Source organism: Paenibacillus sp. J22P51 (assembly GCF_059692215.1).
Genome location: NZ_JCAUAZ010000005.1, coordinates 115344 through 346029 on the forward strand (window position 1 = coordinate 115344; position 230686 = coordinate 346029).

The 230686-nt window shown below is 45.1% G+C and carries 243 protein-coding genes, 1 tRNA gene, 1 pseudogene, 1 riboswitch and 1 other annotated feature (2 of these 247 only partly in view); of the genes and pseudogenes, 38 read left to right on the forward strand and 207 right to left on the reverse strand.

Features of this window, described 5'->3' with window-relative positions; translation table 11 throughout:
* Positions 1 to 11, forward strand: the end of a protein-coding gene (locus AC58QC_RS13390; protein WP_497415645.1) for a YitT family protein. The gene continues 862 nt to the left of window position 1, outside the view; 11 of the gene's 873 nt are visible here — the last part of the coding sequence; the start codon falls outside the window, past its left edge; its stop codon occupies positions 9 to 11.
* 69 nt (positions 12 to 80) lie between these two features.
* Here the strand turns inward: AC58QC_RS13390 and AC58QC_RS13395 are convergent, their stop codons facing one another.
* The 59 genes from AC58QC_RS13395 to AC58QC_RS13685 form a co-directional block, all read right to left on the reverse strand.
* Entirely contained in the window at positions 81 to 959 is an 879-nt protein-coding gene (locus AC58QC_RS13395; RefSeq protein WP_497415646.1) for a sporulation protein YpjB, read from the reverse strand.
* A 54-nt stretch (positions 960 to 1013) separates the two neighbouring features.
* On the reverse strand, positions 1014 to 1673 hold the full coding sequence (locus AC58QC_RS13400) for a DUF1405 domain-containing protein (RefSeq protein ID WP_497415647.1): 660 nt from the start codon (positions 1671 to 1673) through the stop codon (positions 1014 to 1016).
* A gap of 90 nt (positions 1674 to 1763) precedes the next feature.
* Positions 1764 to 2654: a c-type cytochrome gene (locus AC58QC_RS13405; protein WP_497415648.1), complete on the reverse strand. Its 891-nt coding sequence runs from the start codon at positions 2652 to 2654 to the stop codon at positions 1764 to 1766.
* Positions 2655 to 2674: 20 nt separating this feature from the next.
* Positions 2675 to 3346 (reverse strand): menaquinol-cytochrome c reductase cytochrome b subunit, encoded by a 672-nt coding sequence (qcrB, locus tag AC58QC_RS13410; protein ID WP_029193037.1) that lies wholly within the window; start codon positions 3344 to 3346, stop codon positions 2675 to 2677.
* A 17-nt stretch (positions 3347 to 3363) separates the two neighbouring features.
* On the reverse strand, positions 3364 to 3909 hold the full coding sequence (locus AC58QC_RS13415; RefSeq protein WP_497265798.1) for a QcrA and Rieske domain-containing protein: 546 nt from the start codon (positions 3907 to 3909) through the stop codon (positions 3364 to 3366).
* A gap of 281 nt (positions 3910 to 4190) precedes the next feature.
* Positions 4191 to 4622, reverse strand: coding sequence for a DUF2487 family protein (locus AC58QC_RS13420; RefSeq protein ID WP_497415649.1), 432 nt, complete (start codon positions 4620 to 4622; stop codon positions 4191 to 4193).
* Positions 4623 to 4805: 183 nt separating this feature from the next.
* Positions 4806 to 4994, reverse strand: coding sequence for an IDEAL domain-containing protein (locus AC58QC_RS13425; protein WP_497415650.1), 189 nt, complete (start codon positions 4992 to 4994; stop codon positions 4806 to 4808).
* Between the two features lie 178 nt (positions 4995 to 5172).
* Positions 5173 to 6288 (reverse strand): hypothetical protein, encoded by a 1116-nt coding sequence (locus tag AC58QC_RS13430; RefSeq protein ID WP_497415863.1) that lies wholly within the window; start codon positions 6286 to 6288, stop codon positions 5173 to 5175.
* Between the two features lie 129 nt (positions 6289 to 6417).
* Positions 6418 to 7008 (reverse strand): histidine phosphatase family protein, encoded by a 591-nt coding sequence (locus tag AC58QC_RS13435; protein WP_497415651.1) that lies wholly within the window; start codon positions 7006 to 7008, stop codon positions 6418 to 6420.
* Positions 7009 to 7054: 46 nt separating this feature from the next.
* Positions 7055 to 7684, reverse strand: coding sequence for an anti-sigma factor family protein (locus AC58QC_RS13440; protein ID WP_497415652.1), 630 nt, complete (start codon positions 7682 to 7684; stop codon positions 7055 to 7057).
* 6 nt (positions 7685 to 7690) lie between these two features.
* Complete coding sequence (locus AC58QC_RS13445; protein ID WP_056614299.1) at positions 7691 to 8272, reverse strand: RNA polymerase sigma factor; 582 nt, start codon at positions 8270 to 8272, stop codon at positions 7691 to 7693.
* Between the two features lie 406 nt (positions 8273 to 8678).
* Positions 8679 to 9539: a polysaccharide deacetylase family protein gene (locus AC58QC_RS13450; RefSeq protein ID WP_497415653.1), complete on the reverse strand. Its 861-nt coding sequence runs from the start codon at positions 9537 to 9539 to the stop codon at positions 8679 to 8681.
* Positions 9540 to 9726: 187 nt separating this feature from the next.
* Positions 9727 to 10815 carry a prephenate dehydrogenase gene (locus AC58QC_RS13455; RefSeq protein WP_497415654.1) on the reverse strand — a complete coding sequence of 363 codons (1089 nt, stop codon included), beginning with the start codon at positions 10813 to 10815 and terminating at the stop codon, positions 9727 to 9729.
* 27 nt (positions 10816 to 10842) lie between these two features.
* The gene (gene hisC, locus AC58QC_RS13460; protein WP_497415655.1) at positions 10843 to 11943 is read right to left on the reverse strand and encodes a histidinol-phosphate transaminase; all 1101 of its coding nucleotides are present in this window, start codon (positions 11941 to 11943) and stop codon (positions 10843 to 10845) included.
* Positions 11944 to 11959: 16 nt separating this feature from the next.
* A complete protein-coding gene (trpA, locus tag AC58QC_RS13465) occupies positions 11960 to 12775 on the reverse strand; it encodes a tryptophan synthase subunit alpha (protein WP_497415656.1) in 816 nt (271 codons plus the stop codon).
* Positions 12776 to 12778: 3 nt separating this feature from the next.
* Complete coding sequence (gene trpB, locus AC58QC_RS13470) at positions 12779 to 13972, reverse strand: tryptophan synthase subunit beta (RefSeq protein WP_497415657.1); 1194 nt, start codon at positions 13970 to 13972, stop codon at positions 12779 to 12781.
* Positions 13969 to 14667 (reverse strand): phosphoribosylanthranilate isomerase, encoded by a 699-nt coding sequence (locus AC58QC_RS13475; RefSeq protein ID WP_497415658.1) that lies wholly within the window; start codon positions 14665 to 14667, stop codon positions 13969 to 13971. Before AC58QC_RS13475 ends, trpB begins: the two co-directional genes overlap by 4 nt.
* Positions 14668 to 14693: 26 nt before the next feature.
* Positions 14694 to 15488 carry an indole-3-glycerol phosphate synthase TrpC gene (gene trpC / locus AC58QC_RS13480; RefSeq protein ID WP_497415659.1) on the reverse strand — a complete coding sequence of 265 codons (795 nt, stop codon included), beginning with the start codon at positions 15486 to 15488 and terminating at the stop codon, positions 14694 to 14696.
* Positions 15478 to 16524, reverse strand: a complete 1047-nt coding sequence (gene trpD / locus AC58QC_RS13485; protein WP_497415660.1) for an anthranilate phosphoribosyltransferase — start codon at positions 16522 to 16524, stop codon at positions 15478 to 15480. Before trpD ends, trpC begins: the two co-directional genes overlap by 11 nt.
* A 15-nt stretch (positions 16525 to 16539) precedes the next feature.
* A complete protein-coding gene (gene trpE, locus AC58QC_RS13490) occupies positions 16540 to 18087 on the reverse strand; it encodes an anthranilate synthase component I (protein WP_497415661.1) in 1548 nt (515 codons plus the stop codon).
* A 291-nt stretch (positions 18088 to 18378) separates the two neighbouring features.
* Complete coding sequence (aroH, locus tag AC58QC_RS13495; RefSeq protein ID WP_497415662.1) at positions 18379 to 18765, reverse strand: chorismate mutase; 387 nt, start codon at positions 18763 to 18765, stop codon at positions 18379 to 18381.
* Between the two features lie 3 nt (positions 18766 to 18768).
* Positions 18769 to 19863, reverse strand: a complete 1095-nt coding sequence (aroB, locus tag AC58QC_RS13500; protein WP_497415663.1) for a 3-dehydroquinate synthase — start codon at positions 19861 to 19863, stop codon at positions 18769 to 18771.
* 1 nt (position 19864) lies between these two features.
* A complete protein-coding gene (gene aroC / locus AC58QC_RS13505) occupies positions 19865 to 21028 on the reverse strand; it encodes a chorismate synthase (protein ID WP_497415664.1) in 1164 nt (387 codons plus the stop codon).
* 268 nt (positions 21029 to 21296) lie between these two features.
* Complete coding sequence (locus tag AC58QC_RS13510) at positions 21297 to 21461, reverse strand: hypothetical protein (protein ID WP_497256844.1); 165 nt, start codon at positions 21459 to 21461, stop codon at positions 21297 to 21299.
* 92 nt (positions 21462 to 21553) lie between these two features.
* Complete coding sequence (locus tag AC58QC_RS13515) at positions 21554 to 22336, reverse strand: CheR family methyltransferase (RefSeq protein ID WP_497415665.1); 783 nt, start codon at positions 22334 to 22336, stop codon at positions 21554 to 21556.
* Positions 22337 to 22463: 127 nt separating this feature from the next.
* Positions 22464 to 22907 carry a nucleoside-diphosphate kinase gene (ndk, locus tag AC58QC_RS13520; RefSeq protein WP_497415666.1) on the reverse strand — a complete coding sequence of 148 codons (444 nt, stop codon included), beginning with the start codon at positions 22905 to 22907 and terminating at the stop codon, positions 22464 to 22466.
* 67 nt (positions 22908 to 22974) lie between these two features.
* A complete protein-coding gene (locus tag AC58QC_RS13525; protein ID WP_497415667.1) occupies positions 22975 to 23952 on the reverse strand; it encodes a polyprenyl synthetase family protein in 978 nt (325 codons plus the stop codon).
* A complete protein-coding gene (locus tag AC58QC_RS13530; protein WP_497415668.1) occupies positions 23949 to 24812 on the reverse strand; it encodes a menaquinone biosynthetic enzyme MqnA/MqnD family protein in 864 nt (287 codons plus the stop codon). The genes AC58QC_RS13525 and AC58QC_RS13530 overlap by 4 nt, the downstream gene beginning before the upstream one ends.
* Positions 24793 to 25407 carry a UbiX family flavin prenyltransferase gene (locus AC58QC_RS13535; RefSeq protein ID WP_497415669.1) on the reverse strand — a complete coding sequence of 205 codons (615 nt, stop codon included), beginning with the start codon at positions 25405 to 25407 and terminating at the stop codon, positions 24793 to 24795. The genes AC58QC_RS13530 and AC58QC_RS13535 overlap by 20 nt, the downstream gene beginning before the upstream one ends.
* A complete protein-coding gene (locus tag AC58QC_RS13540; RefSeq protein ID WP_497415670.1) occupies positions 25404 to 26279 on the reverse strand; it encodes a UbiA-like polyprenyltransferase in 876 nt (291 codons plus the stop codon). Before AC58QC_RS13540 ends, AC58QC_RS13535 begins: the two co-directional genes overlap by 4 nt.
* 7 nt (positions 26280 to 26286) lie before the next feature.
* A complete protein-coding gene (locus AC58QC_RS13545) occupies positions 26287 to 27042 on the reverse strand; it encodes a demethylmenaquinone methyltransferase (RefSeq protein ID WP_497415671.1) in 756 nt (251 codons plus the stop codon).
* A 13-nt stretch (positions 27043 to 27055) separates the two neighbouring features.
* Positions 27056 to 27925: a heptaprenyl diphosphate synthase component 1 gene (locus AC58QC_RS13550; RefSeq protein WP_497415672.1), complete on the reverse strand. Its 870-nt coding sequence runs from the start codon at positions 27923 to 27925 to the stop codon at positions 27056 to 27058.
* A 99-nt stretch (positions 27926 to 28024) separates the two neighbouring features.
* Positions 28025 to 28558, reverse strand: coding sequence for a hypothetical protein (locus tag AC58QC_RS13555; protein WP_497415673.1), 534 nt, complete (start codon positions 28556 to 28558; stop codon positions 28025 to 28027).
* A gap of 122 nt (positions 28559 to 28680) precedes the next feature.
* Positions 28681 to 28947, reverse strand: coding sequence for a trp RNA-binding attenuation protein MtrB (gene mtrB / locus AC58QC_RS13560; RefSeq protein ID WP_497415674.1), 267 nt, complete (start codon positions 28945 to 28947; stop codon positions 28681 to 28683).
* 76 nt (positions 28948 to 29023) lie between these two features.
* A complete protein-coding gene (locus AC58QC_RS13565) occupies positions 29024 to 29950 on the reverse strand; it encodes a phosphatase PAP2 family protein (protein ID WP_497415675.1) in 927 nt (308 codons plus the stop codon).
* Between the two features lie 98 nt (positions 29951 to 30048).
* Positions 30049 to 30122 (reverse strand) — tRNA-Pro (locus AC58QC_RS13570).
* A gap of 166 nt (positions 30123 to 30288) precedes the next feature.
* Positions 30289 to 30561 carry an HU family DNA-binding protein gene (locus AC58QC_RS13575; protein ID WP_056614405.1) on the reverse strand — a complete coding sequence of 91 codons (273 nt, stop codon included), beginning with the start codon at positions 30559 to 30561 and terminating at the stop codon, positions 30289 to 30291.
* Between the two features lie 247 nt (positions 30562 to 30808).
* Entirely contained in the window at positions 30809 to 32287 is a 1479-nt protein-coding gene (gene spoIVA, locus AC58QC_RS13580) for a stage IV sporulation protein A (protein ID WP_028554281.1), read from the reverse strand.
* Positions 32288 to 32531: 244 nt separating this feature from the next.
* Positions 32532 to 33275 carry a YphF family lipoprotein gene (locus AC58QC_RS13585; protein WP_497415864.1) on the reverse strand — a complete coding sequence of 248 codons (744 nt, stop codon included), beginning with the start codon at positions 33273 to 33275 and terminating at the stop codon, positions 32532 to 32534.
* Between the two features lie 27 nt (positions 33276 to 33302).
* Entirely contained in the window at positions 33303 to 33650 is a 348-nt protein-coding gene (locus AC58QC_RS13590; protein WP_497415676.1) for a 2Fe-2S iron-sulfur cluster-binding protein, read from the reverse strand.
* A gap of 32 nt (positions 33651 to 33682) precedes the next feature.
* On the reverse strand, positions 33683 to 34273 hold the full coding sequence (locus tag AC58QC_RS13595) for a nucleotidyltransferase domain-containing protein (RefSeq protein WP_497415677.1): 591 nt from the start codon (positions 34271 to 34273) through the stop codon (positions 33683 to 33685).
* A 25-nt stretch (positions 34274 to 34298) separates the two neighbouring features.
* Positions 34299 to 34592: a 2Fe-2S iron-sulfur cluster-binding protein gene (locus AC58QC_RS13600; protein WP_497415678.1), complete on the reverse strand. Its 294-nt coding sequence runs from the start codon at positions 34590 to 34592 to the stop codon at positions 34299 to 34301.
* A gap of 21 nt (positions 34593 to 34613) precedes the next feature.
* Entirely contained in the window at positions 34614 to 34793 is a 180-nt protein-coding gene (locus tag AC58QC_RS13605; RefSeq protein WP_497415679.1) for a DUF2768 family protein, read from the reverse strand.
* A 105-nt stretch (positions 34794 to 34898) separates the two neighbouring features.
* Positions 34899 to 35180 (reverse strand): stage VI sporulation protein F, encoded by a 282-nt coding sequence (locus AC58QC_RS13610; RefSeq protein WP_497415680.1) that lies wholly within the window; start codon positions 35178 to 35180, stop codon positions 34899 to 34901.
* 96 nt (positions 35181 to 35276) lie between these two features.
* Complete coding sequence (locus AC58QC_RS13615; RefSeq protein WP_497415681.1) at positions 35277 to 36302, reverse strand: NAD(P)H-dependent glycerol-3-phosphate dehydrogenase; 1026 nt, start codon at positions 36300 to 36302, stop codon at positions 35277 to 35279.
* Between the two features lie 41 nt (positions 36303 to 36343).
* Positions 36344 to 36946: a glycerol-3-phosphate 1-O-acyltransferase PlsY gene (gene plsY / locus AC58QC_RS13620; RefSeq protein WP_497415682.1), complete on the reverse strand. Its 603-nt coding sequence runs from the start codon at positions 36944 to 36946 to the stop codon at positions 36344 to 36346.
* A gap of 13 nt (positions 36947 to 36959) precedes the next feature.
* Positions 36960 to 38285: a ribosome biogenesis GTPase Der gene (der, locus tag AC58QC_RS13625; RefSeq protein ID WP_497415683.1), complete on the reverse strand. Its 1326-nt coding sequence runs from the start codon at positions 38283 to 38285 to the stop codon at positions 36960 to 36962.
* 133 nt (positions 38286 to 38418) lie between these two features.
* Positions 38419 to 39045, reverse strand: coding sequence for a YphA family membrane protein (locus AC58QC_RS13630; RefSeq protein ID WP_497415684.1), 627 nt, complete (start codon positions 39043 to 39045; stop codon positions 38419 to 38421).
* Positions 39046 to 39172: 127 nt separating this feature from the next.
* The gene (gene fni, locus AC58QC_RS13635) at positions 39173 to 40231 is read right to left on the reverse strand and encodes a type 2 isopentenyl-diphosphate Delta-isomerase (protein ID WP_497415685.1); all 1059 of its coding nucleotides are present in this window, start codon (positions 40229 to 40231) and stop codon (positions 39173 to 39175) included.
* Between the two features lie 29 nt (positions 40232 to 40260).
* Positions 40261 to 41574 (reverse strand): 30S ribosomal protein S1, encoded by a 1314-nt coding sequence (gene rpsA, locus AC58QC_RS13640; protein WP_497415686.1) that lies wholly within the window; start codon positions 41572 to 41574, stop codon positions 40261 to 40263.
* Positions 41575 to 41724: 150 nt separating this feature from the next.
* Positions 41725 to 42306 carry a lysophospholipid acyltransferase family protein gene (locus AC58QC_RS13645; RefSeq protein WP_497415687.1) on the reverse strand — a complete coding sequence of 194 codons (582 nt, stop codon included), beginning with the start codon at positions 42304 to 42306 and terminating at the stop codon, positions 41725 to 41727.
* Between the two features lie 2 nt (positions 42307 to 42308).
* A complete protein-coding gene (gene cmk / locus AC58QC_RS13650; protein ID WP_497415688.1) occupies positions 42309 to 42992 on the reverse strand; it encodes a (d)CMP kinase in 684 nt (227 codons plus the stop codon).
* A gap of 139 nt (positions 42993 to 43131) precedes the next feature.
* Positions 43132 to 43356 carry a hypothetical protein gene (locus AC58QC_RS13655; protein ID WP_497415689.1) on the reverse strand — a complete coding sequence of 75 codons (225 nt, stop codon included), beginning with the start codon at positions 43354 to 43356 and terminating at the stop codon, positions 43132 to 43134.
* Between the two features lie 66 nt (positions 43357 to 43422).
* Positions 43423 to 44085: a flagellar brake protein gene (locus AC58QC_RS13660; protein ID WP_497415690.1), complete on the reverse strand. Its 663-nt coding sequence runs from the start codon at positions 44083 to 44085 to the stop codon at positions 43423 to 43425.
* A gap of 94 nt (positions 44086 to 44179) precedes the next feature.
* Positions 44180 to 45550 carry a germination protein YpeB gene (ypeB, locus tag AC58QC_RS13665; protein ID WP_497415691.1) on the reverse strand — a complete coding sequence of 457 codons (1371 nt, stop codon included), beginning with the start codon at positions 45548 to 45550 and terminating at the stop codon, positions 44180 to 44182.
* A 165-nt stretch (positions 45551 to 45715) separates the two neighbouring features.
* On the reverse strand, positions 45716 to 45874 hold the full coding sequence (locus AC58QC_RS13670) for a hypothetical protein (RefSeq protein ID WP_164483569.1): 159 nt from the start codon (positions 45872 to 45874) through the stop codon (positions 45716 to 45718).
* Positions 45875 to 45943: 69 nt separating this feature from the next.
* Complete coding sequence (gene prsW, locus AC58QC_RS13675) at positions 45944 to 46714, reverse strand: glutamic-type intramembrane protease PrsW (protein WP_497415692.1); 771 nt, start codon at positions 46712 to 46714, stop codon at positions 45944 to 45946.
* Positions 46715 to 46821: 107 nt separating this feature from the next.
* Positions 46822 to 47427: a genetic competence negative regulator gene (locus AC58QC_RS13680; protein WP_057312084.1), complete on the reverse strand. Its 606-nt coding sequence runs from the start codon at positions 47425 to 47427 to the stop codon at positions 46822 to 46824.
* 249 nt (positions 47428 to 47676) lie between these two features.
* Positions 47677 to 47988, reverse strand: a complete 312-nt coding sequence (locus AC58QC_RS13685; RefSeq protein ID WP_497415693.1) for a hypothetical protein — start codon at positions 47986 to 47988, stop codon at positions 47677 to 47679.
* Positions 47989 to 48163: 175 nt separating this feature from the next.
* Between AC58QC_RS13685 and AC58QC_RS13690 the strand changes: the two genes are divergently transcribed.
* The gene (locus tag AC58QC_RS13690; protein ID WP_497415694.1) at positions 48164 to 49015 is read left to right on the forward strand and encodes a polysaccharide deacetylase family protein; all 852 of its coding nucleotides are present in this window, start codon (positions 48164 to 48166) and stop codon (positions 49013 to 49015) included.
* 62 nt (positions 49016 to 49077) lie between these two features.
* Here the strand turns inward: AC58QC_RS13690 and AC58QC_RS13695 are convergent, their stop codons facing one another.
* Together AC58QC_RS13695 and AC58QC_RS13700 are read right to left on the reverse strand one after the other, a co-directional pair.
* Complete coding sequence (locus tag AC58QC_RS13695) at positions 49078 to 49284, reverse strand: hypothetical protein (protein ID WP_497415695.1); 207 nt, start codon at positions 49282 to 49284, stop codon at positions 49078 to 49080.
* A complete protein-coding gene (locus tag AC58QC_RS13700; RefSeq protein ID WP_497415696.1) occupies positions 49281 to 49889 on the reverse strand; it encodes a CPBP family intramembrane glutamic endopeptidase in 609 nt (202 codons plus the stop codon). Before AC58QC_RS13700 ends, AC58QC_RS13695 begins: the two co-directional genes overlap by 4 nt.
* A gap of 92 nt (positions 49890 to 49981) precedes the next feature.
* Here AC58QC_RS13700 and AC58QC_RS13705 point away from each other — a divergent pair, with 92 nt between their 5' ends.
* A complete protein-coding gene (locus AC58QC_RS13705) occupies positions 49982 to 50905 on the forward strand; it encodes a hypothetical protein (RefSeq protein WP_497415697.1) in 924 nt (307 codons plus the stop codon).
* 54 nt (positions 50906 to 50959) lie between these two features.
* On the opposite strand, the gene AC58QC_RS13710 is transcribed toward AC58QC_RS13705, so the two are convergent.
* A complete protein-coding gene (locus tag AC58QC_RS13710) occupies positions 50960 to 51283 on the reverse strand; it encodes a rhodanese-like domain-containing protein (protein ID WP_497415698.1) in 324 nt (107 codons plus the stop codon).
* A gap of 240 nt (positions 51284 to 51523) precedes the next feature.
* Positions 51524 to 51756, forward strand: a binding site (T-box leader).
* A 71-nt stretch (positions 51757 to 51827) separates the two neighbouring features.
* Between AC58QC_RS13710 and serA the strand changes: the two genes are divergently transcribed.
* Positions 51828 to 53408, forward strand: a complete 1581-nt coding sequence (gene serA / locus AC58QC_RS13715; RefSeq protein ID WP_497415699.1) for a phosphoglycerate dehydrogenase — start codon at positions 51828 to 51830, stop codon at positions 53406 to 53408.
* 123 nt (positions 53409 to 53531) lie between these two features.
* Here the strand turns inward: serA and AC58QC_RS13720 are convergent, their stop codons facing one another.
* The 24 genes from AC58QC_RS13720 to AC58QC_RS13835 form a co-directional block, all read right to left on the reverse strand.
* Positions 53532 to 55421 carry an ATP-binding protein gene (locus tag AC58QC_RS13720; protein ID WP_497415700.1) on the reverse strand — a complete coding sequence of 630 codons (1890 nt, stop codon included), beginning with the start codon at positions 55419 to 55421 and terminating at the stop codon, positions 53532 to 53534.
* Positions 55422 to 56135 carry a response regulator transcription factor gene (locus AC58QC_RS13725; RefSeq protein WP_314795945.1) on the reverse strand — a complete coding sequence of 238 codons (714 nt, stop codon included), beginning with the start codon at positions 56133 to 56135 and terminating at the stop codon, positions 55422 to 55424.
* A 39-nt stretch (positions 56136 to 56174) separates the two neighbouring features.
* On the reverse strand, positions 56175 to 57431 hold the full coding sequence (gene ccsA, locus AC58QC_RS13730; RefSeq protein WP_497415701.1) for a cytochrome c biogenesis protein CcsA: 1257 nt from the start codon (positions 57429 to 57431) through the stop codon (positions 56175 to 56177).
* Positions 57428 to 59089 carry a cytochrome c biogenesis protein ResB gene (gene resB / locus AC58QC_RS13735; RefSeq protein ID WP_497415702.1) on the reverse strand — a complete coding sequence of 554 codons (1662 nt, stop codon included), beginning with the start codon at positions 59087 to 59089 and terminating at the stop codon, positions 57428 to 57430. Before resB ends, ccsA begins: the two co-directional genes overlap by 4 nt.
* 49 nt (positions 59090 to 59138) lie before the next feature.
* Positions 59139 to 59672, reverse strand: a complete 534-nt coding sequence (gene resA, locus AC58QC_RS13740; RefSeq protein WP_497415703.1) for a thiol-disulfide oxidoreductase ResA — start codon at positions 59670 to 59672, stop codon at positions 59139 to 59141.
* Positions 59673 to 59755: 83 nt separating this feature from the next.
* On the reverse strand, positions 59756 to 60502 hold the full coding sequence (locus AC58QC_RS13745; protein ID WP_477595123.1) for a pseudouridine synthase: 747 nt from the start codon (positions 60500 to 60502) through the stop codon (positions 59756 to 59758).
* A gap of 112 nt (positions 60503 to 60614) precedes the next feature.
* Positions 60615 to 61148, reverse strand: coding sequence for a spore maturation protein (locus AC58QC_RS13750; protein WP_310223392.1), 534 nt, complete (start codon positions 61146 to 61148; stop codon positions 60615 to 60617).
* A gap of 6 nt (positions 61149 to 61154) precedes the next feature.
* A complete protein-coding gene (locus tag AC58QC_RS13755) occupies positions 61155 to 61754 on the reverse strand; it encodes a nucleoside recognition domain-containing protein (protein ID WP_497256934.1) in 600 nt (199 codons plus the stop codon).
* 45 nt (positions 61755 to 61799) lie between these two features.
* Positions 61800 to 62993, reverse strand: a complete 1194-nt coding sequence (locus AC58QC_RS13760) for a D-alanyl-D-alanine carboxypeptidase family protein (protein ID WP_497415704.1) — start codon at positions 62991 to 62993, stop codon at positions 61800 to 61802.
* A gap of 382 nt (positions 62994 to 63375) precedes the next feature.
* Positions 63376 to 63861 (reverse strand): GerW family sporulation protein, encoded by a 486-nt coding sequence (ytfJ, locus tag AC58QC_RS13765; protein WP_497415705.1) that lies wholly within the window; start codon positions 63859 to 63861, stop codon positions 63376 to 63378.
* Between the two features lie 118 nt (positions 63862 to 63979).
* Positions 63980 to 64681: a DUF2953 domain-containing protein gene (locus tag AC58QC_RS13770; RefSeq protein ID WP_497415706.1), complete on the reverse strand. Its 702-nt coding sequence runs from the start codon at positions 64679 to 64681 to the stop codon at positions 63980 to 63982.
* A gap of 151 nt (positions 64682 to 64832) precedes the next feature.
* Positions 64833 to 65438 (reverse strand): SMC-Scp complex subunit ScpB, encoded by a 606-nt coding sequence (scpB, locus tag AC58QC_RS13775; RefSeq protein ID WP_497415865.1) that lies wholly within the window; start codon positions 65436 to 65438, stop codon positions 64833 to 64835.
* The gene (locus AC58QC_RS13780; RefSeq protein ID WP_497415707.1) at positions 65422 to 66213 is read right to left on the reverse strand and encodes a segregation and condensation protein A; all 792 of its coding nucleotides are present in this window, start codon (positions 66211 to 66213) and stop codon (positions 65422 to 65424) included. The genes scpB and AC58QC_RS13780 overlap by 17 nt, the downstream gene beginning before the upstream one ends.
* Positions 66214 to 66229: 16 nt before the next feature.
* Positions 66230 to 66871, reverse strand: coding sequence for a site-2 protease family protein (locus AC58QC_RS13785; RefSeq protein ID WP_497415708.1), 642 nt, complete (start codon positions 66869 to 66871; stop codon positions 66230 to 66232).
* On the reverse strand, positions 66871 to 67341 hold the full coding sequence (gene ribH / locus AC58QC_RS13790; protein WP_497256950.1) for a 6,7-dimethyl-8-ribityllumazine synthase: 471 nt from the start codon (positions 67339 to 67341) through the stop codon (positions 66871 to 66873). The genes AC58QC_RS13785 and ribH overlap by 1 nt, the downstream gene beginning before the upstream one ends.
* Positions 67342 to 67392: 51 nt before the next feature.
* On the reverse strand, positions 67393 to 68622 hold the full coding sequence (locus tag AC58QC_RS13795; RefSeq protein WP_497415709.1) for a bifunctional 3,4-dihydroxy-2-butanone-4-phosphate synthase/GTP cyclohydrolase II: 1230 nt from the start codon (positions 68620 to 68622) through the stop codon (positions 67393 to 67395).
* A 19-nt stretch (positions 68623 to 68641) separates the two neighbouring features.
* Positions 68642 to 69307 carry a riboflavin synthase gene (ribE, locus tag AC58QC_RS13800; RefSeq protein WP_497415710.1) on the reverse strand — a complete coding sequence of 222 codons (666 nt, stop codon included), beginning with the start codon at positions 69305 to 69307 and terminating at the stop codon, positions 68642 to 68644.
* A gap of 16 nt (positions 69308 to 69323) precedes the next feature.
* The gene (ribD, locus tag AC58QC_RS13805) at positions 69324 to 70433 is read right to left on the reverse strand and encodes a bifunctional diaminohydroxyphosphoribosylaminopyrimidine deaminase/5-amino-6-(5-phosphoribosylamino)uracil reductase RibD (RefSeq protein WP_497415711.1); all 1110 of its coding nucleotides are present in this window, start codon (positions 70431 to 70433) and stop codon (positions 69324 to 69326) included.
* A gap of 233 nt (positions 70434 to 70666) precedes the next feature.
* Positions 70667 to 70847, reverse strand: a riboswitch (FMN riboswitch).
* 257 nt (positions 70848 to 71104) lie between these two features.
* Positions 71105 to 72298 (reverse strand): hypothetical protein, encoded by a 1194-nt coding sequence (locus AC58QC_RS13810; RefSeq protein WP_497415712.1) that lies wholly within the window; start codon positions 72296 to 72298, stop codon positions 71105 to 71107.
* A gap of 597 nt (positions 72299 to 72895) precedes the next feature.
* Complete coding sequence (locus AC58QC_RS13815) at positions 72896 to 73327, reverse strand: peptidylprolyl isomerase (protein WP_310223365.1); 432 nt, start codon at positions 73325 to 73327, stop codon at positions 72896 to 72898.
* 116 nt (positions 73328 to 73443) lie between these two features.
* Positions 73444 to 74775: a diaminopimelate decarboxylase gene (lysA, locus tag AC58QC_RS13820; RefSeq protein WP_497415713.1), complete on the reverse strand. Its 1332-nt coding sequence runs from the start codon at positions 74773 to 74775 to the stop codon at positions 73444 to 73446.
* A gap of 159 nt (positions 74776 to 74934) precedes the next feature.
* Complete coding sequence (locus AC58QC_RS13825; RefSeq protein WP_497415714.1) at positions 74935 to 76566, reverse strand: spore germination protein; 1632 nt, start codon at positions 76564 to 76566, stop codon at positions 74935 to 74937.
* Between the two features lie 24 nt (positions 76567 to 76590).
* Positions 76591 to 77010: a stage V sporulation protein AB gene (locus AC58QC_RS13830; RefSeq protein ID WP_497415866.1), complete on the reverse strand. Its 420-nt coding sequence runs from the start codon at positions 77008 to 77010 to the stop codon at positions 76591 to 76593.
* Positions 77010 to 77642, reverse strand: coding sequence for a stage V sporulation protein AA (locus AC58QC_RS13835; RefSeq protein ID WP_497415715.1), 633 nt, complete (start codon positions 77640 to 77642; stop codon positions 77010 to 77012). Before AC58QC_RS13835 ends, AC58QC_RS13830 begins: the two co-directional genes overlap by 1 nt.
* A gap of 192 nt (positions 77643 to 77834) precedes the next feature.
* Here AC58QC_RS13835 and AC58QC_RS13840 point away from each other — a divergent pair, with 192 nt between their 5' ends.
* The gene (locus AC58QC_RS13840) at positions 77835 to 78044 is read left to right on the forward strand and encodes a DUF378 domain-containing protein (RefSeq protein ID WP_477594972.1); all 210 of its coding nucleotides are present in this window, start codon (positions 77835 to 77837) and stop codon (positions 78042 to 78044) included.
* A 126-nt stretch (positions 78045 to 78170) separates the two neighbouring features.
* Here AC58QC_RS13840 and sigF read toward each other — a convergent pair whose 3' ends face one another.
* From sigF to AC58QC_RS13925, 17 genes are all read right to left on the reverse strand, one after another.
* On the reverse strand, positions 78171 to 78926 hold the full coding sequence (gene sigF, locus AC58QC_RS13845) for an RNA polymerase sporulation sigma factor SigF (protein ID WP_028554229.1): 756 nt from the start codon (positions 78924 to 78926) through the stop codon (positions 78171 to 78173).
* A gap of 11 nt (positions 78927 to 78937) precedes the next feature.
* Entirely contained in the window at positions 78938 to 79384 is a 447-nt protein-coding gene (spoIIAB, locus tag AC58QC_RS13850; RefSeq protein ID WP_497415716.1) for an anti-sigma F factor, read from the reverse strand.
* On the reverse strand, positions 79381 to 79734 hold the full coding sequence (spoIIAA, locus tag AC58QC_RS13855) for an anti-sigma F factor antagonist (RefSeq protein WP_497415717.1): 354 nt from the start codon (positions 79732 to 79734) through the stop codon (positions 79381 to 79383). The genes spoIIAB and spoIIAA overlap by 4 nt, the downstream gene beginning before the upstream one ends.
* Before the next feature lie 141 nt (positions 79735 to 79875).
* Entirely contained in the window at positions 79876 to 81051 is a 1176-nt protein-coding gene (locus AC58QC_RS13860; RefSeq protein ID WP_497415718.1) for a D-alanyl-D-alanine carboxypeptidase family protein, read from the reverse strand.
* A gap of 164 nt (positions 81052 to 81215) precedes the next feature.
* Positions 81216 to 82517: a pyrimidine-nucleoside phosphorylase gene (locus AC58QC_RS13865; RefSeq protein WP_497415719.1), complete on the reverse strand. Its 1302-nt coding sequence runs from the start codon at positions 82515 to 82517 to the stop codon at positions 81216 to 81218.
* A gap of 96 nt (positions 82518 to 82613) precedes the next feature.
* Positions 82614 to 82997 (reverse strand): cupredoxin domain-containing protein, encoded by a 384-nt coding sequence (locus AC58QC_RS13870; RefSeq protein ID WP_497415720.1) that lies wholly within the window; start codon positions 82995 to 82997, stop codon positions 82614 to 82616.
* Between the two features lie 147 nt (positions 82998 to 83144).
* Complete coding sequence (locus tag AC58QC_RS13875; RefSeq protein WP_497415721.1) at positions 83145 to 83594, reverse strand: flagellar protein; 450 nt, start codon at positions 83592 to 83594, stop codon at positions 83145 to 83147.
* 155 nt (positions 83595 to 83749) lie between these two features.
* Positions 83750 to 84604, reverse strand: a complete 855-nt coding sequence (locus AC58QC_RS13880) for a purine-nucleoside phosphorylase (RefSeq protein WP_497415722.1) — start codon at positions 84602 to 84604, stop codon at positions 83750 to 83752.
* Positions 84605 to 84622: 18 nt separating this feature from the next.
* On the reverse strand, positions 84623 to 85450 hold the full coding sequence (locus AC58QC_RS13885; protein WP_497415723.1) for a purine-nucleoside phosphorylase: 828 nt from the start codon (positions 85448 to 85450) through the stop codon (positions 84623 to 84625).
* 32 nt (positions 85451 to 85482) lie between these two features.
* Positions 85483 to 86658 (reverse strand): phosphopentomutase, encoded by a 1176-nt coding sequence (gene deoB, locus AC58QC_RS13890; protein ID WP_497415724.1) that lies wholly within the window; start codon positions 86656 to 86658, stop codon positions 85483 to 85485.
* Positions 86659 to 86772: 114 nt separating this feature from the next.
* A complete protein-coding gene (xerD, locus tag AC58QC_RS13895) occupies positions 86773 to 87669 on the reverse strand; it encodes a site-specific tyrosine recombinase XerD (RefSeq protein ID WP_497415725.1) in 897 nt (298 codons plus the stop codon).
* A gap of 86 nt (positions 87670 to 87755) precedes the next feature.
* Entirely contained in the window at positions 87756 to 87992 is a 237-nt protein-coding gene (locus AC58QC_RS13900; protein WP_497415726.1) for a DUF4227 family protein, read from the reverse strand.
* A gap of 59 nt (positions 87993 to 88051) precedes the next feature.
* A complete protein-coding gene (ald, locus tag AC58QC_RS13905) occupies positions 88052 to 89182 on the reverse strand; it encodes an alanine dehydrogenase (protein WP_497415727.1) in 1131 nt (376 codons plus the stop codon).
* A 183-nt stretch (positions 89183 to 89365) separates the two neighbouring features.
* Positions 89366 to 89836: a ferric iron uptake transcriptional regulator gene (gene fur / locus AC58QC_RS13910; protein ID WP_497415728.1), complete on the reverse strand. Its 471-nt coding sequence runs from the start codon at positions 89834 to 89836 to the stop codon at positions 89366 to 89368.
* 105 nt (positions 89837 to 89941) lie between these two features.
* Positions 89942 to 90583: a stage II sporulation protein M gene (gene spoIIM / locus AC58QC_RS13915; RefSeq protein ID WP_497415729.1), complete on the reverse strand. Its 642-nt coding sequence runs from the start codon at positions 90581 to 90583 to the stop codon at positions 89942 to 89944.
* 62 nt (positions 90584 to 90645) lie between these two features.
* On the reverse strand, positions 90646 to 91827 hold the full coding sequence (locus tag AC58QC_RS13920) for an endonuclease Q family protein (protein ID WP_497415730.1): 1182 nt from the start codon (positions 91825 to 91827) through the stop codon (positions 90646 to 90648).
* On the reverse strand, positions 91828 to 92382 hold the full coding sequence (locus AC58QC_RS13925; RefSeq protein WP_497415731.1) for an NUDIX hydrolase: 555 nt from the start codon (positions 92380 to 92382) through the stop codon (positions 91828 to 91830).
* A 94-nt stretch (positions 92383 to 92476) separates the two neighbouring features.
* On the opposite strand from AC58QC_RS13925, the gene mciZ reads away from it, so the two are divergent.
* The gene (gene mciZ / locus AC58QC_RS13930; protein WP_497415732.1) at positions 92477 to 92668 is read left to right on the forward strand and encodes a Z-ring formation inhibitor MciZ; all 192 of its coding nucleotides are present in this window, start codon (positions 92477 to 92479) and stop codon (positions 92666 to 92668) included.
* A gap of 65 nt (positions 92669 to 92733) precedes the next feature.
* Here mciZ and AC58QC_RS13935 read toward each other — a convergent pair whose 3' ends face one another.
* Positions 92734 to 93864, reverse strand: a complete 1131-nt coding sequence (locus AC58QC_RS13935; RefSeq protein WP_497415733.1) for a M20/M25/M40 family metallo-hydrolase — start codon at positions 93862 to 93864, stop codon at positions 92734 to 92736.
* A 72-nt stretch (positions 93865 to 93936) separates the two neighbouring features.
* On the opposite strand from AC58QC_RS13935, the gene prli42 reads away from it, so the two are divergent.
* Positions 93937 to 94041, forward strand: coding sequence for a stressosome-associated protein Prli42 (gene prli42, locus AC58QC_RS13940; protein WP_157276701.1), 105 nt, complete (start codon positions 93937 to 93939; stop codon positions 94039 to 94041).
* 4 nt (positions 94042 to 94045) lie between these two features.
* On the opposite strand, the gene AC58QC_RS13945 is transcribed toward prli42, so the two are convergent.
* The 4 genes from AC58QC_RS13945 to lpdA form a co-directional block, all read right to left on the reverse strand.
* Positions 94046 to 95371, reverse strand: a complete 1326-nt coding sequence (locus tag AC58QC_RS13945) for a dihydrolipoamide acetyltransferase family protein (RefSeq protein WP_497415734.1) — start codon at positions 95369 to 95371, stop codon at positions 94046 to 94048.
* A 61-nt stretch (positions 95372 to 95432) separates the two neighbouring features.
* On the reverse strand, positions 95433 to 96413 hold the full coding sequence (locus AC58QC_RS13950) for an alpha-ketoacid dehydrogenase subunit beta (protein WP_497415735.1): 981 nt from the start codon (positions 96411 to 96413) through the stop codon (positions 95433 to 95435).
* A 2-nt stretch (positions 96414 to 96415) separates the two neighbouring features.
* Positions 96416 to 97426: a thiamine pyrophosphate-dependent dehydrogenase E1 component subunit alpha gene (locus AC58QC_RS13955; RefSeq protein WP_497415736.1), complete on the reverse strand. Its 1011-nt coding sequence runs from the start codon at positions 97424 to 97426 to the stop codon at positions 96416 to 96418.
* Positions 97427 to 97535: 109 nt separating this feature from the next.
* A complete protein-coding gene (gene lpdA / locus AC58QC_RS13960; RefSeq protein ID WP_497415737.1) occupies positions 97536 to 98960 on the reverse strand; it encodes a dihydrolipoyl dehydrogenase in 1425 nt (474 codons plus the stop codon).
* Positions 98961 to 99129: 169 nt separating this feature from the next.
* Between lpdA and AC58QC_RS13965 the strand changes: the two genes are divergently transcribed.
* On the forward strand, positions 99130 to 99393 hold the full coding sequence (locus tag AC58QC_RS13965) for a DUF2627 domain-containing protein (protein WP_497415738.1): 264 nt from the start codon (positions 99130 to 99132) through the stop codon (positions 99391 to 99393).
* A 39-nt stretch (positions 99394 to 99432) separates the two neighbouring features.
* On the opposite strand, the gene steA is transcribed toward AC58QC_RS13965, so the two are convergent.
* Positions 99433 to 100581 (reverse strand): putative cytokinetic ring protein SteA, encoded by a 1149-nt coding sequence (steA, locus tag AC58QC_RS13970; protein ID WP_497415739.1) that lies wholly within the window; start codon positions 100579 to 100581, stop codon positions 99433 to 99435.
* A gap of 135 nt (positions 100582 to 100716) precedes the next feature.
* On the opposite strand from steA, the gene AC58QC_RS13975 reads away from it, so the two are divergent.
* Positions 100717 to 100902: a hypothetical protein gene (locus AC58QC_RS13975; protein ID WP_497415740.1), complete on the forward strand. Its 186-nt coding sequence runs from the start codon at positions 100717 to 100719 to the stop codon at positions 100900 to 100902.
* A gap of 83 nt (positions 100903 to 100985) precedes the next feature.
* On the opposite strand, the gene AC58QC_RS13980 is transcribed toward AC58QC_RS13975, so the two are convergent.
* Positions 100986 to 101168 carry a hypothetical protein gene (locus AC58QC_RS13980; RefSeq protein ID WP_497415741.1) on the reverse strand — a complete coding sequence of 61 codons (183 nt, stop codon included), beginning with the start codon at positions 101166 to 101168 and terminating at the stop codon, positions 100986 to 100988.
* Between the two features lie 103 nt (positions 101169 to 101271).
* Between AC58QC_RS13980 and brfA the strand changes: the two genes are divergently transcribed.
* Entirely contained in the window at positions 101272 to 101499 is a 228-nt protein-coding gene (gene brfA / locus AC58QC_RS13985) for a ribosome rescue factor BrfA (RefSeq protein ID WP_497415742.1), read from the forward strand.
* Here the strand turns inward: brfA and AC58QC_RS13990 are convergent.
* Positions 101474 to 101725 carry a hypothetical protein gene (locus tag AC58QC_RS13990; RefSeq protein WP_497415743.1) on the reverse strand — a complete coding sequence of 84 codons (252 nt, stop codon included), beginning with the start codon at positions 101723 to 101725 and terminating at the stop codon, positions 101474 to 101476. The genes brfA and AC58QC_RS13990 overlap by 26 nt on opposite strands.
* 144 nt (positions 101726 to 101869) lie before the next feature.
* Here AC58QC_RS13990 and AC58QC_RS13995 point away from each other — a divergent pair, with 144 nt between their 5' ends.
* A complete protein-coding gene (locus AC58QC_RS13995; RefSeq protein WP_497257025.1) occupies positions 101870 to 102136 on the forward strand; it encodes a hypothetical protein in 267 nt (88 codons plus the stop codon).
* Between the two features lie 84 nt (positions 102137 to 102220).
* Here the strand turns inward: AC58QC_RS13995 and AC58QC_RS14000 are convergent, their stop codons facing one another.
* From AC58QC_RS14000 to AC58QC_RS14010, 3 genes are all read right to left on the reverse strand, one after another.
* Entirely contained in the window at positions 102221 to 102451 is a 231-nt protein-coding gene (locus AC58QC_RS14000; protein WP_497415744.1) for a hypothetical protein, read from the reverse strand.
* Between the two features lie 76 nt (positions 102452 to 102527).
* Entirely contained in the window at positions 102528 to 102953 is a 426-nt protein-coding gene (locus AC58QC_RS14005; RefSeq protein WP_497415745.1) for a hypothetical protein, read from the reverse strand.
* 86 nt (positions 102954 to 103039) lie between these two features.
* Positions 103040 to 104041: an MBL fold metallo-hydrolase gene (locus tag AC58QC_RS14010; RefSeq protein WP_497415867.1), complete on the reverse strand. Its 1002-nt coding sequence runs from the start codon at positions 104039 to 104041 to the stop codon at positions 103040 to 103042.
* Between the two features lie 347 nt (positions 104042 to 104388).
* On the opposite strand from AC58QC_RS14010, the gene AC58QC_RS14015 reads away from it, so the two are divergent.
* Positions 104389 to 104481, forward strand: coding sequence for a YjcZ family sporulation protein (locus tag AC58QC_RS14015; protein WP_082595420.1), 93 nt, complete (start codon positions 104389 to 104391; stop codon positions 104479 to 104481).
* Positions 104482 to 104626: 145 nt separating this feature from the next.
* On the opposite strand, the gene spo0A is transcribed toward AC58QC_RS14015, so the two are convergent.
* The 26 genes from spo0A to AC58QC_RS14145 all read right to left on the reverse strand — a co-directional run bounded on the left by spo0A (position 104627) and on the right by AC58QC_RS14145 (position 126237).
* On the reverse strand, positions 104627 to 105421 hold the full coding sequence (gene spo0A, locus AC58QC_RS14020) for a sporulation transcription factor Spo0A (protein ID WP_497415746.1): 795 nt from the start codon (positions 105419 to 105421) through the stop codon (positions 104627 to 104629).
* Between the two features lie 234 nt (positions 105422 to 105655).
* Positions 105656 to 106996, reverse strand: coding sequence for a SpoIVB peptidase (gene spoIVB / locus AC58QC_RS14025; RefSeq protein WP_497415747.1), 1341 nt, complete (start codon positions 106994 to 106996; stop codon positions 105656 to 105658).
* Positions 106997 to 107113: 117 nt separating this feature from the next.
* Positions 107114 to 108841 carry a DNA repair protein RecN gene (recN, locus tag AC58QC_RS14030; protein ID WP_497415748.1) on the reverse strand — a complete coding sequence of 576 codons (1728 nt, stop codon included), beginning with the start codon at positions 108839 to 108841 and terminating at the stop codon, positions 107114 to 107116.
* A gap of 15 nt (positions 108842 to 108856) precedes the next feature.
* Positions 108857 to 109306 carry a transcriptional regulator AhrC/ArgR gene (ahrC, locus tag AC58QC_RS14035; protein WP_497415749.1) on the reverse strand — a complete coding sequence of 150 codons (450 nt, stop codon included), beginning with the start codon at positions 109304 to 109306 and terminating at the stop codon, positions 108857 to 108859.
* Positions 109307 to 109308: 2 nt separating this feature from the next.
* On the reverse strand, positions 109309 to 109761 hold the full coding sequence (locus AC58QC_RS14040) for a hypothetical protein (protein WP_497415750.1): 453 nt from the start codon (positions 109759 to 109761) through the stop codon (positions 109309 to 109311).
* A 103-nt stretch (positions 109762 to 109864) separates the two neighbouring features.
* A complete protein-coding gene (locus tag AC58QC_RS14045; RefSeq protein WP_497415751.1) occupies positions 109865 to 110695 on the reverse strand; it encodes a TlyA family RNA methyltransferase in 831 nt (276 codons plus the stop codon).
* 32 nt (positions 110696 to 110727) lie between these two features.
* Positions 110728 to 112620, reverse strand: coding sequence for a 1-deoxy-D-xylulose-5-phosphate synthase (dxs, locus tag AC58QC_RS14050; protein WP_497415752.1), 1893 nt, complete (start codon positions 112618 to 112620; stop codon positions 110728 to 110730).
* 174 nt (positions 112621 to 112794) lie between these two features.
* Positions 112795 to 113703 carry a polyprenyl synthetase family protein gene (locus AC58QC_RS14055; RefSeq protein WP_497415753.1) on the reverse strand — a complete coding sequence of 303 codons (909 nt, stop codon included), beginning with the start codon at positions 113701 to 113703 and terminating at the stop codon, positions 112795 to 112797.
* A 1-nt stretch (position 113704) separates the two neighbouring features.
* Entirely contained in the window at positions 113705 to 113956 is a 252-nt protein-coding gene (gene xseB / locus AC58QC_RS14060) for an exodeoxyribonuclease VII small subunit (RefSeq protein WP_497265577.1), read from the reverse strand.
* Positions 113943 to 115313, reverse strand: a complete 1371-nt coding sequence (xseA, locus tag AC58QC_RS14065; RefSeq protein ID WP_497415754.1) for an exodeoxyribonuclease VII large subunit — start codon at positions 115311 to 115313, stop codon at positions 113943 to 113945. The genes xseB and xseA overlap by 14 nt, the downstream gene beginning before the upstream one ends.
* A gap of 8 nt (positions 115314 to 115321) precedes the next feature.
* Positions 115322 to 116188 (reverse strand): bifunctional methylenetetrahydrofolate dehydrogenase/methenyltetrahydrofolate cyclohydrolase FolD, encoded by an 867-nt coding sequence (folD, locus tag AC58QC_RS14070; RefSeq protein ID WP_497415755.1) that lies wholly within the window; start codon positions 116186 to 116188, stop codon positions 115322 to 115324.
* 61 nt (positions 116189 to 116249) lie between these two features.
* The gene (nusB, locus tag AC58QC_RS14075) at positions 116250 to 116711 is read right to left on the reverse strand and encodes a transcription antitermination factor NusB (protein ID WP_497415756.1); all 462 of its coding nucleotides are present in this window, start codon (positions 116709 to 116711) and stop codon (positions 116250 to 116252) included.
* A 119-nt stretch (positions 116712 to 116830) separates the two neighbouring features.
* On the reverse strand, positions 116831 to 117058 hold the full coding sequence (locus tag AC58QC_RS14080) for a DUF2273 domain-containing protein (RefSeq protein ID WP_068661991.1): 228 nt from the start codon (positions 117056 to 117058) through the stop codon (positions 116831 to 116833).
* A 14-nt stretch (positions 117059 to 117072) separates the two neighbouring features.
* Entirely contained in the window at positions 117073 to 117633 is a 561-nt protein-coding gene (gene amaP, locus AC58QC_RS14085) for an alkaline shock response membrane anchor protein AmaP (RefSeq protein WP_497415757.1), read from the reverse strand.
* Positions 117634 to 117718: 85 nt separating this feature from the next.
* Positions 117719 to 118132, reverse strand: a complete 414-nt coding sequence (locus tag AC58QC_RS14090; RefSeq protein WP_497415758.1) for an Asp23/Gls24 family envelope stress response protein — start codon at positions 118130 to 118132, stop codon at positions 117719 to 117721.
* Between the two features lie 114 nt (positions 118133 to 118246).
* A complete protein-coding gene (accC, locus tag AC58QC_RS14095) occupies positions 118247 to 119605 on the reverse strand; it encodes an acetyl-CoA carboxylase biotin carboxylase subunit (protein WP_497415759.1) in 1359 nt (452 codons plus the stop codon).
* Between the two features lie 66 nt (positions 119606 to 119671).
* Positions 119672 to 120169, reverse strand: a complete 498-nt coding sequence (accB, locus tag AC58QC_RS14100) for an acetyl-CoA carboxylase biotin carboxyl carrier protein (protein WP_497415760.1) — start codon at positions 120167 to 120169, stop codon at positions 119672 to 119674.
* A gap of 155 nt (positions 120170 to 120324) precedes the next feature.
* Positions 120325 to 121062, reverse strand: coding sequence for a SpoIIIAH-like family protein (locus tag AC58QC_RS14105; protein ID WP_497415761.1), 738 nt, complete (start codon positions 121060 to 121062; stop codon positions 120325 to 120327).
* A gap of 40 nt (positions 121063 to 121102) precedes the next feature.
* Complete coding sequence (gene spoIIIAG / locus AC58QC_RS14110; RefSeq protein WP_497415762.1) at positions 121103 to 121744, reverse strand: stage III sporulation protein AG; 642 nt, start codon at positions 121742 to 121744, stop codon at positions 121103 to 121105.
* Between the two features lie 4 nt (positions 121745 to 121748).
* The gene (gene spoIIIAF / locus AC58QC_RS14115) at positions 121749 to 122492 is read right to left on the reverse strand and encodes a stage III sporulation protein AF (protein WP_497415763.1); all 744 of its coding nucleotides are present in this window, start codon (positions 122490 to 122492) and stop codon (positions 121749 to 121751) included.
* Positions 122493 to 122505: 13 nt separating this feature from the next.
* Positions 122506 to 123705 carry a stage III sporulation protein AE gene (gene spoIIIAE / locus AC58QC_RS14120; RefSeq protein WP_497415764.1) on the reverse strand — a complete coding sequence of 400 codons (1200 nt, stop codon included), beginning with the start codon at positions 123703 to 123705 and terminating at the stop codon, positions 122506 to 122508.
* A 25-nt stretch (positions 123706 to 123730) separates the two neighbouring features.
* Entirely contained in the window at positions 123731 to 124120 is a 390-nt protein-coding gene (gene spoIIIAD, locus AC58QC_RS14125; protein WP_477590847.1) for a stage III sporulation protein AD, read from the reverse strand.
* A 9-nt stretch (positions 124121 to 124129) separates the two neighbouring features.
* On the reverse strand, positions 124130 to 124333 hold the full coding sequence (spoIIIAC, locus tag AC58QC_RS14130; RefSeq protein ID WP_056614718.1) for a stage III sporulation protein AC: 204 nt from the start codon (positions 124331 to 124333) through the stop codon (positions 124130 to 124132).
* Between the two features lie 57 nt (positions 124334 to 124390).
* Complete coding sequence (spoIIIAB, locus tag AC58QC_RS14135) at positions 124391 to 124909, reverse strand: stage III sporulation protein SpoIIIAB (RefSeq protein ID WP_497415765.1); 519 nt, start codon at positions 124907 to 124909, stop codon at positions 124391 to 124393.
* Positions 124909 to 125898 (reverse strand): stage III sporulation protein AA, encoded by a 990-nt coding sequence (gene spoIIIAA / locus AC58QC_RS14140; protein ID WP_497415766.1) that lies wholly within the window; start codon positions 125896 to 125898, stop codon positions 124909 to 124911. The genes spoIIIAB and spoIIIAA overlap by 1 nt, the downstream gene beginning before the upstream one ends.
* Positions 125899 to 125973: 75 nt before the next feature.
* Positions 125974 to 126237: a YqhV family protein gene (locus AC58QC_RS14145; RefSeq protein ID WP_497282297.1), complete on the reverse strand. Its 264-nt coding sequence runs from the start codon at positions 126235 to 126237 to the stop codon at positions 125974 to 125976.
* A 207-nt stretch (positions 126238 to 126444) separates the two neighbouring features.
* Here AC58QC_RS14145 and comA point away from each other — a divergent pair, with 207 nt between their 5' ends.
* The 3 genes from comA (at position 126445) to AC58QC_RS14160 (ending at position 128507) form a co-directional block, all read left to right on the forward strand.
* Positions 126445 to 127248 carry a phosphosulfolactate synthase gene (gene comA, locus AC58QC_RS14150; RefSeq protein WP_497415767.1) on the forward strand — a complete coding sequence of 268 codons (804 nt, stop codon included), beginning with the start codon at positions 126445 to 126447 and terminating at the stop codon, positions 127246 to 127248.
* Between the two features lie 3 nt (positions 127249 to 127251).
* Positions 127252 to 127971: a 2-phosphosulfolactate phosphatase gene (locus AC58QC_RS14155; RefSeq protein ID WP_497415768.1), complete on the forward strand. Its 720-nt coding sequence runs from the start codon at positions 127252 to 127254 to the stop codon at positions 127969 to 127971.
* A 71-nt stretch (positions 127972 to 128042) separates the two neighbouring features.
* Positions 128043 to 128507, forward strand: coding sequence for a DUF441 domain-containing protein (locus AC58QC_RS14160; RefSeq protein WP_497415769.1), 465 nt, complete (start codon positions 128043 to 128045; stop codon positions 128505 to 128507).
* 10 nt (positions 128508 to 128517) lie between these two features.
* On the opposite strand, the gene AC58QC_RS14165 is transcribed toward AC58QC_RS14160, so the two are convergent.
* The 5 genes from AC58QC_RS14165 to AC58QC_RS14185 all read right to left on the reverse strand — a co-directional run bounded on the left by AC58QC_RS14165 (position 128518) and on the right by AC58QC_RS14185 (position 132623).
* A complete protein-coding gene (locus AC58QC_RS14165) occupies positions 128518 to 129774 on the reverse strand; it encodes an aspartate kinase (RefSeq protein ID WP_497415770.1) in 1257 nt (418 codons plus the stop codon).
* 133 nt (positions 129775 to 129907) lie between these two features.
* A complete protein-coding gene (gene efp, locus AC58QC_RS14170; protein ID WP_497415771.1) occupies positions 129908 to 130471 on the reverse strand; it encodes an elongation factor P in 564 nt (187 codons plus the stop codon).
* Between the two features lie 15 nt (positions 130472 to 130486).
* Positions 130487 to 131560: a M24 family metallopeptidase gene (locus AC58QC_RS14175; RefSeq protein ID WP_497415772.1), complete on the reverse strand. Its 1074-nt coding sequence runs from the start codon at positions 131558 to 131560 to the stop codon at positions 130487 to 130489.
* A 60-nt stretch (positions 131561 to 131620) separates the two neighbouring features.
* On the reverse strand, positions 131621 to 132052 hold the full coding sequence (gene aroQ, locus AC58QC_RS14180; RefSeq protein ID WP_497415773.1) for a type II 3-dehydroquinate dehydratase: 432 nt from the start codon (positions 132050 to 132052) through the stop codon (positions 131621 to 131623).
* Between the two features lie 79 nt (positions 132053 to 132131).
* Complete coding sequence (locus tag AC58QC_RS14185) at positions 132132 to 132623, reverse strand: YqhR family membrane protein (RefSeq protein WP_497415774.1); 492 nt, start codon at positions 132621 to 132623, stop codon at positions 132132 to 132134.
* A gap of 199 nt (positions 132624 to 132822) precedes the next feature.
* On the opposite strand from AC58QC_RS14185, the gene AC58QC_RS14190 reads away from it, so the two are divergent.
* The gene (locus AC58QC_RS14190) at positions 132823 to 133713 is read left to right on the forward strand and encodes a DUF1385 domain-containing protein (protein ID WP_497415868.1); all 891 of its coding nucleotides are present in this window, start codon (positions 132823 to 132825) and stop codon (positions 133711 to 133713) included.
* Entirely contained in the window at positions 133710 to 133967 is a 258-nt protein-coding gene (locus AC58QC_RS14195) for a hypothetical protein (RefSeq protein ID WP_497415775.1), read from the forward strand. The genes AC58QC_RS14190 and AC58QC_RS14195 overlap by 4 nt, the downstream gene beginning before the upstream one ends.
* On the opposite strand, the gene AC58QC_RS14200 is transcribed toward AC58QC_RS14195, so the two are convergent.
* Both AC58QC_RS14200 and mntR read right to left on the reverse strand, forming a co-directional pair.
* Positions 133964 to 134941: a patatin-like phospholipase family protein gene (locus AC58QC_RS14200; protein ID WP_497415776.1), complete on the reverse strand. Its 978-nt coding sequence runs from the start codon at positions 134939 to 134941 to the stop codon at positions 133964 to 133966. The genes AC58QC_RS14195 and AC58QC_RS14200 overlap by 4 nt on opposite strands.
* Positions 134942 to 135053: 112 nt before the next feature.
* Positions 135054 to 135479, reverse strand: a complete 426-nt coding sequence (gene mntR / locus AC58QC_RS14205; RefSeq protein ID WP_056614749.1) for a transcriptional regulator MntR — start codon at positions 135477 to 135479, stop codon at positions 135054 to 135056.
* Between the two features lie 160 nt (positions 135480 to 135639).
* Here mntR and splB point away from each other — a divergent pair, with 160 nt between their 5' ends.
* Positions 135640 to 136701, forward strand: coding sequence for a spore photoproduct lyase (gene splB, locus AC58QC_RS14210; protein ID WP_497415777.1), 1062 nt, complete (start codon positions 135640 to 135642; stop codon positions 136699 to 136701).
* Between the two features lie 4 nt (positions 136702 to 136705).
* Here splB and AC58QC_RS14215 read toward each other — a convergent pair whose 3' ends face one another.
* The 8 genes from AC58QC_RS14215 to AC58QC_RS14250 form a co-directional block, all read right to left on the reverse strand.
* Positions 136706 to 137419, reverse strand: a complete 714-nt coding sequence (locus AC58QC_RS14215; protein WP_497415778.1) for a cytochrome c biogenesis CcdA family protein — start codon at positions 137417 to 137419, stop codon at positions 136706 to 136708.
* A 3-nt stretch (positions 137420 to 137422) separates the two neighbouring features.
* Positions 137423 to 138223 carry a metal ABC transporter permease gene (locus AC58QC_RS14220; RefSeq protein ID WP_056614758.1) on the reverse strand — a complete coding sequence of 267 codons (801 nt, stop codon included), beginning with the start codon at positions 138221 to 138223 and terminating at the stop codon, positions 137423 to 137425.
* A gap of 12 nt (positions 138224 to 138235) precedes the next feature.
* Positions 138236 to 139015, reverse strand: a complete 780-nt coding sequence (locus tag AC58QC_RS14225; protein WP_497415779.1) for a metal ABC transporter ATP-binding protein — start codon at positions 139013 to 139015, stop codon at positions 138236 to 138238.
* A gap of 39 nt (positions 139016 to 139054) precedes the next feature.
* Positions 139055 to 139969 (reverse strand): metal ABC transporter substrate-binding protein, encoded by a 915-nt coding sequence (locus AC58QC_RS14230; RefSeq protein ID WP_497415780.1) that lies wholly within the window; start codon positions 139967 to 139969, stop codon positions 139055 to 139057.
* Positions 139970 to 140119: 150 nt separating this feature from the next.
* The gene (locus AC58QC_RS14235; protein ID WP_497415781.1) at positions 140120 to 140584 is read right to left on the reverse strand and encodes a hypothetical protein; all 465 of its coding nucleotides are present in this window, start codon (positions 140582 to 140584) and stop codon (positions 140120 to 140122) included.
* A gap of 71 nt (positions 140585 to 140655) precedes the next feature.
* Complete coding sequence (metG, locus tag AC58QC_RS14240; RefSeq protein ID WP_497415782.1) at positions 140656 to 142659, reverse strand: methionine--tRNA ligase; 2004 nt, start codon at positions 142657 to 142659, stop codon at positions 140656 to 140658.
* A 406-nt stretch (positions 142660 to 143065) separates the two neighbouring features.
* Positions 143066 to 143290: a membrane protein insertion efficiency factor YidD gene (gene yidD / locus AC58QC_RS14245; RefSeq protein ID WP_497415783.1), complete on the reverse strand. Its 225-nt coding sequence runs from the start codon at positions 143288 to 143290 to the stop codon at positions 143066 to 143068.
* Positions 143291 to 143383: 93 nt separating this feature from the next.
* Positions 143384 to 143971, reverse strand: coding sequence for a transposase (locus AC58QC_RS14250; RefSeq protein ID WP_497415784.1), 588 nt, complete (start codon positions 143969 to 143971; stop codon positions 143384 to 143386).
* A gap of 559 nt (positions 143972 to 144530) precedes the next feature.
* Here AC58QC_RS14250 and AC58QC_RS14255 point away from each other — a divergent pair.
* The 4 genes from AC58QC_RS14255 to AC58QC_RS14270 all read left to right on the forward strand — a co-directional run bounded on the left by AC58QC_RS14255 (position 144531) and on the right by AC58QC_RS14270 (position 148105).
* On the forward strand, positions 144531 to 144737 hold the full coding sequence (locus AC58QC_RS14255; RefSeq protein ID WP_497415785.1) for a hypothetical protein: 207 nt from the start codon (positions 144531 to 144533) through the stop codon (positions 144735 to 144737).
* 118 nt (positions 144738 to 144855) lie between these two features.
* Positions 144856 to 145497, forward strand: coding sequence for a DsbA family oxidoreductase (locus AC58QC_RS14260; protein ID WP_497415786.1), 642 nt, complete (start codon positions 144856 to 144858; stop codon positions 145495 to 145497).
* Between the two features lie 75 nt (positions 145498 to 145572).
* Entirely contained in the window at positions 145573 to 147666 is a 2094-nt protein-coding gene (locus AC58QC_RS14265) for an LTA synthase family protein (RefSeq protein ID WP_497415787.1), read from the forward strand.
* Between the two features lie 61 nt (positions 147667 to 147727).
* Positions 147728 to 148105: a YmaF family protein gene (locus tag AC58QC_RS14270; protein ID WP_497415869.1), complete on the forward strand. Its 378-nt coding sequence runs from the start codon at positions 147728 to 147730 to the stop codon at positions 148103 to 148105.
* A 4-nt stretch (positions 148106 to 148109) separates the two neighbouring features.
* Here AC58QC_RS14270 and AC58QC_RS14275 read toward each other — a convergent pair whose 3' ends face one another.
* The gene (locus tag AC58QC_RS14275) at positions 148110 to 149009 is read right to left on the reverse strand and encodes an aldose 1-epimerase (RefSeq protein WP_497415870.1); all 900 of its coding nucleotides are present in this window, start codon (positions 149007 to 149009) and stop codon (positions 148110 to 148112) included.
* A 91-nt stretch (positions 149010 to 149100) separates the two neighbouring features.
* The gene (locus tag AC58QC_RS14280) at positions 149101 to 150024 is read right to left on the reverse strand and encodes a CPBP family intramembrane glutamic endopeptidase (RefSeq protein ID WP_497415788.1); all 924 of its coding nucleotides are present in this window, start codon (positions 150022 to 150024) and stop codon (positions 149101 to 149103) included.
* A 147-nt stretch (positions 150025 to 150171) separates the two neighbouring features.
* Here AC58QC_RS14280 and AC58QC_RS14285 point away from each other — a divergent pair, with 147 nt between their 5' ends.
* Together AC58QC_RS14285 and AC58QC_RS14290 are read left to right on the forward strand one after the other, a co-directional pair.
* Complete coding sequence (locus AC58QC_RS14285) at positions 150172 to 151521, forward strand: ATP-binding protein (protein WP_497415789.1); 1350 nt, start codon at positions 150172 to 150174, stop codon at positions 151519 to 151521.
* 26 nt (positions 151522 to 151547) lie between these two features.
* The gene (locus AC58QC_RS14290; RefSeq protein WP_497415790.1) at positions 151548 to 152258 is read left to right on the forward strand and encodes a LuxR C-terminal-related transcriptional regulator; all 711 of its coding nucleotides are present in this window, start codon (positions 151548 to 151550) and stop codon (positions 152256 to 152258) included.
* Here AC58QC_RS14290 and AC58QC_RS14295 read toward each other — a convergent pair.
* Positions 152255 to 153121, reverse strand: a complete 867-nt coding sequence (locus tag AC58QC_RS14295; RefSeq protein ID WP_497415871.1) for a YitT family protein — start codon at positions 153119 to 153121, stop codon at positions 152255 to 152257. The two genes, AC58QC_RS14290 and AC58QC_RS14295, sit on opposite strands and share 4 nt — an antisense overlap.
* Positions 153122 to 153330: 209 nt before the next feature.
* Here AC58QC_RS14295 and AC58QC_RS14300 point away from each other — a divergent pair, with 209 nt between their 5' ends.
* The gene (locus tag AC58QC_RS14300; protein WP_497415791.1) at positions 153331 to 155445 is read left to right on the forward strand and encodes an LTA synthase family protein; all 2115 of its coding nucleotides are present in this window, start codon (positions 153331 to 153333) and stop codon (positions 155443 to 155445) included.
* Between the two features lie 134 nt (positions 155446 to 155579).
* On the opposite strand, the gene AC58QC_RS14305 is transcribed toward AC58QC_RS14300, so the two are convergent.
* Together AC58QC_RS14305 and AC58QC_RS14310 are read right to left on the reverse strand one after the other, a co-directional pair.
* Positions 155580 to 156599, reverse strand: a complete 1020-nt coding sequence (locus tag AC58QC_RS14305) for a Gfo/Idh/MocA family protein (protein WP_497415792.1) — start codon at positions 156597 to 156599, stop codon at positions 155580 to 155582.
* A 40-nt stretch (positions 156600 to 156639) separates the two neighbouring features.
* Positions 156640 to 157410, reverse strand: coding sequence for a sugar phosphate isomerase/epimerase family protein (locus AC58QC_RS14310; RefSeq protein WP_497415793.1), 771 nt, complete (start codon positions 157408 to 157410; stop codon positions 156640 to 156642).
* 130 nt (positions 157411 to 157540) lie between these two features.
* Here AC58QC_RS14310 and AC58QC_RS14315 point away from each other — a divergent pair, with 130 nt between their 5' ends.
* Positions 157541 to 158341, forward strand: a complete 801-nt coding sequence (locus AC58QC_RS14315) for a helix-turn-helix domain-containing protein (RefSeq protein WP_497415794.1) — start codon at positions 157541 to 157543, stop codon at positions 158339 to 158341.
* Positions 158342 to 158541: 200 nt separating this feature from the next.
* Positions 158542 to 158769, forward strand: a complete 228-nt coding sequence (locus tag AC58QC_RS14320) for a hypothetical protein (RefSeq protein ID WP_028554145.1) — start codon at positions 158542 to 158544, stop codon at positions 158767 to 158769.
* 42 nt (positions 158770 to 158811) lie between these two features.
* Here the strand turns inward: AC58QC_RS14320 and AC58QC_RS14325 are convergent, their stop codons facing one another.
* The 10 genes and pseudogenes from AC58QC_RS14325 to AC58QC_RS14370 all read right to left on the reverse strand — a co-directional run bounded on the left by AC58QC_RS14325 (position 158812) and on the right by AC58QC_RS14370 (position 169446).
* On the reverse strand, positions 158812 to 159324 hold the full coding sequence (locus AC58QC_RS14325) for a DinB family protein (protein WP_497415795.1): 513 nt from the start codon (positions 159322 to 159324) through the stop codon (positions 158812 to 158814).
* A gap of 212 nt (positions 159325 to 159536) precedes the next feature.
* A complete protein-coding gene (locus tag AC58QC_RS14330) occupies positions 159537 to 159665 on the reverse strand; it encodes a hypothetical protein (protein ID WP_497415796.1) in 129 nt (42 codons plus the stop codon).
* 83 nt (positions 159666 to 159748) lie between these two features.
* Complete coding sequence (locus AC58QC_RS14335) at positions 159749 to 161944, reverse strand: alpha-galactosidase (protein WP_497415797.1); 2196 nt, start codon at positions 161942 to 161944, stop codon at positions 159749 to 159751.
* 152 nt (positions 161945 to 162096) lie between these two features.
* On the reverse strand, positions 162097 to 162384 hold the full coding sequence (locus AC58QC_RS14340; RefSeq protein ID WP_028554142.1) for a ferredoxin family protein: 288 nt from the start codon (positions 162382 to 162384) through the stop codon (positions 162097 to 162099).
* Positions 162381 to 163691, reverse strand: coding sequence for an FAD-dependent oxidoreductase (locus AC58QC_RS14345; protein WP_497415798.1), 1311 nt, complete (start codon positions 163689 to 163691; stop codon positions 162381 to 162383). The genes AC58QC_RS14340 and AC58QC_RS14345 overlap by 4 nt, the downstream gene beginning before the upstream one ends.
* Positions 163688 to 164827, reverse strand: coding sequence for an electron transfer flavoprotein subunit alpha/FixB family protein (locus tag AC58QC_RS14350; protein WP_497415799.1), 1140 nt, complete (start codon positions 164825 to 164827; stop codon positions 163688 to 163690). The genes AC58QC_RS14345 and AC58QC_RS14350 overlap by 4 nt, the downstream gene beginning before the upstream one ends.
* Before the next feature lie 24 nt (positions 164828 to 164851).
* Positions 164852 to 165685 carry an electron transfer flavoprotein subunit beta/FixA family protein gene (locus AC58QC_RS14355; protein WP_497415800.1) on the reverse strand — a complete coding sequence of 278 codons (834 nt, stop codon included), beginning with the start codon at positions 165683 to 165685 and terminating at the stop codon, positions 164852 to 164854.
* A 701-nt stretch (positions 165686 to 166386) separates the two neighbouring features.
* A pseudogene (locus tag AC58QC_RS14360) lies at positions 166387 to 166553 on the reverse strand (LLM class flavin-dependent oxidoreductase); the annotation flags it as partial.
* Positions 166554 to 166593: 40 nt separating this feature from the next.
* Complete coding sequence (locus AC58QC_RS14365) at positions 166594 to 168264, reverse strand: DUF4091 domain-containing protein (RefSeq protein WP_497415801.1); 1671 nt, start codon at positions 168262 to 168264, stop codon at positions 166594 to 166596.
* A gap of 48 nt (positions 168265 to 168312) precedes the next feature.
* Positions 168313 to 169446: a Gfo/Idh/MocA family protein gene (locus AC58QC_RS14370; RefSeq protein ID WP_497415802.1), complete on the reverse strand. Its 1134-nt coding sequence runs from the start codon at positions 169444 to 169446 to the stop codon at positions 168313 to 168315.
* Between the two features lie 146 nt (positions 169447 to 169592).
* On the opposite strand from AC58QC_RS14370, the gene AC58QC_RS14375 reads away from it, so the two are divergent.
* Positions 169593 to 170489, forward strand: a complete 897-nt coding sequence (locus tag AC58QC_RS14375) for a helix-turn-helix domain-containing protein (protein ID WP_497415803.1) — start codon at positions 169593 to 169595, stop codon at positions 170487 to 170489.
* A 66-nt stretch (positions 170490 to 170555) separates the two neighbouring features.
* Here AC58QC_RS14375 and AC58QC_RS14380 read toward each other — a convergent pair whose 3' ends face one another.
* Both AC58QC_RS14380 and AC58QC_RS14385 read right to left on the reverse strand, forming a co-directional pair.
* Positions 170556 to 170990 (reverse strand): GNAT family N-acetyltransferase, encoded by a 435-nt coding sequence (locus tag AC58QC_RS14380; protein WP_497415804.1) that lies wholly within the window; start codon positions 170988 to 170990, stop codon positions 170556 to 170558.
* A 61-nt stretch (positions 170991 to 171051) separates the two neighbouring features.
* On the reverse strand, positions 171052 to 172383 hold the full coding sequence (locus AC58QC_RS14385; RefSeq protein ID WP_497415805.1) for an MFS transporter: 1332 nt from the start codon (positions 172381 to 172383) through the stop codon (positions 171052 to 171054).
* Positions 172384 to 172570: 187 nt separating this feature from the next.
* On the opposite strand from AC58QC_RS14385, the gene AC58QC_RS14390 reads away from it, so the two are divergent.
* From AC58QC_RS14390 to AC58QC_RS14405, 4 genes are all read left to right on the forward strand, one after another.
* Positions 172571 to 173335, forward strand: a complete 765-nt coding sequence (locus tag AC58QC_RS14390; RefSeq protein WP_497415806.1) for a sulfite exporter TauE/SafE family protein — start codon at positions 172571 to 172573, stop codon at positions 173333 to 173335.
* Positions 173336 to 173541: 206 nt separating this feature from the next.
* Positions 173542 to 173943: an aspartate 1-decarboxylase gene (gene panD / locus AC58QC_RS14395; protein ID WP_497415807.1), complete on the forward strand. Its 402-nt coding sequence runs from the start codon at positions 173542 to 173544 to the stop codon at positions 173941 to 173943.
* Positions 173936 to 174682 carry a YheC/YheD family protein gene (locus AC58QC_RS14400; RefSeq protein WP_497415808.1) on the forward strand — a complete coding sequence of 249 codons (747 nt, stop codon included), beginning with the start codon at positions 173936 to 173938 and terminating at the stop codon, positions 174680 to 174682. The genes panD and AC58QC_RS14400 overlap by 8 nt, the downstream gene beginning before the upstream one ends.
* Positions 174683 to 174716: 34 nt before the next feature.
* Positions 174717 to 175949, forward strand: a complete 1233-nt coding sequence (locus AC58QC_RS14405; RefSeq protein WP_497415809.1) for a threonine synthase — start codon at positions 174717 to 174719, stop codon at positions 175947 to 175949.
* Between the two features lie 647 nt (positions 175950 to 176596).
* Here AC58QC_RS14405 and AC58QC_RS14410 read toward each other — a convergent pair.
* The 5 genes from AC58QC_RS14410 to AC58QC_RS14430 form a co-directional block, all read right to left on the reverse strand.
* Positions 176597 to 177226, reverse strand: coding sequence for a hypothetical protein (locus AC58QC_RS14410; protein ID WP_497415810.1), 630 nt, complete (start codon positions 177224 to 177226; stop codon positions 176597 to 176599).
* 109 nt (positions 177227 to 177335) lie between these two features.
* The gene (locus AC58QC_RS14415; RefSeq protein ID WP_497415811.1) at positions 177336 to 178208 is read right to left on the reverse strand and encodes an EamA family transporter; all 873 of its coding nucleotides are present in this window, start codon (positions 178206 to 178208) and stop codon (positions 177336 to 177338) included.
* A gap of 40 nt (positions 178209 to 178248) precedes the next feature.
* On the reverse strand, positions 178249 to 180465 hold the full coding sequence (locus AC58QC_RS14420; RefSeq protein WP_497415812.1) for a GDYXXLXY domain-containing protein: 2217 nt from the start codon (positions 180463 to 180465) through the stop codon (positions 178249 to 178251).
* 85 nt (positions 180466 to 180550) lie between these two features.
* Positions 180551 to 182371: an ABC transporter ATP-binding protein gene (locus AC58QC_RS14425; RefSeq protein WP_497415813.1), complete on the reverse strand. Its 1821-nt coding sequence runs from the start codon at positions 182369 to 182371 to the stop codon at positions 180551 to 180553.
* Positions 182355 to 184109, reverse strand: a complete 1755-nt coding sequence (locus tag AC58QC_RS14430; RefSeq protein ID WP_497415814.1) for an ABC transporter ATP-binding protein — start codon at positions 184107 to 184109, stop codon at positions 182355 to 182357. The genes AC58QC_RS14425 and AC58QC_RS14430 overlap by 17 nt, the downstream gene beginning before the upstream one ends.
* A 183-nt stretch (positions 184110 to 184292) precedes the next feature.
* Between AC58QC_RS14430 and AC58QC_RS14435 the strand changes: the two genes are divergently transcribed.
* Positions 184293 to 184499 carry a YrzA family protein gene (locus AC58QC_RS14435; protein ID WP_477590763.1) on the forward strand — a complete coding sequence of 69 codons (207 nt, stop codon included), beginning with the start codon at positions 184293 to 184295 and terminating at the stop codon, positions 184497 to 184499.
* 1 nt (position 184500) lies between these two features.
* Positions 184501 to 185418, forward strand: a complete 918-nt coding sequence (locus AC58QC_RS14440; protein WP_497415815.1) for a helix-turn-helix domain-containing protein — start codon at positions 184501 to 184503, stop codon at positions 185416 to 185418.
* A 17-nt stretch (positions 185419 to 185435) separates the two neighbouring features.
* Here the strand turns inward: AC58QC_RS14440 and AC58QC_RS14445 are convergent, their stop codons facing one another.
* From AC58QC_RS14445 to AC58QC_RS14545, 21 genes are all read right to left on the reverse strand, one after another.
* Positions 185436 to 186395, reverse strand: coding sequence for an acetylxylan esterase (locus tag AC58QC_RS14445; RefSeq protein ID WP_497415816.1), 960 nt, complete (start codon positions 186393 to 186395; stop codon positions 185436 to 185438).
* Positions 186396 to 186419: 24 nt separating this feature from the next.
* On the reverse strand, positions 186420 to 188066 hold the full coding sequence (locus AC58QC_RS14450; protein ID WP_497415817.1) for a hypothetical protein: 1647 nt from the start codon (positions 188064 to 188066) through the stop codon (positions 186420 to 186422).
* Between the two features lie 1159 nt (positions 188067 to 189225).
* Complete coding sequence (gene ald / locus AC58QC_RS14455; protein WP_497415818.1) at positions 189226 to 190341, reverse strand: alanine dehydrogenase; 1116 nt, start codon at positions 190339 to 190341, stop codon at positions 189226 to 189228.
* A gap of 123 nt (positions 190342 to 190464) precedes the next feature.
* Positions 190465 to 192120 (reverse strand): PucR family transcriptional regulator, encoded by a 1656-nt coding sequence (locus AC58QC_RS14460; RefSeq protein WP_497415819.1) that lies wholly within the window; start codon positions 192118 to 192120, stop codon positions 190465 to 190467.
* Between the two features lie 183 nt (positions 192121 to 192303).
* A complete protein-coding gene (locus tag AC58QC_RS14465) occupies positions 192304 to 193461 on the reverse strand; it encodes a DUF2264 domain-containing protein (protein ID WP_497415820.1) in 1158 nt (385 codons plus the stop codon).
* Positions 193454 to 194575: a glycoside hydrolase family 88 protein gene (locus AC58QC_RS14470; RefSeq protein ID WP_497415821.1), complete on the reverse strand. Its 1122-nt coding sequence runs from the start codon at positions 194573 to 194575 to the stop codon at positions 193454 to 193456. The genes AC58QC_RS14465 and AC58QC_RS14470 overlap by 8 nt, the downstream gene beginning before the upstream one ends.
* 489 nt (positions 194576 to 195064) lie before the next feature.
* Entirely contained in the window at positions 195065 to 195847 is a 783-nt protein-coding gene (locus tag AC58QC_RS14475; RefSeq protein ID WP_497415822.1) for an SDR family NAD(P)-dependent oxidoreductase, read from the reverse strand.
* 178 nt (positions 195848 to 196025) lie between these two features.
* Positions 196026 to 197111: a Gfo/Idh/MocA family protein gene (locus AC58QC_RS14480; protein ID WP_497415823.1), complete on the reverse strand. Its 1086-nt coding sequence runs from the start codon at positions 197109 to 197111 to the stop codon at positions 196026 to 196028.
* Between the two features lie 178 nt (positions 197112 to 197289).
* The gene (locus AC58QC_RS14485) at positions 197290 to 197955 is read right to left on the reverse strand and encodes a hypothetical protein (RefSeq protein ID WP_497415824.1); all 666 of its coding nucleotides are present in this window, start codon (positions 197953 to 197955) and stop codon (positions 197290 to 197292) included.
* A 97-nt stretch (positions 197956 to 198052) separates the two neighbouring features.
* Positions 198053 to 199018: a class II fructose-bisphosphatase gene (gene glpX, locus AC58QC_RS14490; protein WP_497415825.1), complete on the reverse strand. Its 966-nt coding sequence runs from the start codon at positions 199016 to 199018 to the stop codon at positions 198053 to 198055.
* Positions 199019 to 199064: 46 nt separating this feature from the next.
* Positions 199065 to 199868, reverse strand: coding sequence for a pyruvate, water dikinase regulatory protein (locus AC58QC_RS14495; RefSeq protein ID WP_497415826.1), 804 nt, complete (start codon positions 199866 to 199868; stop codon positions 199065 to 199067).
* A gap of 16 nt (positions 199869 to 199884) precedes the next feature.
* Positions 199885 to 200520, reverse strand: a complete 636-nt coding sequence (locus AC58QC_RS14500) for a helix-turn-helix transcriptional regulator (protein ID WP_497415872.1) — start codon at positions 200518 to 200520, stop codon at positions 199885 to 199887.
* A gap of 233 nt (positions 200521 to 200753) precedes the next feature.
* Positions 200754 to 201668: a DMT family transporter gene (locus tag AC58QC_RS14505; RefSeq protein WP_497415827.1), complete on the reverse strand. Its 915-nt coding sequence runs from the start codon at positions 201666 to 201668 to the stop codon at positions 200754 to 200756.
* A 265-nt stretch (positions 201669 to 201933) separates the two neighbouring features.
* Positions 201934 to 202437 (reverse strand): hypothetical protein, encoded by a 504-nt coding sequence (locus tag AC58QC_RS14510; RefSeq protein WP_497415828.1) that lies wholly within the window; start codon positions 202435 to 202437, stop codon positions 201934 to 201936.
* 227 nt (positions 202438 to 202664) lie between these two features.
* On the reverse strand, positions 202665 to 204215 hold the full coding sequence (locus tag AC58QC_RS14515; RefSeq protein ID WP_497415829.1) for an ABC transporter substrate-binding protein: 1551 nt from the start codon (positions 204213 to 204215) through the stop codon (positions 202665 to 202667).
* Positions 204216 to 204297: 82 nt separating this feature from the next.
* Positions 204298 to 205197, reverse strand: coding sequence for a carbohydrate ABC transporter permease (locus AC58QC_RS14520; protein WP_497415830.1), 900 nt, complete (start codon positions 205195 to 205197; stop codon positions 204298 to 204300).
* 23 nt (positions 205198 to 205220) lie between these two features.
* Positions 205221 to 206165 carry an ABC transporter permease gene (locus AC58QC_RS14525; protein WP_497415831.1) on the reverse strand — a complete coding sequence of 315 codons (945 nt, stop codon included), beginning with the start codon at positions 206163 to 206165 and terminating at the stop codon, positions 205221 to 205223.
* A gap of 191 nt (positions 206166 to 206356) precedes the next feature.
* Entirely contained in the window at positions 206357 to 208693 is a 2337-nt protein-coding gene (locus AC58QC_RS14530; RefSeq protein ID WP_497415832.1) for a helix-turn-helix transcriptional regulator, read from the reverse strand.
* A 31-nt stretch (positions 208694 to 208724) separates the two neighbouring features.
* Positions 208725 to 210806 (reverse strand): right-handed parallel beta-helix repeat-containing protein, encoded by a 2082-nt coding sequence (locus tag AC58QC_RS14535; RefSeq protein WP_497415833.1) that lies wholly within the window; start codon positions 210804 to 210806, stop codon positions 208725 to 208727.
* Between the two features lie 85 nt (positions 210807 to 210891).
* Positions 210892 to 212037, reverse strand: coding sequence for a glycerate kinase (locus AC58QC_RS14540; RefSeq protein WP_497415834.1), 1146 nt, complete (start codon positions 212035 to 212037; stop codon positions 210892 to 210894).
* Positions 212038 to 212077: 40 nt separating this feature from the next.
* On the reverse strand, positions 212078 to 212959 hold the full coding sequence (locus AC58QC_RS14545; RefSeq protein ID WP_497415835.1) for an NAD(P)-dependent oxidoreductase: 882 nt from the start codon (positions 212957 to 212959) through the stop codon (positions 212078 to 212080).
* Between the two features lie 279 nt (positions 212960 to 213238).
* Here AC58QC_RS14545 and AC58QC_RS14550 point away from each other — a divergent pair, with 279 nt between their 5' ends.
* On the forward strand, positions 213239 to 214768 hold the full coding sequence (locus tag AC58QC_RS14550; RefSeq protein ID WP_497415836.1) for an MDR family MFS transporter: 1530 nt from the start codon (positions 213239 to 213241) through the stop codon (positions 214766 to 214768).
* Positions 214769 to 215049: 281 nt separating this feature from the next.
* Here AC58QC_RS14550 and lacZ read toward each other — a convergent pair whose 3' ends face one another.
* Positions 215050 to 218199, reverse strand: coding sequence for a beta-galactosidase, LacZ type (lacZ, locus tag AC58QC_RS14555; protein ID WP_497415837.1), 3150 nt, complete (start codon positions 218197 to 218199; stop codon positions 215050 to 215052).
* Between the two features lie 131 nt (positions 218200 to 218330).
* Here lacZ and AC58QC_RS14560 point away from each other — a divergent pair, with 131 nt between their 5' ends.
* The gene (locus AC58QC_RS14560; RefSeq protein WP_497415838.1) at positions 218331 to 219167 is read left to right on the forward strand and encodes a helix-turn-helix domain-containing protein; all 837 of its coding nucleotides are present in this window, start codon (positions 218331 to 218333) and stop codon (positions 219165 to 219167) included.
* A 415-nt stretch (positions 219168 to 219582) separates the two neighbouring features.
* Here AC58QC_RS14560 and AC58QC_RS14565 read toward each other — a convergent pair whose 3' ends face one another.
* The 6 genes from AC58QC_RS14565 to AC58QC_RS14590 form a co-directional block, all read right to left on the reverse strand.
* The gene (locus tag AC58QC_RS14565; protein ID WP_497415839.1) at positions 219583 to 219885 is read right to left on the reverse strand and encodes a hypothetical protein; all 303 of its coding nucleotides are present in this window, start codon (positions 219883 to 219885) and stop codon (positions 219583 to 219585) included.
* Between the two features lie 188 nt (positions 219886 to 220073).
* On the reverse strand, positions 220074 to 220943 hold the full coding sequence (locus AC58QC_RS14570; protein WP_497415873.1) for a sugar phosphate isomerase/epimerase family protein: 870 nt from the start codon (positions 220941 to 220943) through the stop codon (positions 220074 to 220076).
* A gap of 35 nt (positions 220944 to 220978) precedes the next feature.
* Positions 220979 to 221839, reverse strand: coding sequence for a sugar phosphate isomerase/epimerase family protein (locus tag AC58QC_RS14575; protein ID WP_497415840.1), 861 nt, complete (start codon positions 221837 to 221839; stop codon positions 220979 to 220981).
* A 32-nt stretch (positions 221840 to 221871) separates the two neighbouring features.
* On the reverse strand, positions 221872 to 222936 hold the full coding sequence (locus AC58QC_RS14580) for a Gfo/Idh/MocA family protein (RefSeq protein WP_497415841.1): 1065 nt from the start codon (positions 222934 to 222936) through the stop codon (positions 221872 to 221874).
* 160 nt (positions 222937 to 223096) lie between these two features.
* Positions 223097 to 224065: a quinone oxidoreductase family protein gene (locus AC58QC_RS14585; RefSeq protein WP_497415842.1), complete on the reverse strand. Its 969-nt coding sequence runs from the start codon at positions 224063 to 224065 to the stop codon at positions 223097 to 223099.
* A gap of 125 nt (positions 224066 to 224190) precedes the next feature.
* Positions 224191 to 225837: a sensor domain-containing protein gene (locus AC58QC_RS14590; protein ID WP_497415843.1), complete on the reverse strand. Its 1647-nt coding sequence runs from the start codon at positions 225835 to 225837 to the stop codon at positions 224191 to 224193.
* A gap of 312 nt (positions 225838 to 226149) precedes the next feature.
* Here AC58QC_RS14590 and AC58QC_RS14595 point away from each other — a divergent pair, with 312 nt between their 5' ends.
* Together AC58QC_RS14595 and AC58QC_RS14600 are read left to right on the forward strand one after the other, a co-directional pair.
* The gene (locus AC58QC_RS14595; protein ID WP_497415844.1) at positions 226150 to 226914 is read left to right on the forward strand and encodes a phytanoyl-CoA dioxygenase family protein; all 765 of its coding nucleotides are present in this window, start codon (positions 226150 to 226152) and stop codon (positions 226912 to 226914) included.
* 116 nt (positions 226915 to 227030) lie between these two features.
* The gene (locus tag AC58QC_RS14600) at positions 227031 to 227861 is read left to right on the forward strand and encodes a helix-turn-helix domain-containing protein (RefSeq protein ID WP_497415845.1); all 831 of its coding nucleotides are present in this window, start codon (positions 227031 to 227033) and stop codon (positions 227859 to 227861) included.
* Between the two features lie 242 nt (positions 227862 to 228103).
* Here the strand turns inward: AC58QC_RS14600 and AC58QC_RS14605 are convergent, their stop codons facing one another.
* Positions 228104 to 229954 (reverse strand): heparinase II/III domain-containing protein, encoded by a 1851-nt coding sequence (locus tag AC58QC_RS14605; RefSeq protein WP_497415846.1) that lies wholly within the window; start codon positions 229952 to 229954, stop codon positions 228104 to 228106.
* A gap of 165 nt (positions 229955 to 230119) precedes the next feature.
* Positions 230120 to 230686 carry the 3' portion of an SGNH/GDSL hydrolase family protein gene (locus tag AC58QC_RS14610; protein WP_497415847.1) on the reverse strand. The gene runs 66 nt beyond the window's last position, so only the last 567 of its 633 coding nucleotides appear in the window; the start codon falls outside the window, past its right edge; it ends in the stop codon at positions 230120 to 230122.

Sequence of the window (230686 nt, forward strand, 5' to 3'; positions counted from 1 at the left end):
AAACACATTAAGAACCTTATGCCTGATTATGCAAAAAGTGGGTTAAGCAGCTCTATCAGAGCTTACTTAACCCACTTTTTTTATCTATTTTCACTTTCCTTTGCTTGCTTGACAGGAACGATATGTCGTCCCGATTGGTACATTCGCCAACCAACATAGGATAAAACACCTACAATAATGACTCCCATGCTGAGCGACCAGATGATCGGTTGATTCGGATCTGTGAAGGGCACGTAGGCCAGTGCATCTTTGTGTTTCATAAAGAGCTCATCCAGCACCAGATTCAAATTAACGATGCCAGCTTCTAGCTGTCTAATCGGCATTGGCTTTGTATTCACATTTGTTCTTAAGAAGACGACTAATGAATCTAACTTCTCAACTGAAGAAGCATCGCGGCTTATGATGAGTGAAGGATGAATAATGGCGATATGCTGTGATAGCTTACCGAATTCCTCGATCGCTTCCTGCTGCTTATTTGCCTTTATGTGTTGGCTTAGCATTTGACTATCATTTTGCAGCACTTTATAGTACTGCAGCCACATCGGCTGGTTCTTATGCGAAAGTGCATCGGTTGCCAGCCGTATTTTGGCGACTGCTATTTGCCCTTCAGCAGGAGAATAATTGGCTGCATTATAAACCCGTTTTGCCCCAGTGACGGTTTCTGTCAACGCATTCAAGCCTTCAACGGACGTAATTCCTTCAAATGAAATTTTCGGAATTTGATCAGATAGTTGAATCAGCTTATTTCTTGCTTCGGCAATTTGTCCAGACATCGTCATTGTGTACATTTCTTCCGCAATTTGATTCAAAAATGAGATCCGCTCAATTTGAGCAGGGTCTATTGGTTTACTAGCTTGTCCTACTGTATGTTGGTTTGCTCCGCAAGCCGCAAGTATACAAAGAACAACGCCGAGTACAAACGTTCCGGCTATCACTCTTATTGTTCTACCGAAAAACATGGGACATCCCCTCCTTCACCATCATCATATGGAGGTTTGTCCCTGTTTAGACCATCAAGAGTTAGCTTTCATCATTCTTTTCTCTCTTACCATTAGACTTGTAATCGCAATCCAGATTCCAATGATACTCAAGCATATTGTGAAAAATTGAATCGTACTCAAGTAAGGATGAAGCTCTCGCTGTAACCTTGGAAAGACTCCTTTTTCATAGTCCATGAAATCGTTCCAGAACGTCCATATCGCCACCAGTACAATGGCAGGCAGTCGGAAAGAAAACCAGCGAACATATAACAGCGCTTCCACGGCCATCGCCAAATGAGACGCTGTTAACATCCATCCATCCCAACCAACGGTCGCTCCCTGCGAAGCACCTGCCCAAATCATTGTAACTGCCCAAATGCCATACTTAAATGAAGTGATGAGTCCGAATGCTTCAATGAAGCCGCGTATCGCTTTAGAAAGCTTACTGGATGGTCTATTTGAGGATTGATCCAATAACAAATAACCAACTGAAAGTGTGAAAAACAAGCTTGCTGTCGGACTATCAGGCACAAAAAACACATACCACACTGGACTTTCAGCAATGGTGTCTACCATTTGTATCCAGTACCATTCATAGCCATAAACAGTCCCTAGCAAATTGCTAATGAAAAGCAACCATAGCATTTTTTTACTAAGTAAGAAGTCTCTGCTCCACAAATAGGAAACGGACATGTAGGCTCCTCCTCAAGAATCAAGTTTGAAACGTAGACAGTCTCAAATTTTCAAAAAAAACCTGATCACTTTCGCGACCAGGTTCCGTTGTTATTGAGTTTTTTGTTTGGATAACCAATCAGCCAATTTATCAATATCGGCGTCTGTTAATCCTTTATCAATATTAGGCTTATACATGGCAGGCATGTTACCTTTACCATTTTTGATGATACCCATAATGTCTTCCTTCGTATGTGCATCGCCTACACCTAACAAAGCAGGTACGCCAGAAGCTGGCATTCCTTTTAATTGCGCACCATGACAAGCTAAGCAAGTTGCTTTCGCATAAATCGCAGCACCTGGATCATCAGCAGCAACGATTGCAGCAGCTTTTTTCGTTTCTTTCTTAGCGCCTGCACCACCAGCAGCACCTTTGTTCGCGTGCATTTCTTCTTCACGCTTAATGTGCTCTGGAATAATATTTTTCTCTTTAAGCTCGACTTGGTAATGTCCCCAAGACGTGTACGTTAAGTATGTACAAGCGATCAAAGATAAAATCATAAGGCTAGAAGCAATTGGTCTTCTATAGAAGCGACGCTCTTTACCTGTATCCAAGAATGGAGCCAGCAATAAACCGCCAAATAGTAAACCTGGTACTACAACCGCTCCAAGAACAACGTAATCACCCGATGTGTATGGATACTTCAGCAATTGATACATGAACAAGAAGTACCAGTCTGGCATCGGAATAAATGCCGTGTTCTTCGGATCCGCAGGATAACCTAACGGAGCTGGGTCGGACATGACTAGTACTAGCATACCGACCAAGACAACGACACCAACCATCCATTCTTTCAACAAGAAGTTGGGAATGAAGGCTTCTGATTTACCTGGGTAAGCAGAGTAATCTTTAGGAATGAGTCGTTGTTCTTGCGTTTTCTTAATTACGCGGGAATCCCCTACGTAAACGATTTTTTCATCAGACTTATGACCATGCGCCACGCTATTCGCCCCTCCCTAAATTATAGCGGTCCGGAAATACCTTGTTTGCGAATCATGAAGAAGTGTCCGGCAAGCAAAGCGAGCAGAACGCCAGGCAGGAAGAACACATGAATAGCAAAGAATCGTGTTAGTGTTTGTGCACCAACAATGCTTCCGCCTTGCAGCAATGTTTCGATGTACGGACCAGCAAATGGTACCGCTGCTGCAATTTTCATACCTACTTGTGTTGCAAAGTAAGCTTTGTTATCCCATGGAAGCAGGTATCCCGTAAAACCAAGACCTAACATAACGAAGAAAATGAGCATGCCTACTACCCAGTTCATTTCACGTGGAGCTTTGTAAGATCCTGTGAAGAACACGCGCAGGGTATGTAAGAACATCATTACGATAACTAAACTAGCTCCCCAGTGGTGCATACCTCTGACGATAACACCGAAAGCTACTTTATGTTGTAAGTAATCAACACTTGCATACGCATTGATAATATCAGGTGTGTAGTACATTGTTAGGAACATACCTGACAAAATTTGAATTACTGTGATGAAAAACGTCAATCCGCCAAAACAGTAGACGAATGCGGAAAAATGATGAGCAGGGTTAACGTGTTCTGGTACCTCGTGATCCGCTACATCCCTCCACATAGGCGTAATATCAAGACGTTCGTCAATCCAGTTGTATACGTTTTTAAACATCTGATCGTGACGCCCCCTTATACTCTAGTGTTAGCATGCAGTTGTCCAACATACACGAAACCATTCTCTACTTTTGTTGTGTATTCGTCTAGCGGTTTAGGTGCTACAGCAAGGTTCTTGCCGTCTTGCGTATAGTGCGCACCATGACATGGACAGAAATACTGATCTTTGTAAGCAGGGTTATCGTTCCAGTTAACCGTACAACCAAGATGCTTACAAGTTGGATTTAACGCAAAGAGAGCACCTTTGCTGTCTTTGGAAATCCATGCTACCAACTCAGCATCACTTTCGTACCAGCCATCTACTTGATGGACTTGGAACGTAAACGCTTGTGGAACATTCGTAATTTTACTTTCTTCGACAACTTTAACCCAGTCCGATGCTGCTTTAGACTGAAGGACTGGATCAACGGCAAAACGAATCATCGGAATGATAATTCCTGCTGCCATGAATCCACCAGCGCCACCAAGGGTATAAGAAAGAAATTGTCGACGAGACATTTCGCGTTTGGTCCCGGGTTTCTTCCCATGCTGTTTTTCATTGTGATTGTTATGATCACTCATTCTCAGGTCTACCCTCCTACATTGGCCAAAGTCCGAACCCTCTCGAACATCAGCTACCTCTATCACGTGTCGTTCGACATTACACTACATAACTAGGACATTTCTAATAATAGCCTACGTCTACTAGGTCGTCAAGAATTCATAACTCCTTTTATTGGATTGAAATCTTCGCTTTCGGACAAATTTTAACGAAATTGTCACAACTTTTTGGAAGCCACATTCATCCATTACTAACCTTATCTTGCACATTTTTTTTCCATTAATACGCGACATCACCAAAGTTAATCTGCAGGGTACCAGAGTTGCTGTACTTGTTTGGAAATACCAGATTTAATTGCATCGGATTGGTGCGCCCATTGCTCATTATCGACAACAATCAACAAATCTGTTTCTGCTGATTTCCAAGTGACAGCTTCCCCATGTAAGGTAAGCACGATTATGTAACGAAACCCTGATTTTTTCAAGCTGTGAGCGATTCCCGCCAATTGCTCACTTGTATCTGCACCTGCTATGTAATGAAGTGCTGGATAGGTCACGACTCTGCCTTTGTATGGAATCTCAATAACTTCCATAACATCCCGGAGCAGCTCCAATGCTGTGGTCACCTGCATCGGATCTTCATCCCCTGTCAATCCCGTAACCGGCAGAAGACACGTATCCAAGTAGGGTTTTAATTCTGTCCATTCATGCGAAGCAATCTCATTAAACTTCAAGGTTTAACGCCTCCCTATCATTTACCAAAACACAAACGGCTATGTAGCATTAGCTCAACTTGTACTTTAATCCGTCCTCACAAGGCTGTCAATCAAGTTTCAGTTTCAAATGAAGACAAACAAAAAGACATGGGATTGGAATCCTCATGTCTTCGTCTTTACTTGCTCATGCGCAGCTAATGATTACCCTAGTGATTGTAAAATCCTTAGTTCAGATGTTAGCGCCAAGAAGGATATCTGATCTCCCTTAGCCAAAGCGCTATCAATTTCTTTATAAAGATTTTCTTCTCTATATTTGCGTAAGGCATTATCCCAAATCATTTCCGCGAAAAGTGCCAGCAGCGCATCGTTAGATACATTCATTTTTCCCATGAGACCTACCTCCAAATGTTGTCCGCGGTTTGTCAGGAGCTTCTTTTTCGCAAAAATATGTGTCTGCATTTTGGTGTACGCCAACCCGGTGTTTTGCTCCTATTACATCATATTCACTCGCTATTTCAACGCTTCCTTCAAAAGCCCGTATGAACGGGAATGTGTTAATACCTAGTTTTCAGAAGAGCACAACTTTATCTTCCTCTGCAATACTGATACCTCGAATAACTTTGGAACCTAGCTTCGTAACCTGAATGACAGCACCATAGGTGTGATCTTCACCAATTCGGATCAAGCCCATGTGCATCATCATTTGTACAATACGCTGCTCTACAATGGATTCTGAGCTGTCATAGTAAAAAGGTTTAACTAATTTACTAAACAGATCTACGAGAGAAGCCATCGTCACCCATTGATCGCAGAGTCGATCCATCCAGACGGATAAACTTTGGATATTCGGTATCGGATTTTTGTATAGCCTTAGCCAGAATGTATACACATCCGTAAGTGACTCCTTCTTCCCTTCCAGCAATCGTGCTTTACCTGCATCCGTTAAGCGTAGTACTAGGTCATGTTCACTAATAAATTGGTGGTAATAGCAGTAGTCATAAATAAAGGAGAATCGATTCGGATATTCCTTAAACATACGTCCGTAGCCGAATCGCCATGTCCCTTTAGGCACCATAACCTCTTGCACGGATAAAATACTAAGGAGCTGTTGCAGCTGTCTTTTGTACATAAATCCTTCCGCAGTTAATGGCACTTCCTGCTGGGCAACTGAAGTTAAGAAATGATATATGTCGTCAACTAGAAGTAATTGTTCATCACGATAGACCGTTGGTTCCTCTGTTTTCACCAAAGCTTGTTTGAATTGATTCGCCAGCACATCACCAAATCTACGTTTTAAATCCGATGGTACATGAAACAGGTACTTCGTTTGCTGCGAATAACCGTTGAAGAGCCAGCCTAATTTCTTGAATTTTAGGATCATATCCCGAGGGTTCCAACCTTCTGACGACTCTTCCTTCTGAAAACGCGACTGTTGAACTCTAGCGATGAGCTCCTCCATACTAAACGCATTACGAGGATCGGAGAGTAAAGAATTGAGGAATCGAATGTTTTCCAAACTAAGACTTTGAATGTGCTTTTCGAATATGTCTTTGCGCATGGCCGTGCTCAGGATCGATTGAATCAATTCATTCTTAGAATGACCATTGCACTCACACTCGTAGGTATGTGCAATTCGGCCTAATTCATGGATATCGGCATAGCTGAGCATATCCGCTAGGTTCATTTCCATCCTACATCTCCCATCTGGCGGAGCTTTCTACTCCGATGTTTCTAGTAACCATTATGGGATTTTTTCCCGAAAATATTCCGTTACAAACAAAAAAACATGACTCTTTTGGAGTCATGCTTTCATTTAAACCATCGTTTCCGATGTTGTTTGCAAATGCGTTAAACAATTATAGAGTTGGAGATCCCATTGATCTCCCTGACGTAACAAAAGGGTCAATGATGTATTTTGCAGGAATTCCTCTTGATTTAGTTTCAAGACACGGAGCACTTGAACAATAAAACCGCCATGTGAGATAAGTAACACTTTCTTGCTCGGGTATTCGTTCAAAATCTCCGTCTCTATGGCTACCCATCTTGCCCACAGCTCGTTATCCGACTCCTGTCCCAGATCCTGAAGCCTCCAATCGGCTCCCCAGCGCTCTTCACGTTCTGCGACCGTAGTCCCTTCAACTAACCCATATTTGCGCTCTCTCAGGCGCTTGTCTGTGCGCAGAAGCGGAATGCCAGACAAGTCAGAGATAATCTGTGCGGTTTCGTTTGCTCGTTTAAGATCACTACTGATGATCCCATCCCAGCTTTCCTGCGCTAATCGCAGCCCAAGCAACCGAGCTTGCTCTCTGCCTTCGTCTGTTAGATCCGTATCCAATTGCCCTTGAAGCTTGCCAAGTTGATTCCATTCCGTACTTCCGTGACGTATGAACCCAATAGTTGTCATTCCCTTACCTCCAGCGCTAGAAATGCAAAATGCTCCAAAAGGAGCATTAGGTTTTCGTTCGTGATAACCAATTCATAATAATAATGGTTGAAACTAAGCCAAGTAGTGATACGACTAATAAGTAATGTGGATACGAGTGAATGGGTCCAACATGAAAGCGTAAAGGTTCCATGAAGCTTGGGTTCAAACTAGCCACTGCATCACCCAACTTATGACCATTCAATGATTCTGAACCGCTAGATTTAAGTGCTTGAGGCGCTTCTAGGTCGTAGAGCGAATTGTCCGCGGAAGCCAAGGTTGACTGTGGCGAACCATCATAGACGATGGCAAATAAGAAGCTAAACACAAAAAGAGCAAGACAGAAAGCTATTACTGCAGTTAAGTTACGTCTTAGTTTATACGAAATCGAATACATCCGTTCCGATACTGGAATCCGCCATGATTCATCCTCGTAAATTCGGCTCATTACTTTCGTTGAAACTACAGGCTCAAAGTCCGTAAGCTCCTCGTCGGTTGCAGCAGTCCTTATAAGAACCATGCTTTCTTCCCATATTTGAAATTCCTCCCCACAGGAGTCGCACGTTTCTATATGCTTATCCACTGCGGCACGACGCAGGTCATCATTCGGCAAATCCCAATAGACTCCAAATAATTCCTGGATCTCACTACACTTCATCGGTTGTCATCCCTTCGATTCTTCGAATATCGGTTCACTGAAATAAGGATCCAAGTGCAATTTAACAGATGCTCTCGCTCTAAATAAGAGTGATTTCACTGAGCTGACGGTTTGACCCAATATGTTGGCAATTTCCTGGTAATCCATCTGATCATATTCACGTAAAATCAAGGCAGACCTCTGCTTCTCAGGAAGGCTATTGATCGCTTCGCGAACCATGGATACCTTTTCGTTCCTCAACATGGCCTGCTCAGGCATTGCATCAAATGAGGCATGCGGGGTAAGTCCGCTTTGCTCCAATGACACCTGGACACTTTTATTTTTGCGCAGCTCACTCAATACGGTATTACGGGCAATCGTATACAACCACGTTGAAAAAGATGCCTCGATCTCTCGGAAAGAATGCAAACTGCGATACGCTTTATAAAAAGTTTCGTTACACAAATCTTCGGCGATTGCTTCCATTTGTGTGCTCTTCAGCATGTGATAAATAAATGCAAGGATTTTGCGCTCGTAACGACGCATTAGCTCGTTATACAGCTGAACATTTCCATCCTTGATTTCTCTGATCAATTGGGAATCGGTCATTACGTGGCGACCCTCCTCGCGGTTCCGGGTACCACTCCAACTGTTCATACATGTTTTACTTAAGTTGGAGTGAAAAGTTGCGGTTATTTGTAAAAAAAATGTGAATGTCAAAATAAGCAAAAAATTAGCCTATTACATATTCTTGATTGAACACGAGATTCCTGCTAGATTCGACAAATTGTTGGATAAAGTTCATATTTCTAGTGCTACTCTACTATCGACATTCTATCGCTTTGGTTTTATATGTATTTTTAAAACGAAATGAAGACAAAAAAAAACCGCCGAATCGGCGGTTGCACTTATGGTGCGATTATCGGATAGGAGTGGAGAGAAACCATACTGTACTTTTATTATATGTATACGGTTTCATTCTGTCAACACTTTTATTGAAAACGTTTACCATAGCTTATTTCGAGCTTGCGATTAGCGTTTGTTCTCTCTTCGCTTGCATGATCAAATTGCTAATCGAATGCGGCCGAACAAAAGGACTTCCACCGTTAATACGCGGTATTTGCATCGGATCCGTCCATTCAGAAGCAATGCCTGATTTCGTCGTAAAAGCGAATTGAATGCCTGCTTCCTGCAAATAGGAAATAGTCGTATCATCGTAGCTTCCGAATGGATAAGCGTAAGCATCTACATCCTTTGAGGCATTTAACTCCTTAAGCTTTGAAATACAAATACGGGTGTCTTGAACGACCCTCATCTTAAACTCATCTTCGCTTTCTAACACGCCATTTAAATTTAGTTTGTTGGATAGCATAGGCTTTCCATCTTTCATTGCATGGAGCTCATCTGAGTGCCCTTGAAATTCAATATCGGGATCTTCAATACGCATCAGTCTGATCTCATCTTTGGAGAGAGAGGCCAGCTTAGGCCTTTTGGGGTCTTCCAGATCTTTCGTGATGACGAAGTTCACAGCAGGTATACGTAATTTTTGTAAAATGGGAAATGCGTACGTATAGAAGCTTTCATAGCCATCATCAAACGTGACAAGCAGCGCATTATCAGGAATTGCTTTTCCTTTGCTTTTGAAGTCCTTAAATTGATCTAGGGTAATGAATTGAAAGCCTCTCCGTTGCAAAGAAACTAACTGCCGCTCAAACAGCCTCGGCGTGATTGTGACCGAGCTTTCCTGATTTTCGTCGATGTGATGATAGACAAGAACGGCAACCTCATTGGAATAATACACGTCTTTCGCACTTGCTAAAATAGGTGAAAAATTAAGAATGACAATCATGACTGTTAACAAACTTACTATCAGCATTCGGTACCTCAGTTCAACCGCCCCATAACAATCAAAATGATCTATATAAACAATAAGACCCATTATAGCATGAGCCTTTAGACCTGTGAATTCGTTTACAAAAAAAAAAAAAAAAAAAAGACTCCCTTATCATTGGCAGATACCAATGGCCTGGAAGCCCACGGATTATTAGGAATAAATATCGAAATTATACATGCACCGCATAATTTTTACCAAGCAGCTCTGAAGCCCGATCCGCTTCCTCTTGGTTACGGAATGACAATCTGAGTATACCAGGAACATCTTCACGACTTTCGATGATTTGAATGTTGCTCAGATTGATGCGAGCATTCCCAAGCAGCGACGTGATGGAGCCTATGATACCTGGGTGATCGGGAACATCTACATAAATATCAAATAAGGATGTAAGGACACCTTTGCGACGCTCCGGTAATTTGCTGCGGAATTCACCTGCGATTCGGAACTGCTCCGCAATACCTTCTCCATCGCTTTGCTCAATCAGCTGAATGAATCGGGAAATCTCATCATTCCAATCCTTTAGCAGCTTAAGTAGAACATTACGATTATTGACTAGGATATCACGCCAAATCGTCGGCTCGCTTGAGGCAATCCGTGTGATATCTCGGAAGCCTCCAGCGGCCAAATTTTGATACAACGGATTACTCTCGTTATACCCTCTTACTTGATTAACAAGTGCAACTGCGATGATATGCGGTAAATGACTGATGGCTCCCACTATATCATCATGTTCACGAGCGTCGACTTGAACGATTTGAGCCTTGGTTTGACTAAGCAGACTTGAAAGTCGATCCACTTCAGCCTGTGGCGTGCCTTCAGCCGGTGTCAACACATAGAAAGCATTCTCATACAAGTGCGAGGAAGCTGCTTCTACCCCATGCCGCTCAGAGCCCGCCATTGGATGGCCACCGATAAAAAAGTAACCTTCTTTTAGATGTGCTGCTGCGCTTTCTGTGATCGAAGCCTTCGTACTACCCACATCTGTAATGATGCAGCCTTTCTTCAAGGGAAGTTGCATCAACTTCTGAACATATTCTTCCAGGTTACCCACGGGTACACATAGGAAAATATAGTCTGCCCCATCCACAGCTTCAGCCATATCCGTTGTTGCATGATCAACGACATTCCGTTTCAACAGCTTCTGAACGGAATTCGGATTGGGCGAATGACCAACTACCGTATAGTCTGGTTTTCCTTTGAAACATAAGGCAAGTGATCCACCGATCAGCCCTACGCCGAATATTGCTATTTTCGTCATAACAGGTATCAACCTTTATCTTCTGAATTAGGCTTGAACAGGAACCTCTGCAAGAACTTCCTTAAGAGCCGTAATGAATTTTGCATTTTGCTCGCTTGAACCAATTGTTACACGTAACGATGTTGGGAAGCCCAGCATGTGTCCACCACGAACGATTAACCCTCGGCGCAATAAGCCGTTGAATACATCTGCTGCTGGACGAGCTACGTCCACCATTATAAAGTTCCCATGTGCAGGAAACGATTGCAGCCCAAGTTGTTTGAACTGTTCTTCTAAGTAGTTTAAACCAGCTGAATTCGCTTCACGGCAGCTCGCAATGAAATCTTGATCTTGGATCGCAGCAAGCGCAGCGGCTTGTGCGAAACGTGTCGTGTTAAATGGCTCACGCACTTGATTAATCGAGCGAATAACATCTGGATGCCCAATGCCATAACCAATTCGAAGTGAAGCCAGCCCATAGATTTTGGAGAAGGTACGCAGGGAGATCACATTCTTGTATTGGCCAATAAGCTCAATGCTATCTGGGAACTCACCAGTTGTGTTGTACTCACAATAAGCTTCATCAAGAACAACAATGGTGTGCGCTGGAACTTTAGCTAAGAAAGCTTTAATTTCCACATCCGTATTCATCGTCCCCGTCGGGTTGTTCGGATTACAAATCCAAACAATTTTCGTACGATCTGTAATGGCAGCAGCCATTGCATCCAAATCATGCGTGCCATCCTTTAATGGAACCTCTATGGAGATCGCACCTTCAATTTCACAATTGTGTTTGTATTGAGGGAATGTGTGTGAAGCCATGACGGACTCATCACCAGGCACTAGGAAAGCACGCGCCAACATAAGGATGACTTCATCCGAACCTGCGCCAAAAATAAGTTGATTCGTCTCAACGCCCAATGATGCCGCTACAGCTTCAGTAAGCTGTACAGCGCCTCCATCCGGATATAGACTAATATTCGCTATCTCCGCTTCAATGGCTGCTTTCACGTGAGGAGAAGACCCGAATGGGTTCTCATTGGAAGCAAGCTTGATGACTTCAGTTAGTCCAAGCTCACGCTTCACTTCCTCGATAGGCTTACCTGGTTGGTAAACCGGTAAATGTATAATGGTTTGTTTCGGTTTCATGTAGTCACCTCATCAATTAGTGGTTCGAACGTTTTAACTGACCTACAAAGTTGCCGATTTGCTTAAGACCTTCCGGATGTGCGGCGTCAGCTTCAAAATGCGGCAATGCACTTTCAATCGTGCGAACAATTGCACTTCCCACAACAACGCCATCACACAACTTCTCAAAGCGTTCAACTTGCTCCCGCGACGAAATCCCGAAGCCTACAACAATTGGAACACTCGCTGCTTCACGAACGGTTGCAAGGAAATCCTCAATACCGCCGAAAAATTCAGCACGCTCACCTGTTACACCAAGGGAAGAAACACAATAAACGAAGCCGCGGGCACCCGCAGCGATCCGTTTCACACGTTCATTCGATGTTGGCGCAACTAGCGGAATCAAATGCACGCCATAGGTCTCAGCAATTGCTCTAGTCTCACTATCTTCTTCTAACGGAAGATCTGGAATAATAATGCCACTGATTTCATTCTCCTGCATGACCTTGAAAATACGCTCAAGTCCAATCTGCAGTACCGGATTATAATAGGTAAAAAGGATGAATGGCAGTTGTGATCCACGATTTCTTGCCTGTTTAGCCACATCAATAACATCAAAGATGGAGATCTTACGTTTTAAAGCGCGTTCCGAAGAGCGCTGAATAACGGGACCGTCGGCGAGCGGATCGGAGTAAGGCACACCAAGCTCGATTAAATCAGCGCCTGCGCGTTCCATTTCCAAAATAAGCTCTAAAGAAGCCTCAATCGATGGGTCACCGATCGTTAGAAAGGGAATCATGGCGGTTTCACCGCGCGCTTTGAGTTCTGCAAAACGACTGTCAATACGGTTCATCACCTATACCCCCTCGCCAAGATAACTAATAATGGATTCCACATCTTTATCTCCGCGCCCAGACAAGTTTACGATAATAATTTGATCTTTCGACATCGTAGGCGCTAACTTCATTGTGTGAGCAATCGCATGAGCGCTCTCAAGGGCAGGAATAATCCCTTCCGTGCGGCTTAGCAATTGTAGAGCATCCAGCGCTTCTTGATCGGTGATTGGGTAATACGCAGCACGCTCTGCGTCTTTGAGATACGCATGCTCCGGACCAATTCCCGGGTAGTCAAGACCAGCTGAAATGGAGTGTGCTGGCAACACTTGACCATACTCATCCTGAAGCAAATAGCTGAGAGAACCTTGGAATACACCAGGCGTTCCCTTGGTCATAGTAGCTGCGTGTTCCTCCGTGTTAACGCCACGTCCTGCTGCTTCCACACCAATCAATTTCACGGATTCATCTTGAACAAATGGATAGAAAATCCCCATCGCATTACTGCCTCCGCCAACACAAGCAACAACCGCATCCGGCAATCTGCCTTCTGTTTCCAAGATTTGTTCACGGGACTCATCCCCGATCACACGTTGGAAATCACGAACCATCATCGGATAAGGATGTGGACCCGTTACAGAGCCAAGAATATAGTACGTATCTTGCACATTACTCACCCAGTAACGCAATGTTTCGTTACAGGCATCTTTCAACGTACGCGTTCCCGAAGTGACTGGAATAACTTCCGAGCCCAACAATTTCATGCGAAATACATTCAATTGCTGACGCTTCGTGTCTTCTTCACCCATGAACACCTTACATTCAAATCCCATAAGAGCAGCCACTGTGGCAGAAGCAACACCATGCTGACCTGCCCCAGTTTCCGCAATTATTTTCTTTTTCCCCATACGTTTAGCGAGAACGGCTTGTCCGATGGTGTTATTAATTTTGTGTGCGCCTGTATGGTTTAAATCTTCACGTTTCAAGTAAATTTTAGCTCCGCCGAGAAGCTCAGTTAAGCGCTCTGCATAATATAGCGGAGTAGGTCTACCGGAATACTGCTTTTGCAAATAACGGACCTCTGCAATAAACTCAGGATCATCTTTATATCGCGCATAAGCTTCTTCGAGCTCATGTAGCGCATTCATTAATGTCTCGGGCACATAACGGCCTCCGAACTTGCCAAATCTACCATGCTGATCAGGTACTTGTGTCACTTCCGGGTCACCCTTTCCACAAACGCGGTTATTTTCGCAATATCTTTCACGCCATCTGTCTCCACGCCGCTTGATACATCAACGCCATCTGGAGCATAAGCATTCACTAATTGATCTACATTATCATGTCGAAGTCCGCCAGCAACTAACAGTTGAATACCTGCTGTACGAGCCCACTCTTGATAAATAGGAATACAATCCCAAGCAAAGGTCGTTCCCGAGCCTCCACCATAAATGGGGTCGAACGTATCGAGCAATATCGCATCAACTGTTCCGCAATACGGATCGAGTTGAGCAGCAACCTCTTCCAAAGAGGGAATTCGATCTTCTGCTTTAGAAATGGATACAGATTTAAACACCTGCACCCCAAAATGTTCACGGACCCAGGCGCAAAACGCCGGCGTTTCCTGGCTATGAAGTTGTACGATGTCCAAAGGAGCTACAGCTAAGATATTGATCAATTGTTCCTTCGATGGATTGACAAAAACACCGACTGTACGTGGTATTGTTTGCCCATTCGCTTCTTCAGATTTCAAGTACGCAATCAGCTCCGCGGCCTTCTCCGGCGTGACCTGGCGCTTGCTTGATGCAAAAACAAAGCCGATATGAGCTATCGGCAAATGTACGATTGATTTTAACACTTCAACGCTTTGAAGTCCACAAATTTTTACCGTTGGAATCGTTCCCACAGCCATCAAATTCGCCTCTTTCTTCCCTGTTACTACGACTTTTTGACCAACTCACCCATCAACTGATGAACAGCTTGCTCAACGACTGGTTGACGCATGAAATGCTCCCCAATCAACACTGCTTGTGCACCTACCTGCTCGACATACGCCATATCTTCAACGGTAGAAATACCACTTTCACTGACGACAGTTTTTCCTTTTGGCATGAAGCTTATTAATTCTTCCGTTGTTCCTAGATCGGTTACGAAGGTTTTCAAATTGCGGTTATTTACACCAATCATTTGAGTATCCAGTTCAAGTGCACGTTCCAACTCTTCACGATCGTGCACCTCGACGAGTGCGTCCAAGCCAAGATCCTTCGCTAAGGTCAAATATTGCTTCATTTGATCTGTTGTCAAAATCGCTGCAATAAGCAGAATAGCGTCTGCTCCTAATAATCTTGCCTCATAGATTTGCTTCGGATCAATCGTGAAATCTTTGCGCAGCAGCGGTACATTCACTGCTCTACGCACAGCTTTCAGGTAGTCATTGCTCCCTTGGAAATACGAAACATCAGTCAACACCGAAATGCAATCCGCGCCTGCTCGTTCATAAGCCTGAGCCAAACCGACAGGTTCAAAATCCTCGCGGATTAAGCCTTTGGATGGCGATGCCTTCTTCACTTCAGCAATTAGTCCCATAACGCGGTTCTTCCGAGTTGTCAACGCCTGCTCGAAGCCTAGGCAAGGCGGAAGCTGAGAAATCAACTTCTCAGCCTCCGCGATCGAAAAGCTGCTCATAGCTTCTACTTCTACACGCTTTGTAGCAACAATTTTATCAAGAAACATGGCATAATTCTCCTGTATATTGGATTAAATCAGTCAATTTCTGTTCCGCTCGCCCTGAATCAATGACTTCCGCTGCCAATTTCACACCTTGTTGCAGCGTGCCTACATGACCAGTTACATAGAAACAAGCAGCGGCATTCGCAAGTACGATGTCCCGATATGGCCCTTTTTCTCCTGCAAAAATATGACGAATAATTTCAGCGTTTAGCGAAGCATCTCCACCAGCTACATCTTTGATACTATGTGCACGAAGACCTAAGTCGTCCGGCGTAATGGTATAGGTCGTGATAACATCTGACTTCAGCTCAGTGACCTTCGTAGGCGCTGAGATACTGAATTCGTCCAAACCATCCTCACTGGCGATCACTAGTGCACGCTTCAAGCCAAGTGCTTGCAGCGATTGGGCTAGCATCTCCGTCTTGGTACGGTCAAAGACGCCAAGGACTTGTCGATCAGCACCTGCAGGATTGGTTAACGGTCCAAGCAGATTGAATACCGTTCTAAAACCAAGCTCTTTGCGAGGCGCTGCAACATGCTTCATCGATTGGTGATACGCTTGCGCAAACATGAAGCAAATGCCCGTCTTTTCCAAACACTTCGCTGCTTGCTCACCGTTCAATGTTATTTTCACGCCAAGAGCTTCTAAGACATCAGCACTCCCGCTTTTACTCGACATCGCCCTGTTCCCGTGTTTAGCAACTCGGATACCGCCTGCCGATGCAACAATTGCAGCTGTGGTTGAGATATTAAATGTATCTGCACCATCTCCACCCGTTCCGCACGTATCGAGGAGATCACTTTGTTGGACCTTCACCTGCATAGCTTTACTGCGCATCGTCTCAGCAAATCCAGTAATTTCTTCAAACGTTTCCCCTTTGATGCGAAGAGCCGTCAATAAACTGCCAATTTGCGCCGGCGAAGCTGCTCCGTCCATAATCTCAGACATCACACTGCGCGCTTCTTCCCGGGATAAATGATTGCCACTTATGACTTTACCTAGTGCTTGCTGTATTGAAATTGTTCCATTCATGTTCATCCATGCCCCTTCCTTCTATGAGTTAACAAAATAATCTTTGTTAATATCGCTAACAGGTCTAGGCTCAGGACTGAACATGGCTTCAGCCATACGAATTGATTTCAGCAAAGCCGTCGCTTTATTCACGGTTTCTTGATATTCACTCTCAGGCACAGAATCCCAAACGATTCCTGCTCCCGCTTGCACATAGGCCTTACCTCTTTTGAAAACAATCGTGCGGATTGTAATACAAGTGTCCAAATTCCCGGAAAATCCAAGATAACCGATAGCTCCCGCATAAGAACCGCGTGACTCTGGTTCCAGTTCAGCAATAATCTCCATCGCTCTCAGCTTCGGTGCTCCAGACACCGTGCCTGCAGGCATACAGGAAAGAAAAGCATCAAAGAAATCTTTATCCTTGGCAATTTTACCTGACACGTTTGAAACAATGTGCATGACGTGCGAATAGCGTTCAATATCCATAAAGGTATCACATTTGACTGTACCGAATTCTGAAACTCGCCCGATATCATTGCGTCCAAGATCAACTAGCATCAGATGCTCTGCACGCTCTTTCTCATCGGCAAGCAACTCGAGCTCAAGTGCATGGTCTTCCTCAGGCGTTTTCCCTCTAGGTCTTGTGCCAGCAATCGGCCGCGTTTCTACTTTTTCTTCCTCAACACGTACTAGCAGCTCAGGAGACGTGCCCACGATAACCTCATCATCCATTTTCAGCACATACATATAAGGAGAAGGATTCATCGTACGCAGTACGCGATAGACCTGTAACGGAGAAACCGTTGTTTCCATTTCAAAACGCTGAGAAAGCACGACTTGGAAAATATCGCCGGCGCGAATGTATTCCTTCGCTTTGTTGACATTGGCGATGTACTTCTCTTTTGTAATATTTGAGCGGATTTCACCCAAATCTGGTTCTGACACGATCGGATTATGCGTCATCGTATCGGATCCAAGCGGTCGCTTGATTTTCTCAATCGTAGCATCGATCTTCTCACAGGTTGCTTGGTAAGCTTTCGCAATGTCCGCATCCGTTGCAAATTGGGGAACATGTATGTTCGCGATCACTTTAATTTGCTGTTTGAAATGATCAAACACGATAACCTGATCACAGAACATGAATTGAATATCGTTCATTTGTAAATCATCAATCTGATGAGCCGGCAGCTTCTCATAGTATTGCAATAAATCATATCCGAAAAATCCAACAGCACCGCCAGTAAAGCGCGGGAGATCCGCAAGCTGAGGGCTGGAGTAGGAACGCAGGTAGTCTTTCAACACTTCGATCGGCTTCTCATCCGTGATTTTATTCTCGGACCCAGTTTCAACCACTGTTTTTCCATGTTTCGCCTTGATCATCAAGAAAGGATCGCTGCCGATGAAGGAATAACGGGCCCATTTCACTCCTCCCTCTACGCTTTCTAATAGAAATGCACGGGGCTCTTGATATAAATGTTGGAATACACGGATTGGCGTCTCGGTATCAGCTAGTAAATGACGCACCACTGGGATTAGATTATAATCTTTGGACAAACGAATGACTTCTTGCAATTCAGGTGTATACATGGAAACATCCCCTCTCAGCTTGTGAGCTGCTCGCAGCGGCGGCGCTCAAAACTCTATTCGAATACAAAAAAACCTCTACCTAGGGTAGAGGTTGACTTTAGTTTCAGTAGACGATCAGGATGAATGTGAAAAAAAGAAAATGATAGCTAGGTATGAGTAAATAGACGATCCCCTATGGGAACGATCTCATCCTCACACGACAGCTCTTCAACTTTTTCTCATCTCAACTGGGCTCTGCTCTACTCGACTAAACTCTGCTCTACTAACCTAAACTCATCTAATTTCACTATACTACCGGGTAGCTTCATTTGTCAATTTAACAATATCAGGACGAAGTGCTTTGGCTTCTTTCAAATACACATGGTTAATCTCTGCTTGGGTTTTGGTCGTGTTGACCTGTACCATCAAACGAATACACTTCGGCAATGCATTCTCAACCGGTACTTCCAAAGAACACATCAATGGAACAAGCTCCCAGCCAACCAGTGTACGAATCGCTCTTGCCGGAAACGTTGCCGTAATATCTTCGGTTACCGTAATGAAAACCGATCCAATATCTTCTGGACGGAAATCATTCGCATCTACAATTGCTTGCAGGAGCTCGCAAGTAGCCGCTAAAATTTCTTCTGCATTGTTCTGTTCAACCGTTGTTGCTCCTCGAATTCCCCTTAAGTACATCGGTTATTTCTCCCCTTTTAGAAGGTCAACAATTTGTCTGACTTGCTGTGCCGTTACATCCTTACGGATCTCGACTTTGCCAATTTCGGTCGGGATGATATACACCATCGTGCCTTCTTTGAACTTCTTATCATGCATCATGGCACTCATAATGCGATCCGTATCCAAATGTGTCGGGATGCTCACTGGCAAGCCATATTTCACGAACAAGCCTTTGGTAACGGTATGAATGTCTTCACTATACCCAAACTGCTGAGCAAGCTTCGCGGCCCCGACCATACCAATGGCAATAGCCTCACCGTGCAGCAGTTCGCCGTAGCCAGCTACGGCTTCTAGCGCATGACCAATCGTGTGACCCAGATTTAATATCGCACGGAGATCATTCTCGCGCTCATCCTGCGATACTACAATCGCTTTCACTTGACAACCTATGTATAGCGCATAACTTAACGCTTCTGGATCTAAAGCTAACAACTTGGCTGCGTTCTCCTCGCACCACTGTGTAAAAGCCTTATCCCAAATCAAGCCATGCTTGATGACCTCGGAAAGGCCCGCCTTCACTTCGCGCTCCGGCAATGTCAAGAGCAAGTCGATGTCGAAGAGGACTAGCTCCGGCTGGTGAAACGCCCCGATGATGTTCTTCGCCATCGGGTGATTAACCGCTACCTTGCCGCCGACAGAGCTGTCGTGGGCAAGGATCGTTGTCGGGATCTGCACGAAGCGGATCCCGCGCATGAAGCTCGCCGCCGCGAAGCCGGCGAGATCGCCGACCACGCCTCCTCCGAGGGCAACGATCGCAGAATTGCGATCAAGGCCCGCCTGGAGGGCGGCGGTTACGATTCCCTCGAGCTGCGCGAGGGATTTGGAGGTTTCGCCTGCGGGCACGACGCAGGCCGTCGCGGCGAAGCCGCCATCACGGAGCAGCGTCAGGACGCGCTCCAAGTGCAGCGCCGCCACCGATTCGTCGGTGACGATAAGCAGTGGCGACTTGCGGCTGAGCTTCGCGCGATCGAACAGTGCCGAGATATTGGTAAGAATGCCTTGGCCAATATAAATGGGATAAGACCGTTCTCCAAGCTCTACGGTAAGTTCTCTCATCTTAGTAGTTCTCCACTTGCTTGAGGAAATTCGCTAGGTTCGCACGAATTTCTTCAATGGAGTCTCCACCGAATTTATCTAAGAAAGCATTCGCCACTTCCCAAGCAATCACGTTCTCCATGATCACGCCTGCTGCTGGCACCGCACAAGTGTCGGAACGCTCAACCTGCGCTGTAAATACTTCCTTCGTATCAATGTCCACGCTTTGCAGCGGTTTGTACAAAGTTGAGATTGGCTTCATGACACCACGAACAATGATTTGCTCGCCAGTTGTCATTCCGCCCTCAAATCCACCTGCACGATTCGTTCTGCGTCTAAAGCCAGCTTCCTCAGTGTAGAGGATTTCATCATGAACATTAGAGCCTCTGCGCTCTGCCGCTTCAAAACCGATCCCGAATTCAACGCCTTTGAACGCTTGAATGGAAAGCACGGCTTGTGCAATTTTACCATCCAATTTACGGTCCCATTGAACGTGACTACCAAGACCAACTGGTACACCCTCGATAATAACCTCAACGATACCACCCAAGGTATCGCCATCTTCTTTGGCAGCGTCGATTGCAGCGATCATTTTCGCTTCTGCTTCTTTATCAACAACACGAACTGGTGATTCTTCCGTAATACGAATAAGTTCATCAATAGGAAGCTCTTGACGCTCTACTTCGACATCTCCAATTCGGATAACTTGTCCAGCTACTTTGATACCGAACTCCGCTAGCAATTGACGTGCGACAGCTCCAGTAGCTACACGCATCGTTGTTTCACGAGCACTTGATCTCTCCAAAATGTTACGCAGATCTTTTTGATTATATTTAAGTCCGCCATTTAAATCCGCATGTCCAGGACGAGGACGGTTCACACGGCGCTTGCCTTCATTATCTTCTTCTACAGGCTCAATGCCCATTACCGAGGTCCAGTGCTTCCAGTCATTGTTCACGACGACTAAGGCAATTGGAGCACCCGTTGTTTTACCATGGCGCACACCGCCTGCGATGGTCGCTGTATCTTTCTCAATTTGCATCCGACGACCCCGACCGTAGCCTTTTTGACGTCTATGTAATTGATGGTTTAAGTCTTCAAAGTTAAGATTTACATTACTCGGGAACCCTTCAATAATCGCAGTGAGCTGCGGGCCATGCGTTTCACCTGCTGTTAAATATCTCACAATCCTTTACCCCCTAAGAATTTTACGAAGAAAATCGAACTCCGTATATAAACATAATATAGTATGGAAAAACCGAGCATTCTTGCTTAGCGCCCTTTCGATTGCATTCGACAGCACCAAGCACTTTAGCGCTTTGACGCGCGATTATCTGTTGTCATTATAGTATAGCTACTCTGGTTTGGCAACAACACAAATGCAAAAACACGCTTAACAGGTCAGGGACAAACCCTGCTGCGTAAGCGTGTCATCATCAAGATAGGAGCTAGAATTACCCGTGCATAGGCTGCTTCTGGACGACCCTCAGAGGCTCACAAAGCTGAGGATCATTCATTAGACCCGTAATTTGTGAGGAATCGACTCCTAAAATTTGAGCACATTCTTGAATGGAAATCATTCCCCTGCGATAAGCGGTAATCACCTTGCGTTTGTCCATGATAGCCCCCTAAGCGTGTATGCATTGTTCAAAGCGTGGCGTTTACCTCACTTTGCATTGCTACATCTTAGTATTGGAAGATATGGAAGTTCTTATACACCCTTTTTCCGATAAAAGAACGTTTCAGCCGCCTCTAGATCATATTGACCAGGGGAGAAAATTTGCTCTGTCGAGCCAACGAAAAGCAGCCCGCCTGGCTTCAGGGCTTTGGCGAATTTCTGATACAGCAGATGCTTCGCTTCCTCAGTGAAATAGATGATTACATTGCGGCAAACTATAAGATCGTAACCGCTGTCAAATGTATCTACAAGCAAATTTTGCTTTTGAAATTTAATCGATTTTTTGAGTTCATCCGAAATATGATACATAACGCCGTCTTGTTTAAAATATTTCTTCACATAATTAGCCGGCACATCACGCACTGAACGATCAAGATACATGCCTTTACGAGCTTTCTCTATCGCACCATCATCAATATCTGTCGCGTGTAAATTAGTCTCATTAAGTGCCCCTTGCTCAGCTAAAATCATCGCTAGCGTATACGGCTCTTCACCTGTGGAGCAAGCTGCACTCCAAATTTTCAGCCTGGAATTGCGCTTTAACATCTCAGGAATAAATTTCTGTTCCACGAGCTCCCAGCGGTTCGGATTTCGCCAGAACTCGGAAACATTAATTGTCATCCGATCTAAGAATTCATAAAATAGTGCTTTATCCTTCATCATCGCATCGAAATAAGCAATAAACGTATTGTAACCCCGCTTCATTCGCAAGGTAGTTAATCGTCTCTTCATTTGCGCTTCTTTGTATAGTGCAAGATCAATGGACGTATGTTCCTTTATTTTTTTGATAAATAACAAAAAATCTTGATCCTCCATGCTGTCCACCCCACCTTGATCATTTTCTACCCTGATACATTCTGTGTGGAATTACCAAATTCCTTCAAAAAAACAACAAAAAAAGAACCTGTATCCCTTCAGATACCAGATTCTTTGCTTTAACAGATTAAATCCATTCTTGAATGTTTTTCGAATACTCAAAAATTTCGTTAGGCTGAAAGAAATTACTAATTTCACGTTCAGCACTTTCCGGTGAATCGGACCCATGAATGAGATTGAGATGCGTATGTACGGCGTAATCACCGCGAATGGTTCCTGGCGCGGCTTCAAGTGTATTCGTTTTGCCAATCATGGTTCGGGATAAAGCTATGACTTGATCGCCATGCCATACCATCGCAAAGACGGGGCCCGATGTAATGAAATTCACGAGTCTATCGTAAAAATCTTTTCCTTTATGCTCTGCATAGTGATTTTCGGCTTGCTCTCGAGAAATGACCGTCAGCTTGCTACCAATCAATTGGAAACCCTTCTGTTCAAACCGTTTTACAATCTCGCCGACAAGTCCCCGTTGTACGCCATCTGGTTTAACCATGAGAAATGTTTTTTCCATTGAAAGACTACCTCCTTAAAGTTTTCGTCAGAAAACTGACTTCGTAAGCGTCCACTTAACGATTTCGTTAATAAGATCGATTCCCGATAAAATGAGCGATTTCAATGAGATCCTTCTTCGCTTGGATATCTGGCAGTAAGTCCAATGATGAAATCGCTTTATCAATATAAACTTGAGAAAGGCGATCGGCTTCCTTGATGCCAGCGCTGCCTCGTATCATTTCTAGGAATCGACTAACATCCGTTTGTCCATCCAGTTTATGTATTCGATCAAGTTCTGTCAATATCATAGGCTTTAAAACAGGGTCCTGCATGGAAAGCAACACTGGCAAGGTAATATTCCCTTGCTTCACATCACTCCCAGGTGGTTTCCCGATTTGCTTTTCAGTCCCTATTAAATCCAGAATGTCGTCTCTAATTTGGAAGGCCATACCTACATTATAGCCAAAATTATACAATTTAGTGCTCACCCAATCAGGAGCACCCGATGCCATCGCTCCCAATTGACATGAGATCGCAATAAGAAGAGCGGTTTTGCGCCGAATTCGCAATAAATAATCCCTGATCGTTTGTTCGGAGTGAAAAAAGAAACGAATTTGTTCCATTTCGCCAATGGACATTTCAACAATTGCTTTTGACATAATCTGATGAACTCTCGGATTTGGAATCTTTGTAATGACACCTAATGCTCTCGCAAAAATATAATCGCCTGTAAACATAGCAATGCGATTATCCCATTTCGATCGAACCGTCAGTTGACCACGCCGCGTGTTGGCATCATCAATCACATCATCATGAACAAGAGAAGCCATGTGAATTAGCTCCAAGGGCACGGCTACGTTTTTCATCGTTTGAAGTTGATAGCTCCCAAATTCACCTGATAGGAGAACGAACACGGGTCTGATCCGCTTCCCTCCAGCTTTCAGTAGATGAATTGAGGTTTCTCTTAGTAAGGAATGGTCGTTATTTACACTTTCTTCAAGCTCTTTCTCAATCGCGGAAATATCTCTTCTTTTCCTCGAATAAATATCCATCAAGTTTTTCATTCGGTCACCCGTACCACTTTATTCTCTTTCCATATGCCTATTTGAACTGGTTTGGGCAAGAAACCTAGCTCGTAACAGTACTGATAATACGAATTAAGTCCTTCCCATTGTTCAGCTGCAAAATCATAACACAAAGTATGAAAATAATGATTCCAATAATCAGAGGTGCCACCAACGGTAGCTTGTGCCTCCTTAATCATGTCCTGAGGATCTCGATGAGCTTTCTCTTTACTCGCTTGAAATGCTTCAAAGATCGAAGCTACGAGTTCTGGATAGTTACGAATGGTCTCTTTACGGATAGCCCAAACAGCGAATGACATCCATTTCCCCGTCCATTTGGCCCACTCTTGACCAAGGTCTGTAATCATATATTTTTGATTCCGCCAGCTTTCCTTAATGGCATCATCCCCAATGAGAAGTGCAGCATCTGCTCCCTCCATCATTTGGTCTAAGCTTGGCTTCGCATATTCGTAGGTTGGCTTACCGTTATAAAATTTCTCTAGAATGATTTTAAGTAAATTAACGGAAGTTGCTGACGTTGTTGGAAGGATTATCTTCCCGTTAACGATTTCACGCAGTGGTTTGTCATGGAAAAGAAGGATTGAATTGACTTCACCATAGGAGCTTACAGAGAGATCCGGGAAAAGCATATAATCCTCAAAAAATTGACCATAAGAAAAAGAAGAAATGGGTCCCATGTCAATACGGCCGTCAGCCATTGCTTGATTTAATGATGTAGGTACTTGTTCAATAATATCAACGTCAGAGCTATTCATCAGCTCTGGGAAATAATAATAGATCGGCCACACATTTGTATAATTGATTCGACCTATTCGGATTTTAGGGTCTAGGTTGCTCATCAATATCTCCCCATCTGCGGTACAAGGAATGTTCAATCTCCATGCTGTCCATCACTTTACCTACCAAAAAATCAACCATCTCATCGATTGAGCGCGGACGATTATAGAAGGCTGGCATAGCCGGTATCATTCGCACACCCATTCTTGTTAGGGTTAGCATATTTTCTAAATGTATAGCATGTAAGGGTGTTTCCCTTGGTACCAGAATTAATTTTCTTCCTTCTTTCAGCATGACATCCGCGGTACGCTCAAGTAAATTATCGGATGAACCATGAGCGATGCCTGATAACGTGCCCATCGAGCATGGAATCACAACCATCCCCTTGGTTCGAAAAGAGCCGCTAGCAACAGTCGCTCCTATATTCGCAACAGGATGATATTCATAAGTACCTGCTCGTCCCCCGAACTGCTTTTCAAGAACGTCTTGACGTTTCGTAACGCTCCAGTCCAGCTCATCCTGCAGCACACGCCAGCCAGCATCCGTAATAATAAGATGTACATCTAAACCAAGATCCAACAGCACTTCACATAATCGCACACCATAAATCGCTCCACTTGCGCCAGTAATTCCAATGACCCAGTTCCCGATGCTCATGAATGCTTACTCACAATCACATCAAGTAAAGTGAAAGTAAACATGACCAAACTTAATACGCCATTCATCGTGAAGAAAGCAGTGTTTAATTTGGACAAATCCTGTGGCGTAACGAGCCTATGCTCTTTAAACAACAAAATATAAGCAATAACAAGCCCAACCAGATACAGCCAACTAAGATGCGTTATAAAGAATAGGGACACTAAACCGATGGCTGTTAAGACATGAAGCACCTTGGCTGTAAGCAAGGCTGCTCTGATGCCAAATCGACTTGGCAAGGAATGCAGCCCTTCTTTGCGGTCAAATTCTGCATCCTGACATGCATAGATGAGGTCGAAGCCAGCACTCCAACAAGCAACGGTTAGGAAAAAGATGATGGACGACCATGTGAATTGACCTGTTACGGCAATCCAACCGCCAAGCGGGGCAAGACCCAAAGTCAAGCCGAGCACGAAATGGCATGTCCATGTAAATCTTTTGGTATATGAGTAAATCACCAAAAAGAAGACAGCTACCGGCAGCAGCTTCATAGACAGCGTGCTTAGATGATAGGTTGCCCAAAAAAGAACAGCAAAAGAAATAACGATATAGATAATAACTTGTGGTATTGAAATCAGTCCTGCTGGAATAGCCCGATTCACTGTACGTGGATTTCGTTTGTCAATTGCCTGATCAATAACACGATTCAAAGCCATCGCGGCAGTTCTTGCCCCCACCATAGCTAAGGTGATCCACCCGATCTGTGCCCAGCTTGGTAAATGCCCTTGTAGTACAACGGAGCCAAGAATGGCCCCCATGAAAGCAAAAGGCAGTGCAAACACACTGTGTTCGAACTTAATCATTTCGAGAAAAATCTTTAGTTTAGTAAACATATGCTAGTTACACTCCTGAATTCGTTTTACCTTTAGTCCCTACATGCAACGCCGCCACCCCGCCAAAGAGTGGGTGGGCTTGTACGTGTTCTAAGCCATTTTTAGAGAATATAGCTGCAAGCTGCTTATGATCTGGAAACGTAATTAATGATTCCGGTAACCACTTGTATTGCTCATATTTCTTAACGATTAACTTCCCAAGGAACGGCATGATATGACGGAAATACACATAGTATATGGACTTAAACGGCTGCCATGTTGGTTTAGATAGCTCTAAAGACACAACTAGTCCTCCGGGCTTAACGACACGTTGCATTTCTCGGATGACCTGCTCGAGATCCGGAACATTACGCAGGGCAAAACCGATTGTGGCAAAGTCAAAAGAATTGTCGTCAAACGGAAGACTCATCGCATTTCCTTGTATAAGCTCGATCTGCTGATCTAAGCGCAATTGTTTTACTTTCTCCGCACCGAAGTCCAGCATATTCTGGCTGAAATCCAGTCCGACCATTTTACCAGTACCACTTGCTTGAGCGAGGCTAATCGTCCAATCACAAGTACCACAGCACAAGTCAATAGCCGTATCTCCTGGCTTCACATTCATCTTCTTCATAGCAAATTTGCGCCATGCTTTATGCCGATTAAAACTAATGATATTGTTCATCAAGTCATATTTTGGTGCGATACTTTCAAAAACACCATGTACAAACTCTTCTTTGCTCTTCATTTTTTTGCTTTCACCATCTGTTTTGCTTACACTCATTGCCCAGGTCCCCTTAAATTTCTTCTAACACTTTGGGCTGCACCCCAGTAAATCTTAAGAAGGGCTCTCCCATGTGAAAGAGTTCACTTTGTAGCTGATCCGACTCAAGCTCTTTAATGCGATCCTGCAATTGCTTCGTCTGATCGTTAAGCAACTGATACAGTTGCGAAGAGATGTTGTATTTATGTAAAAGCGTACGAAACTTCATTGTATCCGGCTCTTCGGCTTGTAACTGCTTCCGCTCGTCTCTCGTGCCATTCTGGTTAATATGCCAATATCCCCAGCTGCCTTTGAAATTTGCCATAGTTTCCATGCGGAAGATTTCATCGAATAGAAGTTCACATCTCACGTAGCCTCTCAAAATATCAGGCCATGCTTGTTTGTTGGCCTCCGACATGACCTCTGAAAAAGACAAAAACAGCTGAGATTTGATTTCCACCGTGTGGTGAATGTAATCTTCTGCCGTCAGTTTCAGCTGTTTCATTTTCATATAGCTGCTCATTTTTAATCGATTTACTTCACAGATCGCATTCGAGAGCTGCTTAATCATATCGATCTGTCCCATTTTAGCTAGGAGATGATAAAATCTAGCACTAAAATAGTCCCCTGCAAGCACTTTTAGCTGTCTTGACCTTGAAGCCTTTTTCTCCTTGACCTCATTGGACACTGTCACAAGATCATGGGTATCGAGCCCTAACTGCACAAGCGCTGTAGCTAAAGTAAATAATTCACTTAATGAACTCAGTTTGTTATTATCTCCATTCAAGAATGCAAACAACAGACGTGTGCGCAACTCTGGAAAATCGGGCAAGTCTGTGTGAATTTGGATCATATCATACTCCGTGTATTGCTTAGCGATCTCAGGGATCCGATAAGAATTCATGCAAAAGCCTCCGTAACCGTATGCCAAATCTCTATTTCTGAAGTTCAAAGTCTCAATCCAAATTATTATATCATAACCCGTTAATAGAAGCACAATTAATTATAGTGGATATTTTTGCTGCCATTTGGAGGTATAGGTAATTCGAAAGCGGTTCTGTAATTCCTGTTCCAATTGAATCAAACTAAGGTCCCCTGACTTCTTCTCCATATCCTTGCCAAATTCACGCTGAGCTACCATAGCGAGGACCATTTGGGTTGAAGTTGGTTCAACTCCACCTGAATAATCAATAATGCGTACCCAAACTTGTTCTACATTTTTTGTTTTAACGAGCATTGTCTGTGCAATGGTATACAGATCACGATATACAACAATGGAATCCGCATTTTTAGGCAAACTCAAATCGAGTGACAATCGAGAAGCACTTAGCTCCACTTTCCGAATACGCAGCTGAAGTGGAACTTGTACAAGGAGATCGGCCAAATTATTTTCCGTAAGCTGGCCGCCGCGATTATTGGACCACGTGTACGCGGAACCTAAGCCTGATGAAAGATCCATCTTCGGCAGCATGGATAGACTGATCGCAACAACCACGGAAATACCTAGCGTGATCACGATGCGCATTGACCATTTCATATTCAACACCTCCTAAGCATATGCAGGAGCCAAATAACCGACAGGTTATCCAATGTAACAAGTCCTATACACCATTGTACATAGAAAAAAAGCAGGCTATGCCTGCTTTTGTCAATTATCTATTATTCTTCTGTATCGATCGTGCCAAACTTGGTCATAATCAAAGCTTTGCCTCTAACCTTAACTGCGGAAGTATGCTCTGTAAACTGAGCAATCATGACTTCACCCTTGTCCAACTTCTCTGTATGATGAAAACGTGTATCTTGTCCACGTGTCAATCCAATCACATGAACGCCATTGTCTTTTGCTTTAATCACGAAATACTCGTTACCGTTCGAGTTCGATTGATTTGATTGATTTGACTGATTCGATTTATTCGATTGTTCCATATCCATCCTCCGCTCTTCCCTAACCTTCATTCCTACATCTAATGATGCCAAAAAAAGTAACCGGAAGTCAACTGTGCTAGATGGATAATTCAGCAGAAGCTGATTTAGAGCGTTTCCGGTAAAATTGTTTGAATTTCGCTGGCAAAGCATGTGTGGAGCCTAAGAGGATGAGCAGATCCGTCAATTTAACCGTTCCATAGGCAAATAGCATACCCGCGAAAACATCGATCACCCAATGAATTTGCAAATACATGGTTGAGAAAATAATCGCCGAGCAATACGTGACCATCATGTATTTGAATATGCGATCCTTTTCACGCAACGCAAGGAGAAGCATCGCAAACGAAATGGAAGTGTGCATACTAGGGAAACAATTCATTACTGCCACGAGTAAGGAATTCTCATCCGCAAAGGTACGATGTAATAAGTCGGGTTGCTGATTTACATACCAAACCTCATGAAGCAGGATGAGGTTATAAAAAGGCAAAATGAGCGGAAATTGCAACATATGCCCGGATAGCGCATATGATAACATTTTTTTGACGCTGCGTGTCCAGAAGCTTCTAACAATACAAATCCATAGCGATAGTACGAAACCATAGTTGTAGACCCACACCATGGCTCTATCCAGAAAAGGTGTTGCAATCCATCTAGCCCATCCTCCCGTGTTCAACGGGATGGCGTTCATATAGCTGTCCCAGCGCCATGGGTGGCGATTATTTTCAAACATCCAGTTTGCAATTTTCCACCAAAATCCGTTGCCTGTCCCATAAAAATAATAAAAAATACCCAAAAGTGGAATTCCAATTAAAAAAAAGCGTTTCCAATCTACGTCAATCTGATCCTTCCGAACACCTAATAAGCAGATAAGCAACAATATCCAACATTCTTTACTCCAGTTACCAACCGTACCAATCCGCCAGATCAAGTAAATCGAAGCAATGATACCAAACATCGTCCAATCTTGTGACTTCACTAGCTCGTTCAGCTTTAACTTCTTCAACCCTGTACCCCCTATGTTTTCCATGAACTACTATCACGTATTGAAAAGACTTTCTTTTCAAAAGAAAAAGACATCGAACGCCGATGTCTTCATCTTAATCGGAGTAACACGATTTGAACGTGCGACCTCACCCACCCCAAGGGTGCGCGCTACCGAGCTGCGCCATACCCCGCCATACTCCGTTTACAGCCAAGAAGAACGCTTTCACTTTTGTAATTATAGTAGGAGAATTTCAAATTGTAAAGCCATTTTAAGGCAAAACAAATAAAGCCGTTACCCGCAATTCGCGGCCACGGCTTTATAATTATGTAACGTTCAATCCTATGTATAAATACAAATTATTGAATGCCATCTTTAAGCGCTTTACCAGGTTTGAAAGCTGGAATTTTGCTTGCTGGGATATCAATTTCTCCACCAGTCTGTGGATTACGTCCTTTACGAGCAGAACGTTCACGAACTTCGAAGTTACCAAATCCAACCAATTGCACTTTGTCTCCACCTTGCAATGCTTCAGAAATTGCATCAAAAACAGCATCTACTGCTTTCGTTGCGTCTTTCTTGGAAAGCTCAGAGGTTTCCGCAACCTTGTTGATCAATTCAGATTTATTCATGCCATTCACCTCCCCCCAAGATTTCTCACTTCCGTTACTTCCTGTTTTCACCGTTTTCCCAGAAATTATACATAAACTACTGAAAAATCGTTGATTCTCTAAGCAAAATGAACTTTGAAAGCAGACGAATAAATTCATAGTAATACACTCGGTGAGCAATTTCAAGTATCTATTTCCATTTTATGTGGGACTTTCCGCTAGAAAACGACAAAAAACACTCTTTCGAGTGTTTTTTGTCCACATTTTCCTACAAAATAATGGCGATCAAGCCACCTGAACCTTCATTGATAATACGTCCAAGTGTTTCCTGGAGTTTATACCGCGCATTGTCTGGCATTTGGGCAAGTTTACCTTGAATGCCTTCACGGACAATGGAGTGTAAAGATCTTCCGAAAATATCGGACTCCCATATCTTCAACGGGTTATCTTCGAAATCCTGCATCAGATAGCGGACAAGCTCTTCACTTTGCTTCTCTGTGCCGATGATCGGTGAGAACTCGGATTCGACATCTACACGGATCATATGGATGGAAGGCGCTGTAGCTCTTAAACGAACACCGAATCTGGAGCCTTGACGGATTAACTCAGGCTCATCTAACGCCATCTCCGCTAACGTAGGAGGCGCTATCCCATAACCGGTTGTTTTGACCATTTCAAGCGCTTCAGCGAATTGATCATATTCCCGTTTCGCATGCGTGAAATCCTGCATGAGTTGGAGGAGATGATCTTTTCCTCGAATCTCTACGCCTACGACTTCAACTAGAATCCGGTCATAAAGCTCATCTGGAGCAAACAAGTCAATTTCTGCTACGCCTTGCCCCATACTCAGCCCTGCTAAGGCAGCCCTGTCAATAAACTCATATTCTGCAAATTGACTTACAACACGATCCACATCACGTAAGCGTCTGATATCCTGTACCGTATCGCGAACGGATGCTTCGAACTGTGTACGCAGCCAATGATTCTCATCCAGCACCATAACCCAGCTAGGCAAGTTCACATTTACTTCATGAACTGGGAACTCATACAGGACTTCACGAAGCACGGAGACCATTTCTTCTTCTCCTGCGCTAGCTACACTCATTGTGACGACTGGAACATCGTAGCGGCTTTGCAGCTCGCTTCGCAGCTCAAGTGCTGGCTCACTGTTAGGCTTCTGAGAGTTAATGATTACAATGAACGGTTTCCCGACCTCTTTGAGTTCATTAATTACTCTTTCCTCAGCTAACACATACGAAGACCTAGGGATATCCGAAATCGTGCCATCTGTTGTAACAACGACACCTAATGTGGAATGCTCCTGAATGACTTTCCGTGTTCCGATCTCAGCCGCTTCCTGGAAAGGAATTGGCTCATCGAACCATGGCGTATTGATCATCCGAGGTCCGTTCTCGTCTTCATAGCCTTTGGCGCCATCGACTGCATATCCAACACAATCAACAAGGCGAACGTTAACGTTCAGCCCCTCGGCCACAGAAATTTGAACCGCCGTATTCGGTACGAATTTCGGCTCCGTTGTCATAATCGTGCGGCCAGCAGCGCTCTGCGGGAGTTCATCGGTAGCCCGGATCCTATCCGCTTCGCTTTGAATGTTCGGAAGCACTACAGATTCCACAAAACGCTTAATAAAGGTTGATTTCCCTGTCCGGACTGCGCCGACAACCCCCAGGTAAATGTCCCCTCCCGTTCGTTCTGCAATGTCCTTAAAGATATCCACTTTCTCCAAGAGAATCCCTCCTACAGTTTGGTCGTCAACTGACGCTAGTGACGGTAACAATTGACTACTCGTACATTCATTTGGACTAGTAAAAATATATGTACTTTCGATAGAAATATGATAGATGCGTTCCAACTTTTTTTCGCTCATATTTTATGAAGCACATACGGCTTTCGAAAGAATATATGATGAGTCGGTTGCGCTTATTCTATAAAGATAAAAAAACCTCTTACAGGGATGTAAGAGGTTTGCTTTACGGCTGAATTTGAGGCAAAGGTTGATTATCTTTCCACGTATATGAAACGCTGCGAATCGGTACGAAATATGATTTATCTACGAGAATCTGACGTAAATCTTGATTTGGCTTTATCGAGCTTACTAACGCGTTGTTCTGAATAAACGTGTTAATATCCATCGCATAATCAATAGAGACTTCTCCCGTTTGCTTATTCAGGATATACGTAATGGCATTTTTACGATTATAGACAGATTTAATATCGGGTTCTTTCATCCCAAGTACCTTGAAGTCAACATAAGCAAATGCGTCATTCAGCGAAATCCCCTGAGGCATATTCCCTCCATGCTTCGCAATATAATCATTCACTTTCTTCTGTACATCTTCTACGCTTTGATGGGCGGATAGGTCCATCAGCTTAACCACTGGCTTCGTTTCTACGTCTACAAGTACGTAGATGAACACACCGCCGCTCTCGAAAGCATTTGCGGGCACAGTGCTCAGCAGGTTCGATTTTTTGAGTTTAGGAAAATCGATCACATACTTCTCATAGAGAGGCGTCGTCATATCACTATTTTTGATGGGAAGCACGCCTGTTTTATCATGGAAGGTATCTACAGCCTGTTGAACGACGGTAATAAATTCAGCAGGATTAATTTGATTTTCTTTTCTTAGTTCTTGCGGGTACGCACAGCCTGTAAGCAAAATAACCAAGATAAGCACCAGAAGCAAGCTTCTACCTTGGGATCCTCTTCGTTTCATTATCACAATTCAACCATCCTATCTCGTCTATATTGAACCATCGTCCTCAGCTTGTCTGGCAAGTTGAGCACGAATTGCTGCCTTTAACGGATCTTCGGGAATGTTTACCTGCACGGCACCGGTTACTCGCGCTTGACAAGCAAGACGAATCCCTTCGTCTACTAGAGAACCCAATTTCAAGCGTTCATTCGTATTCATTGGCGCAAGACCACTTTGATCATTAACCTTTACTTTACACATTAAACAGGCTGCCTTCGCACCACAACGTGTACGGATATGAACCTTGGCTTTATTCCCTGCATCCAATAAGGTTGTGCCCGCTCTTACTTTGATTCTTCTATCGTCTGGCCAAAAATGCACTTCAAAAACACTCATCATTGTCACCTTCTTATTGGACCTTTGTCTGTTTATCGGCGCCAATCTAGCAATTCCTTCATCTTCACTTGAAATTCATGACCCCAGTCATTCCGGTTCATCAAATCCGTTAAAGCGGGCATATGGCTGTCAGGCTTCTCTTCCATCGTTCTAAGAATTGGTTCATAACGATCAGGGCGGTTGCGAAGAACATTAAAGAGAAATTCATGGGCTAGCGGCATCAGCGGAACCTCATGCTCATCAACGGCAGCAGGACAATAATAGTTTTCTCTTAGGTACTCAACCTCGACCTGATACAAGGAACCCAATGCCTTTACTTTAAAATCGCCAACAACCTCAATGACGTGACCGTCTATTCGATAATGACTCAACATCGAAGCATATATAGGCGTTTCGCTAAATTCAGGCGTATCGATCGCGTAACGCTTTAGCAAGCTATGTACCGCATGAACATCCTTCAGATCTATATAAATATCCAAATCTCTTGGACTTCTTCCTATATCAACGTTGTGTAACAGTAGACCGCAGCTTCCGCCAATCAGCCATTGCACATTATGAGCTTGCTGTAATCGTGTATGAATAGTCGAAATCGACGGGAGTAGTGGCTCCAGCAGTTTCATCATGCCCACACCTTTCAGGCAGTAAATTTTAAAAATAAGGCTTATGCGTAACTGAGATCGTACCCGCTTGCTTCACTACGCACTGACAGGCGAGTCGATAGCCCTGTTCAAGCTCTTCAGGCTCCAAACGATCTTCTTCCGCTTCTGATGCGTCAGAAAGCAGCTCGCGGCCTTCAGCTACATAGCAGCGACACCTTGCGCAGGTCCCTCGCGTGCAAGAAAATCCCCAATCCACATCTGCTTTCAAAGCATGATCCAAAATAGTTAATCCCGTTTCCGGCGTAACTTGTAGCTGTGTCTTACGTGTTTTCAATTCTAACATAATGATTTCCCCTCCGATCGGTTAAAACAAAGAAGATAGCATGAAAAGTAAAATTGGGATAAACATTAAAAAAGCGATAATAGATAGCACACCTCGCCATAAACCGTTCGTTCTTGTTCGTGCATATGAGATTAAAAATGATGCAGCAACCATCAGTCCCATGGCTACAAATGAGGCCCACATTTTGTCTAAAGGTGACATTCGTATAAACTCCTTATGTAATAATCAGTGAAAATGAAACACATGTAAGTATAGCACAGAACAAGAAAAAAAGCATAAAGGGGAGGCGTCTCCCCTTCATGCCACTTATTTCTTACCCATCATCATGCTCATTAATTCTTGCATGTTATTGGTGTCAAGTTTACTGCTTTTAACGGCTTGAACGATATCATTAATGGTTTCTTCCGATACCTTAACGTTCACTAAACCTGAAACTTGCTTAATGAGAGCCCTTAATTGTGCTTCATTCTGCATCGTAGAAGGTTTCACACCGCTTGCAATTTTTTCGATATCTTTAGATGTAACGGATTTGCCCGTCTTCTTCTTGACCACACTCAATACGTCTTTCGAAATATCTTTATTCGCCAATTGTGACGCCTCCTATACCCTAAGCTGATAAGAACTGCTGATAGGATATAGTATGAATGCGGAGAAGATCTGGTGTAGGCTATCTCCAACCTTTTGTTATCGTGTCATCGGTAATTCTTCCATTTCGTGCGTGCGAACCCGTCCCATCAAGTCACGTACTGCAAGCTGAGGTGATTTACCTTCGAAAAGAACGTTATGTAACTCATTCGTTATCGGCATGGTGACATCGTATTGTCGCGAAAGGTCATAGGCTGCTTTCGTCGTTTTCACGCCTTCTACAACCATCCCCATCTCTTTTAGCACCTCATCCAAAGGAATACCTTTAGCTAATTGATAGCCTGCCCGAAAATTCCGGCTATGTTGACTCGTACAGGTTGCAATCAAATCACCGATTCCAGCTAGCCCAGCAAAGGTAAGTGGGTTGGCCCCCATTGCAGTACCTAGTCGTGTAATTTCTGCTAACCCTCTTGTCACAAGTGCCGCTTTCGCATTATCTCCAAAATTCAAGCCATCTGTGAGACCTGCACCTAGACCGATGATATTCTTCAGTGCACCACCCACCTCAACACCTATTACATCCGGATTCGTATAGACACGGAAATAGCTTGTGATGAGCAAATCCTGAGCTGCCTCAGCAGCTTTCAAGTCTTGAGCGGCAACGACGACCGTTGTCGGCATTTTGCAAATGACTTCTTCCGCGTGACTTGGTCCTGAAAGGACGACAAATCGCTTCGGATCCAGCTCCGGCAGTTCATCTGCCAGTACCTCTGTCATACGCTTCAGCGTTCCTGTCTCAAAGCCTTTGGTTGCATGTATGACAAGTGCATCCTTCTTCAAAAAGGGACGTATACGTGAAGCAACCTCACGCATGCCCGAAGATGGAACAACCATAATTATGGCATCCGCATCTTGCACAGCATCCTGCAAGGAATTCGTAGCTATGATCGAAGGAGAAAGCGAGATATCTTTGAGAAACCGACTATTCGTGTGCTTTTCATTGATTTCCACCACTTGTTCTTCGTTACGAGACCATAGAAGTACTTCTTTCCCATTATCCGCCAATACTGAGGCGAGTGCCGTCCCCCAACTTCCAGCTACAAGGACCGATACTTTTTGTGTCACGGTTTCCCCTCCTATGCGTAGATGTTCTTAGAACACGTTCGTTAGGCTCTTTTCTGGCCCAGCTTGTTTTCTTTCCCCTGAATAAGCTTCACAATGTTCGTCCGATGACGTAAAAAAGCAAAAGCACATAGTAAGATACTTATCCACAAAACTGGTAATGGCCGGTCCATCCCCCAAATAAGAAAAGGTAAGAGTGCTGTAAGAATAAGGGAGCCTAGCGATACAAATCGTGTGACAGCAATGATGACTATGGCTGTTAATCCAGCAATCAACGTAGGAAGAAAGCAAAGTGTAGCCATGACCCCAATGGTAGTCGCAATTCCTTTACCACCCCGAAAGCCAAAATAGACAGGCCAGTTATGCCCTACAATCGCAGCTAAACCACACAAAACGCGGATCCAGATGTCATCCGGTCCAGGGGCAGCCCAAACCCCTAGTAAGACCGCAGCGACACCTTTGAAGCCATCCAGCAGCAGGACGAGGATCGCAGGTCCCTTCCCCAGTACGCGGAGCGTATTCGTTGCCCCAGCGTTCCCACTGCCGTGCTTGCGGATATCAATTCCCTTAATCCATTTTCCGAATAAATAACTAAAGCTTATGGATCCTAGTAAATAGCCCAATACAATTGTTATTATCGAAAGCAATGTGCAACATCTCCTATTCTTTGTCCGAAGTTTTCCTACGGCTCAAGATGCGAATGGGCGTTCCCTCAAAGCCAAAGGCAGCACGGATTTTATTATCCAAATATCGTTCATATGAGAAATGCATGAGCTCAGGCTCATTCACGAAGAGAACGAAGACTGGCGGCTTAACTGCCACTTGTGTCACATAGTTAATCCGCAGACGCTTCCCTTTATCCGTTGGTGGCGGATTATAGGCAACAGCATCAGAAACAACGTCATTGAGAAGATGTGTTTGAACACGCAGAGCATGATTCTCCGCTACTTGAACGATGACAGGCAGCAATTTATGAAGACGCTGAGTCGTTTTAGCGGATACGAACACAATTGGTGCGTAACTCAAGAACAAGAAATGATCACGGATCGTGGTCGTGAAATGCTGCATCGTTTTATCATCTTTCTCAACGATGTCCCATTTATTTACGACAATCACAATCGCTTTTCCTGCTTCGTGCGCATAACCTGCAATGTGTTTGTCTTGATCTATAATGCCTTCTTGTCCATCAATAACGACCAATACTACATCTGCTCGCTCAATGGCTTTCATGGCACGCATCACACTATATTTCTCTGTATTCTCGTAAACTTTACCACGCTTACGCATACCTGCTGTGTCGATGATAACGAACTTCTGTCCATCACGTTCAAAAGGAGTATCGATCGCATCGCGCGTTGTTCCTGCAATGTCGCTCACGATAACCCGCTCTTCGCCAAGAATCGCGTTCGTCATCGACGATTTCCCTACGTTCGGGCGGCCAATCAATGCAAACTTCACAACTTCCTCGCCGTATTCATCATCTGATTTATCCGGGAATAAATTACACACAACCTCAAGTAGATCACCAATCCCAATCCCGTGCGAGCCGGAAATCCCAACTGGATCACCGAAACCAAGAGAATAGAACTCATAAATATCATCTTGACGCGCCAAATTGTCGACTTTGTTCACGGCAAGAACAACAGGCTTCTTGGAACGGAACAATAACTGTGCGACTTCTTCATCCGACGGAGTTACTCCCGCCTTCGCGTCGACCATGAACACGATGACATCCGCTTCTTCGATCGCTAGCTCAGCTTGTACACGAACTGATTTCAGGATCGCATCTTCGCCATCAATTTCAATACCACCAGTATCAATCACGCTGAATGAAGTATTCAGCCATTCACCTACACCATATAAACGATCCCGAGTGACTCCTGGTTTATCTTCTACAATCGCCATGCGATCGCCTACGATTCGATTAAAAATGGTGGACTTGCCGACATTCGGACGGCCTACAATTGCAAGTACGGGTCTAGCCAATTTACATCACTCCTTCGAATTCCATGATTAGACATGGAAAATTACGCAACTTACATCATAACAAAAAAGAGACGCCTTGGCTAATCTCTTTTGAGACTTCGCCAAAATAGCGCTTAGAATTATGAGGTTTTCGTTATTTCCATCTGCTCCCTCTACGGCCGATCCAATTTCTTATGACGTTTCGACAGCCGCTATAAGCAGCCTGGACCATGATCGTTATTGTTCTCGCAGTGAAGATAGAAAGCCACCATTGATCTTGAAAAGTCGCCATGCCAAGCTGATGAAAGCCATCCACTTCATGGATTCCAGCTTGGTACATATCTCCAATCAGATAGCCAATCGAAAGCGCGGCAATCTGCTCCCAAGCGTTGCGCTGCACAACAACGGCAACAATGGCAAGCAACAATGCGGTCTGCCATTCTGAGTTTCGAATGATTAATATGGGATCCATCTCGAGAAGTTGTTGAAATAGAAAATGGAGTGAACCGATCAGAAGACCAATAGATAGCAGATGAAGCTTATGTATGAAGCCTTGTGTGACATAAAGAATGCTGAAGGAAATCGTAAGTACAACGACATAAACAAGCTGAATATGTACATTTTGTATGGTTATGGTAATTCGCGTTCCTATAAGCCATGAGACAAAAAAAAGAAGCATGCCCTTATGCGATATACTTCTGATGTACAGCTCCTTCCAACCGCTGGCGAGCAAAATCAACGTGATGCAAAGGAGAATTAGCGAGAGATAACCGGCATTCATAATCAAACCACCTAGCCTGCGTAGCATTCAACGACAACCTACCGACATCGAAATGCTTACGGATCTTCAGATTCCCCCTCATGAAGTAAGGGAGAACTGCCTGATCCTTAGTATGGCAATATTTTGATTATTTACTCGGATTGCTTCGCCCTGCATATGAAGTTAAGTCAATGCCTCGTGTACGACACCATTCAGCGGTGTCCCCAACGATTACTACTGGGCATTGTGTCAAAGCTTGAATGGAATTGGCGCCAAGCGCCGTCATAATTAAGATAAGTCCTTGGTGAAGTTCATCGGCATAAGCATGAAGGGCTTCTACACCGTCTGTACGCAATACTTTAAGAAATGCACCCGCCATGCCAACTGCTGAGGCACCTAAGGTAAGAGCTTTAGCTGCTTCCAATGCATTCGTGATCCCGCCTGATGCAATGACAGTTCCCCAAGGATAGACGGAAAGCACCTCTAACAAAGTCATACTTGTCGGTGTTCCCCAATCATTTAGCCAAGCTAAAGCAGCCGGTCTTCTTGCATTCTCAATCGCCGCAAAATTCGTTCCGCCAGAGCCACCCACATCGAGAATTTGGACACCAATGTCCCGTAATTGCTTCGCGTTATCACGTGAAATGCCAAAACCTACCTCTTTCACGATAACCGGAACAGAAACGTTACGAACAATACTCTCTATTCGTCCGAGCATACCTACGAAGCTGCGATCACCTTCTGGCATGATCAACTCTTGCATGACATTCAAATGAATTTGAAGCGCATTCGCTTCAATCATATCTATGGCTCGCAGCGCTTGTTCTGTTGTGGCCTCACTGCCCAAATTAGCGAAGATCATTCCGTTTGGATTCTCGCGCCGCACTATTTGATAGCTGGCTGCCACTTCGCTATTCTTAATAGCTGACATTTGGGAGCCTACAGCCATAGGCATGCCTTTCTCCCTGGCGAGTATGGCCAACTCGCGATTAATGCTCTCTGTCTCCTGAGCGCCGCCGGTCATTGCATTAATTAAAATCGGCGAACTCATAATGAGATCGCCGATTGTTGTTGTTAAAGCAATATGATCCGTCGATGTCTCAGGAAGACAGTTATGCACAAGCTTGATATCCGACAGCCCTTGCTGACGGGTTTGACCAAGCTCCAGCGCGTAATGTACATGCTCCATTTTGCGTGAGATGCGCATTTCTGTACCCTCCTAGAAATTGGATCTATTTATTTTTTGAATTTCGCTAGTTTATCTCCAAAACGCTCACCAAGTGTCATGGACAAGCCTTGATTGCTTAGAGATACGTTTTCGTTACCAGCGATTTCTTTTTGGTGACTAGCACTGTTACCGCGGTCACGATCGCCGCGTGGTTGTCTTTCTCTATCTGGTTTACCAACTGATGACGGAGCCGCAGCACCAGCTGGCGCTTCAGGAGCATCTTCTGTGTCTTTAATGCTCAAGCTTACGCGTTTCTCAGCCAAGTTGATTTCCAAGATTTTCACTTGTACTTCTTGACCTTCTTTCAATACTTCATGTGGCGTACCGATATGACGGTGTGCAATTTGAGAAATATGCACTAGACCTTCTACACCTGGAGCCACTTCAACGAATGCACCAAAAGCTGCAAGACGTTTAACTGTACCCGTTACGATATCACCAGCTTTGAAATCACGCTCCACATTGGACCAAGGGCCGTCTTGTGTTGCTTTGATGCTCAAGCTGATTTTGTCATTGGACGGATCAAGTTTAAGAATTTGAACCTTAACTTTGTCGCCTTCTTTAACAACATCAGATGCTTGTTCAACATGCTGCCAAGCAAGCTCAGAAATATGAACAAGTCCATCAATACCACCGATATCAACAAATGCACCGAATTGTGTCAAGCGTTGAACAGTACCATCTAGTACTTGACCAACTTGAAGACCTTCGATGATTTTCTTTTTGTTAGTTTCGAACTCTTCATCCAAAATATCTTTTTGGGAAAGGATGACTTTGTTTTTCTCGCGATCGATTTCTTTCACACGTAGGCGCAATGTGCGGCCTTTGTATGCGGAGAAATCCTCAACGAATTGACGCTCAACCATGGATGCTGGAACGAAACCACGCACACCAATATCCACTACAAGTCCGCCTTTAACAACTTCTGCAACTGAAGCTTCGATAATTTCTTTGCTTTCCAGTTGTCCTTGCAGCGTTTCCCAAGCTTTCTCATTGTCAACGACACGTTTGGACAATACCAACGTTTCTTTCGCATCGTTAATGGAAACGATCTTCAATTCAACTTCTTGACCAAGCTCAACTGCTTGCGCAGCATCGTTCAAGCTTACGGATGATAGCTCACGAACAGGGATGACACCATCGTATTTGTAACCGATATCCACGAAAGCTTGATCAGCGTCTACTTTAACGATTTTGCCTTTAACTGTAGCGCCTTTCTTCAGCACAGCAACATTGTTAAGCGCATGCTCTGCTTCTGCTTGTGAAACGGCTGTTTCTTGAGCTTCCTGTGATTGATCTTCAACTTTTACTTCATCTGACATGAGATTAGCCTCCTCTATTTACAACCAACAAAAATAATTTATAAGTCACAAAGCAGCAGACTAGCTCCTACTCTGTTTCAAACACAACAATAAGGTCAAATCACTTTAAGGATAGTATAATTCCAAGCTTTCGATTCCATACATTTCTCATTAGCCTTTACTAGTAACTGTATGTAGTCTGCGAATTTCCTTCATGATTGCTTCTGTCGCCTGCTCCAGATCTTCCGAGCTAGCACCAGCATAAGCACTCATATCAAGTGGTGCCCCATATACGATCGTCATACGGCGGAAAAGTGAATAGGTACCCACGATGGCTACCGGAACAACTGCTGCACCCGATTTCAATGCAAGACTAGCTGCGCCCTTCTTACCCATCCCACCTGCATTACTTCTAGATCCTTCTGGAAAAACCCCAAGCATATTGCCATCACGAAGCAGTTGTACAGCAAGTCGGATCGACTCTCTGCTCACGCCTCCTCGTTTAACAGGAAATGCGCCTACTTTTGAAATGATAGACCCTAATACAGGTATATCAAACAGCTCAGCCTTGGCCATGAAATGAACCTTCCGCCGCAGAGGTGTTCCTAAGAATGGGGGGTCCAAAAAGCTAGTATGATTACCACACAGAACAACTGGGCCCTGTGTTGGAACATTCTCCATCCCTATAGCACGCATACGGAAAAATACAGTGAAAATAAATCGAAATAAGGCTCTTCCGATGCGATATAGCATCTTTATTTGCCACCTCCGACTTTGTCCTTGCAAAGTCCAAGGATTTCGTCCACAACTTCTTCAATCGTCATTGACGTACTGTCCATTAACACAGCATCGTGTGCCCGACGCAGCGGCGAAATTTCCCTCGCCTCATCGAATTGATCACGACGTGCAATATCCTGCTCCAGCTCAGCAAGAGTCAGTGTGTTCGTACCACTGTTTTGTAACTCCTTGAATCGGCGCTCAGCACGTTCCTTCACACTCGCAGTTAAGAAAACCTTAATTTCAGCATCTGGCATGACATGCGTTCCAATGTCACGGCCGTCCATGACTACGCCTTTGGAAACGGTCATTTGCTTCTGTAGTGCAACTAACAAATGACGCACAGCACCGTAACTGGCAATTTGCGAAACATGCGTCGTAACGTCCGTTGAACGAATCGCTTTCGTCACATCCACACCATCTACGATTACTTGTTGTCCTTCATCTCCAGGAATGAGCTCAATCTGCATGCGATTGGCTAACGCAGCCACTTCTGTTTCTTGCTCAGGTAGCAGCCCTTCTTGCTGTACTTTCCACGTTACTGCTCGATACATGGCTCCTGTATCCACATAAATAAAACCAAGAGCACCGGCAACAAGCCGTGCAATGGTGCTTTTACCGGCTCCAGCAGGACCATCTATGGCAATATTGAACTTATCCAAGCTGCTGTTCCTCCTAACAATACTTCACAATACCTTACGTAAAAAAAAGCAGGCACTTGCCTGCTAATTACTAGAAATTATAGCACACTACATGGCCATATGCAAAACTTGGGTTCCACCGCACATTGCTTTCATGCGCCTATGAGCGTTCTCTTGGGGCACGATCTGGCACGATATACGGCTGTCCTTCTAGGGGTTCTACACGGGTGAAATGCTTACGTATGTATGCATTTTGAAGCAGAGCTTGTACACAAACCAGCAGAATTACAACGACAAGCACAGCTCTAATTATGATCTTCTCTACTTTGGCAGAAAACCGTATAAATAACTGTTCATAGGGTTCACGCTCTTGCTCCTTCGACATGAGATCACGCTCCTGCTAGCATCCAATATGCATAGCAGTATTCCCGTTGCATCCCACTCTCAATCCTTAGCGTTTCCGAAAATCCATTTGTCTTTCAAAACAAAAACGAATCAGCTTTTGCCTCTCTCTGTCGGCAATCTCCGCGAATCTGATCATGACGAGTTGCTTGCCTGTCTCTGTAGCTTTCACGCGGACAACTTCCCCTGTAAATGGGATGTGTTCGATTGTTCCATTCTTGAAAGGTGCAAGCACCCAACACGAAATAATGGCATTTAAACCAATAGGGATATGACCATCGCAAACAAACGAAATGCCGCCACCGCCGACATCATCGGTTAACCCAATGAATTGGATCTGGTCGTTCAGTTTCACTGCAATTTCTAATTCGGCCAAAACCCGCAGGAAATTTCTTCGTTGAATTTGCGTAATCGCACTTAAATCAGGTATTCGCAACTCAATTAAACGAATTACATCCTCCGTGAAACCAACAACTTCCGTTGTGAAATAGTGCTTCACGCCGCCTTGACCTAAGAAATGAGCGCTAATTTCGTCTCCCTGGTACAACTTCTTCAGACGTCCCGACTTCTCATTAAGCGGGATTTCGATGATGATTGCGCTTTCTGTTACATCAGCAATTCTCGACTTATATTCGATTTTGGACTCTTCTTCGTCAATACTATTCATTTGCATATGTAAAATCTGGTTGACCTTAGGAAGCAATTCCCGCACCTCCGCGAAGTAATATATTACAATTATACCATGCCATCACCATTTAGATAGAAAAAAAAAAGAAGCAGGATCCTATCCCGCTTCTAACTTGACTCTATGATGCTCCTTTGGCAGCTTCCACTTGATCCTGCCGAATGGTCTCAATTTTCTCTTCCATACCCACATCCGCATTCACATAAATGCGATAAATGTTGTTATTCAGCGTGCCGACAAATTCATGGCAAAGCACTTCTTCATCCAGATCATTCTTGATAATCGCTAGCGATTCACCGGTTACCTTCATTTTAGAATTCAAATGCTTACGCGCTTCTTCTACAGTAATTTTCGGTTGTCCGATCTCACGCTTCTTTTGTGAATAAATATAATTAGTAGCCTGAAGCCCCGTCACTTCAAGGGTATCCAAGGCAACTTTAACTGTAACTTGTTCTGGGTAAATGGTGACATCCTTTTCTTTCTTAGCAAACTGAATGGTCGCCGTATTTTGATACTGATCATAACTAATCGCGCTTAATTCCTTATATTCGTGCTGATCCAAAAATTCATTCGCAATATCTCTTGCTTGACGAAGATTAAACTTAGCCGAAGGAACATCACGCGACTTCATGAAATAAATGAGATGGCCGCCCTTTTTGGTAAAATCCATTTGCGTATCCGTTTTCGATGCATCACCGCTCGGTATGATAACACTATAGCTTTGAAATTCAGGGGCACTTCCGCCGTTTTCGACGACTTTAATACCGTTAGAATCTTGAATTCCAAGGAATTCTACGGCTTTCTTTTTGATTTGATCAGCCGTCATATCATTGCCCGTTAGCATTTTGACATCATTCTTGGAGAACACATTTAAGCTGCCTGTCCCCCAATTCAACTCGTCATATCCACCTACTTGCTTATCCACAATCTTAAAGCCATCAATAATCGCATTGTCGTGCATTTCGTTCTCAGATGCTAGAGCAGTCTCCACATCCATCCATCTTAAATTATTTGCAATTACTTTATCTTGCACACCGCGAATCTCTTTCGTAATATCAGCAGAATGTGCGTAAAGTGTGTTCAATGTCTTCATTTCAGCTTCCGTTAAGGGCTGCTTCGTCATATCACGAACGGACATCCGGTAAGAGAAATTAGCCATATTTGCTAAGAAATCCTCTGTTTTGTTAAAAGGCAGCAGCATCAATGGCAATTGGGTGATGTCACTTTGCGCTTGACTCGTTAATCGCCAAACATTAACCAAGCCTTTCCGATAAGATGGCTCCGAAGATTCATTCACAGCCAGTGTATTTCCTAACTCTGTATGTAGCTTATCCATGTGAAAGGACAGATCATGAAACGCGCGTTGGTACTGATTCTCCGCTTTAATTAGAATCGTGTTCTTCTCTTGGTGCTCTAGATACCCCCACACAGAAGCCCCGATTAATGCCAGCAATAGAAAAGGAAACATGACAATACTTAATCTTTTATACACAGAACTGCTCCTTTCATACCCAATCTTGCGCTTAGTTTTTACGCGTAGAGGCAGGTTTATACAGGAGTGACATAAAATAAACGCCCACACCATCCTCATGGACGGGGGCGTTTATCTAGACTTTATATATACAAAAAGAAGCCTATTCGGAAGAAAGGCCTCTTGCTAGCTTTCAGTCTCTATTTCAAAATCATGCTCATTGCTGCATATGCATTGACGAAATCCTGTTTCAATTTTGTCTTTTTCCTTTTTGCCTCGCAATACGAACTTCTCACCACATAATCGACATCGGATCTTCACTTTCACGCGCGTCGTTAATGACATGTAAACCCTCCCGGTCGTTCCCCATCCATGCAATGGAGTTCACCATTTATACAGTCATTATGACCCAATTCAACCCATTTTAATCTTCTCATCCACGGTCACAACCCGTAATGGAGAGTGCGCATTCGCACGATCAACACGCCAAATTGAACGAAGCCAGAGAAAGGTCATAAGCGGGATCATGATCCAAATCCATCCTGTTTTGAAAATGAGCAAAATATAATCAAAGGCACCGTGCCATACTATCGGCAGCAGCAGCGATATCCATAGATATCTCTTTTGCTTATGTGGGACGAATTTGGCTTTACCCATATAATACCCCATCATGACACCAAATAAGGCGTGTCCCGATACGGGTAGAAGCGCTCGAAGCATCAAAGCATAGAATGAAGAAGCATGCAGGAAGGCATAAATGATATTCTCCAAGGTTGCGAAACCGAGACTTACTGCCACCGCATATACAATCCCGTCGTAAGGCTCATCAAAGGCTTCATGCCGGAATATCAGGTGATACAGAATCAGCCATTTCAGAAACTCCTCGACCCCTCCAGAGAGAAAGAAGGAAGTCATAATTGTACCGTTGCCGAACTCTTGGATGAGAGCATTCTGCAGAACCATCGTTGGATACACGAGTAATACACCGAATAGAAACATCCGTATCACTAAATGGATAGGTTCCGTTTCATACCGATCTTTTAGATAAAAGTAAGCGAGCAATGAGAGACCTGGGGCTATGGCTGCCAATAAAATAGGCACGATATGCATGTTCCAGCTCCCCTCTTTTTTTGAAATCATGCCTCTATTATAGTCGTTCTCTCCAGACATATCTACTTGTAACACTAGATACCCCTAAAGCGTATTATTGGAAAACAAAACAAGCATCCTCAAAAACGGTTGTTTTTGGAGATGCTTGTTTCATTCTACGGCAGAAGGACGTGAGTCCCTGTTTATTTGAAATGGCGGCAGAGCACCTTAACGGCGTCATCTGCAATAATCGTTTTCCCGTATTCCTCAAGAACGGCTAGCGTGACAGATGAGGCTTCACCGAATTCAGACAAGACAGCGATTAATGCTTGATACTTGGTTTCTTCAAGGTCAACAGGTTCTAGCTGTAAAATATATTTCCCTTTATACGAATAAAGGGTACCACCTTCCATAAGAAGGGGATTAATTACTTTGGATACACGCAGCAGATCTTCAAAATCACGGAAAGCATAGGAGATCAAATCGCTTTGTTCAAGCGTAACTTCCATTTCGTACACTTCTTCAGCTTCGTGATCGTCATATGCATCAGAACTTGCATACAAATCAAGCTTTCCTCTGGTCACTATTACAACCATACCTTGCGCTGGGAGTGCGAATACCTCAACAGCAAGCGGACCGGACGGGTCAAATCCGAGCTCCGAATAAGCTTGATCCATCATTTCACTAAACAACTCGTGCACTTTCGGAATTTCTCTCCACATGTCGTCTTTTTGAATTCCACGTTCAGTTAAGTCATCGAATGTTAGGAAAATCCGTATCTTATCCTGACTTAAGCGTTCTATTTTCATGATAGGATCCTCCTTTGAGCTCTCCAATTGGGAAAGCTTGCATCGAAAGCATGGTCACCTTATTTCAATCAGAATATGTTAGAAAAATAAAAAGGTGAACCACTAATCAATAAATGGACATGCATCCATCTATTGTTTTCACCTATCATGTTAACACTAATTCAAACCAATTGCACGCGATAGTTATGTATAAAAAGAAAAAGCACAGCCGGCCCCGTGGGTATGCCAGACTGCGCTCAGCGCTTATGTTTATTGAATTGTCGCGGTGCTCACCTTATTATCTTGCAGGATTTCATTCACGGTTGCCTTCAAATGTGGATCCTCTTTAACAATTTTCTCTACTTGATTTAGCCCATTTGTACTCGTCGATGAGAAACTTTTGGCCACTGATTCACCAAATGATTTGCTGCCAAAGGTATCTTTCGCCTTGTCCATCACATTCCCCATCGACTCACTTGATGAACTGAACGCCGAGAAGAGCAGTGATTTACTTTTACGATTAAGATAAATAACAGCAGCCGCTCCAGCAATCCCACCGAGCATAAATGTACCTAATTTCATTGGATCTCCCTCCATGATGAGTAGTTTGAATCCTTTCTAGGTTGTGCGAGTTTAGAAGTGGACATACGCAAATACATTAGGAAAACATAGGAGAATTGACATCTGCGAAATGTGATCACAATTGTGGTACTATAAGTGTTGACTATCACGTAAGGATCTGAGGAGAAGACGAATCATGAAAAAGAAAGCAAGCACATTGTTCTTAACAGTCATGCTTATAATGACGGCCTGCAGTGCAAATCAAACCGAAACAAGTCCAGCTGCGACTTCGAGCTTAGCGCCAACAGCGCAAGTGACAGCAAGCCCGAGTCCCTCACCAACCCCTACCGCGACTCCTTCACCGTCACCATCACCAACACCGACGGCACCTGTTCAGGAAGTAGTTCAGAAGACCTATCACATGAACAAAAACTATGATATCGTGCCGAACGATCCCAATGGCAATAAAAAAGTCGTACTATTAACCTTTGATGATGGACCGAAAGAGCAAGCGATGAATCAATCTCTCCTTGATATTTTGAACAAACATAAGGCCAAAGCGATTTTCTTTATGAACGGCTATCGCATTAAGCAGAAGCCCGAGCTCGTTAAGCTTGTCCACGACAGCGGTAATATCATTGGTAACCATGCCTGGGATCATGACAATCTGAAAGACATGACCAATGAAAAGATCGATAAACAAGTCGATGATGTCCAGCAAATCGTGAAGGAAATAACGGGGCAGGCTCCACAATTTTTCCGTCCTCCTTTTGGTTCGGGCAATGATTATTTGAAAACAAAAGTGAAAAACAACAAAATGCTCTATATGACATGGTCAAATGGCTCTTTAGACTGGGATATGACGAACAAAAATAACGATTCCAATAAAGTCATCGAGAATGTGATGCAGCAACTTCATAATGGCAGTAACATTCTCATGCATGAGCTTCCTTGGACGGTAAGCGCCCTAGATACGTTACTAAGTAAGTTAGAGGAAAAAGGATATACTTTTGTAGATCCGAACGCCATTGAGCTTGAAATGAGATAAAAATATAAGAGCCATACGGCTGCCACGTATTTCGTGGAATCGTATGGCTCATTTTATTTGACTCACAACGACGAGTACTTAATCCCCCAAACAGTTAAACTCACCACCAACGCGATAAATAACCAAAGCAGCGTCATATAAAAAAGATTCGTCCATTTACCTTGCTCTGAAGGATGTACGGCTCTTCGCGGCGGTAAATAGGTATCATCCTCCTGCTTCTCCTCCATACCCGGATTCGACCTCGAAGCTACTCTTTCTCCTAGACTCATGAACCTTGATCTTCCTCCTTGCCAAACCGTAGAATGCAACCCATCACCATATCAATCATAAAGTGAGCAATTATAGGTGTCCATAGGCTTCCCGTATGAAGGTAAATCCAACCTAAGCCATAGCTTATACAAAAAACCATCCCTGTCATGAGCCAATGCTGTAAATAGCGAACATGAATCGCAGCAAACAGAATACTAGTCCAGTATGGCCCCCAAGCATGTTGAATCGCGCCGCGGAATAGGACCTCTTCACACACAGACACGATAAATGAAATAAGTGCAATATGCCAAAGGGCTCTATTTCCAAAAATCATTTGATTAATGCCGCCGTCGTCAGAGACTTCTTTGGGTACCCACCGAGAAATAAGCAAGTCTACACCAAGCACCACTGTGGCAAATAAACAACCCCAAATGAGAACTCTAGGGCCTCCTTGAAACGATAACGCGGAAAGAATCTTTGAATTGCTCTGAAAAATCAAGATGATAATTCCGATAATAAGCGTAAGCAGTTGTGTAATGTAAAGATTCAGTAATAAAGTCTTGTCATTCAGATCATTGATGTCGACTTTCCCTATGCGAAGGTTCTTAAAATCGAATTTTTTCAAAGGAAGCAACCCTCATTTCCTTATATTATTCCTTTTTAATGCTGTATGACCTATACTAAAACAAATATAAGAGACAACAAGGAGCTAGATTTATGGAGAAGCGTCTTACCCGCACTGATTATTTATTTGCCCTCATGTTTATATTTATGCTGGTCTGTATCCTTGGCGCTTTTTTCTATGGGCTGCGATTAGGACAAGCGAAATCAGATTTAAAATACGATAAAATACTACACGCAGATCAAGCGTCATCAGTCCCTGAAATAGGAGCCTATGACCAACAAGTTTTAGTCTCATATTACCATACCATCTTTTTACCCTTTAGGGAATTTCAGAATAAATGGTTTGAATTATTGAGTCAAATTGAGATGGACAACGCCGCCGTGGATGCTTCCGCAGTTCTGAAAGAGCTCAGTAAAATCGCAACTGATAAATACAACACACTTCAATCTAAAAACATGCCTGCTTCTTCACCACTATTGGTACAATCACACCAGAGCTATCTCAAAAGCTTGAAGCTGTTCGCTGATGCGTTAGGTAATTACCAGTCTAAAGCTAACGCACAGAGCCATTCGCAGCTGCTAGACGCCATCCAGAAGGATGCGTACTTCCTGGAAGCCAAAACACAAGCCTTAACCGCTCAGAAAAATTACTTTGACTCTATTCTTGTTTGGAATGGCACCATGGATCCGGATATCGAATATTTCGATTCGAACAACAATGCCAATCTAGATCAATGGCGCGCCATGAATTTCAACGTGAAGAATGTCTATATCACAGCAAAGTTACTGAAAAACAAAGCATTTTCGCCTTTTTATCCGCAGGATTTAACGATTAGGATTGATGAATTCATCGCTTCAGGACAAGCGAAGAAGTTAAACGTGAACGATGTAAATCAAACGATGGAATTATTGTTAAGTACAAAAGCTGTTCGCCAAGGCGACTTTGTCAAAGGTAAATCGAAATGGTATGCCAATGAAACGCTGCCGCAATTGCCATTTTTCTCGGATGTAAATTGAAAAAAGAGCTGATGATTGGGTCATGAAAAATGATCCAATCATCAGCTTTTTCTATTAGTCGTACTGGAAGCCGCGGAACATGGCAATTGCCGCCATTCCCCCGTCTACATTAATGACGCGATCGAAGCCATTCTCTTTCAAGTATTCCGCTACACGTAGACTGCGCATCCCATGTGCACAAACGATATAAATATTCTCATCTTCCGGAAGCTCACCCATGCGAAGCGGAATTTGCTGCATAGGAATTAATTTCGCTTCCTCCATATGATAGTAATCCCATTCATATGGTTCTCTTACATCAATGATGACACTATTTCCTAGTGTTTTCTCATCTACAGCTTGTAGAAAAATTTGCGGATAAATGCGGTCGATTTCCATTTTGATACACACTCCCAATTACCTTAGTTAAAAGATCATACATTCACTGTACCATACCTGAAAATGGGCCTCAAATATAAGCAAAATATCATTGCATTCTGAACATTCTTGCTATAAAATAGACAAAAAGCTTCTAAATGGTTGTCAATCCGAACATTCTATGAAGTTCTAGTGAAAATCGTTCGACATGTATTGACACGATTTCGAACGCATGGTAATCTAGTAAAAATTCTATATCACAGTACAGCGTTGACGGAGCCAAGCAAATAAAGTAGCTTTCAGAGAACCGATGGTTGGTGAGAATCGGTAGCGAACAAATTGCGGAGCACTCCAGAGTTATTGCATTGAACGTAAGTAGATGCAATCGGGTTAGGAACACGTTACAGTTCCAGGTCGCAAGACCAAATGAGGCTACCCATGCGAATGGGCAGCGAACTAGGGTGGTACCACGAAAGCAATCTCTCGTCCCTTTGGCTACAGGCTAACTGTCTGTGTCCGAGGGCTGGGAGTTTTTTTATGTTCAAATCTAAGGAGGAAACGAATTATGTTCAAAGTTCTAGTATCCGATCCAATTAGTGACATGGGAATTCAAATGCTTTATGATGCAGCTGATGTTGAAGTGGTTAAGCAGTCTGGTCTATCTGAAGACGAACTCATTGCAATTATCGGTGAGTATGATGCCCTCTTAGTTCGTAGCCAAACCAAAGTAACAGAGAAAATCATGAATGCCGGCACGAAGTTGAAAGTAATCGGCCGCGCAGGTGTTGGTGTCGATAATATTGATTTGGAAGCAGCAACAAAACGCGGAATTATCGTTATCAATGCACCTGACGGAAATACAATTGCAACTTGCGAGCTTACTTTCGCTATGATGATGGCAACGGCTCGTATGATTCCACAAGCGTACAAGAAGACAGTTGGCGGCGAGTGGGATCGTAAATTCATCGGCGTCGAGCTTCGTAACAAGACACTAGGTATTCTCGGAATGGGACGTATCGGTAGTGAAGTTGCGAAACGCGCGAAAGTATTTGGTATGGAAGTTATCGGCTATGACCCGTTCTTGACCGAAGAGCGTGCTGAGAAAATGGGTGTTAAGCTAGGTTCTGTTAACGAAATCGCTGCACAAGCTGATTTCATTACGGTTCATACGCCACTTACTCCGGAAACGCGTCACTTGATCGCGAAACCACAATTTGAATTAATGAAACCAGGCATTCGGATCATCAACTGTGCTCGCGGCGGTATTATCGATGAGCTAGCATTGGTAGAAGCGATTGATCAAGGCATCGTTGCTGGAGCAGCTTTCGACGTATTCGAAGTCGAGCCGCCAACGAAGGATCACCCTTTCTTGACGAATCCGAAAGTAATCGTAACACCTCATCTTGGTGCATCAACTATTGAAGCACAAGAAAATGTAGCGATTGACGTATCCGAGGAAGTTCTTCATATCCTTCGTAATGAGCCATTTAAAAACGCAGTTAACATGCCACCGGTACCTGCTGATGTCCTTAACAAACTACAACCTTACTTCAGTTTAGGTGAAAAAATCGGTTCCGTACTTGGTCAAATTGCCCAAGGTGCTGTTTCTGAAATCGTAATTAACTATGCGGGTGATTTGATGGATGTGGATACAAGTCCGTTAAATCGCTATATCGTAAAAGGGATTTTCCAAAACCAACTGGAATCCATCAATATTATTAATGCGATGCATCTTGCTAAATCACGCGGTGTGAACATCGTCGTGCAAAAATCGAACGCATCCAACAGCTTTACTAACCTTGTTACTGTAACTGTAAAAACAAAGCAAGAAGAGAAAACCCTTGCAGGTACATTACTTGCTGGCTTCGGCGAGCGCATCGTACGTATCGATCAATACCCAGTAGACTTCGCTGCTGAAGGTAACTTGTTGCTCATCTCCCACAACGATAAACCAGGTATTATCGGCCGCGTTGGTACATTGCTAGGAAGCAACCAAGTTAACATCGCGACGATGCAGGTTGGTCGTAAAGTGATAGGCGGATCCGCAATCATGGTATTAACGATTGATAAAACAGCTCCTGCTGAAGTGTTAGCTGATCTTACGAAGCTAGATGAAATCGTGAATGTTCGTGCTCTTACGCTCTAATAAGCACAAATTGTTTCACGAACAACAAGATTTTATCTGAATATTCTACACAAAGAAAAGGCGTTTGCTGAGTTTTACTAGCAAACGCCTCTTATTTGTGTCGAAATTCGCACAATTTTCTGTTTATTTGTGTTCACATGGCAAGCAGATCGTAAACGTGCTTCCTTGCCCCCATGTACTTTGTACCGTTACACTGCCATGATGGGAATCGATAATGTTTTTGACAATCGCGAGTCCGAGTCCAGTTCCACCCGATGAGCCACGCGTACGCGCTTTGTCCGCCTTGTAGAAGCGTTCAAAGATGAACGGCAGATCTTCGGCAGGGATCCCCTGCCCCTCGTCGACGATCTCAATTCGGATCGCGGGCCGATCCTTGGAGAGGCACGCCTCCGCATTCAAGGCGATACGCGCCCCTGCAGGCGTATGCCGGAACGCATTGTCGAGCAGGTTCGTCAGCACCTGCTCCAAGCGATCCTCATCCGCACGGTGCAGGATGAGCGGCTCTTCCGGCAGCGACACGCTTAGCGCGATGCCGCGCTCTTTGGCCAGCACCGCAAATTTGCGGTGCATGCGTCTTACCAGGGAGTCGATCTCGACCTCCCTGAAGACAAGCTCGAGATGGCCGGCTTCCATCCGCGCCAGATCGAGCAGGTCACGGACGAGGCGCCCCATTCGGAGCGACTCGTCGTGAATGACCTGCACCAGCTCCACGCGTTCCTCCGGCGTGGAGGGAATATCGTCGAGCAGGGCTTCACTGTAGCCCTGCAGCATCGAGATCGGCGTACGCAGCTCATGCGAGACGTTCGCCACGAAGTCCTTGCGCAGCTTATCCAGCCGCTCCTCCTCTGTCACATCACGGAGAACGGCTACAGCGCCGCGCACCTGCTCTCGGGAGTAAAGTGGCGTCATCGCTACGGACCACACGCCATTTTGAACATGGAGCTTTGTAGCAGCTTCTGCTGATTCATCGACAACCGCTTCAAAGAGTGGAATCAGTGGCACAGGAATCGGACTGGAGGAGGATGGATTGTTAAAGCTCATAAGTCCCCAATCACCAAGTGAGGTATCCGGCTGTGGGAAACGCCTTGCTATGCCTTCATCCTCTGACCATTCAATTGTGCTCCACTCTTGAATGATCTTCTCCCCTTGCGGGTTACTTAACATGACTGAACCATTCACATCTAGTGTAATGACCGCATCTGTCATACTGCGAAGGATGCTGGATAGATGCTCCTTCTCTTGGCTAAGCGCATGAATGCTCTCCTGCATCTTCTCGCCCATATGATTAAATGTTTTGGCCAGCTCACCAATCTCATCTTTGGAGAGAATCGGAACTCGCGTGCCATATTCCCCCAGCGTGATGAAATCAGCTGCTTTCTTCAACTGCTGCAGCGGTCTTGTGATTTTCGAGAACAAGAAGAAAGCAAAAAAGGTGGTCATGAGAAAACCTACAATCGAAACAGAAACAAACAATTTCAACATATACGATTGTGTTGCTTCTAATGATTGTAAGGACTGATACAACAGTGTGGCACCGACGATCGCACCTTCCATATTGAAAAGTGGCACCGCGACAACGAGATATTCGGTCCCAGATTTAAAGCGACCTGTGCCTGATTTATTCACTTGTTTGTCGATGGTTCGACCTTCAAAGACGGCTTTAAGCTCTTCAGGCTTGTAAAAGTCTGAAACGTGGAAGTTAACTAATTCACTACCTTGCGTTGTTGGAATAACGATTTCTTTCAAATCTTTAGAAATCACCAACATACGCGAATCCTGAAAGCTTAGCAGCTCATTACTTAACGCATAGAACTGTTCATTATACATGTGCTGAGAGGCTTCTTCTGAAAGTTTGACAGCCATCGTCTTCATGTGTTCCTTTTGATCCGTTGCCTGCGAGAAATAATTTTCCATATAATTGACAAGGAAAAAGCCTAGTATGAGCAAAACAACCCCAACTAGGCCAATAATCGTTAACCACAACTTTCCTACGACACTTCTGAAAATAAACACTTATTTAGGCACCTCTAGCTTGTAGCCTACACCCCATACGGTCGTAATCATCGCTGCAGCATCCGGGGATACTTTGTTTAATTTTTCACGGAGTCTCTTCACATGCGTATCAACGGTACGTAAATCACCGAAAAATTCGTAGTTCCAAACATCCTTGAGAAGCTCCTCACGAGAGAACACCTTATCCGGTGATACAGCCAAGTAATGCAGCAATTCATATTCCTTCGGTGTTAACGCGACTTCCTGACCGCCAGCCGTTACACGATGTGCATCATGCTCAATGATCAAGTTAGGGAATACGATATTATTGCTTGAGCTTGCATCTTTGGACAAGTACGCTGTTGCTGATGAGCGACGTAGAATGGCTTTCACACGATAAATCACTTCGCGAGGCGAGAACGGCTTGACAACATAGTCATCCGCTCCCACTTCAAATCCACTCACACGGTTCGTCTCTTCACCCTTCGCAGTCAGCATAATGACTGGCGTGGATTTCACTTGACGAAGCCTGGCACACACTTCAATGCCATCGATGCCAGGCAGCATAACGTCCAGCAAGATCAGATCATAGTCGGTTTCGGTCGCCATCCGCAAAGCGGACTCACCATCTTCCGCTTCTTCGATGAGATAGCCTTCTTTCTCTAAATACATGCGTAGCAATCGGCGAATACGTTCTTCATCATCTACAACGAGTATACTTGGCTTCAATTCCATGGAGCGTCACATCCTCTTCATATTGTACGTGCTTTGATTTTAAACGCCTGCATAGGAATGCAGTCCTGCTATTACTAAGTTCACACCTACTAATGTAAACATAACTACGATAAATCCGATAACGGTTAACCACGCAGATTTCTTACCCTGCCAGCCTTTGGAGAGACGAAGATGAAGGAATACAGCATAGAACAACCAAGTGATCAGTGCCCATACTTCCTTCGGGTCCCAACCCCAGAATCGGCCCCACGCTTCCTGAGCCCAAATCATCGCAAAGATGAGTGCACCCAATGTAAAGATCGGGTAACCAATCGCAATCGCGCGATAACTGATTTCATCCAGATCTTCCGCATCCATTCCTTTTACAATGGGGCCAATCGCTGCTCCCAAAGGTTTACGAGCCACCAAACGTGCTAGCACATAAAGGATAAGACCGCCAAGAATGGACCAAATGACGGTGTTTAATTTGCGTCCAGCGCTTGCCCCTTCCATCCAAGATGGCGCTGTAAATAACGGCTCAGACATGCCAAGGAAAGACTTCATCTCTACAACCTTCGTATCATACGGTTGTACAATCGGAGGCAACACGTAGGTTTCTGTTGTATGATTGGTTTCTTGTACTCCCTGATTCGTGACAATAACATCTTTGGAGAATACAGCTTTGTACCCAGATCCGTTGAATGTAAAAATCGAAGCGATAAATGCCACGAGCATTAAGATAAAGAACAGTGTAAGCTCGACACCTCTTTGTTCCTTCTTATCCGTATTCGTCGTTCCCGTATAATCGACTGCTCGCAGCAGATACATCAAGCCACCGGCGAAACCAACGGCGAAAAAGGCTTCTCCTGTTGCTGCAGTAGTTACGTGAATTTTAAGCCAATAGCTCTGTAGTGCAGGAATTAATGGCTGCACCTCACTTGGGAAAACAGAAGCATAAGCAATGATGATAAAGCCGATCGGTAATGCAAAAACGCCTAGGACGGGTGTACGATAAATGAGATAGACGATCAAGAATGCGCACATAATCATCATCCCTAAGAAAGTCATAAACTCGTACATATTCGAAGTTGGGATATGATCTCCTTCTGCCCATCTCGTGAAGAAGAACGTCACATGACACGCAAAACCGATTACAGATGTTATAAAAGCAACGAATCCCCACTTCTTCGTGTGATCTTCCGGTTTGCGGTTGCTCCATCTTTTACCGGTAATTGATAGGACAAACAGGAAGAATGCAAGCAAATATACGAAAAAAGCGATAAGTAAAAAGGTGCTGCTGACAGAGTTTACATTCACCCCTGGTTTCCTCCATTTGCTAATGATTTCGGTGAAACTTCCAAATCATGTTTTTTCAGTGCTGCGGCAACCTCATTACGAAGTCCAAACCAGTTCTTGTTCGTGTGGCCGCCAAGTGTAAGCTTACCCTCATCAATTCGAATCCAGATACGGCGGTGTTGCCAGTAGAAGCCCATGATGACACCGATCATAAAGATGGCGGAGCCAACCCAGATATACGGCATTGCTTTATCTATGCGAATATTCAGGTACGTTGTATAATTTGCAAACTGAACACCTTCCATGGAGCCAACAGCTATTTTGAGCTTCTGGCTAATCGCACCATTAATGGTATCCTGCGAGAAGGTTTCCTTATCAATTTGCCTTGGGAAATACAGATAAGGTTCACCTTTTTCGGCAAGTCCCGGTCCTGTAATACTAAAAATAAAAGCTGGTGCTTTCGGTTCATTCGACTTTGAGATCGGTTGACCGTTCTCTAGGCCAAACTCTGGGAAAAAGCCTTTCAACGTAAGCTTATAAGGCCCTACTTGATAGGAATCCTTCGGATTATTCATCGGTAAATCAAAGCTCCCAAACGTCTCACCTGTTGTTGGATTGCTAAGCGTTGGCTTCACCGAGATAAGTAATGGTGTCGCTTTATAATCAAACTGATAGGCTTGAAGCCCCTTGTAATCTAGTGGGTGATTCACAATGATGTTGGCCTTATGGACTTCTTCTAGTACTGGCGCTTCTGCCCCATCATCGCAATTCGCGGTACAATGATACAAAACGGCTTGCGTTTCATATGTTTTTGGGACGATCTGCCCCTTGGCTTTAATGCTTTCAGGAAGTTCCTGCTCATCATAAAGCGTAAGCGTAAATTTCTCGTTTTTGATGTAATAAGACGTATGTGGGATAGGCTTGGTTTCGCCCTCTAGAATGCCCATATATTGATCCATATGCCAGCCAGGAATACTCCGCATCAACACACCGATTAGGAAAATAATGAGTCCAATATGATTGATGTAGGGACCCCAGCGGCTAAAGCGATATTTCTCAGCAAGAAGAGCGGATCCATCAGTATGTACACGGTAATTCTTTTTGCGCAAAAGCGCGGCTAACTTATTCGTCCAAGCAATCTCATCCGTGCCTGCAGGCAAGTCAGTTGAAAGTGTAACATTTTGCCTAACAAGAAAATTGATGTGTTTGCGTATTTGCTGCTTAGATAAGGCTCGATACAAGGGGAGTACACGGTCCAGACTGCAAATCACGAGCGAAGTTCCAATCATGAACAGTAACGTAATGAACCACCACGAGCTGAAGGTATGAGAAAAGCCAAGGGAATGATAAATACTTCCTAGTTTTCCGTAATTTTCGGTGTAATATTGGGTCGGATCCATGTCCAGGAATGTATTCTCTTGTGGGAAAATCGTGCCTACAGCCGAAGCCAGCAATGTAATGAAAATGATCCACACCGCTATTTTGACCGAGGAGAAGAAATTCCAGACTTTATCGAGCAGGGATGGATTTGATTTCTGAGAACGTCGAGCCATGCCATCATAGCGCATTTCCAGAATGTCTCTGCCATCGACATCGATCAGCGGATTGCCACATGATTCACACAGCGTTGTGCCTGTGGGGTTCTGATGCCCGCAATCGCATTTGGTATTGTAGAACATGATGACCTCCTAAAAACGTTGAGCATGCGTGCGAATAACGATGTCCGAATTACGATTTTTTCACCAAAGTAGACAGCGTCTCATCAATATAAGACTCTTCCATTTGGCCTATTTTTTTCACAGCTATTTTGCCGTCTGCACCTATGAAAAAGGTTGTCGGATAATCCATAACGCCATACAATTTACGAACAACTTCATTGGCATCCAGCAGCACTGGCATATTTAATTGATATTGATCCATGAAGCTCTGAACGGTTACTTTGTTCTTGTCCACATTGACTTCTAAGAAGACAACCCCTTGATCCTTCCACTTATCATACTGCTTCTGAAGATCAGGCATTTCTTCTTTACAGGGTGGACAAAACGTACCCCAGAAATTCACTAACACGACTTTCCCTTTGTAATCGGAGAGCTCGTGTGTTTGACCATCTAACCCCATCAAGGAGAAGTTTGTTGCTTTGTCCCCCTGCTGTGGGTACTTCTTGCTGGCTGAAGCAGACAAATTGGTAATAATCGTAAACACACCAATAATGAGCACGATTGCAAAGATCCCAATCTGTACCCACTTCTTATTACGACCCACTGTTAATCACCTTCGCTTTTTCGACAATGTTAGTTTTGGCATATCGAATTATACCCTTATTATAACGAAAAGAAGGCCAATTCTTATTGGCCTTTTTGAACGTTATGTGTCCTTAGAGCTTCGTTCCTAAGCTCTTCAACCTCTTTGGGCGTCAAGTGGCGATACTTCGCTCTTGGGAGGCCTGTTAAGAAGATGGGACCAAATTTAATCCGCTTTAATTTGATAACTGGAAATGAAATCGCCTCAAACATCCGTCTGACTTGGCGGTTTCTTCCTTCGTAAATCGTAATCTGAATAATCGACTCATTCTTCTCCATGTTCACATCAGCGTATTCAACTTCAGCAGGAGCTGTCATGCCGTCTTCTAACTGTATGCCCATTTTGAGCTTATCTAATAACGTGCCGTGCGGCACCCCTTTGACCGTCGCTTGATATGTCTTCGGTACATGATGCTTCGGATGCGTCAGTAAATGTGCAAATTCGCCGTCATTCGTTAGAATGAGCAGGCCTTCCGTGTCATAATCCAATCGACCGACAGGATATACACGTTCTCTAATCCCCGGCAAGAAGTCTGTCACTACTTTACGCCCCTCTGGGTCTGTTGCACTCGTAATAACACCTTTGGGCTTATTTAAAATGACATAGATCTTCTTCTGTTGACCTATTGCACGTCCATCGACCCTAATCTCATCTTCGGCTGTATTCACTTTCACACCCAGCGTCGTGACGACTTCACCGTTCACTTGCACGCGTCCCGCTGTAATGATTTCTTCACATTTCCGGCGGGATGCGATCCCGGCTTCGGCTAATACCTTTTGCAGTCTTTCCATTATCCGCTTTCACCTCAAGCTAATGATAACGGAGTTAACCGCAAATCTCAAGCGGCAACCCACATTAACTGACAGAAGGTGACAGAATGATGGCTAAGATGACTTATTCATTTTATGAAAACACCAAATAACAGATGACAAGTGAAGCAATAAAGCCTACAGCATCCGATATCAAGCCTACTTTTAGCGCATATCCTGCTTTTCGAATCCCAATCGCGCCAAAATAAACAGTAATCACGTACAAAGTTGTATCCGTGCTCCCTTGTACCGTTGAGGCAATCCGCCCGATCATGGAATCCGGACCAAACTGCTCGATTAGATCCGTTGTAAAAGCCAAAGAGCCTGCTCCCGTGATTGGCCGCAAGATAGCTAAAGGCAGCACCTCCGTCGGCACACCGATGCTTTCGAAAAAAGGCCGCATCCAACCGATCAGCATGTCCATCGCGCCTGATGCACGAAACACAGAGATCGCCACCATCATCCCGACGAGGTGGGGAATAATTTTGATCGCCGTATCGAAGCCATCCTTGGCTCCCTCTACGAACGATTCATAGACGGGAACCTTGCGATAAGCCGCGTATAGCGGTATGAATACAATCATGATCGGGATTGCCCATGCCGAAATGAGCGAAACGAGTGCGTACATGCAGGTTCATCCTTTCAGCGGAGGGATAGGTGAGCGCGATCTGCGATACCATCGATCCACGAATATGGCCGCTGTTGTTGAGATGATGGTCGCAATGAGTGTTGTGCCTACGATTTCTGCTGGGTTCATTGAATTGAAATTCATTCGAATCGCAATGAGTGTTGTTGGAATTAATGTGATACTGGACGTATTCAGGGCAAGTAGTGTACACATGGCCGTACTCGCCTCGTCCTTATTGGGATTCAGCTTTTGCAGCTCCTGCATCGCTTTGATCCCCATTGGCGTCGCAGCGTTACCTAAGCCAAGGATATTAGCGCTCATGTTCGACATGATATAGCCAAGTGCCGGGTGATTCTTAGGAATGCTTGGAAAAAGGAAGCGTACCACGGGCTGAAGAAGTTTAGCCAGCTTGAGTAAAATACCCGCATCCTCAGCGATGCGCATCATCCCCATCCAGAATACCAAAACACTAATTAATCCAAAACATACCGTGACGCCATTCTTCGCCCCATCAAATGCCGCTTGTGTAACGGATTCTACATCTCCATTGATAGCCGCAACGAGGAAACCGACGACGATAAAAAATAGCCATATCCAGTTCACCATAGATTAGCACTCCTTACCCCTTTTGCTCAAAACAAATTCCGACTATTAATCCGCCCACTGGGATCCCGATAGATTGAAAAGCCCTTGCACTAGCATCCTGCAAATGTAGCCATACCGTGTAAGCAAAGTCTCCTTATAAGGACTGCTGGGTTGAAAAGAAAACGTCGCTTTCTCCGGAACTTGCAGCAATGGATTCGTTTTTTCATAGATCGGAATAGTCTGAATTCGTTGGTTCTTTAAGGATATTTGCAGCGATCCACGCTCTGCTAATCGATACTCGGTCGTCATCGGATCTAGCAACGTGACTTGGTGTGTTAAAGCAGCATATTCTCCTTCTGCTAAAGGGTAATTGAACGTTCTGCTAGCTACATATGGCGTACCTTCGATTGCGTCGCCTTTTTTCACCAGGGTTTGCAACGGGAAATTCTTAAAGCCATATTGGAGCAGTCTGGCATGGTCCGCCCAGTCATCACCGTCATTCAAGGTAACCACAACAAGCTGCTGTCCATCACGTGTTGCAGAAGACACTAAACAACGCTTAGCCAACTTGGTGTAACCTGTTTTCACACCGTCTGCCCCTTCAAACATGGAGAGCATCTTGTTTTTGTTCAGCCAAGAGTAATCCCACGCTTCATTCGGATTCGGTACTTTTTTCAGCTTCGTAGAAACGATGTCTGCGAAAACACTATTTTTAAGCGCATAGGCTGTCAGTTTGGCCATATCGTTCGGACTGGAGCGATGTCCTTCACCTTCATCGAGTCCTGATGGATTGGTGAAGTGGGAGTTATCCATGCCCAGCATTCTTGCTTTCTCATTCATTAAGTAGACGAAACCTTCGACGCTTCCTCCTACATGCTCAGCGATTGCGGTAGCTGCATCATTACCGGAACGCATCATGAGTCCGTACAGCATGTCATGCAGTCTCATTTCTTCGCCTAGCTTCAAATAAATGGAAGATCCTTCTTTGCCGAAGGCGTTTTTGCTGACCCTGACCATGCTATTGAGGTTGCCTTGTTCGATCGCAATGATGGCGGTCATAATTTTGGTCAAGCTGGCTATACGCATAGGCGTGTCCCCTTTTTCGCTATAAAGGACACGTCCTGACTCCACATCAACGAGAGAAGCACCCACTGCATTCGTATGAATGCTTGGCGGCGCGGCTTCCACATAGGACCATGGCGCAATTAGCAATCCAAGTAAGGCACAGCAAATGAAGATGAACTGGACTTTAGTTTTCATCGTTTTGGTTATCCTCCTACACGAGCGAACTTGTACACTTCATTGATCGAATCAACGGATAAAACTTTGTACAAGTATATGCGTGTGGACGAGGGATATGTCCGAGAATTAAGTTCGACGCTGTCCAGACAGGGCAAAAGAAAAAGGAGCTCGCGAAAATCGCGGCTCCCGTTATTCTTATGTGAAATTTCATTGACCTCGACATTCTCATAAAGGTACCTATCGCCACTATCCCCTTCGCTCAGGCCAGCAAGTGTAGAACTATTTTCTGAACCGATGGGATAGTGCCGGTAACCACTGTACCATTTACAAAGCTGGAATCATGAACAATGATCTCATAGAAAAAAGCTGTCCTCCAAGGACAGCTCATAATGACCAGATGCTAGACGATAAAATTCTGATTCTCAACATTGGTGATACTGGTTGCAGCAGCAGCCGAAGGTTTTGCCGACATGCCCTTAATCATACTCTGAATCTTGTCCACAACCTGCGGCGCAGAATCGATTAGACGCTCCAGAATATGCGTTTGGTTATCGAGCGGAACGACCTTAACGCCATTCTTACCGACAACGAGGAAAGCAATTGGTGTAATTGATACCCCTCCACCGCTACCGCCACCGAAAGGAAGTGCGACTTTGGCATTGAGCGCGTCGCCTCTGTTCATAGAACCGCCTTCGATCTCGATTTCGGAGTCTGTCACAAACTCACTACCACCTGCAGCGAAACCAAAGCCAACTTTGGAAATCGGCATGATGACACTTCCATCAGGCGTTTCGACGGGGTCACCGACAATTGTGTTTACGTCGACCATTTCTTTTATATTTTCCATGGCGACTTTCATGAGGCCTTGAATCGGGTGTTCGGACATCTTTATATTCCTCCTTAGCGTTTTTCGCCATACGAACTGGCATCGGAAGCTCAAGCATCAAAGAACTTTTCTTGGTTCAGTTCTAGAGTGCCCTTAGAGGCATGTGGTTATGTAGAACTCAAGATGCAGGTTTAAATCTGGCTCTCGCCTTCAATGCGAATTGGATCCAGCTGCGAATACCACCTTTGACTTTCGCTGCTCGGAATACTAAGCGTATGCCCGCTATAACAGCAAACCATACACGTATTCGACCAGCGAAGCGAAACTCCGTTGCAAATTGCTTTTCATTATATTGCGGAACAACATCAATTCGCGGCTTTGCTATGAGCTTCACATAACGGATCGTGAACCCTAATAGAGAAGACTTAATCCCCCAGATGGCTCCTGTCGTAATTGCCGTTTCAGGAGCATCACCTAGTCCCACGCGAGTTATCCATTTAAGCTCCGTACATTCCACTTTCGCTAAAGTTTGCTTCATCCAGCCATATAAATTCACCGTATGTACAAGAACATCTTTCGCTTCTTTATAAAAGGCGATGACTTTATCCTTTGTAATATGGTCTCTCGTCTCATCTTTTAACTTGGCGCTATGTTGCGTTACTTTCTCCGACTTAATCAAGATCCCTTGCGTGAATCCTTTAAATTGAATGATGGGGATAACATAACGGTATCGCACGAGTCCAAACAGCCCTCGCATCTCCACGGAAAGCGTATCGTTATCCTTCACTCTGGAGAAATAAAATTCACTGCGCAAATAGCTGCATAGCACAACGATAATTGCGATGATGACAACCAAGACGGCCACTCCAACCCACAGCAACACTTACGCCTCCTTAGCCAAAATAAACGACTATACCTGTCTAATAGTTAAAAACTCCACCCGCAAGAATAAGTCTTCTCGCAGGTGGAGTTAGTATGACCTCTAAAAGGAAAGGAAATGCATGTTTGGATAAGCTTTAAATGGGGGGCACCTACTCTGAATGCTCGTCATTCACGTCTTCCAGTGTTAATTGCTTCTGGTCTCCGCCTAAGCGATCAAATAGCATGCGTGTTTCTTCTTCCAAATCGAAATTACCCTGAAAGTTTGCAGAGTCTGGCAATTCTTGTATCGAGCTAAGTCCGAAATATTCTAAGAATTGTTTGGATGTTCCATATAGAATTGGTCTTCCCACCGCTTCAGCGCGTCCAACCTCTGTGATCAAGTCTTTACCTACTAATGTAGCAAGTGCACGATCACACTTCACGCCGCGGATCTCCTCGATCTCGACTCGTGTGATAGGCTGCTTATAAGCAACGATTGACAATGTCTCTAAGGCTGCTTGTGATAGTGAAGAACGTGAAGGCGTATAAGCGAGTCGCTCAAAATAAGGAGCGTGCTCCGCTAGGGTTGTAAGCTGATAAGCACCCGCAACCTCTACAATTTGAACTCCGCGTCCTTTACGTTTGAAGTCCGTACGCATATCCTTCAACAAATCCTTAATCACATAGGAATCTAGCTCCATCACTTCAGCCAGTTGCTTGAGATCTAGACCTTCGTCGCCGGAGGCAAAGAGAAGTCCTTCAATAATCGATTTCATCTGTTGGAAGTTGAGTGTCAAGGTCAGTCACCTCCTCTTTGGCTTGAATGACGATATCTTCAAAAAGCTGATTTTGGTAGCACACAATTTTCTTCATTTTCATCAATTCAAGAATAGCTAAAAAAGTTACAACGATCTCTTCCCGCGTCATCTCATAATCGAATAGCTTGGAGAACAACAGTTTACCGCCTTTTATTTTAAGCAAATCAACAACCTCACGAATCCGATCTTTCACCGAGATCTCATCTCGCCTGATCCGTGCAACCACGTTGCGATTCACTAGTTTACGCAATGTACGCTGAAAAGCAATTAGTAAATCGGCTACATCTAAACCTTCCACCGGGTTCTCTTGAACCTCTGGCAGATACGGTGTTAAATCCTCGGGTTCACGTGTGTAAACAAGGCTGCGCTCTACCTCTTTATCACGAAGCATATCAGCAATCGATTTATATTTCCGATATTCAATCAGCTTCGCAACGAGCTCAGCGCGAGGGTCTAACGAATCATCCATATCATCAAAATATTCGTCAAATTCAATAACAGGTGGCTTAGGCAAGAGCATTTTGCTTTTGATGGAGAGCAGCGTTGCTGCCATAACTAGAAACTCACTCGTAATTTCTAACTCCAGCTCCTGCATCGCTTGTACATACCCAAGATATTGATCTGTAATTTCTTTGATCGGAATATTGTAAATGTCGAGTTCATTTTTATCAATCAGATGAAGCAATAGATCAAGGGGGCCTTCAAATGCTTCTAACTTGTACGTAACCTTCATGTCGTTCTTCCCCTTGTCATAGTGAATAAAGATGCATAATTACTTTTACCGCGAATGGATAAATACTGGTGAGCGCCCATTGACCAATGGGGGTAACCATTAAAACGATTACAAGAATGAGTGCTTTGATCTCTTGCCTTGCGAGCCATCGCTGTTTCGAAGGTGAGAGTAATCCTTTCCAAATAAACCACCCATCAAGCGGATAGAGCGGCAACAGATGGATAAGACCTATCATTAAGTTTACGATCACGAAATATTGGAGGTAAACACGCCAGTGTTCCACAACGATCGATTCCGTGGCCGTACCGAGAAGCGTGGGTAAGAAGAAATATAACCACCAGAAAAATAGGACTAGCACGAGATTGGTAAGTGGTCCCGCAAGATAAACCAAGGTATTTGATAGTTTTTGATGCTTAGGAAATTGATGGGGATCCACCGGAATTTTCTTCGACCATCCGTATGGCCCAAAAATAATCATCGCTAGCCCCAAGACATCTAAATGTGCCAAGGGGTTGAGCGATAATCTTTTACTGTCTCGGGCTGTTCGATCTCCAAGCCACCAGGCGACCCCAGCATGCGCTGTATCATGCAGGGTCATGGCGACTAGAAACGCGAACAGCCTAGGCAGCAGTGTTTCCAAATGGTAATAAGCCAACATTAGGAAGTGAATTGCTTCGTCAAATTCGCCATCTCAATCGCAGTTACGGCAGCTTCCCAGCCTTTGTTGCCTGCTTTCGTTCCCGCGCGTTCAACCGCTTGCTCAATCGAGTCGGTTGTTAATACGCCGAAAATCGTAGGTACACCCGTTTTCAAGTTAATTGCAGAAACGCCTTTCGCTACTTCACTGCACACATAATCAAAATGCGGCGTTGATCCACGAATCACGGCACCAAGGGTAATAACAGCATCGTACTTACCGCTCTCCGCCATCTTTTGAGCGATTAGGGGAAGTTCGAATGCGCCTGGAACCCACGCGATATCAATTTCATTTTCTTCCACACCGTGACGTTTAAGTGCATCTTGTGCACCGCCAAGTAGTTTGGAAGTAATAAATTCGTTAAAACGCCCTACGACGATCCCGTATTTTAAATTTTGTGAAATTAAATGTCCTTCATAAATCGTTGCCATGGTAAGAATCTCCCTTTCTGTTGAAGCGTATTGGTTAGTAGGTTATCAAAATTAAATGCCGTTGCCCGAGTCTTTAAAACTGAGCATGTGGCCTAGCTTCTGTTTCTTCGTTTGCAAATAACCGAGGTTATCTTTTTTACTTTCCATCTGGATCGGAACGCGCTCGTCAACTTCAAGACCATAGCCTTCTAAGCCTTTGATTTTACGCGGATTGTTTGTTAAGAGACGAAGTTTCGTGATGCCAAGATCCTTCAGAATTTGAGCACCAATGCCATAATCACGAAGATCTGGAGCAAATCCAAGCTTAATATTCGCTTCTACTGTATCTAATCCCTGCTCTTGAAGGACATAGGCCTTCAATTTATTGATTAAACCGATACCGCGACCTTCCTGTCGCATATATAATAATACACCATTGCCTTCTTCATCAATCTGTTTTAGTGCCGCGTCAAGCTGCGGACCGCAATCGCAACGATGAGAATGGAACACATCTCCTGTCAAACACTCGGAATGTACACGCACCAAGGTAGGTTTGGAAGGGTCGATGATCCCCTTAACTAGGGCTACATGCTCTTTGTCATCCAATTGATTGGTGTAAGCAATCGCTTTGAAAGTGCCAAAATCCGTTGGCAAATCAACCTCGACCTCACGCTTCACTAATTTATCTTGTTGATTCCGATACTGTATTAAATCTTGAATAGTAATGATACGGAGCTCGTGCTTCGCGGCAATCTCCATCAGATCAGGCACCCTTGCCATGGTACCATCTTCTTTAATGACTTCACAAATAACGCCTGCCGGATACGAGTCACAAAGAATCGCCAAATCAATTGTTGCTTCTGTATGACCTGCTCTACGAAGAACTCCGCCTTTTTTGGCGATCAAAGGGAAAATGTGACCTGGTCTGCGGAAATCCTGTGGTTTCGTCGATGGATCGATTAAGCCTTGAATCGTTCTGGAACGCTCATGAGCAGAAATCCCTGTACTTGTATCTGTATGATCGACAGAAACTGTAAAGGCTGTGCCATGATAGTCGGTGTTGCGCGCCACCATGGGAGGCAAATCAAGCTCTTTCGCCCGCTCCTCTGTAATTGGAGCGCAAACGAGCCCACGCCCTTCCTTGATCATAAAGTTGATGACTTCGGGTGTGGTTTTATCAGCAAGGGCGATAAAATCGCCTTCATTCTCACGATCTTCATCATCCACGACAATAATGACTTTACCTAATTTTAGATCCTCTACCGCTTCTTCAATCGTATTGAATCGAATGTCTTGTGCCATATTCACCTCTCCTAACTACTTACATAAAGCCGTTATCTGCTAGAAAGCTGGCAGTCAGCGTGCTTTTCTTTACGCGATGGGAAGACTCAGAAGGACCAAATTTGAGCAGTCGTTCCATATATTTGCCAAGTACGTCGCATTCGATGTTGACCGTGTCCCCGGCTTTTTTGTCATGGAGAACGGTCTGCGCAAGGGTATGCGGGATAATCGAAACGGAAACATCGTGTTCTGTGACATCTACAACAGTTAAACTAATGCCATCAATCGTGATGGAACCGCCAGGAATGATGTAGCGGAATATATGTGGATTTTCGGGCTCAAATCGGTAAACAACCGCATTTTCTTCTGGTGTCCGAGAAAGTATTGTTGCTGTGGCATCCACATGACCTTGCACAATGTGACCGCCAAAGCGACCATTCGCCGCCATCGCTCGCTCCAAATTTACGCGTGTGCCGGATTGTAACTTCCGAAGATTCGTCTTTCGATACGTCTCTGGCATCACATCCACGGAAAATGAATCACTATCATATGAGATGACCGTGAGACATACACCATTAACGGCTATACTGTCACCAAGATGGACATCTTCCAGAATTTTTTTGGCGCCAATGGTTAGTACCATGGCTTGCCCTCCACTATGAATGCGGCGCATGTGGCCGATTTCTTCAACAATGCCGGTAAACATGCCACTCCTCCATTCTCTAGCTCTTATACATCGGATAGCCGGTCATACAGACGTCCGGCCCGAATTGCTCGACACGTAGTCGGTCGAGCGTAATAGCGTCATCCATCTTCGCGAAGCCTTCGAAGTGGATGTTCACAGGTGCTGCCAAGCCCCCGCCGATAATTTTCGGCGCAAACATCAGCACCAGCTTATCAATCAGGCGCCGCTCCAGCATGGCGCCGTTCAAGCGGCCTCCACCCTCGAGGAGGATGGAGCCGATCTCGCGCTCGCCCAGCTGCTGCATGGCGAGCGTCAGGTCCACCTGCGGGCCGTCCCCGCAGGTAAGGACCGTGATGCCGCGCGCTTCCAGCGCGGCACGCCGATCTGCGGGCGCCTGTGCGCTCGCGAGCAGGATCGTCGGCTGACGATCCTGCTCCGTGAGCACGCGGGCGCCGAGCGGGACTCGCAGCTGCGAGTCCGCGATGATGCGTACCGGCTGCACAGCCGGTACGTCGCCGCGCGTGCTCAGCTGCGGATCGTCGGCGATGACGGTCTGTACGCCGACGAGGATACCCTGATGCCGGTGGCGCAGGGTATGAACAAAGGCACGAGAAGCTTCCGATGTAATCCACTTGCTGTCGCCGGTTTTGGAAGCGATGCGACCGTCGAGGGTGCTCGCAGTCTTCATCGTCACGAATGGCATGCGCGAGACGATGAATTTGTTGAAGGCTTCGTTCAGCTTAGCTGATTCTTCACCTAGCAAGCCAACGCTCACTTCCAAACCATGCGCACGCAGCTTTGCGATTCCCGTTCCAGCCACTAACGGATTCGGATCTGTGGTAGCCACAACAACACGAGTCACACCCGCTTCGATAAGGCGATCGCTGCAGGGAGGTGTTTTGCCATAATGGCTGCAAGGCTCAAGGGTAACATAAGCTGTGCTTCCCTTGGCTTCCTCGCCTGCCATTTGCAAAGCCAATACCTCTGCGTGCCCATGCCCGCGTTTCAGATGTGCGCCCATACCAACAATGCGGCCCGCTTTGACGAGTACACACCCTACAACAGGATTAATACCGGTTTGTCCGAGCGCACTCTCCGCCATCTGGAGCGCAAGTCTCATATAGGCTTCGTCGTTCAACACCTGCATGGCTGATCACCGCCTTCCTAATCCAGTCCTCGAAATCTAATGCAAAAAAGCCCCTTCCGCTATCGGATGGGGGCCAGAGATTGTTTAGATAACACGAATAAGCTTCAACTAATACACCTGTTACATTTTTGATCAAATCAAACAATATCGACAAGGTAGCCGTTTTGGACAGACCTGCCGAATTTTTGTTAATGTGAAAAAATGAACAAGCATGCTAGCGAATTGGCATTCGCATTTTCCTTCTCCCATCCAGACTATACTGTCGGTCCCGGAATTACACCAGGTCAACCGTAGCGAAGCTGTTGTCAGGTACCGCTAGCTTCACAACGGGTCACGGACTGATCGCAACCATGTACACGTACAAGGGTACGAATCACCGCCGGTGTGGAATTTCACCACGCCCCGAAGGTTTTGCATACTATAAAAGAAAGTAATAACTTAACCATAGCTACTAATTTCTTTATTACACAAAAATTTATCATTCACGCATGAAAATTGCAAGGTCTTTTTTCATTTTTTCCGAGAATGTTTGTCGGAATTAACAATTCTTTAGTAATCATGGTACGTTTACTAGAGTTAACAGGACCCTTTAACGGCGATTCGCTCACTAACCGCATTGATCAGCTGGCTTGCCAGTGTTGAAAACTTTTCTTTTCGGATACCTCAGTGAATCATTGTTCTAAACCCGCAATATCCGAACAAATCGTTCCATCTCCCCAATGAGGATTTGCATAGCCGGCAGGAGCATTCAAGTATGGCAGCCAAGCCGCGTCGAAACTAGCTTTCTTCTTTGCCGAGACACATGCGTTACTCGGGTCAATACCTTCGGATACCTCTGTTAACAGCTCCTTCCGCAGCTGTGAAAAACGCTTGATGATACGTTCGAACTCCGCTTCCTGATCGGTCTTCATCCCTCCCTCTACCCACTCACCTTCAAAAATAAAAGCGAAATCTTTATAAGAAGCAGCTTTCATCTCAGAAGCTTCCGTATAATCACGCAACGCCTTGTCCATGTACCCGTGCGATTCAGCCCACAATCCACTTATAAGTCGGTGATAAGGGGTAGGTGATTGCGCATAGACTCTTTGAGTCCGCTTGAGCTTATTCTCAATAATTGAATACGTCTCAGTGAATTCCTTCTGCCAAGGCCCCGCTCCAACAGAACCTATTAGACCTCCTGACAGCAGCAGCTTCCCATCTTGAATTTCCGCTTTGGAAACACTAGCTATCACTGCTGCCCCCGTGTAAGTTTCAAGTTTTTTATCCAACCATGCAGACACGGTATAAGTGAAAAAAGTGGTATGCGCTCCACTATTGGCTGACACCCAAACCACCTCAGGTTTGCTATCACCTGTAAGGTCATTTATGGTTAAGATCTTTGTTCGGCCGTTATTTACGGAAGAAAAATCCAAACTTTGTAAGGTGAACTTGCCATACTTAAAATCAATAACAACCCCATACGATTTCCGTTCCTTTACCACGCCCGTTTGCTCATCTAGAATATCCTCAACCAGCACAGTAACCCATTCATTCGAAACCCCATCCTGATCAAGATCTGTCTGGATGACGTTTAACGGTTCTTTCTCGGAATCATAAGGCAAGACCAACGACTGCAGCCATTTCGTCATATCACGATTAGGCTCATGCAATTGGTTCAGCTCCACTCTAAGATTCTCGATCATAGGAACCCTCTTCGCAACTATGGAGGTTTTAAATACGTCTACATCCGAAATTGAGGTCGCATTTTGAATTGGGAGCGCTAGTCTTTCTCCACCTGTCAGAGCTATTAAACAGAGCAGCACCATCAATACACCTGCGCCTATATACCTTAACAAATCCTTTTTCAAACGCACATCACCTTTCACACTTATTTCCTTCTAAATTTGACGTATCCGCTTAGAAATAGGTTCTGATAATATGGACATTACACACGAATTCAAAAGAATCCATAACTCAATCAACAACTTCTTGATCCAAAGTAACATCTGGTACTGTTGGAAAGGAATTGATGGCGTGGGAGGAGGTGATGGTGAGGCTGGCAGTGTTGGGGGTATGGAAGGGTGACGATCTTGGAAACACGAATTAACTGTAAACAGTACAGTTATTTCGTAGAAATTGTCCCGAAAACTAGATATAAATGGAAAATATGCAGTTAATTCTCCCCCAGATGCTCATTTCGGCTAAAATGCCTGAAATTAACTACAGATAATCCATCTATTCGCAGCAAGAAAAAGACTAGTTAAACTATTATACACCTCCTCCACGTAACTCTATCTGTATCATCATAATTAAGTTCTCACACTTCAACGTGCTTTACTCATACTTTCTCGTCATCCCCCTCTCCCCCTCCATCTCTACTCTACCTTCACCTTTTCTCTCTACTTCCTCTCTCGTTTCACACTAATATTAAATACAAAAAAAACTGCCCAGACCTAAGTCTAAGCAGTTTCCTTTACTTATAATTATACTTCTACTACTTCTACTTTTTCCATTTTGTCTTTGCCTTTAAAAGCATCAACAAGCTCCATGCCTTTGGAAACTTTACCGAACACAGTGTGTCCACCATCCAAATGCGGTTGTGGTTGGTAAGCGATGTAGAATTGGCTTCCACCTGTGTTACGACCAGCATGTGCCATCGCTAAGGAACCGCGCTCATGTTTGTTCGGGTTGATCTCACAGTTGATTTGGTAGCCAGGGCCACCAGTTCCTGTTCCAGTTGGGCAACCACCTTGTGCTACGAATCCTGGAATTACACGGTGAAAAACAAGTCCGTTATAAAAACCGGAGTTTGCTAGTTTTTCAAAGTTAGCGACAGTGTTCGGTGCATCTTTCTCGAAAAGATCGATGATAACCTCTCCGCCACCTGCTAGTTGAATTTTTGCTTGTTTTGCCATTGTGTGGTTCACTCCTTTAGGAAATAATATCTTATTCTACTATGAATGACTGCATTACACAAACAGCAGGAGGAACCCTACGTAACTAGGGGCCGCCTGCTGAATTCATATAGCCGTTATATCGTCTTGCTTACTTGTTTCATTCTCGCCGGAATGACGTCATTGCCTACGATTTGATCAAAGGATTCACGTTTCACGACGAGGTCGCTTTGCCCATCTTTGACGAAAACTACACCTGGTCTGCGAATACGGTTATAGTTGCTAGCCATCGAATAATTGTAAGCTCCTGTACTCGACACGGCTAGAATATCACCTGCGGCTACCTTCGGCAGGTTCACATCCCAGATCAGCATATCGCCGCTCTCACAGCATTTGCCGGCAATCGAAACAATCTCAGCTGGCTGCTCAGCAGCACGATTGGCGAGGCCTGCTTCGTAAACAGCTTCGTACAGTGCCGGACGCGGGTTATCAGTCATTCCGCCATCCACCGCGACATACTTACGCACACCTGGAATATCCTTCGTTGTGCCGACAGTGTACAGCGTAGTCCCTGCATCACCTACGATGCTGCGGCCTGGCTCAACCCAAATTTCCGGAAGCGGGTAACCGTTGCTGCCGAAGTTCGTTTTGATCGCATCCGTAATCGCCTTTACATAGACAGCTACTGGAAGTGGTGTATCTTCACTTACGTAACGAATGCCGAAGCCGCCGCCAAGGTTAATTACCTTGAACGTGACATCTAATTCTGTCCGTACTTGGATGGCAAATTCCGCCATTTTCTCCGCTGCAATGCGGAAGCCTTCAACCTCAAAAATCTGCGATCCGATATGCGAATGAATGCCTAAAAGATCGAGATTGGAAAGCTGCGAAGCCTCTTGAATCGCACGGAATGCGGAGCCGTTCCCCAAATCGAAGCCGAATTTGGAATCGGTTTGGCCCGTTGAAATATATTCATGCGTATGCGCCTCAACACCTGGCGTAATCCGCAGCAAAATTTTCACCTTTTGGCGTTTCTCAGCCGCAATCGCGTTTAACATCTGCAGCTCGATAAAGTTATCTACGACGAAACAGCCAATTTTAGCGTCAATGGCCATTTCCATTTCAGAAATCGTTTTGTTGTTGCCATGGAAATGGATACGCTCTGCTGGGAATCCAGCTTGAAGCGCTGTATACAGCTCCCCATCGGACACAACATCCAGAGACATGCCTTCTTCTTCTACAATTCGGCACATTGCCATTACGCAAAATGCTTTACTAGCGTAGGCTACCTGAAACTTCAGTCCCGATGACCCGAAAGCTTCAACAAACTCACGACAACGCTGACGTACAAGCGCCTCATCAAATACATAGAGAGGTGTGCCGAATTCGGCAACCAACTGTGTTGTATCGACACCGCCAATTTCGAGGTGGCCTTGGTCATTTATTCTACTGGTACCATGTAAATACATAGCTATATATTCCCCTCTCCACTTGAACCTTCCCTTTGCCAAATTCCGCTAAAGAGGTCGCACACATACTAATAAAAGTACCATAGTGCATGCATATTTGACAATACATGCGCCTAGAACAAACAAAAAAGGGCAGGAAAATTCCAGCCCATTTTTATTCTATGATTTAGGTTGTCGTGTACCGTCAATTGGCTTCGTAATGCTGGGCCTTGTTTTGCTAGCTAGCACGGGACGACGAAGCAAAATCGAGAAAAAGCTCTTGGCATTGAAAGGTATGAACGGCCACATGTAAGGTGCGTCATAGGATTTCTTCGAAGCCAGCAGGATGAGCCAAAGTGTGGAGCCTACCACAAAGCCGGGAACTCCAAAAATGGACACCGTAATTAATAACGCAAGCCTTACGATGCGATTCGCCAAGCCTAATTCATAGCTTGGTGTAGCGAACATCCCAATCGACGCTAGCGCAAGGTAGAGGATAACTTCGTTAATGAAGAGTCCTGTCTTAACGGCAATGTCTCCGACCAGAATCGCGGCTACTAAACCCATCGCTGTTGCAAGCGGTGAAGGAGTATGTACCGCTGCCATCCGCATCAGATCGATTCCTATATCTGCAATCAGGAATTGAAGAAGGAGCGGTAAGGTACCTTCTTTTTGCGGGCCGAGGAATTCTAGACCCGCTGGCTTTAATGAAGGCTCCATCACCATCAGATACCAGAGTGGCAGCAGGAAGATCGACATCATAATGCCAGCAAAGCGGACCCACCTTAAATAGGTGCCAATAAAAGGTGTATTGCGATATTCCTCGGCATGCTGCACATGATGGAAAAACGTCGTAGGCAAGATCATGACGCTTGGTGAGGTATCCACGAATACGCAAACATGCCCTTCCAATAAATGTGCAGAGACAACATCCGGCCTTTCTGAATAACGAACCATTGGATACGGATTCCAGCCCTTATTTACAATCATTTCCTCTAATTGTTTCTCACCTAAGGGCAGACCATCAATCTCTACTTGTTTCATTTTGTCTTTAATATCTTGGACAAGTGTCGCATCGGCAATATCATTAATATATCCGATACAGACATCTGTCTTCGTTCGCTTTCCAATCTGCATGATTTCTAGTTTAAAACGCTCATCACGAATGCGGCGTCTAACCAAGGTAACATTCATTAACAGCGTTTCTACAAAACCATCGCGCGAACCTCTAACAACACGTTCTAAATCTGGTTCCGCAATAGATCGAATAGGGAAGCTTTTCGCATCAACTGAGATGGCCGTTGTGACTCCCTCGATAAAGAAGGCTGTCCCACCCATCAATACTTGTCCAACAATCTCAGACATTTTCGTATAATGTTTCACTTGAATATGTGGGATTAGTTTCTCAATGAAAGCTTCCAAGGTATGATGTGTGACATCCTCTTTATCTGCATAGGTAAGCCGAGTGATTATATCGGTTAACACGGTATCTTTTGCGAAACCATTACAATAAAAGATACCCACTCGTTTAGAGCCGAACACCATCTCTCTCAACACAAGGTCAAAGCTACGATTCAAGCCGACTCTTTCTTCTAAAATGCGCTGGACTTCTCGAAGACTTTTCGGAATATCTTCTTCGATCTTAAGAGCCTTCTCTTCCGGTGTCATATTCGTAATGGGATTGTAGGCCGATAAATTCCCTTCCTCATCGACAGCTAGCTTTTCTTCTTGATCAGCTTGATTCTCATCGTCTTGTGATTCTTCCAATTTCTCCTCGTCGCTGTGTTGACCATTTCTAACTATAAATTTCACTGGTGCGCCTCCTTCATCCACCCGCTAATAAAATATCCATTCAAACAAGGAGCCAACTACTTTACCTAATATCATGGCCATTAATAACCCGATCCGATAAGAATCCATCCCCACCCGTTTAGCCAAAATCGGCAGCACATTGACAATTTCAGTCAGTGCCGCGGCAAGCAAGCCTACGAAACAGCCAGCAAACAAGCCAAAGAGCGCGGCTCCCATAGGAAACAAATGCATATGCAGATCACTGAAATCTACCCAAGTAAACATAAGTGAGCCAAGTACGACTGCAGCTTCATATGCGTGGATTTTGGAGAATGATCGTGTGATCTGTGCTAATCTAGGAATGATATCCAGAACAACTAAAAAAGCAACCATGCCGCTGCCAACCGCAATCCCTCCCGCTAAGCCGATAAATGCGGCAAGGAAAGCCTCGCCAAGCAGCGTAATCACTTCGTATCTCCCTCGTCATGGATTTTCGAATACTCTTCAGTAATCACATAATGATTAATATTTTCTTGATACATAAACATCTCAACTTCCAATGGGCTCGGCTCTTCATTGAACTTCTTTTTAAACAAGTGATTGAAGAAAAGCACCATTCCTGCTCCGATGCCAATTGAATAGGGAATTTGCAAAATGAGCGGATGATCCACCTTTTTACCTGTCATCAATTCATAAATTCGCTGATGGACAGTAAGCATGGAGACGTCTGCATGGAAATTCATAATTGCCAGCCCTGACCCAATGAATAAAAGCAACCAAACGACCCCGATAAGCACTGGATTTGCTTTTTTGTTATCGGTGTATATTTCTAGAAGCACATGAGGTTCTCCGAAATGTTCAACCTGCAGCTCAGGAAACAGCTTCTTCACCTTACGAATGATCAAAAGCATATCGATGAGCACGCGATTCCCATCCTCTTGCTGAGGTTGATGAATAATCAATTCGTTCAGGGCTTGTTCATATTCAGGTTCAACAAATAGCTGTGCAATATGGTGCAGTCTCACGATATGCCCTTTACGAACACGAGCTTTACGGCGCAGTCGAATGTACAAATATTTGCTACCTACCTGGATCATGGTTCACCCCTCTCAGAGTTTAACAATGTCAAAACTTCCTTCAAGCATCCATGTATAGGAATAGTATGCAAAATCTTTCCTTGGCATAAACAATTCGCGGCTTGGTAAATTCTCCATGCATAAAGTCGGATATGGCAAGGCATGTTAATTAGTGAATACGGATCACTTATTCCATATAAAGAAGGTGATAACATGGCAAAATTCGCGTTAACACTGGTCATCATTGGTGCGCTGAATTGGCTTCTAGTTGGGCTTTTCGAATGGGATTTAGTTTCTGCTTTGCTTGGGGGAGATTCACACCGTGAATCTTCAGGGTTAAGTCGTATCGTATATTCCCTCGTTGGTTTATGTGGGATATACTGCGTGAGATTTTATTCTTTCGACCGCTATTCGGTTCGATAGAAGTGGCTTCTGTGCACAAGGTTAAAGCCGCTCATCGCCCATGTTGCTTTGGGAAATCAGCGGCTCTATGTATATGTGCTGAAAAACCGTCCCCCCATAGGAGCACGGTTTATTCATCTTTGAATATTATTGTGCAATCTGATCTTTAATGGATTGCAGTATTTTCTTTTCCAATCGCGATACTTGAACTTGTGATATGCCAAGCCTGCTCGCGACCTCCGACTGCGTCTGATCACGGAAATAACGCAGATAGACAATGAGTCGTTCTCGCTCTGAGAGCGTCCCTATAGCCTCATTCAAAGCCAGCTTCTCGAACCATTTCTCTCCGGACTCATCCGAAATTTGGTCCATAAGCGTGATCGGATCTCCATCATTTTCAAAAACGGTCTCATGAATGGACGAGAGTGGTTTATTCGCTTCTTGGGCGAATACAACCTCCTCCGGCGTAATCATAAGTTCCTCGGCAACCTCTTTGATCGTCGGGAGCCTTCCCAATCGCTTCGACAGCTCGTCCTTCGTCTTGCGAATTTTGTTCGCTAGCTCCTTGAGAGAGCGGCTTACCTTCAGTGTCCCATCATCCCGCAGGAACCGTTGGATTTCTCCGATAATCATCGGTACTGCATAGGTCGAGAATTTCACATCATACGAGAGATCGAATTTATCAACGGACTTAAGAAGTCCGATGCATCCGATCTGGAACAAGTCTTCGGCTTCGTAACCACGGTTCAAAAAGCGCTGAACCACGGACCACACCAAGCGGATATTGCAGCTGACAAGTGTTTCTCTAGCGAGTCCATCTCCGGATTGGCTGAGGGCGATTAACCGTTTGACTTCCGAATCGTCTAAATAACTATGAGAAGCATGCTTCAGATCAACATCCATAGATCCTACCCCTAATTGTATAAAGCTTTTTTAGATTCAATTCGCTTCAACATGTTTATTTTCGTTCCGATTCCGACGGCTGTCACAACTTCCACTTCGTCCATGAAATTTTCCATAATTGTAAACCCCATACCCGAACGCTCGAGCTCTGGTTTGGACGTGTACAATGGCTCCTTGGCTTGCTCTAAATCAGCAATACCTTCGCCCTTATCCTCAATCGTTAACCGAATGGTATCATCATCAATTTCAGCTGAAATGGTAATGACACCATCCGTTTTATTGTTATAACCATGTATAATCGAATTCGTTACGGCCTCTGAAACAACCGTTTTGATATCCGTCAATTCATCTAAAGTGGGATCCAATTGCGAAACGAACGCAGCCAATGCTACACGGGCAAAGGCTTCATTCTCTGATCGACTGGCAAACTGCAACGTCATAAAGTTACGTTCACTCATAAAGCAACCTCCAGACTGGACATTGCGTTACGTTCGTTATCCTGAATCGATACGATCTTGAACATACCCGAAAGCTCGAACAAACGATAAACGGCCGGTGACACGTCACAGACGACCATTTTGCCGCCTTTGCTCGTAATTTGCTTATAGCGACCAAGAATGACGCCAAGACCAGAGCTATCCATGAAGGAGAGGTCCTTTAAACTAAGAATCAGGTGATGCGTCTGCTCCTTCGCAATCGCGTCCTCCATCCTCGCCTTCACACTATCCGCTGCATGATGGTCAAGCTCGCCCTTTAATCTAACAATCAGCGCTTTTCTGCCTTGCTCAAACTCAATTTGCAGGCCCAATATGTTCACTCCCTTCAGGTCATGAACAGTAGTTTCTACAACTGAGCTGGTAATTCCTGCCCTCCGACAAAACTAGAAGAAAACCGCTAAAAGTAGGCAAAAAATACGATTTCCCCATCCTTTATTCGCTGTTTTCCACCATTAATCCGTGGTAAATAACTGTGACGTTGTCCGTTTAAACAGCTTCCACCAAGATGCTTTATCCACAGCAAGAGGAGACTCTAGCGGGTATTCCGCAAGGACATTATCCCCGTTATAGACCATGATCTTACCGATCGGCTGGCCTAAGCTTACAGGTGCTCTTAAACTAGGATCGAGCTGCAATTCATGTCGGATATTTGCTGTATCTGTCCCTTTTTTCATTAAAATACTATAATTTTGCTTCGCAACTAGCGGTACCGTCGATACTTGGCCTTTATTTATCGTAAAATTACCCAAGCTATCGCCTGTTTTGAACAATGAATAATTCGTATATTGCGCAAAAGCATAATCAAACAGCTTCGTTACTTCAGCATTCCGCGTTTTGGTATTTGGTTCCCCCAGTACGACCGCCACGACCCGTAAATTATCCCGTTTAGCTGTTGCAGATAAACAGAATTTGGCTTCGCTGGTATAGCCTGTTTTCAATCCATCGGCTCCGCTATAAAAACGTACTAGCTTATTCGTATTTACTAGCCAGAATGGCTTAGGTGTGTCTTTCCGCAAATAATCTTGGTAGGCACCAGTAAAATTCGTAATACCCTCGTGCTTCAGCAGCTCTCGCGACATAATCGCGATATCATTCGCCGTTGTATAGTGATTGGCTACAGGCAGTCCATTACAGTTAGAGAAATGGGTATTTTTCATCCCTAATTGCCCTGCACGTTCATTCATCATGGCAACAAAATTTTCCTCTGAGCCCGCAATCTTCTCGGCCATTGCCACAGAGGCATCATTCCCAGAAGCCATTGCGATTCCCTTCAACATTTCTTGGACCGTCATTTGTTCGCCTGGTTCTAAGAAAATTTGCGAACCTCCCATTGAGGCTGCATATTCACTAACGCTGACTTTTTCATCCATTTTGATGGCGCCCTTGTCGATTGCTTCCATGATCAGCAGCATCGTCATAATTTTAGTAATACTCGCTGGCGGCAGCTTGGCGTCTTTATTTTTCTCCACGATCACCGTACCTGTATCCGCATCCATCAGAACAGCAGACTGTGCATTCGGTGTTAAATCCACTGGCTGCACCTTGGTTTCCGCCGCATAAATCGCTGGCAGGAACAGCATTACACTTAGTTGTAAACAAATGAAACTGATTAGCCCTTTTTTTCGCATAGCAATTGTACCCCTCCTGTGATGTATGAAGTGAAAGTTTGGCATTTTGCAGCATGAATGACTGCTAATCAGTCTTGACGAATTCCCTCTAAATTATTCCATGTGGGTGAAAATAAGCCAAAATGCAAAAAGCACCTTCCCTTGGGAAAGTGCTCTCGCGTTTTCTATACGATTACGTCATAAATTAATTGCTTCGGAGCTGGCTGCGTTGAAGTGATCTTATACGCATCAATAATCATGGCCTCTACCTCAACTACATCCAAACGATTCGCATGAATCGTACAAATGGATTCCCCCACTTGTACCGCATCACCGATTTTCTTGTTTAACGTCAGCCCGACCGCATAATCGATCAAGTCTTCCTTCTTCGCCCGTCCCGCGCCAAGCAGCATAGCCGCAATCCCGATGTTTTCCGCTTGAATTTCATTGATGAAACCAGCTTCTCTCGCTGTTACCTCGATATCATAAGCAGCCGTTGGCAGAAGCTCAGGCTGATCAACGATGCGCGAATCACCGCCTTGACTGGCGATAAATCGTTTAAAGGTGTCCAACGCCTTACCGTTCAAGATAATGTCACGAACAGCCTCCTGCGCTTCCTCAAAGGTGTTAAACACCTTGCCTAGGACGGACATATAGGCCGCGACGGAAATTGCAACTTCTGTTAGTTCTCTGTCTCCCGTTCCACGAAGTACATCGATCGATTCTCTAATTTCATTCGCATTTCCGATTTCGCGGCCAAGCGGCTGATCCATGTCGGTAATCATCGCGATCGTTTTCCGATTCAAGCGTGTTCCGATATCGACCATCGTACGAGCAAGAACCCGTGCATCTTCTACCGTTTTCATGAATGCACCTGAACCAATTTTCACATCCAGTACAATGGCCTCAGCGCCTGAGGCAATTTTCTTACTCATGATGGAACTGGCAATCAGTGGGATTGAATCCACCGTTGCCGTTACATCACGCAAGGCATAGATTTTCTTGTCTGCAGGTGCTAAGTTACCGCTTTGACCGACAATCGCAATTTTATTCGTGTTCACCGCTTCGATAAAGGCTTCATTCGATAACTCGATTTGAAAACCTGGTATGGACTCCAGTTTATCTATTGTACCACCTGTATGTCCCAACCCTCTTCCCGACATCTTGGCGACAGGAATGCCAAGATAAGCAACAACAGGTCCTACTATGAGACTAACCTTATCCCCAACGCCGCCTGTAGAATGTTTATCCACTTTCACGCCGTCAATGGCGGATAAATCAATCATCTCACCTGAGCCCGCCATCGCTAACGTAAGAAATGATGTTTCTTCATCTGTCATTCCGTTCAGGAAGGTGGCCATCAAGAAGGCAGACATTTGATAATCCGGTATTTGCCCCGCTGTATATTCATTGATGATATACGTAATTTCTTGTTCAGTTAATGCTTCACTAATTCGTTTCTTATGAATTAAATCAACCATTCTCATGAGATTACCTCCTTTAATTTTACATGTTACCTCACAACCGGGAAAATGGAAAAAAGGGAGCTTAATAAGCCCCCTCTAATCTGCCATCTATGAAGATTATTGAACAATTAATTTGGATTTCATTTTAGCATGCCCTTCGCCGCAAGGAAGAACACAATCAATTTCATATGTACCCGGTTTGTCAAAGGTAATTTCCTTCGAAGGGTTTTCTTTGTCGAGTTTAATATCCAACCCAACGATTTCAATGGCATGGACGCCTTCTTTTAAGGATAACGATACTTTCGTAGGCTCACCTTTTTTGATCGTGTAGTCCGGTGCATCAAACTGCCAGTTAGAAGCTGTCACTTTCAGCTGTTGCATTTTTCCTGCGGCAGCCTCGGCTTCCTGTGCCTCTTGGCGGTCAGAAATATCTTGAAAGAGGACTCCCAGCCCCAATGCGCCCGCAAGTATAAATAGTACAAAGAAAATCCACTTTTGCATGCATATCCCCCTCATCGTGTGTTCACTTCATCTATTCTACCTAACATCAGAGAATAATCCCATATCTAGTACGTGGCAAAACTTTGACTATTTCGTGACAGAATTGTGAACTAAACTCCATCTTACTATTACCCATTCCTGTGTAAATTACACACGATTCCATCGATCACCAATTTGAAAGCCACGAGAGGATCCCTGTTTCTTCACTACCACCTGCTCGGGCTTCGTGACATGAACCGCTCCAGTCTCTTTCAACTGTCTGATATCGCGACTTATCCGGGTACTACAAGCAACACATAGCTTATGTTGACGAATTGGTTCCGAGCAAGACGCACATTGATAATTCAGATTTGGATAATCGGAAAGCTGCAGCTTTCCTTCCTTCATCCACACTTGTAATTGAAGATTGGACACACTTGTAGCATCGCAGACCTGCTCATTGGTGGAACGATAATTTCTACGCAGAAAATCAAGGCTATTTCTCAATTGATCATTGATACTAGTACTGCATGCCGTACATTGATTGCGTAAATTTCTCTGAAACACTTTCCCGCATCGCGGGCAATTGGCCACCATAATTTGCTGAGGGACTGACATGCTCTAACACATCCTTGTATGGAATAGGTAATCACTCTCAGGCAGATCACCCTTGAATATAGTTCTAATTAACTATATTCTACCATGTGTCCCTCGCATTTAATAGGTCTTTAGACGCTTAAAATCCTTATAATCCAAGGAATTTCTGATCCAATTTATCCCAATTGCACTTCGCGAACAAATGCTTTGACTAATGCAATAAATTTAGGCTTCGTACGATTGGCAACAGCCACGACCTGTTCATGCGTCAATGGTTCAAGTTCCTCGCCAATGGCCATATCCGTAATACATGAAATGCCGAGCACCTTAAGCCCTGCATGACGCGCTGCGATAACTTCACCCACCGTAGACATACCAATCGCATCTCCACCAATACGCGCAAGCATTGTAAGCTCTGCAGGCGTACAGTACGTAGGACCTGTAATTCCCGCATAGACGCCTTCCTGCAGCTTAAGAGGGACTCCATCCTCACCAACAACCGTTAACGCTAACTCACGAGCAAGCGTGCGATACTCGCGATTGTACGCTTCTGACATATCCGGAAAACGAACACCGAGTTCGGAATGGTTCGGCCCTATCAGCGGGTTATCCCCCGTCATATTGAGATGATCACTAATCAGCATCAAATCCCCCGCTTGGAAGGAACGATTCATCCCTCCCGCCGCGTTCGTCATCACAACAGCCTGAACGCCGATTGCCTTCATCACATAGACAGGGAAAACAACTTTTTGCATATCGTACCCTTCATAATAATGAAAACGCCCCTGCATGACGATAACTTGTTTACCTTCCAAAGTACCTACAACAAAGCGCCCTTCATGACCAGCTACGGTTGATACGGGGAAATGCGGTACTTCACTATAATCAATAGCTATAGGCTGCTCAACCTGGTTCGCCATATCACCAAGACCTGACCCTAGGACGAGCCCGATCGACGGAGAAACGCCGCTTAAGCGAGATTGTATGAAGCTTGCAGCCTCATTAATTTTTTGTATGTAAGACAGTGTCATGTTGATCTCCTTTTCTGCTTAAAGCGCCTCGATAATCCCTAGGACCAATTTCAAAAACTTAGGCTTCACCTTCTCTGTCGTTTCCATCACTTCCGCATGCGATAACGGTTGATCCAGAATACCTGAAGCCATGTTGGATATGCATGAGAAACCTAGTACTTCAATGCCCGCATGACGAGCTACGATTACCTCAGGAACGGTTGACATCCCGACGGAATCTCCGCCCAGTGTGCGGAACATACGAATTTCAGCAGGCGTTTCATAGTTAGGTCCGAGTAGACCCACATATACACCTTCTTGCAGTTTAAAATCTTGCTTAGCCGCGACATCATGCGCTAATTTGCGAAGACGCTTGCTGTAAGCCTCCGACATATCCGGGAAGCGAACGCCTAGCGCTGAATCATTCGGTCCAATCAACGGATTGCGGAACGTCATATTCAAATGGTCGCTGATGACCATGAGATCGCCAACTTGATAGGCTTCATTAATCCCGCCTGCTGCATTGGTTACAATCAATGTCTCCACGCCAAGCTCTTTCATTACGCGTACTGGAAAAGAAACCGTTTCTGCACCGTAGCCTTCATAAGCATGAAAGCGCCCTTTCATAATGAGAACTTGCTTACCTTGAATAGCTCCTACGACCAGCTCTCCTGCATGTCCTTCTACGGTTGAAACTGGAAAATGCGGGATGCGGGAATAGTCAATCACGATGGGCTGCTCAATCAAATCCGCAAGAACACCCAGACCTGAACCGAGAATTAGACCGATTTGCGGTGTAATATTTGTTTCTTTTTTAATAAATGCTGCTGCTTCTTGAATCTCTTGAATCATTGTTGTACCTGACATGTAACCATGCCTCCTCAGCTAAATATAAATAATTATTTCAAAAGGTGCAGGAAGCTCTCACCATGCTTGGTTGTTTCTATGCCGAAATTCTCAGCTATTGTAGCACCCAAATCGGCAAACGTCCCCCGTATTCCCAAGGAAACCGGCGATTGGAAGCTTGGACTATACAGCAATACTGGCACATACTCGCGGGTATGATCCGTCCCGGCATGAACGGGGTCATTCCCATGGTCCGCTGTCAATATAAGAAGATCCTTCGGACCTAGTCCCGCTTTCAGCTGTGGCACATAGGCATCAAACTCCTCCAAGGCACGTCCGTAACCTTCGGGGTCGCGACGATGTCCATAAAGGGAATCGAAATCGACTAGATTGGTAAAAGCAAGACCCTTAAACGAGGTTCCAAGTACGTCAATCGTTTGCTGAATACCATCCAAATTGCTTTTCGTCGAGGTTGCTTGCGTAATCCCTTCTCCATCGAAGATATCATTGATCTTACCAATGGCAATGACATCCCATCCGGCATCCTTAAGCTGATTCATCACCGTGGGAGCGGGAGGCTTGACCGCATAATCGTGACGATTCGGCGTTCGTTTGAACGCACCTGGTTTACCCAGATAAGGTCTTGCGATAACACGTCCTACAGCAAATTCATCCTGCATGGTTAATCTTCTGGCAATTTCGCAAGCCCGGTATAGTTCATCCAACGGTATGATGTCTTCATGTGCAGCTAATTGGAACACGCTATCTGCAGACGTATAGACAATCCAAGCACCAGTCTTCATCTGTTCTTCGCCAAGTTCATCCAAAATCTCAGTACCGGAAGCCGGTTTATTTCCAATGACCTTGCGACCTGTCTCTTGTTCAAATTGAGAGATCAACGCTTCAGGGAAACCGTCCGGAAATACTTTAAATGGAGTTGAAATATGAAGACCCATTAACTCCCAGTGGCCTGTCATCGTATCCTTACCAACAGAAACCTCTGCCATTTTACCATAATAGCCTTCTGGTGACGATACAGGAGGAATCCCCTGGATGTCCGCAATGTTCCCTAATCCCATTTGCTGCAAATGGGGCAGCGCGAAGCCGCTTACTTTCTCTGCTATATGACCAAGTGTATGTGCTCCAAGGTCGCCAAACTGTTCAGCATCCGGTAATTCTCCAATGCCTACACTATCCAATACGATTAAACTAATTCGTTCAAAGCGCACCGATGTCCCTCCAAATCAATCCCTAATGTTAGTGATATCCACCCTTCATTATCCCACTTCCATCCCGTGAATGCAAAACAGCAGCGATTCCAATTGGAATTGCCGCTGCCACCATCATAAATGAGCTCTGGGATGAGCTCGATTATAAACATCCTTCATTTTAAGCTTCGTGACCTGAACATATAGTTGGGTTGAGGAAATATCGGAATGCCCTAACATTTCCTGAACCGAACGTAAATCGGCGCCATTCTCAATTAAATGGGCTGCGAAGGAGTGTCTAAGTGTATGCGGAGTTATCTCATTCGTAATTTCTGTCTCTAAGGCATAACGCTTCATGATTTTCCAGAAGCCCTGCCTCGTCATCCGAGTGCCTAAATGTCCAATGAAGAGCGCATCTTCATCTACGGATCTTTTTAACAGCTTTATACGGTAATTCTTTATATAAGACTCCAAAATTCGAATCGCAATGCCGCTTAGAGGTATCATTCTCTCCTTCTCAGCTTTCCCAATACAGCGTATAAAGCCCATCTCTAAGTTCACATCAGTCATATTCAAAGACACAAGCTCTGACACACGAATTCCTGTTGCGTAGAGCAATTCAAGCATGGCCTTATCCCGTGCGCCATTTACCTGCTCAGCTTGAGGTGCCTCTAGAAGCTTTTCAACCTCGTGAATGCTGAGTACCTTGGGAAGCCGTTTTTCTAGCTTAGGAACCTCGATGAAAACAGAAGGATCCGAATCAAGGATACGTTCTTTCACCATGTATTGAAAAAAGGAGCGTAGTGAAACGCGAATTCGTGAAAGGGTAGCTGAAGCTCGTCCGAGCGCTTTTAATTGAGTAAGATAACCTACAAGATGCATTTTCCCTATATCGCGCCAGCTTGTAATGCCTTGCAGCTCTATATAAGCAACAAATTGAAGGAGATCCCTTTCGTAGGATTCGAGTGTATTCCGTGAAAGTCCTCGTTCAGTCGTCAGGTATCGGATGAAGGATTGTAGCTCACTCGTCATTATGTCAGTCTCTCCCTCGTTTACATGCTATAACTTCCAACGTATAGCATTCCACGATCATAGGAGATATCCCTTTATTTTTCGCTTTATTCACCGTACCAGTAAAACAATCGCAGCCGCTCACTCATCGAATTCGAGTCAAAGGAGACATGCTCGCCTTGTCCAAAGACTTTAACCGATTTGCCCGTAGGTGCTTTATACTTGTTCACAGGTTGAATCCAACTGGAAACGGCCATCAAGACCTGATATAAAATAACCGTCAAAGCCACGAAAACCAAAATATACTGCAAGCGAACAATTAATTTCCGATAAGAAAAAATCATAGTCCTGCCTCCATGTCTATTCCATGTCTTAGGAACAGAATATGAGGCTCGGCCCACGATTATGACAGCTCAATCAATTTGGTATACGACATTCCAAGCGCTTCAGCAACCGCTGGATGGGTGACGCTGCCTTTATACGTGTTAACGCCAAGCTGGAGAGTATAGTTCTCCTCTAAGGCTTGTGTGAAGCCTTTGTTAGCCAGCTCCAACGCATATGGCAAGGTCACATTCGTCAACGCCAGCGTCGAGGTTCGAGGTACAGCGCCTGGCATGTTTGCCACCGCATAATGAAGTACACCGAATTTCTCATACGTAGGTTCACTATGTGTCGTGACACGATCAATCGTTTCAATGGATCCCCCTTGATCGACGGCAACATCCACAATGACCGCTCCCGGTTTCATACTCTGAACCATGGCAGCCGTTACTAATCGCGGTGCTCTAGCTCCAGGTATAAGTACCGCGCCAATCAGCAGGTCTGCCTTCTGGACTGCGCTCGCGATATTATACGGATTGGACATTAAGGTACGGAGATGTCCTCCGAAAATGTCATCCAAGGCTCGCATACGGTCTGCACTGCGCTCGATGATCACGACGTTCGCGCCAAGACCAAGCGCCATTTTGGCTGCGTTCGTGCCTACAATACCGCCGCCTAGAATGATGACATCTGCCGGTGGAACGCCTGGAACACCGCCAAGAAGTATACCGCGGCCGCCATAAAATTTCTCTAGATAATGCGCTCCAATCTGCACAGACATCCGGCCAGCTACTTCGCTCATTGGTGTCAACAAGGGTAGTGAGCCATTCGGCAATTGGATCGTCTCATAGGCAATCCCTGTTACTCTCTTCTCTAATAACTGTGCCGCCAAATCACCGGCCGCAGCTAAGTGCAAATACGTAAACAGAATCTGATCTTCTTTGAAATACCCATACTCGGCAGGCAAAGGCTCTTTCACCTTCATGATCATATCGCTTTGTGCCCATACATCCTCAGCACGTGCAATAATGGTGGCACCTTCTTGTTTATAATCCTCGTCTGAAAAGCCACTACCAATGCCCGCTCCAGCTTCCACTAACACACGATGACCAGACATTTGCAGCATCCCTGCACCACCTGGGGTTAACGCGACGCGATTTTCATTGTTCTTGATTTCTTTAGGAACACCAACGACTAGACTTGGTTTCGACACAATCGCCACCTTCTTCCTTTGGTTCATTCGTCTATAATGTACCCAGACTCCCTTGCCAATTATGTGACGGGTTGCAAACACCTTTCTACTAGTTAGCATATGTGAAAAACACAAAAATGCCTGTATGCACCTTGCTTGCATACAGGCATTTTCATAATTAATACAGCGCCTTTACAGAAGCTGTTAGTGGGATTTCTCCAATGAGTCCGGTTTCCCTCGTTCGGTACAGCGATAGCATATGCCTTGAAAATCAAGTCGATGATCTAGTACTTGGAAATGAAATTCAGCCTCTAACCGTTCTTCGAAAGGTCCGAGCCAATCTTCCATAATTTCATCTACGGCTCCGCATTGCACGCAAATTAAATGATGGTGATGATGACGTGAGTTGTCGTCACGTAAATCATATCGGGCAACACCGTCGCCAAAATTCATTTTTTCCAAAACATGCAGCTCACTCAGAAGCTCTAAAGTACGGTATACAGTTGCTAGACCGATTTCTGGAGCTTTATCCTTCACAAGCATAAACACATCTTCAGCACTGAGATGATCTTGTTCATTCTCCAACAGGACGCGAACTGTCGCTTCCCGTTGAGGCGTAAGCTTGTACCCTTGGGATTGCAGTTGTTGTTTAATTTTCTCGATCCTTGCTTCCATATGCCTCCCCCTCAGAAAGGTGGGCATCCTAGCCCATTTTTAGCCACTCTTTTCATTATAGGGGGAGCGAACTTACAAAGTCAAACAGAATCACAATTCATTTCATTACCCATAAACCCCCACCAGCATTGGGGTTACCCATTTCATCATGTATTGAGAGAAGTAACCTTCTAATAACGCGGCCGCTAATAGGAAGCCCCCCATCGCTAGCGTGATGGTTGTATATCTCATGAAAGGCTGGTAAATGTTCCCACTACGACTCATAATTCTATACTTGATCATATAGATAGAGAATGACATCGCGGCCACGCTGCAAAATAATATCGCTGGAATCACAATTAAATTCTGCGGAACAACAGCCACAAGCGCAAAGAGCATTCCTTTCCACGACATTTGACCCACAAGGTATCCGACCGTGAAGCCGATCAGCACCCCTTTAAGAAAATCCAATACTAAGATCAAAGGCAAACCAATAATCGACAAGCCAAATAGCCAGATCAATAGAATCCACTTCATATGCATGCCAAATGCTTGCGAGAACGATTGTTGACTATCAATCTCAACACCATTGTTAATTTCATGAAAGAAACTGCCTAAATGGCGAGTCATTTCGGTCCTCTGTTCCAAGGAAAGAGCATTTACCATAACAGCACCGAAAACAACACCAATAACAAAGAGCACAGCGACGAATATAAATAACGGCAAATTATCCTTCATATATTGTTTCATCGTTAAGTTCCTATTCACACTCGCCACTCCCTTCTTTGTACAACCTCTACAAAGACAAGCTTATGTGCGAAAGGAAGAAACTATGATTGATTTTTCACTTTGCCATACTTTCCTCCGCCTCCAACTTCAAGTGTTAAAGTCCCTTCACGAGCTTTCACAATATACATAGCAATTTCTTCGCCTACGATTGTCCTCAGCTCTTCCGGAGTCGCACGATGTAAAACATGCATTTCTGTTCCGAACTGACGCAGGAGAAGCTCCAGCTTCTTTGGTCCTAACCCAGGAATATATTCTAGGGGGACTTGAAAATGGTACGGCGGTCGATGCGTCGGTTGATAGGACGTCTCGCGATCTGCGATTGCCATGATGCGATCCATCACACCACGTACAATTTTGGGACTGCCGCAATTCACGCAGCGCTCTACAGCTGTATCTCCATCGTCTAGTACCGCCTCACACACGCTGCAATAAGTACGATGATACTTGCCTAATCGCGAATTCAAACCATAGTTGGCTGAAACACCCCGTCCTTCACGGCGCTGAAGCGCTTTGACCAGCTCCTCGAAGTTCGGAGCAGCAAGCCGCATTTGGTTGTATTCACGGCCAATTTTCGCTAAGGAATGCGCATCTGAATTCGTCACGTATGTGAAATCATCCAGCTCCGATATATATCCGGCCATGTCTGAATCGGCACTTAAACCAAGTTCAACTGCTGGGATGGTCTCCACATCCAGCAAATCGTTCATACAGCTCGCAGCACTGCCGTAAACGCTTTTGTGCGGTGTAAAGATGTGCGCAGGGATAAGAATGCCTCCTCTGCCCAGCACCTCCTCCTGAAGCGAACGTGCAGGCACATAGATGCGCTGAGAGCTTAACTCCACATTTTTCATATGCTTGCTCATCCAAATCGTAAATTCCTGCATAACTTGCAGCGACGGCATATATGCGAGTACATGAGCAGGACCCATGCCAGGGTCTTTCACTTCGATTTCACTGCCTAGGATGATAGATGTGTCTCGGTAGCGAATTCCGCCTCCCTCGAGCTCCACCATGTCTCCCTTATCCAAATACATCATAATCTCCTCTTGAACAGAGGGAGAATGCGTATCGATGATGGAGATCATCTCCATCCCTTTACGGTTTGCAGCCTCATGAGCAATGTTGAAAAATGTGAGATTATTAGCTGCGCTGATTTTAACCGCTTGCCCCTTCTCCGTACGGCCAATGTGAATATGGAGATCTACATAATAATCCTTTAGCATCTAGATCTGCCCAGTTAACTTGTATAGCTGCCACGCATAAACAGCCATGATCGTCTTGGCATCACTGATCCGTCCTTCACGCATATATTGCTGCGCTTGCGTAAGCGTAATGGCTTCACAGTCTAGGAATTCATCCTCATCGGGGTTCGCTGTACCCTTCACCAAATCCTCCGCAATATAAAGGTGGATAATCTCATCTGCAAAGCCTGGCGAAGTATAAAAAGAGCTTACCAATCGAACGTTATCCGACCGATATCCCGTCTCTTCTTCAAGTTCCCGTAAAGCCGCGTTTAACGGCTCCTCACCGCTGTCTAACTTACCCGCAGGAATTTCTACCTGACTCTTCTCTAGCGGCTTACGGTACTGCTCTACGACGATCATTTTGTCATCAATAAGTGGTATTACCGCTACTGCACCTGGATGCTTAACGATCTCGCGGGAGGCTGTTCCGCCATTCGGCAAGGTCACTTGATCCACCTGCAGGGAAATAATTTTACCCTTAAAAATCATCTCACTGCTCGTCGTCACTTCTTCAAATTTCTTATGTACTGTCATCTGGGCACCTCATCCTCGTTAAGTTGGTCTAACTTGTCCACTTCCAGCATATCGTTCATTATATCAAATATTTTCATGAGAGAGGGTCTCCACTATGAAGAGCTATGTGAGTGATAAGCAAATTCGACTTGTAGGCAAAGCCTGGGAAGTCAAATATCAGCTTGAGCAAATGCTTCAGCAAGGCGATCCTACTGTCACCTTAGTTGATTATCTAAATGGCTTGTACATATCTCAGAAATCACATTCACCTGGACATTCACATAGACTTCGAATTATCCATTCTTAAACAAAACGAAAACCGATTAGCCGCGCCATCAGGCGGACGAATCGGTTTTTTTTATTGTTCAGATCTTAACCCTTCGCTGCTTCTTTCACAAGTGCAACAACCAGTTCTGCTGTTTTGACGAGATCGCTAATCGCGATACGCTCTTTGACCGTATGGATCTCTAAATAACCAACGGCCAAATTCACGGTAGGAATGCCCATTCCGTTGAAAATATTGGCGTCACTTCCGCCACCGGAGTGGAAGGTTTTTGCTGTTAGCCCTATCGTACTCATCGCACGCGATGTTAATTGAACCACCGGTGCTGAATCATCATGCATGTAGGAAGCATATACGATGTCGGCATTGAACTCACAAGTCGTTCCAGCTTCCGCAGCAGCGGATTCACATGCCTGTTTCATCGCTGCAATTTGCGCTTCCAGCTTGTGCTGAACGATACTGCGCGCTTCGGCTTCCATCTTCACTTTATCGCAGACCACGTTAAGCGGTCCCACACCAGAAAAGCTTCCGATGTTCGCAGTCGTTTCATTGTCGATTCTGCCTAAGGACATGCGCGAAACCGCTTTGCTTGCAACTTGGATGGCACTGATGCCATCTTCCGGATTAACACCCGCATGAGCTGATTTGCCATGGAAAATGATTTCGATCTCCGCACGACCCGGTGCTGCTGTAGCGATATCGCCAAGATTTCCGTTGGAATCCAGCGCGAAGCCATATGCCGCTTCCATGCTGCTGCGCTCCATTGCGCGTGCGCCTTTCAAGCCACTTTCTTCTCCCGCTGTAATGACGAATTGAATGCGGCCATGCGGGATGTTTTGCTCTTTGAGGACTCGAATCCCTTCGAGCATCGCTGCAATGCCTGCTTTATCATCGCTGCCAAGGATCGTTGTACCATCCGAGCGAATGTAGCCATCTTCACCGATTTGCGGCTTGATCCCATTCCCAGGAGCAACCGTATCCATATGTGATGTGAAGAAAATAGTAGGGATTGCAGGATTCGCGTCTGTCGCTTCTAATGTGCAGATCAGGTTGCCTGCGCCGTGGCCGCTTTTGGCCATCGACTCATCCTCAACAACCTTTAAGCCCAGGTGGCTGAATTTTTCTTTAAGAACAACACAAATGTCTTGCTCAAATCGAGTTTCACTATCCACCTGAACTAGGGAGATGAACTCTTGGATTAAACGATCTTGTTGAATCATGTACTTTCCTCCGATACACACTTTGAGTTACAATATAACGGTACAAGCTTGGACGAAAAAGGAGTGAATCCCGTGCTACAGAATAAAAAATGGTTTAAAGTCGTTATTTACATTATGCTCATCGTGATGCTGTTATCCAGTTTATTGTTTACTGCCGGATTATTTTTCACATCATAAGAAATTAGTAAATTTTAGTATCCGCGTTGTAGCTTTCTAAATTTTCTTTCACTCTTTGTAGGAACCTTCCACAGATCACACCATCGAGAATCCGGTGATCCAACGATAAGCAAAGGTTAACCATGGAACGCACCGCTATCATATCTTGAATCACGACAGGCTTCTTCACGATTGATTCGAACGTCACAATCGCCGCTTGCGGGTAGTTAATGATTGGGTACGACAGAATCGAACCGAAGGAGCCTGTATTATTTACGGTAAATGTCCCGCCAACCATATCATTCAGCGATAATTTCCCCGCACGTGTCTTCTTCGTCAACTCATCAATTTCCCTTGCGAGTCCAGCGATATTTTTCTGATCGGCCTTCTTAATAACCGGTGTCATAACGGAATCTTCCGTTCCAACGGACAAGGAAATATTAATATCCCGTTTCACGATAATTTTATCTACTGCCCAAACGGAGTTAATGATTGGATAATCTTTGATTGCGTTGACAACTGCTTTCAGCATAAACGCCAAGTAGGTTAGGTTAATGCCCTCGCGGCGCATGAACTCGTCCTTCACTTTGTTACGCAAGACAACCAGATTGGTCACATCGACTTCAATCATGGTCCAAGCATGCGGAATTTCAGTAACGCTTTGACGCATCTTCGTGGCAATCGCATTACGCATAGGCGTTACGTCTATGAAATGCTCATTACGAGCATCCAGGTTGTGACCTTCCGCTTCAATCAGCGGTGTTTGTGGACTCGCCGATAAATGGATTCCAGAGCTGCGAACAGGCTGACTCGCTGGTTCTTCAGCTACGACAGCTGCTGCTGGCGGTACCGTCGCTTGTACGGCCGCTGGTGCTGCATTAGCACCTCCGGATGCGATAAAGGTCTCTACATCCTTACGGGTAATGCGTCCGCCAAGACCTGTCCCAGCTACGCTTGCCAAATCTACACGGTTATCTTGGGCAAGTCTGTGAACCGCTGGTGAGAAGCGGCCACGCATGCTTTGATCTGAGTCATCGGAATCAGACGACGTTATTGGGGCAGCGATAGGTGTCGCTGCAGCGTCTGCCGAAGAGCCCGCAGGCTCTTCAATGACGCAAATCGCTTCGCCAACGGCCGCTGTTTCGCCGTCGCCGACAATAATTCTGATAAGTCTACCTTCAATAGGGCTAGGCATTTCTGTATTTACTTTCTCTGTGAACATCTCACAAAGAACGTCATATTGTTCAATATAATCGCCTGGCTTCTTTAGCCATTTGCCGATTGTAGCCGAAACGAGACTTTCCGCCAAATGCGGAACAGTAACCTCGGTGAGGCGGCCGGTTGTGTTCATACAAGTACCTCCTAATTTCGGAAAAGATCACTCGAAAAGATCAATGGATAAGAACTCTATTTTAGAATAAAGCTAGCTGACGCATGGCTTCCTTCAGCTTATCAGCATTCAGTAGGAAAAACTTCTCCATCGGTGGATTGCTGCCTACCGCAGGGACATCAGGACCGCATAGTCTCGCAATTGGTGCATCCAATTCAAACAGCATCTCTTCCGCGATGATTGCAGATACTTCCGCACCTACCCCACCTGTTTTATTATCCTCATGGGTAATGAGTACTTTGCCTGTTTTTCTCGCAGCTTCTAGAATTGCTTCGCGATCAAGAGGTTGCAAGGTCCGCAAATCAAGTACGTGTGCAGAGATGCCTTCCTTCGCCAATTCCTCCGCAGCTTGAAGTACATAATTCACAACCATGCCATACGCGATGACCGTAATATCCGTCCCTTGACGCTTCACATCCGCTTTGCCGATAGGCACGATATAATCCTCTTCCGGAACTTCAGCGGACAAAGCGAGGTAGCATTTCTTATGCTCAAAATAAAGCACAGGATCCCCATCGCGTATTGCCGCTTTCAATAGACCTTTGGCATCATACGGATTCGATGGTGCTACAATCTTCAGACCTGGCGTGCCGAAGAATACCGATTCTGGACACTGTGAATGGTACAAGGCACCTGCGCCAGTTGCGCCGTAAGGGGCACGAATGACAATCGGGCAGCTCCAGTCATTATTCGAACGATAGCGAATTTTCGCTGCTTCGCTTAGAATTTGATTCGTTGCCGGGAAGATGAAGTCGGCAAATTGAATTTCAGCGATCGGCTTCATGCCATACATCGCCGCGCCGATGGCTACGCCCACGATTGCCGATTCGGCAAGAGGCGTATCCAACACACGTTCTTCGCCAAATAGATCGCGAAGTCCCTTGGTCGTGTTGAGAACGCCGCCTTTTCCTACGTCCTCACCTAGGACGAATACATTGTCGTCCTGTTGCATTTCCTCCTGCATCGCAGAGCGAATTGCTTCCAAATACGTAATAACTGCCATATTTATTTGCCATCTCCTTCCGCATAAACATGAAGAAGCGTATCTTCTGGCTTCGGATAAGGGGCCAGATCAGCATACTTCGTAGCTTCATTGATTTCTTGCTTCTGACGTTCCTGCAATTCTTTATCTTTGTCCTCGCTCCATATCTCACATGCGATTAAATATTCTTTGAATTTCAAAATGCCATCTTTCTGACGGTTCTCTTCGACCTCTTCCTTCGTCCGGTAGAGCATGTCATCATCCGAGGTGGAATGAGGCATGAGTCGATAAGACATCATCTCGATCAACGTCGGGCCTTCGCCGCAAACAGCTCTCTCTCTCGCTTCTTTGGTAACGCGATACATTTCCAACACATCGCTGCCATCTACTTGAATACCTGGGAAGCCATAGCCAATGGCGCGGTCGGCTATTTTGCCCGCTACCTGCTTATGTAGTGGCACCGAAATCGCATACTGATTATTTTCGCAGACGAAAATAACCGGCAGCTTATGTACACCCGCGAAATTACAACCTTCATGGAAATCCCCTTGATTGCTGGAGCCTTCTCCGAAGGAGACGAACGTAACGAAATCTTGTTTTTTCATTTTCGCGGCTAACGCAAACCCAGTTGCATGCGGAACTTGCGTAGTCACCGGCGAAGAACCAGTTACGATATGATTTTTGCGATCACCGAAATGACCAGCCATTTGTCTGCCGCCGCTATTCACGTCTTCTGCTTTACAGAAAACGGCAAGCATGAGATCTCTAACGGTCATACCAACCGAAAGGACAAAAGCATAATCACGATAATAGGGTAAGAAATAATCCTTCTTTGTTTGCATCGCGAAAGCCATACCAACTTGACCCGCATATTGCCCCATTCCTGAAACATGGAAAGGAATCTTACCTGCGCGTTGAAGCATGAATGCACGCTCATCATATTTAGCTGCAAGACTCATGACCGTATACATACGTACGGCTTCATCATCAGATAATCCTAAACTTCTGTGCTTATATAGCTGACCAATGGACATGGAGGTTGCCTCCTTAGTGAGATTATAATGGCTACTAAAACTTATTACCTGGTCCTAGTACTTGACTCTATAAGCATATTATAAACGCAAACGTTTATGATTACAATTTTTATCCGCTAATTGCTATACCATCAACGGCTAACATAGCTTCACCTAATGCTTCCGAAAGCGTAGGGTGCGGGTGGATCGTCTGTCCAACCTCCCAAGGCGTCGCATTCAACACCTGAGCCAACGCCGCCTCTGTGATACTGTTCGTTACTTGAGGACCAATCATGTGAACCCCAAGAATATCATTCGTATCTTTATCAGCAATGACCTTCACGAAGCCATCCGAATCTCCATAAACTAGAGCTTTCCCTATTCCTTTGAAACTAAATTTGCCAACTTTCACTTGATGACCTTTTTCAATCGCTTGCTGCTGGGTCCAACCAACACTGGCAATTTCAGGTCTTGTATACGTGCATTTGGAGACAAGGTGCGTCTGAAGCTCATCTGGCTGATGTCCAGCAATGTGCTCCGCTGCTACAATGCCTTCGTGGCCTGCCATATGCGCCAGCATGAGTCCGCCAATCACATCGCCAACCGCATAAATATGTGATTCCGTCGTCTGCATAAAGCGATTGACGCGAATTGCACCTTTGTCGATTTTGACATCCGTATTCTCAAGTCCCATGGCTTCAACATTCGCCACGCGGCCTACCGAAACAAGAACTCGTTCCGCGGATAGCTCCTGCACCACACCCTGCCTGTCCACTTGCATGGTGACCATGCCATCAGACACTTTCACGGTCTCCGGTAACAACTTCGTGCCTGTCTCCAGCTTAATGCCGCGTTTCTTGAATAAACGCTCCAACTCCTTGGAAACATCCTCGTCTTCTAGGCTGACTAGACGCTTATCAACTTCTACGACCGTTACATCTACGCCAAAATCACTCAGCATTGATGCCCATTCAACGCCAATGACGCCTCCGCCAACGATGATAATGGACTTCGGCAGGCTTTCCATCCTTAACGCATCTTCACTTGTGATGATGGAGGTGCCGTCAATTTCTAAGCCAGGCAAGCTGCGTGGTCTAGAGCCCGTTGCGATGATTAAATTACTCGATAGAAGTGTTTCGATATCACCATCTTCCTTCTCAACAGAAACAGCACCGCTGCGTGGCGAGAAAATCGAAGGTCCGATAATACGCCCATTCCCATGGTGAATCGTAATCTTATTCTTTTTCATCAGGAACTGAAGTCCTTGATGTAATTGATCAACAATTCGTTGCTTCCGGCCTAGAACCTGATCAAAATTCAACGAGATCGATTGTGCAGTAATGCCATAATCCTCACTATGCTTCATCGTGGCATACACTTCAGCACTCCGCAGTAATGCTTTACTCGGTATGCAGCCTTGATGTAAACAAGTACCGCCCATTTTATCTCGTTCGACGATTGCCACGGTTTTACCTAGCTGTGCAGCCCTAATAGCAGCGGTATAGCCACCGATTCCTCCACCTAATACTACGACATCATATTTATGTTCACTCATGTATATAAGCCTCCTATTGAAACAATTACTTGTTATATGTATACGTGCGTCTCTATTATATTACCCTTTTTTGGTATCGAAGTCATAGTCTTATTTGTGAATTAGACACGTTAGCAGATTCAGAGTATGATGTAGAAAATACATGTTTGATGTCACGTAAGGAGTCACTATGAAAGCAACCTTTTATCGTTTTATTGCCATTCTACTTCTCGTTATTCCCGGAATTACAGCAACTTATGGTTTTCTCGCGATGAAAGATGCCTTTTTCGCTCAATTCGATACGACTACCAATAGTGGCATGTTATGGGGGAAATTCTTCCTTGGCTTGATTTTGTTTCTGCTCGGTGTTGCCTTTATTGGCGGCTGGACCTTTTTCAGAGACCGTAAGCGGAACTATCTCGCTCCCAGATTCAAACCTAAACGCAACAAATAGACCGGACACTGCGTCCGGTCTTTTTTTTGACTTCAACCCTCAGCTCGCTCCAACAAGCTTCCACACAACATGCGCCGCGCGCTTCAATATCCAATGAAGTTGGAACAAACTTAGCCCGATAAATACACTCGAGAGAAGTAAAGTAGAAACCGCTTCTTTTCCCCATTGAGTTGATTGAACAGTCAAGGCTTGTAAACTTTTGATATCCACGAGCTTTTCACCGACTTTCATCCGCACAAGCAGCGTGCTCCCCATATCCTCACAGCCTTTGGCTAGAAACTCACTCATATGCGATTGTACGCCAACTGTAATTAGCCATTCTCCGCCTTTTTCATAAGCAAGCAATAAAGCAGCATCTTCACTGTTACCAATGCAAGATAAAACATGTGTATCGTAACTGAAGGGTGAAAGTACTTCGTTACCTTCTTGATGGCGTGGATAGGTATGGATAATTATTTCCGCACCACTCTGCCATATTCGATTGGAAATTTGATTGGCTTCCCCTACGACAATATCCGGAAGATAACCCTCAGCAAGCAGCGCATCCGCCCCCTCGCCAACTCCTAGTAAAATTGGCTTAAACGCGGTAATAACCCCCTTCGCTGCTCGTAGGTCCTTCTTATTACCTTTCCCTGCAGAAACCACCAAGATGTGTCTACCTTCTAATTGGGTACGCAGCGTTAAATGAGGTAAAGGCTCTCTGACGGCATGCTTTTCTTGCATTGCAAAAGTTAATGTGTGTTCAATGAATGACTCCCACCGTTCAGATACCTGCTCATTCGCTGCCCGTTGTGCAGACAACCAGTCTTCACGAGTAAAGATTTTACTTGGAACAGACTGACCAGACACTTGGATCGTATCCTGATAAATAATCATTTCAGTATCAGGTAAGAAGCTTTCGATATGACCAGCTTCTAGTTCACATATCAGGATATGATGCTGTAAAAGTAAGAGAGGTCCTTGCGTGGGGATGACACCAGACATGACTTGCCCACAGTGTACGACAGCCCTTACCCTTCGGTCGATAAGCTCCTGCACATGTTCTTCATTGAGGTCATCTTGTGTGAGCACAACAACACGACTTACCGGAAGTTGTTGAAAGGATTCAAATGTTGACGCTATGGCAATTTTCCCTTTGCAGAGCGGGTTTGGTTTCGCGGCAAATAATGATAAAGAAGACCAATTCAAGGTAAGACACCTGACTTTCCTAACGTCGTCTCATGGCCTACCTAATTTACCCGATCCCACAAAATTCTATGTATATTTTCAGCTGTGAATGGCAAGCATTGGTTTATATTCTTAAAGAAAGGAGAGGAATTATCTATGGAGCTAAACATGAGCGCAGATGAAGTGTTAGGCCAAATTGTGCAGCTTCACAGCACAGGGGAGTCACTTGCCAAAAAAAATGTGAAGAAGCTGCATCCTGATCTAATGAAAAACGCCCTGTATTACTACCCAAGTTGGGAACATGCTTTGCAGAAGACAGGAGTCAATACCGTTGTTCACTAAACATACATAGGTTGAAATACTGATGCTCCGTAGGGTATATCCTTGCGGAGCCGTTTTATGACGATGATGTAACAACGCTTCTATTAGCCCTCGTCGATCACTTCCCACTCCACTTGAACCATACGATCAACCCAAGTTCGAATTTTCACTTCGATCGCTTGTTCGATCTCTTCGTCCGTCATTTCACCTAACTTATACTCTGCAATTTCGAGCACATCCGTCTTCTTCGTTTCGCCATCTACCGCTAATTGTATTTGTATGCGCAAGCTGACCACCCTTTTTGATTAATAAAAAAAAACTTTCCATTGCCTCTTCCCAATCACCTGATAAAATAGACATAAGAACTTAAATTGAAATGAGGGAATCCACATGTCACGATCTCAAGCTCAAAAATTGCGTCAACGTTGTATACGTGAAGGAAAATTGGATCCAGTCATGAACCGATTACACTGGCAAGGGATGAATCCCGTAACCAAAACAACACCTACACGAATAGAACTTCAAAACAAACAACAAAATAAACACAAATCAAGGAATTTGAACCATACTCTACATGGCGATAATTCCTTTTCTATTCTTGAACATCGCGAATGGTAATGCCCTGTTGACCTGCGTAATAAATCATTTCTTCTTTCTCCGATGGGCGAAAGCTATATTTGCAATCAAAGCCATTAAAGAATAGCTGCCAACGCCTGACAACCCCCTGATCATCCACTTCTAGCTCCGCTACATATAAAGAATCAGGTTCATCCTCGAACTGCAGACCAATGTGTATAAGTGTCTGACCCTCTGATATTTCCTGTTCACAATAGTCCATGATCATGTCTAGATGACCTCCTATTGAATAAAATCTTTTTTATTTATATAATATACTAATGCAACTGAGCAAACAAAGAGAAAAGCATGTTAATTTATGAATTTGCGATGTAGTACGTTTTGCTGAGCAAACTCTTAGGAGGAAATACATATGGCCTACGATCCGCAGGTAGTTGATGCAACAATAGTAAGTGATAATAAAAAGAATGGTCTATTCGAAGTCGTTGTTTCTTTGAAAGACCGCAACAAATGTCGTCTTTTCTTCGAAAGAGACGCTGAAACAGGCATTGGTCGCGTAACCGATTTGAACCGATTGATGAAAGAGCCTTGCCCAATTTGCCGCAAAGATTATCTTTGCAATTGTCTTGATCGCTACAAGCACTCCATTGCTGATCAAGCATTATCGTTCATTAAGTAAAACATAAAACCATGACGAAACCCCTGAGCCAATCGGCTGAGGGGTTTCATTGTTGTATGGCAATGCTATATGAGCGGTCCGCAATTATTCATAAATTGCTCGATAAAGCCCTTCTAGTAAGCTCTGATAACTCCTCTGATCATACGTAATCTCTGCAAAGGAGACATGAATGACCTTGTTGCTGGTCTTCACAATAAAGAAGCTATCTGTGCTATGTTCTGCATCAATGTAGGTATAACACTCCAACTGAGTGCTGCCTGTTTGCTTGCGTAGAAATGCCGTTGCTTCCTCACTCGCATTTGCGAACTTCGGCATATCGCCCACCTCCCAACCACAATTCACATATAGACACGGTGTATTCACAAAACTATTTAGTCTTAATAGGCTTTCATTATGCTGCTGCAGCTTTCTTCCTCTTGAGCGCGACATAACCACCCAGGAGTGCCACAGGTACGATGGCTACAAGCCCAATTAACTCATACCATAAAGGAATGACGTCATCTGTTAATAAGGAATCAAATCCAATCCCTGCCCCGATAACGCCAATAATCGCTGCATTAAAAAGCTCCGCACGCTTGGCCACCTTAGCTGTAAAATAACTGCCTAGAAACGTACAGAACAAGCCCATGACTAGAAATACAAGCAGCAGTGCTACGCTCGAATATATCGCATTTACATCTTGATCCTGCACCGGACCGCTCCCAAAATATAAACTGCCAATCAAAGCTGATGATAACATCGTCCCGATATTATCGATCGCTATTCCCAGCACAACGGCCAGAAATTGAAATTTGCGCACACTTTTTTGTTCCGACATAGACTCTTCTTCTCTCCTGATCACTTCTGTCTATTAACCTCATCCATAATACCATGTGAGAACCCTTGTAGCCAGTTTAGCTCAAGTTAACGCTGAACCCACCAATCCGCTTTTGGATAGCTCACCACATCCGAACCCTTCAAAATAAGGGTTTGGCCGATTAGCGGCGTTACCATCGTTACCCCTTTCGCCTCAGCAGCCTTCGCGGCACGTGCAACAGGATCATTCCAATCATGGATAGCTAACGTGAAGGCTCCCCAATGGATGGGCAGCATGACCTTCCCTCTCAAATCGAGATGCGCTTGAACGGTTTCTTCCGGCATCATATGGATATCCGCCCAACGCTCATCATATTGCCCGCATTCCATCAATGTCAGGTCGAACGGTCCGTATTTATTACCAATTTGCTTAAAATGAGGCGTATACCCGCTGTCACCGCTGAAAAAGACGCTGGACTGCGTTCCCTTGATCACCCAAGAGCACCACAAGGTTGCTCCACGATCATTAACACTTCGCCCCGAGAAATGATTAGCAGGCGTGCAGGCGAGCCGCAGTCCTTCATAAGTCAGCTCCTCCCACCAATCGTGCTCCTCAATCTTGGCTGCTGGTACTCCCCAGCGGATTAAGTGAGCGCCAACGCCAAGCGGCACAATGAACCTATTCACTTTGTGCTTTATTTTCATAATCGAGCCATAATCCAAATGATCATAATGATCGTGAGATAAAATAACGGCATCTATTCGCGGGAGCTCTTCGATCTCAAATGGGATTCCGCCGCTGTATCTGTTTTTACCCAACCATGGGAATGGAGAAGGTGATCTCCCGAACATCGGATCAAGCAGCAAGGCTTTTCCATCAATCGTAAGCAAGCTCGCTGAGTGCCCAAACCACGTAACGCTTGTGGCTTCATTTACCCTAAATTGAGGCTTCTCCATTGGTAAAAGAGCTGCTGGACGTCGATAAGGACTTCCCTTGATCATATCTCGCAAAATCCCTAGCGTAGTTGTGAAGCTCATATTCATCATCGTTGGAACTGGATTTTCGAACTTGTCCTTCGCATATTGTGGAGATTCCGTAAACCGAAGCATCTCAGCCTTGGCAGGCTTTCGACCGAATACCGGATACACATTCATAAACAGATAATAGACACCAACCACAACCACAACAATTACTAACGTAAGTAACATCCTCTAATTGCCTCCATACTAATTCTAATCTGCCTACACGATCTCACCATAGAAAGAATAAGCTACGTTGTAATAACGTAACTACTTATCCCCTGGTTCCAAGTTTTCAAGATGATCCTCTTCTTCCACAAAATTATTTCAGCGGACAGGGACATTAGCACAATCAGTCGTTTCGCCCAAACATTCCTCAGAAATAGTCATAAGCTATCTCGAAACACAAACCAAATATCCATTGGAGGTTGATTCGAATGAGTTGTGGAACTGGGTATGGTACTTCTGCAGCAGCTGTATTGGTACTTTTCATCTTATTGGTTATTATCACTAGCGCATTTGTTTGGTAATTCAAAACTAATACAGAAGGACTACCTAGACTGTCTAGGTAGTCTTTCTGCTTCCAACGCCATTCATGCGGATCCCGAAAATAAGAAAAGGACGCTCAGCGTGAGCGTCCTTAATTATATCTGTTTTACAAAGATACTAACCCTCTCAAGAAACCTTATGTTCGATACGCAGTTTGTCCGCAACCATCGCGATAAACTCTGAGTTTGTCGGTTTCGACTTGGAAATGTTAATGGTGTATCCGAATATGAAGCTGATGCTGTCGATGTTGCCGCGCGTCCATGCGACTTCAATCGCGTGGCGAATTGCACGTTCAACGCGGCTAGGCGTTGTTTTGTACTTCTCGGCAATGGCAGGGTAGAGCGTTTTGGTGATCGCGCCAAGGATCTCGATGTTATTATAAACCATCGTAATGGCTTCGCGCAGATATTGATAGCCTTTAATATGAGCAGGTACGCCAATTTCATGAATGATACTTGTGATATTAGCATCCAAATTCTTACCCTTTGGCATATGCACAACATTCGCACGCGGCGTTGAGGTTGTGGTAGTTGTGGATGGATTGCCAGCTAGCTGACGAATACGGTTCGTAAGGGTTTCCATATCAAATGGTTTTAATATGTAATAGGAAGCACCTAACTGCACTGCTTTTTGCGTAATATTTTCTTGGCCGAATGCCGTAAGCATAATAATTTTGGGCTGTGAAGGAAGATTCATTTCACGCATTTTTTCCAGAACACCGAGCCCATCAAGATGAGGCATAATAATATCTAAAATGAGAACATCGGGTAGCTCACGCTGTTGCTCCAGAAAACGAAGGACTTCATTACCATTGTACGCAACACCCATAATTTCCATATCCTCTTGCTCACCAATGAACTCTGATAATAAATGGGTGAATTCTCGATTATCGTCGGCAAGTAATACCTGAATTTTTTGCAACTGAACTTCCTCCTTTAGCTACTAAAACAAGATGGGATTTTTCTCTCTTATGTAAAGCTATTCGACAGCTCTTTTTAAAATCCTTCTGTCGAATATTATTTTTCTTTTCTTTTGTTTGACTTTCTTATATAATAAAATATTTATCTTCTGATTCCAACATTATTCGACACGAAGTCACTAAACTCGCTATCTTTCTGTAAAATGAGATTAAAAAGAAATAAAGAACTAAAGGCATTAACTCACCTTTAGTTCTTTGTTGGTGTTTCCTGATTTAGGACGAAGGATGATTCCGGAGTCCTGCAGCATCCATTCTATGAAGCAGCCATAGCCGCTAGTCGGATCATTCACAAACACATGGGTGACCGCTCCGATCAATTTTCCATTTTGGATAATTGGACTGCCGCTCATCCCCTGAACAATGCCACCCGTTTTATCTAATAAACGTGGATCCGTGATTTTGATAACCATACCTTTGGTACCCGGAACGTCTTGTTTGGATACATGAACGACTTGGATATCAAACTTTTCCACCTTCTGCCCTTCAAGCACTGTATAAATTTGCGCTGGACCTTCTTTCACTTCTTCTGCGAAAGCAACTGGAATCGCTTCTTTATCTAAACTGTGATCAGGAGCTCCATACATTTTACCGAATATACCGAAGGCCGTGTTACGTTCAATATTACCGATAACTTTACTGTCTTTGTAAAGAGTAGCATGCTTCTCGCCCGGATCGCCATTATGACTTTTGGAAATGGACGTCACATTCGAATATACGATATCGCCATCGCCTACAACAATCGGTGTTTGAGTGTCCATATCGGTTATGACATGTCCAAGAGCCCCATAGACGCCCTGATCTGGTGCGTAGAAGGTTAATGTGCCAACACCTGCCGCGGAATCGCGAATGTACAGCCCTAAGCGGTAAGACTTATCTACGATGTCATAGACAGGCTGCAGCTTTACAACAAGCTCTTGATTATTTCGTAAAATTTGCAGAACAAGCGGATTCTTGCTTTCGCCTGATTTAGCCACTAGCTCCGCTACCTTGCTAACATCCTTTGAATCCTTGCCATTGATTTTCATAATTAAATCGCCGACTTGTATTTTGGCTTCTTCCCCAGGTGAAACTTTTTGCTCTGAGGCAACTGTCACCAAATGATGACCTACTACCAAAATACCGGCTGACTTAATTTTCACACCGATCGTTTGGCCCCCTGGGATCACTTTTAAATCAGGTACGACATTCACTTTGACGGTCTTGATCGGAATGGCCCCGAACAACTTGAGCTTCATTTCCGTTTGTCCGGAATGATCGGATTGCAAAGAAATGGGTTCGTTTAAATTAACTTGAAATGAGTGCTCGGCGTTGCCATTTACCTTCACAATATCCGTATCCTTGACCGTGACCTGGGCACTGACCGGCATCGTTAACTGAAGCTGCTTCCCTTGCCCGCTGAACAATCGGAGTTCTTGTGGAAAGGAGGCAAAGCTCTGAAAAGGCGGGGACACACTGACCAAGCAAACGAAGAAGACGAGCAAGAGTCCGAACAATCTTTTTCTTTTGTTGGATTGCACTATCAACACGCTCCTTCAAAATTCCTTGAGCCCTGACGATCAACTCGTCAATTGCGTACCTATAAGTTAACCCCAGTCCCCCTCTTTTATAACTGTAAATGATGACTATCTATACATTCATGCCCTTGCTTTCTTATTTTTTGCCATGGTAAGCATTTCTCCCGCATGATGCAGCGTTGTTTCTGTTACTTCTACACCACCAAGCATCCTCGCAAGCTCTTCAATCCGGCCAGCATCTGGCATATCTTGAACCCGCGTGAAAGTGCGTTCGTGATCCACTTCTTTCCGAATATAGAAATGAACATCAGCAAAGCTGGCAACCTGTGGTAAATGAGTAATGGAGAATACTTGACAGCTCTGCGAAAGAACGGACATTTTCTCAGCAATAGCTTGCGCCGCGCGCCCGCTAACCCCCGTATCCACCTCATCGAATACAAGTACAGGAATTTGATCAATACGTGCAAAAATAGCTTTCATTGCGAGCATAATACGAGAGAGCTCTCCGCCCGAGGCAATTTTACTGAGTCCACGCAACGGTTCTCCTGGGTTAGGTGCCATGAGAAACTCAACTTGATCAATTCCTTGTCTGGAAAAGCGCACCTTGTTCCCATCAACCTCTACGCCACGATCGTCGATAATATGGGCAATTTGCACGCGGAACTGTGTTCGTTCCATTTGAAGATCACGCAATTCGTGTTCAATTTGAGCAGAGAGATCACTAGCAATGCCTTTACGTAGGTTGGATAGATCCAATGCATGTACACCGACTTGTTTCTCAGCATGAATAAGCTTGTCCTCTAATTTACGAATAATTTCATCTTTATTTTCAATCGTATCGACTTCATTTTTGATCTTCTCTAGATAGCTTAGGATCTCTTTAATATTCTCTCCATATTTACGACGAAGAGACGTGATGGTATCTAATCGTTGTTCAATATAATCTAACCGGGACGAATTGAATTCGATGCCATCGCGGTAATCCCTAATCTGGTAAGCGGCATCTTCCAACTGATAAAAGGCCGATTGGGCTTGTTCCAGAAGAGGACTCAAATTCGTCGGATCTAGCTGCACAATATCCTGCAGGCGTGAGACAGCTTTGCCCGCAGCATCAAGTCCTCGATTCGTTGCATAGAGAAAATCATAGGCTTCGGACGAGTTTTGATACAGCTTCTCCGCATTAGCTAGCTTCCGTTTTTCCTCAGCTAAAGTCTCATCTTCACCGATTTTGAGCTTAGCTGACGATATTTCGTCGATTTGAAAACGATACAGATCTAACATTTGCAACGCCTGCTTGCTTGTCTCTTGCAGATCGTTAAGTTCCTTCTGGAGCTTCATATACTGATCATAGCTTGCTTGATACGCTGACTTCGCTGACTCAATCTCGGCATCTCCAAATAAATCAAGCGAGTGAATATGCTCGTCCACATGTAGAAGTGATTGATGCTCATGTTGACCATGAATATTTACGAGCCACTCCCCTGTTTTACGCAGCATCGTCATGTTCACAAGCTGACCATTAATCCGACTTGAGCTTTTGCCCGTAGCCGTAATTTCTCGACGAATAATGAGATGCTCGGAAGCATCTGCCTCAATCCCAAGCTCTGTAAGCGTATGCCAAACCGGATGAGAAGCTGGTAAATCAAACATCGCTTCAATCTCCGCTTTATCCGCACCATAGCGAACCAATTCCGATGATCCTCTACCGCCGACAATCAGTGTTAACGCATCTATGATGATCGATTTCCCAGCACCAGTTTCCCCTGTTAGAACGTGAAAGCCTGCTTTAAATCGAATATGCACATGTTCAATAACAGCTAAATTACGAATCGAAAGCTCTGTAAGCATGAACGCCTCCTGATATTATGATAATAAGGACATGACTTCATTTACAAAAGTTACGCTATTCTCTTTCCCGCGGCAAATCACTAGAATCGTATCATCTCCACAGATCGTACCCATGACCCCATGCCATTCCAAATTGTCAATCAAAGCGCAAATCGTATTCGCAGTACCAGGCAAGCACTTCATGACGACCAAATTATCTGTATAATCAACGCTGACAAAATGATCACTTAATGCTCTACGCAGTCGTTGCATAGGATTAAAGCGCTGATCAGCAGGCATGGAATATTTATATCTGCCATCATCGAGAGGGACTTTGATTAAGTGTAATTCTTTAATATCTCTAGAGACCGTTGCTTGTGTCACATGAAATCCAGCCGCGCGCAGCGCTTCAACCAATTCATCTTGTGTTTCAATTTCATGATTTGTAATGATTTCTCTAATTTTTACATGCCTTTGACCCTTCATCCTTACACCTCTATGTGAAATGTGATTTTTTTGATTTTATTAACGGTCATATCAACGTAAAGGATACCCTGTGCCTCAGGATATATGAGGGTGTAGGGCAGCAGCATGTCCCGTACAGCGCTCCCTGTCATCTCAAGTGGTTTGCGTTCTCTCGCCACTTTCACAAGATAAACATCATCTTCCTTTTGCACAAAATAATCAATAAATAATCGGCTTTCCAGCTGATCCCTCTCACCCACTGTCATGGTAATAGGGATTTTGGTCTTGCCTGCAAGCACATCGAAGCCCGCAGCTTCTAATAGTTCAACCACATCATCCGCAGGAATATTTCCATGCCTTGGTATCCGCCCTCGTCTTCGACTTGTACCCGCTGCCCACTTCTGAAATCGCCAAATGACGATACTCACAATTCCGATCAGGATTAACAAAATGACTTTAACATCGCCTTGTTCCATGTCCTTCACCTCGCCATAGTATTCGCGAGTTCAGAAGGAAAATCCTTTCTCTGAAGTGAAAAAACCCATCTCAGGGCCGCAAAAGGCGTTCTCAAAGATGAGTTTATTTTCCATGTAATTTCTGCGAAGCTTTCACCGTCTCTGCAATAAGGTCTTTAATTGAAGAAGGCGCTGCAAGCGACTCTTCCTCATCGTTACTAGCCCAGAAAGCAAGGAACTCAATATTTCCTTCACCACCGGTTATTGGCGAGTAAGTCAGGCCCTTCAAGCGAAAGCCGAGCTCCTCAGCAAATGTCAATACAGTTGTTAGCACATCTATGTGTACGTCGCTGTCACGCACAACACCAGACTTTCCGACCTTCTCTCGGCCTGCTTCAAATTGCGGCTTAATCAATGCAACTACGTGCCCTTGATCCCCTAAGATTTCTTTCAGCGGGGGTAAAATAATACGCAATGAAATGAATGAAACATCAATACTAGCAAAGGTCGGTCTCGGACCGTTCAAATCCTCCAATTTCGTGTAACGGAAATTCGTTCTCTCCATCACATGAACACGCTCATCATTGCGCAGCGACCAATCCAATTGGTTATAACCGACATCGACAGCGTAGACGGAAGCAGCACCATTTTGCAGTGCGCAATCCGTAAAACCTCCTGTGGAAGCCCCGATGTCCAACATAACCGCACCTTGCAAGTCGATTTCGAATTGCTTTAACGCCTTTTCAAGCTTAAGTCCGCCACGACTCACGTAAGGATGAAGTGCGCCCTTTACTTTGAGAACGGCTTTCCGGCTTATTTTCATACCAGCTTTATCAACTGGCTCTTCATCCGCAAAAACAAGGCCTGCCATAATGGCGGCCTTTGCCTTTTCTCTGCTCTCGAAATACCCTTGCTCTAGCAGCAATAAGTCTAACCGTTCTTTATCCGATGACATATACGATGTGTTGCTCCTATTCCAATCGGTTACTAGACCTTAGCCCGGAGGACTTTACGCGGCACTAGCTTCTTCACTTCTGTAATAAGATGATGAACGGTTAATCCTACCTCTTCGCGCTGTTCTGGCACACTGCCATGCTCAACGAAGTAATCTTGAATCCCCATCAGCTCAACTTGTAAACCAACAATACGCTTCTCTGCATAAAACTCCAGTACGGCACTTCCGAAGCCACCTTGGATCGAGCCTTCTTCCATGGTAATTACCGGCATTGATTCTTTGGCTAACTGAAGCAGATAAGCTTCGTCCAAAGGCTTAATAAATCTTGCATTTACGACGCGAAGCTCAATGCCTTCCTGTGCCAGTTGTGCAGCTGCCTCTTCGGCAACCTGAACCATAGGTCCAACGGCAAGTACAGCGGCATAATCGCCTTCACGAACTGTTTCCCAAGTACCCAGTGGAATCGCTTTAGGAGCCTCATCAATATTGGCACCTGTGCCATTAATACGCGGATACCGATAAGCAATCGGACCATCGTTATATTCGAGAGCCGTTTGCATCATGTCACGCAGCTCTTTCTCATCCTTCGGCATCATTAAAACCATGTTCGGAATTGTCCGCAAAAATGAAATATCATATACCCCTTGATGCGTCTCGCCGTCTGGGCCAACGAAGCCTGAGCGGTCAATGGCAAAGGTAACATTCAATTTAGGTCGGCAAATGTCATGAACAACTTGATCATACGCACGTTGCAGGAACGTTGAGTAAACAGCAAACACAGGTTTTAAGCCTTCGCTTGCCAAGCCTGCACATAAGGTAGCCGCATGCTGTTCTGCAATCCCTACGTCAATCATACGACTCGGAAATTGCTTCGCAAATTTCAACAATCCAGATCCGCCAGGCATCGCAGGCGTAACTGCCACTACTCGGGAATCTTTCTCTCCAAGCTCGATTAGTGTATCTCCGAATACTTGTGTATACATTGGCGGTCCAGATGACTTGAGAACTTGACCCGACTCCATTTTGTAGGGCCCTAAACCATGCCAAGTATGTGAATCATTCTCAGCAGGCTTATAGCCTTTCCCTTTCGTCGTAACGACATGAATCAGCACAGGTCCAACAACCTTCTCAGCCTGCTTCAGCGTCTCCATAAGGACTTGTAGATTATGTCCATCAACAGGTCCGATATAAGTAAAGCCTAGCTCCTCAAACCATACACCATTCAAAACAAAATATTTAAGACTATCCTTCAGCTTCTCCGCGGTTTTAGCCAGCGTTCCGCCGATGGCAGGAATTTTCTTCAGTAAGTGTTCGACTTCTTCTTTGGCTTTCAGATAATGACGATCGGAACGAATTTTGCTTAAATAATTATGAAGAGCCCCTACATTGGGCGCAATAGACATCTCATTGTCATTCAGAATGACCGTAATATTCTTCTTCTCGTGACCAATATGATTCATCGCTTCAAGCGCCATGCCGCCAGTAAGCGCACCATCACCGATGATGGCAACAACTTTATTATGTTCGCCTTTGAGATCACGCGCCATCGCCATACCCATGGCAGCGGACAGTGATGTACTGCTATGTCCTGCTTCCCAGACATCATGTTCACTTTCGGAACGCTTAATAAAGCCGCAAAGCCCCTTATATTTACGCAAAGTATCAAACTTATCTTTGCGTCCAGTTAGAATTTTGTGCACATATGCTTGGTGACCCACATCAAAAATCAGTTTATCGTACGGGCTGTGAAACATGGTGTGTAAGGCAATTGTGAGTTCAACCACGCCTAAGTTCGGGGCCAGATGACCACCTGTAACGGAAAGCTTTTCAATAAGAAATTGACGGATTTCTCCTGCCAAGTCTTCAAGCTCCGTCAAGGATAACCGCTTCAAATCCGCAGGCCGATTGATTTGTTCGAGCAGCACGCTTGTTTCCTCACTTTCAATGTGAAAATACTAAGATTTCACCATTATATCATAGAATTGGGTAAATCGTGTAAAACGCCATGGATTGACGGATACGCCCCCCTATAGAACGAGTACGTTTACCATGACAAGAAGTTTCATTTTGAATAAAAAAGGATCTCGATAAACGGTCACTTAGTGATCTCTTTTCATCAAGTAATCTGCGATCTGCAGCAACCTATCAGGGTTGGCAATATTGGACCGAAGTAAGGCTTCCTTCGCTTGATTCGTCAGCTCTTGCACCTTCTGTTCAGAAGCTTCCATGCCAATAAAATAAGGGAAAGTGACCTTTTGTTGCTTCTCGTCACTCTTCACAGGCTTACCAAGCTTCGCCTCATCACCGATAATATCCAAAATATCATCTTGAATTTGAAAAGCAAGTCCTAGAGCGTGTCCGAATTCACTGAGCGCTTCTAATTGTGCTTCAGTCGCCCCTGCAATATGTCCACCCGCACGCAGGGAGAAAACAATGAGATCGCTTGTTTTGTGCGTATGAATGTAGGTTAACTCTTCCAACTTGGTCAGACCTTGTTCACCCAGCATATCCGCAGCCTGCCCGCCAACCATCCCACGCGCACCTGCAAGTACGGCAAGCTCCTCAGTAATCGCTAGCACACGCTCAGCAGGCACGCCAAACTTTTTGTGCGCCTGGGCAACACTGAAAAAGGCATGCGTAAGCAGCGCGTCGCCAGCTAAAATAGCCATCGCCTCGCCATATACCTTATGATTCGTTAACTTTCCTCTGCGGTAATCATCATTGTCCATCGCTGGAAGGTCATCATGCACCAAGGAATACGTATGAACTAATTCAATGGCTAGGGCCACAGGCATGGCAGCCTCAAGCGAGCCCCCGAGAGCTTCAGCAGCTGCTAGAACCATAATGGGACGCAGCCGTTTCCCGCCTGCCATTAAGGAATAGTCCATTGACTCACGCAGTGAAGCAGGGACCTCCCAAGCAGCAGGCAACGACTGACGTAGTGCGGCTTCGACCAATTCAGCATGGGAAGCGATATATGTATGGATGTTGGACGTCGTGTTATTCAAACTAATTCCCCTTATCTTCCAAGACAGGCTGGAAAGGCTTTCGTGTTACCCCAGCTTCCCCTTCAACCAGCATCTCAATTTTCTTCTCCACTTGCTCAAGTTTAACACCGCATAGGTGGGAGAGTCTCACGCCTTCTTGATACAGTTCAATTGCTTTCTCTAACGGCACATCGCCGCTTTCCAGTTGACTTACGATGCGTTCTAGTTGCTCGATCGCCAATTCAAAGCTTACTTCTGTTTCACTTGCTGACATCCATGTTCGCCTCCATCCCTGAAACTTGACATTGTATTTTACCGTCCTTAAGACGTATGGATAAACGATCACCAATTTCCACCTGAGCGACCGAACGAACGAGTTGCTTCTCCTGTTCGTCATAAGCAAGGCTATAGCCCCGCTGCATGACCTTCAGCGGGCTGAGGGCGTCCAAATGGCGGACGCCTGACTGCCACTCCTGCTTCTTCGAGCGCAGGAGTGTCTGCATGGCCGTGAGCATCTGACGTTTGGACGTGTCCAAACGTCGTCTCGCCATCACGGCCTGCTCAGTCGGATTGAAGTTGGACAAGCGACGCTCCAGCTTCAATCGACGCTGCGCCAACTCCGTTAGGCGCTGACGCATGCGGTAACCGAGCTGCTCCGCCAGCCGGTCGAGGCGCTCCGCAGGCTGCATGAGCAGCTGCCTGCGGGGGTTAGTCAGGAACGGTGAGCGCTTCGAGCGCTCCAGCCGTTCCTGCTTGCGGCGCAGCTGCTGCAGCAGCCCGTAGTGCAGGCGCTGTGCCTGCTGCGATAGCTGCTGCTTCAGCTCGAGGTGGTGCGGCACCGCGAGCTCTGCCGCCGCCGTAGGCGTCGGCGCTCTCAGATCGGCGACGAAGTCGGCGATCGTGAAGTCCGTCTCGTGGCCGACGGCCGAGATGATCGGAATCGCGGAAGCAGCGATGCTCCGCGCAACGATTTCCTCGTTGAAGGCCCACAGCTCTTCCAGTGAGCCGCCGCCGCGGCCCACGATGAGCACGTCGGCTTCACCGAGTCGGTTCATGGCTTCGATCGCTTTCACGATCGAAGGAGCCGCCTGTGTACCCTGTACGAGGACAGGGTACAGTAAGATCGGGATCGACGGGAAGCGCCGCTGCAGCGTGATGATGACATCACGTATGGCGGCCCCCGTCGGGGACGTGATCACGCCAATGGCGCGCGGAAACCGAGGAATCGGTTTCTTGCGCTCTGGCGCGAATAGCCCTTCGGCTTCGAGCTTCTTTTTCAGCTGCTCGAAAGCCAAATACAAGCTGCCGATGCCATCAGGCTGCATCGCCGTTACATAGAATTGATAAGCGCCGTCTCGCTCATAAACAGAAATATTCCCGCGAGCGATCACTTTCGTGCCCTCTTTCGGGATAAATCCAAGCTTCTGGTTATGGGAAGCAAACATAATGCTTTTCAGGCGACCGTCTGCATCCTTCAGCGTAAAATACATATGACCACTAGAATGATGGGTGAAGTTCGAGATTTCGCCTCGCACCCACACATCTTGGAGACGTGAGTCTCCTTCCAGCAACAGCTTAATATAACGGTTTAAATCCTTAACCGATAAAATCTTGGTCTCGTTTCTCGCCATAGGGGTTACTATACGCTCACATTCGCTTTAGCTGCACGGCTAGCCGCATCAACTGTATTGCGAAGCAGCATGGTAATCGTCATTGGACCCACACAACCAGGTACAGGTGTAATCGCACTTGCAATCTCTTTCACAGCTTCAAAATCAACATCCCCAGTTAATTTGCCGTCTGCAGGACGATTCATCCCAACATCAATTACGACTGCACCTGGTTTCACGTGATTCGCTTTAATCAAGTGTGCTTTACCTACGGCTACAACAAGTATATCTGCTTGCTTCGTGATCTCTTCCATTTTGGGCGTGCGAGAATGAACGACGGATACGGTTGCATGCTCACGCAATAACAACATCGCCATCGGTTTACCCACGATATTACTTCTGCCTACAACGACAGCATGCTTACCAGCAATTTCAACGCCTGTCCGTTTGAGGATTTCAATGACACCATGCGGAGTACAGGGCTTCATGCCATCTTTCCCAATCATGAGGTTTCCAACATTAATCGGGTGGAAGCAATCTACATCTTTCGCAGGATCAATCTCGTCCACAACCGCTTCTTCGTCGATATGCTTGGGTAGTGGTGACTGAACAAGAATACCGTTAATTCGATTATTATGGTTAAAAGCATGGATGAGTGCGATTAATTCTTCTTGTGTCGTTTGCTCAGGTAGGCGATGTACTTCAGAATAGATGCCTACATCATCGCAAGCTTTCGCTTTGTTTCTTACATAGACTTGTGAAGCTGCATCTTCACCAACAATAACAACGACAAGACCTGGTTGGTTTCCCTGCGCTGTAAGTGCCGCTGCGTCAGATCTAATTTCCTCACGAATGGAGCTCACGAGTTCTTTCCCATTAATTACTTGTGCTGACATGTTATTTATTTCCCCCTTAGCCTCTTAAGCCATACCTATATGAAAGTGAAATGCACTGTGATCATTGAGTACGCAGAACTTTTTCTTTCAGCTCGTCGATTTCTTTAATCATTTTCCCAAGCACACCATTCACGAATTTCCCTGATTCTTCAGTTCCATAATGCTTGGCCAGATCGATGGCTTCATTGACAACAACCTTCGGTGGAACATCATCGCGATACAGCATCTCATAAGCACCTAAGCGCAGCACTTCCCGATCAATACGAGACAGCCTGTCCATAGCCCAGCCCTTCAGATACTCCTCCAACAACTCGTCAATGCTAACCTTGTTCTTGTAAGTTCCCTCAACAAGCTCAATGATGTAGACTGGATCTATCTTATCCCCGGAGAAATCCAATTGCGATTCATTATCATGTTCGGCCTCATGAATCGCGATTTGAACTGCCTCCTGAGGCGTAGCCTCATTCATTTGGATTTGGTATAAGCTTTGTATAGCAATTTCACGTGCAATTCTGCGTTTCATCCTGTTCCTCCTAAGCGTTTCGCTCCTGCAAAACGACCTTCTCCTAAAAACTCTTTCTCCTAGTATACGTCAAAATGTAGCCAATCCAAACAAAAAAATCCATGGTTGTACCAGGGATTTTAGCGAAACATTCTCCATTTTTGTGTGAGATAGCGCCAAATGTCTTCTAACATGACGAAACTTTCCTTACGATCTAGCTTATTACCAACATAAAAACCTACAAGTACAATGAATCCAAAGATCAACATATCCCAAAAACCAAAAAACAAATAAATAAAACCGAAGAATATACCCGCTGTCACTCCGATTACTTTGCCCCTATGGAATTCCCATAGTTCATTCCACATATGTGGATTCACCTCTATTCGACTCGGCTTTTAAACGTTGGGGCAGATTGCACGATGTTCGCTACGAATACGGTTACGGAAGCTACAGGAATACCGGTAATATCTTCTATGTAACTTTTCACTGTACCTTGCATGTCTTCAGTCAGTTCCGGAATCGAGCTTTCCCCATCTACAATGGTTCTAATTGTAATTTCTAGCCCGGATTGATTCACTCTAACTCGTGCACGCAGATCCTTCGCACCTTTCGTGCGACCCGCGGCTTTCAGGGATAGATTCTCAACTGTCTCGATGGAGATACGGATATCGCCAAAATCGGTCCGTTGATCAATCGACGGTGCTTGGGAACGTCCGCGACGAAGCGTTACGATCAAGAAACGTACGGAGATCAGCAGCATGATCAAGCTGATAATAATGCCCGGATACGCGTAGTTCTTCTCGTAATAAAAATGACTAAGCGTTTGACTTGCTTGATCGAGTGGGATCCAGCTAGATGCTGTGAACAATACAACGATCGATACGACGAAAATAATCAGGCTATAGAAAAGCAGCAAGAGCCTGTCCACAATTTTACCCACTACGCTTGTCCCCTTCCTAAGTTAGAGGAAACCCCCTGCAACCTGTAGGGGGTTTCAATTGATCCATATGGCTCAGCTTTACCGCCTATTTCACACGATGGGCAGCGGCTGGTTCTTCTTCAATCGGTTTATCCGCCTGCTTGAAATGAACATCATGAATATGGACGTTAACCTCAACAACATTTAAACCTGTCATTGATTCAATAGCCTGCTTCACATTGTTCTGAATGTCACTTGCAACTTCAGGAATACGATTTCCGTATTCGATAATGATGGAGACGTCAATGGCAGCTTCACGTTGTCCGACCTCTACCTTTACGCCTTTGGACAAATTCTTGCGTCCAAGTAATTCAGCAATGCCGCCAGCTAATCCGCCACTCATCCCCGCTACACCTTGCACTTCCACCGTTGCCAAACCGGCAATGATTTCGATAACCTCGGGGGCAATCTGGATGCTGCCCATGTCTGTCTTGACGTAATCCGGAGCGATTGTGCTCATTGTGGCACCTCCTAATAAGTTTTGCGCCAGAGAATATTGGCGCCCTGTATAAATGGGATAAGCCATCTTAATTTATTAGTATAACATTTTGGCAAAAATATGACAAATGTTTGTCTACGATTCTGGATCGTTCACATCGTGCTCTTCCAAGAACTTAATATCATGGTCACCCTTGATAAATTTCTTGTGCTCAAGCAGCTTCAAATGAAAAGGAATTGTCGTGCTCACACCATCTACCGCGAACTCATTGAGAGCTCTTTTCATGCGGTTAATTGCCTCTTCACGTGTACTTCCCCAAACAATTAGCTTGGCGATCATGGAATCATAATGTGGCGGAATCGAATATCCTGGATAAACCGCACTGTCCACACGCACACCGAACCCGCCAGGAGGCAAATAAAATTTCACTTGCCCTGGGGATGGCATGAAGTTCCGATTCGGATCCTCTGCGTTAACGCGGCATTCAATCGCCCAACCATTGATGCGGACATCTTCTTGTCGGAATGACAGCGGGTTGCCTTCAGCCACGCGAATCATTTCTTGGATAATATCGATACCAGTGATCATTTCGGTTACAGGGTGTTCAACTTGAATCCGCGTGTTCATTTCCATAAAGTAAAAATTACCGTCTGGACCTAATAGGAATTCAAGTGTCCCTGCGCCGGAATAATTCACAGCCTTCGCTGCACGTACAGCTGCTTGCCCCATAGCTTTACGCGTTTCTTCTGTTAGAATCGGACAAGGCGCTTCTTCAACAAGCTTCTGTCTCCGACGCTGTACAGAACAATCACGTTCGCCTAAGTGAACAACATTGCCATGCTTATCTGCAAGGATTTGAATCTCAACATGCTTCATGCCTGTTAAGTACTTCTCCAAGTAAATACCTGCATTTCCGAAAGCATTCTGTGCTTCTTGCTGCGCAGCCGTAATCTGTTGAACAAGTGTATCCTCGTTCTCTGCGATACGTATACCTTTACCTCCGCCGCCTGCTGTCGCCTTGATAATAATTGGATACCCGATATCGCGTGCGATAACCACGGCATCCTCAATATCCTCAACCAAACCGTCAGACCCCGGAATAATCGGAACTCTCGCTTCCTTCATCGTTTGCTTAGCAACCGCCTTATCACCCATCCGGGAGATTGCGTCAGGGGAAGGTCCAATGAAGGTGATATTGCAGCTCTCGCAAATTTCTGCGAAGTCTGCATTTTCAGCTAGAAAGCCGTATCCTGGATGGATAGCATCGCATTCCGTTAGCGTGGCCACGCTCATCAAGTTGGTGAAATTCAAGTAACTATCTTTGGATGCTGTCGGTCCGATGCAATAAGCTTCATCCGCAAGACGAACATGCAAGGCATCCCGATCTGCTTCCGAGTAGACAGCAACAGTATAGATGCCTAGCTCACGGCATGCTCGGATAATACGAACCGCAATCTCGCCACGGTTCGCAATTAGAATTTTATGAAATTTCATGATTTGCCCTCCTAAGAGCTCTTCGTAAGAAAAGCTTGCGTTATCAGCATAAGCTTATAAACGCAACTACTCTGGTCTAACCAAAAATAAAGGTTGTCCGTACTCTACTAGCTGTCCGTTCTCAACGAGAATTTCAACGATCTCGCCCTTTATTTCAGCTTCTATTTCGTTCATTAATTTCATGGCTTCAACAATACAAACAACACTCTTATCAGTCACTTTAGAGCCAACGCTTACGAAAGGCGCAGAACCAGGGGAAGCGGATTGATAGAAAGTCCCTACCATCGGAGATACGATCTTATGTAAAGATGAATCCTCTTGCTTGGCTTGTCCGTTAGCATGTACTGGTGCTTCGATAGCAGCTGCAGCAGGTGCTGAATTCGCATAGTTAGGTTGAGCAATAGGTGCATATGTGTGTTGAACTGGAGCGGATACATAAACAGGCTCCGATTTATTCGGTTTACGAATAGAAAGGCGTGCACCTTCATTTTCAATTTCAAGCTCTTGTAAAGAGGATTGATCGACGAGTTTAATTAACTCTTTGATTTCACTCAATTTAAACATTCAAGTCACTCCTTTAGACGTTGGTGAACCCTTAAAAATGCGTTTTCATAGCCGCAACGTATGTATTATACCCATAAACGCACGAAATGGAAAGAGTCCAGTTTATCCGGACCCTTTCCACCACCATTTTGAGAACTCAAAACTCTGCTCGAATCCTATGGACGTACGTACTGGATCTTGATATTTTCAGGTGTTGCACCCAGCTCTTTCACAACCATATCCACGATGGATACGCCTTGGCTTTTTTCCAATTTATCGGCTTGAACAGTTACTTTCCACTTGCTTCCATCTTGATTAATGACCGCTTGAGGGAAATCTTGAATGAGCAGATCTTGCAGATTTTCAATTTTTTCTTGCAGATCTGTCAACGCTGACAAATCGTTTGTTGCTTTAGCTACGGCTTCAGGCGTTTTCTTGGAATCCAAAATAATGGTCATCAGATCCGTTGAAACTTTGCTGAAGTAATTGTTTTGTTTCACTTGTTCATTCGTAAAATAGTCATTGGCTGATGTCGTTTTGGCTTGTTCTTCTACTTGCTTCAAGACTTGTTCATCTGTTTTGGATGTTGTTGTTTTGGATGTATCTTTTGTCGTAGTTTTGGAGGCATCTTGTGTCGTTGTCGCTTTAGCATCTGTTTTTGTAGAAGTTTGCGGCATTGTCGATTTTGTGTCGGTTTTTGCGCCAGTTCCAGTTGTTGCTTTCACATCTGTTTTCGCACCTGTTACTGGATCCACCTGGCTCATATCAATTTTCACTTCTTGTGATTGACTGATAGCATCTGTAGAAGCAAGATCCAGCTTATTGACATCCTCAGTGAACAGATAATACGCGGACAGCACCACCATCAAGCTAAGCATCGATACGAGCCAAATTGTTTGTCTTTTTGCATTCATTGTTTATTCCTCCTTAGAATAGTTAGATGATTTCCTGAATTTATTCCCCTGTTTTGCGCGGTAAAATCGATATTTTACTTGCTTGAACATCCATTCCTCGCTCAACGGCTTCCATGATCATTTTCTTCACAGTGAGATTTTCTGCGCCTTTTGCAACAACGATGACGCCTCTAATTTTGGGTTTAATGTATTTGAGCACAAGCGGCTTCTGGTCACCTGACACTTGATAAATAACAACTTCGCCGCTCCGCGTTACCTGGGATATATTGCGTGTTGCTCCACCATTGTCGCGTTCTGTCGTCATGGTTTGATTGTCGTTATAATTTTTGTCAACGGTCATTTCCTCCGTGGATTCAATTGTAACGAGCACTTCCACCTCTCCGACACCAACAATTTTTTGCAGGATGCTTTTCAGTTGGTCACCATAAGCTTGTTCGTAATCATGAAAGCTTGAGTTTTCCTTGGATGAGCTTCCTACAAACGTTTCTTTACTAACCGGTGGCGGAGACGCTCTGCCTGTGTTGATGGGATCCAGATCTTTGACATTTATAAAGGCGTTTATAATCATTAGCGCAGCTCCTAAAAGCCCAACCATGATGACCCACAGCAACGTATTTTTACGTTTAGGCCCACCTGGTCCGCCGCCGAATTTGTGCTCCATCCATTGCAGCAATGTTCCCATCGATTCACCTCGCCATCCATCCTTTGCTTTGAGCTAATCCGATCTCGATTTTGGCAGGATCCACAAGCCAAGCCCGTGAAATTCCTTCCTTGAGTCGGTCCTTTTCTTGCTCACTAGGCATCGCTCTATCGGTTGACTGCATATTGCCTTGTGTACTTGCCATACGATCTTGCGCTGTCGCGGTAGACCCAATTTTGATAGGATCCACGGGTTTGACTGGCTCCATCGCAGCAATGCTTTTGCTTGCCGTTGATGGTTGCTTCTTCATTTCTATATCATCAAGGGTTACCCTAACGCTTGAAATGCTAGGCTTCCCGTTATTGTCTACCTGCACTTGCACTTGAACATCTTGGATTGGCCACTCCGTTTGTTTCTGTAAGTCTTCTTTCATCAAGACAGCTAATTGCGTTTGAACCAATTGCTGCGTTTTCTTTTGTTCTGCATTTTGAATCTTGTCAGCATCCTTCGTTATGGCTTCCAGGGATTTCATTTGAGCTTGATTCCCAAAACCTCCGGCAAGCATGGTTTTCTCATTCTGCGCTTTCTCCGCTTGGCTAAGCAGCTGATCCATATCCCAATCTTTCTGGAACAGCTGAAGCACTGGTGTAAGCAGCGTCAGAAGAATAAAGAGACTCAAAACCGTCTTCACATACCGCTGCATCGTATTGCTTGGGAGGAGAAGATCAACAAACGTCGCGAGCATAATGACCATAATGACGGTTTTCAGCCATCCTGCTAACCAATCCATCGCTTGGCTCCTTTCACCTCATCATGACGGAGACATTACTAATCGTGATCATGATCGTCAGGGCAAGAAAAAACATTAGACTTACCGCCGCTAGGGCAGCGAAAACATAAATCAAGCTTTTGCCAATCGTCTGTAGGCAGGCAATAATTGGGCTATCTCCTAAAGGCTGCATCAGCGCCGCTGATAAGTTGTAGATGAAAGCCAGCGTTAAAATTTTGATCGCTGGGAACGCACACAGGAGTACGAGGATGACAACACCAACGAGTCCTATCGCATTTTTGACCAGTAAGGATGCCCCTATTACGGTTTCTGTCGCGTCCGAGAATAGTCGTCCTACTACGGGTACGAAATTCCCCGTAATGTACTTAGCCGTTCGAATCGCAACGCCATCTCTTACAGCGCCCGCCGTGCCTTGGATGGAGATGACTCCGAGGAATACCGTTACGAACACGCCTAGCATGCTTAAACTTACGGTGCGCAGCAGATTAGCTAACTGTGTGACTTTAAACTTATCGCTAAGAGAGCTCACAATGTGCAGCACTGCCGAGAAAAACAAAAGCGGGAAAACAAACACATAAATGGCCGTACCTACGGAATGGATCATGAACACAATCAGTGGATGAAGAATGGCAACCGAAGTCACATTTCCCATGGAAGCTAATAACGTGAGCAGCAACGGCATGATGGCTATCATGAATTGAATCATGGAGGAAATGGCTGTCTTGGCATACCCGATCGCAACGCTGAAGCTGTTGATCGCAATGATGATCAGCACCATATAGGTGATGGTATAGCCTAACTTGCTAACCGTGTTTCGTTCAAACGAGCTTTGCAGCGTCTCTAGGATCATGCTGAAGACGGTCAAAACAACGATCGAAGCCAATAATTTGCCATTGATGATAATTTCATGAAAAACATAGCTCAGCAGCCCTTTAAAGATGCTCTTCATACTAATGCCCTTAGTTCCAAGCAGCAGTTCCATGAAGGTCGGCGTCTTGCTTTCTGGGAAATAACCCCCATATTCCTTCATCAGCTTATCCCAATATTGCTCAACAGGCTCCGTGTTCAAGCGATTCGCTTGCTCTTTGATCATGACATCCGTTGGCGATTCAGCCGTTAACGAGCCTGACAATCCGAGCCATAAGCCCATGGTTAGTATGAACAGTAAGATCCACCGGTTGTTCAGCTTCTGGTGCGAATAAAGTAGGTGCATGCGTGTCACTCCTTAGGTGAATCTTCTAAGCAGGGAGTAGTTTAACCACGGTCTCGATGATGACTGTAATGATCGGAATGGCCATGACCATAATGAGCACCTTACCCGATAGCTCAATTTTGGAGGCAATGGAATCTTGACCGGCATCACGGACAATCTGTGCGCCAAACTCGGCGATGTAAGCAACACCTATGATCTTCAGAATCGTTTTGAGGAAAACGATGTTCACGTTCGACTTCACAGCTAAATCCTCAAGGACTTGGATGACCGAAGAAATTTTGCCTATTAAAAACAAGAAAATCACAATGCCCGTAAAAGCGGCTAACAAAAAGGCGAACATCGGCTTCTGTTCCTTAATAATGAGCGTCAATATTGTGACGATAAGTCCTAATCCTACGATTTGGATGATTTCCATCAGACCACCTCATTGGAATAGGAAAATGGTTTTGATTTCTTTAAACAAGTTATCCAGCATACTGACGACCATAAAAAGCACGACCACGAAGCCTATGACCGTGACCCAGTGTGCCATATCCTCTTTTCCCATCTGCTTCAGCACCGAATGGATCATAGCGATTATGATTCCGATGCCGGCGATTTGGAAAATGGCATTCACATCTACATTCATTCCTGGCACCTCGCTCTGCCCACAAGAAACTTGTCATGCACGGGTAAATGATCCCCACTAATACATTAAAATCACGACTAACGCACCGATTAGGACACCTAGGCTTTTCCACATTTTCTCGTAGCGCTGCTGCTCATCTCTGGCATCCGTTTCTTCCGATTGAAGTTGGCTAATCGCAAGCCGTAAATGCTTGATTTGGTCACTTCGATCCGAAAGCCCCAGAACAGGTCCCAGTTGAAGAATCACCTCTTGCTCAGCTTGCCTCATGGAGGTTCTTGCCCAGACTTCCTTAACCGTCATTTGCCATAGATCCTTGGTAGACTCGCCATTGCTTACAAGCAACCGTTCTGACATCAAGCGAAATAAGGTAGAAAGCGGATCAGCGACCTGCTTGCTTAATGAAGCAAATGCCTCTGGCAGCGGCGTAAGTGCATAGGCAATTTCCGTTTCCATTCGGCCTAGCGCGTTGATAAGTCCACGAATTTGCTTTGGTCGCCTCACATAGTGAGCAGCCTGTAGAAAACCATACATGGAAGCTGCACCGAAGATCAGAACTCCTCCAACAAATTTCAGCATCACCATCGTCCTTTGCGTTCGTCATACATCTCCATGGGCTTGCCTTGATGATCTAGAATCCGAAAGGAAGCCGGAGCACCTTTTCTTCGCTGGAGGATAACGTATCTCATAAACACCCCTTCCTCCATTAACTGCCTGAGTACGGGCCGTCTAAGAACATCCTCGTAGTTCGCTCCATGCGCCGTAGCTAGAACACGAATACCCGTGTGAACGGCCTCATGAATCGCATCCGCATCCTCAGCTCGACCGATCTCATCGACGATGAGAACCTCAGGAGATAGAGAACGGATCATCATCATCATGCCTTCTGCCTTCGGACACCCGTCTAGCACATCCGTGCGCGGACCTAAATCAAATCTCGGTACCCCTTTGACACAAGCAGCCAGCTCGGAGCGTTCATCTACAATGCCAACTTTCTTGCCTGAAAGCGTGTTGTTTCTTGCCCCCCATTCGCCTCGGCTAATCAGTCTAGCCAAATCACGAATCAAAGTGGTCTTCCCTTGCTGTGGCGGGGAGATGATGAGTGTGTGATGAATGTTTCCCATACTCTGATCTAAGAGATATGGTAAAATCTCTTGACCTACACCTTGAATCTCGCGCGCGATCCGAATATTGAAAGAACTCACATCGCGAATTTGCTTTACTTGACCATGATCGAGGATGGTACGCCCAGCTAGTCCTACGCGATGACCGCCTGACACCGTGATATACCCTCTTCGCAGTTCTTCCTCAAAGGTATACAACGAATGATTCGTAAGTATCTCGAGCAGGGTTAAACAATCTTGCCTAGTCGGTTTATACGCCAAGACTTCTTGGGTGATCATTTGCCCTCGTTCACTGATGAAGGCATAGCGGTCTGCCCAGCTAATCTCAAGGGGGCGTGACTCTCTCACCCTGATTTCTTCCACGCTAGCTTGTACGTTTTGTGGAAGCTCACTTAACATGAATCTGATGTTCTGGGGCAATAGGTGTGTGATACTCGCTAGCATCGTGAGACAGCCCTCCAAGTTGTCCAGTCTTCTATATTCATTTCTATGCTTACTAGAAAGAAATATGACCGATTATTACTTTTTAATAATCCCAATAAACAGACAGCTGACTCCAGCAATGATCCACAACATCTTCCCATATGATAGTTTTTCTGCTATGCCTACTAAACCTATCGTTGTCGTCGTTAATAGTACTAGAGGACCTACTAGTGCTAGAGCTGAATTCACCAACAACGCTTTCTCAATTGTCGCCAACCGAAGCATGAGAATAGCTGCAATAATTTCGATACTCCCTGACATCATCCGTAAGGAAGCCATCGTTAGTACGATCTTGTTCATGAACAAACTCACCTCCTAAAAGTTTTGAGCAGCCCATGCAAGCGAAGCGGAGTATTGCAGCGTCAAAACTCGCATCGGAAGCAAAAGCTTTTTTCCCTACCTTATGCGAGCTCGTCTCATTTTAGGCATGCTGGGCACCTCCATTTGTGCTCATGCATATGCTGTACACATAATTGATCCTTCGAAGGACAGTGAGGAGAAAGACCGATGGAAGTGACCTCTCAATTGAAATGGAACCCCGTTCTAGCCGACCCTACAGGCCATAGGCAGATGAAACCAAGAACGTTGGGGAAAACGATGGTGATGGATAAAGGACTCGGCATGCTTGCCTTCCAGGATTTACTCCACACCTCAAGTAGCCATGTGGATATGATCAAGCTTGGTTTCGGAACATCCCCGTTGTATCCACTAGCCGTACTGCGAAGCAAAATTAACCTAGCCAAAGAGAATAACATTCTCATTTACCCAGGGGGTACTTTTCTGGAAGTTGCTGTACGACAGCATGCAGTAGATTCTTTTTTTGACATGATACTTGCACTCGGCTTTAATGGCGTTGAAATTTCTGACGGAACCATTCAAATGGATCGTAGACAGCGTAATGAGCTGATTGCCAGAGGTTTGGATGAAGGGCTAGAAGTTGTTACGGAGTATGGCAAAAAAGGCTGGGGCTCTACGATTGAATTAGCGGAATTAATTGAGACTGTCTTAATCGATTCGGAACTAGGCGCTTCCCTTGTTACGATTGAAGCACGTGAATCTGGCATGGGTGTTGGGATTTTCGATGGGCAAGGAAAATGTAAAGATGAGGAATTGCACGGCGTGCTTGCTTCCATCTCAGGAGATCAGCTTTTATGGGAGGCGCCGCTAAAAAACCAGCAGGTGCACTTGATTAACTCCCTTGGACCCGATATTCATTTGGGCAATATATCGCCTGATGAGGTAATTGCATTAGAAGCTTTGAGGAGAGGACTTCGTTCTGACACGTTGTCCTTAGGTACCAGAAAGGATTAACACATGCATATCGAGGTGATCGCCAACATCGGCGAAGCAAGAAGTGACGAGTTTCTCCATAAAACCGTCATTGTCGTTGATGTTTTACGTGCAACTAGCACAATCATCACCGCATTGATGAATGGCAGCAAAGGCGTAGTCCCTGTTGATACGGTTATAAAAGCGAAGGAATTGGCTCGTTCTGGCGATTTACTCGGCGGTGAACGCTATTGCAAAAAAATTCCGGGTTTTGATTTTGGCAATTCTCCACTCGAGTACACGCGCGAAGCCATTCAAGGCAAACGCGTCATTTTAACGACCACAAATGGCACCAGAGGGATTCAAAAGGCGATAAAAGCCGACCGGGTGCTCGCTGGAGCGATCATGAACGGCAGAGCCACCGCAGCGGCAGCAATCGACCTTAAACGAGACACAGTGATCGTATGTGCGGGTACTCAGGATGTATTTTCCTTAGAAGACGGCCTTTGTGCAGGCTACATCGTTGACGAACTCGCATCTTTATTAGGAGAGGGTCTTTTGGTCACGAATGACTTCGGCTTGGCAATGCGTGGTTGCTATCTCGAAGCCAAGGATCGCTTATTTGAGACCATCCTTGCCTGCAGCAACGGTAAAAAAATGAAAAAGTCCGGCTTCCTCGCGGATGTCGAACTTTGCAGCAAAGCCAATATAACGGATTGCGTTCCTGTACTGGAACATGATCAGATGGTTCCCTTCCAACCTTAGCCCCCTTCGTTCTAAATACAAGCCCTGTTCATAAACTAAAATGACTACGTTGAGGACGAGGGGTTTTGTGAATGAATGGTGATCTACTCTTAGTTATTCTTATTATTATTGGACTAATTGGCCGTACGCCTATCATTACAACGGCGGCTTGTCTTTTACTTGCCATTAAATTAATAGGGCTGGATCGTTATTTCCCATCCATGGAGCGTAGAGGGCTGGAGCTTGGCTTGCTGTTCCTTACAATTGGTATTTTAATTCCATTTGCCAGCAACCGCATCTCAATGAAAGATATCATCTCCGTCTTTACGACTTGGCCTGGGATCATTGCCCTTATAGGCGGAGCGATTGCCACTTATATGAATGGAAAAGGTTTGGCGTTACTAAAAGTAGACCCACAATTAATTGTGGGCCTCGTGCTTGGTTCTATATTTGGCATCTTATTTATGCGCGGCATTCCGGTAGGTCCATTAATGGCTGCCGGAATTACGGCATTTTTATTGAAGCTTGCTTATTTTATTGCGGACAAACTCCATTAAGCTTCGAATCTTATCTACGATCTTCTGGTCCACCAACGAAGGCTTGCACCGCAGTGTCCAAGCCGTATGCTGTGTGAAGAGCACGGATGACATCTGTTAAGTTCGTGTTGTCAATGACACAAGACATTTTAATCTCAGATGTGCTTACCAACGAGATCGTAATACCAAGATCAGAAATGACTTTGAACATCGTAGCTGCAACACCTGGTGAGCTAACCATGCCAGCACCAACAATCGAAACCTTCACAAGATCAACTTCGGAGGTCACTTCACGGAAACCAACTTCAGCGCGAATTTGTTCAATTACATCAAGAGCTTTCTCGCGATCCGCTAACGTCGTTGTGAAAGAGAAATCAGCAGATCCATTGAGAACGCCGCTTTGCACGATGATGTCAACGTCAATTTGCACCTCAGCAAGTGCTAGGAAAACCTTCGCAAGCTGACCTGGCTTTTCGGGAACACCCAGAATACTAATTCTTGCTACATTTTTGTCATAAGCGATGCCACGAACGACGATTCCTTGCTCCATCACTGCTTCCTCCTTCACGTTGGTGCCTTCATTGTAATTAAAGCTTGAACGTACCACGAGTGTCACGTTGTAATTTTTCGCATACTCTACTGCTCTTGGATGAAGTACTGCAGCCCCAAGGTTAGCAAGCTCAAGCATCTCATCATAGGAAATCTCAGTAAGCTTTCTTGCTACTTTCACGATACGAGGATCCGTGGAATAAATGCCATCAACATCGGTATAAATTTCACATAGATCTGCTTTAATCGCTGCTGCAAGCGCAACTGCTGTTGTATCAGAACCGCCGCGGCCCAATGTTGTAATCTCGCCTGCCTCGGTCATCCCTTGGAAACCTGCAACGATTACGACATTCCCTTGCTGGATCGCATTCAGAACACGCTGCGGTTGAATATCCGTAATTCGTGCTTTACCATGAACTGACTCGGTATAAATACCACTTTGCCACCCGGTGTACGAAACCGCTTGTTCACCAAGATTATGTATGGCCATTGATAAAAGTGCTACGGACACTTGCTCACCCGTCGTCAACAACATATCCATTTCACGAGCCGGAGGGGCTCCATCGTAAATTTGCTTGGACAAGTCGATCAAATCATCCGTTGTATCACCCATCGCAGAAACGACAACAACACAGCTGTGACCAGCTTGTTTGCGCTCAACGATTCTTTTTGCAACTCGTTTCATTCGCTCCGCATCACCGACAGAGCTACCGCCAAATTTCATCACTATAAGAGACAAAGCTGACCCACTCCTAACGCATACTAGTGCATAACAATTCAATATTATAGCATACAATTGGCGGACTGTGGTAAGAAATGAAAAAAAGCCTTTCGTACTCCTTCGAGTCAGAAAGGCTTTATTCAATGCTTTATTAGTTGCTCGCGCGTGAAAGGTATTTTCCATCATCTGTATCAACGGAAAGAATATCGCCTTCGTTGATGAAAAGTGGCACCATCACATTAAGACCTGTTTCCACTTTCGCATTTTTCAAAGCACCTTGAGCTGTGTTTCCTTTAACACTTGCATCGGTTTCGATAACTTTCAAGTCAACGCTCTTCGGAAGGTTAATCCCAAGGATTTCACCTTGATAGCTCATGATCTTGATGTTCATGTTTTCTTTCAGGAAGTTCAATTCCCATTTCAATTGTTCGTGGGATAGTGAAATCTGATCATACGTCTCCGTATCCATGAATGTATAGTCGTCGCCTGCTGCGTACAAGTATTGCATTTCACGGTTTTCGATGTGAGCACGTCCAACGTTCTCACCTGCACGGAATGTACGCTCAACGGTGTTGCCGTTACGCAGGTTTTTAAGCTTGGAGCGCACGAATGCAGCACCCTTACCTGGTTTAACGTGTTGGAAATCTAGAACTGTAAAAATATCATGCTCAACTTCAATGGTCAGACCTGTTTTAAAATCGTTTACTGATATCACTTGTAAATCCCTCCGCTAGTCAATGATAAGAAAATCTTTGGTAGAATGTGTAAGTATTTTAATGCCGGTCTCAGTAATTACTACGTCATCCTCAATTCGAACTCCACCAAAATCAGGGAGATAAATACCAGGCTCAACGGTAACAACCATACCAGGAGTTAAAATCATTTCTTCGGTTTTCGACACGCGTGGAGATTCGTGAACCTCCATCCCCAACCCATGTCCGGTCCCGTGACCGAAATAATCGCCATAGCCGCGCTTCACGATAACATCACGTGCGAAGGCATCGCCTTCTCTGCCTGTAATGCCCGGTTTGAGGTTCGCCAAACAATTCAGTTGTGCTTCCAAAACAATATCATAAATTTCTCTATGCTTGTCTGTCGGCTTTCCTAGCATAACCGTTCTTGTGATGTCAGAGCAATAACCTTTATAATACGCTCCAAAATCCAATTTGACAAATTCGTTTAATTGGAGAACACGATCACTTGCTTTACCGTGAGGCAACGCTGAACGCTCACCAGAGGCCACAATCGTCTCGAAGGACGTCGAGGTCCCTCCGTTTTTGCGAATGAACATTTCAATTTCAAGCGCGATGTCTAACTCTTTGACACCTGGTTTAATGAAGTTAAGGATATGCGAGAAGGTCTGATCGGCCAAATCGGCCGCTTCCTGCATCACTTGCAGTTCAGCTTCATCCTTTACCATGCGAATCAATTCAACAAGTCGTGAAGTCGGCACGAATTCAATACCCGGAAGACCTTGTTGATAGTTTAAGAAATCACCATAAGAAACGTCGCTTTGTTCGAAACCAAGTTTCTTGATTCCTTGCTGCTGCAAGAGTTCGGTTACGGTCTCGATCGCCTTTGCTTTATGTTCAACCACTTCAAACAATTTGGCTTGCTGCGGCGCTTGCGTCATATAACGGAAATCTGTTAATAAAATGGCACGATCTAACGTAATAAGTACATAACCAGAAGAACCAGTGAAACCAGATACATATGTACGGTTATATGTGTTCGTGATGAGTAGTGCCGGTAATTCCTGCTTTTGCATAGCCTCGCGAAGACGTTCAATACGTTTCTCCTGCATACAAATCACCATTCCTTCTTTAAGTTTTGCTTTAGCAAAACTAACTTCGTAAGCAAATGCTTACAGATGGGGTAGTAAAGCTCGTAAACCAAGCGCATAGCTTTCTGCGCCAAATCCACAAATTTGACCAATTACGACGGGTGCGATGACCGAATGATGACGAAATTCCTCACGTTTATGAATATTCGAAATATGAACCTCTACCGTTGGTAATTGGACCGTAGATAGCGCATCGCGAATCGCATAGCTGTAATGGGTGAAGGCGCCAGGGTTAATGAGAATGCCATCCTTCGTGCCATACGCTTCGTGGATTTTATCAATAATCTCGCCCTCATGGTTAGATTGGAAGCTCTCCAATTGGATTGAAAGCTCTGTCCCTAGCTCATGCAAACCCTCAATAATGCTGGAAAGTGTTACGGTTCCATATACACCAGGTTCACGTATGCCAAGCATATTCAAATTCGGACCATTCAAAACTAGAACCCTTTTCAATTGGAAATCCTCCCGCAACAATCGTCATTGGTAACTAGCCTATTGCTGCTAATTAACCTTTGATATTCTACCATAACTTTCATGTCTTGGGTATAGCCTCTGTTGTTCTAGCGCTGGTATATTCAATGGCAATCGAATACCCGATAAACATTCCCCATACGAGGAATAAACACAAATCACTGATGATCGTATTTAGCTCTAATTCCGTTATCCAATACACCATTCCCGTAATCGGCCCAATCATAAGGTAAATAATCGCCCACCACACGGCGCCGTAGCCAATCCCCCAGAAAGGACTGCGCAGCTTGAACATCGTTACCATGTAGATGAAGGCTGCGAGTATTGAGAATAGAGCAAAGACCGCCCACCCAATGAACAGCCCCGTCCACGTGTTAAAAAAATCATGCTTGAAGAATGGTTCTACGAGGAAACCAATTCCGATGGTTGTAAATTTGAAATAATTTTCGACAATTTTGAGGGCACCCCATATCAGCCCGGCAAAAAAACCGATATATAGAACAAAAAACCAGCGATTTGTCTGCTTTTTCACAGCGGTATGCGCATTCGTCATCAGCAATCTTCCTTTCTCTACCGTAAAGGCTTGTCTTTTCATTGGCAATCATAGTATGTTCTGTCGCAATCGGTAGCATTCAACACCTGAATCCGTTACAATAAGAAAGTGAGTAACTGAATTCGAGAAAGATGAGAAGGTGAATCTTGTGGCAGAACAAAACAGTATATACGGAGGACAAGCCGTCATCGAAGGCGTCATGTTCGCAGGAAGAAATGTGCACGTAACTGCTGTGCGCAAAAAGGACGGTTCCCTTGATTTTTTGGAAGTACCGAAGAAAGTAATTCCGTGGGTTCAAGCACTTAAGAAAATTCCTTTCGTTAGGGGAATTGTAGGAATTATCGAGTCGAGTGCCAAAGGTGCACAGCATTTGAATTTCTCGGCCGAGTCGTTCGCTGAGCAAGAAGGCGATGATGACACGCCGAAAAAGGAAGAGAAAGCAGGCATTTTCTCAAACATTTCGATGGTTTTAGGCGTTGCCGTCGTTGGTGTTCTATCATTTTTGTTCGGAAAATTCATTTTCACCTTAGTGCCAGCTATTATTGAACAGTTTTTGTTTCAAAATGTATTTAGCAATCAAATTCTTCATAATCTTATAGAAGGTGTAATCAAAATCATTTTGCTGGTGGGGTATATCTACTTCATCTCACTTACACCTATGATTCGGAGATTGTTTCAATATCATGGCGCAGAGCATAAAGTTATTAGCGCCTATGAAGCAGGTATGGAATTAACAGTAAGCAATGTCCAAAAGTTCAACACACTTCATTACCGTTGCGGCAGCAGTTTTATCGTATTCACCGTTCTGATCGGTGTTGTCATCTACTCATTCCTTCACTATGACGGTTTAGTCGAGCGTATTGTGCAGCGTTTAATTTTGTTGCCATTGGTTATCGGAGTTTCTTATGAAGTATTGCGTTTTACAAATTCGCTTCGTGAAGTACCTGTTCTTCGTTATTTAGGCTATCCAGGACTTTGGCTTCAACTGCTTACAACCAAAGAACCTGAAGACAGTCAAGTTGAGGTATCCATTGCATCATTTAACCGCATGCTAGAAGCGGAAAAACGAATTATGGAGGGACGGGCATGAGAAGAAAGTTTTCCCCGATTGAGATTGCCATAGGAATATTGATTGCCATAGGCTTGATCGTTAGTCTGCGTGTATTATTCATTCCTATTCTTGTGCTTGGGGCGATTTTTCTACTGTATAAATTCCCACCTTCCCGTTGGAAAAAAACCTCGATTAATCGGGGTAATGTAAAAGGTAAAACGAAGAACGCCAAATTTCGCGTCATCAACGGCACGAAAGATTCAGATAAGGATGATTTTCCGAAGTATCACTAAGATAAAGATTTATGTGGTGGTCGCATCACAAATTTCTCATAATTTTCTTCATACGTACTGGCTGACCAGTTTTTGAAGTACGACTTGGCTGCCAGAAAGCCCGACTCGTAAAGTGACATGCTGAGCTCCTTTGAAATGGTGAACTGTGTATTACTAACACCAAGTGTAGGAATTTTAACGGTGCGGAAGCGATTCTTTTGCTCAATGTAGCGTTCATCGTGCGCACTTAACATGGTGCTGAAAAGCGCTTCTAGCATTGTGATGGGTCCACGGATCGTATGCGTTGGCGTATCGCTCTTCCCAACAAGTTGGAAGCCGATGACAGGCGTGAGTTTAGCGCGGGGCATTTCATTGTCGAACACCCACAGCGGGAAGTTGCTTAACAAACCGCCATCCACGATATAAGTAAATTGCTCTGTGAAAGGCTTAGCCTTCGCGGAGCTTTTTATATTCCGGCGAATTCTGACTGGATCGAAGAAATAAGGAATACTCGTGCTCATTCTCACAGCTTTGGCAACTGACAATTTTCCTGGCTCAATACCGTATTGAGCAATATCATTGGGGAGAACCAATAGCTTGCCATATGTGATATCAGAAGCAATAATACGGAGCTGATTGGGCCTCAGATCTGCAAAGGTGCGTATGCCTTTAGCTGCAAGCTGTTGATTCACCCAATGTTCCAATGCTTCGCCGGAATAGAGGCCTTTTTTGAGCAACAAGCGCGCCGCGGGTCCAATGATCTTCGTGTTGAAAATAGGAGAACGTTGCATAAACGACTTAAAAGGCGCTCTCAGGATCAACTCCCTCATTTCTTCTCCCGAATAGCCTGCTGCCAACAAAGCCGCCACAATGGAGCCAGAGCTTGTACCTGCGACTTCATGAAAGGTATACCCTTGTTCGTTGGCCGCGCTCACACAACCTGCCAGTGCAATCCCTTTGACGCCCCCACCTTCAAACACCCCGTTAATCTTCATACATCGCACCCTCCTTAAGCTCCATTTCATAGGGCTTCTTACGTATGTATGCGAGAGCAGTTTGTCTGTATTCATACAAAAAAAAAGACAGAGTACCGTAAACGGTCTCTGCCTAATTCTCTGCCTCTAATTCTTTACGAACATTCATAAGTTCATCAGCTCGACTTGGATCTCTTCGGAAATATTCCAATAAAGTTTCAATGCAAGTAATGGAATCCCAGCTCAAATGGTGCTCAATGCCTTCGACATCCTTATATATATTGTCCTCATGGACACCTATTGTCGTTAGAAAATTTTCCAAAAGCTCATGTCGATCCATCAAACGCTTGCCCATCTTCTTCCCTTTTGGCGTTAGGATGAGACCGCGATATTTTTCATAGATTAAATAATTATCTTTATCTAATTTTTGAATCATTTTAGTCACGGAGGAGGGGTGCACTTCAAGCCCTTCAGCAATGTCGGAAACACGAGCGTAACCTTTCTCATCGATAAGCTTGTATATTCTCTCCAAATAATCTTCCATACTTGGCGTAGCCATTGCTATATTTCCCCCTGCTGTGCGAATTTCTATCCACATACTGCTTTCCTATCATAATCCATCAACCCAGATGCGGTCAAATCTCCCATGATTCCTACAGCTCACTGCTTGGCACACTAAAATAATAGATTGTCATCCCGATATTTGATGGAGGTCCTCCATGTCTACTGAATTAATAACAAGGCCACTACCTAGCACGACGATTTTCGTACCAGAGCTTGTTTATTTTGAGCCAGATGCCATGAATTATCCAAAGGGAAAGCAGATATATGAATGGGCTAAACAAGAAGGCTTAGATATTCATATGACGACTTCCCATAATCAAATACGTGATTTACCTGGTGAAACAGAATTAGATAAATATCGGATTGCCAAGAGAACCTTGGTCGTCGGCATTAGGAAAACGTTAAAATTCGAAACGTCCAAACCGTCCGCAGAGTATGCGATACCAATAGCAACGGGGTGTATGGGACATTGCCACTATTGCTATTTGCAAACTACGATGGGTGCGAAGCCTTACATCCGCGTCTATGTAAATATAGACGATATTCTCGGGGCAGCTAAGAGCTATATCAAGGAACGTGAACCTGAAATTACACGTTTCGAAGCTGCGTGCACATCAGATCCAGTCGGGCTTGAGCATATCTCGGGCTCGCTCAAACAGCTGATCGAGTTCATGGGTGAACAAGAGCACGGCAGGCTGCGTTTTGTCACGAAATATCATCATGTGGAACCTTTATTAGATGCCAAGCATAACAAGCATACCCGTTTTCGCTTTAGCGTGAATGCCGATTATGTCATCAAAAATTTCGAGCCTGGCACCTCTCGCTTTCACGAGAGAATTGAAGCGGCAGGCAAAGTAGCCAAGGCTGGATATCCGCTTGGTTTCATCATTGCGCCTATTATATGGTACGAAGGCTGGGAGGAAGGCTATGCCACGCTGCTTGAAAAGCTTTACAAAACGCTTCCTGCAGAATCTGCGGAAGATCTCACTTTCGAGATGATTCAGCATCGATTTACGAAAACAGCTAAGAATATTATCGAGAAACGTTATCCCAAAACGAAGCTGGAAATGGACGAAGAAAAGAGAAAATACAAATGGGGTAAATATGGGAAAGGCAAATATGTATACAAAGATGAACAAGCCACTGCGTTGAGGGAATTTATTACGGAACATATTTTCGAAAAATTCCCTCAAGCGAAGATTGAGTATTTTACCTAAATCCTTAGAATTTCAAGAAATCTGGTGTAATGGAGTTCAGCCAAAGTGTGATTTGCGTCATTTTACCTGTATAAAGAAGAACGGCGATAACAATCATCAATCCCCCGCCAATTTTCATGATGGTAGCGGAATAGCGCAAAATCCATTTGGTTGAACCGATGAAAAAGGAAAGCACGAAGAACGGAATCGCAAACCCAAGTGAATACGATGTTGTTAGCTGAAACCATGTTCCCGGTTCCGTAGCTGCTAAAGCCAGTATGGCTGATAGAATCGGCCCGACACAAGGTGACCAGCCCGCAGCAAAGCCCATACCAACGAACACAGAGCCAACATAGCCAGCAGGACGAAATTTAATGGACAGCTTGCGTTCTTTCATTAACCATTGCGGTTGAAAAATACCGAGTAGAAAAAGTCCCATTACAAATATTAATAGTGCAGCGATTTGTCTAAGTAAGTCACGATAATCAATGAAAAAGCTTCCTACGAAGCCTGCTGTTAACCCTAAAGCGTAAAAGATGATGGAAAAGCCAACAATGAAACTTAATGTGTGGAGCATCGTTTGGCGTCTTACTTGAACAGTTGTTCTTCCTGACTTGAGTTCACTGACAGAAATTCCTGTTATGTAGGATAAAAACGATGGATATAAAGGCAGACAACAAGGTGAAATGAAGGAAGCAATTCCCGCCCAGAGGGCGATCCATAAATTAACAGAATCCATGATTTATATCCTCAATCCTCTTTTCAAAATGATCCCGATCAAAATAGCGATTAGGCTCAGTACGACCGTCCCGCCTGGCGCCAAATCCCAAATACCAGCTACAACCAGACCAACAATTACGGCAATTTCCGAGAATAAAATCGCTAAAAATACGGAATGTTTAAAACTTCGTGCAATTAATAAGCTGCATGCGACTGGAATCGTTAGTAACGAGGAAACAAGTAACGCACCTACAATTTTGATAGCCACTGAGATAACAAGTGCAGTCAGCATTGTAATCATCATATTATAAAATTTCAAAGGAAGTCCACTTACACTCGCAGCATCCTCGTCAAAAAACATCAAGAAAAATTCTTTGAAGTGAAAAGCAATAACGCCGATAACAAGCACACACACAACTAAGACCACCCACAAATCCGTGGAGTCCAGTGTATATATACTACCGAACAAATAACTCATAACGTTCATATTGAATCCCTTGCCTAAGGTAAACAGCAGCGTTGCAAGCGCTACGCCACCCGACATGATGATGGCTATCGAAAGCTCAGCGTAGGTTTTATAGGCCTTGCGGAGCCGTTCTATAGCAAAAGAGGCAAGCAGGGCAAACACGAGTCCCACGCCCAATGGGTATACATTGATCAAAAAACCAAGCGCTACGCCGGCAATTGAAACATGTGCTAACGTGTCCCCGATCATGGACAACCGCCTGAGAACAAGAAAAACGCCCATCAAAGGCGCTGTAAGCCCGATCAACAAACCACCTATTAAAGCACGCTGAAAAAAGTATTCTGTAAATATGTCCAAAATGCCCGCTCCTTACTGAACTCCGATCATCTCTCGAATCTGGCCGAGTGAATGTGTTAAATTCGTCTCACGGCAATCCTCGGGATCATGGGTATGCTTCACATAAAACTTGATGCCACCGCTTACCTGCTGCGGCTCTGTTCCTAGATACGATTGAATCATGTCCATATCATGGGAAACCATAATAAAGGTCATATGGTGATGCTGATGCATGTGCTTGATCATTCTGAAGAAGCCGATCTGCGTTTCAGCATCAATACCTACCGTAGGCTCATCTAAGATGAGTAACTCAGGGTTGTTAACAATTGCACGTGCTAAGAAGGCTCGCTGCTGCTGCCCGCCTGAAAGCTGGCCAATACGCCGATCAGCTAAATCCTCAATGCGCATCGCAAGCATCGCGTCTTCTGCTTTTTGCAGCTCAGCTTTCGATAGTCGGCGGTAGACGTTCTTTTTGTTATACATGCCCGAAAGCACAACTTCTCTTACCGTAGCTGGGAATAAGGGGTTGAAGGCATTTTTTTGTGGAACATAACCGATTCGTTCCCAATCCTTGAATTGATTCAAGGGTCGATCAAATAATCGAATTTCCCCGTTTGTTGGTTTCAACAAACCAACTAGCATCTTAAGAAGCGTTGTTTTCCCTGCACCGTTGGAACCAATTACACCAACAAAATCGCGCTCAAACACATTAAATTGAAGATTGTTTATGACCGTCTTATTTTCGTATGAAAATGAAATTTGATCGATTGAAATGATCTTCTGATGGCATAACATTTTATCACTATTTTCCATCTGCTTACCCCTGACTAACCAAGAATGGTCTTTTTCCCTTTATTGTAAGGCGATGACTAGGTTTTTCAAATTTTTGTCCATGATCGAAATAAAATCTTCGCCAGCTTTTAACTGTTCTTCTGACAGACCCTCAAGTGGATTGAGAACTAACGTGTCAACTTTCGCATCTTTCGCTAATGTCTTTGCCAACTTATCCGAGACAAGCTCCTCGAAGAAAATATACTTCAATTGATGATCTCTAATAAAAGCGTTGATTTGCTTCAGATCCTGTGCTGTTGGTTCAGCGTCCGGCGATAATCCCATGATGGACATTTGAGTCAAGCCGTAGTCTCTACATAGATATGCAAATGCATGATGAGATACTGCAATTTCTTTTTTGGCAGTTTGAGCAAGTTCCTTTTTGTATCTGGCATCTAAATCCGATAATTTAGCAGCATATTTCTGATAGTTTTGCTCGTAAGCATCCTTATGTGTCGGATCCGCTTCAATCAAAGCTGTTTTAATATTATTAGCCATTTTTTGCGCATTTAACGGGCTTAACCAAGCATGAGGATCAAATTCTTCTTTATTATCATCAGTTGTGATTAAATTAGCCCCTTTACTAGCTTCGACGACGCGGACAGTTGATTCACTTGATAGACTTCCAAGAAAATCTTTGACCCAGCCTTCAAATCCAGCACCTTGATAAACGAAAATTTGTGATCCAGACATATTTTTGATATCTCTGCTTTTTGGTGACCAATCATGAGGCTCAACACCAGCTGGTACAAGATTGATCACATTCACATAATCGCCGCCAATTTGCTTCGTGAAATCATATAAGGGATAAAAGCTAGTTACCACATTCACTTTTCCTTCGACTAATCCTGCTTTCGAGTTTCCACAGCCCGCGATACAAATCGCAACAACCATCAATAAACCTATGTAGAAAAACTGCTTTGCATGTCTTGTCATTTTCTGAGCACCTACTCTAAATCGTAATTTTTTTTATTAACGATTTGATTATACGAGTTGGCATTATGGAAAGTCAATATATTTGGGTGGAAAGTCAAAAAAGCCAGGCTGTATTGTTCACAGCATGGCCATTTCTAATTTCCCGCAGTTTTATTCAGATCCATCCGTTTTTTCTTCTTCGGAATCACCGGAGTCACCAGAACTTCCAGAATCACCAGACCCAGATGAATCGCCTGAGGCTCCTTCCTCACCTTTAGCTTCCTTGGCTTTCTGTTTTTCCTCGCTGCTACCCTTCGTTGGTTTGTCTGCTTCTTCTTTCAGCTTTTTATAACGTTCCTCCGACTCTTTAATGAGTTTTGCATCCTGCTCCTTTTGATATTCAATCACCTCGTTGAACATCTGATACTGTTTTTTCAATTCTTGATCGATCACACTTTCTTTGCTTTTAGCTTCAGCTTCTTTCTTGGCCTCTTCCTTTTTCTTCTCGCCTCCGCCAAACAACGAACAAGCTGTCAATGTGATGATCAATATTGCAATGGTTATCCCTTTTCCAATACGCCTAATAAGCATCTCACTCACTCCGTGATTAGTTTCCTTTAGCTTGCCCGTTGTCATCAAAAATACCCCAACACAGCAAAGACCCCACCCTGAAAGTTCAGAGATGGGGTCCTTCGTGTTGGAGGCTATTATTTCACGATCGCACCGTTCGGCATCGAATCCGGAACGGTCGCTAGTGTGAGTTGATCGCCGTGTGAAGCGGCGAGAATCATACCTTGAGACAGCTCGCCGCGCAGCTTGGCGGGCTTCAAGTTCGTGACGCAAATAACTTTGCGTCCAACAAGATCATCGGGCGTGTAAAACTTCGCGATGCCCGAAACAACTTGGCGCTGCTCGTAGCCAAGATCAAGCTGCAGCTTGAGAAGCTTGTCGGCGCCTTTCACTGGCTCCGCCGAGATCACTTGCGCGACGCGCAGCTCCACCTTAGCGAAATCGTCGATACCGATTTCGTCTTTGGGCTCCGGCGCAGGCACAGCTTCAGTAGCAGCAGACGCAGGAGTTGCTGATGCTTTAGGTTCATCGGTGCTCACGGAAGCACCGCCACCCATAGCCTCGACGATAAAGGCGACTTCTGCCGCCACGTCGAGTCTTGGGAACATGGGCTCACCCTTCTGCACCTTAGTGCCCGAAGGGAGATGCCCGAATGACTGCACGCTTTCCCAAGCAGTCAAGCGTGGTAAATCCTCAGCAGCTAAGCCAAGCTGCGCCCAGATCAGTTCTGGTGTCTTCGTCAAGAAAGGACGAAGAAGTACAGAAGAGATGCGCTGGGATTCGGCCAGCACGTACATGACGGAGCCTAGCGTATCACGCTTGGCATCATCTTTCACCATCGACCATGGCTGCGTTTCGTCGATATATTTATTCGTGCGGCTAATCAACTGCCACACCGCGGAGAGCGCGATGGAGAACTCCATTTTCTCCATCGATTCTTCGTACTTCGCTACTGTCGTACGAACCGTCTCCAGAAGACTCTCGTCAAATTCAGTAGCTCCAGGGATATAAGCTGGAATGCTACCTGCAAAATACTTATCGATCATCACAATCGTACGATTTAGCAAGTTCCCTAAATCATTGGCCAGATCATGATTCACACGCTCCACGAAACTCTCTGGTGTAAACGTGCCGTCTGCTCCGAATGGTACTTCGCGCATGAGGTAATAACGAAGAGCATCCAAACCATAACGGTCAATAAGTGTAACAGGATCCACAACATTGCCCTTCGACTTTGACATTTTGCCATCCTTCATGAGCAGCCATCCGTGTGCAAACACCTTTTTCGGCAATGGCAAATCTAGTGCCATTAACATAATCGGCCAATAAATCGTATGGAAACGCACAATTTCCTTGCTCATTAAATGCACATCTGCCGGCCAATAGTTCTTGAAAATCGTCTCGTCGTCAGATCCATACCCGAGCGCCGTAATATAATTCGAAAGCGCATCAATCCAAACATAAATGACATGCTTCGGATCACCCGGAACTTTGATGCCCCAGTCAAATGTAGTTCTCGAAACCGCCAAATCCTCCAAGCCAGGCTTAATGAAGTTATTCAACATTTCATTCTTACGCGATTCTGGCTGGATGAAATCAGGATTTTCCTCGTAGTATTGAACCAGACGATCCGCATATTTACTCATCCGGAAGAAATACGTTTGTTCCTTCATTTTCTCTACAGGACGGCCGCAGTCGGGACATTTTCCATCTACAAGCTTACTCTCTAGGAAAAAGGATTCATCCGGAATACAGTACCAACCTTCGTATTCACCTAAATATATATCTCCTTGATCTAGTAAACGCTGAAAAATTTTAGCTACTGCATCCTTATGACGATCTTCCGTCGTACGAATAAAATCATCATAAGAAATATCCAGCTTCGCCCATAGCTCTTTAATACCAGACACGATATTATCTACAAACTCTTGTGGCGTTGTTCCTTTTTCTTGCGCTTTGCGCTCAATTTTCTGTCCGTGTTCATCTGTACCTGTTAAATATCTAACATCATAGCCTTGTAACCTTTTGTAGCGCGCCATAGCGTCCCCAGCAACAGTTGAATATGCGTGACCAATATGCAGCTTATCACTTGGATAATAAATCGGCGTGGTAATGTAAAATGTTTTTGATTGTTCGGACATCATTCGTTCCTCCAATATCGAATAGTAGAAAACACAAAAAACCCTCATCCATCTTGGGACGAGAGTTGAACTCACGCGGTACCACCCAGGTTCCCCCGCCTTTCACAAGCTCGGGGCTCAGTAAGTCTATAACGACTTGCCCATTAACGCTGGGACACGAGACCAGCTTACTCTCCGCATTGATTGTGTAAGCATTGCTTTACACTCTTGTGCTGAGAAGCTCGAAGGCCTATTCTCCGGGACCATATTCCAAACATACTCCTATACCGGCTTTCACCTGACCCGGCTCTCTGTTCATAGGCATCCGATTGTACTTATCCGTTCATCGAAAAAACAATATTTAGCATCTTTAAGCACAATATATCGAAAAAAACAGCTACATGTCAAGCTGACAGAATTCATTAAATTAATTTATCTTCTTTGCAGGTACATGGTCCACTCCACCTGGGTGAAATGGATGGCATTTGCAGATTCGTTTCGCGGATAGCCAAGAACCTTTCAAGGGGCCGTGAACCTCTATCGCTTCTAGCGCATATTGCGAACATGTTGGATAAAATCGGCATGTAGGGGGCTTCAGTGGCGAAATAAACCTCCGATAAAAATGGATGGGTGCTTGAACAACCCTTTTCATCAGCAATCTCCTAGTTCTTAGTACATTAGTATCCTTCACTCATCATCTTGCCTGAAAATATGAATGGCGTCAAATACAACGTAACCCAAAACCTTATAACTGAAAACACTTCAAAAACCTTGTATATAAATGAATGGACACAAAGGTTTTCATTATTAACTTCATATTTAGCTTAAGAATTTTTATAGATTCTATATATGTATGGAAATCAAATTGCTCCTGCAAGTTATCGACTAGTTTAGGCATGCTAATTTTCGGTTTATCGGATTCAGCACGAGAAGCTTTCAAATTACGAAATGCAAGTAATCGACTTTCCTCAACTTTGAATGCTAAACAAATTTTTTGAAGCAATAGCTTCGCACTTCTATAATTAATTTGTAGAAGCTCGGACAAACCGTAAGCCGTAACTTCTGTATCACACTCAAATAAAGTCTGGATTGCTTTAAACCAAGTTAGTAAAGATAGTTTAGATTTATGCATGATTGTGCCAGCCGTGATAGAAACTTGCATTCTACACTCTTTGCACTCTAATAATCTGCGTGTACGAACTTGAAAAGCTTCATTGTGATCGCATCGAGGACAATGAAATCCGTTTGACCAACGCAGATTCATCAAAAAATCCTCACACGCCTCTTCCGTTTGACAAAATGACGCCCCATTAGCAATTGAATCAAAATTCATATCCTCTCACCTCGCGTCAGAACTTATGCTCTATTAATAAATCATTTATAGCAAACAAATGTTCGTAAGTAAACCATTTTTTATGAAATTTTCCATGTAACCCCCCTAGAAGAAGTGGCGATATATCTGGCGTAATACAAAAACTGTGATACATACAAGTAATGAAATTTAAACTGTTTTTCAAAAACCAATATGAATCTTTGATTAGGTTAATAGAGGGCTTTGGATGAAGATTTACTTAGTGGAACTTAGTTGAAATTACGTAGTGAATTGAATGCGTGCAGAGTCCCTTAGGCTATTAATTCGACTTTCCTCAGACTGATCTATCTGTAACATTAATCTGTAACACTATTGCTTGAGGCATGATTTTAGTAAACAGAATGATCTAGTCATCGCGACTTGTAGTTAGCACAGAAATCCGATATTGACGAGACGTGCACTCGCGGTGTTGGATGGATATTTCCGGAACATTTTAGTTACTTGGATTCCCATTGGGAAATGACTTGTAGATAATTCAGAATACCGATTTAGTTAAGTATGTGTACAGTTTGGATTTGGTTTGGGTTCGGTTTGGGTTGAGTTGGGTTGGGTTGGGTTGGGTTGGGTTGGGTTGGGTTGGGTTGGGTTGGGTTGGGTTGGGTTGGGTTGGGTTGGGTTGGGTTGGGTTGGGTTGGGTTGGGTTGGGTTGGGTTGGAGCGGCTTAGATGGCTCAGGTGTTACGTGCTCGGTGGCTCTGATCGCTCGAATGTCTCAGGTGGGGGCATGATTGTCGGATGGTCGATTCATGGTGACAATGATTCGGTTTGGGTTATAATGTTGAATGGAGATGATTCGAGGATTTTGGACATTTTTTTATTATTTTGGTTTAAAGGAGTTTATTCAATATGATGATTGAGATATTTCAGGACTTAGTGTGTCCTTGGTGCCGCATCGGTAAGAAGAATTTGATGGATGCCCTTGAAGGGTTTACAGCTGAACCTGTTGAGATTCATTACCGTGCCTATCAGCTTGATCCTTCGACGCCAATTGAGGGTGAGCATTTTGAGACGCTTATGCGAAATAAGTTTCGTGCGGATGAGAGCAAGTTACAAGCGATGCTTGAGCAAGTGACTCAAGCTGGACAAGCATCAGGTTTACATTTTGATTTTTCACAAGTAGAGAAAATGCCGAATACGTTAAAAGCGCATCAGCTCATTGCGATCGCACCTGAAGAAGTCAAAAAGCAGCTTATTGACGACTTGTTTAAGGCTTATTTTGAGGATGGAAAAGATATTGGTGACGTGAAATTCCTGCTTGAAGCTGCAGGGCAACTGGGTATGGAGCCGCAGCAAACGCTCACTCGACTTCATGCTAAAGAGGGCTTGGAGCAGGTTGAGGATGATCTTGCTTTTGCAAGTCAGGCCGGTGTAACAGGTGTCCCATTTTTCGTTATTAACCGCAAATATGCTTTAACCGGTGCTCAACCAGCTGCTACGTTTATACAAGCACTTGAGCAAATTAGTGCAGAGGGCTCAAGCGAAGCTTGAACTAAAGTTAATTAACGCCCGACATCTCCAACAAGGAGATTCGGTTTTTTAAGCTGATAAATAGGAGTTTTACAAATGACTACTTTACTTAAGGCACTCAAGCAGTTGCCTACTCGCGCAATGATTGTGATTCTTCCTTTTGTTTTGATGTATATGGTTGAATATTTAGAAAGGGGCTCATTTAAGGAGCTTCATCATTGGATTACGACTTATCCTTTAGCTATGGTGCTTGCTTATTTCGTTGTTGGAGCTTTGTATCTGTTTCTTATCGCGGTGTCTGGACGTGTTAGGCTGTCGTTTTGGCTCCTTTGTGCCATTTTGTTGCCATTAGGAGCGATTAGCGGCAGTAAGTTAAAGGCGATTGGTTCGCCTTATTATCCATGGGATCTTTATTTTAATAACCAACTCATGGAGTATAAGAAGTTTTTGAGCGACTATTTAACTAACTCTATTATTGGTTATACCCTCTTATTTCTTGTTGTTGTGGCTTGTCTGTTTCATCTCATTTTGCGAAAGCATAAATTGAGGTTTAACTGGATCGAGCGCAGTATATATGGCGTTATTGCTATTGTTATGGCGACGAGTTTGTATATGGATAAGCCTATTGCTTTCACGAAACTATACGGGGTGTACACGGTTCCCTGGGACCAAACGATTACTTATGATGAGAATGGTTATTTGTACGCATCGGTGCAGATGTTGAACTTTCTGAAAGTGGCGAAGCCAGATGGTTATAGTAAAAAAGCAATCACAACCCTACTGAACCAAATCCCAGAGAAAGCTGCTGTGAATGAGAAAAAGCCGAATATCATCGTCATGCTGGGGGAGTCTTTTTTCGATCCAACAACGATGAAAAACGTAACTTTCAGCCGCGACCCTATCCCGCATTTGCATGCAATACAACAAAAATACACTAGCGGCAAGATGCTGTCTCCGCAATTCGGCGGAAGTACAGCTAATGTTGAGTTTGAGGTTTTGTCGGGGAATTCGATGCGTTTTTTCGGGAAATCACCTGATAAAATTATCCCTTATATTGAATATATGAATCACGGTGTGGATTCCTTAGCGAGCATTACAACAAGACAAGGATACACAGCAACTGCGATTAATCCTTTCTTTAGTTATTTTTTTGATAGCAGAAAAGTATATAAGCATCTTGGTTTTTCGAGATTTATTTCAAGTGAATATTTCCCAAATGATTTCTCAGGACCGAACTATGCAGATCGTGCTGTTGTTAACAAAATTATTGAGGAAACCGAAAAAAGTGTTGGACCTGATTTTGTTTTTGCCAATACGATGGAAAATCATCATCCCTATCCTCCTGGGAAGTTCAGCAAGAATACGATTCAGGTTGCTGGAGATATTTCAGCAGAATCTAAGAGCATTTTAGAAACTTACGCACAAGGTATCACTGCCACAGATCAAGCCCTGCAAGATCTCGTTGATTATTATTCTAAAAAATCGGAGCCAACGATTATCTTGTTTTTCGGGGACCATTTCCCCTTCTTCGAGGAGGATTATAAAGTTTACCGCGATGCCAAATATGTGCTGCCTGATGACCCTGATCTGTATACGAAGACACATTACACGCCTTTTGTGATCTGGAACAACTTCGTGCCTGCCGATCAAGAGAGGCTGAATTTGACCTCAAGTCCATCATTTTTAGGACCGATGTTACTGAAATTGGCTGGTGTACAAGGTAGTTATTATACGGATTATTTGTATGATTTGTCTAAAAAAATACCTGTTATTCCACCGCAAGATATGTGGTCCAAATATAACATTCAGGAGAGCGATCTCGCAGGTTATGAGAAGCTGCAGTATGATATTCTCTTTGGAGGTCGTTATGCATATGCAGCCAAAGGCTATAAAGATACGATCGTTCAGCCTTCTTACACACTTGGATACGGTGATCCTGTGATTTCAAAGGTCACACGAACTGACAATAAAATTCTGGTAAAAGGAACTCTTTTTTTCTCCTCCTGTAATGTGTATGTTGATGGGCAGGAAGTGAAATCTAACTTCGACGGAAAAGATACCTTATATGTTGATATGACAGCGAATCCTTCTATCGAACCAGATAAACCACATCAAGTCGAAGTGCGAGTATACGATGATAAAAAGATGAAAATTGGTCAATCCAACCTTTATCCGATGCCATCGTCATGACGAAAGCCCCCTATGAATAGGATGAAGGATATCCTACTCTTAGGGGGCTTTTTGTGTGGTGATGACCATTCCACCAGCTCATGTTCATTTCTTCACAACGATGACTTCGGAAGATTTAGGACACCATCATCTTTTGCGACTGTACACATTCAGTGTGAACGGGTCCTCTTATGATCAGCATGTTCATCAATACCAAGGAATTTCTGGGATTAAGTATGGTCATTATCATGCTTTTTATGGCGTTACAGGACCGCCAATTGCTTTAACTAATGGTGATCATATTCATTTCCTCCAAGGTGTTGTAGATTTAAATCTGTATAACACCGGCAGAAGAGGCGCATTGGTTAAATCTGCTGAAATGGAAGGGTTAATTAGGCAGCTGCATCAACATACTTATCAAGGCTATTCGAGAACTGGCATTGGTTATGAACCTTGGTGACAGCTTACTTTGTTTCAATATGAATGGCCCAGTGGAAGGTAAAGGTAGCCCCCGCCTCTAAGGCTTGCGCTCCAGAGAGCTTGGGTGAATATGATTCATTGAACACGTTCATGATGCTTGTGTAAGGCTCTAGGGAGACGGCTTGCGACCATGGCGCTGTGAACAGCACATGAATCGGAAACTTATCTCCCATCTCAAAGATAAGCTTTGTACCCCGAGCTTCATATTCTAGCTCGCATACTTGCGGTCCTGGCGCGATGCTGAGCATCTGAGAGCCGCCAGGGTAGCCAGGCAGCGAAGAGACAATCGCGCCCTTCTGTAAGGCCGCTGTGAGCGCTGTCGGCACAGGCTCACCAGCCGCATACCCACCCGCGGTAAGCGGCCATTCTGCCGCCGCGGGGATGGTTACTCGCACGCGATCTGCTTCGCCCTCCGCGAACGCGAAGTACGGGTGAAAGCCAAGCGACAGCGGCATGGAATCGCCGCCTCGGTTGGCAATTTCACCGCTGAGCGACAGCGTACCGTCCTTCAGACGGTACGTGAAGCGGAAGCATGCGGCGTGTGGGAAATACGCCAGCATCTCCGGGGTCTCCGCGATGTCAAACTCCGCGGAGACATAAGCCCCGCCAGCCGCGTCAGCGCCGCTGGCGACGACCTTCCACGGCCGCTCGCGCAGCTGGCCGTGGGCGTGATCAGGCTCCCGATTCGCCGGGAGCCGGTATTCGCGGCCACCGAAGGTGAACGCCGCATTTTTGACGCGCCCCGGCGGGAACAGAATGGGCACGCCGTAGCGCGAGGAATTGACGCGAAGCTCCGACAAGTCGACGGGCTTCGCGATGTAACTGTGGTTCCGCACATCGAAGCGGAACAGGTGTAGACCGACGGCCGGAATAATTTCGGCCACGGCCTCATCTTGATGGTCGACGAGTCTTATCGTCGACTCTCCTTCCCATTCGCTATGTATGAGTTCGTACTGGCACAATGATAAATCCCCCTTAGTAATTGTCGTGACGAATCGTGACTTGGTTTGTTCGTTTAAAACGATTTCGTGTTTGATAATAGTTATAAATCATTATGATGCCAAGTACAAGAATTACGCTTGTAATCAGACTCCCTTCTGCCCCGAATGCGCCGCCTGAAATAACCATAGAACCTTTCGACTCTGTCGTTATAAGTGATGACATGGGAATACCTGAAACGTCAAAACCAAATAGGCACCCTTGCATGAAATTCCAGGCTAAGTGCAGCCCCACAGGCATCCATAGACTACCCGTGTACTCACGGCACAAGCCCATCAAAAGCCCTGCCAACAAAATATTGATAAAGGGAAACGCCGTATTCCACATCCCTGGATTAAAGCTATGCAGCAGCGCGAAAAAAATGGTAGATACCCCAACTGCTACTTTGGGTCCGAAGCGATGTTTCACAATGCCTTGTAAATACCCGCGTGCAAATAATTCCTCATTAATCGCTACTCCAATAAAGAGAAGAAAACTTCCTCCAATCTCGATCCCCTTCGCTAGACTCCATTCCACATTTACAATCTGGATACCACCGAACAACCAAATACCTACGCTGCTTAAAGTAATTAATAAGCCTCCCCAGGCGAAGCCTTCTCCTAAACGACGGCCTAACTTTACAGTATGCAGCCCTAAAGACCAACCTTTTTTTCTCTCAAATAAATAAAAAGCAAGATAAACACCACTAATAAAGCCTGCAATTTGTGCCCATAAGGACGCCTTAATAAAAAAGGGATTACTCGTGACTGCCTCCATGCTTACAATTAACTCAGGATTAAGCCTCACTGCCAAGACAGCAGCGGCTATGGAAAGAATGACAGTGATGACGATGATGAAAATGATGGTTAACAGTACTTTTCCCACGATCCGGAGGATTGGGAATGATTTGCTCTTCTTCACTTCGATATGGCTACACTCCTCTCATACACAAATAATTCGAGAAATGATGCCCTAATCCTCCCATTTATTAGTAAGGAAACTCTTGTGCAAACGATTACCTCATGCCACAATAGTACTAACAAAACGACTCGAATGACGGAGGAACACATGCTTTTTGTCCTTTTTGCATTATGGTTCATCGCATCAGGTCTTCTTATTGTAGACCCCACTTCCCGTACGATGCGTTGGATGAGCGCAGTCGCTTTTACTGGCGGTTCAGGTGCCTTAGCCGCCGTCATATCCGCGGATGTCATCCCATATTTCCAACAAACATCACCAAATCCGTCGCTGAGTGCCTTATTTTATCGTATTATGGGCACCTGCTCATTGCTTTCCTACTATGGCCTACCATACTCATTCGCGATGCTATCCTTAGCCTATCATTCAGCTTGGCTAAAGCCTCTCCTGCGAACATGGTTACCACTTGGATTGCTAATACCGCCTATCGCTTGTCTGATCTTATTGCCAGGGTATACCGAAGAAATGCCCATAGACTTCCGTGTCGTGGCAATTTGGGCCTTCCCTTACATTCTCATTGGTTCCGTTCTGATTGTACTTAAAAAAGAACATCTCCCGGCTATGAAACGTACTCATTTGTTCACATGTCTTGCCCTACTCCCGCCAATTCTTTGTGTTGGCGTTCTCAATTATGTCATGCCCAGCTTTGGATTTTATCGATTATGGATCTATCACGTGTGGATTTTGGCAGTTGTGGTCCCTTTTTTTGTATTTACGTTTTTCAAATACGGTTTTCTCGGCATTCGACTGCTCATTGAGCGCCGTAAGCTGGATTCCACGCTCCGCGCTATTACATCCGGAACCGCTATTCTTAATCACGCTATCAAGAACGATGTTGGAAAAATGCGCTTATTCTTGGAAAAAATGAAGCAGCACGCCGAAGATACTCATCAAACCGAGCTCATTCAGGACATTCATGTGGTGATGAAAGCATCGAGGCACATCCAAGATATGATTAGCCGCGTACATGAACAAACACAAGAACTTCCTCTGCGCGTTTCACAGGTGAATGTACGTCAATTGATTCTGGATGTCATAGAGCCTCTGGAGGCTTCCTTGGGATCGATTCAAGTTCAACTAGAGCTGTCGGATACACTTGAACTCCGTCTTGATCAGATCCAAGTTGCTGAAACATTAACAAACATCCTGATGAATGCCATCGAAGCCATGAGTAGCATCGGCGAACTATCCATTAAAGCTTTTTCCAGCAAAAAAAATATCGTACTTGAAATCAAAGATACGGGGATCGGGATGGAAAAAGCAATCCTTAAACAAGCCGTTGAGCCATTCTACACCACCAAAACAGGCAATCGGAATAACTTTGGACTCGGTCTGGCGTATTGCTACAGCGTTATGAAAAAACACGGAGGACGCTTGGAAATCAGCAGTGAACCCGGCAAAGGTACAAGTGTTTATTTAACTTTTCCAGGGCAGCGATAGAGAAGAAAAAGAGAGGAAGTTACAGGATGGAAACGATTCGCATATTCATCGTAGAAGATGATCTTGATTGGCTGCGCGGTCTTACGGATTATCTGAATCGTCAAGGGGATATGACTGTCGTGGAGAGCCGATCTACAGCAGAAGAAGCACGCGCGTTATTTACACAAGCAGCACCTTCTGCTGATGTCGTACTCATGGATATTATGCTTCAAAATGAACCAGCTGGCATAGGACTTGCGGAGCAAGCCTTTTTGTTATGGGGAGCTAAAGTTATTATGCTTACCTCAATGGAGGAAAAGGACTTTATTTTTCGTTCCTTCCAAGCAGGGGCAATCGACTATCAAATTAAGTCGCGTTTCGAGGAGCTCCCAGGTATTATTCGGGCGGCACATGCTCGCCAATCTGCGATTAATGCAGCAGTTGCTGAACAGATGAGGGAGGAATTCCGCAGACTCAAACGGTTGGAGCAGCAATTCAAAATCAAAGAGGTACGCGGTCTCATCACCCCAACGGAGCTCCAGGTGCTTGATATGATCGATCAAGGCCACACCCAGACCGAGATTGCGAATCGGTTCTTTATTTCATTACGAACAGTGAAAATTCATGTGGGTCATATTCTGAAAAAGCTGGGAAGTCCGAGCAGCAAGGATGCCGCTCAGCAGCTAAGAAATTTAGGTCTTTTTGAGCGAGGTCCTTCTCACAAGGAAAAGGAAAATGAGAACGAGAAATCCGACTAGTGGATATCTCGCTTCTTGAATCTTCCGCCTTTGACATCGTGGATATTGCCTACCGCAAGAAATGCTTTGGAATCCAATTCATCCACAATGGATTTCAGCTTGGCTTCCTCCAGCCGCGTGATCACACAGAAGATGACCTTCTTGTTATCACCGGAGAAGCCGCCTTCTCCTTCTAGATAAGTTACACCGCGTCCTAAACGATCCAGGATCGCGTCCCCGATCTCTCTAAAATTGTCGCTAATAATCCACACGGATTTCGACTCGTCAAAGCCTTCGATGGTGACATCAATCATTTTATAAGCAATAAAATAGGCAATCAAAGAGTACATCGCACGGTCCCATGTGTAGACAAACCCTGCACTTCCGAGAATGAATAGGTTGAAAAACATGACAATCTCGCCGACGGAAAATGGAATTTTCTTCGATACAAGAATCGCGATGATTTCTGTTCCGTCCAATGATCCTCCAAACCGGATGACCATCCCCACACCAATACCGAGGATAATCCCGCCAAATACCGCGGCTAACAAGGGATCGTTCGTTAGCTCCTTCACAGGATGCAGCAAGGCCGTGCCTGTTGACATCACCAAAATAGCGAAAAGCGTAGATAAAGCGAAGGTTTTACCAATTAATTTATACCCGATGAATAAGAAAGGAATATTTAATAATGTCAAGAACACCCCGATTGGCCCTTGTGTCAAATAAGATAAAATAATCGAAATTCCCGTAATGCCCCCATCAATAATCCGATTAGGTATCAAGAAAATTTCTAACCCTACTGACATCAACACTGCTCCTATGAATAAGAACAATCCACGACGAAAAAACGCACTTTTTGTCATTTTTCGATGTTGAAGCTGCATAGCTGCTTCTCTCTTTAGTTGCATTTGTTCTTTTGCCATAATCGAGTCCCCTCCTATCTTGTTTTCTCTTTATAAGTATTCTTGATATAACCACCAATTTCCTGCATTCTATCTTTTATTTCATAGAGATACCATCGAATAATGTCGAAATGCATGGTATAATATTAGGTATTCCAAGGACTATTAACTTATTGTAAACAGGAGAATCTATGAAACAACACATTGAACGATTGTTATTGGTCATTCGGCCAAGACTGCCCCTTTTATTTCTTGCAGTAATTCCTGTTCTGATCATGGAAATTTTGAGCCGCGGGAACTACATTGAAATGATGACATGGAGCTACAAGCATGTTCTCGAGCTTCTTTTCAATGCATGGATCGTTGTAAGCCTGCTGTTGTTATTCATTGCAATCATTGGGCGTACGCGAATCGCTTATTGGGTGATTTCCGGTTTTCTCATTATCTTAGCCCTCATTAGCGGCGTGAAGCTCAAAATATTAGGCGTGCCTCTAACGCCTTGGGACCTAGTTGTAGCGGGCGAAGCCTCCGATATGGTGAAGTATTTATCCAACATTTTGACTTTCAATGTATTATCTGTCATTCTCCTGTTCCTTGTCGGCAGTTACTTCATTCTCTACCGTACAACCATGTTTATTAAAAAAGTAGCCTTAAAAGAACGAGGAATTCTAGCTGGAATTGGTTTAGTTATGTTTTTGGCCGTATATACGGACCTGCCTTTACCTGTTCAGAAGTGGTTCGGGATCGAAGCAGCTGTCTGGAATCAAGTTCAGAACACCAAAACAAATGGTTATGCGCTTGCGACTGTTTTGAACACCAAAGCCATGTTCTCGGATAGCCGTGAAGGCTATGATGATAAAGCGGTTGAGGCCATTGTGAATGCTTCACCCAAGCCACCTATTAAAGCTGGAGATTCAACAACGCCAATTAAACCGAACGTGATTGTTATTCTTAGTGAAGCTTTCTGGGATCCAACCGTTATCCCGGGCGCTAAGTTCAGTAAAGATCCGATTCCTTTCTTCCATAAACTGCAGAAGACTGGAACGAGCGGAACGATGCTTTCACCACAATACGGCGGCGGAACAGCCAATGTTGAATTCGAGGTTCTTACGGGGAACTCGATGCGCTTCTTACCACAAGGATCCATTGCTTATAATCAATATATTTCAAATGAAGTCGATTCATTAGCGAGCATTTATGCGCGTCAGGGTTATACGTCAACAGCTATTAGTCCTTTTTATAATTGGTATTTCAACAGTAATAAAATTTATCAAGACTTCGGCTTTTCCAAATATATTCCGATTGAATATTTCAAACCAACGTATTCCGGTCCTTATATCGCAGATAGCGAAGTTGCTGCTAACATTATTCACGCGACTGAGCAAAGTGCAGGATCTGACTTCGTCTTTGCGAATACGATGGAGAATCACTTCCATTTCTACCCTGGCAAGTTCCCGAAAAACACCTTTGATGTATCGGGCAATTTCTCCCCATCTTCGATTGGGATGCTTGAAACACTCGCACAAGGTATTAACGGGTCCGATAATATGTTGAAGGAACTAGTGGAATACTACGAGAAAAAAGGGGAGCCTACGATTATTGCCTTCTGGGGAGATCACCTTCCAGCCCTTGGCGATGATTACGCGACGTATATAGATACCAAATATATTAGTGGCAAAGATGACCCAGACTTCTTGAAAAAAATGTACAGCGTTCCGCTAGTCGTTTGGAATAATTTTGACACAGAGCGCAAAGATAATTTGAATATTAGCCCCTCTTTCTTAGGTCCTTATCTGATCGAATTATCAAAGCAACAAGGTAATTATTATACAAACTTCTTGTCTGAATTGGCTAAAAAGTATCCTGTTATTCCACCAAAGGATCATTTCGGTGAAATGAACATTAAGGAAGAAGATCTGAAGGATTACGAAACGTTGCAATATGATATTCTTTTCGGAGAGCGACACGCTTACAAAAACTATCTAACACCGATTATTGATCCTAAATATATGCTTGGTTTCGGGCCAATTACCTTAGATAAAGTAGAAGCGAATTCACAAGATATTTCAGGACGCAGTAACGTAACCCTAACGGTAAAAGGTTCGAATTTTCCACCCCTTGGATATGTTACCTTAAACGGTAAACCTTTAGTTACAACGTGGAAAGATGAACATACCGTTACGGCCTTGGTTGATGGACCTTTACTTAAAACTGGACTTTGGGATATCCAGGTGAACGTGAAGGACTCCAAAGAAACGATTGTTGGCAAGTCAAACTCTGTATCCATTGATATTGGTGGACGTTAAAAGCAAGCTGTTATTAAAGCCCCTTATTCTCGCTCTGAGAATAAGGGGCTTTCTATGTCGCGTTGGCGCAAGGCAAAAAAAAGCTCACCCTCTTGGGATGAGCTTCTTCGCTAAATTAGGCAACTCGCCATGCCTTACAGATTAATAATTTTGCCTGTAGCTTCCGATTCGAACGCTGCAAGGATAACCTTCAATGCGCGGTAGCCCTCTTCACCAGAGATGCGAGGCGGTTGGTTATTGATAATGCTTGTAACGAACTCGTCAATTACACCGCTAGCTGTTTGTTTTTCGTTCGTTGCTACTTGACCCACTTTATAACGCTCAACTGTACCGTCACGAAGTTCAACGATAACTTGATCGTTAGGATCTGTATCGATTTTGATAACGCCATTCTCACACCATAGAACAGTGGAGTTGTCTTGGCCTTTGTAATAAGTCCAGCTCGCTACGAGGGAACCTGTTGCACCACTTTTCATACGAAGCAAGCAAGTCGCGTTATCATCAACGTCTGTACCATCCTTGTGAAGGGTACCTACGAAAGCTGCAACTTGTGCAACTTCGTCAGCAAGCAACCAACGGATCAGGTCGGATTTGTGTACGCCTAGATCGCCCATTGCGCCCATAATGGCTTCTTCCTTGCGGAAGAACCAGCTCTCGCGACCATCCACGCTCCAGCCCTCAGGACCTGGGTGACCGAAGGATGTGCGGAAAGTAAGTACTTTTCCAAGTTTACCGGATTCCAAGATTTCTTTCGCTTTCACGTGCGGAGGCATTAAGCGTTGGTTGTGACCCACCATCAAGAATACGCCATTTTTCTTCGCAGCTTCAATCATTGCTTCAGATTCAGCAGCCGTTGTTGCCATCGGCTTCTCAACTAGTACATGCGCACCAGCGTTTGCCGCGGCGATGGAGATTTCAGCGTGAAGATAGTTCGGTGTACATACGCTAACAGCGTCAACTTTTTCGGCGTTCAACATATCAACATAGTTGCTGTATGCTTTTCCGCCATGAAGCCCAGCGTAATGTTCTGCTCTTTCGATGATCGGATCTACGAAAGCAACGAGCTCAACGTTTGAGCTTGATGCGTATTCGGGGATATGTCTATGTTTCGATATGGAACCACAGCCAATGACGGCTACTTTAATTTTACTCATGTGATAAATGCTCCTTCAGCTTATAAGAATGAATAATGAATTAGTTATGAACGTTTAAGTAGTGCTCTTTCACCCAGTTAAAGCTGTTTTCAATACTTGTTAAAGGTGCTTTCTGGCAGTTATCCTGTTCAACAACAAGCCACTCGACACCTGCTTGCTCAGCAGCCACAATCACTTTCTCTAGTGGAACATCACCTAAGCCCAACTCCAAAGTAACCAATTTACCTTCAGTATCCTTCGTGAAATCTTTGAAATGAACTAAAGGAAGGCGACCTGCATATTTGGCAATGTAAGCAAGTGGGTCCTGACCTGCGAATTGTACCCAACAAACGTCCATTTCAACTTTAATCGCATCATTATTCGCATACATTGCATCGAAAACAAACTCATCTTCCACTTTGAAATGGAATTCGAAGTCATGGTTGTGATAAAGGAACTGCAATCCTTGTTTTTGCGTCTCAACAGCGAGTGCCTGGCACTCAGCAATTAGCGATTTCCATTGCTCTACAGACTCACGCTCTTCAGCAGCAACATAAGGACAAATCGCATATGTAGCACCGATTGTTTTCAAGTAATCGATCTCACCTTGAAAATTATCACGGAATTTTTGTAAGCTAACATGGCTTCCGAAAGCTTTCAAACCAAGCTCATCAAGCAGCGCTTTTAGCTTGTCAGCAGGCATATCATAATAGCCAGCAAACTCAACGCCTTCATATCCTAACTTCGCAACATGGCGAAGTGTACCTTCCATATCACGTGCCATATCATCTCTCAATGTGTACAATTGAAGACCAATTCCTAAGCGTCCCATTTGTTCTCCTCTTTTCTCATAGTGAAATCGATATTAGTAACTACGAATAAGTATAATCGAGATTAGCCTAATATGACCATTCACGATATAATTAAAACATCTCTTATTTGGCTACGAAAGGCGAAATCACATGAAAGCTGAACTATTAACTTGTGGGTATTCTTTTCATATGGATCCGTTTTATGTGAGTACCAAATCCGGTCTCCAATCTTATCTTTTTCGATTACAAACGGAAGGCTCCTCCGAAGCGCTTGTTGACGGACACATGATCCCAATAGAAGCAGGCCACCTTCTCCTATTTAAACCGGGAGATCCTTATGAGCTGCGCATTGAGCACGATCATACGCATCCTGACGGAAAAATCGCCAGTGGGGATTACTACTTATTTTGTAAAGGCGACTGGATTGATGCCTGGTGGAAACGCAACAACAAACCAACCTGTATGCGGATTGACCTCGATCCTCGATTAATCTCGCTATGGCGGCAATTAAGTCTAGAAAAACGCAGAATGGAAGATGAGAATGCCGAGCTCAGCGGTTATTTGCTCCAAGCGCTATGCCTGTATCTCGAGCGAGCAGCTACAGAAACCGTCTCCTTGCAGGGGCGTCCATTCACAGGCACACGCATGAAACGATTCATTGAAGCACATGCAACGGCCGCATTCAAAATCGAAGATGTCGCAGAACATGTAGGACTTAGTATCTCCCGAGCTGTTCATTTGTTCAAAGAATATTTTGGTAAGACGATGATCCAATATGCTACGGAAGTACGCTTATCAAGCGCGGTGGAGCGTATGCATGATAGCTCTATGTCCTTAGAACAAATTGCGCTAAGCTGCGGCTTTGGCTCCTATCCCTACTTTCATCGTGCATTTAAACAGCGCTTCGGGACTTCGCCCAAAGCCTATCGACAAAACATGCAGATAACATAAGTCTGTTTGATGAAATTCACACAATATTCAATATTCACGCTAATACTATGAAACAAATTCCGCCGCTGAATCGTATTATCTATATACGAACTTACATAGCATTCTCTTATTTGTCTTAAAATTGTAAAACTATTTTAAGGTTCTATTAATAATAATCCGATATGCTAGTACTATATCCAATTCTTAGGATGGTGGAACTCATGAAAATGTTTATTACGATTCATAACAAACCCGTGCCCGTATACTCCGATGAGAAAAATAAAAAGAAATTCAATTTACTGAAGTCTGCACTTGAGGCCAAAGTAACCAAAGGAAGAGCAACGCTCAAGAAATGCTTGGACTCCATCATTAGCATCGAAATCGTCGGGTGCGAAGCGATTCTTCATTCTTTAAATGAACGTGATTCGCTAGCTCTATCACTCTATTAAAAAAAGCCTGAAATCCACTGATGACGGATTTCAGGCTTTTTTTCATAAGTACTTCTGTTCAACCACGTTCTGGTGATGCTGAGCATGCCCAGCGATCACATAAGCGAGTGCGCGGGCAGAAATTGCGTACGTGTTCGCAGTTCCTACTCGAGTCCACGCCGGTTCTGATATCGTAGGTAAGAGCGCTAAGGTAGCTTGTCGTACTGCTTGAAACTCCTTAATTAAATCTGTCAATGCCACTTCATCAAAGGACGTATTCGCGATGAAAACATCCTGATCAAAGCCAGGTAAATCTGTTGTATCTCCGCGAGCAATGCGCAGCAGTCTGTAGCTCATAATCCGCTCCGTATCCGTAATATGAGCGATAACCTCTTTCAGACTCCACTTTCCAGGCGCATAGCGAGACAGTGCATGCTCCTCACTTAATTGTGAGAATAACGATACAAGCGCCTTTTCTTGACTGTTTAGTATGGCGACATAATCACCTTCGGGCACCAACCCGATATACCCCGTATAGTAGGATGAATATTCGTCATGACTTGGTCGTTGCAGCATGATGCTTCGTCTCCCTTCCCTCACGCGAAAATAATTTGAATTACTCTATCATATCGCAAATGGCTCCAAAAATGAATATGCTTACCAGATTACTTGTGCGAAAGCTCCATCTCCCCTCGTATATTTCACTAGAAACGATTTTCTGTGGTATGTACAATAAATAGAATTATCTTTTTTGCTGTATACATTTTTACATCTGATTGTTGTAGATGCTACAAAAAGTAAGACAGGGCGGAACGAGCCGTCGTAAGCTCATCATTTACCAGAGCATCTGGGGATTGACCGCCGCCATGCGTCGGCGTCACAACGCGCGACCAGGATCCGCGCGCGTTGGCGTCCAAGAAAATGTTCTACAACGCTCATCTTTTGACGTTTAATGCCCCCACTCTCCTACAAGGAAAGTGGGGGCATTTTGGTAGTTCGATTACTGATGCTTGGCCTCCAGCAGCCAAATCTTGCTCTGGAAGTCGCCATGGAGACCAGCGACAGGAAGACCGGCGTATAATAGATGATCGCCGGGGAAAAGACCTTTCGAGCCTTCGATATGATAATCGAAGTCAGGATTGAGTCCCTTGAGACGCAATGTCTTCAGTGGCGCATAGGGTTCAGCAAGCACACGGACGAAGACGACCATTGCTTGTGTCTTGTCCTCGGAGACAATCATCCACGCGGTATCGTTCCCCTCGAACGGGCTCAACAGGCGATACATATCGCCAAATTGCACAAGTGGTCGAATTTGTTTGTAGTCGGCAACTTGACGTTTGACGAGCTCTTTCTCTTCATCAGTGAACTTCGTCAGATCCAGCTCATAGCCGAAGTTGCCAGACATCGCGACATGACCGCGGGTTTCCAAGGACGTAATGCGATGAACTTGATGATTGGGCACCGCGGATACATGAGAGCCCATGGAGCTAACAGGGTATACGAGACTAGTCCCATATTGGATTTTCAAACGGCACACGGCATCGGTATTATCGCTCGTCCAAGTTTGCGGCATGTAATGCAGGATACCTGGGTCGAAACGACCGCCGCCGCCAGAGCAGCTTTCAAACAAGATATGCGGATATTCGGCTGTGATAGCTTCCATTACGCGATACAGGCCAAGCATGTAACGATGTGCCGTCTCTCTTTGCCGTTCAGGCGGCAATGCAGCGGAGCCAATTTCGGTCATATTCCGATTCATATCCCATTTGACATACGTGATTGGAGCACTGCTCAAGATGTTACGAAGCATAGTCATCACGCCATCACATACATCTTCACGTGAAAAATCAAGAATCAGCTGCCCACGACCTTCGGTACGTCGACGATCTGGCACATGCAGGCACCAGTCGGGGTGTTCACGGTACAAATCACTTTCTGGCGATACCATTTCAGGCTCGAACCATAGGCCAAATTCAAGCCCCAGCTTGTTCACGCGCTCTACCAAATCTTCAAGCCCGCCAGGAAGCTTCGCCTTATCGACAACCCAGTCCCCAAGTGACGTCGTGTCGTCATTTCTTTTGCCAAACCAACCATCATCAAGTACGAAAAGCTCAATACCAAGCTCTTTACCAGCACGAGCAATACTCTCAATTTTATCCGCGTTAAAATCGAAATACGTCGCTTCCCAGTTGTTGACTAGGACAGGTCGTACACGATCTCGGAACTCACCGCGGCAAAGTCGCGTACGGTATAGTCGGTGGTAGGCTCTGGACATATCGCCAAGCCCCTTACTGGAGTATACCATCACAGCTTCCGGTGTTTGGAATTGCTGACATGGCTCTAACAGCCAGCTGAAATCAAATGGATTGATACCGATGGAGACACGTGCAGTTCCAAACGGATCCACTTCCGCATAGGCTGCAAAGTTACCGCTATAAACGAGGTTAAAACCAAACACATCGCCATATTCTTCATTTGCATCCTTGGAGAGCAAAGCAACGAACGGATTATGCTGATGACTGCTTGCGCCGCGGCGACTTTCTACCGTCAATTTACCAGGAGCCAGTGCTCTTCTTTCAATATGACGCTCGCGCGACCAACTGCCTGAGAGTTGTAACAAATCCCAATCCGCATGGGAGTAATCCACGCTCATACTTAAGGCACGCAGCAGCCTGAGATTAGCCGTACCCTCGTTAACGAAACGGACAGAACGAGTGATTGCCGCATGACTAGCGAAAATCGTATAAGATAGAATGGCTCGCAAGCCAGCTACTTTGTCAACGAGTTCAATTTCTAGTGTTTCGGCTTCATCATCAATTTCTACATATGTAGATGGCAAGCCCGCTAATACAGGCTTTCCTGACACAATACGGTGCTTGTCATAGACAAGCTCAGTGATCGTAGAACCATTTGGAAGGGCCACTTGATAAGCAGGCTCGCGAAAATCGCTTGTCCCATAAGCAGGATATTCCTGTGGTAGTGTATCAAAGGAGATCTTTCTATTTTCCTTCACTGGATTCGGACTAAAAGAAGCACGTTCCGTATATTGAATAACTGAGCCTAGTTGACCAGACCTGATAGGACGTCCCCAGTATACGTGGGCTGGGTAGGATGCGTTAACTAGTTGAATCACATAGCTCATGTGCTTATTGTGCAAATGGAAGATACCTTCTGCTTGTTCAAAAGAAATGGTCATTATGAATCCCTCCTACTGTCTATTATCGTATCCTATAGGGAACAAAACCATGGAGAATCCACACCTACATATGGAGAAATGTCGTTTTTTCGCAAAAAATAAAGCCGAGACCTCGGATCGGTCTCGGCACTATTTTCAACAACTAGCTAAATTTAGCCGTACTTATACGTCATGCCATGTCCGCCCTTCGGATACACCCAATCAATATTGTACGAAGGACAAGCAATGCGACACGTGCCGCATTCAATGCAATTTTCAAAAGCAACCGTCGTAATCTTGAGCTTCTTTTCCCACTCATACACATCGGAAGGACAGAAATAATTGCAGTCCTTGGTCACACAATTCAAGCAAGTTTGTTTATCTTTGATCACGAGGTGGGATTTATCATCGCATTTGTAACGAATGGTAAACAGTTTATCTGAAATATCACTTTGGCTCATCCGTTCATCGCCCTCCATCCCTTGTAGCCCAGCTTCATCAAGTTTACAGTGCCGCCAGCGGCATTTTTGATGAGCTTCATGGCCATTTTTTGCTTCTCGGCTTTCGTAATACCATCCACTAGGAACATGTTATAAGCAGCTTCATTAACAGCACGAGGCAACCTATCAAATAATAATTCGGGATCCTGCTCTTTCAAAAATTGGTGCATGCCTTTGTACTTCTGTAAATCCTTGTGAACAAAGGATTCGCGAATTTTATTATCGTAGAGATGCATGGTAGGTGCAGTAAAATCCCCGCGTGCCTTCGCTTCGATAATGGCTTCCCCGGCCAGACGACCCGAGGTCATCGCGAGATTTGTCCCCTCCCGGTGGACAAAGTTAATCAATTGCGCGGCATCGCCGCACACACACCAGCCATCACCAGATAAGGTAGGAATGGAGTGAAAGCCGCCCTCTGGAATCAGGTGACCGGAATATTCTTTGGTCTCCCCGCCTTGAATCAGCTTACGAATCATCGGATGCTGTTTGACAGCATCGAGCACGGCGTATGGCTTCACCTTTTTATCGCGCAAATGGTTCACCATCACACCGACCCCTAACGAGATCGTTTCTTTATTCGTGTACAAGAAGCCCATGCCCGCCATACCGAGCGAGGTTTCGCCCATGAATTCAATGGTGACCCCTTCGTCTCCCTCAAGCCCAAAGCGGTCCTCAATTTTCTCCCGTGGCAGCGCAATAACTTCTTTTACCGCCAATGACACCTCATCCGGCATCCATTCCTTATGAATCCCCATGGCTTTGCCTAGCAACGAGTTCACACCATCGGCAATGACAACAACATCCGCATACAAATCGCCGTCATCACGGTCAGTTCGCACACCTACAACTTTGTTGCCTTCCCGAATCACGTCTAGAGCCACGGTTTCGTAAATTGGAATCGCGCCCGCCGCTACGGCTTTTTCAGCGAACCATTGATCGAATTTAACCCGCAGGCCGGTGAAGCAGTTAAAGGGCTCCTTGTAGGCTTCATTGCGATGGCCGAACGTGACCATGGATTCTTTGCCCATCATCCAGATCCGCTGCTCAACAATGTAACGCTCCATCGGGAAGTTTTTCTCTGTCCAAAACTCTGGAACAAGCTCTTCAATTTGCTTCCGATAAAGGACGCCTCCGAAAATGTTTTTGGCACCTGGAAACTCGCCTCGTTCGAGCAGCACCACCGATAAGCCAGCTCGTGCCATGGTTAAGGCCGCAGCAGCTCCGGCTGGACCACCGCCAACGACGATCGCGTCGAATTTTTCGTTCATTTCGCTTCACTCCTCTCCCGAGCTTCGATTGCCTCTGACTGTGTCTGTGTGGTGGATATCGAGGCATCGACCACTGATGAAGGTTGAATGCCGAATAGTGTCCGACGCTTTCTGAATTCATCCGTGATCGCGGGGACAATTTTGAACAAATCGCCAACAAGGCCATAATGGGCAAATTGGAAAATTGGCGCCTTCTCATCCTTGTTGATCGCGACAACGACATCGGCATGGCTCATGCCGACCGTATGCTGCACCGCGCCAGAGATACCGATGGCGAAGTAGAGCTTCGGCCGCACCGTCGCGCCCGTCTGCCCTACTTGATGCTCGTGGCTGATCCAGCCCGCATCAACGGCGGCGCGGGACGCGCCAACGACACCGCCGAGCGCATCCGCTAGCTCGGCGAGCAGCTTGAAAGCCTCGGGCCCGCCCAAGCCGCGGCCCCCTGCAACGATAATCTCGCAGTCCTCGAGATTCAGCTTGCCTGTTTCGCGCAGGAATTCGAGCACCTGCGCGTCAATCTCTTCTTCCCGCATCGTTGCCTCGATGCGGATGATCTCGCCTTGGCGCGCCGCATCCTTCGGCAGCGCCTGAAACACGCCGGCGCGCGCTGTGGCCATCTGCGGCCGGTACTGCTTGCAGAGGATGGTGGCCATCATCTTCTCGGAGAAAGCCGGCCGGCTGGCCAGCAGCAGCCTTGACGGCGGCGGCTCCACGTCGAGCTGCGTCGTGTCGGCCGTCAGCCCCGTCGGCAGGTGCGTTGCGATCGCACCTGCCAAGTCGCGGCCTGTCGCTGTCGCGCCGAACAGCACGATCTCGGGCTTCGCATCCTCGATCAGCTTCAAGCAGACCCGGCTGTACGGTCGAGTCCTGTAATCGCGAAGCTCTGGGGCTTCGCAGAGGTAAACCCGGTCCGCGCCGTAAGCCACGGCCTCATCGGCGAGATGTGCGACATTCTCGCCGATGACGAGCGCCATGAGCGGCGCTTCCAGCTTCGCTGCCAGCTTCTTGCCTTCGCCCAGCAGCTGCCAAGACACCTTTTTCGCGATGCCTTCACGCTGCTCAACAACGATCAAAACCCCTCGATACGCTGACCAATCCGGCATCGATGGATCTATCTGTTCCGTTTCCTTTGCCATCGTGTCATCCTCCGTTCCTATCTATTAAGCCCAATCCAATAGGGTCTGCATGTCCTTCGTCAACAACTGGTCGGCTAGCTGAGCTGCCGCAGTTTCTGGACTATCAAAGGAGATCATTTGCGTTTTCACCGCTTTAATTTCGGGCACCCAGGTTTTGGCAACAATCGTTGGCGAGCCTTTAAGTCCAATCTTAGCCCGCTCCAAATCTGGGAAATCAGCCGTTGTCCAAACGGTAGGCTTGTATCGAGCTGCTCGAATCATGCCCGGAAGCGAAGCCCGTCTCACTTTATTCAGTTCTTTCAGCGCTGTTATCAGTACTGGCATGCTTGTCTCCACCACTTCAATGCCATCCTCCAACAGCCTATGAACGCGTACCTTACGATTTTCTTCATCGACTTTCACGACTTTGTTGACGTAGGTAAGTTGTTCCAAATCCAATCGACAGGCTACTCCCGGACCAACTTGTCCCGTATCGCCATCCAACGTTTGTTTGCCGCAAAAAACGATATCCACCGGCCCCCACGTTTCGGCAATTTTGCGAATCGTTCGCGCGACAACATACGAAGTAGCTAGCGTGTCCGCTCCTGCAAAACCACGATCCGTCACCAATACCGCATCATCGGCGCCTAGTGAGATGCATTCCTTGAGCCCTTTTTCAGCGGGGGGCGGCCCCATCGTGACTACCGTAATGCGCGCACCTTGCTCATCCTTAATGCGCAGCGCCTCTTCCAAGCCATGCATATCATAGAAATTCACAATGCTGGGGACACCTTGGCGAATGAGCGTATTATTCTTGGGATCAATGCGAATTTCTCTAGAATCCGGAACTTGTTTAATACAAACAACAATATGCAGCATCTCTGCACCCTCCTATTTCTGCGGGGACTGGCTTGCATGATTTCACAACGGACAGGTGAGTGCCTGTCATCATTGTGAAATTTGTCACGTAAATGTCGATACGGAATCGCTTTCAGGGCATCACATGACTTATCGAACAAGCAGAAAGATAAGAATCTAACACAGTATATGCGCGAAGGTGAGGAACTTGACTAAATCGTTGAAAAAATCAGATACATGCTCTCGCTCATGAACGCACTTATTCAGCTCTGTAGCGGTAAACTCGTTGTAATAGGCACTATCTCTCCTTAGTTCGACTGAGTATCTCACAAGAAGTCATTTTCTGTGATATCTACAAGGATTGATTGAGCGTATTTTTAGTGATTTCTAAATATAACCAAATAATATATCCACTTCGTATTACTTCAAAAATTGAAAACTAAGAAATAATACAGCTTGGTTCAAAATCTTATTGTAGATACCACAGAAATTAGTTTACCTCGATGGATTGGGGGTGGGGGGGGAAGGATGGGCTCGTTGAGGGTGGATGATTGGGCTTGCTTAGGCAGGATGCGTGGGATTTCTTAGGTGCAAGAATTGGGCTGCTTAGGCCGAATGAGTGGGCTCACTTTGGGTGTGTGAGTTGCTGAGAACTGACAAATAAGGAAAAGACTGTCCACTGGCTGTTTCAGCCTTATAGACAGTCTTACAAATACCACAGGCGTGCCAGTGAATTCGTTATGCGGCGTAGCCACATTCAAAGCTCCTTGGCGCGTGTTAGATACTTTTCTATTGCTGTTTGCTTAATTTTGTCCGTTCCGCTGCGGAAGCTATTGCTGCCCAATTCACCTAAATCGGGGAATGGCTCATCCAACGGATATGAGAGAAATGTTTAACGGGAAGCAGCTTTTATCGCATTGATAATCCTACTAACTATGCGCAGCAATCGCCTCATTGATCCTCTTCCGCACCTCGAGCATCCATTCCGTGCTGCGTGGATAGACGGAGAACGTAAGCGGCTCCTGCAAGCCATCCTCGATTAAAGCCACTGTACGCTCCTTGCCGATCAACGTCTCGAGCAGCTCTAAGGCTCGCAAATCCTGCAGCGCTTCATAGAATACCTCCAAACGAATCGACTCAATTGGCCCTGTTTCACCTGGATAAACCAGAAAGCTGTCTCCTGAAGGAAACGCATGCAAGGCATCCGTCACCTTAAATGGATCCAACGGTTTAATGGCATATTGGGAGTAATAAAAGTTATATCCCCAATGCAGAAATCCCTGTATGCCGAACTTATACAACTGCAATCCGATGATTCGGTTGCGTGCGGACGGCATGTTAAAGAAACGATTCGACACTTCTTTGTACTGGGCACAGCAGTAATACGTCCATAAATCAGGGACACCTGCTTCTAAGAAGGGTTTGATATGATCATTCGATGGAATCGGCCTCTGAACAATGCCTTGCTCATAGAAGGAGATCTCGGTCAGTGCATCAATGATCGGATATTCAGGTGGAAGAAGCTTCTGAACGAGATTACTTGCTTTCTTATACGTTTCCAAATGCGCCTCCACAGGCTCATCCGACACGTGGAAATAGCTACATGAAGCGATGCCAAGGCTACGGATGACGCGATCCAGATCAGGGATCAACTGGCTTAGAAAATTGGTGTAGGCCTCTCCAGTGGCATCCGTATCCCACCCGAAGATACGCTGCGATACTCCGCCCATCGTAGCTATAATTTTGGGCGTATGCTTGGCACCCCATTGCGTGAACAAATGAGAAAATTCGAAGTATTCGACCCCTTTGCTTTGGCAGAGCTCGACCCAGCGCTCCAAGTTCAAGTAGTCAAATTGATACGTCGTGCTTCCGTCGATACGCCCCTCAATGATTTGGACATCTATCAGCTGCACGGTTGGCCGCTCACCACCTATTACGGTGTCCAAGGGCGGTGTAAAGATCGGAGTTAGAATCATGTTAATCCCATGCTTAACGGCTGTACCGATAAAGTCACCCATAAGGCTCCAGTGCTCCTCACTGAATACTGGAACATTGTACTGCGTAGCAATGCAATCCGCATGAAACCATTCCGTATGGATCAGCTTCTGCTTAGGAAGCGTTGCGGAGAGGATTGTGAGCTCCAGCACTTCCTCACTTAGCTTCTCTCCCTCTGCGGACATGAAACCTACATGGACACTATACGTTCCTGCAACAACAGAAGCATCTAATTCAACATGAATCCAGATGGCTCTCCATTGACTAGGAAGTGCTGTTACAGTCTTCTCTTCAAGCGGATACAATGGATCTGGATACAACCCCGGCGCTGTGCGCAATACATGGAGATCATGGTCCCCATAGCAGGGCATTTCAGAAGGCACGAGTCCTACTGCACGAATTGTAAAAGGAAGACCAAGGGTTGAATACACCTCAATCCCTATGTTTTTCAATAATATATTCGAGGTATATGCAACCTGAAAGGCAAAGTTCTCACCTTTCAGCGCTGTTGCATGTGTATAGGCATCCTCGCGTGGAGCTTCATCTGCAAAAACCTTGGATAACGAGCTCAGGCTTATCGTTGTAAAAGATACCTTTGTCTCCATGTGCGTATACTCCCTCCAACTACCCATTCATCCGTTTTATTAGGCAGCTTATGTCCAATTCAATGATTGGAAAGTGCCTGTTTTTGCAGATTCCTGTGCCTTCATACACATTAGAGCACTCATTAAACCATCATCAAGCGTCGAAATGGAGCTCGCTGTCCCCTTCATGATCGCAGCAAAATTACGGGCCAGCTTCTCATCGCCACCGAAATGATTGCTACCAGCAGCAAGCTCATAGGTTTCCACACGCGCTGTATGATGCATATGCACCTTCACTTGACCTGTGTAGAAATCAAAATCTACCGTACCTTTATAGCCCATGAATCGCGCTCCACGAGCAGCGGCACCTCTGCGAATAAAGAAGTTTTGCGAGTATGACATATGCATACCGCTTTCATATCGGAACAGCGCACTTCCTGAATCTTCGTTCCCTGTATCTTCTGCATAACAGCAATATTGCCAGGTTGGATCTAGCTCTTCTGCAGCCCCAACGGTACTCTCCAAGCAGGTGCAATTATCTTCACAATCCACACATTTGAGTCCGGCAGATTTGTTTCCCTTGAATATTTGCTTGGACGTCATCGCACAGACGGCACTCGGATTCTGACCCAGCACAGCTTGGATATAGTCAAAATCATGGGTTGCTTTTTGCAGGAAAAGCCCTCCAGTTTCCTCCTCATTACGGTACCAGCTCTGAAAATAGACACGACCATACGGCACATTATTAATGGCTTGAACATGTTCAACCGTGCCAATTTTACCAGATTGAACGATTTCTTTAACCAGCTCCACAATGGAGGTTGCTCTTAAAGGGAAAGAAACAACGACAGGTGAAGTGGATGCCTCGTAGCCTTGTTTTAAACGTTGTAGATCTTCGAAGTTTGTAGCCACCGGCTTCTCAATATACAGGGGAAGATGATGTTGTAAAACCTTCAGCCCCATCGTCGTATGAAGATTACAGCGCGTGCCAATCATGGCCCCGTCTAATTGCTCTGATTCCAGCATTTGTTCTGGCGTATCATAATACTTGACGTGATGCCAACCTTTCTCATCTAGCTGAGCTTTAATCAGGTCCTTACGTATGTCTACAATCGCCGCAATTTGGCAGTCCGCATCTGCCTTCATCACTTCATGAATAACTGTTTCAATCCTTTTCCCATACCCAATTACACCTATCTTCATACTAGCTCCCCCTTAAACTCAACGATACCTTGATTATAAAAGATACCCCTCGCCTTTTCTTTGTCTTGAAAGCCGATTTTTTTGTTATTTCTGCTGTGATATGATAGACCTATACGCTTTGCATTGAAATATCAGGAGTGACACCAATGGCGATTAGCGAAACGAACTCAACCGAGTATCAGCGCACACATTTGAAGATGAGTCTAGTTATCCATAAAGTCATTACGATGCACTACTTCGAGTTTGGTAAGGATTATTCGTTCAATGGGGAGAAGCATAACTTCTGGGAGTTTCTCTATGTCGATCGTGGCGAGGTGGAGGTTCATGCAGATGAGAATCGTTACATACTCAAGCAAGGGTCCATTATTTTTCATAAACCCAATGAATTTCATAGCTTCTATGCAACCAAAGGTAAAGCTCCTAACTTAATCGTCATGACATTCGATTGTCATTCGAAAGCTATGCAATTTTTCGAGCAAAAAGTGCTGTATTTGGAGGATGAGGAGCGTAACCTACTTACCCAGATTGTGAGAGAAGGCCAGCAAGCTTTTCACTTTCCTTTCAGTCACCCCCTCGTGCGTCGGCAGGATGCACCTGTCGGAAGTGAGCAAATGCTGCAAAGCTATTTGGAAATTCTCTTATTGCGTTTAATTCGGAAAACCGCTTCAACTGAAGTTGACTTCCCGCTATCTACGGTTGCCAAAGAGAAGTTAGTCCACGATTTGACAACCAAAGTGATGGCCTATATGGCCGACCACCTCGATACCCATCTCACGCTGAACGAGATCAGCCAAGTGTTCTGTGTAGGCAAAACACAGCTCAAGGACCTTTTCAAAAAACATACGAACTATTCACTCATGGAGTATTTCGCCAAATTGAAAATCGATCAAGCTAAAATCCTGATTCGCGAAGAAACGTTTAATTTCACCGAGATTTCTAGGCGACTGGGTTTCAGTTCTGTCCACTATTTCTCCAAAGCTTTTAAGAAAGCGACGTTAATGAGTCCTTCGGAGTATGCAAGAACCGTCAAATCACGCATGTAAGTAATTATCTACTTTTACCTAAAAAAATCCCGAATGCTGCATCGTGGCAGTCATTCGGGATTTTGTTTATTCTTCCTCGTCTATCTCGACCTCATATATGCATTGGAATCGCTCCACACCGGGATATTTCTCGCCTAGACTGCGAATCACGAAGCCTACATTACGGTAAAATTGCACAGCGTCTTCATCCGTTTCCACCGTGATTCGGGTAGGTTGCATGTCCTCAATGATTTCAAGCAGCATGCCACGGCCAAAGCCAACACCTCTGCTCTCAGGCTCGACCGCTAGATGACTCAGCTTCATCTCTTGCCTCGCGTTCATCTTAAAACCAATGATTCCTACAAGGATTCCTTCGGACTCGTAAGCAAACAACCAAGAGTCCTCATCTTTTTCATATAGGCTTAAGGCTGACTGTAAGCTATCATCGTCAGGAAAAACACTGTAGCCAAGCAATTCCTGGATTTCACCTTCATGCAGTCGGGATTTCACATTCAATAACACGTGTATTCACTTCTTTCTTTCGTCGTATATCTTTCCATAATCTACTAACTTTGGCATGCTGTCAACTTGAAGCCGATTGTAGTTCTTTCCGCATCGTGCGAATCGCTAATGGCACTGCAAATGCAACTATGCTTGCTACTAACCCATAAACGAACATCCCATGGATACCCGTATAAAAGTCGCTTGATTTCGTAACAATCGAACCCATCACGGTCACACTTACCGCAGTGCCGATATTCCGGGCGAAAAGCTGAAGCGAGGTTGAAATCCCCTTCTGATGGGCCTCCACTAACTGCTGAGCACCAATCGTAGATACTGTAAACAGCAGTCCAAACGAAAGACCCAACATCGTTAGCGTGCTGAATACATACCAAAATGAGGTGCCTTCACGGATAAAGAAAAGCAACACTGCGGTGACGATTAGTAGAGCGTTTCCCGTTAGGAGCAGCGGCTTGTAACCAAAGCGGATCACCCATTTCCCACTAGGGACTGCAACTGCCATCCACCCGATAGATGTACTAAGCAGCGCAATGCCGCTGACGAATAGCGAGTGCCCTTGATTTTGCAAAAACAAGGGAATATAGCTGGCCGTCCCGAAAAGTGCGGCGCAGCTGAGAAATGAACCGCCTATCATGAAGGCGACTGGTCGATTCCGCATCAAATTCAAAGGAACAATTGGGGCTGCATGCCCTTTTTCATATAGGAAGAAAACGACAAGCAGGACTACACCAACGGCACCATATATGTAGGTATAGGATTCGACCACAGTTATTAGAAGTAAGGACGAAATCCCTGCGGCAAACAATATTGCCCCCCAATAGTCGATCACGGCTTTCTTCGGTTGATACACTTCTTTGTAGGGAAGCAGGGCAAGCAAGGCAATGAGACAAATCGGGACATTCACGTAGAAAATCCAGCGCCAGCTCATGTAGGTTACAAAAAACGTTCCTAATGAGGGTGCTAATATGGCGGATAATCCCCACATACCTGTGAAAAAAGCTTGCACCTTCCCCCGCTGCTCCACCGGGTAGATATCGCCAGCAATAATCGATGGAAATGGCATCATCACTCCTGCGCCAATCCCTTGAATGGCCCGGAAAATAATGAGCTGCACCATACTATCCGATAATCCGCAGAGGACAGAACCCCCGAGAAACAATAGAATGCCTGCGGCATATATCCTTTTACGCCCAAATAGATCGGATAAACGTCCTGCTAACGGAGCAAGAACCGTTGAAAGCACCATATAGGAGGTAAATGCCCAGGCATACAGGCTATTCCCACCAATGTCATTCACAATGATCGGCATCGTTGTATTGGCAATTGTCGTATCCATTGACGCGACTAACATGGCCAGTACGATACTGACCATCACGGTAGTTCGATTACGCATGATTAATCCTCCCAAAGCTGACTTTGACACATCTATCTATTGTACCTGATTCCAGATTCGAAGAATAGCAAGATATTTACTCGGGATAAAGGAACGGGCCTGGAAAATTTCTCTTTACAAATGCCATTTTCGGAACTAAAATTAATCCAATGTGTTTAGTGGGTAATTGAAAAGAGGACATGACAACATGACTTTGAGTATTATTCTAATGGGCGTTATTGTTGGATTTCTGGTCGGAATGACAGGTGTAGGCGGCGCTTCCTTACTGACTCCGATACTCATCTTAATTGGTATTCATCCTTCTATAGCTGTAGGTACAGACCTTCTTTACAATTCGATTACGAAGCTTTTCGGTACGATCCAGCATTGGCGGCAGAAAACAATCGACTTTAAGCTGGTCAAAATGCTTGCTCTCGGGAGTATTCCGGGTGTAATCGTTGCAGTCGTATTCCTGAAATTTTTCGAATCTTTCTTTGACAATCAAGAAGTCGTTATCAAGCATGCGCTCGGCTATGTACTCATTCTGGTTGCCTTCGCGACGCTGTTCAAAGTGTTCTTCGGACACCGACTGAAAGAAAATCGCTGGCAGCTGAAATCCTTAGAAGAGAAACGCTGGTTGACGATAACGATTGGTGCGGTTCTTGGCTTCATCGTTGGTCTTACGTCTATTGGCTCCGGTTCCTTATATGCCATTGCCATGCTCTACTTTTTCCGAATGATTCCCGTTCAGCTTGTTGGTACGGATATCGCACACGCCTTTCTTCTCTCGTCAACAGCGGGTATCCTACATGCTAGCATGGGGAATGTGAATTTCACTCTCGTCTTCAATCTTGTAATTGGTTCGATTCCTGGCGTGCTTATCGGAAGTATGCTAGCGAAGAAGGCTCCTACCACTGTGCTACGCACGATTATCGCTGCCTTAGTATTAATTAGCGGCATTAAATTAATTTAACATGTGAAGCAGAGCCCTTGGCTCTGCTTTTTTTATCGCTTGGGACTCGTATGTCGGATTTTGCGGTTACCCGGGAAATAACGAATTCATTGCCCATATGTGATGCCCATTTTTCATTAGAAATAGGCCAATGCCTACACCGTGATACTTGTCTCTCTCATACGCTGTGAAGAACAACATGTGATCATAAAGGAGCGCTACTGCACATGCAGCGACTAATGTGTAAAGGGAAGATTCATCGCGCGACCGTAACGGAAGCCGATTTGGATTATGTAGGCAGCATTACCATTGATGGATTACTGATGCGCAAAGCAAATATTTATCCCTATGAAATGGTTCAAGTCACCAGTCTGCGTAATGCCACACGTTGGAAAACGTACGCGATTCCCGCTCCAGAAGGCTGCGGCAAAATCGGATTAAACGGTCCGCCTGCCCATCTCTTCTCCCCTGGTGACCTCGTGATTATTCTCAGTATGGGTCTGATGAACGAAGAGGAAATTCGTGCACTCAAGCCGCAGGTTGTCTTCGTTGATGAACGCAACCAGCTTCTTCAAGTGGAGGAACATGATGTAGTTATTCAAAGGCAAGAAGAGAAAGCCTATGAGTAATCTCTCGACAAGTAAATGGACCAAATATAAAATACTGCGCAAGTCAAAGAGGCTTCATGCATATCTGCCTGAAACCGAATGGTTGAGTGTTAGCAGCTTCTGGCGCATGTTAACTAAATATGGTCAAATCATTCTCAAACCGACTGGCAGTTATGGCGGGAACGGTGTGATCCGGGTCAAAATTGTCAATAGCTCAACCTATGAATTTCAAGATGGAGCTAAGAAACGGACGTATACCGCTCTAGAGGAAGTCAATGCGTTTATCAAGAAAAAAGCCAGGACAAATTACATCGTCCAACAGCGTATCAACCTTGCCACCAAGAATGGCCGTCCCTTCGATCTTAGAGTGATGGTTCAACGTCACCCTAAATCGGATTGGCAAGTAACAGGGATGCTTGCGAAAGTGGCCGGCAAAGGCTTTATTGTTACGAATATTCGCAGGAGCGGTGGCAAGGTTGTCACGGTAGAGAACGCGCTCCAGCACTCTGGACTTCAGAAACTGCAGACTTCTGCGCTCATCGCTGACCTGCACGCGGTTGCACTGCGAACTGCTGCGCAGCTAGGTCCCTCCTACCGTTGGGTCAAAACGATGGGAATTGACATGGCTTTTGATAAACAGGGGCATGTGTGGATTATCGAAGTGAATTTCGCCCCCATGCTCGAACTATTCTTAAAACTTCCTAACAAAGCTGCGTTCCACAAAATCAAATCATTTCATGCAAGCAGGAAAAAACAATGAAGGCTCCTGCCAGAGACGCTGAGGAGGCCCAGAAATGATACAAAGGGAGCTGTATTGCTCACGATGTTCTGCAAGGCTGCCCTTCCGCTATCAAGACATGAAATGCCAGTGCGGGGGCACTTTATTGGTTGACTATGATCTCGAGCACGTTGCGCGTTCCTTCACGAAACAATCCCTACAGCTGCGTTACCCCTCGATGTGGAGATATTACGAACTGCTGCCGGTACGCGATCAAGCAACTATCATCACCTTAGGTGAAGGCTGGACGCCTCTCCTGCGGATGCCGAGCTGGGAAAGCAAGCTTTCACTTAAACGTCTGTGGATCAAGAGAGAAGAACAGAATCCTACAGGCAGCTTCAAATCACGAGGATTTTCTGTTGCAGTTTCTTTATTGAAAGAAGCTGGAGCTACGAAGGCCGCCGTTCCTTCCAATGGGAATGCGGCAGGCGCATTGGCAGCTTATGCTGGCAGGGCCGGTATTCAAGCGTATGTCTTTATCCCCATGGACTGCCCCTCTCTCATTGTCGATGAGTGCCCATTGTATGGGGCAATGACCGTTCTTGTCGATGGCTTTATTCATGATGCCGCGGCGATTATCGAGTCTGGTCGAGCGGAGCAAGGCTGGGTAAATGTCGGAACTTTGAAGGAGCCCGGCAGGGTTGAGGGCAAAAAAACGATGGGACTTGAGCTTGCCGAGCAGCTAGGATGGACATTCCCTGATGTGATCATCTATCCCACAGGCGGCGGCTCCGGTATTATTGGCATGTGGAAAGCATTCCTGGAGCTGAAATCCTTAGGCTTCATCCATGGCGATATGCCAAGATTCGTTTGTGTCCAAGAGGAAGGCTGTCAGCCGATTGTCAATGGTGTACTTAACACGACGCAAAGCGCTGTCAGTGATACTGCTCAGCCTGAAAAAGGGAAAATCATCCCCAATCCGACGGGGATGCGTGTCCCCAATCCCCCGGATTTGGGACTGCTTCTGTCGATTGTTGAGCAAAGCGGAGGAACTGCCATCGCGGTTTCGAAAGCGCAAATTGCGGAAGCCACGCAAAGCTTAGGTTCGGAAGGTATTTCCTCTTCACCGGAAGGTGCGGCGACATGGGCAGCGATGCTTGCCCTTTGTGACAAAGGCTGGCTTCGTCCTACCGACTCCGTCGTGCTGTTCAACACATCACATGCGATGAAATATGCGAAGCTCGGAGCGAGTACAGCTATTCCCATCATTCGAACCTATGATGACTTCATGATTTATCAGAACTTATAACTTCACCCCTAAGGCCGCTTCTTCTCTCGAGTTAGTCGAATTTATCGACGAACTCAGTTCATTTCGCCTCTGCCTCGATCGAGTTACTCGAATTTATCGACGAACTCGGCTCATTTCGCCTCTGCCTCGATCGAGTTACTCGAATTTATCGACGAACTCAGCTCATTTCGCTTCTACCTCGATCGAGTTACTCGAATTTATCGACTAACTCGGCTCATTTCGCTTCTACCTCGATCGAGTTACTCGAATTTATCGACTAACTCGGCTCATTTCGCTTCTACCTCGATCGAGTTACTCGAATTTATCGACTAACTCGGCATGAATTGCCCCTCCGGCACCCATTAGTCCGAAATAATCGAATTAAACTCACTGTCCGCATCATCAATTCTTAATTAGTCCTAAATAACCTAACTAAATCGCCACAAACAACCCCCATCCAAGCAAAATGGATAGATAGTTCGGCAAAATCTTACCATTTCTTCTTATTTGTATAGAGTTCTCGTTTTAATTCGGAGATATCGGACTAACGCAAATTCCGGCGAGGAGCCAACGTGGACAGCAGTGATGTAGTTTTGATAAGAAGCAAATGTAGTATGAAAAGACGACAGCCAGGAGGGAATTCCTCCTGGCTGTCGTCTTTTCGATCCTTATTGACCTAAATTATTTTCCTCATACAAACGGTACATCGCTTGAATTAGCGGTTCTGCTGGGTCACGATTCAATAAATATAACGTCATCAAATATTGCAAAGGTAGTGCACATGTATTATTGCCTTCTTCAACTGCTACAAAGCCAGCCTCAAGAACCGGGCCATGCTCTTCATGAAGCTCAAGATCTACGTAGATCTTCTGCTCAGGGAATTCCTCGCGAACTGCAGCCGCACAGTATGGAACAATATGCTTGTCCAACAATTCTTTGGCTTCATCTTCGGATTGTGGTGGATTCGGAAGAAGGTGACTTTCGTCGCTTCTCAACAAATCAACGAAGAAAGAGGACATCCACAAACCTGCATTTGGATTCGTTTGGAAATTTCTCATAATTTCATTTAAGAAAAATCCGCATGCTGTGGACTTCTCATCTTTTTTAAGTGTAAAAGCAAACATCGGACCATAGGTTGGATTATTACCAATTTGACCATCAACTTCATACTCAGGAAATTGTTCTTTCACAATTTCTAGGATATGTTGGAACCATGTAATAATGACTTGGGCCTGATCACGTTCTGGATCATGTTCGTTCTCTACGAGTGCTTCTGTTTCGATATCTTTGTCTGTCATTGTCGTTAAAGCCTCCTGAATCATTCTTAATGGCACGAATATTTCTATTGTAACGCATTTACGCCAGATCAGAAAGTATATGTTGTAATTTACATGGCGTAAAGCAATTTCAAGCAGCAACTAGCTTCATCATCAGTATGCCTACCATCGCAATGGCTAATCCAGATTGTTCCAGCTTCGAGAATTTATCCTTCAGAATAAATCGCGTATACAGCAACACAATCAAGACATTGAGGGCAACAACTGCCGAAACAAGTCCAGTTATCCCATGTGCAAACCCATGAATGATGAGAATCATCCCCAACACATTGGTAATGCCGACAACCATCCCAAATAGGAACGTCTTACGTTCAGTCCATGTTCTCGTAATTCCTTCCGATTGCTTCGCGGCGGTCATCTTCTTATCTCTCCACCACCAAATGGCGAAGCAAATTGTGCCTGTTGCAAACATATAGAACAACGTTGGAAATAATGAAGCATGAACAAGGGTTGTCCATTTACTGGACAAGTCATTGGCCGCAAATAAAAGAAGCGCAACGACGCCCCAACCTGCACCCTGTAAGTTTTTCAACGTAATATCATTGGAATACCTGACAAATAAAATACCGATTACAATGACAACAAAGGCAAACAGCTGAAGCAAGTTCAGCCGTTCACCCCATAGGACATAGGCAAATAGTACAACAACTACCGAGGGCAGCCCTGTCAAAATCGCGACTAACGAGGCCTTACCCACTGCAAAGCCTTTGAACATACTGGCGTTGGCTCCGAAGGAAAACAACCCCATTTGAATCCCAATAAGCGCCGAAACTTCCCACTCTGACTGCCAGATAAGGGCACATGCTAAACTCACAACTGCGCCCATAGCAAAGGTACCACAGAGCAGTACATTACGATTCAGTGATTGCTGACTTGACCAATGATAAAGAATACCTCGCAGGCCAAAGCATAGCGCCGCGAGGACGGAAAATAGGAGCCACATGATGTTTATTACCTCATTCTTTCTATACATGCTTGCTTGGTTATTTCTCTGTTAATCGAACTAATATCGCATCGCCGCCGGCAGATACTTTGACTTCGGCAAACTTCGCATTTTGTTCGTAATTCGTACCCGTACCTTCCGGGATAAAGAAAGTTTCAATGCCATAATTAATCCCTTCATAGCCCACTCTTTCACCATTCAAGCGGACTTCATCAGGTGCAAGCTGTTCTCCAGACTTATATTCCCGACGGAACTCATAGACATCTGAGGAACTGCTAGGTGTAAGTACAACGGCAATTTTCCCTTTGGACGTCCGTTCTTCCAGATTATCTTGATAGATCGGCGGATCGGAAATCACGTAACGCAAGCGAACATAGTCACCTTGTATCAATGAACGCGGATCCAGCGGCTGCAGCTGCAGCTTAATCAGCTTGCCATGGCTGAGGAGATACTCACTCTTGCCGATTTGCAACGACATTGCTGCTACTTGCAATAAAACTAATAGTGCGATGATCCAACGGTTCGCTCCATAAGCAGGACGAGGAAGCGTAGTCTCGTCTGGTTCAAGTCCCTGCCTCTTTTCAATCCACACCGTAAACCCTAGAATCAGAATTCCGATAATGGCGAAGCTAATTGATTTATGCAGGAGCTTCCAGGCCAGATCGTAGTATTTGTACACGAGGAAAGCTATCCAGAAGCCCATTGACCATGCGAATATCCATCGAACCTGAAGCTGTCTGCTTATTAGGATCGCTGCTAGAACTAGCAGGGAGAATAGGACATTCGTAGCATAATACCACCCAGACTCTGTCATAAAGGTTAATGCGAATAACGATAACAAGAAGGCTGGCAGGCTGCTATATAAGACTGGCTCACGGAATGTTGCCTGACGGATCAGTTGACCACCAGCGAACAGCAGGAACAGCAAGCCAGACAGGATACTAAGAACAGCGACACCATCATTGATCCAATCGAATAATACAAAAGCCAGAATGATGACAGAAGCTAAGTAAAACAGAATCCTTGTCACCAAGCCATTCAAATATAAGAAAGCAACTAGAGTTAGCGCTAGGAAGATGAGCAGCATCGAAGATTGCTCTGTGCCGACAGCCGCGCCAGTCCCCAGCATCAGCCCACTAATCAAAATCGTAAAACGCGCCAATACATTGAATTTCTTCGCAGCTAACATCCCGATGACGGACAGGAAACCATATCCGATCAAGATATTGGCAGGATCATCAAACCCTAGAACCACTGTCACAAGTCCAATTAGCGTAAAACTGCCTAACAATGAACCGATGATAATGACGGAAATGGTAAGTACGCGTACGACCCATTTCGTGAAGTCACCATCGCCTTTGCCATCCTTCGTGGATTCTCCACCTGTGCCCTCTTCCATTTTCTCAGAGGCGGGCTTCCAGGCACGCACATAATTCATAAACATAACATTTGCGCCAATAAACACTATCACGAACAACAAGCTCACGATAAAAAATAATTCATTATGATACTCAATGATCAGTTCGACGTATTTCGTGGTGATCGCGGCTGAAATCCAAAGCCCTGCGAACAACAGATACACTTTATTCTGTGTCCGATGCGCATACATCACTGCAAGTGCAAGCACAGCAGCAAGAGGCACATTCATCCAGATCCCATAATGCTCAAACGTATGAGACACTGACATGATAATAAATATACAAATTGTCGCTTGAAAGGTCACCCATTTGAGAAATGGTGAATGTAAACGCTTCTTCTCAAACAGGACGAACAAAGTGCCGTTCACAACCGCTAGACCTAACCAAATGGCGATTGTAGTCCCTTCCGCTTCGGAATAGCTCCCCCATTTCGGGAAAAAGAACAATCCATAAGCTAGATGGCCAAGAATATAACTTAACACATAATAGGGCTGCCATCGGGTTAGAATCGCATATAGAATAGCTGGCAGGAACCAAACAAGAAATAGGCTGTAACTGTCTGCATGGGAATTGTAGGTTTGACCAATCAGTCCGACGCCAACACCGAAGGAAATACAACTAGCAAACAGGCTTAATTTACTTAAAAACTCTCTTCCTACTTGGCGAGAAAGCCAAACGGATAGACCATAGAACCCTATAATGAGCACGAATACTGGAATAAATTTCTCTAATCGGTTTAACTTCTCCCAGTTCGAAGCGAAGAAGTAACCGATAGCAGTTAAAAGAGCACTGGCCCCCAATACATAACCAAGTTGGATCATGATTTTGCTGGATTTCATGCTGTTTTCCCTCCTCTCGACTTACTACTAATTGTACAGGAGATCACCGATTTGAGAAGTACTATCTATTCCTAGTACCTGATCATTAGCCTATGGAAGAAACCCGACCGTCAGCTTCATTACCTTGAGCATGACTTCCTTGTGAATGGTAAACCAATTGCTCATAGATGCCCCGGAGTGCAAGCAGCTCTACATGTGTTCCTTCTTCTACAATTTCCCCTTGACTCATCACGATAATACGGTCAGCATGCATAATCGTTGAGATCCGATGCGCAATCACAATGGTCGTTCTTCCTTCTGCGACAATGCTCAGCGCTGATTGAATGAGTTGTTCGGTTTGCGAATCCAAATTTGCTGTAGCTTCATCTAGAATAAGCACCTTGGGCTGAAATACGATGATGCGCGCAAAAGAAATCAATTGTCGCTCGCCTGCCGACAGCCCGCTTCCTCTCTCCGAAATGCGCGTGTCATACCCATCCTTCATGCGTGTGATCAGCGTATCCGCACCGACCAATTTGCAGGCATCAATAACAGTCTCTCGCGAAATCTGGGGATCGAACATTCGCACATTTTCAACAATACTTCCCGCATATAAGTAAGGCTCTTGTTGCACCAAGCCAATCGTCCGATGCAGATCTGCCTGAGAAATATCCCGAATATCGATGCCATCGATCCGAATGCTGCCTCCCTGGACATCATAGAAGCGGCACAGCAAGCTGATCAGTGAACTTTTGCCTGCACCCGTTGTGCCCACAATACCGATCATGTCGCCAGGAGCGATATGTAAATCCAAATTTTCAATGACAGCCGTATCCTGCTGATATCCAAAATGAACATGATCAAAGCGAATATCACCTTTAACATCCTTTAACTGGATCAGCTCAGAAGCCTCTTTGTCCTTCACTTCAGGCTGTGCCGAGAAAATGTTCCATATCCGAGTCAAGGAAACTTGTGTGGACTGCAGGGTATTCCATTGCTGCGTAATATTATTGATCGGCTGAAAAAACTGTCTAATATAGGTGATGAAGGCATAGAGCACACCGAATTCGATCGCTTTATCGAAGACGGCAATACCACCAATCCAAGTAATAAAAGCAACTGATAAGTTCCCTAATATATCGAAAGAGCGGTTGAATAATACATTGGTCCGTATCTCTCTCAAGTTCGCTCGGAAATAGCCCGTGTTCTTATCTGTAAAGCGACTCATCTGCTCCTTCTCTTGATGGAACGCTTGAATTAGATGCATACCCGATAAATTCTCAGCGGTGAAAGCCACCATTTGTGATAACTTTGAACGTGAAAGCTGATAGGTTTTGCGCATATATTGGCGAAAGCTCACCGCTATAAGCATGATGATAGGAATGACAATCATACTGTACATCGTCAATACTGGATCCAAGTGATACATAAGTACAATGATGAAGATCAGCGTCATACTGTCTCGTACCAAGCTCAGGAGCACCTGCGTGAAAAACTGGTTCAACGTTTCTGTATCGCTAGACACATGTGTGATGAGGCTGCCGCTTGGCGTTTTATCATAATAAGACATCGATTGCTTGAAAATATGTTGGAACAAATCCTTGCGGATTTTGGCTACGATGCTCTGACCTGCGAATTGCAGCAGATTATTTTGCAAATAGCTGAAAATCAAGCTCGAAATGGATAACACCCCATACAGCAAGCAGATCATGATCAGCGAGGTGAAGTCATTTTTGCCGATCATCAGATTATCGTCAATTGCAATTTTGACCAAATACGGCTGAAACAAATCTGCAGCAATTCCTAACAACGCACATACGACAACGGCTACAAATGTGAATCTGTGCGGTTTGGCGTATATGGCTAACGAACGAAATGAAGCTTGTGTTTGCTTACGATCTTGTGGAGGTTTATTCCGCTTGAACATCGTCGTTGCCTCCTTCCTGTATCGCGTACAGCTCCGCATATAAGCCATCCTGCGTAAGTAATTGATCATGCGTTCCGCGTTGAACGATTCTTCCCTCATGCAGCACGATGATTTCATCGGTGTGTTTGAGTGCAGAGATACGATGGGCAATCCAAATAGTCGTCTTATTCAATCGTTCTTGCCTGATCGCATCAATAATGTGCTTCTCCGTCACCGAATCTACAGCACTGACGCTATCATCTAGAATCATTAAGGGTGAATCCTTAATAATTCCTCTCGCTAAACTCGTTCGTTGGCGCTGACCACCCGACAAGGTGACACCGCGCTCACCGAGCTTTGTCTCAAACTTTTCCGGAAATGAAACGATGCTGGACAATATTTGCGCCTTATTGGCAGCATGCTCCACTTGTTCTATGGAGGATTCCCGTTTGAAGAATGCAATATTATCCCGAATGGATGTACTAAAGAGAAAGCCCTCCTGCGGCACGTAAGCAATTTGATTTCGCAAGCTTTCAAGCGTCACATCACGGATATCGCTATCTCCGATCCATACGGTCCCTTCTGGCGGATCATAGATTCGGAGCATGATTTTCATCAAGGTGGATTTCCCGCTGCCGGTTTTACCAATAATACCAATCGATTTCCCTGGTTCAATCGTAAGTGATATATCATGGAGCACTTCATCCTCATCGTCTGGGTAAGAGAACGACAAATGCTCTATGCGAATCTCTTCTTGATCAAGATGCGTAGGCTGCGCAAGCTCCTTCTGCTTAATTTCCGACTCCATCGCAAGCAGCTCATTCACTCGTTCCAAGGAAGCACGTGAGCGTTGAAGCGCATTAATCACACGTCCAATTTGCTGCAAGGGATTGACCATCATCCGAATATACAGCGTTAATTCAACGAAATGCCCAATCGTAATTTGACCATGAATCGTCAAATAGCCTCCGAAGGCAATCGCAATAATTAACGATACCGCACCCAGAAACGGAATTAATGCTTCAAATAACGAGGAAAGTCGAATTAACCTTAATTGATTGTCACGTATGCGATCGACCGTTTCACTAAATCGGCTAATCATAATTGGTTCTACAGCGAATTTCTTGGCGACACGGATGCCTCCGAATTGCTCCTCAGCTGACTCGGTCATCGTTCCTAATGCTTCTTGGACCTGTAAGGATCGTTCCTTAATCACAGGTTGAAACCTAACGGATAACACAGGAATAAGTAATAAGGGCACGATACAGATAAGAATGACATACAACGGAATGGAGCTAAACAACATCGAAACGATCGCGGCAGCTATTAAAATGACGGAGTTCGTAATTTGGTTGATACCTAATGAGATGGATTCACGGATAACTGTGACATCGTTCATTACGTAGCTCAGCAGCTTGCCCACACCATTTTTCGAATAAAAGGTTGCCCCCAAATGGGTGAAATGATCGAATAAGCGATTTCTCGTTTCGAACTCGAAGCGGCGCCCGTTACGCATGATCATGTATTGCCCAATCGCGCACAATACACCAAAGGTAACACCTATTACGAGCAGCTGCACACTATACTGAGCAATTAAGCTTTTACTAAGTCCACCCTTCTGGAGCTGGTCCGTAAACATCCCTAAGAGCTTGGGATAATACGAGTGAACAATGTTCCCTACCGAAATAGAGAGTGCGGCGATGACATACAACGGCCATTTCTTTTTCAAGAAATCAACCAATAACCGTGTAGGCTTCAAAACTACATCACTTCCCATTACAATTTTGACTGGCATGTAAGGCTTAAACCATGTATTCTAAACGTCCGATCCCATATCATTTCCCAGTATACGCCTATTCAGATATACTTCCTATATCAGATATTGACGTTATAATAAGAGAAGCCGTCATAAATTTACATATAACGAAGGAGGCGCAGGATCATGGACTTTATTTTAGATCGTATTGAAAATAAAATTGAGTTTTTTCAAGCCTATGATTTAAAAACACTTGAAAAGAAAATCAATGAACAAATCGATAATAACAAGGCGCTGATGCTAGATGTTTATGCCATTCAGCATAACATCGTATTCGACCCAAATGCGGGGAAAATGCTGTATAGCGCTGTTGTTCATTTCAAAGTGAAATAGGATGACGATCAAGCGCAGCATTATGGAAACGGCTGGCCACTTGTATTTCGTGCCTGAACTGCCCCTCTATGTGAATCGTGTTCACGAATCCTTCGACATGCAGCAGCACACCCATGATTTCATCGAAATCAGCTATGTGGCAGAAGGAAGCGGCTCCCATTATATTGACAATGTCAGCATGAACGTATCTAAAGGCGATCTCTTTTTTCTGCCAATTGGCATATCTCATGTGTTCCGCCCTTCTGGGGCGAATCAGAAGAAACCGCTCATCGTGTATAACTGTATTTTTACACAGGCATGGATGAATCAATTGCTCCAGCATGCAACGATGATGGGAGAGCAAGAAATTCCACTTTTCTTTCAAAAAGCGGTTGAGCCGAATGGCGAAGTGGAATTTCTCTCCTTTCATGAGCAAAACGGTGAGTTCCAGCCACTGTTCGAGCGATTACATTTTGAGTATAATGCTCGTCGCGTTGGCTTTATTACCATTATGCAGGCTTGTGTAAAGCAGCTGCTTGTGTACATGCATCGTGCGAAGCTGGATCCATTTCCACTGGTTCCTCAAGCTAGTATGAAAAGCATCGAAAATCTACTGAGCTTTATTCGTATGAATTGCAGCAGTCCAATCACACTAGCAGAGGCGGCGATCAAGCTATCGATTAGTGAACGTCAGCTTCAACGACAGTTGAAAAAGCTCACAGGCATGAGCTTCACAACGTATGTGCAGCATGCCCGCTTGGAAGCTTGTTGTCAGTATTTGCGTGAATCTCCCGATAAAATCAGTGACATTGCTGCACGTGTTGGGTATCAGGATTTGAAATTCTTCAATCAGCTTTTCAAAAAAATGATCGGTGTCACACCGAGCCAATATCGCCAGCAGCAGACTGAGCGCAAAAAACCACTCACATCGATAGAATGAGAGTGGTTTTGTTTTTGTTAAAGATCCAACATAAACTGGAGAGTCAAATCACCGAAGCCTGGTAATCCCTCATGTCCAAAATCAGGGAAGATTTCAAGCTTTTTGTTTGATTTGATCTTATTATATGCGGCAAATTGTGTAGACGGAGGGCATACGGTATCTATGAGACCAACAGCCATCATCACATCACCCTCGATGCGATTAGCTAAGTTTTGAATATCGATGTAACCCAATTTGGTAAAGTATTCTTCCTCACGCTTATGTTGTGGGTCATGACGGCGGAAAAAGTCTTTCAGCTCTAGATAGGCATCCTTCGCCAAATCCATCTCCCATACGCGCTTATAGTCACTGAGGAAAGGGTAGACGGGTGCTAATTTCTTAATGCGTGGCTCTAACGCTGCACAAGCAATGGTCAAAGCACCGCCTTGCGAGCCTCCCATCGCACCTACACGTGCAGGGTCAACCTCAGGCATATTCATCGCAATACCCGCAAGCTGTGCGGTATCCAAGAAGATATCACGGAATAAGAGCTGGTCTGGATGATCGTCCAAACCGCGAACAATGTGCCCTCTTAATGTCGTCCCTTTGGTTCCGCCAACATCCTCGGATAACCCGCCTTGACCGCGGCAATCCATGGAGAAGAAGGAATAACCCAGTGCTACGTAGGAAAGCTTATCATGCCAATCCCCTGAATTTCCGGAATATCCATGAAACTGAACGATAGCTGGATGCGGCTCAGTCACATGCTTCGGACGAATATATTTCGCGTAAATACGCGCTCCCTTTACTCCTGTGAAATACAGATCAAAGCAATCTGCATACGGTACTTGAAATTCACTTGGGCGCAGCTCAATTTGGGGATCTACTGCCTTCATTTCAGCGATCGCACGTTCCCAGTACGCATCAAAATCATCAGGTCGAGGGTTACGTCCTTCGTACGTGAGAAGCTTCTCTAATGGGAAATCAATTGCTGGCATGTGTCCAACCTCATTTCTATGAATTTAAGCGATCGAATAGGAATTAAAATCTATGGATTCACCATCGACAAGTTTAGTGATTTCCTTTGTTGGATCGCCGCTTAATAACAACGTTTGATTCGTCAAAGAATTGTACGTGATCGTGTTATTTGCACCATAATTAGGTTGCTTGCCCATCATCATTTCTGCAAAATGGTGAACATCGCGAATGCCGTATCTCTCTGCTTCTGCAAGATCGATGCATTCGACGACGACCGCATTCGTTATACCTCGGCTAGTCACAAAGCAGCGATCTTCAAGAACCTCACGGTTGTACGGTTGCTGGATGAATACAGCCATAAGGACGTTTCCTATACGTCCAAAAAGTCCGCCCGACTCCTCCACCCATTCCCCTAAAGGTAAGCACCCTTTGATGTAGGAAGGCTGATCCTCTGGAATTGAGTACGTAGCCATAATGACATTCCGATGAAAAAGCACTTCTGTGTATTCGCTCTGATGTCGTAAATCTCCTTCTGGCTGCTCCAAATCTGGATGGAAAAAATAAGCATGATTCACGCCTTGCATGGAATTGAGCGGAAAGGCAACGTCCCAGCGGTGCTGCTCGTTATCAAACTCGCGAATTCTCTCCCACATACCGCCCATTGCAAAGTTCTCTGTCATGTAGACATAGCTGTGGAGATTATCATTCTCATGCTCAGCTTGACTGATTTGCTTTGGAATTTGTCGTTTGATTTCGATTGGTACTGATGACCGATGCAGGGCAGTTTGCAGGCTATGTGCAGGTGCTTCATATACAAGGAAACCCGCATATTCCGTTCTAGGCATGTGAACCGGCAGCTTGAAATCCCCGAATTGCACGTAATCATGCAGCACATTCGTATCCTTCGGCATATCATGCGGCCAAATCCGTGAATGCGGACCTACCCATGCGCCTCCGAGGTAATACGTTGCACGAACGTTCCAAAGATAATCCAGCATGCGAGTTAGCTCGGTTCGGATTTCTGTATCTTGGATCAGCTGCCACGCACACGTGAATGCCTGAACCCAATGCCAGAACCATGGCAGTCCACCGTACTCCGACATCCCTTTCGTTGTTACTCGTTCGAGTGTCATTCGTAAGCTTTCTAAGCCATCTTTACGTAAATCAGTGTCCTCGTACTGATATCCGAAAATCAACTTCGCAGCCGTATATTTGGCCTCGTGGTGACTATAAGACGTGATTGGCTTCCGATAAAAGTTGCTGTCATAAATATGCCGAAGTGTCTTATCAAAAGCCACCCGAAGGGCTTCGCTCAACTGTTCCTGATATCGCTGAGCAAAATAAACCATCAAGCTCCCCATCAACTCAACGGGTAATGTATTCTTTTTCGCCTCTTGAGGCGTTGGTCTTAGGTTAAGCGGCCAATGACCGTAGGTAGCACTGGATGGCTCCTGATCTTGGATCTCTAGCAAATGGAGAAGAATGCGCTCTGCTTTATCCTTCGCCTCGTTGCGATCACCATCGAAAGCGATTGTAGGATCCACTGAAGCGGCGAACAGATAGGATGCGTAGTAGAAATTATCACGAACGTCCCCTTCGAAAAGAAACCCATTGCTTAGTACAGGCTGTATATATGCAGCTGCCGCAATGGTAGCAATGATTTCGTCTTGTCGTTGCTGTATTGTAGTCAAATTGTCATCTCCTATTGAATAGCTTATGTGGCTTAATTCTGAGTATTAAAGAATCTTGATATTTCGTTATTGAAACGTTTCACTTGTTCAATTTTATATGTTAATAAATGTAGCGTCAATGCGAAGTTACGGGGGAGGATTAAATGTGGGGAAGACTGTTGGCAGCTAGTCGCGTTCATACGGAACGTGGTTCCGCTATTTCCACGAAAACACCTATTTCGGGTGAGAAACGGAACGAGGTTCCGCTATTTCTCTATTCTTAGCCTGTTTAACCTAGATATCACGACATTAGCGGAACTACGTTCCACAACTCGGCGAAATCACACGAATTTAACCAAATAGCGGAACTACGTTCCGTACCTACTTTTCTCAACTCTTCTCAATCCAATTCTGATTACATTCCACTATTCCACGTTTTCCACACTTTCTACGTTGTTGCTACACTTCAAAATATCACCTGCCATAAGAAGGACTCCACCTTCCCGTTTTGGCGCCCAGGCACACGCGTTACTCGATTTAATCGACTTACACTACTACTCCTGCCATGGTCGCCACGCATAACTCGATTTTTTCGACTTACGCTACTCCTATTGCCATTCTCGCCACGTGTTACTCGATTTTTTCGACTTACGCTACTCCTATTGCCATTCTCGCCATTCGTAACTCGATTTTTTCGACTTACGCTACTCCTATTGCCATTCTCGCCATTCGTAACTCGATTTTTTCGACTTACGCTACTCCTTTTGCCATGCTCGCCACGCGTAACTCGATTTTTTCGACTTACGCTACTCCTTTTGCCATGCTCGCCATTCGTAACTCGATTTTTTCGACTTACGCTACTCCTTTTGCCATTCTCGCCACGCGACTCGATTTTTTCGATTTACGCTACTCCTTTTGCCATGCGAGCCACGCGTAACTCGATTTTTTCGACTTACACTACTCCTTTTGCCATGGTCGCCATGCGTAACTCGATTTTCCCGAGTATCTATTCTCTTTTAGAAGCCTCCTCACACGAGTTACACAAATCTCCACCTAATGCGGTTAACTGAAATGACATACACCTCCAGAACCATAGGTACTCTTCTGCTTTTATTGTAAATAGTCAGCTTTCTAATAAAAAAGAACCTCCACAATTTTGCGGAGGTCCTTCAATTTTGTTCTACTGAATCAACGAATAAATATCGGTATGCGTATATCCATGCGCCTCTGCAACAGCCTGGTAGGTTACGTGACCTTGTGCCACATTAATCCCTTTGGCAATGGCTTTGTTGTCGAGCGCTGCGCGTCCGTATCCTTTGCTCGCAATTTGCAAACCATAGGTTGTTGTGACATTCGTCAAAGCCAATGTGGATGTGCGAGCCACAGCTCCCGGCATGTTAGCTACGGCATAATGGATAACACCATGCTTCACATAGGTTGGTTGATCATGGGTAGTAATACGGTCGATCGTCTCGATCGATCCACCTTGATCAATCGCAACGTCAATGATCACACTGCCTGGGCTCATCGTTTTCACCATTTCCTCCGTCACGAGGCGAGGTGCACGAGCTCCTGGGATGAGTACCGCGCCAACGACTAAATCAGCGGAACGTACGACTTCTGCGATGTTGTAAGGATTGGACATGATCGTTTTCACGCGTCCTTGAAACAGATCATCCAGTTGACGTAGACGGTCGGCATTCAAGTCTATGATCGTCACTTCAGCGCCGAGGCCGATGGCCATTTTTGCCGCATTGGCGCCGACGATACCGCCACCGATAACAGCGACTTTACCTGGCTCAACACCCGGTACACCACCTAGTAAAATCCCTTTGCCGCCATGCGCTTTCTCCAAAAAGTGAGCACCGATCTGCACGGACATTCGTCCAGCCACTTCACTCATTGGCGTTAATAGCGGTAAGCTTCCATTGTCAAGCTGAATGGTTTCATAGGCGATGGCTGTCACTTTTTTGCTCACCAAGGCATGTGTCAATTCCGCCTCAGGTGCAAGGTGTAGATACGTGTACAGAATCAATCCTTCATGGAAGAATCCATACTCCTCTGGGAGCGGTTCTTTTACTTTGACTACCATATCAGATGACCAAACCTCTGCAGCGGTTGCAACAATCGTTGCTCCTGCTGATGCGTAATCATCATCCGTGAATCCAATACTGTGCCCTGCTAAGGTTTCGATTCTAACTTCATGACCTGCTTTTTTGTATGATAGCACCGAGCTCGGTGTCATGCCAACGCGAAACTCATTATTTTTAATTTCTTTAGGTACCCCAATAATCATGCCCCATCAACCTCTCTTGAGGACCCCGTTAATTGAAGGATCGCTCTCTACTTGTCTCCAAGTATAAGAGAGAAACGAATACGTTCCATTAGACATTTTGTCAAAAATTGACCACTGTTCTTTTCACAATTTCCTCTCCGGGTACAGGAGCTGATAGGCTCTAATCCCTACTTGCAGCGCCAATCTTTGCTCAGGAAGCATATAATCCGCGCCGAGCAGCTCTTCAATTTTGTCCAAACGATAATACAAAGATTGTCTTACGATAAAAAGTTGCTGGGCAGCGATTTGCTTTGAACCGTCATGATCTAGATATACCTTAAGCGTTCGCAGCAGCTCACTGCCTTTCAGGTTATCGTGATCAATGATCGGGCCGAGATAGGAGCGAATAAAGGACTCCAGAATCCCTTTGTCAGCAATATGAAATAACAGCTCAAATACGCCCAGCTCATCATAAAACATGACGTTCTTCTGCTGCAAAGTGACCGTTAACGACAACGCTTGAAGTGCTTGCTGATAGCTGCGATGCGCCTGCAGGAAGCTTTGATTCGGCTGCCCAATCCCGATTTTCAATCGGATTCCCTCGTTATCCTTCATCCCCTGAAGCGATTCAAAAACGTGCTGCAGCCGCTCTTTCGCTGGCTTTTTGGGAGCCTTATCGAACGCGACGACAACAAGCCTGTTGTGCTTTAGAGTAATTAATGGATGAAACAACTGCCCTTCGAAAATGGCCCGTGCCGCAAGTGACAAGTGTAAACCAGCAGACTCTATGCCGTCGTCTTCTGCAGGTTGTTCTTCTTCGTGCTCTTGTTCAAATTCAAGTAAAATCACCTGAAAGGTCAGCGCATTCAGCCGCTTAAATTCAGCACCAATCAGCACCTTGATCTGTTCTTCATCGTGAATGCGCATATGGAGCAAATCATCAACCCACAGCGTTTGCGAGTACAATTTCCGCTCTTCCATATAGCGTTTCCGTAATAAATCCTGCGCAATGGAAAGGGAGGCCGAATCCAGAATTAAATACTCGTATTCTTGCGGCTTACGATCCAAGATGAGCAGAATGTGAGCCCAGGTTTTGCCCATTGCCCCGACTGGTTGAACAATGACCGTTTGACCTTCAACATCTTCAAAATACGGTACTGCGCCTGGACCCTCATCCCCGCTATCTGCGCTTCGGCTTGCCAGAAAGTGGAGCCATTTCGTTGACTCGCGTTTCCCAAGCGGTGGAGTGAATTTCGGCTGCGCATCGACAGGGACATAAATGACTTGGCTTTTGGTACTGCTTTGCAGCAGCGCAAGCACATGCGAAACGCCTCGAGAAGATAAAGTCATGCGATGAAATTCGCGCGATATTTTCTCCAAATCCTGCAGCGCTTTATGATGCTGATTAATAATATGAGCATGAATATCCTGGGTGATATCAATAAACCGCACGGCTTCTGGGAAAATTATGAGCGGAAAATCGTGTGCTTCAGCCGCATCCATCCAAGCTTGCGGAACCGAGGTGATGTAATGCCCCATCTCGATACAGAGACAGGTTACGTTTCTATGTATTAACTGGTCCAAATAGGTCATGAAGGATCCTGTATCGTCTTTAAAAGCAGCCCCTGTGGTTAGAATCATCTCGCCACCTTGCAGCAGCTGTTCAAACTGAATCACTTCAATGATGTGTACCCAACGTACAAGCCGTCCTAAACCCATTTTGCCAGCCGCGATATAAGCATGTTGAAAAGAAGGACGCGTAAGTACCTCTTCAACGGTTAATTGATAGTGTTGATGCATGTAAAGTCACTTCTCTCTTCTCGATCTACTCGTCTTCAAAAGTTATCCACAATCTATCATCCAGAATATATGTGGACAAAAAATGAACTGCAATCTTCAATCATTTCATGCTTAAGTGTACACGAAAAAGAGCGTCTATCCAAAAAGAAAAAGACTGTCGCATCAGCGACAGTCCTTCGAACTCTAATATAATGCCTTATCGATGGCAACCGTTTGGCCTGACCAAACCTTTTGCGAGGTCCATGGTGCAGCTGCACCCTGCCAGAACTCATCATCAGCTGGTAAACCAAGCGGTAGAAACACCGCGGAGCATAAGTATAAGCTTCCAGTGGAAATATAGGTCTCCCCAATTTCAGGCTGATAACCGCAAAGTCCAATTCTCAACCAGCCAGCCTCATCGAAGGTGCCTGGCGCTTCAATCAACCTGCGAATAACAGCAGTCAGCGCACCGCGCACTTGTGCTGGTAAAACCCCCGTAGGCAACTCGTGTCGTAACGCTGTATGTGCAAGCGCCTGAAAAGCACCGAAACGATAGGCTAACGAGCGACCAATCACTGGGAATGTTCCTTCTGGCGATATCGTGCGTTCCTGCACAGCTGCATAGCGCTGAGCCCGCTTCAGGACATTCGCACGCATGTTGCCCCAATCCTCATAAGTCGCTCCAACGTGTTCAATGATGTCCACCATCATGGGCTGGATTACAAAGCTGTTGTAATAATCCGCATGATAATCGACGCCATCACTATACATGCCGTCTCCTAGATACCACTGCTCATGCTGCTTTAGCGCAAAATCAACCCGCATATGATCCCAATCTTCACCCATAACGCCAAGCGCTGTTTCCGTCATGGCTGCAAAAAGAAGCCAATTATTAAAAGCAGGTCTGCGCGTCCGTGTGGCTTTCATCGCTGCCGCGAGATTCGCTTGGACTCTAGCATCTAGGCTATGCCATAGCGTATTAGGTGCACGCAGAATAGCATTTGCTAGGAAAGCCGTATCTACGATCGGCTGTCTCCCTTGCGCGAAGTTCAAGAAATCAGGAGATTCTGGGTCAGTAGCCGCATCCATAGCTTCGCGAACCAACTGTCCATATTCCAGACGGAGCTTTTCTTCTTCTGCATCCAGTGCAGGTGTCTCCAGCCAAGGAGCCATACCAACAAGCGAACGACCAAATGCTTCGAGATGCGTGTATTCACGCTGCACCTCTTGTTTACATTCAACAGGCATCGTAGCGCGAAGCTTTCTAGCTGCAAGCGCTCGAATCACAGGCTCTGTAATACGCAGCATCGTCTGTAACCAATATGCGCGATCTGTTCCTCCTGTCGTTTGTGAATTATTCATACCAGTACCCCTTGAAACCTTTTTCTAAACGAAGCAATGCTTCTAGATAATAGTAGTCGCCCCAAATTACATAATCATCTGGTGCTGCACCACCGCGTACGCTGTATGAACCGCGCTCAAGAAACCCTTGTGCATCCGGTTTACCAATTGTAGCGTAAGATTTAACTAACCCAGCCATCGAACGTTGTACGCCATTTTCTAAAATAGCACGATCTGGATCATCCGCTGCCAAGTGCTCCAAAATTTCCAAAGTTCCCGCAGAAGCAATCGCAGATGCAGAGCTATCGCGTTTCGTTTCGGCATTCACAGGCGCATTGAAATCCCAATACACCACATCATCCGCAGGAAGACGATCGAAGAAATAACGTGCTAAACGTTTGGCCGTCTCTAGGTAGAGTGGGTTTTTCGTATAACGATAGGAGAGTGCAAAGCCGTAAATCCCCCATGCTTGGCCTCGCGTCCATGTTGATCCATCATGATAACCTTGATGCGTCCCACCGCGTAAAGGTTCACCCGTCTCTTGATCGAAATAGAACGTATGATAAGAGGAATCATCACCACGTACCAAATAGCGACGCGACAAATCAGCATGTATGATTGCAACTTCTTTATATTTAGCTTCACCAGTTTGCTCATAAGCCCAGTACAACAAAGGTAAATTCAATAGGCAATCGATAATGATCCGCCCGCCGTTTTTCTCGTCACCCTCAGGTCCCCAAGCTTGAATGTATTGGCCTTTCGGTCTCCAACGCTTCATCAACACATCTGCCGCTTGCAGTGTAAGCTGTCTCGCATTTTCATCCTTTTCAAGGATCCATTGTGCCTTCGAAGATAAGGAATAGAGGAAGCCGATATCATGATGATCTAAAACAACATTATTCTCAAGTCTTTGCTTAAAACTTGCAACAGTTTTCTGTGCAGCCTCTTGAAACACTTTGTCCCCGCTGTACTGATAGCTCAGCCACAAGATGCCTGACCAGAAGCCATCTGTCCAATCGGTATTCGGATTCAAATGATAAATATCGTTCTCACTGACATGAGGGAACTGGTCCCCGAAACGCTCAATATTTACTTTCGTTTTCTGCAAAGCATCCTCAATAGCTTGTTTCCACATGTTAGAATCACTCCGTATCACTTGTTATAGGTTACACCATTCTTGCTTCAGTCGACTAACTTGTTAAACGTTTAACACCCACTTCTAGATTAATTTGAAACGTTTAACCTGTCAAGTAAAATTAACGACTAAATCGTCCTTCTTGGACGAGAGCGTAATTGTGAAGCATATCATTTTTATTTTCAAAAAAATAGGCAACCCCCACTAAAAAAAATAGAACCATCGTCATCTTTCTTACGTAATACTATTCATGCATGACATTCTTTCAGGGTTAGGGAGGTTTCTTGCTTATGACAATGACATTAGCTTTTCACCAAAACACTTCAATCCGGGACGCTATCTCGATGGTCGTCTGGTATCTAAGAAAGAAACGCAGAGCGTAATTCAAACCCATGCCCTAAGAAACATAGAAGAAGAACAAAGCCTATGGCTTTCCATGATTGGAGAGACATAGGCTTTGTTGTTTTAGACTGCTTGCAGGACTTGAATCTATAGGGCTGCGCCTTTTCCACCATCGATGTTCACAGAAGTTCCAGTAACGTAAGAGGCAGCATCCGATGCTAAAAAGGTGATCACATTGGCCGCCTCCTCCGCATTGCCGATACGGCCAAGAGGAATATCGTGCCTTGGATCACTAGCGAATTCCTCCCAGGTTAGGTCTGGTGCCACTCTTTTCCATACCTTCTCAATCTGGTCACTGCGAATCGTTCCAATACATACCGTGTTCACACGAATCTGAGCCGAGCCCAGATCCTTGCTCATCGCATTCGTCAAGGCCAATCCAGCAGCTCTGCTGACGGAAGTTGGGAGCGAAGATGCTGGAGGTGTTTTGGCAGCGGAGGTCGTGATATTCACGATCGAGCCGCCACCTGCCTCTCGCATGTGGGGAATCGCATAACGCGAGCAGTGAATCGCTCCGAACAATTTCAGCTCCAAATCCTGACGCCATACTTCCGTGCCTACCTGCTCAAAAGGCGCAGCAGATGATGTACCTGCATTATTCACAAGAATATGTAATCCACCAAAACGATGAACCGTCTCTTCAACCGCACGCCCACAATCGGCTTCCGATGTCACATCTGCTTGAATCGTGAGCACTTCACCCTCGGTCAAATTGGCAATTTGTATGGCAGCCTCTTTAAGCTGCTCTTCATTTCGAGCGAGTATGGCTACTTTCGCCCCCTCACGGGATAGAGAAATGGCCGTTGCAAGCCCGATTCCTTTACTTCCTCCTGTAATTAAGGCGACCTTATTTTGTAAGCCTAAATCCATAGCTTTCGCTTCCTTTCCTTCGATAAGTTTCCTTCTATAAACGGAATAATTCCTACACAAGGATTAGCATACGCCATCTCTACGCCATTTTTCAAATCTCAAATAAAAAATGTGTACCCCAACTACGACAAAAAACCATCAGGACCAATGTCCTAATGGCTTTTCACTTATTCGAGATCTATTGATTTAAATAAACAGCTTTCCCTGTACGAGCAGACTCGTAAATAGCTTCAAGAATTTGCGAAACCACATAAGCTTGCTCTGGTGTCACAACTGGTTCAATATCTTGGTCAATGGCATTGATCCAAGCACGCATTTCCTTATCTGCAGCACTTTCGCTTTTTCCGTCGTAGAAAGCAACACCGCCTGTTTTCAATTCAACCTCAGTGGTGTACAAACGGCTATGCTTCTCACCATTGATGCGAAGTCCGCCTTTCATGTCTGCTCCACCCTCTGTACCACTAAGCGAGCATTTCGCTTCATCCACTTCAAGCGTATTTAACGCCCAGCTGGATTCGAGCATAATGGTCGCACCATTTTCCATCACGATCATCCCGAAAGCGGAATCCTCAACGGTAAATTTACTTGGATCCCATGGTCCCCATGCATTAGCAGCATTTTCTTTTTGGGACAATTCATGATAGGACGTACCTAATACAACTTTTGGCTTATAGTTATCCATCATCCACAGTGTAAGATCTAGTGCGTGTGTACCGATGTCGATTAACGGGCCTCCACCTTGCTTCTCTTCGTCAAGGAAAACACCCCATGTAGGTACAGCACGACGGCGAATCGCATGAGCTTTTGCGAAATAAATGTGCCCTAGCTCACCCTCCGCACAGACATTTTTCAAATGCTGACTATCCGCACGGAAACGGTTGTTATAGCCAATGGTCAGTTTTTTACCCGTGCGCTTCGCGGTTTCAACCATGCGCTTCGCATCTTCTGCAGTCTTCGCCATCGGCTTCTCGCACATAACATGCTTGCCTGCCTCAAGTGCCGCAATCGAAATTTCCGCATGTGAAATATTCGGTGTTAATACATGCACAATGTCAATCGTGGCATCTTGCAATACTTCTTTATAATCCTCGCAAACTAGCGCGCCTTCAATTCCATATTTCGCTGCAGCCGTTGCTGCGCTCTCTTGAACAATGTCACAAAATGCGACTAATTCAACATTTGACAGCTTGCTCAAACTAGGTAAATGCTTACCATTCGCAATTCCACCGCAACCAATAATTCCAATTCGATACTTACGTGACATGTGACGACCTCCAGTAGGTTTATTCCTTGCAACCAAGTATATGATATCTAGACAACTTCATTAAATGTAGCACATGAAAACGCTCATTTTTAGTCTAACTTTCGGACAACTATACTCAGAAAATACGACATAACAAAAAACCAGGAGAATATCTCCCCTGGCCCCTAGTTAAGTATCCTTAGCTTCCGCCTGCGCGCTTTTGGGCATCCTCCAAATAGCTCCGATAGAGCTGCTCGTTCGGTTGCTCTTTCGTTAAATCCTCGTAATAGCGAGCGACCTTTTGAAAATAATACCCATGCACATCACTGGTCGGCACCAGTCGATAAGGATCCCAGCGATAGGTCTCTACGCGATACGCCTGGCCTTGCTCTTGCGTCCACAGGGCTATTTCACAGAGTCCATCAGGGCCGTTTCGGGTTGGCATATCCTCAATTTCCAAGTGTGAATACGACGTACCAGGTGGAATGACACGTTGGAAACCTGTCTGCGTCCATTGAATAATATCCAGCTCTGCAATGGGTTCTTCCGCCCTTTGCCAGCCGATGATGACGTCCCAGCCTTCTTTGCGCGACACCGGAGCTGCAGCAAAATCCTTCACTGCCTGCCCTCTGCCTGTGGAGGCTGAGCCGATTGGAAACCAATTGCCGGAATATTCCTTCAAGGAGAATAAATATTGATTATCTAAATATCTATACAAGGCTGTGATTTCTGGAAATCCATCACCATCCACATCGGCATATAGGATCGCCGCGGGACTTCCCTCCTGCTGCAGCACGACAATCTCGGCCTCCTGAGGTATACAGCTGCGGACGACGGAAAGAAAATCAATTGAAGACAAGCTCATGGTTATCCCTCTTTTCGCATCTTCTCAACACAAGTATATGCGGAGGGGAACTTGGCACATGAATAGCAAAATAATGGATGATTGGATGTTCAGAGGATTATGCGCTCCCGCGCTGCTCCCCATGCAGCTGGTGGACACATTGGATGAACCGCACGGTCTGCGTTTGAGCTCTCATGACGACCGAATGGGTGTGTGCACGACCGCCCCAGCCATATTTGACACCATTTAAGAAATCGCCCGAGGTTACACCTGTTGCTGCGAAGATGATATCGGAATCTCCCACAAGATCACGCATACTTAACACTTTCGATGGATCGGAAATCCCCATTTCTAGGCAACGAAGGCGTTCCTCCTCATTCTCTGGCAGTAACCGTCCTTGTAATTCGCCTCCCATGCAACGCAAGGCAGCAGCTGCAAGCACACCCTCAGGTGCACCACCGGAGCCTACATGTAGATCAATGCCTGTTTCTGGGAAGGCTACTGCCATCGCACCAGCCACATCGCCGTCACTGAGCAAATAAATTTTGACACCTAGCTTGCGCAGGATCATGATATGCTCGGCATGCCGATTACGATCCAGAATGGAAACGGTAAGCTCTGAGATATCCTTTTGCAGTAAGCTTGCCGCTTTCTGAATGGTTACCTCCAGCGGTTCATCGAGACTCAGCTTGCCAGCCAAACGCGGCCCTACGGCCAGCTTCGCCATATACATATCCGGGGCATGAAGGAGATTGCCCTTCTCTGCAATGGCAACAACGGACAATGCATTGTTCCGGCCGCTTGCTACAATATCTGTTCCCTCTAACGGATCAACCGCCACATCATATTCAGGCCCAGTCCCATTGCCTACCTCTTCTCCGATATAAAGCATGGGAGCTTCATCCATTTCCCCTTCACCTATGACAACTGTCCCCCGAAAAGGAACGGCGCTAAAATATTCTCGCATCGCAGAAGTTGCAGCCCCATCCGCATCTATCTTATTTCCTTTTCCTGTCCAGCTTGCCGATGCGATTGCTGCGGCCTCTGTTACCCGTACGATTTCCAACGACAAGTCTCTTTCCATGAGCGATCCACCCTCTCCAAATTGGTTTGATTCGTTGTTTGATGCGTTATGCTCTTTCAGCCAATATTAAGCCTGCTGTTTCCTCAATCGCTTTCTCACTCACATCAATAACCGAACAACCCAACTCACGATACAATCTCATGGCAAAAGCTAATTCTTCCTCAATTCGCTCTTTCGTAGCATATTTGGCTCCATAAGGAAGTCCAACAGCTTTCAAACGTTCCGTACGAATGCCAACCAACTTATCAACACTCATCGTGAGTCCGACCAATTTCTTCGGATCCAGTTCATGTAAAATGGCTGGAGGTTTAACCTCGGGTACGAGGGGATAATTCGACACTTTAAATCCTTTGTGGGCTAAATAAATACTAAGCGGAGTCTTCGACGTCCTGGATGGTCCCAGGAGCACAATATGTGCCTGTTTCATGGTGCTAGGATCCTTGCCATCATCACTATTGACGGTAAACTCAACGGCTTCAACCCGTTGATAATATTGTTCATCTAATTGATAGAGCAGACCGACTTTTCTTTTGGGCGAATCCTTAAACGTGTCGATAAAGGCTTGCATCATGGGACCCATAATATCGATTGCATTTACGTTCAACCGGATGGCTTCCTGCCGCATCATTTCTCTTAGCTCTGGCAGCACGAGGGTGTAGGCAATAAAGCCCTTTAGCCTTGATGCTTCTTCTACAATCGCACGCACTTCGTCTTCCGTTCGGATGGAACCGTGCCTCTTGACGCTAACTTGATCTGCATTGAACTGCCTTATCGTTGCTTGTACAACTGTATTTGCCGTTTCCCCTACAGCATCCGAACAAACGAAGATGGTATGCAGCTTCTCTCCCATGTAAACTCCCCCTGATTTACGTACCCAGCGCTACATCCAGCAGCAATTTGGTCATCGTTGTTTTCGTAATCCTGCCTACCACTTCCAGCCCTTCCCGGCCTTCGATTTCCTTGACGACAGGTAAGCTGTCAACTTCATGATGAATCATTTTCCGTGCTGCATCCAACACACTATCTTCAGGTTTCACCGTAATAATATTCGGTTGTCTGGTCATCACTAGCGATACCGGCATAGCAGTTGCCGTTGCATGTCCTAGCGTTACCTTGAGTAAATCCTTACGTGAGACAATGCCAACTAGGGCACCTTCTAAATTCACGATCATTAGGCTTCCTACATTTTCGAGAAAAAGTGTAACGACTGCATCGCTGACCGAAACAGATTCCTGTAATATTACGGGAATCCCCATAACGTCCTTCACCTTCATAGACTCGATTAGCTTGAATGGTGTGTGTATGTCAAGTGCTGCTGTTCCAAGAAAATAACCTACCTTGGGCTTGGCATCAATATGCCTTAACATCACTAAAACAGCTAAGTCAGATCGAATGGTTGGTCGACTAATTCCCAGCAGCTCAGCGATCCGTTCTCCTGTAATAGGTGCATATTTGCCGACAAGATCAACAATTTCTAACTGGCGGACTGTAAGCTCGATGATGTTTCCCTCCTAAAGCTATAAAATACCGATATATATAGTATGTTCTATTTATTATATATTGTACATTATATAACATTTTATCGAAATATAAAGTTGTTTATTGCCTATAAAAGAAATTTTTATCACCTATTTCGGAAAATTAGACAAAAAAAAGCCATCTTTACCTTATTGGTAGAATGGCGTTTGAGATGGAAACTCTTTTTACAAGAAAAAAATTTTGACATGCGTTTGATTTATTTTGGAAGAAAGAGGCGAATTTGCTTCTTCATCGCCATATTCGTCATGTACACACCTAACACGATAAAGAAGGCACCTAACAAGTGATACAGTTGTAACGACTCGCCAGTAAAGGTTGTTGCAAAGATTGCGCTAAACAAGGGAATGAAGTTGAGGAAGCCCGCACAACGCTGAGGACCCGCAAGCTCAATCGCTTTATTCCAGCTCAGGAACGCTACGATCGATGCAAAGATTCCTACATACAATAAGCCGCTCACCAAGGCAGGACTCCAAGATACATGAGGCGCCTTAATCATCCACTCGATGGTCGAACACGGAATTAATACAACTAGCGCTACGGTTACTTGCACTAGTAAAAAGGGGCTCGCCGGGAAGCGACCGGCCAGCTTTTTCATGCCTACCGAATATAAAGCCCAGCATAAAACAGCGATTAGCATATACAAATCACCTTTATTGGCAGATAACTGGAGGAGCGCGGACAAATCCCCTTGGCTAATGATCCAGCATACGCCTAGGATAGATACGCCGATACCGGGCAGCGCCCACCAGGCGAGTCTTTCCTTCATAACCGCCCAAGTGATGAGAACAACAAAGATAGGCGTCGCCGAATTCATTAGTGATGCGTTAATGGAGCCCGTGTATTGGACCGCGACATACGTGAGTGAGTTAAATCCCGCTACTCCTGTCAGGGAGAGGAACAGCACCATTTTCCAATTAGCTAAGAGTTCATTTTTAAGCTGCCAAGCTGCTTTGCCAAAGAAGGGTAGTAAACACAAGAAAGCAATCCCCCATCGACCGGCTGCCAATGCAATTGGCGGGATATGTAAGACCAGTGCCTTACCTGCAACAAAGTTCCCTCCCCAAATACAGGTCGCGAGAATTAATAATAGGTACGGGGATCGTTTCAGCATGGCATGTGTATCTCCTTTAAGTTAAGGTTATCTACTTCTAAGACGGCACTGGATGATCTAAGACTCAAAATGCCCCTTGGAAAAAAGATACAGACTAAGCATGCTATTGGCAAGTATTAATATTTCATCTGAGAGAAATATGGAAATAAGACAACATTTTAAGCAACATGAACGAAATAGAAAAGTCTCCGTTGTCTCGGAGACTTCCGGTGAGCTATCAAGTTGAGGTTTAACTTTTTTAGACTACCGCATGATTCAACGGATGCTACATGTCATCCTCCAGAAATTGAACCTCACAAAAGCAGCCAAGTGGGATCATTTCGCGTAAATAACGCATCATGCATTCCTTCTCTTGCTCCTCCATTCGCTTTAATGCATCGAAATCGAAAAGAATGATGCTGTTGATCACATCATAATGCTTAAATCGCAACCGCCCATAAGGGAACTGCCGATTGATGGCAGCTAGAATACCATATTGATTCAAGTTTGAGCGGAGTGCAGTTTGAACAATTTCGTTTGGCACTTCTTGCAGTAATGGCACTTTATCCGCTCGAACCGCGCAATACGCCTTAACTTGGAACACGACATAAGGATACAAGTAAGCGTTCGCATATTTCTCCACATTCAGTGCATCTTGCCTTGTTAATTGCATATCTTCCGTCCACGCATATATTGTCGCCTTATACTTATCTGAAGTGTGAATTCGGATGTACCTTAAATGGGGAAAGCGTGTTTTCACAAGCTGTTCCGATAAAAGCCGTGTTCCCACCAAGATCACCTCTTTCAATCATACAGTTGTGCTATTAGTATATGCATGACAAAATAATCGGCTCCGCCGTTTGGGAATTCCGATTATTCCCCACTGTCCCACACTCATGTATATTCGGGAACTTGTCCTAATATGATATAGCGGCTGGGGGGTCAGGGACTGCAATGATGGAATTCATAACTACAGCAAGGCCGCCCCTCTAGGGACGGCCTCAATCGTTGCTCTTCTTACAAGCCTTTCGCTTTCAAGAAAGCTTGCCATTGCTTCGTTGTTTCCGCATCAATCTTGTCTTGACCAGCAGCCTTCAGCTTGTCGATGTATTTCTGCAGTTGATCCGCAGGATCTACCGCACCTGTTTCAATTGCAACTTGGAACTCGTTATCCACAGCGGTCACGTTGGCAACCTCAGATTTGATGGTGTCTCTATTCACATCAAAGCCATAGGATGCCGGAACCATTGCACTTTCGTTCAATTTAATCGTTTTGTCCCACACATCTGGGGTTTGCGCACCTTTCAAGTAAGCGTTAAATTGGTTACCGAACACCCAATCAACATTCGGCGCATAGCCGGAATCCTTAATCGGCTCAATATATTTGTCATCCTTCTTCGTATAGTGCTTGCCTTCCAGACCATTCGAAATCAGATTGTATAACACTTTATCTGTATTAAGCAGATTAATAAACATGAGTGCGCGTTCTGGGTTTTTGGACGTTTTGGAAATAACCTGCATGGCGCTGGCAACACCTGTAAAGTAAGAGTCAGAAATCGGAACATACACAACAGCGTTACCGCCATTATTAGCCATTTCATCCACTTCGCCGCCTGGTTTCGTTGTAAACTCCAGACTCACTGCTACTTTCCCTTTTTTCTTAAGATCCGTGATGTTTTTCAATAGGGGAGCATCCTCATTAATATAGCCTGCTTTCGACCAGTTGTGCATCGTCGTGAAGAAGTCCTTCTTATTTTGAAGCTGTTGAATTTTCGTAATCGACGTGTACGTTTTATCATCCTTTTTGTACGCAACCGCAAGACCATCAGCAGCAACCAAATTCGGATCTGTATAGAGACCCCACGAATTCTGAGCCATCCCGAAAGGAATGACATCCTTCTCATTGTCCTTGATCGTTTTCAGGAAAGGCTCGATATCTTTATACGTCTTAATGGAATTAACATCCAATTTGTATTTATCGACGAATTGTTTTTGGATGACGAGACTTTTCGTCTTCGCTGCGATTTGATAAACCGGGAAGCCGTAGACTTTGCCATCGGTCGCTTTCATATCTGGCCAGAATTTATCTGGGATGTTCTTCCGCGCTTCTGGCGCGTATTTACTGATCATCGCATCCGTTAGCTCCAAAAGCGCGCCTTTATCAATGTTCGGCTGATAGCTTAGAAGCCAATATTTCGAGCCCCATGCCAAGTCGAAAGCTTCACCAGAGGCCATGATGGTGTTCAATTTTGGATCATATTCATCAAATGAAAGAGGCTTTAAGTCCACTGTCGCGTTGATTTTACTCTTCACATACTTGTTGATTTCATCGTTCACAAGAGCCTGATCTTTACCAGGCGGATTGCTTGGATAATAAAATGTCAACTTGACTTCAGGCAGCGTGCTTGGTGCAGGTGTTGCGGGAGCCGCGCTTGTCGTGGTTGTCGGTGTCGTTGCCGTCGGTGATGTCGTTTCACTTGCTGTGTCGGTCTTGCATCCAGTTAACACAGTCATACTCAGAAGCATAATGGCTACACTGCTCAGGTACATTTTTTTTCCTTTTTTCAACCTTCACACCTCCATATGAATAACCCCTAGTATCATCAGAACCATCAAACGAGCAATACAAACGCGCCCCCCTCACCCCCTTTCAGCTTTTTAATGACCCTACTGTAATGCCTTTCACGAAATACTTTTGGAAAAAAGGAAACATGATCATCATCGGCCCCCCTGCAACTAAGGCCATTGCCATCCGAACCGATAATGTCGGGAAGTTAGCAAATTGCAGCTTGCTTGCAGCTTCAGCCAGTGGCGAATTGGCGAGAAATTCAATTTGCGATAGAATGCGAACCAGCAGCAGCTGAAGCGGCACATATTTGTTATCATCAATGAACAACAAGGCGTTAAACCAATCATTCCAATAGGCAAATGAAATAAATAATCCGAGTGTCGCTAGCGCAGGTGTAGAGAGCGGCAAAATAATGCGATAGAAAATGCGAAGCTCGCTGGAGCCGTCAATCTTGGCAGACTCAATAATTTCCATGGAAATTTTGTCTAGATAACTCTTCATAATAATTACATTGAACGGATTCATAAGCAGTGGAATGATGAGTGCAAGGATGGAATTTTTGAGATGGAGGTATTGTGTCATCAGAATATAGAACGGAATGGTCCCCCCATTGAATAACAACGTGAAGAAGATATAAAACGTAAGCGGACGATGATAGCGAAAGTCGCGTCGTGACATCGGATAGGCCGTCAAAGTCGTTAATAACAGGGATAGCACGGTCCCAACAATGGTAATACCAATCGTAACCCCATATGATTTCAGCCAAATGTCCGGTGATTTCATGACAATCCGGTACGCTTCCAAGCTGAGTTCTTTCGGAATAAAGCGGTAACCGAAATGAATCAAGCTGTTCTCTGAAGTCAGCGACACCGCAATAACGAGCACAAAGGGGATGATCATCAACAGGCAGATCAGCGTGAAAAACACATGGATATACCAAATCGATGCCGGTTTCACTTGTTTTGCTAATACAGCTTCCATAAGGCTCCTAGGCTCCTCCCCCGTTAGAATAACGCGTTATCTTTATCAATTCGGCGCACCGCTGCATTCGCTGACACTATTGTAATTAACCCTACGATCGATTGCAGAAAACCTACCGCCGCTCCTGAGTTTATGTCCCCAAGCTTTGCCAGCGCGCGGTACACATACGTATCGATCACATCAGTTGTCGCCAAATTGGCTCCCACATTATTCGGTACAAAGTAATGCAGTCCGAAATCCCCACGGAAAATATTGCCTAAGCCTAAAATAAATACAATGATGATTAACGGCTTCATAAGCGGCAGTGTAATCCGAAAAATCATCTGAACGCGTGAAGCGCCATCTAGTTTAGCCGCCTCGTAATATTCCGTATTAATTCCTACGATCCCAGCATAGTAGATCAATGTCGAGAAGCCGACACTTTTCCAAACAGCAACCACAGGCAGAATAAATAGCCACGGCATTGTTTCCAAGTACCATTTGTGTGGTGAAAGCCCTAGGTTCTGTAAGAAGCTATTGAGATATCCACTTTTATGCTCCAAGAAGGCGTACGAAATGTAACCAACCAATACTAGCGAAATAAAATAAGGAAGAAATAATGTGGTTTGATACACCTTCACCATGCGTCCGCTTACCTCATATAGCAAAATAGAAAGGACCAGCGCTGCAAGCGTGCCGAGTAGGATATACGTCATGTTGTACAAAAGGGTATTTCGAATGATACGAAAGGCGTCCTGTGATTTAAATATAAATTCGAAATTTTTGAAGCCGACCCATTTGCTCCCTAGAATCCCTTGATCATATCTGAAATACTTGAAGGCTAAGATCAGTCCGATCATGGGCAAATACTTAATGACCAGTTCAAACAAAATGCCTGGGGTCGCAAGCAACAGCAGCTCTCGATTCTTTCGCAGGTGTTTCAATTCCTGTAAGAGCCTTCGTTTTTTGATTGGCTGTGATTTCATCATTGTGCTCCTCCTCCATACTCGTATCTTGCCACAGAATGAAGCGTTTACATAGCGTACGATTTCCGAAATCATGTACAACGGATGTGTACAATGTTCGAATTACTCTCTTTTGACCATCGAAAAGTACTAAACCGCCCTTCCATGCACCAATTGGTGGTAGAAGTGGCGGCTAGGCATTCCTATTTCCCCTGTTATGAAATGGATTTCTTCATGCGATATTCCTTCGGTGTACTGCCGAATTTGGCTTTGAACAACCGGAAAAAGTAACTCGGATTGGCATATCCGCACTTTTCCATAATATCTAGGACCGCATGATCCCCATTCTCGAGGAGACGCTGGGCGTGCTGCAAACGAACTTCATTGATATACTCCGTGAGCGTTATTTGGTAGCTGTCTTTGAACAATTTCCCCAAGTAAGCGGATGACAGCTTGACTGTCGCTGCGATTGTTTGTTGACTTAGGTTGATATCCGCATACTTCTGATGGATGAGTTCTTTGACCGTCTCCAAGATCATGTCATTTCGTTCCACATTGGACGGCTTTTGCCCCTCACAAATTTGTGCACATAAGGCCAGCAGGGATAAGTACATCTCCTCTAACGTATCTTTCTCCTGCGGAATGTGATGGATATAATCAACGTTGAAGCTCATCTTCGTTACCCGATTTTCCATGATCTCAACGACGGTATACTTGATCACCCAGGCTAAATTCGTTACGGCTCGATGGATATCATGATAATGGAATGTGGCAAAAAGGGAGAATGCTTTCTCCAGCTCGATCCCCGCTTCCGTCATCAAGCCCTTCTTCAAGCTTTCCGATAATTTCCTCTCGATGGTTTCTGGAATGGAAACTCGCTTATTCGCATTGTTTTCTTTGACCATCTCGCTCGTAATAATAGACTTGTAGCCAAAAATAACCGTATACAAGCTGATCTGTAACGCTTGCGCATAGCCAGATGACAGCAGCGTCAGCTGCGAAATGGGGTCACTGAGCCCACAAGAAAGACTTAAACCGTAATAAGTTTCGATTGTGTGCTGAATGTCTTGAAGGATAGGTATTATTCCTTCCGTCTTCGGAGTTACCTTGTTGTCAGTCAGGGATACAATGAGCACGACATGATCCCCCCAGACCTCCACAGCTTCACAATGGTACGCCTGGGACATCATTTCCTGCGCAATATTCGTGATCGCAAAGCTATGCATTTTCTTCAATGAAAGGGCCGTGTTACTTTCGTACGACTTGAAATGATCCAAACGCAGTACGCAGACAACAATTTCGGAGGGGTACGCGATGTTCAGTCGATGCTTTTCAATCAGACTGATCATATCGTGATGCGAGAACATCTGGCCATCCGTCATAAATTTACGAATGTAATATTTATTGACGATGTGTTCGGAGCTGATTTCCTGCAGGGCATCGGACAATTTCAAATAATTCTCACTCATGGCATGAAGCTCATCACCTTCGGTTCGCCTAGCGTGTTCATCTCGCGGATGCTGAAACCGAATCCGGTGCAGCATATCTTCAATCGGATGATACAATTTATAGGACAGCCAGACCGAAATGCCTATGGCGATCAGGAGTAAAGCACCAGAGACAAGAAGTGATTTCACGCGTGTCTGTGTAACTTCCGCCATCAATTGGTCATATGACTGTACATAGAGAATCGTCCAATTCGGGATCGGATCTGCCATGTAGGTAATCATGCTTTTCTTACCCTCAACATCCCCAATGACGAATCCAGATGGTTCGTTCGTTGTTTGTTTATGATTCACAATGTAATTGTGGATGGTGGCCTGCGTCGATTTACTTGCAAATTCATCAATCGTCCGAGAGGAATATAATCGACCCTCCTGATCAGCCATCAGGATATCACCTTGGGATCGGCTGCCGGTATCATTCATTTTCTTCAAGCTGTCGAATACCCAATCGGATTTGATATACAGAACAATGGCCGATTCGCTGCGTGTGAAGGGCTTCAAGGAGTCGGTAACGACGAAAGCGAATGCATCGATTTGGCCGTCCTCGTGTTCAAGACTTACGGGAATAAGCCGCGACGTTTCGCGCTGCCCAGAGGGGTCGAGCAGCCAATCCGCAATTTTCTTTTTCGTAACGCCGCCGTCTAATAAGAAATTGGTGGTGGTTCCGTAAATCTCATTTTGAGAATGATTATATACAACCATGGAGTGTAAAAACGAGGAGCTTTCCAAAATACTGGACATGCGTTGGTAGCTGCGGATTAAATCCATCTTGGGTAAGGTTTCATCAAACATCAGCGGAATGAGCAAATTGTCCTTAAAAACAAAATACGATAAGTGCGTAATGATTTCATTCATATAGGAGAAGTTGTATTGCATTTGGGTAAGAATTTTAAGATTCGAATCCTCTTGAATCCTTTTCACCGATTTCTCAAGCAGGTACGTATTTGCAAAGGAAGAAGCTAATAGGACAATAACCATCGATAACATGATCGAGCTCAGTACACGCTGCAAATATTTCTTTGATTTATAGAAGCCAAATCCTTTCAAAAGCACCAAGCCCCCTCTCATTATTACGAGCTTACAGTGGCCCTATTAGGTTCTCTTCGATGTCCACCCAACCGAGTTTATACGCAGGTGAATCCGGATGTAGGTGAATCTGCCCTTCAGGCCAGAGAATCAACTGCGGATCCGCGATGAGCGAATTTGTATCGAACTTCCCTCCCAGCAAGGAGCGCCACCCCTGCCAGTCATACACATTACGACCTAACAAATCAGCACCAGACGATAGGAGTGGGAGTTTACCGGCAACCTGACAGACACCCCCAGCTTGATCCTGCCAATAGAGATTACGATCTGCATCGGCAAATTTATCATCACACCAATTAACGAAATAGTAGAGGTAGCCGGAATTGTAAATGATGTTCCCCAGCACCTTGACATCCTTATTGTCCTCGCCCGCCATTTCTTGGGTCCCAATAGCAGCAATCGCATCTGGATTTGCAACGAGTAGATTTCCTTGAATGAGGTTGCCAATGCCTTTGGAGAAAATGAGCATCCATAGCTTCCCTTCTCCTGTACTATACAGCTGAGTCAGGACATTCTGGGTAACCGTGAAGTAGTCCGAAGCATCATCCAAATAAATGCCGAATCCAAAAGAAAAGTGTATGCCACTATGGTGTAAGCGGTTACCATGAATCGCATTTTGCGTACCCACTCCCCATGATTCAATCATTCCACCATCCTGACTGTCGATCATCACGTTCGAAATATCATTATAAGCAATGTAATTATGACGTGTATGTAGGAAGTCCCAATGATTCTCCCAAGTAACCTTAATCTTATAAATGGTTTCGGGCATAACCTTGTGGCGTAAGCCTTTCAGCGAGATGCCATAACGCGGCATATGCGAAATCAGATTATGCGCGATCTCGTTATGTCCGCTTTGATAGAGCAGAATCCCGCAGCCATGTCCGATAAGCTCACCACCATATCGAATGGTGTTATTCGTAATCTTATGTTCTTTATTCGTATAGGAGGCGGCCGCTGAGGTAAATGTGCCTTGAAGCGGTGAATAGCCAGAGGCACATATCCCCATATACCCCATATGCTCAATTTGATTACCATCAATACGAATGTTCCGCGTTTGCTGATCTAGGAATATGCCGCAGCTTCCTGCGTTTATCAGCTGGCATCGCGAGATTTCGATCTCCGCCGCATGATTGAAATAGAGCATGCCTTCGCGATGTTCATCCCGCTCCACATTACTTAAGCCTTCATCTTCCTGAATCATCCGATACTCCGACCAAAAGTCTGTACATGAGAAATGGAGTCCATGTATATGAAGATGCTGAATAGGCTCATCCTGATCGTTGCCTCTCATTTCAATTAGCCTTGTGACCGTTGGTACGATAATCTCTTGTTGAAACGGCGACCCATTATTCGGTTTATAGTAGAGCCAACCTTCCTTTTCATCCAAGTGAAATTGGCCTGGTGCTTGGAGAAAATCCAGTGATCCCTGGATAAAATAGCGTGAGCCCTCGCCTATATCCCAGATCGAGGGATGCGCGAATTGCACATATCTTGCCTCAGCATCATGAGATTTCAAAGCTCGCAGCTCTGAAAACCAGTTCCACTCCCCTTTCCCAGGCCAAACGAACACCTGCGCCCCAGAGAGGTCGCTTCCCTTCGGAATATCCCCTTCATGGTAGTGGATGCCTGCTTTATAGGCTGCCCCTGGCTCTCCATCCACTAGAAAGTACCCCGTTGCCGGAAGCCGCGCTTTGGCAATGCGTTCCCCATCCGCGTAAATCGTGTGAAAGCTGCTCCCAGCTCCCAGCCATGCACGCCACATGTCTGAGCTGTAAGGCTCCCAGTTCGTCACAACCCTGCCGCCGACCACATTAACCACTTCACCAGGCATATTGCGATACGTAATACGGAAGCCATCTCTGCCTGAATCCCGTTCATCTAATTTCCAGGTATCTCCTAAATAATATGTGCCGCCAAACACAAACACGATGACATCGTGAATCATCCCGTTCTGGATGATGTTCCGAACTGTCATCTGTGCTTTCGTTATCGTGAGGAAAGGTGCCTCTTTACTCCCATCGTGATCATCATTCCCAGTTGTCGCTACATAGAATTGGTTTACCAATGTCATGAGCCTACTCCTTTATACAACATGATAACCTTATTTATGACTAGTGAGTTGGTTGTATACCACTTTCGTAAGCCGAGAGAAACTACTATTCCTTCATCTTTCTCCCAGCCAAAAAAGTACGTATGACCTGCTCTGCTTTTTGCGCGAGAAGCTCTGGCGTACGATTCATAGCCTCCTGTAGCGGCATCGGACCGTTCACGATACTGTGAATACTCGTCACCCCGTAATCATAAAGCTCCTCAATGCCTTGTCCGACTGAGCCTGATAGGACAAGGACTGGAATGCCAAGCTTCTGCGCTGCCTGCGCAATCCCCATTGGCGCTTTGCCTGAAGCAGTCTGCGCATCTGTCTGCCCCTCACCAGTGAAAACTAGATTTGTATCCTGCAGATGCTCATCAAGTTTAGTCATCTCGATCACCACATCGATACCGCGTTTCGTGCTTGATGGGAAGAACGCTTGAAACGCACCGCCAAGCCCTCCCGCCGCACCAGCACCGGGCATGTGATGTACCGCTGTGCCAATATGTGCTTCCATGATATCTGCCCAATGGGCAAGTGCGCTATCTAGCGCTTCAACCATCTCTGGCGTCGCGCCTTTCTGCGGTCCGAAGACATGTGATGCCCCCAGATCTCCTATGAATGGATTCGTGACATCTGAAGCAATGATAAATCGCGATTCACTAATACGCTGATCCCACTTTGAGGCATCGATGCTGGCTATCTGGGAAAGGGCTTGTCCACCAACGCCCACCTCCCGTCCTCCCGCATCCAAGATCTGTAAACCCAATGCTTGAAGCATGCCGCATCCACCATCGTTCGTCGCACTTCCGCCAAGCGCAAGTAGGAAGGAACGATATCCTTGATCAAGCGCATGCCGAATCAGCTGCCCTGTGCCATACGTTGTCGTCACCATGGGGTTTCGGTGATCCGCTGGGACAAGGATTAAACCGGAAGCCGTCGCCATTTCAATCACACACGTGACGCCGTCTCCCAGAACGCCATAAGATGCGATTACCTCATTCTGCAGCGGACCTTGAACAGGAATCGAGATCTTAACTCCTTGTGTTGCCTGTACAAGGCTATCCACCGTTCCTTCTCCCCCATCTGCCATTGGAAGGAGGACAGTTTCCGCCTCTGGCACAGCACGCAGAATCCCGTCTCTTATCGCTATGGCTGCCTCTTCTGAGCTAAGGCTGCCTTTAAAGGAATCCGGTGCAATGACGATTTTCATGTGGCATCCTCCCGCTCCTATTTGCTCTTATAGCACGAATTTACTTATTAATTAATTTATACAACGCTTGGGTGCCACTTTCCTCTTCGCCCATGGCAGCTAATTGCTCATAAAGTGATTTGGCAAGAGCTAAGCCTGGAAGTTCTACCTTCATCTCTTCTGCTGACTGCAAGGCAATCTTCATATCCTTAATGAAATGCTTCACATAGAAGCCTGGTGCAAAATTGTCAGCAATCATTCTTGGTCCCAAATTACTTAACGACCAACTTCCAGCGGCACCTGTTTCAATGCTTTGCAGCACTGTTGTAGGATTGAGCCCAGCTTTCTTCGCATACACAAGCGCCTCAACTACACCCATCATATTGCTTGCAATTGCAATTTGATTGCACATCTTCGTGTGCTGACCCGCACCAGCTGTGCCTTGATGGACGATCTTCGAGCCGATTTTTTGAAAAATAGGCAGCATTTGCTCGAACACGTCGCGCGAGCCCCCGACCATAATGGACAATCGTGCTTCTCTAGCCCCGATATCTCCACCTGAAACCGGTGCATCCAATGCATATAGCTGACGAGTCAACGCTTCTTCATAAACGCGCTTCGCCAGGGATGGACTCGATGTGGTTAAATCGATCAAGTAGCTGCCTGGCTGAGCCATAGCCAAAATCCCATTTTCGCCAAAATAAATAGCTTCAACATCACTCGGAAAACCAACCATGGTCATAATAACCTGACATTGTGCAGCTAAATCCCCCGGCGTATCCTGCCACTTTGCACCTTTATCCAACAGCTCCTGCGCTTTTGACTTCGTACGCGTATAAACATGAACCTCATAGCCTGCTGTTATAAAATGTCCTGCCATACTTTTACCCATAACACCCGTTCCGATGAGTCCTATGATTGGTTTTGCTGTATTTTCTGTCATGTGAATGTCCACCTTTCTCTCGTTACCTAGTTGTCGATTAGCTCCTTTTAAACTTATCACCCTCGCTCATTCTGGTCAAACGTTGATCTCATGTTGTGACAAGTGTGATATCCGATCTAGCTTTCATTTCCATGGATAACTTTAGCTTTGCAGGCACAACCTTTCATCATATGAAGAAAATACATCCCTAGGCTGATATCAAGCAGCAATCATTGCGTACATATTTAATATGAAAGTCAAATCAATTCGGGTATCGAGAAAGTGAGGAAAAGCAACGTTATGTCGAAACCAAACAAGAATAAGGGATTAGGTGTCGTCCTTGCCGGGCTTCTGTTGGGCATCCTGATGGCAGCCATGGATAACACCATTGTTGCAACAGCAATGGGGACCATTGTCGGGGAACTAGGCGGATTGGATAAATTCGTATGGGTAACCTCCGCTTATATGGTAGCTGAAATGGCTGGGATGCCGATCTTCGGTAAATTATCCGATATGTATGGCCGCAAAAAGTTTTTCGTGTTTGGTCTCCTTTTGTTCATGCTGGGATCAATTCTTTGTGGAACAGCAGAATCCATTGTCGAGCTTAGTATTTATCGAGCGATTCAAGGCATCGGCGGCGGTGCACTCGTTCCTATTGCCTTCACGATCATGTTCGATGCCGTCCCGTTGGAATCCCGAGGTAAGTTGGGTGGGTTGTTCGGAGCGGTATTTGGCATGTCGAGTATTTTCGGCCCGCTTCTCGGCGCCTATATCACCGATTATATTAGTTGGAAATGGGTATTTTACATCAACCTTCCCCTCGGATTGCTCGCTTTCATCTTCATTGCCTTTTTCTATAAAGAGTCTGTTGAGCACTCCAAGCAGCGCATCGATTGGTGGGGAGCTATTACACTTGTTGGTGCCATCGTGTCCCTCATGTTTGCACTTGAACTAGGCGGCAAACAATATGCTTGGGATTCGGCTTTCATTCTTGGTTTATTTGCACTCTTTGCCGTATTGACGATCTCGTTCTTATTCATTGAACGCAAAGCGGCTGAGCCGATTATTTCGTTCGCGATGTTTAAGAACCGTCTTTATGCAACAAGTAATGCCGTTGCTATCTTTAGCGGGGCAGCTTTCATTACAGCATCCGTGTATATCCCAATTTTTATCCAAGGTGTATTAGGCGGTACCGCGACGAACTCAGGCTTAGTGCTGCTGCCGATGATGCTTGGTTCTGTTGTAACTGCAACTGGCGGCGGGTTCCTGATGACCAAATTCAGCTTCCGTGCCATTATGATTCCGACAATCGCACTGCTTCTGGTTGGCACTCTGCTGTTAACGACACTTTCAGGGGATTCACCACGGTGGCTTGTCACGATCTATATGGTTGTGATCGGACTTGGGATCGGCGCTTCCTTCTCCGTCCTTAGCAATGCGGCTATCTACTTATTCGATGTACGGCAGCGAGGCTCAGCAACTTCGACCTTGAACTTCCTCCGTTCCTTAGGCATGACGCTCGGGATTACAGTCTTCGGCATCATCCAAAGCCACGCGTTTACGAGAAAAATGACCGAGGCCTTCACCGGTGGCGGGCAATCGCCAGTCGACATGCCAGCCGGCGATTCGCATACCTTGCTGGATCCCGCCAAAAGGCTGGAAATCCCCTCCCCAGTGCTGGACAAAATCACGAGTGCCTTATCCTCATCCATCGTACTCACCTTCGCTTGGACCGTGGTTCCGGCGGCAATAGCGCTCATCTTCGCTTTCGCGATGAGCAAAGAGCAGCTGGACCCGACGAAGGAATTCGAGGGTGCGACTGGACATTAAGGATAAAATGCCACTGCTAACGGACACAGTTGACGTTATATCCGCTGGAAACACGATTTTCTGAAGCTAACGGACAACACAGCCGTTATCCTAGCTTCAAAACGTCGATGTTGCCCTTTTCTATTGGAATAACAGCCTCTATGTCCGTTAACTTTAGCAAGCCTCACATTTAGGCCCCCATTGCGTCTCCTATGTCCGATAGAGATCTCCTCTAGCTCCAAATCCAAAAAAAAAGAGCAGTCCCCAGAGTATATTCCCTCTAGAGACCGCCCCTTTATCTATTATATACCTTTGAAAGTGAACGCGTACGCATAGGTACGGTTCGCGAATAGCGTAAACTCGGGATGTGTTCTTGCACCCCAGCTATCGTCACCGCCAACACCCATCTGCTTGTAGTTCACACGCAAGACTACTTTGTCACTGACTGGCAGCTTATACGTGTGATCGTGCGCTTCCAGCTCGGATGGTGAGTAAGGCAGCGCATTAAGCTCGACAGTTGGCAAGCCAGCTATGCGAAGCCCACGACCTTCTGCATTCGTTAAGGATGCCCAACGAACATCGGTCTTATTGCCACATTCCTGTGGACGTAAGTACGGAACGAATTGCTCTTCAACAGTCCCGCTATGCAGCGCCAGTTTAGCGCCAACATTGCGATCCCAGTGGTTTTCGTGCGGCCCGCGGCCATACCAGGTCAAGTTCTCGAAGGCGGCATCCAATTCGAACATGACGCCGACTTCAGGGATTTCTGGCAATTTGTCACCTGGCGTTAATTGCATGCTAACCTCGACTTCACCGCAAGTGGACACGGTGTACACGAGTTGCACCTCGGAAGCAGGTTGTGTGGCTAGCTCAAACCGTACACGAACCTCTGCGCGCCCAGCATCCAGCGACTTGGCGTTCAAGGAAAGCAGCTTACGTCCACTTCCAGCTTCCTGCCACGGAGCACAACGGATGTGGTGCTGGTTCCCGCGGTCATTATCCGTATAAGCACGCCAGAAATTAGGTACTGGTCCTGCTTGGAATAGCTCTACTCCTTCGTACAAATAGGAGGTAATATCGCCAGTCAATGCGTCAACTCGTAGTGCAAAACGCTCCCCTTGAAGCGTGATGCTATCTGCCGAAGTCACGACTTGCAAAGCTGCCTCTGTGGAGATGGCCGCAGCGGATTCTTTTTCCGCTTCCCAATTACGTGACAATACTGCTGCGTTAACCGCCGGAAGGAGGAATTGCTCCCAAGCGATTTCATGCCCTTTAGCTCCCCATTGCGTATCGTCCTTCAGGACCAGACTCAACGTTAACACGAATTCATCGTTCGGGAATTGGCTTTCTACGGCATCTAGTGCTAGCTCAATAATCGTTGTCTCACCAGGTGCAACTGCGTAAGAGTCACTGATCATACGGCTAGCCGCCGCGACACCATTACGAGCAATCGTCCATGTCCAATCAAATTCATTCAGATTCGTGAACAAAAATTGGTTGGTCACTTTGATACGACCTTTGGCCGCATCCACCGCTTCGAACTTCACATTCTGGTAGCATTTCTTCACTTCGTGCAGCTTTGGAGAAACCGAGCGATCCGCGAAGATCAAGCCATTGCCACAGAAGTTGCCATCATTTGGCGTATCCCCAAAATCGCCGCCATACGCTTGATACGTGATACCATTTGGCGTCGTTGTGCGAATAGATTGATCAATCCAATCCCAGATAAATCCGCCTTGCAAAACTGGGTATTGATCGAATAGCTCCCAATACTTGAACAGATTTCCGCAAGAGTTCCCCATTGCGTGGCTGTATTCACAAAGAATAAATGGCTTTTTCGGTTGATTTTTAGCATATTCTTCGATTTTCTCAATTTTGGAATACATTTGACTTTCCATATCCGATGCTCTTTCTGACTCACGCCACCAGAACACGCCTTCATAGTGAACAACTCGGGAAGGATCGGCTTCACGCAGAAAATCATGCATTTTCAAGAAATTATCTCCACCAAAGGACTCATTACCGAGCGACCAGATTACAATCGACGGATGATTCTTGTCTCTCTGCAGCATGGAATTCGCACGGTCCAGCACTGCCCCTGTCCACTCTGGTCGGCTTCCTGGCACCGTTTCACCTAATTCATATTGCGGGTAGCTCCAGGATCCGTGCGTTTCAAGATTCGTTTCATCAATGACATACAGACCGTATTGATCACAAAGCTCATACCACCGTGGATTATTCGGATAATGTGAAGTACGAACAGCATTGATATTATATTGTTTCATGAGCAGAATATCAGCAAGCATACTTTCCTCTTCAACGGAACGTCCACGATCACAATCAAATTCATGGCGATTCACACCTTTGAATACAATGACTTCGCCGTTGATTTTCATCAAGCCGTCTTCAATTTCAAACTTACGGAAGCCCACCTTACAGCTCTCTGTTTCTAAAAGTGTCCCCTCTTCATTCCATAAACGAAGGACGAGGGTATACAGGTATGGGCTTTCTGCACTCCATTTAGCTGGACGATCCATGTGAGCGGAGAATTCCACAGCTTGCTTAGCAGTACCACTTGTTTGAATGCCGACACGAAGCGGTTCTTCCCATAATGCTTGCTGCTCACCATCGTATAACATCGCTTCCACGTGATGCACGCCTTGACTCTTCAGATCATAATTCGTGATCGTTGCTTGAATGTGCAGCTCCGCATCCTCACAAGCGCTATCTAAATTCGTGTTTACTTTGAAATCAGCGATATGCGCGGTTGGTGTCGTATACAAATAAACATCGCGGAAAATCCCGCTTAATCGCCAGAAATCCTGATCTTCTAACCAGCTTGCGTCGCTCCAACGATAGACTTCCACCGCGAGCTTATTCTCGCCTTCAATCAAATATGGCGTAATATCAAAATCCGCTGGCGTAAACGAATCCTGGCTAAAGCCAACCAGATCACCGTTCACCCAGACATAAAAAGCCGATTCCACACCTTGAAAACTTATGTAGACTGGCTGCCCGTCCCAACCCTTAGGGATCGAAAAGCTTCGCACATAAGAGCCGACAGGGTTAATCTTCACCGGGGCAAATGGAGGCTTGAGATCCTCATGACCTACCCACGGATAAATAATATTTGTGTACTGCGGGAAGTCAAAACCTTGCAGCTGCCAGTGCGATGGCACGGCGATATCTGCCCAATTGTTTGTGTCAAAGTCAGTCTTGTAGAAATCCTGTGGACGTCCCTCCGCATTCTCCGCAAAATGAAATTTCCACGTACCATTTAAGTTTTGATAAAATTGCGAAGCTTCCCGAACCCCTGCCAAAGCTTCCGCTTCTGTATGATAAGGCATTAAGGTGGCATGAGCCTCTAACCGATTCAATTGATATATTTGCGGATTATTATTCCATTCCGGGTAACCATTTTCAGGTGCTGTGTATACGAATTTGTTCGCCATGGATGTATTCCTCACTTTAGGTTATAGGATGTTGAATCAACCTGCTTCCCTTATTGTACAAGACAACTATTTCTTTTAAAATATAAGAAACGACGCATGACATATTAAAAAATGAAAGAGATGGTCATTCCTTGGCAATTGATTATAGAAAGTTTTTCGTCATTACCGAAACTGACCGCAAGCTCCCCCTTATCCTGGAAACGATCGGTTATGAGCGCGAGCAGCAATTTTATAAACGCGAAGAAGGCTATCCTTGCTTTCATTGGCTCCAAACGATCTCCGGCAGTGGCGAAATCATTCTGGATAGCGGCCCAGTTAGGCTTGGCGAACGGCAAGGTATGCTCCTCGCCGGTGGGGTTCCACATGCTTATCAAGTACCTGAGACACCGTGGTCCACTTGGTATTTAACGTTTGATGGCGCTTTAGCCGCATCTATCGTGCATGCCTTGGAAATTCCACTCTCGACGCAAATTAGTTGGGGGCCAGATACACCTCTCGCTACTATTCATGAGTATTACTATCATAAATATCGCGATAGTCATGACTTCACTGGTACCAACGGTTCATTGGAAATCTATCAATTCCTTACGCTGCTGAAAAAGCACGGCATCATAAACAAAAGCGCCTCCTTCTCGCAAAGTCACGAGCGGCTGCTGCCGCTGCTGCTCGAACTAGAGCAAAACTTCGCCGCTGCCCACGTTGGACTCAGCTGGATGGCCACCCAGCTTGGTGTTTCGCCGCAGCACGTAAACACCTTATTTCGTCGCGCTTTCGGACTCTCTCCGTATCAATACCTGCTTCAGCTTCGCCTGCAGAAGTCCAAAGAAATGCTGATCGCTCAGCCAGAGCTAACAGTTAAGCAAGTCGCAGAGACAACGGGCTTTCTTGATGCATCGCATTTCATTTCTACTTTTCGTAAAGCCGTTGGGCAGACACCAGATGTTTTCCGTCATCCGTATATTAACTAGTCTAATCAGCATTGAACATTCTCCCGCCACTACACCAAAAATAACTGGAAAAACTCCATCTATTTCCGCCTGTTTCACCTCATTTTGGAAAATAGATGGAAATAGTACAGTTAATTCTCTGGATTCTTTCCTATTTGACGCAAAAGCTTGAAATTAACTGTACTTCTTACAGTTATTCGAATTAAATCGATGATTCGGATGAAATTAGATGTATATTTTCCAGTTATTGTGTCTGGGGGCTTGATTATCCTTAGCTCGGGGTAGCAAAACATGGTTGCTCAGGTGCTGAGAATTAGCCCAATATGCTCGGCAGGCATAGATTACAGCTGATGGAGTAGATTTATTTGATATAGTTGATGGAGCCTTTCCACCTCAAGCACAAAAAAACCGCCGAAGCGGTTTTTGATACATCTTCTTATGAAATTTTATGATTAGGTACGAATTCGCTATGGACTTCAAGCAGCTTTTGGACGAAAATCTCAAAGTCTCGTGAATTCGACGAAAATTTGAAATCGGTTACACCAGTGTTGAAATCAATAACCGTTAAAGCAACGCGGTTTAAAGGATACTCAGGAATCGGTTCAGAGGCAAGTGAAATATTTTTGAAAGGGTAAATGGATGTTTCACCGTAGAAACGAAGCACTGTTAAATGGTCATCTCTTAACTCCAACGAAATCTGCTGTTCCGAATCCGTGAAACTCTTCAATGTACTCATCATAGATCAATCCTCCTCTTGTCCTCTATTTTACTCTCATTCTGGAAGATTATGAAGCCCAATTTGTAAATATTTGTTGCTGGTTCCTTTCTCCGTCGGCTGAAGTTCTGACAGAACAACGTATGCAACGATCAGCAGATTGTATAGGCATGGAACGCAAAAAAACCTCGCCAATGGCGAGGTCCTCCGAACTATTTAAACTTTTGAATAAAAGCAATCGCACTCGCAATATCTTTCTCTGGTTGATCCCCGACTTCACGCTCGATCGTTAGATAGCCTTTGTAACCAATCTCCTGCAGCGCCTGGAAGTAACGGCCGAAATCGACATGACCTTCGCCTAATGCCAACTCGCGATACGTATCTCCTGATGTTGCAGCCTCAGCAATATTCTCGTGCGTCATTGGCTTATAGCCAAGTGAACCATACACTTCACGCGGATCAGCTTGACGAAGTCGAATGCCGTCCTTCACATGCGTGTGAACGATGTAATCCTTCAGGGTGTATACCCCTTGAACAGGATCATCACCCGTTACCATGACCATATTCGCTGGATCAAAGTTAACGGAGACGCCTTTGGTGGAAAGGTTATCTAAGAAGCTTTTCAAATGTGCCGACGTTTCCGGCCCCGTTTCTACCGCGAAATATGCGCCTAAGCTGCTCGCATACACCCCAAGCTCTTCACAAGCTTGCAGCATCGTTTGATAGATAGGATCGTTCCGATCCTCTGGTACAACACCGATATGCGTTGTCACAACGGACGAACCTAGCTCAACCGCTAGATCTAGAATGCGCTTGGATTTCTCAATTTTTGCTGCATTCACGGTCTTATCTTGAAAGCCATGTCCACCCAAGTCGCCGCAAAGGGCTGAGATTTGAAGATCCAATGATGCGATGTAGGCACGTAACTCTTTACGCGCCCCCGGCGTTAGGTTAGCTGGATCCATCTCACCTGACACTGCATAAATTTGTACGCCGTCTGCTCCAAGCTCTTTGGACTTCTTTAATCCGTCCCGTAGTCCAAGACGCAAGCTATCTACCATAATACCAATTGGATTGATCATCATGTCTTCATACACTCCTTATCGCGAACTTAGCGCTAGTTTATTTCATCCCAAATTCTACGGATATTCTGCAAACCGATCAACGTGCCCTTCTTACACTCTTCCATTCCTTCAAATTCCAAGGAAATGTAACCGTCGTAGCCTGAGCTTTTGACCACATGTAGAATTTCACGTATATTCAAATCCCCTTGTCCCACAATCGCTCCGCGCAAATAGGTACCATAAGATGACCTGAACCAGCCTTCTCCTGGATTCTGATTGGATGGGCGAATGTAGAAATCCTTCACATGGACAATAGAGGCATATGGAAGATTATTCGTCACTGCTGCAACGGAATCCTCGTCTACGCATACAAAATTTCCAACATCTAATGTTGTCCGGAAATTCGCACGATCAACAGCATGAATCAGGGCTTGAACACGTTCACTATGCTGCACGAAGAAACCGTGATTCTCAACGCTTGTCACAATCCCGTATTGGTTCGCATAATCTGCAATTTGACGACAGGCCTCAGCTAAACGATCCAAGTTGGCGTTGAAATTTCGAATCGAGAGATCCTCACTTCGAGCTACATCGTGCCGCATTTTAGTAACACCCAATCTGGCAGCAAGATCGACCTCGCCTTTCACGCGCTCAATTTCCTGCAAATACGCTTCCTCAGTCTCTGTTAAGAAATTAGCGCCGATGGCGTAATTGGAAATAGCAATACCTCGGGCCTGAGCTTTCTCGCGAATCGCATCCGCAAGCGCAAAGTTACCCGGTAAATCATACCCCAATGGCACGATCTCGACATGTTCACCTCCCTGATCCGCAATCCAATCGATGACGTCCATGATCGACATTTCGCCAGACTTTAACGCCTGGTACAAGCTATATGTGCTAACCCCTAGTTTCATACGCGCTCCTCCTATGCTCCGATTCGATCGGGCTATAATCTGATTTCTTGCCCCTTCGCTGCTGACTCATAAATGCCGCATAGGATTTTCATCATTTCAAGACCATCTTCCACCGGGCTGATCGGTGTTTGGCCTGTTTGACAGCAGGAAACGAAATGATTGATTTCATTTTGAAAAGCGCTGCTAATGTCGATTGACTTGTTATTGATTTGTGGTGTCACATTCGTAATCGTGTCCAGTATCTCGGTTACAAACACAATCTCAGGCTCAAGCTCAACGCCGCCTTTATCACCATACAGCTTGACAGCGATTTCATCCTTCTTCGCATGCAACGTGAAGCTGACGTCCACCATGAGGGATGCCCCATTTTCAAAACGAATCAATACATTCGCCAAATCCTCAACCGTATTGCGTTCCGCATCATAATCGGCTGCTTTATAAAAGGATAAGTTCTTCACATTCTTCCGATTTCCTAGCTTGTTATACGTATGCCCGCTCACCGCAACTGGCTTCGGTTTGCCCATCAAGTACCAACACACATCAATGACATGTACGCCAATATCAATCAACGGCCCGCCGCCAGAGCGCTCAACATCCGAGAACCAGCCACCTGGATTACCTAAACGACGAAGGCAAGACGCTTTGGCATAATAGATCTCACCTAATTGACCATTATCTATAAAATGCTTCACAAGCTGAGCATTCGTATCATATCTTCGCACAAATCCAACTTGAAGAATCTTCCCAGTTTCACGAACCGCATCTTGAATGCGTTGCGCTTCTTCTACAGTTTTACATAGCGGCTTCTCTACCAAAACATGCTTGCCAGCATGAAGTGCAGCAATACTGATCTCAGCGTGTGTATTGTTCCATGTACAAATACTGACCGCATCAATCTCCGGGTTGGCCAAAAGCTCTTTATAATCCGTATAAATGTGAGCAATTTCATATTTCTCCGCTTTCGCGGCTGCTCGTTCACGATTAAGGTCGCAGACAGCAACAATGACAGCATCCTCTGATTTCGTATATGACGCAAAGTGCAAATCAGAGATAGAACCTGCACCGATAACACCAATTCTCAATTTGTTTATGCTCATTGCACATTCAGCCTCCCTAGAATAAGTACTCTCTAAAGTTAACATGCTTTGGACATAGCGAGAATAACTAGGATGAGCAGCTCCATGGACTATATGTTCAAAATTACTGAAATAAAAAAGCGGCAATCCTAGATCTTATCTATGGTTCACCGCTTCTTCTTTATGGTATTAGCAAAATTTTGCCTGTACTCTGTCTACTCTCGAGTAATCTGTGGGCCTCAGCGCCGTCCTTCAAGGAGAACTTCGTCATGGTATCCATCTTCAGACTTCCCTCGCGGATTGCTTCGAACAAAGCATTGGATCTCTGAATGCGATTGTCCAAGCTAGTCACGTGATTCCAGAGGTCGCCGCCTGTTAAAGTTTTGGAGGTATCCATCAACATTCTTGGATCCACGGGAGCTGGGTCTCCACCCGCCATGCCGTAGAACACGACGGTTCCCTTTGTTCGAACGGCTGCGAAGCTGTCCATTAAGGTAGAGCCTACCGAATCATAGGCAACCTGGGCACCGCCTTTTTCATAAGACCACTGCATCACTTCTTGGACCCAGTCCGTAGAGTAAAGGACGACTTCGTCTGCACCTGCGTCTAGCGCGACTTGCTTTTTTGTTTCGGATGAGGTGAGTCCGATTACCCTTGCGCCTTTACTTTTGCACAATTGGACCAAAAGCTGACCTACTCCGCCTGCTGCGGCATGGACTAGAACTTCATCTCCAGCCTCAACGCGGAAGCTGTCGTTAACCAAATAATGCGCTGTCATGCCTTGCAGCAGAAGGCCAGCCGCATGTTCGAAAGAGATGTCCGCAGGCAGCGGAATCGCGCGATCAACAGGAACGGCTACCAGCTCCGCATTCGCAAATGGCACGTCAGCAAAAGCGATCCGGTCCCCGATTTGAATATTGTTGATATGGGCAGGCACCCACTCGACGATCCCGGCACCTTCATACCCAAGAATATACGGCGGATTCCCTGCCAAATGATAATTTCCTTTGCGACGATAGACGTCTGCAAAATTTAGGCCTATCGCTTTCGTCCTTACCAGAAGCTGATCCCCTTCTACGATAGGGTCTGGAATCTCCTTATATATGAGAACTTCGGGATCACCGAATTGTTCGAAAATCAATGCTTTCATGTGTAACCTCCCACGCTTAATTGACCTTAGTAATTTTAACATATTGAATAGAAGAAGCAAAAAAAAGTGCCCCCAAACGCTCTGCAGCGAATGAAGACACGAGGTAAATAAAATGATTCTTCCAGTTAAACGCCTGTCCGTTCATGTAAAGAAGGTAAATCTGAATAGGAAACAGGCTTATTGATGTAGTAGCCTTGAATTCCCCAACACTGCATGTCGGCAAGCATTTGGAAATGAACACTTGTTTCGATGCCTTCCGCGACAACCAGTAAATTCAATGCTTTGGCCATAGCTATAATAGCCGCAATCAGAGGGACGTTCCCATCTGCGATGAAAATACGATCAATTTTCAGCTTATCAATCGGCAGAAGCGTTAACATGCTTAGCGAGGAATATCCCGTTCCGAAATCATCCAACGCAATCGTGAACCCTGCCCCGCGAAGCTTGCTCAAAATAAGCTGTACTTCCTGCAGCGAGTGTAGTGTCGTGCTTTCGGTAATTTCTAATTCCATTACGGACGGGTCCACGCCCTCCTCATTCAAAATTTGCAACACCTGTGCAACAAAGCACTCTTCATTCAATTGAATGCGCGAGATGTTGACTGATATTTTGAAAAGAGGACCGTAAATTTCCTTCAGCTGATGCCAATCCTTGCAGGCTTGACGGATAACCCAATAGCCGATCGGCACAATGAGCCCCGTTTCCTCAGCAATCGGAATGAAATCGCTCGGCTGCGTGTGCCCACCCTTCTCGCTATGCCACCTCAAGAGCGCCTCAGCACCAACAGCCATCCCGGATGACGGATTATAAATAAGCTGATAATGCAAGTGCAGCTCTTCCTTATCAATGGCTTGCGAAAGAGCTAGTTCATGGATGAAATTTTCCACATGATCATATCGTGAAGATGCCTCGAACAAATGATACCGCTTTCGACCAGCTCCTTTGGCTGTGTAAAGAGCGATATCCGCTTGCTTCAGCAAATCTTGAATCGTTTCATTGTGCTTTCGCTCCGCAATGCCGATACTTACACTCACCTTCACCGCATGTTCATCTACTCGGAATGGATCATGAAAAAGCTGACTCAGCTGTTCCGCCGTCTCTTCGACACGCCCCAAAGGTTTGGAATCTACAACTACAAACTCGTCTCCGCCAAGGCGAACAAGCGAATAACGATTATCACCAAATACCTCAATGAGGCGGCATGCTACTTCTACAAGCACCGAATCTCCAGCTTGATGACCAAAGGTATCGTTAATATTCTTGAAATTGTCCAAATCCAATAAATAGATGGTTGAAGGTTCTGACACGTGCTCTAGTAAATATCTACGATTAAACAGATTAGAGAGATCATCTTGATACGCATAATTATACAAGATATTCTCATGCTGTTTTCGCTCTGTAATATCCCGAGTTACCGAAAAAATAAAACTGACGTTCCCATTCTCGTCCAAAATAGGCGTTAAAATGCTTTCACCACTTGACGTACCATTGGGTAAAATAACACCATCCTCATACCGAATTGTCCGACGTTCATCGACTACTCTGGCATATTTTTTATATAAATAGTCTGCCATCTGGCTCGTATTGGATTCAAAGAAAGACGTCCCCACTTGTTCCATCGTGATCCCACTAAATTGCGTTGCTGCGCTGTTAACGTAATAATACGTGATCTTCGCATCTGACACTTTCATTATGTAAATAGAGTCTTCAATATCATCCAGCATCTTTTGCAGTAAATTCAAATCCAATGTTGTCGTTGCAGGAATTGTCATCCGTAGAACTCCTTTATCCGAATAACCTAAACTTTACGCCCACATGGGACGTATGTATTATGAGTTCGACACAGTCCACTATTTTTCCTTCAAAAAATGTCCTTTAACTGACCTCAAACGACAAAAATTAGCCAGCCTGTGGTACCAGAGCACAACACCGATTACCTCGAACTCCTCCTCCCGTCACTGGTATTCGAAAATGATCGTTTTGTGCTATTCATAATCGTTTTACTTCCTTATTTTTAGGTGCTGCGAGGCTTACAATTACATTAGGTAAAGAAAAAGGCTAGCAAAACATAGGAGGTTACACGAATGATAACTAAAGGGAATCCATTCTCGCTCACGCAATACGTCAACGAGGGCTATAGCGGACCTATGCAAGGACTTTCGCTGGAAGAATCCGATATGTACTATAACCGATTCTTTGAGGTGATAGGACAGAACAAATTTGAACCTGGACCAACGAAAATAAACCTTTCCGCATGGCATCAACGTCATCATTGGGCCTATACACTTGCTACACATCCTAGCATCGTTAACGCGATGAAGCAGATTCTTGGTGATGACTTGGTGTTGTGGGCCATGCATTTCTGGTACAAAGAGCCTAATAATGATAAATTCATTCCTTGGCATCAGGATATTAATTATTGGCCAATGGAGCCTGCCATCAATGCAACTGCATGGGTTAGTCTGGGTTGGTCCATTCGTGAAAATGGTTGCCTGCGTGTCATCCCTGGTACGCACAAATCGATTGTCGAGCATGTTTCTACGGGCACCGATCAAAGTGCTTTCGAGCAAGGCCTGCCTGCGGAGTCGATCAACGAATCCCTAGCTATCGACTTAGAGATGTCTCCGGGACAGATTGCCTTTTTTAACGAAGCGACCTTCCATGGCTCTGAAAATAATAAATCAAACATACCTCGCGTAGCCTTCTCAGTACGATATACAACGCCTGAGGTCAAATTCAAGATCGACGAGTGGGGCGGCGACACTACGCGCATTCGCACTTTCCTCGTGCATGGTGAAGATACTTTGAAACGGAATGAAGATATTAAAGGTGTTGTGCCTCAGGCTTAGACAGGGACAGGGCAGGACCAGACCAGACCAGACCACACCACATCGGCTCGTCTAGCTAGCACGAACATGGTAGAATAATAGAAACAGACGAGTCGTAGGGTGAGGAGGCAGGTGCAGTGAATTCTTTTCAGATGATGATTGAATCGTTGGAGATTCGATTTCTGCATATTACACAATATCAGCTCGATTATCGCTGGCAGGCAAGAGCCCGCACCCTACGACACTGCGTGATGTGGTTTGTGCACAAAGGAAGCTTTCAACTCGAAATCAACCAAGCTACCTTACGCTGTAAAGAAGGTCAGATTCTTATACTTCCTGCCCAAAGTGTGATAAGCTTTCACGCCATCTCGGATGAGCTTTCGTTGACCAGCATTAATTTCGATGCCGAAATCTCTTTAGTGAGCAATCGAAGCTGGGTGCAGCTTTTGAATATTCCGATTGCATTTGAGGACAATTCGAGCGCTATTGCACATGTTATTCAAGACATGCTTGCTCAGGAGCGCGGTGTTACACCTTATACTCATTTGCTGCAACAGTCTGCACTGCTCCGTATTTTGTATGAGTTGCTTCACAAAGGGGGCACGGACGATCCAAGCTCCAGTTATACGCACTTGGACAAGCGAATTCATACCATCATCCACTTTCTTCACGCGCATCCGCATCGGATGCCCGCAATACGGGAACTAGCTGAGCTAGTTCAGCTGAGTGATTCCCATTTGCGCAAAATGTTTATCAAACAAACGGGACAGGCGCCGCTTCATTTCGTGCACAGTATCAAAATCGAGCAAGCCAAAAAACTACTCGCCTCCAGCGTGAAGCCCGTCTCTCAAATTGCTTACGAGCTTGGCGTCGACAATCCGAACTACTTCTCGCGGATGTTCAAAACCAAAACGGGACTAACCCCGCTGCAGTATCGTCAGCAGTTCGGGCTGTGGTTGAATGAGTAGTTAGGTTGAGGTTGAATAGATGGGTAAACTACAGTTAAATTCGCCAATTTCACTAGATTTATAGAAATAACTGGAAAACCTCCAGCTAATTTCGGGTTCTCTCTGCAAATGCAGCTGAAACCAAGAAAATAGTTGGAGGTTTTCCATCTAAATGAGCTTTTCGTAAGTAAATGAAGAAATTAGCTGTAGTTCTTACAGCTAATGTGCGGCAGAGGCAATCAAGCGGTGTTCGTGAAACCGTTTCACCCCAACTCCAAAGTGACATCAATCCTCACTCTTTCTCCTACCTCAGAAGCAGTTAGATCAATCAAGTACACAGTCTCCGTTCCGCCCTCATGATTCTGGTGCTCCATGGCTTGAATCGACGCCGTCAACTGTGTCGCATCATATCGAAGCAACTGTTGATGTTGATCACTCGCACCTGACGCTTGCGCCTCCCTCACATCAGCCACAAGTCGAATCTCGCCAGGCCGCACGACGACCGGCTTATGCTGCGTAACGAAGCGTTCCGTCACGGCTGCACCAGATTCACGGAACTCGAAAGCATCCGACAGGGTCAGCTTGCCTTGCAGCTTATCAAACTCAAAGCTACGCTCAAGCTTTTCCAGTGTAGGCACTGCATACGCTTTACTCAGATCAAGCTTGAACCAGTCACCAGTATCTGTAGATTCCGCTGCTAGTACCTGTGCACAATGCGCGATGCCCTCTTGCTGGTTGTAGCCGTTAATGATGGGTACGCTGTGCCCTGCAGAGCTGTTACAGAGAATGGAATACCGCTCTTCACCGAAATATTGTTTCGTATAGAGTCCTGCTCCCAAATCTTCGAACCATCTAACCCCATCTACGATCCAGATGAAATGTCCGATGTCATTGTGATTATGAGGTTCGTCGTTATGTCCGCCTTTAGCTGCAAAGCTAACGAGCTGGTTTCCTACCTTCGCCCGGCTCACCATCCATTGTGCTTCGGGCAGAAAGTCAGTTTGAAGCGGCATGTTTTCACGTTCGCGAAGCAGCGTTTCATTCAACCACACCACATTACGTACGGCACCAGCGAAGCGTCCGCAATGATCAATAGTTAGAGGCAGATGTTCCAGTGTGGGAATCCGAATCTCTTCAAATTGCTCGCACAATCGGCTGAAAATCCCGATCTGAATGCCATTTTTCCGTGAGCAGTCGGAGAAATTAGCAATATGATTCCCCTGCAAGAAGCAGCTTTGTGGGAATTGCGCGACCTTGCGTGCTTTAGCATCCGTTTGGAGGATATCCACCTTGCCGCCTGTACGCTGCTTCAGCAGCTCGCTGAAATACACGTAATAACCAAAGCCATAATACCAGTAGCCCAAACCTTCCAAACAAGCACCTTCTTCTGAAAACCCTTCCAGGAAGCAATCCATTGACCCCAGAACACGCTGAATAATTGGCAACAGTTCTTTCGAATCAGGCAGCAGGTAAATTGCAGTCATACCAATATTCCCCGCACAAACGGCAGACCAATTAATCTCGCACGTCTCCCACCAATACGCTCTCTTGAGGGCCATATAAGGTTCAAGGACCCGTTTCATAACCTCTCTCTGCACCCTTCTCACCACTTGGCCATTTAATTGATCTCGGAAAATATGGCAGGTCTCACTAAGCGCGTGTGCAGTTTCTGAAGCAAATAAGTCAATATGCTTAAATTCTTCTCCCTCTACCGCAGCATCATGATTCATCAAATGTGCAGGCAGACACCACGTATATTCATCACAAATAGCCCAAATCGTATTTTCCAACGCAGGCAGATATGCCTCGCTTCCATCCTTCAACGCCGCCACGACCAAAGCTGCTAACCGTCGACGACGATCAAAATAAAGCGCTTCGAATTCGATTCGCGAGCCCCTTGATCGATATAAATCCCACTCTTTAAAAGGTAATGCCGCGATTGGCTTGCTCTCAAATTCCAGTACCAGCGGCGTAATCTCGTTATAGACAGAAGTGAGCAAAGAACTCTCCGTATGAATGATAGGTGATTGGGCCGCCTGCAAAGCTTCGTGGAACAATTTTCCTTGATCGGATTCAGCTTCGAGCAAAGCTTCTAATAAGAATCGACTATTCATAGAAACTCCTTCCTTAGTCCTACTTTTACTCTTAACTATACGCTCAAATATCTAAAGCAAACTAGCCATTATTTTGACCTCTATCCATCAAAAATTGACCATTTCGCAGCAATCTAAAAAAGCTTCACGCAACAAGCGGAAGCTTTCATATCCTAACCACTTAGATTACTCAACAGCTCCGACTACCTTCAGCCATGCATTCGCAATAAGCGCATGTCCAGCAGGAGATGGATGCACGCCATCTGGCGCCCAGAAAGCGCTGTCCGCTTGCGTTGAGGCTTGTGCGAATAGACCATCCAAACATAATAAACGCGCTCCGAATTCTCTCGCCAATTCACGTACAACGGTAATCTTCGGATCCAAATCTTCTCTCCACAGCTTGCGATCCTCTGGCACAGGCAGCACGAATGGCTCAATGAGAAGCAGCTTCGCACCCGTGCTAGCCGTTTGGTCAAGCAATTGTCGATATCCTTCTTTAAATTTCTCTGTCGATGTCCCATCATTGCGATCAAATCTTCGCCATGTATCGTTGATGCCAATATAAATCGAAACAAGATTCGGCTTCAAGTCCAAACAGTCTTGTTGCCACCTTTCTTGTAGATCAGGAACACGATTGCCAGAAATCCCACGGTTCAGGAAGGTAACCTTTTTCTCTGGATATTTCGCTGAAAACTGTGCAGCAGTCATAAGTGCGTACCCTCTGCCAAGATCATTGCTATTATCACGAATGCG

Excerpts from the sequence above, each read along its gene's own strand:
- AC58QC_RS13535 (WP_497415669.1), bottom strand. The coding sequence starts at position 25,407 with ATGAGCATCGGGAACTGGGTCATTGGAATTACTGGCGCAAGTGGAGCG.
- AC58QC_RS14215 (WP_497415778.1), bottom strand. The coding sequence starts at position 137,419 with ATGGATTCTGTTAATTTATGGATCGCCCTCTGGGCGGGAATTGCTTCC.
- xseA (WP_497415754.1), bottom strand. The coding sequence starts at position 115,313 with ATGGCGAGAAACGAGACCAAGATTTTATCGGTTAAGGATTTAAACCGT.
- AC58QC_RS14335 (WP_497415797.1), bottom strand. The coding sequence starts at position 161,944 with ATGACCATTTCTTTTGAACAAGCAGAAGGTATCTTCCATTTGCACAAT.
- AC58QC_RS13645 (WP_497415687.1), bottom strand. The coding sequence starts at position 42,306 with ATGCTATATCGCATCGGAAGAGCCTTATTTCGATTTATTTTCACTGTA.
- AC58QC_RS14570 (WP_497415873.1), bottom strand. The coding sequence starts at position 220,943 with ATGATCAATCCAATTGGTATTATGGTAGATAGCTTGCGTCTTGGACTA.
- AC58QC_RS13550 (WP_497415672.1), bottom strand. The coding sequence starts at position 27,925 with ATGAATTCTTATCGGATCCCTGAGATCGCTAAGCAATACACGGAGTAT.
- AC58QC_RS13815 (WP_310223365.1), bottom strand. The coding sequence starts at position 73,327 with ATGGCAAAACAAGCAAAAATTCAACTAGCAGGTGGCGGAGAGGTTATC.
- AC58QC_RS13450 (WP_497415653.1), bottom strand. The coding sequence starts at position 9,539 with ATGCTGATAGTAAGTTTGTTAACAGTCATGATTGTCATTCTTAATTTT.
- recN (WP_497415748.1), bottom strand. The coding sequence starts at position 108,841 with ATGCTTACAGAGCTTTCGATTCGTAATTTAGCTGTTATTGAACATGTG.
- AC58QC_RS14575 (WP_497415840.1), bottom strand. The coding sequence starts at position 221,839 with ATGAAACTAGGGGTTAGCACATATAGCTTGTACCAGGCGTTAAAGTCT.
- AC58QC_RS14485 (WP_497415824.1), bottom strand. The coding sequence starts at position 197,955 with ATGAGCTTGTCTTCAATTGATTTTCTTTCCGTCGTCCGCAGCTGTATA.
- AC58QC_RS14350 (WP_497415799.1), bottom strand. The coding sequence starts at position 164,827 with ATGGCAAAGGAAACGGAACAGATAGATCCATCGATGCCGGATTGGTCA.
- AC58QC_RS13545 (WP_497415671.1), bottom strand. The coding sequence starts at position 27,042 with ATGAGTGTAAGCAAAACAGATGGTGAAAGCAAAAAAATGAAGAGCAAA.
- AC58QC_RS14480 (WP_497415823.1), bottom strand. The coding sequence starts at position 197,111 with ATGTCACGTAAGTATCGAATTGGAATTATTGGTTGCGGTGGAATTGCG.
- AC58QC_RS14175 (WP_497415772.1), bottom strand. The coding sequence starts at position 131,560 with ATGCAGGAGAAACGTATTGAACGTCTTCGCGAGGCTATGCAAAAGCAG.
- AC58QC_RS13920 (WP_497415730.1), bottom strand. The coding sequence starts at position 91,827 with ATGCTAAAGGATTATTATGTAGATCTCCATATTCACATTGGCCGTACG.
- ald (WP_497415818.1), bottom strand. The coding sequence starts at position 190,341 with ATGATTATTGGGGTACCTAAAGAAATTAAAAATAATGAGTTTCGCGTT.
- AC58QC_RS13745 (WP_477595123.1), bottom strand. The coding sequence starts at position 60,502 with ATGGAAAGACTGCAAAAGGTATTAGCCGAAGCCGGGATCGCATCCCGC.
- panD (WP_497415807.1), top strand. The coding sequence starts at position 173,542 with ATGCAGCGACTAATGTGTAAAGGGAAGATTCATCGCGCGACCGTAACG.
- AC58QC_RS14235 (WP_497415781.1), bottom strand. The coding sequence starts at position 140,584 with ATGACAACGGGCAAGCTAAAGGAAACTAATCACGGAGTGAGTGAGATG.
- AC58QC_RS13630 (WP_497415684.1), bottom strand. The coding sequence starts at position 39,045 with ATGAATGCCGGTTATCTCTCGCTAATTCTCCTTTGCATCACGTTGATT.
- AC58QC_RS14000 (WP_497415744.1), bottom strand. The coding sequence starts at position 102,451 with ATGCCGAAGTTCGCAAATGCGAGTGAGGAAGCAACGGCATTTCTACGC.
- AC58QC_RS14345 (WP_497415798.1), bottom strand. The coding sequence starts at position 163,691 with ATGAACGAAAAATTCGACGCGATCGTCGTTGGCGGTGGTCCAGCCGGA.
- AC58QC_RS14470 (WP_497415821.1), bottom strand. The coding sequence starts at position 194,575 with ATGTGGAAACAAGCTATTGAGGATGCTTTGCAGAAAACGAAAGTAAAT.
- AC58QC_RS14080 (WP_068661991.1), bottom strand. The coding sequence starts at position 117,058 with ATGTGGAATGAACTATGGGAATTCCATAGGGGCAAAGTAATCGGAGTG.
- AC58QC_RS14285 (WP_497415789.1), top strand. The coding sequence starts at position 150,172 with ATGCTTTTTGTCCTTTTTGCATTATGGTTCATCGCATCAGGTCTTCTT.
- AC58QC_RS13685 (WP_497415693.1), bottom strand. The coding sequence starts at position 47,988 with ATGAAATTAGGTACATTTATGCTCGGTGGGATTGCTGGAGCGGCTGCT.
- accB (WP_497415760.1), bottom strand. The coding sequence starts at position 120,169 with ATGTTTAAATTGAGTGAAATCAAAGAGTTAATTAAACTCGTCGATCAA.
- qcrB (WP_029193037.1), bottom strand. The coding sequence starts at position 3,346 with ATGTTTAAAAACGTATACAACTGGATTGACGAACGTCTTGATATTACG.
- AC58QC_RS14520 (WP_497415830.1), bottom strand. The coding sequence starts at position 205,197 with ATGGAAGCTGTATTAGCAAAACAAGTGAAACCGGCATCGATTTGGTAT.
- AC58QC_RS14225 (WP_497415779.1), bottom strand. The coding sequence starts at position 139,015 with ATGGAAAATAGTGATAAAATGTTATGCCATCAGAAGATCATTTCAATC.
- mntR (WP_056614749.1), bottom strand. The coding sequence starts at position 135,479 with ATGGCTACGCCAAGTATGGAAGATTATTTGGAGAGAATATACAAGCTT.
- AC58QC_RS13540 (WP_497415670.1), bottom strand. The coding sequence starts at position 26,279 with ATGTTTACTAAACTAAAGATTTTTCTCGAAATGATTAAGTTCGAACAC.
- AC58QC_RS13605 (WP_497415679.1), bottom strand. The coding sequence starts at position 34,793 with ATGTCACCTTTAGACAAAATGTGGGCCTCATTTGTAGCCATGGGACTG.
- AC58QC_RS13515 (WP_497415665.1), bottom strand. The coding sequence starts at position 22,336 with ATGGAGGATCAAGATTTTTTGTTATTTATCAAAAAAATAAAGGAACAT.
- AC58QC_RS13795 (WP_497415709.1), bottom strand. The coding sequence starts at position 68,622 with ATGGCACAAGACATTCGATTCAATACGATTGAAGAAGCGGTAGAGGAT.
- AC58QC_RS14550 (WP_497415836.1), top strand. The coding sequence starts at position 213,239 with ATGTCGAAACCAAACAAGAATAAGGGATTAGGTGTCGTCCTTGCCGGG.
- AC58QC_RS13955 (WP_497415736.1), bottom strand. The coding sequence starts at position 97,426 with ATGTCCATTGGTCAGCTATATAAGCACAGAAGTTTAGGATTATCTGAT.
- fur (WP_497415728.1), bottom strand. The coding sequence starts at position 89,836 with ATGGAAGCAAGGATCGAGAAAATTAAACAACAACTGCAATCCCAAGGG.
- AC58QC_RS13695 (WP_497415695.1), bottom strand. The coding sequence starts at position 49,284 with ATGAGTCTAGGAGAAAGAGTAGCTTCGAGGTCGAATCCGGGTATGGAG.
- spoIIIAD (WP_477590847.1), bottom strand. The coding sequence starts at position 124,120 with ATGGAAATCATCCAAATCGTAGGATTAGGACTTATCGTCACAATATTG.
- trpA (WP_497415656.1), bottom strand. The coding sequence starts at position 12,775 with ATGAACCGTATTGACAGTCGTTTTGCAGAACTCAAAGCGCGCGGTGAA.
- AC58QC_RS14375 (WP_497415803.1), top strand. The coding sequence starts at position 169,593 with ATGGCGATTAGCGAAACGAACTCAACCGAGTATCAGCGCACACATTTG.
- AC58QC_RS14320 (WP_028554145.1), top strand. The coding sequence starts at position 158,542 with ATGAAAATGTTTATTACGATTCATAACAAACCCGTGCCCGTATACTCC.
- AC58QC_RS14015 (WP_082595420.1), top strand. The coding sequence starts at position 104,389 with ATGAGTTGTGGAACTGGGTATGGTACTTCTGCAGCAGCTGTATTGGTA.
- trpD (WP_497415660.1), bottom strand. The coding sequence starts at position 16,524 with ATGAACATGAATGGAACAATTTCAATACAGCAAGCACTAGGTAAAGTC.
- hisC (WP_497415655.1), bottom strand. The coding sequence starts at position 11,943 with ATGAAACCGAAACAAACCATTATACATTTACCGGTTTACCAACCAGGT.
- AC58QC_RS14435 (WP_477590763.1), top strand. The coding sequence starts at position 184,293 with ATGGACTTTATTTTAGATCGTATTGAAAATAAAATTGAGTTTTTTCAA.
- aroB (WP_497415663.1), bottom strand. The coding sequence starts at position 19,863 with ATGAGAGAACTTACCGTAGAGCTTGGAGAACGGTCTTATCCCATTTAT.
- AC58QC_RS13995 (WP_497257025.1), top strand. The coding sequence starts at position 101,870 with ATGGCCTACGATCCGCAGGTAGTTGATGCAACAATAGTAAGTGATAAT.
- AC58QC_RS14295 (WP_497415871.1), bottom strand. The coding sequence starts at position 153,121 with ATGCAGCTTCAACATCGAAAAATGACAAAAAGTGCGTTTTTTCGTCGT.
- AC58QC_RS13575 (WP_056614405.1), bottom strand. The coding sequence starts at position 30,561 with ATGAATAAATCTGAATTGATCAACAAGGTTGCGGAAACCTCTGAGCTT.
- mtrB (WP_497415674.1), bottom strand. The coding sequence starts at position 28,947 with ATGGAACAATCGAATAAATCGAATCAGTCAAATCAATCAAATCAATCG.
- AC58QC_RS14290 (WP_497415790.1), top strand. The coding sequence starts at position 151,548 with ATGGAAACGATTCGCATATTCATCGTAGAAGATGATCTTGATTGGCTG.
- AC58QC_RS14305 (WP_497415792.1), bottom strand. The coding sequence starts at position 156,599 with ATGAGTAAAATTAAAGTAGCCGTCATTGGCTGTGGTTCCATATCGAAA.
- AC58QC_RS14145 (WP_497282297.1), bottom strand. The coding sequence starts at position 126,237 with ATGAACAAGATCGTACTAACGATGGCTTCCTTACGGATGATGTCAGGG.
- AC58QC_RS14545 (WP_497415835.1), bottom strand. The coding sequence starts at position 212,959 with ATGACAGAAAATACAGCAAAACCAATCATAGGACTCATCGGAACGGGT.
- AC58QC_RS13705 (WP_497415697.1), top strand. The coding sequence starts at position 49,982 with ATGGAGAAGCGTCTTACCCGCACTGATTATTTATTTGCCCTCATGTTT.
- AC58QC_RS14585 (WP_497415842.1), bottom strand. The coding sequence starts at position 224,065 with ATGAAAGCATTGATTTTCGAACAATTCGGTGATCCCGAAGTTCTCATA.
- xseB (WP_497265577.1), bottom strand. The coding sequence starts at position 113,956 with ATGTCAGCAAGTGAAACAGAAGTAAGCTTTGAATTGGCGATCGAGCAA.
- AC58QC_RS13975 (WP_497415740.1), top strand. The coding sequence starts at position 100,717 with ATGGAGCTAAACATGAGCGCAGATGAAGTGTTAGGCCAAATTGTGCAG.
- AC58QC_RS14270 (WP_497415869.1), top strand. The coding sequence starts at position 147,728 with ATGACCATTCCACCAGCTCATGTTCATTTCTTCACAACGATGACTTCG.
- ribH (WP_497256950.1), bottom strand. The coding sequence starts at position 67,341 with ATGGCAACGATTTATGAAGGACATTTAATTTCACAAAATTTAAAATAC.
- AC58QC_RS14405 (WP_497415809.1), top strand. The coding sequence starts at position 174,717 with ATGATACAAAGGGAGCTGTATTGCTCACGATGTTCTGCAAGGCTGCCC.
- AC58QC_RS14425 (WP_497415813.1), bottom strand. The coding sequence starts at position 182,371 with ATGTTCAAGCGGAATAAACCTCCACAAGATCGTAAGCAAACACAAGCT.
- AC58QC_RS13395 (WP_497415646.1), bottom strand. The coding sequence starts at position 959 with ATGTTTTTCGGTAGAACAATAAGAGTGATAGCCGGAACGTTTGTACTC.
- AC58QC_RS14300 (WP_497415791.1), top strand. The coding sequence starts at position 153,331 with ATGAAACAACACATTGAACGATTGTTATTGGTCATTCGGCCAAGACTG.
- AC58QC_RS14525 (WP_497415831.1), bottom strand. The coding sequence starts at position 206,165 with ATGATGAAATCACAGCCAATCAAAAAACGAAGGCTCTTACAGGAATTG.
- trpC (WP_497415659.1), bottom strand. The coding sequence starts at position 15,488 with ATGTTTCTTGATAAAATTGTTGCTACAAAGCGTGTAGAAGTAGAAGCT.
- AC58QC_RS14005 (WP_497415745.1), bottom strand. The coding sequence starts at position 102,953 with ATGTCGGAACAAAAAAGTGTGCGCAAATTTCAATTTCTGGCCGTTGTG.
- rpsA (WP_497415686.1), bottom strand. The coding sequence starts at position 41,574 with ATGTCAGATGAAGTAAAAGTTGAAGATCAATCACAGGAAGCTCAAGAA.
- AC58QC_RS13530 (WP_497415668.1), bottom strand. The coding sequence starts at position 24,812 with ATGAGCAACCTAGACCCTAAAATCCGAATAGGTCGAATCAATTATACA.
- comA (WP_497415767.1), top strand. The coding sequence starts at position 126,445 with ATGGAAGTGACCTCTCAATTGAAATGGAACCCCGTTCTAGCCGACCCT.
- AC58QC_RS14325 (WP_497415795.1), bottom strand. The coding sequence starts at position 159,324 with ATGCTGCAACGACCAAGTCATGACGAATATTCATCCTACTATACGGGG.
- ahrC (WP_497415749.1), bottom strand. The coding sequence starts at position 109,306 with ATGAAGGGTCAAAGGCATGTAAAAATTAGAGAAATCATTACAAATCAT.
- AC58QC_RS14355 (WP_497415800.1), bottom strand. The coding sequence starts at position 165,685 with ATGCTGCATATTGTTGTTTGTATTAAACAAGTTCCGGATTCTAGAGAA.
- lysA (WP_497415713.1), bottom strand. The coding sequence starts at position 74,775 with ATGTATTTACATGGTACCAGTAGAATAAATGACCAAGGCCACCTCGAA.
- resB (WP_497415702.1), bottom strand. The coding sequence starts at position 59,089 with ATGTTCTACAATACCAAATGCGATTGCGGGCATCAGAACCCCACAGGC.
- AC58QC_RS13785 (WP_497415708.1), bottom strand. The coding sequence starts at position 66,871 with ATGTTGGCTTATTACCATTTGGAAACACTGCTGCCTAGGCTGTTCGCG.
- AC58QC_RS13780 (WP_497415707.1), bottom strand. The coding sequence starts at position 66,213 with ATGAAGGTTACGTACAAGTTAGAAGCATTTGAAGGCCCCCTTGATCTA.
- AC58QC_RS13950 (WP_497415735.1), bottom strand. The coding sequence starts at position 96,413 with ATGGCAGTTATTACGTATTTGGAAGCAATTCGCTCTGCGATGCAGGAG.
- folD (WP_497415755.1), bottom strand. The coding sequence starts at position 116,188 with ATGTCAGCACAAGTAATTAATGGGAAAGAACTCGTGAGCTCCATTCGT.
- AC58QC_RS13475 (WP_497415658.1), bottom strand. The coding sequence starts at position 14,667 with ATGGCTGTGGGAACGATTCCAACGGTAAAAATTTGTGGACTTCAAAGC.
- AC58QC_RS13835 (WP_497415715.1), bottom strand. The coding sequence starts at position 77,642 with ATGATCCAGGTAGGTAGCAAATATTTGTACATTCGACTGCGCCGTAAA.
- AC58QC_RS13900 (WP_497415726.1), bottom strand. The coding sequence starts at position 87,992 with ATGATTTTTTCTTATCGGAAATTAATTGTTCGCTTGCAGTATATTTTG.
- mciZ (WP_497415732.1), top strand. The coding sequence starts at position 92,477 with ATGAAGAGCTATGTGAGTGATAAGCAAATTCGACTTGTAGGCAAAGCC.
- AC58QC_RS13455 (WP_497415654.1), bottom strand. The coding sequence starts at position 10,815 with ATGACGAAAATAGCAATATTCGGCGTAGGGCTGATCGGTGGATCACTT.
- AC58QC_RS13590 (WP_497415676.1), bottom strand. The coding sequence starts at position 33,650 with ATGAGTGTTTTTGAAGTGCATTTTTGGCCAGACGATAGAAGAATCAAA.
- metG (WP_497415782.1), bottom strand. The coding sequence starts at position 142,659 with ATGTCCGAACAATCAAAAACATTTTACATTACCACGCCGATTTATTAT.
- fni (WP_497415685.1), bottom strand. The coding sequence starts at position 40,231 with ATGCGCATCTCACGCAAAATGGAGCATGTACATTACGCGCTGGAGCTT.
- AC58QC_RS13600 (WP_497415678.1), bottom strand. The coding sequence starts at position 34,592 with ATGTTAGAATTGAAAACACGTAAGACACAGCTACAAGTTACGCCGGAA.
- spoIIIAA (WP_497415766.1), bottom strand. The coding sequence starts at position 125,898 with ATGCTAGCGAGTATCACACACCTATTGCCCCAGAACATCAGATTCATG.
- AC58QC_RS13430 (WP_497415863.1), bottom strand. The coding sequence starts at position 6,288 with ATGAACCTAGCGGATATGCTCAGCTATGCCGATATCCATGAATTAGGC.
- spoIIIAE (WP_497415764.1), bottom strand. The coding sequence starts at position 123,705 with ATGCACCTACTTTATTCGCACCAGAAGCTGAACAACCGGTGGATCTTA.
- AC58QC_RS13885 (WP_497415723.1), bottom strand. The coding sequence starts at position 85,450 with ATGTCAGGTACAACAATGATTCAAGAGATTCAAGAAGCAGCAGCATTT.
- AC58QC_RS13755 (WP_497256934.1), bottom strand. The coding sequence starts at position 61,754 with ATGGTGAACTGGATATGGCTATTTTTTATCGTCGTCGGTTTCCTCGTT.
- AC58QC_RS14410 (WP_497415810.1), bottom strand. The coding sequence starts at position 177,226 with ATGACAGACAAAGATATCGAAACAGAAGCACTCGTAGAGAACGAACAT.
- AC58QC_RS14185 (WP_497415774.1), bottom strand. The coding sequence starts at position 132,623 with ATGACGAATGCGCATACCGCTGTGAAAAAGCAGACAAATCGCTGGTTT.
- ndk (WP_497415666.1), bottom strand. The coding sequence starts at position 22,907 with ATGGAAAAAACATTTCTCATGGTTAAACCAGATGGCGTACAACGGGGA.
- AC58QC_RS14535 (WP_497415833.1), bottom strand. The coding sequence starts at position 210,806 with ATGACATTGGTAAACCAATTCTATGTAGCGACAACTGGGAATGATGAT.
- AC58QC_RS13875 (WP_497415721.1), bottom strand. The coding sequence starts at position 83,594 with ATGTCAGTCCCTCAGCAAATTATGGTGGCCAATTGCCCGCGATGCGGG.
- AC58QC_RS13945 (WP_497415734.1), bottom strand. The coding sequence starts at position 95,371 with ATGAACACAACCGGCCGCCTCACCGAGGTTACTGTTCCGCATTTGGCG.
- AC58QC_RS14045 (WP_497415751.1), bottom strand. The coding sequence starts at position 110,695 with ATGTCATCGGATAAAGAACGGTTAGACTTATTGCTGCTAGAGCAAGGG.
- AC58QC_RS13525 (WP_497415667.1), bottom strand. The coding sequence starts at position 23,952 with ATGAAAAACTTGATGGATATTTATTCGAGGAAAAGAAGAGATATTTCC.
- AC58QC_RS14010 (WP_497415867.1), bottom strand. The coding sequence starts at position 104,041 with ATGCTTCGGTTTACGGAATCTCCACAATATGCGAAGGACAAGTTCGAA.
- AC58QC_RS13760 (WP_497415704.1), bottom strand. The coding sequence starts at position 62,993 with ATGAAAACTAAAGTCCAGTTCATCTTCATTTGCTGTGCCTTACTTGGA.
- serA (WP_497415699.1), top strand. The coding sequence starts at position 51,828 with ATGTTCAAAGTTCTAGTATCCGATCCAATTAGTGACATGGGAATTCAA.
- brfA (WP_497415742.1), top strand. The coding sequence starts at position 101,272 with ATGTCACGATCTCAAGCTCAAAAATTGCGTCAACGTTGTATACGTGAA.
- AC58QC_RS14370 (WP_497415802.1), bottom strand. The coding sequence starts at position 169,446 with ATGAAGATAGGTGTAATTGGGTATGGGAAAAGGATTGAAACAGTTATT.
- AC58QC_RS14090 (WP_497415758.1), bottom strand. The coding sequence starts at position 118,132 with ATGAGCACAATCGCTCCGGATTACGTCAAGACAGACATGGGCAGCATC.
- AC58QC_RS14495 (WP_497415826.1), bottom strand. The coding sequence starts at position 199,868 with ATGGGAGAGAAGCTGCATACCATCTTCGTTTGTTCGGATGCTGTAGGG.
- spoIIIAF (WP_497415763.1), bottom strand. The coding sequence starts at position 122,492 with ATGGATTGGTTAGCAGGATGGCTGAAAACCGTCATTATGGTCATTATG.
- AC58QC_RS13510 (WP_497256844.1), bottom strand. The coding sequence starts at position 21,461 with ATGGACAAACGCAAGGTGATTACCGCTTATCGCAGGGGAATGATTTCC.
- spoIIAB (WP_497415716.1), bottom strand. The coding sequence starts at position 79,384 with ATGAGTGAACGTAACTTTATGACGTTGCAGTTTGCCAGTCGATCAGAG.
- sigF (WP_028554229.1), bottom strand. The coding sequence starts at position 78,926 with ATGGATGTTGATCTGAAGCATGCTTCTCATAGTTATTTAGACGATTCG.
- AC58QC_RS14540 (WP_497415834.1), bottom strand. The coding sequence starts at position 212,037 with ATGAAAATCGTCATTGCACCGGATTCCTTTAAAGGCAGCCTTAGCTCA.
- AC58QC_RS13880 (WP_497415722.1), bottom strand. The coding sequence starts at position 84,604 with ATGACACTGTCTTACATACAAAAAATTAATGAGGCTGCAAGCTTCATA.
- AC58QC_RS14155 (WP_497415768.1), top strand. The coding sequence starts at position 127,252 with ATGCATATCGAGGTGATCGCCAACATCGGCGAAGCAAGAAGTGACGAG.
- AC58QC_RS14340 (WP_028554142.1), bottom strand. The coding sequence starts at position 162,384 with ATGAGCCAAAGTGATATTTCAGATAAACTGTTTACCATTCGTTACAAA.
- AC58QC_RS14230 (WP_497415780.1), bottom strand. The coding sequence starts at position 139,969 with ATGACAAGACATGCAAAGCAGTTTTTCTACATAGGTTTATTGATGGTT.
- AC58QC_RS14250 (WP_497415784.1), bottom strand. The coding sequence starts at position 143,971 with ATGAATTTTGATTCAATTGCTAATGGGGCGTCATTTTGTCAAACGGAA.
- accC (WP_497415759.1), bottom strand. The coding sequence starts at position 119,605 with ATGAAATTTCATAAAATTCTAATTGCGAACCGTGGCGAGATTGCGGTT.
- AC58QC_RS14475 (WP_497415822.1), bottom strand. The coding sequence starts at position 195,847 with ATGGATTTAGGCTTACAAAATAAGGTCGCCTTAATTACAGGAGGAAGT.
- ribE (WP_497415710.1), bottom strand. The coding sequence starts at position 69,307 with ATGTTTACCGGCATTGTTGAAGAAATCGGCCACATGCGCCGCATTCAT.
- yidD (WP_497415783.1), bottom strand. The coding sequence starts at position 143,290 with ATGAAAAGGGTTGTTCAAGCACCCATCCATTTTTATCGGAGGTTTATT.
- lacZ (WP_497415837.1), bottom strand. The coding sequence starts at position 218,199 with ATGGCGAACAAATTCGTATACACAGCACCTGAAAATGGTTACCCGGAA.
- AC58QC_RS14260 (WP_497415786.1), top strand. The coding sequence starts at position 144,856 with ATGATGATTGAGATATTTCAGGACTTAGTGTGTCCTTGGTGCCGCATC.
- AC58QC_RS14400 (WP_497415808.1), top strand. The coding sequence starts at position 173,936 with ATGAGTAATCTCTCGACAAGTAAATGGACCAAATATAAAATACTGCGC.
- AC58QC_RS13440 (WP_497415652.1), bottom strand. The coding sequence starts at position 7,684 with ATGAAGTGTAGTGAGATCCAGGAATTATTTGGAGTCTATTGGGATTTG.
- AC58QC_RS13415 (WP_497265798.1), bottom strand. The coding sequence starts at position 3,909 with ATGAGTGATCATAACAATCACAATGAAAAACAGCATGGGAAGAAACCC.
- AC58QC_RS14605 (WP_497415846.1), bottom strand. The coding sequence starts at position 229,954 with ATGAATAGTCGATTCTTATTAGAAGCTTTGCTCGAAGCTGAATCCGAT.
- AC58QC_RS14565 (WP_497415839.1), bottom strand. The coding sequence starts at position 219,885 with ATGATGAGTACATTGAAGAGTTTCACGGATTCGGAACAGCAGATTTCG.
- AC58QC_RS14415 (WP_497415811.1), bottom strand. The coding sequence starts at position 178,208 with ATGTGGCTCCTATTTTCCGTCCTCGCGGCGCTATGCTTTGGCCTGCGA.
- AC58QC_RS14190 (WP_497415868.1), top strand. The coding sequence starts at position 132,823 with ATGTTCGCAGGAAGAAATGTGCACGTAACTGCTGTGCGCAAAAAGGAC.
- lpdA (WP_497415737.1), bottom strand. The coding sequence starts at position 98,960 with ATGAGTGAACATAAATATGATGTCGTAGTATTAGGTGGAGGAATCGGT.
- AC58QC_RS13935 (WP_497415733.1), bottom strand. The coding sequence starts at position 93,864 with ATGATTCAACAAGATCGTTTAATCCAAGAGTTCATCTCCCTAGTTCAG.
- trpE (WP_497415661.1), bottom strand. The coding sequence starts at position 18,087 with ATGTATACACCTGAATTGCAAGAAGTCATTCGTTTGTCCAAAGATTAT.
- AC58QC_RS13680 (WP_057312084.1), bottom strand. The coding sequence starts at position 47,427 with ATGAAAATAGAACGCTTAAGTCAGGATAAGATACGGATTTTCCTAACA.
- AC58QC_RS14465 (WP_497415820.1), bottom strand. The coding sequence starts at position 193,461 with ATGAATAATTCACAAACGACAGGAGGAACAGATCGCGCATATTGGTTA.
- AC58QC_RS13400 (WP_497415647.1), bottom strand. The coding sequence starts at position 1,673 with ATGTCCGTTTCCTATTTGTGGAGCAGAGACTTCTTACTTAGTAAAAAA.
- AC58QC_RS13425 (WP_497415650.1), bottom strand. The coding sequence starts at position 4,994 with ATGGGAAAAATGAATGTATCTAACGATGCGCTGCTGGCACTTTTCGCG.
- ytfJ (WP_497415705.1), bottom strand. The coding sequence starts at position 63,861 with ATGTCCGAACACCCGATTCAAGGCCTCATGAAAGTCGCCATGGAAAAT.
- AC58QC_RS13445 (WP_056614299.1), bottom strand. The coding sequence starts at position 8,272 with ATGACCGATTCCCAATTGATCAGAGAAATCAAGGATGGAAATGTTCAG.
- AC58QC_RS13865 (WP_497415719.1), bottom strand. The coding sequence starts at position 82,517 with ATGAGAATGGTTGATTTAATTCATAAGAAACGAATTAGTGAAGCATTA.
- spoIIIAB (WP_497415765.1), bottom strand. The coding sequence starts at position 124,909 with ATGCTGAAATTTGTTGGAGGAGTTCTGATCTTCGGTGCAGCTTCCATG.
- AC58QC_RS13860 (WP_497415718.1), bottom strand. The coding sequence starts at position 81,051 with ATGCGAAAAAAAGGGCTAATCAGTTTCATTTGTTTACAACTAAGTGTA.
- nusB (WP_497415756.1), bottom strand. The coding sequence starts at position 116,711 with ATGAAACGCAGAATTGCACGTGAAATTGCTATACAAAGCTTATACCAA.
- glpX (WP_497415825.1), bottom strand. The coding sequence starts at position 199,018 with ATGGAAAGAGACTTGTCGTTGGAAATCGTACGGGTAACAGAGGCCGCA.
- AC58QC_RS13670 (WP_164483569.1), bottom strand. The coding sequence starts at position 45,874 with ATGTCATTAACGACGCGCGTGAAAGTGAAGATCCGATGTCGATTATGT.
- AC58QC_RS13925 (WP_497415731.1), bottom strand. The coding sequence starts at position 92,382 with ATGACAGTACATAAGAAATTTGAAGAAGTGACGACGAGCAGTGAGATG.
- AC58QC_RS13710 (WP_497415698.1), bottom strand. The coding sequence starts at position 51,283 with ATGGAAATCGACCGCATTTATCCGCAAATTTTTCTACAAGCTGTAGAT.
- AC58QC_RS14315 (WP_497415794.1), top strand. The coding sequence starts at position 157,541 with ATGAAAGCTGAACTATTAACTTGTGGGTATTCTTTTCATATGGATCCG.
- AC58QC_RS13750 (WP_310223392.1), bottom strand. The coding sequence starts at position 61,148 with ATGTACGCACTCGTTTCGCTCATTTCGGCATGGGCAATCCCGATCATG.
- AC58QC_RS14390 (WP_497415806.1), top strand. The coding sequence starts at position 172,571 with ATGACTTTGAGTATTATTCTAATGGGCGTTATTGTTGGATTTCTGGTC.
- AC58QC_RS14445 (WP_497415816.1), bottom strand. The coding sequence starts at position 186,395 with ATGCCAGCAATTGATTTCCCATTAGAGAAGCTTCTCACGTACGAAGGA.
- AC58QC_RS14310 (WP_497415793.1), bottom strand. The coding sequence starts at position 157,410 with ATGGGACGCTTAGGAATTGGTCTTCAATTGTACACATTGAGAGATGAT.
- AC58QC_RS14105 (WP_497415761.1), bottom strand. The coding sequence starts at position 121,062 with ATGAATGCAAAAAGACAAACAATTTGGCTCGTATCGATGCTTAGCTTG.
- AC58QC_RS14265 (WP_497415787.1), top strand. The coding sequence starts at position 145,573 with ATGACTACTTTACTTAAGGCACTCAAGCAGTTGCCTACTCGCGCAATG.
- spoIIIAC (WP_056614718.1), bottom strand. The coding sequence starts at position 124,333 with ATGAATGTAGATGTGAATGCCATTTTCCAAATCGCCGGCATCGGAATC.
- AC58QC_RS13725 (WP_314795945.1), bottom strand. The coding sequence starts at position 56,135 with ATGGAATTGAAGCCAAGTATACTCGTTGTAGATGATGAAGAACGTATT.
- AC58QC_RS14385 (WP_497415805.1), bottom strand. The coding sequence starts at position 172,383 with ATGCGTAATCGAACTACCGTGATGGTCAGTATCGTACTGGCCATGTTA.
- AC58QC_RS14460 (WP_497415819.1), bottom strand. The coding sequence starts at position 192,120 with ATGCATCAACACTATCAATTAACCGTTGAAGAGGTACTTACGCGTCCT.
- AC58QC_RS13690 (WP_497415694.1), top strand. The coding sequence starts at position 48,164 with ATGAAAAAGAAAGCAAGCACATTGTTCTTAACAGTCATGCTTATAATG.
- ribD (WP_497415711.1), bottom strand. The coding sequence starts at position 70,433 with ATGCAGGTGTTGAACGACGAAGCCTATATGAGACTTGCGCTCCAGATG.
- AC58QC_RS14420 (WP_497415812.1), bottom strand. The coding sequence starts at position 180,465 with ATGAAATCCAGCAAAATCATGATCCAACTTGGTTATGTATTGGGGGCC.
- scpB (WP_497415865.1), bottom strand. The coding sequence starts at position 65,438 with ATGAAATCGATTATTGAAGGACTTCTCTTTGCCTCCGGCGACGAAGGT.
- aroH (WP_497415662.1), bottom strand. The coding sequence starts at position 18,765 with ATGTACTTAAGGGGAATTCGAGGAGCAACAACGGTTGAACAGAACAAT.
- AC58QC_RS14040 (WP_497415750.1), bottom strand. The coding sequence starts at position 109,761 with ATGGAACAAGGCGATGTTAAAGTCATTTTGTTAATCCTGATCGGAATT.
- AC58QC_RS14590 (WP_497415843.1), bottom strand. The coding sequence starts at position 225,837 with ATGACAATTCCTGCAACGACAACATTGGATTTGAATTTACTGCAAAAG.
- AC58QC_RS13655 (WP_497415689.1), bottom strand. The coding sequence starts at position 43,356 with ATGTCGAAGGAGCAAGAGCGTGAACCCTATGAACAGTTATTTATACGG.
- AC58QC_RS13840 (WP_477594972.1), top strand. The coding sequence starts at position 77,835 with ATGGCAAAATTCGCGTTAACACTGGTCATCATTGGTGCGCTGAATTGG.
- AC58QC_RS13870 (WP_497415720.1), bottom strand. The coding sequence starts at position 82,997 with ATGCAAAAGTGGATTTTCTTTGTACTATTTATACTTGCGGGCGCATTG.
- AC58QC_RS14200 (WP_497415776.1), bottom strand. The coding sequence starts at position 134,941 with ATGAAGATTAACGGGGTGTTTGAAGGTGGGGGCGTCAAAGGGATTGCA.
- spoIIIAG (WP_497415762.1), bottom strand. The coding sequence starts at position 121,744 with ATGGGAACATTGCTGCAATGGATGGAGCACAAATTCGGCGGCGGACCA.
- AC58QC_RS14365 (WP_497415801.1), bottom strand. The coding sequence starts at position 168,264 with ATGGAGACAAAGGTATCTTTTACAACGATAAGCCTGAGCTCGTTATCC.
- AC58QC_RS13555 (WP_497415673.1), bottom strand. The coding sequence starts at position 28,558 with ATGAAATGGTCAATGCGCATCGTGATCACGCTAGGTATTTCCGTGGTT.
- xerD (WP_497415725.1), bottom strand. The coding sequence starts at position 87,669 with ATGACGAGTGAGCTACAATCCTTCATCCGATACCTGACGACTGAACGA.
- AC58QC_RS13965 (WP_497415738.1), top strand. The coding sequence starts at position 99,130 with ATGAAAGCAACCTTTTATCGTTTTATTGCCATTCTACTTCTCGTTATT.
- AC58QC_RS13585 (WP_497415864.1), bottom strand. The coding sequence starts at position 33,275 with ATGAAACGAAGAGGATCCCAAGGTAGAAGCTTGCTTCTGGTGCTTATC.
- AC58QC_RS14580 (WP_497415841.1), bottom strand. The coding sequence starts at position 222,936 with ATGAGCATAAACAAATTGAGAATTGGTGTTATCGGTGCAGGTTCTATC.
- splB (WP_497415777.1), top strand. The coding sequence starts at position 135,640 with ATGTCTACTGAATTAATAACAAGGCCACTACCTAGCACGACGATTTTC.
- AC58QC_RS14440 (WP_497415815.1), top strand. The coding sequence starts at position 184,501 with ATGACGATCAAGCGCAGCATTATGGAAACGGCTGGCCACTTGTATTTC.
- AC58QC_RS14595 (WP_497415844.1), top strand. The coding sequence starts at position 226,150 with ATGATAACTAAAGGGAATCCATTCTCGCTCACGCAATACGTCAACGAG.
- AC58QC_RS14505 (WP_497415827.1), bottom strand. The coding sequence starts at position 201,668 with ATGCTGAAACGATCCCCGTACCTATTATTAATTCTCGCGACCTGTATT.
- AC58QC_RS14195 (WP_497415775.1), top strand. The coding sequence starts at position 133,710 with ATGAGAAGAAAGTTTTCCCCGATTGAGATTGCCATAGGAATATTGATT.
- AC58QC_RS13435 (WP_497415651.1), bottom strand. The coding sequence starts at position 7,008 with ATGACAACTATTGGGTTCATACGTCACGGAAGTACGGAATGGAATCAA.
- AC58QC_RS13990 (WP_497415743.1), bottom strand. The coding sequence starts at position 101,725 with ATGATCATGGACTATTGTGAACAGGAAATATCAGAGGGTCAGACACTT.
- AC58QC_RS14160 (WP_497415769.1), top strand. The coding sequence starts at position 128,043 with ATGAATGGTGATCTACTCTTAGTTATTCTTATTATTATTGGACTAATT.
- AC58QC_RS13595 (WP_497415677.1), bottom strand. The coding sequence starts at position 34,273 with ATGATGAAACTGCTGGAGCCACTACTCCCGTCGATTTCGACTATTCAT.